Annotated in this window: 211 protein-coding genes, 2 tRNA genes and 1 pseudogene (2 of these 214 only partly in view); 82 read left to right on the forward strand and 132 right to left on the reverse strand. The window is 72.1% G+C overall.

Annotated elements, in window-relative coordinates:
• Positions 1–81, reverse strand: partial view of a DNA helicase PcrA gene (gene pcrA / locus ABEA42_RS12800; protein ID WP_345503829.1) — the beginning only. Its footprint begins 2,361 nt before the window's first position; the window shows 81 of its 2,442 coding nt (coding positions 1–81); the start codon lies at positions 79–81; the stop codon falls past the left edge of the window.
• A gap of 46 nt (positions 82–127) precedes the next feature.
• Between pcrA and ABEA42_RS12805 the strand changes: the two genes are divergently transcribed.
• Both ABEA42_RS12805 and ABEA42_RS12810 read left to right on the forward strand, forming a co-directional pair.
• A complete protein-coding gene (locus ABEA42_RS12805; RefSeq protein WP_345503831.1) occupies positions 128–694 on the forward strand; it encodes a GNAT family N-acetyltransferase in 567 nt (188 codons plus the stop codon).
• A 53-nt stretch (positions 695–747) separates the two neighbouring features.
• Positions 748–2,112 (forward strand): MFS transporter, encoded by a 1,365-nt coding sequence (locus ABEA42_RS12810; RefSeq protein WP_345503833.1) that lies wholly within the window; start codon positions 748–750, stop codon positions 2,110–2,112.
• 26 nt (positions 2,113–2,138) lie between these two features.
• Here ABEA42_RS12810 and ABEA42_RS12815 read toward each other — a convergent pair whose 3' ends face one another.
• Complete coding sequence (locus tag ABEA42_RS12815; protein WP_345503835.1) at positions 2,139–3,587, reverse strand: FUSC family protein; 1,449 nt, start codon at positions 3,585–3,587, stop codon at positions 2,139–2,141.
• A gap of 152 nt (positions 3,588–3,739) precedes the next feature.
• Between ABEA42_RS12815 and ABEA42_RS12820 the strand changes: the two genes are divergently transcribed.
• The 4 genes from ABEA42_RS12820 to ABEA42_RS12835 are packed head-to-tail and all read left to right on the forward strand — an operon-like array spanning position 3,740 to position 7,356.
• A complete protein-coding gene (locus ABEA42_RS12820; protein ID WP_345503837.1) occupies positions 3,740–4,564 on the forward strand; it encodes a uracil-DNA glycosylase in 825 nt (274 codons plus the stop codon).
• A gap of 7 nt (positions 4,565–4,571) precedes the next feature.
• Entirely contained in the window at positions 4,572–5,141 is a 570-nt protein-coding gene (locus tag ABEA42_RS12825) for a GNAT family N-acetyltransferase (RefSeq protein ID WP_345503839.1), read from the forward strand.
• 54 nt (positions 5,142–5,195) lie between these two features.
• Positions 5,196–6,209, forward strand: a complete 1,014-nt coding sequence (locus tag ABEA42_RS12830; protein ID WP_345503840.1) for a quinone oxidoreductase family protein — start codon at positions 5,196–5,198, stop codon at positions 6,207–6,209.
• A gap of 31 nt (positions 6,210–6,240) precedes the next feature.
• Entirely contained in the window at positions 6,241–7,356 is a 1,116-nt protein-coding gene (locus ABEA42_RS12835; RefSeq protein ID WP_345503841.1) for a DNA polymerase IV, read from the forward strand.
• A gap of 27 nt (positions 7,357–7,383) precedes the next feature.
• Here the strand turns inward: ABEA42_RS12835 and ABEA42_RS12840 are convergent, their stop codons facing one another.
• Positions 7,384–7,740 (reverse strand): hypothetical protein, encoded by a 357-nt coding sequence (locus ABEA42_RS12840; protein ID WP_345503842.1) that lies wholly within the window; start codon positions 7,738–7,740, stop codon positions 7,384–7,386.
• Positions 7,741–7,881: 141 nt separating this feature from the next.
• Between ABEA42_RS12840 and ABEA42_RS12845 the strand changes: the two genes are divergently transcribed.
• Positions 7,882–8,391: a pyridoxamine 5'-phosphate oxidase family protein gene (locus ABEA42_RS12845; RefSeq protein WP_345503844.1), complete on the forward strand. Its 510-nt coding sequence runs from the start codon at positions 7,882–7,884 to the stop codon at positions 8,389–8,391.
• Between the two features lie 18 nt (positions 8,392–8,409).
• Here the strand turns inward: ABEA42_RS12845 and ABEA42_RS12850 are convergent, their stop codons facing one another.
• Positions 8,410–9,090: a response regulator transcription factor gene (locus ABEA42_RS12850; protein ID WP_345503845.1), complete on the reverse strand. Its 681-nt coding sequence runs from the start codon at positions 9,088–9,090 to the stop codon at positions 8,410–8,412.
• On the reverse strand, positions 9,077–10,498 hold the full coding sequence (locus tag ABEA42_RS12855) for an ATP-binding protein (protein ID WP_345503847.1): 1,422 nt from the start codon (positions 10,496–10,498) through the stop codon (positions 9,077–9,079). Before ABEA42_RS12855 ends, ABEA42_RS12850 begins: the two co-directional genes overlap by 14 nt.
• 126 nt (positions 10,499–10,624) lie before the next feature.
• Here ABEA42_RS12855 and ABEA42_RS12860 point away from each other — a divergent pair, with 126 nt between their 5' ends.
• Entirely contained in the window at positions 10,625–12,022 is a 1,398-nt protein-coding gene (locus ABEA42_RS12860) for a PspC domain-containing protein (protein ID WP_345503849.1), read from the forward strand.
• Between the two features lie 5 nt (positions 12,023–12,027).
• A complete protein-coding gene (locus ABEA42_RS12865; protein WP_345503851.1) occupies positions 12,028–12,552 on the forward strand; it encodes a hypothetical protein in 525 nt (174 codons plus the stop codon).
• A 44-nt stretch (positions 12,553–12,596) separates the two neighbouring features.
• Here ABEA42_RS12865 and ABEA42_RS12870 read toward each other — a convergent pair whose 3' ends face one another.
• Positions 12,597–13,301 carry an NUDIX hydrolase gene (locus ABEA42_RS12870; RefSeq protein ID WP_345503852.1) on the reverse strand — a complete coding sequence of 235 codons (705 nt, stop codon included), beginning with the start codon at positions 13,299–13,301 and terminating at the stop codon, positions 12,597–12,599.
• Positions 13,298–14,425: a glycosyltransferase gene (locus ABEA42_RS12875; RefSeq protein ID WP_345503854.1), complete on the reverse strand. Its 1,128-nt coding sequence runs from the start codon at positions 14,423–14,425 to the stop codon at positions 13,298–13,300. Before ABEA42_RS12875 ends, ABEA42_RS12870 begins: the two co-directional genes overlap by 4 nt.
• A 35-nt stretch (positions 14,426–14,460) precedes the next feature.
• On the opposite strand from ABEA42_RS12875, the gene ABEA42_RS12880 reads away from it, so the two are divergent.
• From ABEA42_RS12880 to ABEA42_RS12890, 3 genes are read left to right on the forward strand one after another with little or no spacing between them, the layout of a single operon-like run.
• Positions 14,461–15,282 carry a PIG-L deacetylase family protein gene (locus ABEA42_RS12880; protein ID WP_345503856.1) on the forward strand — a complete coding sequence of 274 codons (822 nt, stop codon included), beginning with the start codon at positions 14,461–14,463 and terminating at the stop codon, positions 15,280–15,282.
• Positions 15,279–16,346, forward strand: a complete 1,068-nt coding sequence (locus tag ABEA42_RS12885; protein ID WP_345503858.1) for a lysylphosphatidylglycerol synthase transmembrane domain-containing protein — start codon at positions 15,279–15,281, stop codon at positions 16,344–16,346. The genes ABEA42_RS12880 and ABEA42_RS12885 overlap by 4 nt, the downstream gene beginning before the upstream one ends.
• Complete coding sequence (locus ABEA42_RS12890; RefSeq protein WP_345503860.1) at positions 16,339–16,782, forward strand: hypothetical protein; 444 nt, start codon at positions 16,339–16,341, stop codon at positions 16,780–16,782. Before ABEA42_RS12885 ends, ABEA42_RS12890 begins: the two co-directional genes overlap by 8 nt.
• A gap of 17 nt (positions 16,783–16,799) precedes the next feature.
• Here the strand turns inward: ABEA42_RS12890 and ABEA42_RS12895 are convergent, their stop codons facing one another.
• The 5 genes from ABEA42_RS12895 to ABEA42_RS12915 form a co-directional block, all read right to left on the reverse strand.
• The gene (locus ABEA42_RS12895; protein ID WP_345503861.1) at positions 16,800–17,657 is read right to left on the reverse strand and encodes an aminoglycoside phosphotransferase; all 858 of its coding nucleotides are present in this window, start codon (positions 17,655–17,657) and stop codon (positions 16,800–16,802) included.
• A 13-nt stretch (positions 17,658–17,670) separates the two neighbouring features.
• Positions 17,671–18,507: a type 1 glutamine amidotransferase gene (locus tag ABEA42_RS12900; RefSeq protein WP_345503863.1), complete on the reverse strand. Its 837-nt coding sequence runs from the start codon at positions 18,505–18,507 to the stop codon at positions 17,671–17,673.
• Positions 18,504–19,820: a MurT ligase domain-containing protein gene (locus ABEA42_RS12905; protein WP_345503864.1), complete on the reverse strand. Its 1,317-nt coding sequence runs from the start codon at positions 19,818–19,820 to the stop codon at positions 18,504–18,506. Before ABEA42_RS12905 ends, ABEA42_RS12900 begins: the two co-directional genes overlap by 4 nt.
• Before the next feature lie 10 nt (positions 19,821–19,830).
• Positions 19,831–20,322 carry a DUF3995 domain-containing protein gene (locus tag ABEA42_RS12910; protein ID WP_345503866.1) on the reverse strand — a complete coding sequence of 164 codons (492 nt, stop codon included), beginning with the start codon at positions 20,320–20,322 and terminating at the stop codon, positions 19,831–19,833.
• Between the two features lie 91 nt (positions 20,323–20,413).
• Entirely contained in the window at positions 20,414–22,471 is a 2,058-nt protein-coding gene (locus tag ABEA42_RS12915) for a spermine/spermidine synthase domain-containing protein (RefSeq protein WP_345503868.1), read from the reverse strand.
• Between the two features lie 142 nt (positions 22,472–22,613).
• On the opposite strand from ABEA42_RS12915, the gene ABEA42_RS12920 reads away from it, so the two are divergent.
• The 4 genes from ABEA42_RS12920 to ABEA42_RS12935 all read left to right on the forward strand — a co-directional run bounded on the left by ABEA42_RS12920 (position 22,614) and on the right by ABEA42_RS12935 (position 26,427).
• Positions 22,614–23,843 (forward strand): AGE family epimerase/isomerase, encoded by a 1,230-nt coding sequence (locus ABEA42_RS12920; RefSeq protein ID WP_345503870.1) that lies wholly within the window; start codon positions 22,614–22,616, stop codon positions 23,841–23,843.
• Between the two features lie 98 nt (positions 23,844–23,941).
• Entirely contained in the window at positions 23,942–24,823 is an 882-nt protein-coding gene (locus ABEA42_RS12925) for a hypothetical protein (RefSeq protein ID WP_345503872.1), read from the forward strand.
• 48 nt (positions 24,824–24,871) lie between these two features.
• Positions 24,872–25,966 (forward strand): threonine aldolase family protein, encoded by a 1,095-nt coding sequence (locus ABEA42_RS12930; protein ID WP_345503874.1) that lies wholly within the window; start codon positions 24,872–24,874, stop codon positions 25,964–25,966.
• A gap of 98 nt (positions 25,967–26,064) precedes the next feature.
• Entirely contained in the window at positions 26,065–26,427 is a 363-nt protein-coding gene (locus ABEA42_RS12935) for a bleomycin resistance protein (protein ID WP_345503876.1), read from the forward strand.
• 171 nt (positions 26,428–26,598) lie between these two features.
• On the opposite strand, the gene ABEA42_RS12940 is transcribed toward ABEA42_RS12935, so the two are convergent.
• From ABEA42_RS12940 to ABEA42_RS12955, 5 genes and pseudogenes are all read right to left on the reverse strand, one after another.
• The gene (locus ABEA42_RS12940; RefSeq protein WP_345503877.1) at positions 26,599–27,165 is read right to left on the reverse strand and encodes a GNAT family N-acetyltransferase; all 567 of its coding nucleotides are present in this window, start codon (positions 27,163–27,165) and stop codon (positions 26,599–26,601) included.
• 139 nt (positions 27,166–27,304) lie between these two features.
• On the reverse strand, positions 27,305–28,147 hold the full coding sequence (locus tag ABEA42_RS12945) for an excalibur calcium-binding domain-containing protein (RefSeq protein ID WP_345503879.1): 843 nt from the start codon (positions 28,145–28,147) through the stop codon (positions 27,305–27,307).
• Positions 28,148–28,207: 60 nt separating this feature from the next.
• Positions 28,208–28,300 (reverse strand): annotated as a pseudogene (locus tag ABEA42_RS18530) (DUF2510 domain-containing protein); the annotation flags it as partial.
• A 205-nt stretch (positions 28,301–28,505) separates the two neighbouring features.
• The gene (locus tag ABEA42_RS12950; RefSeq protein WP_345503881.1) at positions 28,506–29,201 is read right to left on the reverse strand and encodes a hypothetical protein; all 696 of its coding nucleotides are present in this window, start codon (positions 29,199–29,201) and stop codon (positions 28,506–28,508) included.
• A gap of 94 nt (positions 29,202–29,295) precedes the next feature.
• Entirely contained in the window at positions 29,296–30,075 is a 780-nt protein-coding gene (locus ABEA42_RS12955; protein WP_345503883.1) for a hypothetical protein, read from the reverse strand.
• Positions 30,076–30,377: 302 nt separating this feature from the next.
• On the opposite strand from ABEA42_RS12955, the gene ABEA42_RS12960 reads away from it, so the two are divergent.
• The gene (locus tag ABEA42_RS12960; protein ID WP_345503886.1) at positions 30,378–30,992 is read left to right on the forward strand and encodes a TetR/AcrR family transcriptional regulator; all 615 of its coding nucleotides are present in this window, start codon (positions 30,378–30,380) and stop codon (positions 30,990–30,992) included.
• 9 nt (positions 30,993–31,001) lie between these two features.
• Here the strand turns inward: ABEA42_RS12960 and ABEA42_RS12965 are convergent, their stop codons facing one another.
• Positions 31,002–31,334 (reverse strand): hypothetical protein, encoded by a 333-nt coding sequence (locus tag ABEA42_RS12965; RefSeq protein WP_345503887.1) that lies wholly within the window; start codon positions 31,332–31,334, stop codon positions 31,002–31,004.
• 146 nt (positions 31,335–31,480) lie between these two features.
• Between ABEA42_RS12965 and ABEA42_RS12970 the strand changes: the two genes are divergently transcribed.
• On the forward strand, positions 31,481–31,855 hold the full coding sequence (locus ABEA42_RS12970) for a DivIVA domain-containing protein (RefSeq protein WP_345503888.1): 375 nt from the start codon (positions 31,481–31,483) through the stop codon (positions 31,853–31,855).
• Between the two features lie 40 nt (positions 31,856–31,895).
• On the opposite strand, the gene ABEA42_RS12975 is transcribed toward ABEA42_RS12970, so the two are convergent.
• From ABEA42_RS12975 to ABEA42_RS12995, 5 genes are all read right to left on the reverse strand, one after another.
• Positions 31,896–32,183, reverse strand: coding sequence for a DUF1905 domain-containing protein (locus ABEA42_RS12975; protein ID WP_345503889.1), 288 nt, complete (start codon positions 32,181–32,183; stop codon positions 31,896–31,898).
• Positions 32,184–32,303: 120 nt separating this feature from the next.
• A complete protein-coding gene (locus ABEA42_RS12980; protein WP_345503891.1) occupies positions 32,304–32,693 on the reverse strand; it encodes a nitroreductase family deazaflavin-dependent oxidoreductase in 390 nt (129 codons plus the stop codon).
• An 81-nt stretch (positions 32,694–32,774) separates the two neighbouring features.
• Positions 32,775–35,702 carry a fibronectin type III domain-containing protein gene (locus ABEA42_RS12985; protein ID WP_345503892.1) on the reverse strand — a complete coding sequence of 976 codons (2,928 nt, stop codon included), beginning with the start codon at positions 35,700–35,702 and terminating at the stop codon, positions 32,775–32,777.
• Between the two features lie 126 nt (positions 35,703–35,828).
• Positions 35,829–36,881 (reverse strand): PIG-L family deacetylase, encoded by a 1,053-nt coding sequence (locus ABEA42_RS12990; protein WP_345503894.1) that lies wholly within the window; start codon positions 36,879–36,881, stop codon positions 35,829–35,831.
• A gap of 165 nt (positions 36,882–37,046) precedes the next feature.
• Positions 37,047–37,661: a hypothetical protein gene (locus ABEA42_RS12995; RefSeq protein WP_345503897.1), complete on the reverse strand. Its 615-nt coding sequence runs from the start codon at positions 37,659–37,661 to the stop codon at positions 37,047–37,049.
• A 91-nt stretch (positions 37,662–37,752) separates the two neighbouring features.
• On the opposite strand from ABEA42_RS12995, the gene ABEA42_RS13000 reads away from it, so the two are divergent.
• From ABEA42_RS13000 to ABEA42_RS13010, 3 genes are read left to right on the forward strand one after another with little or no spacing between them, the layout of a single operon-like run.
• Positions 37,753–39,708 carry a thiamine pyrophosphate-binding protein gene (locus ABEA42_RS13000; protein WP_345503898.1) on the forward strand — a complete coding sequence of 652 codons (1,956 nt, stop codon included), beginning with the start codon at positions 37,753–37,755 and terminating at the stop codon, positions 39,706–39,708.
• A 30-nt stretch (positions 39,709–39,738) separates the two neighbouring features.
• Positions 39,739–40,368, forward strand: coding sequence for an RNA polymerase sigma factor (locus ABEA42_RS13005; RefSeq protein ID WP_345503899.1), 630 nt, complete (start codon positions 39,739–39,741; stop codon positions 40,366–40,368).
• Between the two features lies 1 nt (position 40,369).
• On the forward strand, positions 40,370–40,606 hold the full coding sequence (locus tag ABEA42_RS13010) for an anti-sigma factor family protein (protein WP_345503900.1): 237 nt from the start codon (positions 40,370–40,372) through the stop codon (positions 40,604–40,606).
• Between the two features lie 59 nt (positions 40,607–40,665).
• On the opposite strand, the gene ABEA42_RS13015 is transcribed toward ABEA42_RS13010, so the two are convergent.
• The 3 genes from ABEA42_RS13015 to ABEA42_RS13025 form a co-directional block, all read right to left on the reverse strand.
• Positions 40,666–41,673, reverse strand: a complete 1,008-nt coding sequence (locus tag ABEA42_RS13015) for a molybdopterin-dependent oxidoreductase (protein ID WP_345503901.1) — start codon at positions 41,671–41,673, stop codon at positions 40,666–40,668.
• A complete protein-coding gene (locus ABEA42_RS13020; protein ID WP_345503903.1) occupies positions 41,670–41,942 on the reverse strand; it encodes a Smr/MutS family protein in 273 nt (90 codons plus the stop codon). The genes ABEA42_RS13015 and ABEA42_RS13020 overlap by 4 nt, the downstream gene beginning before the upstream one ends.
• A 286-nt stretch (positions 41,943–42,228) precedes the next feature.
• A complete protein-coding gene (locus ABEA42_RS13025; RefSeq protein WP_345503905.1) occupies positions 42,229–42,711 on the reverse strand; it encodes an SHOCT domain-containing protein in 483 nt (160 codons plus the stop codon).
• A gap of 920 nt (positions 42,712–43,631) precedes the next feature.
• Between ABEA42_RS13025 and ABEA42_RS13030 the strand changes: the two genes are divergently transcribed.
• Both ABEA42_RS13030 and ABEA42_RS13035 read left to right on the forward strand, forming a co-directional pair.
• Positions 43,632–44,531, forward strand: a complete 900-nt coding sequence (locus tag ABEA42_RS13030) for a hypothetical protein (RefSeq protein ID WP_345503907.1) — start codon at positions 43,632–43,634, stop codon at positions 44,529–44,531.
• A complete protein-coding gene (locus tag ABEA42_RS13035; RefSeq protein WP_345503908.1) occupies positions 44,528–44,713 on the forward strand; it encodes a hypothetical protein in 186 nt (61 codons plus the stop codon). The genes ABEA42_RS13030 and ABEA42_RS13035 overlap by 4 nt, the downstream gene beginning before the upstream one ends.
• Before the next feature lie 223 nt (positions 44,714–44,936).
• Here ABEA42_RS13035 and ABEA42_RS13040 read toward each other — a convergent pair whose 3' ends face one another.
• The 5 genes from ABEA42_RS13040 to ABEA42_RS13060 form a co-directional block, all read right to left on the reverse strand.
• Entirely contained in the window at positions 44,937–46,148 is a 1,212-nt protein-coding gene (locus tag ABEA42_RS13040) for a PIN-like domain-containing protein (RefSeq protein ID WP_345503910.1), read from the reverse strand.
• Between the two features lie 339 nt (positions 46,149–46,487).
• On the reverse strand, positions 46,488–49,331 hold the full coding sequence (locus ABEA42_RS13045; RefSeq protein ID WP_345503912.1) for a hypothetical protein: 2,844 nt from the start codon (positions 49,329–49,331) through the stop codon (positions 46,488–46,490).
• Between the two features lie 572 nt (positions 49,332–49,903).
• Entirely contained in the window at positions 49,904–50,764 is an 861-nt protein-coding gene (locus ABEA42_RS13050) for a hypothetical protein (protein ID WP_345503913.1), read from the reverse strand.
• 286 nt (positions 50,765–51,050) lie between these two features.
• Positions 51,051–52,133 (reverse strand): DUF4041 domain-containing protein, encoded by a 1,083-nt coding sequence (locus tag ABEA42_RS13055; protein WP_345503915.1) that lies wholly within the window; start codon positions 52,131–52,133, stop codon positions 51,051–51,053.
• Positions 52,134–52,447: 314 nt separating this feature from the next.
• Positions 52,448–53,722, reverse strand: coding sequence for a hypothetical protein (locus tag ABEA42_RS13060; protein ID WP_345503917.1), 1,275 nt, complete (start codon positions 53,720–53,722; stop codon positions 52,448–52,450).
• 222 nt (positions 53,723–53,944) lie between these two features.
• On the opposite strand from ABEA42_RS13060, the gene ABEA42_RS13065 reads away from it, so the two are divergent.
• On the forward strand, positions 53,945–54,826 hold the full coding sequence (locus ABEA42_RS13065) for a DUF6308 family protein (RefSeq protein WP_345503918.1): 882 nt from the start codon (positions 53,945–53,947) through the stop codon (positions 54,824–54,826).
• 193 nt (positions 54,827–55,019) lie between these two features.
• Positions 55,020–57,365, forward strand: a complete 2,346-nt coding sequence (locus tag ABEA42_RS13070; protein WP_345503919.1) for an AAA family ATPase — start codon at positions 55,020–55,022, stop codon at positions 57,363–57,365.
• Positions 57,366–57,461: 96 nt separating this feature from the next.
• On the opposite strand, the gene ABEA42_RS13075 is transcribed toward ABEA42_RS13070, so the two are convergent.
• The 5 genes from ABEA42_RS13075 to ABEA42_RS13095 form a co-directional block, all read right to left on the reverse strand.
• Positions 57,462–58,196, reverse strand: coding sequence for a lysophospholipid acyltransferase family protein (locus tag ABEA42_RS13075; protein WP_345503920.1), 735 nt, complete (start codon positions 58,194–58,196; stop codon positions 57,462–57,464).
• A gap of 7 nt (positions 58,197–58,203) precedes the next feature.
• Positions 58,204–59,790 (reverse strand): glutamine-hydrolyzing GMP synthase, encoded by a 1,587-nt coding sequence (gene guaA, locus ABEA42_RS13080; RefSeq protein ID WP_425572081.1) that lies wholly within the window; start codon positions 59,788–59,790, stop codon positions 58,204–58,206.
• 106 nt (positions 59,791–59,896) lie between these two features.
• Positions 59,897–60,244, reverse strand: coding sequence for a DUF3817 domain-containing protein (locus ABEA42_RS13085; protein ID WP_345503921.1), 348 nt, complete (start codon positions 60,242–60,244; stop codon positions 59,897–59,899).
• Complete coding sequence (locus ABEA42_RS13090) at positions 60,241–61,041, reverse strand: SURF1 family protein (protein ID WP_345503923.1); 801 nt, start codon at positions 61,039–61,041, stop codon at positions 60,241–60,243. Before ABEA42_RS13090 ends, ABEA42_RS13085 begins: the two co-directional genes overlap by 4 nt.
• A gap of 4 nt (positions 61,042–61,045) precedes the next feature.
• Positions 61,046–62,347, reverse strand: coding sequence for a YncE family protein (locus tag ABEA42_RS13095; RefSeq protein ID WP_345503925.1), 1,302 nt, complete (start codon positions 62,345–62,347; stop codon positions 61,046–61,048).
• Between the two features lie 104 nt (positions 62,348–62,451).
• On the opposite strand from ABEA42_RS13095, the gene ABEA42_RS13100 reads away from it, so the two are divergent.
• Together ABEA42_RS13100 and ABEA42_RS13105 are read left to right on the forward strand one after the other, a co-directional pair.
• Positions 62,452–64,221 (forward strand): ABC transporter ATP-binding protein, encoded by a 1,770-nt coding sequence (locus ABEA42_RS13100; protein ID WP_345503927.1) that lies wholly within the window; start codon positions 62,452–62,454, stop codon positions 64,219–64,221.
• 71 nt (positions 64,222–64,292) lie between these two features.
• Positions 64,293–66,029, forward strand: a complete 1,737-nt coding sequence (locus tag ABEA42_RS13105) for an ABC transporter ATP-binding protein (RefSeq protein WP_345504465.1) — start codon at positions 64,293–64,295, stop codon at positions 66,027–66,029.
• Positions 66,030–66,208: 179 nt separating this feature from the next.
• Here ABEA42_RS13105 and ABEA42_RS13110 read toward each other — a convergent pair whose 3' ends face one another.
• The 4 genes from ABEA42_RS13110 to guaB all read right to left on the reverse strand — a co-directional run bounded on the left by ABEA42_RS13110 (position 66,209) and on the right by guaB (position 72,510).
• Entirely contained in the window at positions 66,209–67,927 is a 1,719-nt protein-coding gene (locus ABEA42_RS13110) for a GMC family oxidoreductase (RefSeq protein WP_345503928.1), read from the reverse strand.
• A complete protein-coding gene (locus ABEA42_RS13115; protein WP_345503929.1) occupies positions 67,924–69,516 on the reverse strand; it encodes a succinic semialdehyde dehydrogenase in 1,593 nt (530 codons plus the stop codon). Before ABEA42_RS13115 ends, ABEA42_RS13110 begins: the two co-directional genes overlap by 4 nt.
• A gap of 54 nt (positions 69,517–69,570) precedes the next feature.
• Positions 69,571–70,692 carry a GuaB3 family IMP dehydrogenase-related protein gene (locus ABEA42_RS13120; protein WP_345503931.1) on the reverse strand — a complete coding sequence of 374 codons (1,122 nt, stop codon included), beginning with the start codon at positions 70,690–70,692 and terminating at the stop codon, positions 69,571–69,573.
• 261 nt (positions 70,693–70,953) lie between these two features.
• Complete coding sequence (gene guaB / locus ABEA42_RS13125) at positions 70,954–72,510, reverse strand: IMP dehydrogenase (RefSeq protein ID WP_345503933.1); 1,557 nt, start codon at positions 72,508–72,510, stop codon at positions 70,954–70,956.
• 143 nt (positions 72,511–72,653) lie between these two features.
• Here guaB and ABEA42_RS13130 point away from each other — a divergent pair, with 143 nt between their 5' ends.
• Complete coding sequence (locus ABEA42_RS13130) at positions 72,654–72,950, forward strand: WhiB family transcriptional regulator (protein ID WP_345503935.1); 297 nt, start codon at positions 72,654–72,656, stop codon at positions 72,948–72,950.
• Positions 72,951–73,035: 85 nt separating this feature from the next.
• Positions 73,036–73,260, forward strand: a complete 225-nt coding sequence (locus ABEA42_RS13135) for an RNA-binding S4 domain-containing protein (protein ID WP_345503937.1) — start codon at positions 73,036–73,038, stop codon at positions 73,258–73,260.
• 30 nt (positions 73,261–73,290) lie between these two features.
• Here ABEA42_RS13135 and ABEA42_RS13140 read toward each other — a convergent pair whose 3' ends face one another.
• From ABEA42_RS13140 to groES, 3 genes are all read right to left on the reverse strand, one after another.
• A complete protein-coding gene (locus tag ABEA42_RS13140) occupies positions 73,291–74,904 on the reverse strand; it encodes a SigE family RNA polymerase sigma factor (protein ID WP_345503939.1) in 1,614 nt (537 codons plus the stop codon).
• A 257-nt stretch (positions 74,905–75,161) separates the two neighbouring features.
• Complete coding sequence (groL, locus tag ABEA42_RS13145) at positions 75,162–76,781, reverse strand: chaperonin GroEL (RefSeq protein ID WP_345503940.1); 1,620 nt, start codon at positions 76,779–76,781, stop codon at positions 75,162–75,164.
• Between the two features lie 101 nt (positions 76,782–76,882).
• Positions 76,883–77,176, reverse strand: a complete 294-nt coding sequence (gene groES / locus ABEA42_RS13150; protein ID WP_345503942.1) for a co-chaperone GroES — start codon at positions 77,174–77,176, stop codon at positions 76,883–76,885.
• Positions 77,177–77,456: 280 nt separating this feature from the next.
• On the opposite strand from groES, the gene ABEA42_RS13155 reads away from it, so the two are divergent.
• Both ABEA42_RS13155 and ABEA42_RS13160 read left to right on the forward strand, forming a co-directional pair.
• Positions 77,457–78,278: a GNAT family N-acetyltransferase gene (locus tag ABEA42_RS13155; RefSeq protein ID WP_425572070.1), complete on the forward strand. Its 822-nt coding sequence runs from the start codon at positions 77,457–77,459 to the stop codon at positions 78,276–78,278.
• Between the two features lie 61 nt (positions 78,279–78,339).
• Entirely contained in the window at positions 78,340–79,572 is a 1,233-nt protein-coding gene (locus ABEA42_RS13160; RefSeq protein ID WP_345503946.1) for a class I SAM-dependent methyltransferase, read from the forward strand.
• 111 nt (positions 79,573–79,683) lie between these two features.
• On the opposite strand, the gene ABEA42_RS13165 is transcribed toward ABEA42_RS13160, so the two are convergent.
• From ABEA42_RS13165 to ABEA42_RS13180, 4 genes are all read right to left on the reverse strand, one after another.
• A complete protein-coding gene (locus ABEA42_RS13165) occupies positions 79,684–81,174 on the reverse strand; it encodes an alkaline phosphatase PhoX (RefSeq protein WP_345503948.1) in 1,491 nt (496 codons plus the stop codon).
• A gap of 128 nt (positions 81,175–81,302) precedes the next feature.
• Complete coding sequence (locus tag ABEA42_RS13170; protein ID WP_345503951.1) at positions 81,303–82,121, reverse strand: PfkB family carbohydrate kinase; 819 nt, start codon at positions 82,119–82,121, stop codon at positions 81,303–81,305.
• The gene (locus ABEA42_RS13175; protein WP_345503952.1) at positions 82,121–83,110 is read right to left on the reverse strand and encodes a nucleoside hydrolase; all 990 of its coding nucleotides are present in this window, start codon (positions 83,108–83,110) and stop codon (positions 82,121–82,123) included. The genes ABEA42_RS13170 and ABEA42_RS13175 overlap by 1 nt, the downstream gene beginning before the upstream one ends.
• A gap of 52 nt (positions 83,111–83,162) precedes the next feature.
• Positions 83,163–83,780, reverse strand: a complete 618-nt coding sequence (locus ABEA42_RS13180) for a hypothetical protein (RefSeq protein WP_345503953.1) — start codon at positions 83,778–83,780, stop codon at positions 83,163–83,165.
• 64 nt (positions 83,781–83,844) lie between these two features.
• Here ABEA42_RS13180 and ABEA42_RS13185 point away from each other — a divergent pair, with 64 nt between their 5' ends.
• The 3 genes from ABEA42_RS13185 to ABEA42_RS13195 are packed head-to-tail and all read left to right on the forward strand — an operon-like array spanning position 83,845 to position 86,397.
• A complete protein-coding gene (locus ABEA42_RS13185; protein ID WP_345503955.1) occupies positions 83,845–84,702 on the forward strand; it encodes a hypothetical protein in 858 nt (285 codons plus the stop codon).
• The gene (locus ABEA42_RS13190) at positions 84,699–85,082 is read left to right on the forward strand and encodes a GntR family transcriptional regulator (protein ID WP_345503957.1); all 384 of its coding nucleotides are present in this window, start codon (positions 84,699–84,701) and stop codon (positions 85,080–85,082) included. The genes ABEA42_RS13185 and ABEA42_RS13190 overlap by 4 nt, the downstream gene beginning before the upstream one ends.
• Positions 85,083–85,128: 46 nt before the next feature.
• Complete coding sequence (locus ABEA42_RS13195; RefSeq protein WP_345503959.1) at positions 85,129–86,397, forward strand: glycoside hydrolase family 3 N-terminal domain-containing protein; 1,269 nt, start codon at positions 85,129–85,131, stop codon at positions 86,395–86,397.
• 60 nt (positions 86,398–86,457) lie between these two features.
• Here the strand turns inward: ABEA42_RS13195 and tsaD are convergent, their stop codons facing one another.
• From tsaD to glmS, 9 genes are all read right to left on the reverse strand, one after another.
• Positions 86,458–87,507, reverse strand: a complete 1,050-nt coding sequence (gene tsaD, locus ABEA42_RS13200; RefSeq protein WP_345503960.1) for a tRNA (adenosine(37)-N6)-threonylcarbamoyltransferase complex transferase subunit TsaD — start codon at positions 87,505–87,507, stop codon at positions 86,458–86,460.
• Positions 87,504–87,953, reverse strand: coding sequence for a ribosomal protein S18-alanine N-acetyltransferase (gene rimI, locus ABEA42_RS13205; RefSeq protein ID WP_345503961.1), 450 nt, complete (start codon positions 87,951–87,953; stop codon positions 87,504–87,506). The genes tsaD and rimI overlap by 4 nt, the downstream gene beginning before the upstream one ends.
• On the reverse strand, positions 87,950–88,624 hold the full coding sequence (gene tsaB / locus ABEA42_RS13210; RefSeq protein ID WP_345503963.1) for a tRNA (adenosine(37)-N6)-threonylcarbamoyltransferase complex dimerization subunit type 1 TsaB: 675 nt from the start codon (positions 88,622–88,624) through the stop codon (positions 87,950–87,952). The genes rimI and tsaB overlap by 4 nt, the downstream gene beginning before the upstream one ends.
• Positions 88,624–89,169 (reverse strand): tRNA (adenosine(37)-N6)-threonylcarbamoyltransferase complex ATPase subunit type 1 TsaE, encoded by a 546-nt coding sequence (gene tsaE / locus ABEA42_RS13215; RefSeq protein WP_425572082.1) that lies wholly within the window; start codon positions 89,167–89,169, stop codon positions 88,624–88,626. The genes tsaB and tsaE overlap by 1 nt, the downstream gene beginning before the upstream one ends.
• A gap of 25 nt (positions 89,170–89,194) precedes the next feature.
• Entirely contained in the window at positions 89,195–90,370 is a 1,176-nt protein-coding gene (locus ABEA42_RS13220) for an alpha/beta fold hydrolase (RefSeq protein ID WP_345503964.1), read from the reverse strand.
• Positions 90,367–91,551 (reverse strand): alanine racemase, encoded by a 1,185-nt coding sequence (alr, locus tag ABEA42_RS13225; RefSeq protein ID WP_345503966.1) that lies wholly within the window; start codon positions 91,549–91,551, stop codon positions 90,367–90,369. The genes ABEA42_RS13220 and alr overlap by 4 nt, the downstream gene beginning before the upstream one ends.
• Before the next feature lie 65 nt (positions 91,552–91,616).
• Positions 91,617–93,071 (reverse strand): bifunctional ADP-dependent NAD(P)H-hydrate dehydratase/NAD(P)H-hydrate epimerase, encoded by a 1,455-nt coding sequence (locus ABEA42_RS13230; protein ID WP_345503968.1) that lies wholly within the window; start codon positions 93,069–93,071, stop codon positions 91,617–91,619.
• A complete protein-coding gene (locus tag ABEA42_RS13235; RefSeq protein ID WP_345503970.1) occupies positions 93,071–93,421 on the reverse strand; it encodes a holo-ACP synthase in 351 nt (116 codons plus the stop codon). Before ABEA42_RS13235 ends, ABEA42_RS13230 begins: the two co-directional genes overlap by 1 nt.
• Positions 93,422–93,431: 10 nt before the next feature.
• Positions 93,432–95,291 (reverse strand): glutamine--fructose-6-phosphate transaminase (isomerizing), encoded by a 1,860-nt coding sequence (gene glmS / locus ABEA42_RS13240; RefSeq protein WP_345503973.1) that lies wholly within the window; start codon positions 95,289–95,291, stop codon positions 93,432–93,434.
• Between the two features lie 79 nt (positions 95,292–95,370).
• Between glmS and coaA the strand changes: the two genes are divergently transcribed.
• Positions 95,371–96,342: a type I pantothenate kinase gene (gene coaA, locus ABEA42_RS13245; protein WP_345503975.1), complete on the forward strand. Its 972-nt coding sequence runs from the start codon at positions 95,371–95,373 to the stop codon at positions 96,340–96,342.
• A gap of 17 nt (positions 96,343–96,359) precedes the next feature.
• Entirely contained in the window at positions 96,360–97,805 is a 1,446-nt protein-coding gene (locus ABEA42_RS13250) for a class II fumarate hydratase (RefSeq protein ID WP_345503976.1), read from the forward strand.
• A 216-nt stretch (positions 97,806–98,021) separates the two neighbouring features.
• Here ABEA42_RS13250 and ABEA42_RS13255 read toward each other — a convergent pair whose 3' ends face one another.
• From ABEA42_RS13255 to ABEA42_RS13270, 4 genes are all read right to left on the reverse strand, one after another.
• Positions 98,022–98,771, reverse strand: a complete 750-nt coding sequence (locus ABEA42_RS13255) for an aggregation-promoting factor C-terminal-like domain-containing protein (RefSeq protein ID WP_345503977.1) — start codon at positions 98,769–98,771, stop codon at positions 98,022–98,024.
• A gap of 303 nt (positions 98,772–99,074) precedes the next feature.
• Positions 99,075–99,521: a hypothetical protein gene (locus ABEA42_RS13260; RefSeq protein WP_345503979.1), complete on the reverse strand. Its 447-nt coding sequence runs from the start codon at positions 99,519–99,521 to the stop codon at positions 99,075–99,077.
• Positions 99,522–99,565: 44 nt separating this feature from the next.
• Entirely contained in the window at positions 99,566–100,912 is a 1,347-nt protein-coding gene (locus ABEA42_RS13265; protein ID WP_425572083.1) for a PhoH family protein, read from the reverse strand.
• 371 nt (positions 100,913–101,283) lie between these two features.
• Positions 101,284–102,045 carry an isoprenyl transferase gene (locus tag ABEA42_RS13270; RefSeq protein WP_345503981.1) on the reverse strand — a complete coding sequence of 254 codons (762 nt, stop codon included), beginning with the start codon at positions 102,043–102,045 and terminating at the stop codon, positions 101,284–101,286.
• 91 nt (positions 102,046–102,136) lie between these two features.
• Here ABEA42_RS13270 and ABEA42_RS13275 point away from each other — a divergent pair, with 91 nt between their 5' ends.
• Both ABEA42_RS13275 and trhA read left to right on the forward strand, forming a co-directional pair.
• Positions 102,137–102,952: a thioesterase family protein gene (locus ABEA42_RS13275; protein WP_345503983.1), complete on the forward strand. Its 816-nt coding sequence runs from the start codon at positions 102,137–102,139 to the stop codon at positions 102,950–102,952.
• 30 nt (positions 102,953–102,982) lie between these two features.
• Positions 102,983–103,675 carry a PAQR family membrane homeostasis protein TrhA gene (gene trhA / locus ABEA42_RS13280; protein ID WP_345503985.1) on the forward strand — a complete coding sequence of 231 codons (693 nt, stop codon included), beginning with the start codon at positions 102,983–102,985 and terminating at the stop codon, positions 103,673–103,675.
• Between the two features lie 93 nt (positions 103,676–103,768).
• On the opposite strand, the gene ABEA42_RS13285 is transcribed toward trhA, so the two are convergent.
• The 3 genes from ABEA42_RS13285 to mca are packed head-to-tail and all read right to left on the reverse strand — an operon-like array spanning position 103,769 to position 105,409.
• Positions 103,769–104,173, reverse strand: coding sequence for a VOC family protein (locus tag ABEA42_RS13285; protein WP_345503987.1), 405 nt, complete (start codon positions 104,171–104,173; stop codon positions 103,769–103,771).
• Between the two features lie 25 nt (positions 104,174–104,198).
• Entirely contained in the window at positions 104,199–104,474 is a 276-nt protein-coding gene (locus tag ABEA42_RS13290; protein WP_345503989.1) for a hypothetical protein, read from the reverse strand.
• Positions 104,471–105,409 (reverse strand): mycothiol conjugate amidase Mca, encoded by a 939-nt coding sequence (mca, locus tag ABEA42_RS13295; RefSeq protein WP_345503990.1) that lies wholly within the window; start codon positions 105,407–105,409, stop codon positions 104,471–104,473. The genes ABEA42_RS13290 and mca overlap by 4 nt, the downstream gene beginning before the upstream one ends.
• Positions 105,410–105,503: 94 nt before the next feature.
• On the opposite strand from mca, the gene ABEA42_RS13300 reads away from it, so the two are divergent.
• Together ABEA42_RS13300 and greA are read left to right on the forward strand one after the other, a co-directional pair.
• Positions 105,504–105,869 (forward strand): DUF4307 domain-containing protein, encoded by a 366-nt coding sequence (locus ABEA42_RS13300; RefSeq protein ID WP_345503992.1) that lies wholly within the window; start codon positions 105,504–105,506, stop codon positions 105,867–105,869.
• A gap of 334 nt (positions 105,870–106,203) precedes the next feature.
• Entirely contained in the window at positions 106,204–106,698 is a 495-nt protein-coding gene (greA, locus tag ABEA42_RS13305) for a transcription elongation factor GreA (RefSeq protein ID WP_345503994.1), read from the forward strand.
• 205 nt (positions 106,699–106,903) lie between these two features.
• Here greA and ilvA read toward each other — a convergent pair whose 3' ends face one another.
• Complete coding sequence (gene ilvA / locus ABEA42_RS13310; protein WP_345503995.1) at positions 106,904–108,127, reverse strand: threonine ammonia-lyase; 1,224 nt, start codon at positions 108,125–108,127, stop codon at positions 106,904–106,906.
• A gap of 148 nt (positions 108,128–108,275) precedes the next feature.
• Here ilvA and ABEA42_RS13315 point away from each other — a divergent pair, with 148 nt between their 5' ends.
• Positions 108,276–109,649, forward strand: coding sequence for a ferredoxin reductase family protein (locus tag ABEA42_RS13315; RefSeq protein WP_345503996.1), 1,374 nt, complete (start codon positions 108,276–108,278; stop codon positions 109,647–109,649).
• On the opposite strand, the gene ABEA42_RS13320 is transcribed toward ABEA42_RS13315, so the two are convergent.
• From ABEA42_RS13320 to ABEA42_RS13335, 4 genes are all read right to left on the reverse strand, one after another.
• Complete coding sequence (locus tag ABEA42_RS13320) at positions 109,646–110,986, reverse strand: glutamate mutase L (protein ID WP_345503998.1); 1,341 nt, start codon at positions 110,984–110,986, stop codon at positions 109,646–109,648. The two genes, ABEA42_RS13315 and ABEA42_RS13320, sit on opposite strands and share 4 nt — an antisense overlap.
• A gap of 45 nt (positions 110,987–111,031) precedes the next feature.
• Positions 111,032–112,231, reverse strand: coding sequence for a cystathionine gamma-synthase (locus ABEA42_RS13325; protein ID WP_345503999.1), 1,200 nt, complete (start codon positions 112,229–112,231; stop codon positions 111,032–111,034).
• A 77-nt stretch (positions 112,232–112,308) separates the two neighbouring features.
• Positions 112,309–112,776, reverse strand: coding sequence for an MOSC domain-containing protein (locus ABEA42_RS13330; RefSeq protein ID WP_345504001.1), 468 nt, complete (start codon positions 112,774–112,776; stop codon positions 112,309–112,311).
• Between the two features lie 32 nt (positions 112,777–112,808).
• Positions 112,809–113,819 carry a GNAT family N-acetyltransferase gene (locus ABEA42_RS13335; RefSeq protein WP_345504003.1) on the reverse strand — a complete coding sequence of 337 codons (1,011 nt, stop codon included), beginning with the start codon at positions 113,817–113,819 and terminating at the stop codon, positions 112,809–112,811.
• Positions 113,820–113,913: 94 nt separating this feature from the next.
• On the opposite strand from ABEA42_RS13335, the gene msrA reads away from it, so the two are divergent.
• Positions 113,914–114,657: a peptide-methionine (S)-S-oxide reductase MsrA gene (gene msrA / locus ABEA42_RS13340; RefSeq protein ID WP_425572084.1), complete on the forward strand. Its 744-nt coding sequence runs from the start codon at positions 113,914–113,916 to the stop codon at positions 114,655–114,657.
• Between the two features lie 15 nt (positions 114,658–114,672).
• Here the strand turns inward: msrA and ABEA42_RS13345 are convergent, their stop codons facing one another.
• Positions 114,673–115,131 (reverse strand): lamin tail domain-containing protein, encoded by a 459-nt coding sequence (locus ABEA42_RS13345; protein WP_345504007.1) that lies wholly within the window; start codon positions 115,129–115,131, stop codon positions 114,673–114,675.
• Positions 115,132–115,258: 127 nt separating this feature from the next.
• Between ABEA42_RS13345 and ABEA42_RS13350 the strand changes: the two genes are divergently transcribed.
• On the forward strand, positions 115,259–115,747 hold the full coding sequence (locus tag ABEA42_RS13350; RefSeq protein ID WP_345504009.1) for a GNAT family N-acetyltransferase: 489 nt from the start codon (positions 115,259–115,261) through the stop codon (positions 115,745–115,747).
• Here the strand turns inward: ABEA42_RS13350 and ABEA42_RS13355 are convergent.
• Positions 115,671–116,186: a DnaJ family domain-containing protein gene (locus ABEA42_RS13355; RefSeq protein WP_345504011.1), complete on the reverse strand. Its 516-nt coding sequence runs from the start codon at positions 116,184–116,186 to the stop codon at positions 115,671–115,673. The two genes, ABEA42_RS13350 and ABEA42_RS13355, sit on opposite strands and share 77 nt — an antisense overlap.
• Positions 116,187–116,243: 57 nt before the next feature.
• On the opposite strand from ABEA42_RS13355, the gene ABEA42_RS13360 reads away from it, so the two are divergent.
• Positions 116,244–117,134 carry a cobalamin-binding protein gene (locus ABEA42_RS13360; RefSeq protein ID WP_345504012.1) on the forward strand — a complete coding sequence of 297 codons (891 nt, stop codon included), beginning with the start codon at positions 116,244–116,246 and terminating at the stop codon, positions 117,132–117,134.
• A gap of 116 nt (positions 117,135–117,250) precedes the next feature.
• Here ABEA42_RS13360 and ABEA42_RS13365 read toward each other — a convergent pair whose 3' ends face one another.
• A complete protein-coding gene (locus ABEA42_RS13365; RefSeq protein WP_345504013.1) occupies positions 117,251–118,627 on the reverse strand; it encodes a cystathionine beta-synthase in 1,377 nt (458 codons plus the stop codon).
• Between the two features lie 108 nt (positions 118,628–118,735).
• On the opposite strand from ABEA42_RS13365, the gene ABEA42_RS13370 reads away from it, so the two are divergent.
• Both ABEA42_RS13370 and ABEA42_RS13375 read left to right on the forward strand, forming a co-directional pair.
• Positions 118,736–119,878, forward strand: coding sequence for an SGNH/GDSL hydrolase family protein (locus tag ABEA42_RS13370; RefSeq protein ID WP_345504015.1), 1,143 nt, complete (start codon positions 118,736–118,738; stop codon positions 119,876–119,878).
• A 45-nt stretch (positions 119,879–119,923) separates the two neighbouring features.
• Complete coding sequence (locus ABEA42_RS13375) at positions 119,924–121,147, forward strand: acetyl-CoA C-acetyltransferase (protein WP_345504016.1); 1,224 nt, start codon at positions 119,924–119,926, stop codon at positions 121,145–121,147.
• On the opposite strand, the gene ABEA42_RS13380 is transcribed toward ABEA42_RS13375, so the two are convergent.
• Together ABEA42_RS13380 and ABEA42_RS13385 are read right to left on the reverse strand one after the other, a co-directional pair.
• Complete coding sequence (locus ABEA42_RS13380; RefSeq protein ID WP_345504017.1) at positions 121,140–121,379, reverse strand: hypothetical protein; 240 nt, start codon at positions 121,377–121,379, stop codon at positions 121,140–121,142. The genes ABEA42_RS13375 and ABEA42_RS13380 overlap by 8 nt on opposite strands.
• A 64-nt stretch (positions 121,380–121,443) precedes the next feature.
• Positions 121,444–122,301 carry a Bax inhibitor-1/YccA family protein gene (locus tag ABEA42_RS13385; RefSeq protein WP_345504018.1) on the reverse strand — a complete coding sequence of 286 codons (858 nt, stop codon included), beginning with the start codon at positions 122,299–122,301 and terminating at the stop codon, positions 121,444–121,446.
• A 215-nt stretch (positions 122,302–122,516) separates the two neighbouring features.
• On the opposite strand from ABEA42_RS13385, the gene ABEA42_RS13390 reads away from it, so the two are divergent.
• Complete coding sequence (locus tag ABEA42_RS13390) at positions 122,517–123,374, forward strand: hypothetical protein (RefSeq protein ID WP_345504019.1); 858 nt, start codon at positions 122,517–122,519, stop codon at positions 123,372–123,374.
• Positions 123,375–123,393: 19 nt separating this feature from the next.
• Here the strand turns inward: ABEA42_RS13390 and ABEA42_RS13395 are convergent.
• The 3 genes from ABEA42_RS13395 to ABEA42_RS13405 form a co-directional block, all read right to left on the reverse strand.
• Positions 123,394–123,471 (reverse strand) — tRNA-Leu (locus tag ABEA42_RS13395).
• Positions 123,472–123,538: 67 nt separating this feature from the next.
• Positions 123,539–124,405 (reverse strand): SDR family NAD(P)-dependent oxidoreductase, encoded by an 867-nt coding sequence (locus ABEA42_RS13400; protein ID WP_345504020.1) that lies wholly within the window; start codon positions 124,403–124,405, stop codon positions 123,539–123,541.
• Positions 124,398–125,891, reverse strand: coding sequence for a flavin-containing monooxygenase (locus ABEA42_RS13405; RefSeq protein WP_345504021.1), 1,494 nt, complete (start codon positions 125,889–125,891; stop codon positions 124,398–124,400). Before ABEA42_RS13405 ends, ABEA42_RS13400 begins: the two co-directional genes overlap by 8 nt.
• A gap of 52 nt (positions 125,892–125,943) precedes the next feature.
• On the opposite strand from ABEA42_RS13405, the gene ABEA42_RS13410 reads away from it, so the two are divergent.
• Positions 125,944–126,588: a TetR/AcrR family transcriptional regulator gene (locus ABEA42_RS13410; RefSeq protein WP_345504022.1), complete on the forward strand. Its 645-nt coding sequence runs from the start codon at positions 125,944–125,946 to the stop codon at positions 126,586–126,588.
• A gap of 10 nt (positions 126,589–126,598) precedes the next feature.
• Here the strand turns inward: ABEA42_RS13410 and ABEA42_RS13415 are convergent, their stop codons facing one another.
• The 7 genes from ABEA42_RS13415 to ABEA42_RS13445 all read right to left on the reverse strand — a co-directional run bounded on the left by ABEA42_RS13415 (position 126,599) and on the right by ABEA42_RS13445 (position 133,840).
• Positions 126,599–127,873, reverse strand: coding sequence for an MCE family protein (locus tag ABEA42_RS13415; RefSeq protein WP_345504024.1), 1,275 nt, complete (start codon positions 127,871–127,873; stop codon positions 126,599–126,601).
• 212 nt (positions 127,874–128,085) lie between these two features.
• Positions 128,086–129,093, reverse strand: coding sequence for a Ppx/GppA phosphatase family protein (locus ABEA42_RS13420; protein WP_345504026.1), 1,008 nt, complete (start codon positions 129,091–129,093; stop codon positions 128,086–128,088).
• Entirely contained in the window at positions 129,090–129,629 is a 540-nt protein-coding gene (locus tag ABEA42_RS13425) for a DUF501 domain-containing protein (RefSeq protein ID WP_345504470.1), read from the reverse strand. The genes ABEA42_RS13420 and ABEA42_RS13425 overlap by 4 nt, the downstream gene beginning before the upstream one ends.
• 38 nt (positions 129,630–129,667) lie before the next feature.
• Positions 129,668–130,270 carry an FtsB family cell division protein gene (locus ABEA42_RS13430; RefSeq protein WP_345504027.1) on the reverse strand — a complete coding sequence of 201 codons (603 nt, stop codon included), beginning with the start codon at positions 130,268–130,270 and terminating at the stop codon, positions 129,668–129,670.
• Between the two features lie 40 nt (positions 130,271–130,310).
• Positions 130,311–131,600, reverse strand: coding sequence for a phosphopyruvate hydratase (gene eno, locus ABEA42_RS13435; RefSeq protein WP_345504028.1), 1,290 nt, complete (start codon positions 131,598–131,600; stop codon positions 130,311–130,313).
• A gap of 165 nt (positions 131,601–131,765) precedes the next feature.
• Positions 131,766–132,689, reverse strand: coding sequence for a pseudouridine-5'-phosphate glycosidase (locus tag ABEA42_RS13440; RefSeq protein ID WP_345504029.1), 924 nt, complete (start codon positions 132,687–132,689; stop codon positions 131,766–131,768).
• Positions 132,686–133,840, reverse strand: a complete 1,155-nt coding sequence (locus ABEA42_RS13445) for a PfkB family carbohydrate kinase (RefSeq protein ID WP_345504031.1) — start codon at positions 133,838–133,840, stop codon at positions 132,686–132,688. The genes ABEA42_RS13440 and ABEA42_RS13445 overlap by 4 nt, the downstream gene beginning before the upstream one ends.
• Before the next feature lie 73 nt (positions 133,841–133,913).
• On the opposite strand from ABEA42_RS13445, the gene ABEA42_RS13450 reads away from it, so the two are divergent.
• The gene (locus ABEA42_RS13450; RefSeq protein WP_345504033.1) at positions 133,914–134,438 is read left to right on the forward strand and encodes a 2'-5' RNA ligase family protein; all 525 of its coding nucleotides are present in this window, start codon (positions 133,914–133,916) and stop codon (positions 134,436–134,438) included.
• Positions 134,439–134,528: 90 nt separating this feature from the next.
• Here ABEA42_RS13450 and ABEA42_RS13455 read toward each other — a convergent pair whose 3' ends face one another.
• Positions 134,529–134,849 carry a hypothetical protein gene (locus tag ABEA42_RS13455; RefSeq protein WP_345504036.1) on the reverse strand — a complete coding sequence of 107 codons (321 nt, stop codon included), beginning with the start codon at positions 134,847–134,849 and terminating at the stop codon, positions 134,529–134,531.
• Positions 134,850–135,161: 312 nt separating this feature from the next.
• Between ABEA42_RS13455 and ABEA42_RS13460 the strand changes: the two genes are divergently transcribed.
• Positions 135,162–139,373 carry an nSTAND1 domain-containing NTPase gene (locus ABEA42_RS13460; protein ID WP_345504038.1) on the forward strand — a complete coding sequence of 1,404 codons (4,212 nt, stop codon included), beginning with the start codon at positions 135,162–135,164 and terminating at the stop codon, positions 139,371–139,373.
• Here the strand turns inward: ABEA42_RS13460 and ABEA42_RS13465 are convergent.
• Genes ABEA42_RS13465 through mfd form a run of 3 tightly spaced genes read right to left on the reverse strand, consistent with a single transcriptional unit; the run spans position 139,355 to position 144,490 of the window.
• Complete coding sequence (locus ABEA42_RS13465) at positions 139,355–140,341, reverse strand: nucleoside triphosphate pyrophosphohydrolase (RefSeq protein ID WP_345504040.1); 987 nt, start codon at positions 140,339–140,341, stop codon at positions 139,355–139,357. The genes ABEA42_RS13460 and ABEA42_RS13465 overlap by 19 nt on opposite strands.
• 7 nt (positions 140,342–140,348) lie before the next feature.
• The gene (locus ABEA42_RS13470; RefSeq protein ID WP_345504041.1) at positions 140,349–140,858 is read right to left on the reverse strand and encodes a hypothetical protein; all 510 of its coding nucleotides are present in this window, start codon (positions 140,856–140,858) and stop codon (positions 140,349–140,351) included.
• A 35-nt stretch (positions 140,859–140,893) separates the two neighbouring features.
• Positions 140,894–144,490: a transcription-repair coupling factor gene (gene mfd, locus ABEA42_RS13475; protein WP_345504042.1), complete on the reverse strand. Its 3,597-nt coding sequence runs from the start codon at positions 144,488–144,490 to the stop codon at positions 140,894–140,896.
• 388 nt (positions 144,491–144,878) lie between these two features.
• On the opposite strand from mfd, the gene cysC reads away from it, so the two are divergent.
• From cysC to ABEA42_RS13495, 4 genes are read left to right on the forward strand one after another with little or no spacing between them, the layout of a single operon-like run.
• On the forward strand, positions 144,879–146,306 hold the full coding sequence (gene cysC / locus ABEA42_RS13480) for an adenylyl-sulfate kinase (protein WP_345504043.1): 1,428 nt from the start codon (positions 144,879–144,881) through the stop codon (positions 146,304–146,306).
• On the forward strand, positions 146,303–147,259 hold the full coding sequence (locus tag ABEA42_RS13485; RefSeq protein WP_345504045.1) for a sulfite exporter TauE/SafE family protein: 957 nt from the start codon (positions 146,303–146,305) through the stop codon (positions 147,257–147,259). The genes cysC and ABEA42_RS13485 overlap by 4 nt, the downstream gene beginning before the upstream one ends.
• Positions 147,256–148,800, forward strand: coding sequence for an O-antigen ligase family protein (locus ABEA42_RS13490; protein WP_345504047.1), 1,545 nt, complete (start codon positions 147,256–147,258; stop codon positions 148,798–148,800). The genes ABEA42_RS13485 and ABEA42_RS13490 overlap by 4 nt, the downstream gene beginning before the upstream one ends.
• Entirely contained in the window at positions 148,797–150,341 is a 1,545-nt protein-coding gene (locus tag ABEA42_RS13495) for a flippase (protein ID WP_345504048.1), read from the forward strand. The genes ABEA42_RS13490 and ABEA42_RS13495 overlap by 4 nt, the downstream gene beginning before the upstream one ends.
• A 34-nt stretch (positions 150,342–150,375) precedes the next feature.
• Here ABEA42_RS13495 and ABEA42_RS13500 read toward each other — a convergent pair whose 3' ends face one another.
• Positions 150,376–151,038, reverse strand: a complete 663-nt coding sequence (locus ABEA42_RS13500; RefSeq protein ID WP_345504050.1) for a hypothetical protein — start codon at positions 151,036–151,038, stop codon at positions 150,376–150,378.
• Positions 151,039–151,303: 265 nt separating this feature from the next.
• Here ABEA42_RS13500 and ABEA42_RS13505 point away from each other — a divergent pair, with 265 nt between their 5' ends.
• Genes ABEA42_RS13505 through ABEA42_RS13515 form a run of 3 tightly spaced genes read left to right on the forward strand, consistent with a single transcriptional unit; the run spans position 151,304 to position 154,167 of the window.
• On the forward strand, positions 151,304–152,149 hold the full coding sequence (locus ABEA42_RS13505; protein ID WP_345504051.1) for a sulfotransferase family protein: 846 nt from the start codon (positions 151,304–151,306) through the stop codon (positions 152,147–152,149).
• A 2-nt stretch (positions 152,150–152,151) separates the two neighbouring features.
• Positions 152,152–153,339, forward strand: a complete 1,188-nt coding sequence (locus tag ABEA42_RS13510; RefSeq protein ID WP_345504053.1) for a GumC domain-containing protein — start codon at positions 152,152–152,154, stop codon at positions 153,337–153,339.
• Positions 153,340–153,351: 12 nt separating this feature from the next.
• The gene (locus tag ABEA42_RS13515) at positions 153,352–154,167 is read left to right on the forward strand and encodes a sulfotransferase family protein (protein ID WP_345504054.1); all 816 of its coding nucleotides are present in this window, start codon (positions 153,352–153,354) and stop codon (positions 154,165–154,167) included.
• A gap of 76 nt (positions 154,168–154,243) precedes the next feature.
• Here the strand turns inward: ABEA42_RS13515 and ABEA42_RS13520 are convergent, their stop codons facing one another.
• The 6 genes from ABEA42_RS13520 to ABEA42_RS13545 all read right to left on the reverse strand — a co-directional run bounded on the left by ABEA42_RS13520 (position 154,244) and on the right by ABEA42_RS13545 (position 160,662).
• Positions 154,244–155,254 (reverse strand): alkaline phosphatase family protein, encoded by a 1,011-nt coding sequence (locus ABEA42_RS13520; protein WP_345504056.1) that lies wholly within the window; start codon positions 155,252–155,254, stop codon positions 154,244–154,246.
• A 42-nt stretch (positions 155,255–155,296) separates the two neighbouring features.
• Complete coding sequence (locus ABEA42_RS13525; RefSeq protein WP_345504058.1) at positions 155,297–156,457, reverse strand: hypothetical protein; 1,161 nt, start codon at positions 156,455–156,457, stop codon at positions 155,297–155,299.
• Positions 156,458–156,541: 84 nt separating this feature from the next.
• Positions 156,542–157,441, reverse strand: coding sequence for a sulfotransferase family protein (locus tag ABEA42_RS13530; RefSeq protein ID WP_345504060.1), 900 nt, complete (start codon positions 157,439–157,441; stop codon positions 156,542–156,544).
• Complete coding sequence (locus tag ABEA42_RS13535) at positions 157,438–158,943, reverse strand: hypothetical protein (protein WP_345504061.1); 1,506 nt, start codon at positions 158,941–158,943, stop codon at positions 157,438–157,440. Before ABEA42_RS13535 ends, ABEA42_RS13530 begins: the two co-directional genes overlap by 4 nt.
• Complete coding sequence (locus ABEA42_RS13540; RefSeq protein ID WP_345504063.1) at positions 158,940–159,920, reverse strand: sulfotransferase family protein; 981 nt, start codon at positions 159,918–159,920, stop codon at positions 158,940–158,942. The genes ABEA42_RS13535 and ABEA42_RS13540 overlap by 4 nt, the downstream gene beginning before the upstream one ends.
• A gap of 1 nt (position 159,921) precedes the next feature.
• Positions 159,922–160,662 carry a hypothetical protein gene (locus ABEA42_RS13545; RefSeq protein WP_345504065.1) on the reverse strand — a complete coding sequence of 247 codons (741 nt, stop codon included), beginning with the start codon at positions 160,660–160,662 and terminating at the stop codon, positions 159,922–159,924.
• 197 nt (positions 160,663–160,859) lie between these two features.
• Here ABEA42_RS13545 and ABEA42_RS13550 point away from each other — a divergent pair, with 197 nt between their 5' ends.
• From ABEA42_RS13550 to ABEA42_RS13560, 3 genes are read left to right on the forward strand one after another with little or no spacing between them, the layout of a single operon-like run.
• Complete coding sequence (locus tag ABEA42_RS13550) at positions 160,860–162,128, forward strand: glycosyltransferase (RefSeq protein ID WP_345504066.1); 1,269 nt, start codon at positions 160,860–160,862, stop codon at positions 162,126–162,128.
• Positions 162,125–163,153: a sulfotransferase gene (locus ABEA42_RS13555; RefSeq protein WP_345504067.1), complete on the forward strand. Its 1,029-nt coding sequence runs from the start codon at positions 162,125–162,127 to the stop codon at positions 163,151–163,153. Before ABEA42_RS13550 ends, ABEA42_RS13555 begins: the two co-directional genes overlap by 4 nt.
• Positions 163,154–163,165: 12 nt before the next feature.
• Positions 163,166–164,074: a sulfotransferase family protein gene (locus ABEA42_RS13560; protein ID WP_345504069.1), complete on the forward strand. Its 909-nt coding sequence runs from the start codon at positions 163,166–163,168 to the stop codon at positions 164,072–164,074.
• A 163-nt stretch (positions 164,075–164,237) separates the two neighbouring features.
• Here ABEA42_RS13560 and ABEA42_RS13565 read toward each other — a convergent pair whose 3' ends face one another.
• The 9 genes from ABEA42_RS13565 to ABEA42_RS13605 form a co-directional block, all read right to left on the reverse strand.
• Complete coding sequence (locus ABEA42_RS13565; RefSeq protein ID WP_345504071.1) at positions 164,238–166,595, reverse strand: delta-60 repeat domain-containing protein; 2,358 nt, start codon at positions 166,593–166,595, stop codon at positions 164,238–164,240.
• A complete protein-coding gene (locus tag ABEA42_RS13570; protein WP_345504073.1) occupies positions 166,592–167,851 on the reverse strand; it encodes a glycosyltransferase family 4 protein in 1,260 nt (419 codons plus the stop codon). Before ABEA42_RS13570 ends, ABEA42_RS13565 begins: the two co-directional genes overlap by 4 nt.
• Before the next feature lie 7 nt (positions 167,852–167,858).
• A complete protein-coding gene (cysN, locus tag ABEA42_RS13575; RefSeq protein WP_345504075.1) occupies positions 167,859–169,115 on the reverse strand; it encodes a sulfate adenylyltransferase subunit CysN in 1,257 nt (418 codons plus the stop codon).
• Position 169,116: 1 nt separating this feature from the next.
• Positions 169,117–170,031 (reverse strand): sulfate adenylyltransferase subunit CysD, encoded by a 915-nt coding sequence (cysD, locus tag ABEA42_RS13580; protein WP_345504077.1) that lies wholly within the window; start codon positions 170,029–170,031, stop codon positions 169,117–169,119.
• A complete protein-coding gene (locus ABEA42_RS13585; RefSeq protein WP_345504079.1) occupies positions 170,028–170,861 on the reverse strand; it encodes a 3'(2'),5'-bisphosphate nucleotidase CysQ in 834 nt (277 codons plus the stop codon). Before ABEA42_RS13585 ends, cysD begins: the two co-directional genes overlap by 4 nt.
• Positions 170,861–172,318 (reverse strand): sugar transferase, encoded by a 1,458-nt coding sequence (locus tag ABEA42_RS13590; protein WP_345504081.1) that lies wholly within the window; start codon positions 172,316–172,318, stop codon positions 170,861–170,863. The genes ABEA42_RS13585 and ABEA42_RS13590 overlap by 1 nt, the downstream gene beginning before the upstream one ends.
• A gap of 382 nt (positions 172,319–172,700) precedes the next feature.
• Positions 172,701–173,303 carry an aminoacyl-tRNA hydrolase gene (gene pth / locus ABEA42_RS13595; protein WP_345504083.1) on the reverse strand — a complete coding sequence of 201 codons (603 nt, stop codon included), beginning with the start codon at positions 173,301–173,303 and terminating at the stop codon, positions 172,701–172,703.
• Between the two features lie 72 nt (positions 173,304–173,375).
• Positions 173,376–174,065, reverse strand: a complete 690-nt coding sequence (locus ABEA42_RS13600) for a 50S ribosomal protein L25/general stress protein Ctc (protein ID WP_345504085.1) — start codon at positions 174,063–174,065, stop codon at positions 173,376–173,378.
• A gap of 133 nt (positions 174,066–174,198) precedes the next feature.
• Positions 174,199–175,173, reverse strand: a complete 975-nt coding sequence (locus ABEA42_RS13605; protein WP_345504087.1) for a DMT family transporter — start codon at positions 175,171–175,173, stop codon at positions 174,199–174,201.
• Positions 175,174–175,252: 79 nt separating this feature from the next.
• Here ABEA42_RS13605 and ABEA42_RS13610 point away from each other — a divergent pair, with 79 nt between their 5' ends.
• Positions 175,253–175,804, forward strand: coding sequence for a CGNR zinc finger domain-containing protein (locus tag ABEA42_RS13610; protein WP_345504089.1), 552 nt, complete (start codon positions 175,253–175,255; stop codon positions 175,802–175,804).
• Positions 175,805–175,843: 39 nt separating this feature from the next.
• On the opposite strand, the gene ABEA42_RS13615 is transcribed toward ABEA42_RS13610, so the two are convergent.
• The 4 genes from ABEA42_RS13615 to ABEA42_RS13630 all read right to left on the reverse strand — a co-directional run bounded on the left by ABEA42_RS13615 (position 175,844) and on the right by ABEA42_RS13630 (position 180,863).
• Positions 175,844–176,824 (reverse strand): ribose-phosphate diphosphokinase, encoded by a 981-nt coding sequence (locus tag ABEA42_RS13615; protein ID WP_345504091.1) that lies wholly within the window; start codon positions 176,822–176,824, stop codon positions 175,844–175,846.
• The gene (gene glmU / locus ABEA42_RS13620; RefSeq protein WP_425572073.1) at positions 176,821–178,362 is read right to left on the reverse strand and encodes a bifunctional UDP-N-acetylglucosamine diphosphorylase/glucosamine-1-phosphate N-acetyltransferase GlmU; all 1,542 of its coding nucleotides are present in this window, start codon (positions 178,360–178,362) and stop codon (positions 176,821–176,823) included. Before glmU ends, ABEA42_RS13615 begins: the two co-directional genes overlap by 4 nt.
• A 47-nt stretch (positions 178,363–178,409) precedes the next feature.
• Positions 178,410–180,530 (reverse strand): fibronectin type III domain-containing protein, encoded by a 2,121-nt coding sequence (locus ABEA42_RS13625; protein WP_345504095.1) that lies wholly within the window; start codon positions 180,528–180,530, stop codon positions 178,410–178,412.
• Between the two features lie 254 nt (positions 180,531–180,784).
• Positions 180,785–180,863 (reverse strand) — tRNA-Gln (locus tag ABEA42_RS13630).
• A 130-nt stretch (positions 180,864–180,993) separates the two neighbouring features.
• Between ABEA42_RS13630 and ABEA42_RS13635 the strand changes: the two genes are divergently transcribed.
• Positions 180,994–181,590 (forward strand): TetR/AcrR family transcriptional regulator, encoded by a 597-nt coding sequence (locus tag ABEA42_RS13635; RefSeq protein WP_345504472.1) that lies wholly within the window; start codon positions 180,994–180,996, stop codon positions 181,588–181,590.
• Here ABEA42_RS13635 and ABEA42_RS13640 read toward each other — a convergent pair.
• Positions 181,587–182,393, reverse strand: coding sequence for a methyltransferase domain-containing protein (locus tag ABEA42_RS13640; protein WP_345504097.1), 807 nt, complete (start codon positions 182,391–182,393; stop codon positions 181,587–181,589). The two genes, ABEA42_RS13635 and ABEA42_RS13640, sit on opposite strands and share 4 nt — an antisense overlap.
• Positions 182,394–182,456: 63 nt before the next feature.
• Between ABEA42_RS13640 and ABEA42_RS13645 the strand changes: the two genes are divergently transcribed.
• Entirely contained in the window at positions 182,457–182,975 is a 519-nt protein-coding gene (locus ABEA42_RS13645) for a MarR family winged helix-turn-helix transcriptional regulator (protein ID WP_345504099.1), read from the forward strand.
• 29 nt (positions 182,976–183,004) lie between these two features.
• On the opposite strand, the gene ABEA42_RS13650 is transcribed toward ABEA42_RS13645, so the two are convergent.
• Both ABEA42_RS13650 and ABEA42_RS13655 read right to left on the reverse strand, forming a co-directional pair.
• Entirely contained in the window at positions 183,005–184,837 is a 1,833-nt protein-coding gene (locus ABEA42_RS13650; RefSeq protein ID WP_345504101.1) for an ABC-F family ATP-binding cassette domain-containing protein, read from the reverse strand.
• Between the two features lie 10 nt (positions 184,838–184,847).
• Positions 184,848–185,783, reverse strand: coding sequence for a 4-(cytidine 5'-diphospho)-2-C-methyl-D-erythritol kinase (locus tag ABEA42_RS13655; RefSeq protein ID WP_345504103.1), 936 nt, complete (start codon positions 185,781–185,783; stop codon positions 184,848–184,850).
• Positions 185,784–185,891: 108 nt separating this feature from the next.
• On the opposite strand from ABEA42_RS13655, the gene ABEA42_RS13660 reads away from it, so the two are divergent.
• Positions 185,892–186,575 carry a response regulator transcription factor gene (locus tag ABEA42_RS13660; protein ID WP_345504105.1) on the forward strand — a complete coding sequence of 228 codons (684 nt, stop codon included), beginning with the start codon at positions 185,892–185,894 and terminating at the stop codon, positions 186,573–186,575.
• Complete coding sequence (locus ABEA42_RS13665; protein WP_345504107.1) at positions 186,572–189,058, forward strand: DUF4153 domain-containing protein; 2,487 nt, start codon at positions 186,572–186,574, stop codon at positions 189,056–189,058. The genes ABEA42_RS13660 and ABEA42_RS13665 overlap by 4 nt, the downstream gene beginning before the upstream one ends.
• Positions 189,059–189,080: 22 nt before the next feature.
• Here ABEA42_RS13665 and ABEA42_RS13670 read toward each other — a convergent pair whose 3' ends face one another.
• From ABEA42_RS13670 to metG, 8 genes are all read right to left on the reverse strand, one after another.
• Positions 189,081–190,715 (reverse strand): hypothetical protein, encoded by a 1,635-nt coding sequence (locus ABEA42_RS13670; protein WP_345504109.1) that lies wholly within the window; start codon positions 190,713–190,715, stop codon positions 189,081–189,083.
• Positions 190,712–191,467: a peptidoglycan-binding protein gene (locus ABEA42_RS13675; protein WP_345504111.1), complete on the reverse strand. Its 756-nt coding sequence runs from the start codon at positions 191,465–191,467 to the stop codon at positions 190,712–190,714. Before ABEA42_RS13675 ends, ABEA42_RS13670 begins: the two co-directional genes overlap by 4 nt.
• Positions 191,467–192,837: a hypothetical protein gene (locus ABEA42_RS13680; RefSeq protein WP_345504112.1), complete on the reverse strand. Its 1,371-nt coding sequence runs from the start codon at positions 192,835–192,837 to the stop codon at positions 191,467–191,469. Before ABEA42_RS13680 ends, ABEA42_RS13675 begins: the two co-directional genes overlap by 1 nt.
• 81 nt (positions 192,838–192,918) lie before the next feature.
• Complete coding sequence (locus tag ABEA42_RS13685; RefSeq protein ID WP_345504114.1) at positions 192,919–193,695, reverse strand: AfsR/SARP family transcriptional regulator; 777 nt, start codon at positions 193,693–193,695, stop codon at positions 192,919–192,921.
• A gap of 252 nt (positions 193,696–193,947) precedes the next feature.
• On the reverse strand, positions 193,948–194,814 hold the full coding sequence (rsmA, locus tag ABEA42_RS13690; RefSeq protein ID WP_345504116.1) for a 16S rRNA (adenine(1518)-N(6)/adenine(1519)-N(6))-dimethyltransferase RsmA: 867 nt from the start codon (positions 194,812–194,814) through the stop codon (positions 193,948–193,950).
• Between the two features lie 89 nt (positions 194,815–194,903).
• Positions 194,904–195,995 (reverse strand): ubiquitin-like domain-containing protein, encoded by a 1,092-nt coding sequence (locus ABEA42_RS13695; protein WP_345504119.1) that lies wholly within the window; start codon positions 195,993–195,995, stop codon positions 194,904–194,906.
• A 367-nt stretch (positions 195,996–196,362) separates the two neighbouring features.
• Positions 196,363–197,226: a TatD family hydrolase gene (locus ABEA42_RS13700; protein WP_345504121.1), complete on the reverse strand. Its 864-nt coding sequence runs from the start codon at positions 197,224–197,226 to the stop codon at positions 196,363–196,365.
• Positions 197,227–197,239: 13 nt separating this feature from the next.
• On the reverse strand, positions 197,240–199,042 hold the full coding sequence (metG, locus tag ABEA42_RS13705; protein WP_345504123.1) for a methionine--tRNA ligase: 1,803 nt from the start codon (positions 199,040–199,042) through the stop codon (positions 197,240–197,242).
• A gap of 368 nt (positions 199,043–199,410) precedes the next feature.
• Between metG and ABEA42_RS13710 the strand changes: the two genes are divergently transcribed.
• The 3 genes from ABEA42_RS13710 to ABEA42_RS13720 all read left to right on the forward strand — a co-directional run bounded on the left by ABEA42_RS13710 (position 199,411) and on the right by ABEA42_RS13720 (position 201,975).
• A complete protein-coding gene (locus tag ABEA42_RS13710; RefSeq protein WP_345504124.1) occupies positions 199,411–200,355 on the forward strand; it encodes a hypothetical protein in 945 nt (314 codons plus the stop codon).
• Positions 200,356–200,576: 221 nt separating this feature from the next.
• The gene (locus ABEA42_RS13715) at positions 200,577–201,176 is read left to right on the forward strand and encodes a DUF4126 domain-containing protein (protein ID WP_345504125.1); all 600 of its coding nucleotides are present in this window, start codon (positions 200,577–200,579) and stop codon (positions 201,174–201,176) included.
• Between the two features lie 31 nt (positions 201,177–201,207).
• Positions 201,208–201,975, forward strand: a complete 768-nt coding sequence (locus ABEA42_RS13720; protein ID WP_345504127.1) for a CPBP family intramembrane glutamic endopeptidase — start codon at positions 201,208–201,210, stop codon at positions 201,973–201,975.
• Positions 201,976–202,013: 38 nt separating this feature from the next.
• Here the strand turns inward: ABEA42_RS13720 and ABEA42_RS13725 are convergent, their stop codons facing one another.
• Together ABEA42_RS13725 and rsmI are read right to left on the reverse strand one after the other, a co-directional pair.
• Positions 202,014–202,781, reverse strand: a complete 768-nt coding sequence (locus ABEA42_RS13725) for a hypothetical protein (RefSeq protein WP_345504129.1) — start codon at positions 202,779–202,781, stop codon at positions 202,014–202,016.
• A 66-nt stretch (positions 202,782–202,847) separates the two neighbouring features.
• Positions 202,848–203,699, reverse strand: coding sequence for a 16S rRNA (cytidine(1402)-2'-O)-methyltransferase (rsmI, locus tag ABEA42_RS13730; RefSeq protein WP_425572074.1), 852 nt, complete (start codon positions 203,697–203,699; stop codon positions 202,848–202,850).
• 33 nt (positions 203,700–203,732) lie between these two features.
• On the opposite strand from rsmI, the gene ABEA42_RS13735 reads away from it, so the two are divergent.
• Both ABEA42_RS13735 and ABEA42_RS13740 read left to right on the forward strand, forming a co-directional pair.
• Entirely contained in the window at positions 203,733–205,289 is a 1,557-nt protein-coding gene (locus tag ABEA42_RS13735; RefSeq protein ID WP_345504133.1) for a dolichyl-phosphate-mannose--protein mannosyltransferase, read from the forward strand.
• A 17-nt stretch (positions 205,290–205,306) separates the two neighbouring features.
• On the forward strand, positions 205,307–205,567 hold the full coding sequence (locus ABEA42_RS13740; RefSeq protein ID WP_345504135.1) for a hypothetical protein: 261 nt from the start codon (positions 205,307–205,309) through the stop codon (positions 205,565–205,567).
• A 57-nt stretch (positions 205,568–205,624) separates the two neighbouring features.
• Here ABEA42_RS13740 and ABEA42_RS13745 read toward each other — a convergent pair whose 3' ends face one another.
• From ABEA42_RS13745 to ABEA42_RS13755, 3 genes are read right to left on the reverse strand one after another with little or no spacing between them, the layout of a single operon-like run.
• Entirely contained in the window at positions 205,625–207,844 is a 2,220-nt protein-coding gene (locus ABEA42_RS13745; protein ID WP_345504137.1) for a glycoside hydrolase family 31 protein, read from the reverse strand.
• A complete protein-coding gene (locus tag ABEA42_RS13750; RefSeq protein WP_345504139.1) occupies positions 207,841–209,946 on the reverse strand; it encodes a sensor histidine kinase in 2,106 nt (701 codons plus the stop codon). Before ABEA42_RS13750 ends, ABEA42_RS13745 begins: the two co-directional genes overlap by 4 nt.
• A gap of 41 nt (positions 209,947–209,987) precedes the next feature.
• Positions 209,988–210,416: a response regulator gene (locus tag ABEA42_RS13755; protein WP_345504141.1), complete on the reverse strand. Its 429-nt coding sequence runs from the start codon at positions 210,414–210,416 to the stop codon at positions 209,988–209,990.
• A gap of 219 nt (positions 210,417–210,635) precedes the next feature.
• Here ABEA42_RS13755 and ABEA42_RS13760 point away from each other — a divergent pair, with 219 nt between their 5' ends.
• Together ABEA42_RS13760 and ABEA42_RS13765 are read left to right on the forward strand one after the other, a co-directional pair.
• Positions 210,636–211,358 carry a response regulator transcription factor gene (locus ABEA42_RS13760; RefSeq protein WP_345504143.1) on the forward strand — a complete coding sequence of 241 codons (723 nt, stop codon included), beginning with the start codon at positions 210,636–210,638 and terminating at the stop codon, positions 211,356–211,358.
• Positions 211,351–211,590: a hypothetical protein gene (locus ABEA42_RS13765; protein WP_345504146.1), complete on the forward strand. Its 240-nt coding sequence runs from the start codon at positions 211,351–211,353 to the stop codon at positions 211,588–211,590. The genes ABEA42_RS13760 and ABEA42_RS13765 overlap by 8 nt, the downstream gene beginning before the upstream one ends.
• 65 nt (positions 211,591–211,655) lie before the next feature.
• On the opposite strand, the gene ABEA42_RS13770 is transcribed toward ABEA42_RS13765, so the two are convergent.
• Entirely contained in the window at positions 211,656–212,078 is a 423-nt protein-coding gene (locus ABEA42_RS13770) for a response regulator (protein ID WP_345504148.1), read from the reverse strand.
• Between the two features lie 207 nt (positions 212,079–212,285).
• On the opposite strand from ABEA42_RS13770, the gene ABEA42_RS13775 reads away from it, so the two are divergent.
• Together ABEA42_RS13775 and ABEA42_RS13780 are read left to right on the forward strand one after the other, a co-directional pair.
• On the forward strand, positions 212,286–212,642 hold the full coding sequence (locus tag ABEA42_RS13775) for an ArsR/SmtB family transcription factor (RefSeq protein ID WP_345504150.1): 357 nt from the start codon (positions 212,286–212,288) through the stop codon (positions 212,640–212,642).
• Between the two features lie 79 nt (positions 212,643–212,721).
• Positions 212,722–213,627, forward strand: coding sequence for a cation diffusion facilitator family transporter (locus tag ABEA42_RS13780; RefSeq protein WP_345504152.1), 906 nt, complete (start codon positions 212,722–212,724; stop codon positions 213,625–213,627).
• A gap of 25 nt (positions 213,628–213,652) precedes the next feature.
• On the opposite strand, the gene ABEA42_RS13785 is transcribed toward ABEA42_RS13780, so the two are convergent.
• On the reverse strand, positions 213,653–214,267 hold the full coding sequence (locus tag ABEA42_RS13785) for a hypothetical protein (protein ID WP_345504153.1): 615 nt from the start codon (positions 214,265–214,267) through the stop codon (positions 213,653–213,655).
• Positions 214,268–214,426: 159 nt separating this feature from the next.
• On the opposite strand from ABEA42_RS13785, the gene ABEA42_RS13790 reads away from it, so the two are divergent.
• A complete protein-coding gene (locus ABEA42_RS13790; protein ID WP_345504155.1) occupies positions 214,427–214,747 on the forward strand; it encodes a GYD domain-containing protein in 321 nt (106 codons plus the stop codon).
• On the opposite strand, the gene ABEA42_RS13795 is transcribed toward ABEA42_RS13790, so the two are convergent.
• Both ABEA42_RS13795 and ABEA42_RS13800 read right to left on the reverse strand, forming a co-directional pair.
• Entirely contained in the window at positions 214,726–215,304 is a 579-nt protein-coding gene (locus ABEA42_RS13795; RefSeq protein WP_345504157.1) for a hypothetical protein, read from the reverse strand. The two genes, ABEA42_RS13790 and ABEA42_RS13795, sit on opposite strands and share 22 nt — an antisense overlap.
• 86 nt (positions 215,305–215,390) lie before the next feature.
• A complete protein-coding gene (locus ABEA42_RS13800) occupies positions 215,391–216,188 on the reverse strand; it encodes a maleylpyruvate isomerase family mycothiol-dependent enzyme (protein WP_345504159.1) in 798 nt (265 codons plus the stop codon).
• Between the two features lie 157 nt (positions 216,189–216,345).
• Between ABEA42_RS13800 and ABEA42_RS13805 the strand changes: the two genes are divergently transcribed.
• The 5 genes from ABEA42_RS13805 (at position 216,346) to ABEA42_RS13825 (ending at position 221,556) form a co-directional block, all read left to right on the forward strand.
• Complete coding sequence (locus ABEA42_RS13805; protein WP_345504161.1) at positions 216,346–217,113, forward strand: ABC transporter ATP-binding protein; 768 nt, start codon at positions 216,346–216,348, stop codon at positions 217,111–217,113.
• Entirely contained in the window at positions 217,110–217,871 is a 762-nt protein-coding gene (locus tag ABEA42_RS13810; protein WP_345504163.1) for an ABC transporter permease, read from the forward strand. Before ABEA42_RS13805 ends, ABEA42_RS13810 begins: the two co-directional genes overlap by 4 nt.
• A 45-nt stretch (positions 217,872–217,916) precedes the next feature.
• A complete protein-coding gene (locus ABEA42_RS13815; protein WP_345504165.1) occupies positions 217,917–218,690 on the forward strand; it encodes a MerR family transcriptional regulator in 774 nt (257 codons plus the stop codon).
• Positions 218,691–219,983: 1,293 nt separating this feature from the next.
• Positions 219,984–220,778, forward strand: a complete 795-nt coding sequence (locus ABEA42_RS13820) for a GAF and ANTAR domain-containing protein (RefSeq protein WP_345504167.1) — start codon at positions 219,984–219,986, stop codon at positions 220,776–220,778.
• A 46-nt stretch (positions 220,779–220,824) separates the two neighbouring features.
• A complete protein-coding gene (locus tag ABEA42_RS13825) occupies positions 220,825–221,556 on the forward strand; it encodes a GAF and ANTAR domain-containing protein (RefSeq protein WP_345504169.1) in 732 nt (243 codons plus the stop codon).
• Between the two features lie 251 nt (positions 221,557–221,807).
• Here the strand turns inward: ABEA42_RS13825 and ABEA42_RS13830 are convergent, their stop codons facing one another.
• The gene (locus tag ABEA42_RS13830) at positions 221,808–222,653 is read right to left on the reverse strand and encodes a hypothetical protein (RefSeq protein ID WP_345504171.1); all 846 of its coding nucleotides are present in this window, start codon (positions 222,651–222,653) and stop codon (positions 221,808–221,810) included.
• Positions 222,654–223,023: 370 nt separating this feature from the next.
• On the opposite strand from ABEA42_RS13830, the gene ABEA42_RS13835 reads away from it, so the two are divergent.
• Together ABEA42_RS13835 and ABEA42_RS13840 are read left to right on the forward strand one after the other, a co-directional pair.
• On the forward strand, positions 223,024–224,040 hold the full coding sequence (locus tag ABEA42_RS13835; protein WP_345504172.1) for a zinc-dependent alcohol dehydrogenase family protein: 1,017 nt from the start codon (positions 223,024–223,026) through the stop codon (positions 224,038–224,040).
• Positions 224,041–224,127: 87 nt separating this feature from the next.
• Positions 224,128–224,853 carry a sulfite exporter TauE/SafE family protein gene (locus tag ABEA42_RS13840; RefSeq protein ID WP_345504173.1) on the forward strand — a complete coding sequence of 242 codons (726 nt, stop codon included), beginning with the start codon at positions 224,128–224,130 and terminating at the stop codon, positions 224,851–224,853.
• A gap of 37 nt (positions 224,854–224,890) precedes the next feature.
• Here ABEA42_RS13840 and ABEA42_RS13845 read toward each other — a convergent pair whose 3' ends face one another.
• The 4 genes in view from ABEA42_RS13845 to ABEA42_RS13860 are tightly spaced (at most 43 nt apart) and all read right to left on the reverse strand, a layout consistent with a single transcriptional unit that may run on beyond the window.
• Positions 224,891–225,289 (reverse strand): hypothetical protein, encoded by a 399-nt coding sequence (locus ABEA42_RS13845; protein WP_345504174.1) that lies wholly within the window; start codon positions 225,287–225,289, stop codon positions 224,891–224,893.
• 28 nt (positions 225,290–225,317) lie between these two features.
• Entirely contained in the window at positions 225,318–225,899 is a 582-nt protein-coding gene (locus ABEA42_RS13850) for a hypothetical protein (RefSeq protein ID WP_345504175.1), read from the reverse strand.
• A 31-nt stretch (positions 225,900–225,930) separates the two neighbouring features.
• Positions 225,931–227,106 carry a Cj0069 family protein gene (locus tag ABEA42_RS13855; protein WP_345504177.1) on the reverse strand — a complete coding sequence of 392 codons (1,176 nt, stop codon included), beginning with the start codon at positions 227,104–227,106 and terminating at the stop codon, positions 225,931–225,933.
• A 43-nt stretch (positions 227,107–227,149) separates the two neighbouring features.
• Positions 227,150–227,401, reverse strand: partial view of an alkaline phosphatase family protein gene (locus tag ABEA42_RS13860; RefSeq protein WP_345504179.1) — the 3' portion only. It continues 876 nt past the right edge of the window; the window shows 252 of its 1,128 coding nt (coding positions 877–1,128); the start codon falls outside the window, past its right edge; its stop codon occupies positions 227,150–227,152.

The raw sequence follows: 227,401 nt of genomic DNA on the forward strand, positions 1-227,401 counted from the left end.
CGCCCGGGCAGCGGCTGCCGAGGGTCGGGAGTCGGGGGACGGGGATCCGTCGAAGGGCAGGTCGTCGAACAGCGTGCTCATGTTGCCTCCAGCCTACGTGCCCCGGCCGACAGGTAGCGTCGGCCGCATGACGCGCCTCGTCGCCCCGCACCGCAGGTACCAGGAGTCCTACCTGACGGCGACCGACGAGTTCCTCGCCTCGGGGGAGCAGCGCGACGGCGACGGCGACTGGGTCCAGGAGCCCGAGCCCGGGTACGCCGGCTTCACGTTCACCCGCGAGGGGCTGCGCGACCCCGAGGAGTTCGGGCGGTTCGTCGACCTGCGGCGCCGGGCCCGCGACGAGGACGCGCCGCGCCGCCGCGGCTGGACGCCCGTGACCTTCCTCTGGATGGTGACCGGTGACGAGTACGTCGGGTCACTGGCGATCCGGCACCGGCTGACCGAGCGGCTCCTCGAGGAGGGCGGCCACATCGGCTACAGCGTGCGCCCCACCGCCCGCGGTCACGGCCACGCCACGCGCGCGCTGGGCCGGGCCCTGGCGCTCGCCCACGGGGTCGTCGACCGCCCCCGCGTGCTGGTGACGTGCCTCGAGAGCAACCTCGCCTCGCGGGCGGTGATCGAGCGCAACGGAGGCCGCTACGAGGACTCCCGGGGCGCAGTGCGTCGCTACTGGATCCCCACGCGACCCGGCTGAGCCCCGCGTCGCGACCCCGGAAACCCGGTTGCCCCGCCGCGTAGCGTGAGGACGTGGACCAGCAGACCCCCGTGCGTGACCTGCTGCGCGAGCGCCAGTTCGCGCTGCTGGCGAGCGCCCGGACGCTGTCGATGCTGGCTGTCGCGTTCGCCCCGGTGGCCCTGGCGTTCGGCATCCTCGACCTCCCCGGCGCCACCCCGACGACGCTGTCGACCGTCCTCGCCGCCGAGTCCGTCGCCGTCGTCCTGTTCATCCTCGTGGGTGGCGTGGTCGCCGACCGCTACCCGCGCCACCGCGTCCTGCAGGTCGCCGAGTGGGTCAACGCCCTCGCCCACGCGGCCCTCGCCGTCATGGTGGGTACCGAGCGTGCTCCCCTCTGGGGGCTCGTCGCCGCCGCGATGGTGTCGGGCACCGCCACGGCAACCGTCTGGCCCGCCCTCACCGGCATCATCCCCGAGGTCGTGCCGCCCGAGCACCTCCAGCAGGGCAACGCCGTGCTCGCGCTCGGCAACAACATCGCCCGGGTCGCGGGGCTGGTGGCGGGCGGGATCGTCGTCGCCGGCGTCGGCGGTGGCTGGGCCCTGGCGATCGCGAGCGCGTCGTTCGCCTGCTCCGGAGTCCTCGTGGCCCTGATGCGGCTGCCGGCGCGGGCCACCTCGTCCGCGGCCGGGGCCTCGAGCTCGGTGCTGGCCGACCTGCGCGACGGCTGGGACGAGTTCCGGTCGCGCCAGTGGCTCTGGGTGGTCGTCGTGCAGTTCTCGGTGCTCGTCATGGTGTTCCAGGCCGCGCACCTCGTCCTCGGACCGGTGGTCGCGCGTGCGGAGCTCGGCGGCCCGAAGGCCTGGACCGCGGTCCTCACCGGCGAGGCCGTCGGCCTGATCGTCGGCGTGCTCGTCGCCATGCGCCTGCGGCCCCGGCGCCCCATCCTCCTCGGCGTGCTGCTGACCCTCGGCGCCGCGCCGCCATACCTGCTGCTCGGGGCGAGCGCCCCGCTGTGGGTGGTCGTGGCGTCGGCGTTCGTGCTCGGCCTGTGCTTCGACCTGTTCGGGATCCTCTGGCAGACCACCATGCAGCGGCTGGTGCCGCCGGCCGCGCTGTCGCGGGTCAGCTCCTACGACGCGATGGGCTCGCTGCTGCTAGGCCCCCTCGGGCTCGTCCTGGCGGGTCCGGCTGCCGAGCACGTCGGCGCCCATCGCGCCCTGGTGGTGTGCGGGGTCGTCATGGTGGTGACCACCCTGGGTGCCCTCACCTCCCCCGGCGTGCGCAACCTCGTCGCGCCGGGCCCCCTCGAACCCGGCCCCCTCGAACCCGGCCCGCTCGCGCCTGACCCGCTCGCGCCTGGGCCGAAGTCCCAGACCTCGGGTCTTGGCGCCGGCAATGGCCCGAGGTCTGGGACTTCGGAGGTCGAAGGCGCCTGAGCGGCCGGCCCTGGGCAGTTGCCGGCTCAGCGGGGGTGGTGGTGGCTGCTCGTGGGTGAGAGGGAGTCCGGCGCGCCCGACCAGGTGCCGGTACGGCGCCCGCGGGCCCGCGGCAGCGCGTCGCGGACCAGCGGCGCCACCGCCGCGATCGGCGCGGGCCGCTGCCACGCCGTACGCAGCCGGGCGCGGCGCTCGAGGTCGAGCTGCACCAGGACCTGCTCGACGGCGGCGAGCACGGAGCCGCGGAGCAGCCACAGCTCGAGCCGGCCCTCGGGGCGGCTCGTGAGCAGCTCGGTGAGGATCGCCCGCGTCTCCCGCAGGATCTCCAGACTCTCGGCCAGGGCTTCCTCGGCACGTTCCTCGGCGCCACCGGCCTCGGCGTGCACGAGGCGACCGTAGGCCCGCAGGCAGTCGCCGACATCGGCGAGCACCACCGAGAACGCCAGCCGCGCGTCCTCGTCGAAGGCGTCCTGGCCCGCCTCCTCGAAGGCGTCCTGGCCCACCTCGTCGTGGCCCGTCTCGTCGGAGGCGTCCAGGCCCACCTCGTCGTCCGTCGCCCGGTCCTTCGCGTGCTGGTCCCTTGCGTCCCGGTCCTTCGAGTCCTCGTCCCTCGCGTCGGGTGGCAGCTCCACGAGGATCACCGTGAACAGCGCGCGGATCGCGAGCACGGTCGCCTCGAGCCGGTCCAGGCCCTCGCGCAGCCCGGGTTCGACGTCGCTCGTGGTCAGGGCCCGGGTGTTGAACCGGCGGCCCTCCTTGACCTGGGTGACCACGGCCGACGCCTCCGCGACGCGGCCGGCCACCCGCCGGGTCTCGTCGGCCCACTGCTCGACCTCGCGACGGCGCAGCCGTTCGGTCGCCATCGAGCGCGAGGCCCGGTCGAGGCAGTCGGCGGTGGCGTACGCGACCCGCATCACCGCCGAGCCGGCGCGGTCGCTGGGGACGGCCGACGGGAGCAGGAGGTTGAAGGCGACACCGACGCCGGCGCCCACGAGGGTGAGGGCGATGCGCGCCTCGGCGGCGACGTCCGGGGAGTGCACCGCGAGGATGAGCATCGCGCTGATCGGCACCTCGAGCGCCTGCTCCCCGAGCCGGAACACGCGTGCGAGCACCAGTGATGCAGCGATGACGGCGGCCAGGCTCCACCACGACAGGCCCGCGAGCGCGGAGAACCCCACCGCCACGACGACGCCGGTGAGCACCGCCCCGACCCGGAGCACGCTCATCCGCAGGGTCGAGAAGGCCGAGGCCTGGACCACCAGCAGGGCGGTCAGCGGCGCGGTGAGGTCGGTGGAGATGCCGGTGAGCCGGCCCGCCACGAGCCAGGCGACCACCGCGGCCGAGGTCAGCCGCAGCACCCACGCGAGGGTGGGGCGCAGCCGGGTGGGCAGGTCGCGCCACTGTGTCGGCCGCCCCGGCCACGCACGGTCCGCGGCGGCCGACAGCCACCCGCGTACATCCCTCACCTCGGCCACGACCCGAGGTTCGCACGACCGGGGCCAGGACGACAGCGGGCACGAGGACAGCGAGGGCAACGAGGGCAACGAGGGCAGGACGACAGCGGGCAGGACGACAGCGAGCAGGACGACGGCGGGCGGCGCGGCGGGCGCGCGTCTACGGTGGCCGGGTGCGCGACCCACATCCCGTCACGGGCCAGCCGTTCCCCTCACCGGTGCCCCCGGGTACGGGCTGGCCGGGCGACCCCGCCACCGGCCGGACGCCGGTGGCCCGGACGCCCCAGCAGGTCGTCCGGCTGGCCGCGTCGGCGCCGGACACCGCGGAGCTCGACGCCCGCGTCTCGGTCTGCCGTGCGTGCCCCCGGCTCGTCGCGTGGCGCGAGTCCGTCGCCACCACGGGACGTCGCGCGTCCTTCGCCGACCAGCCGTACTGGGGCCGGCCGGGTCCGGGGTTCGGCGACCCGGACGCCGAGGTCCTGCTCGTGGGACTCGCCCCCGCGGCCAACGGCACCAACCGCACCGGGCGCATGTTCACCGGCGACCGCAGCGGTGACTGGCTCTACGCCGCGCTGCACCGCGCCGGGTACGCCAGCCAGCCGCAGTCGTGGGCCAGCGGCGACGGGCTGCAGCTGACGGGGATCCGCATCGTCGCGGCCGTGCGGTGCGCCCCTCCGGACAACAAGCCCAGCACGCAGGAGAAGGCCACCTGCTCGGCCTGGCTCGACCGCGACGTGAGCCTGGCCGCGCCCCGGCTGCGCGCGGTGCTGGCCCTGGGCTCGATCGGGTGGGACGCCGCGCTCGGCAGCGCGCGCCGCCTGGGCTGGGAGGTCCCGCGGCCCAAGCCGAGGTTCGGCCACGGCGCCGAGGCGGTCCTCACCACGCCCGAGGGGCGGCCGGTCCGGCTCGTCGGCAGCTACCACGTGAGCCAGCAGAACACCTTCACCGGCAAGCTCACCGAGGCCATGCTCGACGCCGTCATCGCACGGTTGGCATAGTCGGCCCATGGTCCTGCTGGCGATGCCGCACCTGCGTTTCCACCGCTCCTTCCTCGCGGCGGCGGACGAGTTCGACGCGGCCGGCGAGTCCGCGCACGACGGCATCGTCAACTGGCCGGCGGAGGGCGACTTTCCCGGCGTCGTCTTCACGCGGGAGGCGCTGGAGGAGCCCGCAGAGTTCGAGCGCCTCGTCGCCAACCGGGTGGGTGACGCCGACGAGGCGAACCCGCGCCCGCCCGGCTGGACCACGGCGACGTACTGGTGGATGGAGGACCCCGAGCGGCCCGACGAGTACGTCGGCTCCATCTCGCTGCGCCACCACATCGACCACCCGCTGCTCTCGACGGTCGGCGGCCACGTCGGGTACGGCGTGCGGCCCAGCGCCCGCCGGCGGGGGTTCGCGAGCGACGCCCTGCGCCAGGTCGTGCCGCTCGCGGCCGAGCGCGGTATCGAGCGGCTGCTCGTCACCTGCGACCTCGACAACGTCGCCTCCGCGCGGACCATCGAGGCCAACGGCGGCCGGTTCGAGGGCGAGCTGAGCGGCAAGCGCCGCTACTGGATCGACACCGGCGCCTGAGCGCCTCCTCGGGTGTCCCTCGCCACCCGTGGGGGCCTCGCCTAGGGTCGGACCATGGCTCCCGACACCGACGTGAACAACCCCGGCAGCACCACCGCGCGCGCCCTGGTCGTGCCCCGCAACGGCGACTCCTCGGTCCTCGAGGTCCGGGACGTCGAGGTGTCCCCACCCGGTGACGGCGAGGTGCAGGTCGAGGTCGCAGCGGTCGGCGTGAACTTCATCGACGTCTACCAGCGGCAGGGCGTGTATGCCGTGCCGACGCCGTTCGTCTCCTGCTCCGAGGGCGCCGGAACCGTGACGGCGGTCGGGCCGGGCGTCGAGGGGGTCCGGGTCGGCGACCGGGTCGCCTGGGGACAGGGGCTCGGTGCAGCAGGCGCGGTCGTCACGCGGGAGGCCGACTCGCTCGTGCCCGTCCCCGACGGGGTCGACCTGGACGTCGCCGCCGCGGCCATGCTCCAGGGCATGACGGCGCACTACCTCGTCAACTCCACCTACGTCGTGGGCGAGGGCACGGTGGCCCTGGTCCACGCCGCGGCCGGCGGGGTCGGCCAGCTGCTCGTGCAGATGGTCAAGGCGAAGGGGGGCCGCGTCATCGCCACGGCCGGGTCGGCCGACAAGCTCGAGATCGCCCGCGCGCTGGGCGCCGACGCCCTCATCGACTACTCACGGGCCGACGACCTCGCTTCGGAGGTCCGGGCGGCCAACGGCGGCAAGGGGGTCGACGTCGCCTACGACGGTGTGGGGAAGGCGACGTTCGACGCCTCGCTGGCGTCGCTGCGCCCCCGCGGGATGATGGTGCTGTTCGGCGGGTCGAGCGGCCAGGTGCCGCCGTTGGACCTCCAGCGGCTCAACAGCGGCGGCTCGCTCTTCGTCACCCGCCCCACGCTGGGCCACTACACCGCCACCCGCGAGGAGATGCTCGAGCGCGGCACCGCCGTGCTCGAGGACATCGCCGCCGGCCGCCTGCACATCGACATCGGCGGCCGCTACCCGCTGGAGGATGCTGCGCGGGCCTACGACGACCTCGAGGGCCGACGGACGACAGGCAAGCTGCTGCTCGTGCCCTGACGCCGTCACCCACCCGCGGCAGGATGGGGCCATGGTCACGCAGGTGGACCCCGGGGACGCGCCGGCACGGCGCTGGGTGCTGCACGTCGACCTCGACCAGTTCATCGCCGCCGTCGAGGTGCTGCGTCGCCCCGAGCTGGCCGGGCTCCCGGTGGTGGTCGGCGGACGCGGCGACCCCACGGAGCGCGCGGTCGTGTCCACCGCCTCCTACGAGGCCCGCGAGCACGGTGTGCACTCCGGCATGCCGCTGCGCCTCGCGGCCAGGAAGTGCCCGGACGCGGTCTTCCTCCCCGTCGACGCCCCTGTCTACGACGCGGCGTCGGCCGAGGTGATGGCCACCCTCAAGGCCGTCCCGGGAGCGGTGGTGCAGGTGCTCGGCTGGGACGAGGCGTTCGTCGGCATCGAGACCGACGACCCGTGGGCGGTCGCCAGGTCGATCCAGGCAGCGGTGCTCGAGCGCACCGACCTGCACTGCTCCGTCGGGGTGGGTGACTCGACCGTGCGGGCCAAGATCGCCACCGACTTCGGCAAGCCCCGTGGCGTCTTCGAGCTGACCCGCGACAACTGGTCCGAGGTGATGGGCCACCGCCCGACCACTGCCCTGTGGGGCGTGGGGTCACGCATCGCCGCGCGGCTGGCCGCCCACGGCATCCAGACCGTGCACGACCTGGCGACCGCCGACGAGGCGGTCCTGGTCTCCGAGTTCGGTCCGTCGATGGGACCGCACTACAAGCGGCTGGGGCGCGGCACCGGGACGACGACCGTGGACGACACGCCCTGGGTCGCCCGGGCCCACGGACGCGAGACGACGTACCAGACCGACCTCGTCGACCCTCGGGAGATCTCGGACGCGCTGGGGCTGCTGGCCGAGCAGGTGGTCGAGGACATCCGGCGCGAGGAGCGGGCCTGCATGCGGGTGCACCTCAAGGTGCGCTTCGCGCCGTTCTTCACCACAACCCGGATCCGCAAGCTCGCCGAGCCCACGTTCGACGCGGCGGTGATCGCGGCGACCGCCCTCGACCTGCTGGTGGGCCTCGGCGACGACCGGCCGATCAGGCTGCTCGGCGTCCGGGCCGAGATGGTGCCGCCCGAAGGTGGCTACGACCCGCCGCGCACCGTGGGGCGCGGCGGACCACCGGCACGCTGAGGGCAGCGGGGCCGAAGTGGCGCGAGGTCAGTTCCAGAGGGCGGCGACGGCCACGTTCAGCGCACCGAGGGCGCCTGCGGCACGGACGAGGCCGCTGCCGTCCTGGCCCCGCTTGGTCCGGGCGCGGCCGATCTCGAGAAGGGCCACCGCGGCGATCGCGACGAGGAGCTTGACGCCGATCTTCGTGTGGTTGAGGTGCTCGTCGAGCGAGCTGACCCCTTCGGCGAGCCCGACGAGGACGAGCCCGGTGACGAGCTGGGCGCGCGCACCCCACGCCATCACGGTGGTCGACCCGGCGCCGGCCAGCAGGACCAGCCAGCCACCGACGAGGGCGGCCATGCCGAGGAGGTGGGCAACGACGACGAGGTCGTACACGAACTGCATACCCGCAGCCTATCGGCGCCCCCGCGCAGGACCGGGCCGCACCCGCCGGCCGCGCGCCGGCACGAGGTGCCGCCGTCCGCGACCCGGGTTAGCGTCGAGGAAAGCCGCACCACCCGCGCGGCCCGGACAGATCGGAAGCCCATGAGCCAGACGCCCGGCAGCACCCCGACCCACGACCCCGGGGCCGTCGCCACCGTCCGTGACCTGGTCAAGGACGAGCGCACCTGCATGCTCACGACCGTCGGCCCGGACGGGTCGCTCGTGAGCCGACCGATGGCCACGCAGGAGGTCGAGTTCGACGGCGACCTGTGGTTCTTCTCCGAGGCCTCCTCCCCCAAGGTCGCCGAGGTGCAGGCCGACCCGCGGGTCAATGTCGGCTACGCCGGCTCGTCGTCGTGGGTCTCGGTGTCCGGCAGGGCCGAGGTCGTCCGCGACCCCGCCAAGAACGAGGAGCTGTGGAACCCCTTCGCCGAGGCGTGGTTCGCCAAGGGACCGAAGGACCCTGACGTCGTGCTGATCAGGGTGCGCGGTGAGAGCGCGGAGTACTGGGACAGCCCTGGCGGGCGGGTCGCCAGCGTCATCGCCCTCGTGAAGGCCAAGGTCACCGGCGACAAGCCCGACGTCGGCGACAACGAGACCGTCCAGCTCTGAGCCGCTGGGGCCGGCGGCTCAGAGCAGCCGCCGGCCCATCGCCCAGGCCGTGAGCTCGTGGCGTGAGGACAGCTGGAGCTTGCGCAGCACCGACGAGACGTGGGTCTCCACGGTCTTCACCGAGATGAACAGCTCCTTGGCGACCTCCTTGTACTGGTAGCCACGGGCGATGAGGCGCATCACCTCACGCTCGCGGGCGGACAGCCGGTCGAGCTCCTCGTCGACCTCGGCGATCTCGCCCGCGGCGGCGCCGAACGCGTCGAGCACGAAGCCGGCCAGCCGGGGGCTGAACACCGCGTCGCCGTCGGCGACCCGCTGGATGGCGCGGGTGAGGTCGGCCGCCCCGATGGTCTTGGTGACGTAGCCCCTCGCGCCGGCCCGGATCACCGCGATGACGTCCTCGGCGGCGTCGGACACCGAGAGGGCCAGGAACCGCACCGGCTGCCCGTCCGTCGTGGTGAGGCCGCGGCAGCCGTGCAGCACGTCGACGCCACCGTTGCCGTTGCCTCCGGGCAGGTGCACGTCGAGCAGGACCACGGGCGGCCGGGTGCGGGTGATGACCGCGACGGCGGAGTCGACGTCGGGAGCCTCCCCCACGATCGTCACGGCCCCGCCCAGCTCGGCCTTGACCCCCGACCGGAACATCCGGTGGTCGTCGACGAGGACGACCTCGACGGGCTTCTTCTCAGGCGTGTTCACGGGACTCCTCGGGAGTGGCGGGGGCGGGCTGGGTCGTCGCGCCGGGCTGCGGGCCAGGGACGGGCGGGCTCGCCGTACCGGGCTGCGGGGCCGGCGCCGGCGCGGCCGCAGGGACTGCGGGTGGGAGGGTGAGCACGACCTCGGTGCCGTGCTCGAGGCGGCGCATGCGCGCGGTCCCGCCGTGGCGCTCCATACGGCCCAGGATGGACTGGCGGACACCGAGCCGGTCCTCGGGCACCTCCTCGAGCTCGAAGCCGGGCCCGTGGTCGCGCACGAAGGCCTCGACGCCGAGCGGGCCCACCTCGAGGTAGAGCGAGACCGGCGGCTCGCCGTGCCTCACTGCGTTGAGCAGGGCCTCGCGCACCGCGCGGCTGAGGGCCAGCCCGCCGTCGTCGAGCGGGCGGTCGCCGGTGGACACGACGTCGATCGGGGTGCCGTGGAGGTCCTCGACCTCGTGGGCCACCTCCGCGACCGCCGCGGCGAGCGTCGCGTCGCTGTCGGCCGGGCCGGCGTAGAGCCACGCGCGCAGCTCACGCTCCTGGGCCCGGGCGAGCTGGTTGACGGCCGCGGGGTCGTCGGCCTTGCGCTGGATCAGCGCCAGCGTCTGCAGCACCGAGTCGTGCAGGTGCGCGGCGATGTCGGCCCGCTCGGTGGCGCGGGCGCGTTCGGCCTGCTCGTGGCGCAGGTCGGACCAGAACCGCAGCCCCCACGGTGCGGCGACGAGCGCGATGCCGGCGAGCACGGCGACCACGGCGGCCCCGATGTCCCAGATGGCCTCGAGCGAGCGGCCGCGCGTGGCCATGATGACGAGGCCGGCGAGGGCGAGCACCCCGCCGAAGACGAGGCGGGCCGCGCTGAACCGACGCGTCCCCGACTCGGCGCCGAGCCACCGGCCGCGCTGCCGGTCGTCGAGCTGCGACCACGCCAGCACCGCACCGGCGGCGACGACGAGCAGCGGCAGCAGGATGCCGAGGCGTGCGTTGAGGCCGGCGTTCTGCGCGACGACGACCAGGCCGACGGCGAGCATCAGCCCGCCCACGAGCAGGACCCGCGTGGCATCGCGCTCGGCCTCCAGCACCGGCACCCCGGTGGCCCTGCCTCCGGCGACCGCCGCTGGGTCCGCGGGGTCCACCGGACCGCGCCTGCCGTCGACCTGCCCTCCCCGCGAGAGGGGGGTCAGCGCCCAGAGGAAGACGTAGGCGACGAGCCCGGCCCCGGTCGGGATCGACAGCACCACGAAGAGGATGCGCACCCAGCGCACCGACCAGCCCAGGTGCTGCGCCAGCCCGGCGGCCACGCCCGCGATGACCCGGCCCTCGGCGGGGCGCGTGAGGGTCGGCCTCGCGGCGCGGCGCTCGGCGGCCGTCGGCGCCGCGGGCGGGACGGGGCGCTCGTAGGGGGTGGGCATGTCCTCATCCTGACGCACCCCGGCCCCGAAACCGAGCCCGCTCAGGGTGCCGGAGGGGGTGCGTCAGGGTCGGTTCAGGGTCGACCCTCATGGTTGGGCGACCCGGGCGGCGACACGATGGATGACATGACGCAGACCCATGGGCCCTCGACCGGCCCGACGAACACCGAGCAGGTATCCGGCATCGACCGGTTCTTCGACTGGCTCAGGTCCATCGACCTGCGCCGCGACGGCGAGGACAAGTGGCTGGCGGGCGTGTGCTCCGGCATCGCCACCCGGCTCGGCGTCGACCCGATCGTCATCCGCGCCGTACTCGTCCTGCTGGTCGTCATGGGCGGCCTCGGCGTCACGGTCTACCTCGTCGCCTGGGCGTTCCTGCCCAACGACAAGGAGGACATCGTGGCCGAGCGGGCCCTGCGCGACGGCGACGTCCTCGGCATCATCCTGCTGGTGGTCATCGGCCTGTCGCTGATCGGCGGCACGGGTTTCGCCGGTGACGTGCCCGGGATGGGGTGGATCTGGTGGGTGGTGATCCCGGTCGGCCTCGTGGTCTGGCTGGTCACCCGCAAGCGCGGTCCGGAGACCGCCCCGGCTCCGGCAGCCCCCGGCCAGGCCCCGTACGCGGGCCCCGCCACCGCACCACCCGCCACCTACGGCGTCTCCCCCGCCTCCCCCGTGGCGTACGGCACGACCGCCACGCCGGCCGCGTACGGCGCCGCACCCGAGCCGGCCGCGTACGGCGCCGCACCCGTCGCCGAGGGCTTCGGTGCAGCTCCCGCGCCGTACGGAGCCGCGACGCCTCCGGGCGTCGGCCTTCCCCCCGCACCGCCGGCCGGCCGTCGTCCGCGACCGCCGAAGCCCCCGCGGGCGCCCCGGGCCCCACGGCGACGCTCGGGCGGGTTCGGCGCGACGCTGCTCGTCGGCGGGCTGGCCGTCGCGGCCTACGGGCTCACGACGTGGGCCCACCAGGCCAACCACTGGGCCGGCAGCGACCAGACGGTCGCGCTGTGCGCCGCCCTGGCGGTCGTGGGGCTGGGTGTCCTCGCCCTCGGGTTCGCCGGACGGCGTACGGGGCTCACCGGCTTCCTCGCGGTGGTGCTGGTCGTCGTGACCTGGACCGCGTCGGTCGTCCCGGACGTGACGTTCGGCGGCGGCATCGGCGAACGGGTCTGGAGGCCGTCGGCCACCGACACCACGCAGTCCTACCGGCTCAGCATCGGCTCGGCCGAGCTCGACCTCACCGACCTGCCCGACAACCCGGGCACGGCCCGCCAGCTGGAGGCCCGCGTGGGCGTGGGCGAGCTGCGCATCCGGGTCCCCGCCGACCTCACCGTCGAGGTGCGCAGCTCGGTGGGCGCCGGTGACATCACCAGGGCCGACCCCGGCACTCTCGACTCGGTGGACACCAACGGCAACAACGACGGCCGCAACATCAGCACCGTCGAGACGTTCGGGACGGGCACGCCCGACGTCGTCGTCGACGCCCACGTGGGCCTCGGCCAGATCCTGATCGGCAAGGAGTGAACGCCATGACCAGCTCGAACGACGGGCCTGTGCAGGACCCGCACGGGGAGCGCCCCGACCCGACCCAGGAGCTGTGGTCCGCAGGGACCGCCGAGCAGCCGCGCGCCGCCGACGCCACGCAGGAGCTGGCCGTCGACGAGGCGACACCCGCCACCACCGGCGACCTCACCCCCGCCAGCCAGCCCACCACCGCCAGCGACCCCGTGGACCGCGGCCCGGTCGGCAGCGATCCCGTCGGCAGCGATCCCTTCGCCAGCGATCCCGTCGCCGCCTCGGAGCCTGCCACCGCGGAGCCCGCCGGGTGGCCGCCACCGGTGCCGCCGCGGCCCACCGGCCCGCACCTGCCCGCGATCCTGCTGGGGCTGCTCTGCCTGGTCGTCGCAGGGGTCGTGCTGGCCCAGGAGCTCGGCAACCTCACCATCGACTGGGGCAACGTCGGGCCCCTCGGGTTCGTCGCGGTGGGCGCCGTCCTGGTCCTGCTCGGCATCGTCGGCCTGGCGGGGTCGAACCGCCGCAACGCCCGATCCTGACCGGGCGGTCCCGCCTGCCCCACTCCTGACACGCAGCCCGCGCGTCAGGACCCGGCGAGCCAGCGGGACATGTGGGGGGCGAAGGACCGCCCCAGGTGGTAGCGAGCCAGCTCCTCGACCCGTACCCAGCGCACCGACTCCGTCGAGCCACCCACGTCGTGGACGACGGGGTCGGTGGGCTGTGGGCACCACGCGGCGTACACGATCCGCACCGCGTGGAAGTCCTCGAGCCGCCCGCTCGGCGCGCGGCCCACCCAGTGGGACGTGTGGGCCTCGAGCAGCCGGACGTCCTGCACCCGCTGGCCGCTCTCCTCCCAGACCTCCCGGTGCAGGGCGTCGACCGGTTCCTCACCGGGGTCCAGGCCGCCGCCGGGGAGCGTCCACCGCCCCGGTGCGGAGGTGAGGGCGGACAGCTCGGTGAGCAGGACACCCCGCTCGCTGGTGACGACGCCGTACGCGGCGGTGCGCTGGTGGACCTCCGGCACCTCCCCGGGCTCCAGCACGAGTCCGGGGTCGGTGGGGACCCGGGCGGCGGGGACCTCGACCGGTGCGTCCGGCACGACCGCGTAGTCGAGCGTGAGCGTCCCGTCCTCGTGGCGGAGCGCGTCGAGCAGCCGGGCGCCTCCCCAGCCGCGACGGGCCAGCTCGCGGACCGGGTCGGCCCCGTGCCCGAGGACGAACTCCACGACCTCGCGGCCCCCGGAGTCGTGACCGCGCACCCGCAGCGGCGTGGTCCCTGCCGCGCTCACGAGGCACCGGCCCGGCGGTACTCGGACTCGGCGAGCGCGACGACGGCCGGCCAGGCCTGGGCGGGCGCCACGGTCCGGTTGTGGGTCGCGATCTTCCGGCGGACGGCGTCGTCGGACACGAGGTCGACCAGGCCGCGGACCATCGCCTGGTCGTCCGCGGCGAGCAGCCCCTCGGTGCCGTCGGTGACGAAGTCGCCCACACCGGTGTCGGCGCGGGCCACGACCGGCAGCCCGGCGGTGCGGGCCTCCAGGGCGGCGATCCCGAACGCCTCGAGCCGCGCCGGGGTGAGGTAGACGTCGCTGCGCCAGTAGCTCTCGCGGAGCCGGTCACGGTCGACCCGTCCGGGCAGCGTCACCCAGTCGCCCATCTGGTGGGTCGCGACGAACTTCTCCAGGCGACCGCGTTCCGGGCCGTCGCCGAACAGCGTGAGCCGCATGGCACGGTCGGCGGGCAGGAGCTGTCGGGCGGCCTCGGCCACCTCCAGCACCGCGAGCGGGCGCTTGCGCGCGGCCAGCCGCATGGACGCGACGACCTCGACCGGGGCGCCGGGGTCGCGCAGCGGGGGCGACGTGGGCGCCCACAGGTCGGCGTCGATGCCGTTGGGGAGCACCCGGACCTCGCTGCCCTCCCCCACCACGGCCTGGACGGCCGCGGCCGCGACGCCGGAGACCGCAGAGAGGGCGGCGCCCTTCGCGCCCCAGCGCCGGGCGTGGCCGAGGGCCCGGAACAGCGGACGCGAGCGTTCCATGAGGCAGTGCCAGGTCACCGCGGTGGGCAGGCCGAGGCCGAGGGCGACACGCGCGAGGTCGGTCGCGAACGGGCTGACCACGCCCATGTGCACGTGCGCCACGTCGAACCCACCCGCCCGCAGCCGACGGCGTACCTCCGGGGGCGCCAACGGGTTGACCGGCAGCTCCCACGGCAGCCGGATCGCCATGCGGTGCACCGGTATCCCGTCGACGCCCTCGACGACGCCGTGGCGCTCGCCGCGGGCGCCGGGCGTGGCCGTGAACACCTCCACCTCGTGCCCGCGGGCGACGAGCTGGGCCGCGAGGTCATGCGTCTGGACCTCGATCCCGCCCAGCCTGGGCAGGTAACAGTCCGTCAGCAGGGCCACCTTCACGGGCTAGAGCCTGCCATGCGACAGGATGGCTCGTGATGACCCGCACCCTGGTGGCGTTCCACGCCCACCCCGACGACGAGGCACTCCTCACGTCGGGGACGATGGCGCGCGCCGCCGCCGAGGGCCACCGCGTCGTCACCGTCGTCGCGACCGACGGGGACCTCGGGCTCGCCTCGGACGAGTACGCCGCCGACGGCCGCCTCGGTGACCGGAGGCTGGCCGAGCTGCGCGAGAGCGCCGCCGCGCTGGGGGTCGCCCGGGTGGAGTGGCTGGGCTACGCGGACAGCGGGCTCGGCGACGTGACCCACCCCGACCCGCCCGGTCGCGAGCGCTTCATCCGCGCCGACATCGAGGAGGCCGCCGAGCGGCTGGCCGCGATCCTGCGCGAGGAGCGCGCCGACGTCCTGCTCACGTACGACCGCAACGGCGGCTACGGCCACCGCGACCACGTCAAGGTCCACGTCGTCGGCGCCCGGGCTGCCGAGCTCGCCGGGACACCCCGGGTGCTCGAGGCCACCGTGCCCCGGGACTCCATCAACCGGGCCCTGGACCTCGCAGCCAAGATCTACGACTTCCCCCCGGAGTTCGACCGCGACAGCTTCCGCCGCGCTTTCAGCGCGCGGGCCGAGATCACCCACCGCATCTCGGTGCGCCGGTATGCCGCCGCGAAGCGGGCCTCCATGCGCGCCCACGCCTCGCAGGCGAGCGCGGAGGGCGGTGCCGACCGCACCCTGGCGGCGTTCCTGCGGATCCCGCGTCCCCTGTACGACCTCGTCTTCGGGCGTGAGTGGTTCGTCGACCCGGCCCGTCCCCCGGGCGGGCAGGTCTCGACCGACATCTTCGAGGGACTGCCGTGAGCACCGCGACGACGGCCGACGGCCCGGCAGGCCGCCCGACACGGTCGCGCGGGCGCACGGTCCTCCAGGCCGTGCTCGGCCTCGGGCTCGCCGCCGTGCTGCTGGTGTGGGGCCTGCCACGCGTCTCCCACACCACCTGGGGGCAGGTCTGGCAGGTGCTGGGCCAGGTCCCGGTGTCCACGGCGCTGCTGCTCCTCGGTGGAGTGGTGGTCGGCCTCTACTGCTACACGTTCACGCTCACCGGCTCGCTGCACGGCCTGCGTCACTGGCAGGCCCTGATCGTCAACGTCGCCGGCTCGTCGGTGGGCAACCTGCTGCCCGGCGGTGGCGCAGCGGGGCTTGCGGCCACCTACACGATCTGCCGCTCCTGGGGGTTCTCCCGGCGCGACATCTCCACCTCGGCCATCGTCACCGGGGTCTGGAACGTGCTGGCCCGCATCGCCCTGCCGCTGGTGGCCATCATCGCGCTGCTCGCCGGCGCCGACTCCGACGTCCCGCGGTCCCTGCAGGACGCGGCGGTCGCCGGTGCGCTCAGCGGTGCGCTCCTGCTCGGCACCTTCGTGGCGGTGCTGGTGTCCGAGCGCGCGGCGGTCGCCATCGGGCAGGGCATCGACAAGGTGCTCGGACGCCTGTGGCGACGTCGCAGCATGAGCGTCCGCGCCCTCGTCGTCGACCTGCGGGCCAGGGTCAACGACATCGTCCGGACCGGCTGGCTCAGCATGACGCTCGGCCTGGTCGGCTTCTTCGGCGTCTACTACCTGCTGTTCCTCGTGTGCATGCACGCCACCGGGGTGCACCTGTTCTACGGGCAGCTCTTCGCGGCGTACGCGATCGGTCGCCTCGCCACCGCGGTCGGGGTCACACCCGGTGGCCTGGGGGTGACCGAGGCGGTGACGACGTCCGCGCTCATCGCGTGGGGCGCCGGTCCGGCGGAGGCGTTCGCCGGCGCCATCCTCTTCTCCGTCTACACCCACCTCATGGAGATCCCCCTGGGTGCCCTGGGGTGGCTGGCGTGGTCGGTGAGCCCCAAGAAGACCCCGGTGGAGGAGGCCGTGCATGGGTGAGGACGAGGAGGACCGTCGCCGCCGCGCGGCGGAACGGGCCGAGGCGGCCGACTACCACGTGGCCGCGGACAAGCGCCGGCGTGAACGGGAGTCGGTGCGGGCGCAGGTGCTCGTGGACGAGTTCGTGGCCCGTGCGGCGCAGGCCGGGTTCCCCACGCAGGAGCTCATGGCCCGCCCCTGGTCGGGGCGAGGGCGCTACCGCACGGGGGTCGAGGGCTGGTACCTGCGCCGGGACGAGTCGATCGGGATCGGGACGGACGGCGCGTACTACGTGCTCGTCGTGCCGCCGGAGCGCTTCGGCCGGTGGCGCACCGTCGCCCTCGAGCCGACGCCCCCGCCACTGCAGGTGGGCGCGGGTGGCCGCGACGGCGAGTCGGCGACGCTGGCCGAGCTCATCGCGCTGCGGCTGGCCTGGGGCAGCGACCCCGACGCCTGAGTCCCCGGGAGGACGCCCTAGAGGGCGTGGAGCCGGGTCGGGTCGACGACCCGCGCCAGGTCGGCCACGAGCGGGCTGCCCGGCGCCTTGCTGAGGAGCCGGAACAGCGCGGCCCGCAGCAGCACGGGCCGCCGGACGGGGTCCTGCCAGTGCTCCAGCACCGCCGGGTCCGCACCGTGCGACAGGACGGCGTCGAGGACGCACACCGCCTCCGCCCACGACGGGGGCCACCAGTACGGCGCGAGGTCGATGACCACCGGGGTGCCCGTCGCGTCGAGCAGGACGCTGCCCGCGAGGTCACCGTGGACCAGCTGCGCCTGCTCCTGCCCCTGCACTCCCCCGTCCGCCTCGTCGAGCTCGCCCACCCACTGGCCGGCGCTGTCGGACCCGTGCCGGGCGACCGCCTCGCGCAGCGGCGTCCCGCCCGCGCGGACGAGGCGGTCGGCCTCCGCCCAACGGTCGGTCCGCGCGCCGAGCCCGGCAGGACGCTCCGGCACCGCGACCGCGAGGCGGGCGTGCAGCACCCGGCCGGTCGCCACGAGGACGTCGAGGTCGGTGCAGGCGGTCGTGTCTGGCTCGAACCGGCTCGCCGCCCAGCCGTCGACCACCCAGGAGCCGTCACGGGCAGGGATCGGCATCGCGATCCGGACGGCCCGTGGCCGCTCCAGGTCGAGCGCGACGGCGAGGCGGGCCAGGACCGGGCTGAGCCAGCCCTGGGTCGCCGCGTCACGCCCCGGCGACAGCACCAGGTCACCGGCGACGACGCTGCCACCCCCACCCCCGGGTAGCGGGCGGACGTCGTCGGGGACGGCGAACAGGTCGAGCACCCGTGCCGGCACGGGCGTGGGGCGGTCGGTCGGGTGCTGCGGCTGCATACCGGAGGGGCGGTCAGCGCTTGACGAGCCGGCGCACCTGACGCGTGCGGGCCTCGTCGGCGAACCCGTCGTCCTGCGGCTGCGGCTCGAACGGCCGTCCCGTGGCCTTCTCGGCGGCCAGCCCGATGAGGGCGTCGGCGAGCGCCGGGTTGGCGGGCAGGATCGGGCCGTGCAGGTAGGAGCCGATGACGTTGCCGGTGCGGGCGCCCTCGGTGCGGTCGGTGCCGTTGTTGCCGAACCCCGAACGCACCGTCCCGAACGGCGCCTGGCCGTCTCCGAGGGTCGTCGAGCCGGAGTGGTTCTCGTAGCCGACGACGTCTCCGAACTCGGTGCTGAGCACGACGGGCCCGATCATGCGCTTGGCGTTGCCCTGCGTGGTCACGTCGAGGATGCCCAGGCCGGGGAGGCGCTTGCCCTCGACGGTGATGAAGGCGTTGCCGAACAGCTGGTACATCCCGCAGATCATGAGCATCGGCGTCCCGTCGGCGGCGAGCCCGCGCAGCCGGTCGGCGATGTGGTCGAGGTCGGCCTCGACGCGCACCTGGCCCGAGTCCTGGCCGCCGCCACCGACCACGAGGTGCGCCTGCTCCGGGAACGGGCTGCCGGGGTGGTGCTGGTGGACGACGGGGCTGTAGCCGTGCCGCCGGATGCGGGCCGCGAGCGCGCGGGTGTTGCCGAGGTCGCCGTAGATGCTCATCTCGCGCGGGTAGAGGTGGACCAGGTGGATGGCCCCCTTGCCCTCGCGGGTCTCGTCGGGGACGACCGCCGAGTCCTGCGGCTCCCCGGGGATGAACACGTCCTGTGGGTGCGCCGCGGGTCCCTGCGGGTGTCCGGGTGGCTGGATGGTCATGACGCCTCCTCGCCGATGTCGGGCAGGTCGTAACGGGCGGCGAGCACCCGGCGCAGCGCCATCATCGCGGTGTAGGTGCAGAAGATCCGCTTGGGCTCGTCGCGGTGGGCGGCGAGGAACGCGTCGAGCGCGGGCTCGAGGTCCGGCTCCACCCTGTCGACGGACACGTCGTCGTACTGCAGGCGCAGCGCCATGTCGTAGCCGCGGACACCGCTGGTCACCGCCACCCCGCGCTGCCGCAGGCTCTCGAAGCTCACGTCGTAGAGCCAGGAGACGTCTCGGCCGTCGGCGTAGTTGTCGTTGATGGCGACCATGGTCGCGACCGGGGTCGAGCCGTAGGTGCCGAGGGCCACGGTGAAGCCGGCGGGGTTCTTCACGAGGACCAGCTCCAGCGGCTGGCCGTCGACCATCACCACCTCGCCGCGGCCGAACGGCGGCGTGACCTCGCGCAGCGCCTGCGCTGCCTTTGCCGGGTCGAACGCGTCGCCGAGCAGCAGCCGCGCGGTCGAGGTGGCGGCGGTCGCGTTGATCATCGCGGCGAGGCCGCGCTGCTGGAGCTCGAGCGGCCCCACCGTGCCGGACCCCGCGGTGCCGTCGCCGAAGAGCACCTGAAAGGTGCGCTCGTCCGATGGCTTGAGCAGGCCGTCGTCGGGCCCGGCGACCGGCGGCACGAAGTCGTCCTCGAACCGCACGTCCTGCTCCTGCAGCTCGGGCAGGCGGTCGGCGATGGAGGCGTCGACCCCGAAGTAGCGCACGGCCACCCCGTCGGCGACGCGGTCGCGGATCCGGGAGACGAAGGAGTCGTCGAGGTTGAGCACGACCCCGGTGGTGGTCTGCTCGGCCAGGCTGGCGAGCAGCTGGGCGGTGTGGTCGATCTCGGCGAACCGGTCGAGCTGGTCGCGGGCGACGTTGAGCAGCAGCGCGTGGGTGGGCTTGACCGCGGCGGCGAACTTGAGGGCGTGCGCCTCGTCGAGCTCGAGCACGGCGAGGTCGGCGGCGAGCCGGCCGTTGACCGGCAGCTCCCCGAGCATCGAGGAGATGACGCCGCGGGTGAAGTTGCTGCCGGTGGGGTTGGTGAAGACCGTCTTGCCGTGGGCGCGCAGCACGGCCACGAGCATCTTGGTCGTCGTGGTCTTGCCGTTGGTGCCGCTCACGACCACGATCCCGCCGCGGACGCCTGCGAGCGCGTGGGCGAGGAATCCGGGGTCGACCTTCTCGGCCACCAGCCCCGGCAGGGCGGACCCACCGCCGCGAAGACGGGACGCCGCGCGCGCGGCCTTGCCTGCGACCACAGCCGCCGTCGTCCTCAGCACCCTGCAAACCCTAACGGTCGCGCCGGGTGCCGCTCGCACGTGCTCGCGCGCGAAGGCCCAGGACGACGGCTGTGCCCCAGGCGAGGAACAACGGGTCCCACAGCCAGGCGTGGCCGATCATCCCCGCGCGGTCGAAGCCGGACGAGGGGTGGATCGCGCCCACGAGCACGAGGTTGGCCACCAGGGTGTTGAGGCCACCCCACAGGACGAGGACCGCGGCGCCGAGCCAGCACAAGGACCGCGTGACCCGCCGGCCCGGCCAGCCCTTCGAGGCCAGGAAGAGCGGCGCGAGCGCCACGACGAGCTTCAACGCACCGATCGGAGCAAGCACCCACTCCCTGCCACGGAAGGTCGCCACGAGGTCTGCCCCGAGCGACCAGGCGAGCACCGTCCCACCACTGGCCCAGTAGAGGCTGAACGCTGCGTGGATGCACCCCAGCAGACCGGCCACCAGGAACGCCCGCGGCAGGGCCGGCGTCGAGCGGGCGGTGATGGCGGTCATGGCCCCATCGTTCGTGGTGTGTCGGCGGACGACCATCCGGCATGACCCCCGAACCAACCCTTGGTCCCGGTCGCCCGACCTCCGGTGTGCGTCAGGTCCGGGCTGCGACCAGGTGCCTGCGCCCGGTGAGGAGCGCCAGCCCGTAGAGGAGCGCCACGACGATGAGCAGCGCGTTGAAGCCGAGGATGAGCGCGAGGTACTCCAGCGCGCCGCCGACCATGGCCCCGAGCAGGTTGGCGCCGAAGGCGACCGTGCTGGAGCCGGAGCCCTTGAACCGTACGGCGAAGAGCAGGTTCGCGACGAAGATCGGCAGGAACGCGATGGTCACCCCGGCGAGGAAGCGCGGCACGACGGACAGGCTCAGCAGCGCGTCCTGCGGCACGAGCCAGGCGAGCGCGAGCGCCGCGAGCAGCACGCCGTACAGCAGCACGGGGCGGCGGATGGTGACGCGGCGGGCGACCTCGATGGCCGCGAGCACGCTGAGCAGCACCCCGGCGAAGACCGCCGCGTTGACGGCCCAGGTCGTGCCGAAGAGCAGCGCGAACTGCACGACGTTCTTGGTCTCCAGGAGCAGGAACGCCGCGCCCATGAAGAACAGGTCGACGTAGGGGCGCATGGTGCGCAGCGGCCCTGCCACCGAGCGCACGGCCACGACGGAGGCCAGCAGGACCAGGCCGAGCATCCACAGGTAGAAGGACGGGATGGTGCGCGACCCGAGGTAGGGGAAGGGCCGGTCGTCGACGGAGGGCTCGAGCGCGGTCGTGCGCGGCGCCCAGGTCGTCGTGCAGCCGCCGGTGCTGGCGTCCTTGCGCAGGCTCAGTACCGCCTGCTGGCGGGGGCCGTAGCTCGGGCCGCGCTGGACGCAGGGCGCCGTGCCGTAGACGGTGCTCACGGTGTTGGCGTAGCGGTCGAGGAGCCACGGCTCGTAGTAGTTGTACATGGCGAACGTGCCGCCGGGCTTGAGCAGCGAGCGCGCCTTGGTGAGGGCCTGGGTGGTGAAGAGGTAGTTCTCCAGCCGCAGCGCCGACTGGCCGGTGACGATGGTCGCCGAGTCGGGCAGCGCCAGGAGGATGAGGTCGTAGTGGCGGTCGGTGCGCTCCATGAACGCGCGCCCGTCGTCGACGTGGGTGGTGACGCGCGGGTCGGAGTAGGGGCGGTCGGGGTGGCGGTCGCGGCCGAGCTGCATGAGGGCCGGGTCGATCTCCACGGCGTCGACCCGCTTGGCGCCCTGGTCGAGGGCGACAGCCACGTCGTTGCCGGTGCCGGCGCCGATGACGAGCACGTCGTCGTGGGGGCCGGCGTAGGTGTAGGGGTAGAGGTAGAACTGTGAGTTCTTCTTGATCACCGACACGGGGAGGGCGGTCTGCAGCGGCGTGTTGTTGACCTCCACCCGGACGAGCCCGCCGGCCACGTCGGCGGTGTGGATCTTGTAGTAGGGCGACCACTGGAAGCTGCCCATGAACGACTCCGCCCCCAGCATGAGGACGAAGGCGACGATCGCGACGGCGGGCAGCCGGCGGGCTAGGGCCAGCCGTCGGCCGAGCAGCACCACGAACGCTGCCGCACCGAGCAGCGCCCAGCCGAGCGGCGGCAGCCGGAGGAACGACAGGGCTGCGAACGACACGATCCCCGTGAGGCTGCCCATGACGTCCAGCCGGTAGGCCTCGAGCGGCTCGAAGGTGGCGAACGTCCGCGCCACCTCCTGGGCGATGGCCATGAGGGTCACGACCGTGAGCACGAAGACCACCGCCAGGCTGAGCGGGCGCGGGAGCGGCGCCAGGTCGAACAGGCCCACCAGCTTCCACTGGCCGCCGCGCCCGGTGCCGGTGCGGACGGGGAAGAGCAGGACGAACGCGACCAGCGCCGCGAGCCCGACCGGCGCCCACGGGAAGAGGTCGCGCTCCGCCCGGGCCCGCAGGAAGCCGAGCCCGATGCCGAGGAAGCTCGCCAGCAGGACGAAGTTGGTCAGGTGGACGAGGTAGAGGTTGTTGGACGACGTCCAGCGGATCAGCGCGAGCTCGACGAACAGCATCAGCGCGCTGGCCAGCACCAGCCGGGTACGGCGCCCGGGCTCGGGGAGGACGCGCCTGCCGGTCACCGTGGTAGTGGCCGTGGCGGTGGTCGTGGTGTCCTCGTGCTCCTGCTGCATCGTCTCCCCCTCCGGGTGCCGAGGGGCACCGACGAGGCGAACCTAGCAACGTGGGGCGCCCCTGCGGGGCTGTCGAGCGCGGCTGATCTCGACGGCCGCCGCTTCCCGACCGCCGGCGGGCGCCGCGGCATACGATCCACGCATGCTGCCCACCGCGCCCGACCTCGACACCCTCGCGTCCGAACGGGCCCGGCTCTGGGAGTTCGGCCGCCGGTCGGTGCACCCGTCCGGCGGGTTCGCCTGGCTCGACGACACGGGCCAGCCGGTGCTCGACCGGCCCGTCGAGGCCTGGGTCACCTGCCGGATGACGCACGTCGCAGCCCTCGAGGTGCTCGCTGGCCACGAGGACGCCCGGCGCGAGCTCGACCACGGTGTGGCCGCGCTGCGGACCACCTTGTACGACGCGGAGCACGGTGGCTGGTTCGCTGCTGTGGACGCCGTGGCCGGCGTGCCCACGACACCCGAGAAGCGTTGCTACGAGCACGCTTTCGTCCTCCTCGCCGCGGCGAGCGCCACTGCGGCCGGCCACCCCGAGGGCCAGGCTCTGCTCGCGGACGCGGTCGGTGTCTTCGAGGACAGGTTCTGGCGCGACGACGAGGGCATGGCCGCCGAGTCGTGGGACCGGGCGTGGACGACGATGGAGGACTACCGCGGCGCCAACGCGAACATGCACACCGTCGAGGCCCTGCTCGCCGTCCACGACGTCACCGGTGAGGCCGTGTGGCTCCAGCGGGCGGCGCGGGTCCTGCAGCGCATCGTGCACGAGGTGGCGCGCCCGGCCGACTGGCGGCTGCCGGAGCACTTCACCTCGGCGTGGGTGCCAGTGCCCGACTACAACCACGACTCCCCCGCCGACCCCTTCCGGCCCTACGGCGTGACCATCGGCCACCTGCTGGAGTGGTCGCGGCTGGCCCTGCACCTGCGTGCTGCGCGTCTCGACCGCGGGCAGGACGCCCCGGAGTGGCTGCTGGAGGACGCGCAGGGACTGTTCGAGGCCGCCGTGCGCGACGGCTGGCACGTCGACGGCGAGGACGGCTTCGTCTACACGGTCGACTTCGACGGCACCCCGGTGGTCCGCACCCGGCTGCACTGGGTCCTCGCCGAGGGCATCGCCGCAGCCTGGGCGCTCGCCGAGGCGACCGGTGAGCAGGGCTACCTCGACTGGTACGCCGTGTGGTGGGACCAGGCCGAGCGCCGCTTCATCGACCGCGTCGACGGGTCGTGGCGGCACGAGCTCGACGAGCACCACCAGCCGTCGACGACCGTCTGGTCGGGCAAGCCCGACGTCTACCACGCCTACCAGGCGGCGCTGCTGCCCTCGCTCCGACCGGCCGGGTCCTTCGTCGGCTCGTTCATCGGTCCGGCTCACTGACGGACCGCGCCGGCCGGCGCCTCCCCACTCCTGCCGCCTCCCCCGATCGGCTGGTCCTGCAGTGGAACCGGCTCCGCCGAGCCCGCACGCGCCCTAGCGTGACCGCCGACCGGCTCGGGGGCGGCCCGTGCCCTGCTGCGCCGGCGGAGGAGGACACCGTGCCGCAGTACCGCGCCACACCGTGGCTCATCGAGTACGCCCACCACCCCGAGGTCGCCGCGGAGCTGGAGGGCCTCGGGCTCGTGCCTGCCGGCTGCCTCGTGCTGGACAACGGCCACGACCTGTCGCTGGAGTGGTCGGCGGCGTACGAGCAGGACGTGCAGCGCTACTTCCTCGAGAACGCCGAGCGGCCCGAGCCGATCCTCGTCACCCCCGACGGCACGGTCACGGCGGAGGTCGGCGACTGGTACGGCGGCGCGAGCCTGCGCGTGCGCACGCTCCTGGCCGACGGCGCCCTGGTCGAGACGAAGCTGCGGTGGCCCGTCTTCCCGCCGTGGCCGAAGCGGCTGCAGCGCGGCCGGCGCCTCACCGACCTCGAGACCGAGATGACGCGCCACTGCGCCCGCGGCCGCTCGATCGTGGTGGCGGACGGATCGCCTGCCCAGGTCCTGGCCCGGCACCGGGACCACGTGAGCGAGGTCGAGCGGGAGCGCACCACCGTCGCGGTGCCGCTGAACTCGATGGACGACGTCGAGAACATCGCCAACGCGGCGTTCGCGCACGCCCAGCAGGTGGAGACCGCGGGGCTGCTGCTCGTCGGGGTCCTCCACGTCGTGGGTGGTCTGCTGGCGGTGGCGGCCCTGCTGCTCGGGTGGCTGGTCGGGCCGTGGTGGATCTGCCTGTTCGCCGTGCCGGTCGTCGCGCTCGCGTGGTGGGCCAGCGTTCCGGTGCTCGTGCTGGCCCGGCGGTGGACGCGGTGGCGGCCGCCGTTCCCGTGGGTCGTGCAGCGCCGCTCCCGCATCCTCACTCCCGGCGCCTGACACCGTGACTGACCTGTCCTTCTCCTCCCGTGGGTCAGGATGGGCGTCATGGACTCCCAAGGCACTCCCACTGACGCCGTACCTCTGACGAGGTCGCTCTCCGTGCACGGGCAGCAGCGCCGGGCACCCACGCGCCGGCTCCAGGACTTCCTGGCGCGCGTCGAGGACGGGGACCAGGACACCTACGGTCGCGGCGGAGCGGTGGCGCGGTTGGACGCGCGGGTGGCCGACCTGCTCGGCAAGGAGGCGGCGGTGTTCATGCCTACGGGGGCGATGGCCTCGCAGGTCGCGCTGCGGCTGCATGCCGACGCCCGCGGCTGTCGCACCATCGGGTTCCACCCCAGGGCACACATCGAGGTCCACGAGCGCAAGGGCTACGAGATCGTCCACCAGCTGCACGGCGTACTGCTGGGCGACCACGACCGCCTCGTGACGCTCGAGGACCTCGAGGGCCTCCGCGAGCCATTGGCTGCCGTGCTCCTCGAGCTACCGCAGCGGGACCTGGGCGGGCGCCTTCCGTCGTGGAACGAGCTGGGCGAGCAGACGACGTGGCTGCGCGACCGCGGCATCGCGGCCCACCTCGACGGGGCTCGCCTGTGGGAGGCCCAGCCGTTCTACGGGCGCCCGCACGCCGAGATCGCCGCCCTCTTCGACACCGTCTACGTCTCCTTGTACAAGGGACTGGAGGGTCTCAGCGGTGCGGTGCTCGCGGGACCGTCCGACCTCGTGGACCAGGCTCGTGAGTGGCGGGCCCGGCTGGGCGGGCAGCTGCACCACGCCTGGCCGCTCGCCGTCTCGGCCGAGATCGGCCTCGACACGCTGGTCCCCCGCATGCCTGTCTTCTGGCAACGGGCCAAGGACATCGCGGCCGCGCTGCAGGACATCCCGGGAGTCGAGGTCGTCCCTGATCCTCCGCAGACCCCGCTCTTCCACGTCATCGTCCCGGTGCCGCCCGAGGCACTGGCGTCGGCGCACCGGCGCTTCGTCGAGCGCCGGAGACTGGAGCTCTTCCTCTACCCGCGGCCCACGACCTCGCCGCGTTCCAGCCGGTTCGAGGTCACCGTCGGCGAGAACGCGATGGCCATCGATCCGCAGGAGGTGCGGCACGCGCTGCTGGAGATCATCGACGATGCGGCAGGCTGACCCCAGGGTCAGACGCGGCGGATCGGGCTCCGGCCATTGGTGGGCCGGCCGAGGAATCGCGCCCGAGATCAGCCTCGGGTTCGCGTCTACGATGCGGCATGGCCGATCGAGCGACACCGAACCTGCCAGCGCGCGACTTCGCGAGCACGAGCGCGTTCTACGCGCAGCTGGGCTTCACCCAGGACTACCGCGACGACGGGTGGATGATCTTGCGACGCGGTGGGGTGAGCCTGGAGTTCTTCCCCTTTCCGGACCTGGACCCGTCCACGAGTTCGTTCGGCTGCTGCCTGAGGCTCGACGATGTCGACGACTTCTATGCCGTGTGCCGCGCCGCAGGGGTGGCCGAGACGAGGCAAGGGTTTCCCAGGGTCCATCCACCCCGCCGCGAGTCGTCCGGCTTGCGGATCGGTGCGCTGCTCGATCCGGACGGTAGCCTGCTACGACTCGTGCAGAACGACTGAAGGACTGAACGACACTGAGGATGCCTCGACTCACGAGGACAGGCTGTACGGGAGCGGACTCGTCCACTTCCGGAATCGGTCAGCTCGCCGCGGTAGGACGCACGTCATGGTTGGCGGCACCGACGAGCACGGCTTCGCGGTCCCTCGATCGGCTCAGCACTTGCGGAGGCGTCATCGTCGCGCCCACTGCTCCCTGGTGATCTCGAACCGGTAGCCACCGCGCTCCGCGCCCTCGACGCCCAGCATGTCCTCAGGCGTGGGGACCGACCTGACGACGGACATGCCGACCTTCTCCATCACCCGCTGGGAGGAGATGTTCAGTGCCATGGTCTCGCCCCAGACCGTGCTGACGCCCAGCTCCGAGAAACCTTTGTCGACAAGGGCATTCGAGCCCTCGGTCGCATACCCCTTGCCCCACGCGCCCCGGCGGAGCCGGTATCCGAGCTCGACCTCGTCCAGCGGACCCGACCGTTCGGGGCGTAGGCAGAACCAACCGATGAAGTCGCCGGTCTCCTTCTCGTAGGCCGCGAACAACCCGAACCGACCGTTCCACCGCTCATACGCCGCGAGCAGGCTCGGGATGACCTCGTCACGGACGACGTCGTCTGACATCGACGGCTCGCCACCGGTGAGGAACCGCATCACTGCAGGGTCACTGTCCAGCTCGATCAGAAGATCCGCACCCTGCGCTGTGAACTGGCGCAGCACCAGGCGCTCGCTCTCGAGGTAGTCGCTCATGGTGGAAGCATCACCACAACGGCTCACATCGCCAAACGACTTTCGCCGACCCAGCCCAAGAAGGACCTCGCTCCGGGCCCGGGCTCGTGCGCGGTGCGTTGCCCTGACAGGACAAGACAGCCATCGGACCGAGTCCTGCTCAGGCTTCGCAGGCGATCCCGTCGCCGTCGCGGTCACTGCCTGCGTTCGCCTCGTAGAGCGACAGACTGTAGACAGGCGCGTAGTTGGCGTGGCCGCCACCGGTGCGGTGATCGACCGCACCGGGCCGCGCCACACCGCCCTTGTAGTCGGCGTGCATGTCTGTGCAGTTGTCGTACGTGGTGGCGGCGGGCGCGGGAGGCGGTACGGGGGCGGCCGCCCTCGCCTTCGCCAGCGAGGCTGCTTTTGCCTTTGCCGCAGCTTTCGCCTGAGCGGCGGCCTGGGCCTTCGCTTGCGCGGCGGCTCGGGCCTTGGCTTGGGCTGCAGCCTTCGCCTGCGCGGCGGCGGCTGCCTTCGCTTGCTGTGCTGCGGCATCCTTCGCCGACTTGGCCGCGGCGTCGGAGGCTGCCTTGGCGGTCGCAGCAGCTGCGTCGGCTGCGGCCTTCGCTGCAGCGTCCGCTGCGGCTTGGTCCGCTGCAGCCGCGGCTTGGGCGGCAGCGGAATCCGATGCTGTCGTTCGGGCTGCGCCTTGGGGGGTGGGTGGGACGCTGCGGCTCGTCAGGGCCAAGGCAGCGGACGAGGGTGCGGGCGGGGGCGCGGCCACGGCACCGACGGTGAGTAGCGCCAGGGCCGCACCGATGACGACCCCACCTGCCGTGCGGTGGCGCAATCGGGCCCAACCAACGTGTCCGCGAGCCACGGCGATCACCCCAAGCACAAGGGCGAACAGGCCCGCCAGAAGTGCGACACCGCTGAAGCCGGACCCCGCGGCCCCCATCAGAGCCGTGAGGGCCAGTCCTCCCCAACCGAAAGCCGCGGCCTTGCCGACGCGGCGACGAGGCACCGCCGACTCCGTGGGCTCCGATGATGACCCACTGACTGGTTGGGTGAGCACACCCGGCGCGACGTGCTCGGTCCACGACTCGCCATTCCAGTACCTCTGCTGGCCATCAGCCTGCGGGTACCAGCCGGCAGGAGCGTTCGTGGTCCCGGTCATATCGTCCCTACATCCCCTTGGTTGAGCGCAATCTATCCGTGTATCACCTCGGATACGTGGGGTTGCCGGAAATGGGGCTTGATCCGTCCCTCGTTCGAGACCCTCCAGTCCGCCTCGCGGCGGAGGCAGGCGATCACCCCTGACGACGTGACCGCCTCCCGGCGCTCGCCAGCGCGCTGCGGCCTCGGTCCTGGCCTCACCCGACTCATGACCGGACGAGGCGCACTCCGGTCACGATGAGCCAGGCGAGCCAGGAGGCGAAGCCCAGGAGCCCGACGAAGACCAGGGGCGAGCCGTCGGCGAGGGCGAGGTTCCCGATGCCTGCGACGACCAGGAGTCCCCCGCCCACCAGGCCGAGCAGCCGCTGCCACGCGGGCGTCAGCCCGCTCGCGTGTGCGGCGAGGGCCGTGCCGACGAAGGTGGCGCCGAGCATGGGCAGCGCCAGCCCGAACGCCGCCGCGTGGATCCGCCACACGAGCTCGTCCGCGGGAGTCGGCTCAGCCAGCTGCCCGGCGGACAGAGCGAGCCCGACCTGCAGGACGTTGACCAGCACGAAGCCGGCCGACAGGGACGCTCCGGCGGCCACAGCGAGTCGCGCCCAGTCGGCTCCCCCACCGCCCCGCCGCTCCACCAGGCCCTGCAGGCCAGACAGGAACATGAGGAGCACCGGCAGGTACACCGCCACGAGGCCAGAGGCGATCGCGACCGAGGCGCGGTTGGCCGCGTAGTAGGCCATGACCTCCTTCATCGGGGCGCCGTAGGTCGGTGCGCCCGATACCGCCAGGACTGCGTTCTCCGCGATCACCGCCACGGCCACTGCCAGCGCGGCCGCGCCGACGGACCGGCCCCGAGCGACTGGGCCGCGCGTCCGGATCTTGCCCGCGCCCTTCAATGATTCCATGGTCGTGCTCCTTCGTTCATGGGTACGGGTGCTGGACGAGATCGCCCGTCACGCGCGACGGTCCGCTGGATGACCCGTGGGCAGCGGTGCGCGGTCAGCTGCCGCCGAGGGAGGCCAGGAGCGCGGGCACCGGGTGCACCCAGGTGCTCGCGTTCGCCAGTGACAGCAGGAGGAACACCGCTCCGGCAGCGCCGTACAGGGTGGTCTCGACGAGCCACGTCGGGCGTGGGGACCGGACCGGTCCGCGGAGCCGCCAGCGCCGCCAGAGCGCGCGAAGCGCCAGGGTGCTGAGCACGCCGCCCGTGGCCGCGGCAAGGACCGCCAAAACCGCGTGGTAGAGGGTGAAGTCGCCGAGGAGCTGGCTCGCAAGGGCTCCACCGGAGGAGGGTGTCCCGGCCGCCACGGCCTGACGCAGGTGGCTCAGGACCACCTCCAGCTGACCCGTTCCATGGCCTGCCGGCAGCAGCGACGCGACGGAGGCGAACGGCGCGGCCGCGCCCTGCACGTTCGCGAGCAGGACGGTCAGCGCTCCGAGGAGCCAGACGACCACCCCGCCGTGGACCGACAGCAGGAGCGCTCGGCGACGTCGACTTTCGGAGGCGTCCACTCGACGGCGCACCGTCGAGGCCAGGCTCACGAGCGCGAGGACGAGCAGGCCGGCGATGAGCGCCTTGACGAGGTGGAACTCCCGCCACATCGCGGTCAGCTCGGCCAGCTCCCGGGAGTCGGTCACGGGAGCCGACACGTCGGCGCGGAGAAAGGCCGATTCGGCGGCTGCCACGAGGTCGGACTCCCCTCCGTAACCGCGAAGTGCGACGAGGCCGGCCGGCACGAGGAAGACGGCCGGCGTAAGCAGGGCTGCCGCCCACCACATGAGGTGGTGGCGCCTCGGCGCGGGGCCTCCTAGGATCCGGGCGTCCGCGGGCGCGGCCCGGCGTGCACGCTTCCGAGCCCGCGCCGCCCAGCGAGTCGACAGCGCAGGTTGCGGACGGCCGGTGCCAGCAGGGACGGCGCCCCACGGCGCCCTGGCTGGTGTCAAAGCGGTCACAAGAGGGTCCTCTCGGCGAAATTCTTACGGCGTAAAGCACGGTACTTTACTTCGTAAAGGTCGGCGTCAACCCACACGTGGAGTCAGGGATGAATCAGGGACAACCCCTACACCGCGGTCCCCTGACGGTGCAGAGCATCCTCGAGGAGGCCACGGCTCTTGCGGACGAGGGCGGTCTGGCGGCGCTGTCCATGCGGGCCCTCGGGCGGCGCCTCGGCGTGGAGGGCATGGCGGTCTACCACCACTTCGCGAACAAGGATGCGCTGCTCGACGCCCTCGTCGACCAGGTCTTCCATGAGATGGCTCTCCCCGAAGGTCCGGACTGGCGGGCCGGGCTCCGTGCGAGGTCGGTGTCGGAGCGCCTGGTGCTGCGCCGGCACCCGTGGGCCATCGGCCTCGTCGAGTCCCGGACCGCGCCGGGCCCGATCACGCTCGCCCACCAGGACCACGTCATCGGCTACCTGCGCGCGCGCGGCTTCGCCGGCCGGGCGTCGGCCCAGGTGCTGGCCTTCCTCGACGCCTACGTCTACGGCTTCGTCCTGCAGGAGCTCGCTCTGCCCACCGCCCCCACCCCGGTCGTCGAAGCCGTGCGGGCCCACGAGGGGCCGGGCGACGGCCCTAGCCCGTTTCCCAACCTCGAGGCCCTCATCTCCGAGGTCATCGATGCCGGGTACGACTTCGCCGACGAGTTCGACGTGGGCCTCGACCTGCTGCTCGACGGGATCGGCGCCCTGCGAGGCTGAGCGACGGCGTCAGAGCTGCAAGATCCTCAGGACGTTCTCGTAGGCGAGGGCAACCCCTGCCGGGTCGTGCAGGTCTTCGGGGTGGTCCGTGGCAGCGTAGAAGCGGGTCAACAGCGCGGCGGTCACGTCCGCATCAGCAAGGGCCACGCACAGGTCAGAGATGACGATGTCGGCATCGTGGTCATCCAGGTGGTCGAGGGCAAGTCCGTTGTGCAGCAACGTCGCCGCTTCGTCGAAGATGTCGCGGACCATCACCGGGTCCGCCTCAGGACGCTCCTTCATCACCGCGGCAGCGGTCTCGCCGAACCGGTCGAAGAGCTTGTCGGCGATGCTGCTGGACATCTCGTGAGCGTGACACGGCCCCTGTTGACGGGCAACCGAATTGGCGCCCTCGCTGCCCTCCACGCCACTGACGGGCATCTGGTACCCGCCCGGTGGGTCGTCGCCAACTTCCCCGCCAGAGCCCGGGCGGGGCCCATGATGGTCCAATGCTCACCTCGAAGGACGTCCTGACCAAGACGCTCACTCCGACTCAGTTCCGGGACGGGTACGACGAGCGTGAGGTCGACGACATGCTCGACCAGGTCGCGGCGGCCTTGCGCTACTACGAGCAGGGCGGTCGTCCGGGACCGCAGGCGCCAGCTTCGCCGACACCCGGTCGCCGCTTCGCGTCGACGAAGTTGCGTCGCGGGTACGACGTGCGGGAAGTCGACGACTTCCTCAACCAGGCGGTCGAAGCCCTTCGCTACTACGAGCAGGGCGGCCGGCCAGATCAGCAGGCCTTGGCGTCCATGGTCGAGTCACAGCCGGAGGGGCTGGGCCAGCGGGCACTCCGCTGGCTGCGCGGGGACGCGAGGTCCTGAAGGTGGTTCCAGGCTCCGACTGAGCCCGAGGGCGACCGGCTCAGCTGCGTCGAGCCGTGAGGTGAACGACCACCTGGTCCCCGTCGTGCTTGCCGATGGCCCGGCGAACGGCCGCGGTGATCGGCAGCTTGTGCGTGCCGTCGCCCAGGGCCATGAACGCCCCTTGGAAGGGTTCACCGTCCACGGTTCCCGTCACCTTCACCAGGCCTTGGGTGCCGAAGATCGCTGCAGAGCCGGGGAGCTGCACGCAGGTCCACGTGTCGCCCGCTCGTACTCGCCCCAGGGTGGCTGTGAAGGTGATGTCGAGTGGGCCTTCGTGGTTGCTCATGGTTCCGTCCTCACCTGGGCTGCTGCGGGTTCACGCCTCCACCTGTTCTGACCCGCCGAGGCGGCTGAACTCATCGGCAGCGGGCCGGTCTTCTGGCGAATGCGTAGGTGCTGCAGCCGGTTACGAGGTCGGCGGGGTGCCGTCGTCGTCGACCTGGACGACGATCAGCGGGCTGTACTCCATCATCGCGGGCACGTCGGTGCGCCCCCAGCGCCTCGCGGCGGCCTCGATGAGGGGCCTGCGCTCGTCCGGGTCGACGATGACGCGCGCGGTCGCCGGGAGGTCGGCCGTCGCACCGTGCTTGAGGTGGATGACGATGCGCGGGTCGGTCTCCACGTTGCGCAACCAGTCGCGGGTACGTTCGGCGCTCGGCATCCCCGTGATGAACGTCAGCCCGTCCTCGTCGTGCAGGAAGATCTCGATCCTGCGCGGCTGCCCGGTCCTGCGGCCCGTGGTGGTGAGGTCGATGACCTGGCTTCGGTGCAGCGCGGTACGGGTGTCGTCATCCATGGCGGGCTCCGGTCTGGCCGTTGAGCTGAGGTACGTGACCAGTGTGTCACCGGCACCACCAGGTCCACCTGCGGACGCGGGTCACCGGCTCCTGACGGCGAAGGCGTCGACGTAGACCGGCTTGCCCGCTGTCGTCGACACGAGCTTCAAGGTGCCCGAGCGAGCCGTGGAGAGGGTCGTGGACAACATGACCTTGTTGCGCGTCGAGGACGACGTCAGCGACAGCGTGCCGACCTTGGTCGACCCGACGTAGACGGCGACCGAGCCGCAGGAGGAGCACGTCGTCGCAAGCACGAAGACCTGACGGGCAGTGACACCCGGGCGCGTCAGGGCGACCCCAGCCGTCCGGGTCGTCGTGACCGTACCCCCGTAGAAGACGGAGGCACCCGTACGCGTCCAAGCGGACGATCCGATCGTGAGCGAGCGGTCGTCGAGGACCTTGGCGATGCACCGCTCCGCCGTCCACGCCGACACGTTGCCCAGCCCGTCCCGGCCCCGGACCGAGAAGCAGTACTGGTAACCGGCGGCGAGGTTGACGCCGAGGCTCTTGACCTTGGTGCCGTTGGCCACCGCGACGTAGCCCCCGAGCGACCCGCCGAAGGTCGCGCGGCGGTAGCGCACGTCGTACGACGCCACGCCGGCGGAGTCGGAGCCCGTCCAGGCGACGAGGGCTGCCGTGGAGGTGGTGGCGAGCGCCGTGGGCGCCGTGAGGCGGACGACGGGCGCCGTCACGTCGACGGTGGTGCAGCGCGGCGCGGTCCACGCACTCGCGTTGCCGGCGCGGTCGCGGGCGCGCACGGACCAGCAGGTGTCACGCCCGGGGGTCGAGGGCAGCATGGCGGTCGTCTTGGTGAGGTGGGTCAGGGAGTCCGGGGTGACCCAGCTGCCCTCGACCACCGGGGAGAGCACGGCCGGCTGCTGGTAGCGCAGGTCGTAGTCCTGCACGCCGCTCGGGACGAAGGGCGACTCGTCTGCACTGTCGCTGAACGCCCACTGGGCCGACAGCGGACCCGCAGTGGCTCGGGCAGAGCCTCCCGTCGACACCACGTGTGGAGCGGAGGTGTCGACCAGGGTCTGCGCGGGCGCGGTGAGCCAGTCGAGGTCGACGCGGCGGATGAGGCTCTGGGAGTCGGCGTAGACGAGGCGGGGCGCGTTGTCGTCGACGGCCAGGATCGGGCCCGGCGGGTTGTAGCGCCCGTGTGCGAGGCCGTAGGTCCTCGTCTGCCGCGACGGCCCGAGGTCCTGGACCATGACCACGGCCTGCGTCTGGCCCTGTGCGTCCTCCTGGTACGTCGTCCAGGCCGCGAAGCCAGCACCCACCTGCGGGTCCGAGGGCTGCGGCGCGTGGTACGCCAGCTTCCACGGGCGGTAGATCCCGAGGGTGTCGACCGAGAAGTAGTCGTCCAGGCACCGTACGAGGAGGAACCGGCCACCCGACTCCAGGACGTCGCCGCACGTCGTCGGGAGATAGGTGGTCACGGAGCGGTCCGGTGATGCGCCGGAGAGGTCATGGGCGGTGAGGAGGGCGCCGTCGCGCGAGAGGGTCCAGAGGGTCCGGCCGTCGACCACGTAGGGCCCGCTCGGCACCGCCCCGAGGGGTGCGCCGGAGCGTGCGTCCTCGAAGGCGTCGGCCCGGGCCAGCACCAGCCCTCCGCGCCCGAGGCGGGCCGCCGTCGGCAGGTCCCGGTGTCCCCCGGGCCAGACGACGCGGTAGCTCCCGTCGCCGCAGCACCCCGTGGACGTGGCCTGCGTGAGGACGGTGTCCCCGGCGGCCTGCACGAGTCCACCCGCGATGACGTCCGTGCCGTCCGTGAGCTGTTGCGGGCTCGAGGAGCCGTCGAGTGGCGTCGTCCACGTGGTCCCGTACGCGGTGTTCCACGCGTCGCCGTACCCCGTCACGACGCGGTCCCCGGACAGCCCGACGGACACGGCCGTCTCGCCGAGCTCGGGCAGCTCCCTGAACGTGGTCGCGGGGGCTCCGTCGCCGACGAGGACGACCCGACCGTTGCCGGTGTCGCCGATGACGGCGGCGAGGCGACCGTCACCCAGGGCGTGGATGGAGAGGACGTGCGTGAGCACGGCGTCCTCCCGGGCGCCCGAGCCGAGGTCGACGGGCTCCACCCTGTCGCTCCAGCCGGTCTCTGCGCGCACCGAGGCGAGGCGATCCCCGAAGGGCACGTAGTTGCGCCCGTCCGGAACGGCTGGGACGGACACCTGCCCCTGGCCGACGCCGTCGCGTTCCCACCAGTGCACGACGTCGTCGATGGTGTTGTAGCCGTCCTCGACGGCGAAGAACCGTGACGGCGTGGCGTACACGTGCAGGCTGCGGGTCGTCGTCAGGACCACGTCGGCGGACGCGCTGTCGAGGTCGAGGGTCCACACGGTGCCGCCGTTGTTGCTGACGACGAAGCCTCTCGAGTCCCCGTCGATGTACGGCAGCTGGTAGGCCGACAGGGTGATGCCCGAGACCACCTGCTGAGGTTGTCCGGGTCGACGCAGGATGACCGCATGCGTCTCGTCGGAGGCGACGCTGAGCACCCACGTGTCCCCGGTGGAGATGATGAGCTCGGCCTTCGGGACCCACACACTCCAGGAGACCCGGCCGGTCTCGACGTCGGAGACGACCACCGTCGTTCCCTCCGGGGTGGCGTCACGGTGGACCAACGAGGACGACGAGAGCTCGTCGAGCAGGTAGCCGTAGCTCGAGACGGGCACGGTCGCGACGCGCGTGGCGTCGCTCGTGCGGTAGACGTCGACGGTGGCCTTGTCCGACGGCGCGGTCTCGTCGTACTGCGTGCGGCTGAAGCCCAGGTAGTCGGACGACGCGAGGCGGAAGTCGGTGCCCCGGCCCGGCGCCTGCGGGAGGACCGGAAGTCGCACCCCGGCCGTCATGGAGGGGTCGATCGGGGTGGCCTGCGCGGCAGGCAGCGCGCCCAGCGGGGCGACCACCGTCGCCACGGTGAGGAGGAAGGGCAGCACGAGGCCCCGGGCGAGTCGCCGATGGTTCACGGGCGGCCCTCTCAGCATCAGTTCAGGCGGGTGGTCGCTGCTGAGGATAGGTCGCGCCGCCGGTCTATCCGGTCGGATCGGGCGGATCAACGCACCGGGGAGCGCAAACCGGACCGAAGGGACGAGTCACCACGAGGGCGGGTCGAGTCGATGCGCGGCGACGGGGGCCTGCGGGCGCGTGGAAAGCCTGCTCGTCGCTTCGGGGCGGAGCCTTCGGGCGGAGACTCTGCTGGCCCGGCCATCCACCGCTGGCTGAGCTGCCGCCACGGTTGAGGCAAACGGCGCGGGGACCTCGTAGGTGCGGGACATCCACGACCAGTACCGACGGGCATGGCGGCACGCGTCGGCCGTCTGGCAGACATGGGAGTCGTGCGCGGCGTAAGCGAGGAAGATCGCCAGCTTCCGCGCAGCAGCGCTGTCCGACTGGTTGGCGGGCAGCAGGGTCATCGAGTAGCCACGGAAGCCTTGCAGGCGATGCGGGGCGGTGTAGTCGCGCTGCGCCTCCTCGGTGTAGTAGGCGGCGTTGTGATGGTCGGCGTGGTCTCCGTCGCCGTAGCGATCGGTGTAGTCCAGCGTTCGTATGACGCTGGGGTGGAACCTCGCCATGAAGCCGGTCAAGGTAGCGCGCAATGAAGCGTTGGTGTACTCGGCGCTGCCGTCCACCGAATGCACCCTCCTGATGGTTCCGGCGTGCAGCTTGCTGAGGCACTCGTAGTGGTGGTTGGCCCGCCCTGAGGGACTGCCGGTCGGGAGGCGCAGGAAGATCAGCCGTATGCCTGTCCCGTTCAGCGTGCGCGCCACGGCCGCCTGACCAGATGCCGTTTGGAGCTTCGCCGTCGCCCAGGAGTTCGGGCTGCCGGCCATCGTCGCGTACGCGGCCATCGCGCCGTCCTCTCTACCTCGCCAGTACGACGCGCTCTGCCCGTCGTCGCCTGCCGTCAGGTAGACCGTCGTCAGGCAACGGCCCGCGGCCACGTCCGTGTCCGTGGGCGGGTTCATGAACAGGATGTCGTCGTCCTCGTGCGCCACGACGTTCATGCTCGAGTTCGCGCTCGTGCAGAAAACCGGCGAAGCGACCGGGATCGCCCGGTCGGCGGCGTCGTCAGCTGTGGCGCACCCCGTGAGCGCCGGACCTACTGCGGCTGCACACAGCAGCGCCTTGATCCAGTTGGCTCCCACACCTCAGATGATGAAGGACTGCGGCACACCTCAACTCCGACATTCACACGACCGGGGCAGACCGGCATTTCAAGTACGACGATGAGCGCGTCTTGCCGACCCTCGGGGGGGGACCGCAGCACTTCACGGCGCAACGCCCGCTCGGATCGCGACGGCCACCGCGGCCTATGCCGGGAGGTCTGCGGCGGCCCGCTCAGCTCCCTCTCTGAAGAAGGCCGCCACGTCGTCGAGCTCGGCCATCGCCCGGGCCGCACCGAAAGAGTGGTTCCAGAAGTGTCCTTGCCGACGGGTCCACGGACCGACGTAGGCGTAAGGCTCCGGGATGACCGTGTCGCCGGGTGAGACCCCGTAGTTGACCTCGTCCCAGGAGATGCCGATGTCGAAGTGCTCCGGCCAGAGCACCGGCTCCTCCGAGGCGCAGAACGCACGCAGGGCCGCGTCGCCCCGCGCGAACGCGTCGAGGAGCAGGGCGACGTGGTCATCGTCGGTCACCATGACGTCACCGGCCACCACGTCGACGGTGTCGGAATAGACGTCACCCAGCGACCGCGGCGCGACCCCGAGTGCCGCCGCGGCTGCGGCATACGTGCCCGTCAAGGGGTGCCGACCCTTGGGGCCGCGCAGCTCGGAGCCGACCAGCCGCAGGTCAGGCTCGGCCACGGTCGCGATGCCGCCCGGGACGACGCGCAGCCTGATGTCGCCGCAGGCGTCGTACTGCGGGCCGGCGAGCAGGAGCTCTGCCACCGCGTGCAGGCTCGTGCGCGTCTGGGTGAGGTCCACGGTTCCTCCGTCCGTCTCCGGCGCCCTGTAACGCCGAGGCGGCCGGTGGTCACTGATGGACATCGGTCTCGACGGGCGCGAGGAGCGTTACATGGACAGCACCACGAACTCGTGGCACGAGGTGGCCCAGATCGATGTACCAGAGGAGGGGCGGGTCCGGAGCGTCACGGTCGACGGGCGCTCGATCGCCCTGACCCGGTGCGGTGGTCGGCTGGGGGCGCTGGAGAACCACTGCCCCCACCAGGGTGGGCCGCTCGGTGAGGGGTCGATCGAGGACGGCCTGCTGCGCTGCCCCTGGCACGGCTACGACTACGACCCGGTCACGGGGGCCCCGCCGGGTCTGCTCGCGGACCACCTCGACGACCGGGTTGCCGCCTACGAGGTCGAGGAGGGTCCCGAGGGTGTCAAGGTGCGGCTCCCCGACCAGGTGGCGGTCGGGCGCACTGTCGCCGACGTCCTCGTGGAGACCCTCGTCGCCCATGGCGTCGACACGGTCTTCGGCATGGTCGGCCACTCCAACCTCGGCTTCGCCGACGCCTTGCGGCACGCGGAGGAACGGGGCGAGCTGCGCTACATCGGCATCCGCCACGAAGGGGCGGCGGCCTTCGCGGCCAGCGCCTACGGGAAGCTCACCGGCCGACCGGCGGTGTGCTTCGCCATCGCCGGGCCGGGCTCGACCAACCTGCTGACCGGCCTGTATGACGCGAAGCTCGACAGCGCGCCCGTGGTCGCCATCTCCGGCCAGGTGCCGTCGAAGGTACTGGGACGCGGGGCGTTCCAGGACCTCGACCTCGGGGCGGTGTTCCGCGACGTCGCGATCTCGACGACCACGGTGCAGTCGGGCAGCGACCACGCGGAGCTGGCCGCGCTCGCCGTCAAGCATGCGCGAGACGGGCGCGGGGTCGCCCACCTGGTGCTCCCGGACGAGGTGCAGGCTCAGCCGTCCTCGGCGCCCGCCGGCTCCCCGGACGGTCGCTACTCCAGACGCCCGGTGGGCCCCGACCCGGACGCACTGGCCCGCGCCACCCAGCTGCTCACCGAGGCACACCGCCCGGTGCTGGTGGTCGGGCACGGGGCCCGCGGCGCGAGGGACGAAGTCATCTCCCTGGCCGAGCAGCTCGGGGCGCCGGTGCTCACCACCTTCAAGGCGAAGGGGCTGGTGCCCGACACGCACCCCCTCGGCGCAGGGGTTCTCGGGCGCAGCGGCACACCGGTCGCGAGCTGGTTGATGAACGAGGCCGACCTGCTCGTGGTCGTCGGCGCGTCGTTCTCCAACCACACCGGCATCGCGCCCTGGCAGCGGATCGTGCAGATCGACGACACCCCTACCGCCATCGGGCGGTTCGACGCGGTGACCGCCGAGGTCCTGGGCGATGCGGCCGTCGTCCTCACCGCCCTGGCCGACGCGGTGAGGGCGGCCGGTGCGGACGCAGAGGACCAGCGCGGCGACGTCGCAGAGCGCTGGACGATCTGGCGCGCCGAGAAAGCGCGTCGAGTGGCCGACGACCGAGGCCGCGGCGTGTCCGCAGCCGCTGTCTTCGCCGCGCTCTCCGAACACCTGCCGACCGAGGCCGTGGTCGCCGTCGACGTCGGCAACCACGCCTACTCGCTCGGCCGCTACCTCGAGTCGAAGGGTCAACCAGTGCTCATGTCCGGCTACCTCGGCTCGATCGGCTTCGGCTACCCGGCGGCGATGGGCGCGTGGGCCGCCGACCCGACGAGAACGGTGGTGGCGGTGACCGGCGACGGAGGCTTCGGCCAGTACGCCATGGAGCTCACGACGGCCGTCCACCACGGCATACCGGTCAAGCACGTCCTCCTCAACAACAACGCGCTCGGCAAGATCAGCAAGGAACAACTGGCCGCCGACTACCCGGTGTGGCACACCTCGCTGACCAACCCGGACTGGGCCGCGTATGCCGTCCTGTGCGGTGCGCACGGGATCCGCGTCACCCATCGGGACCAGCTCGACGCGGCGATGACCGAGCTGTTCGCCACCGACGGCCCGGTTCTGCTGTGCGTCGAGCAGGACGCCGAGCTCCTGTGAGCGCCCGGCGACCAACGCTAGATTGCCCGCATGGCGGGAGAGGAAGCCGAGCTCCTCGCCGCCCTCCGCGCGGGCGACGAGGACGCGTTCGCCCGGGTCGTCTCACAGTGGTCGAGGTCCATGCTCGCCGTCGCCCGGCGGTTCGTCTCCACCGAGGCCTCGGCGGAGGAGGTCGTCCAGGAGACCTGGCTCGCCGTGGTCAAGGGGCTGGACCGGTTCGAGGGCCGCTCGTCTCTGCGCACCTGGACCTACCGGATCCTCGTGAACACCGCCAAGACCCGTGGAGTCAAGGAGCGGCGCACCCTCCCGTGGAGCGCGCTCATCGGCGATGACGGCGCCCCGAGCCTCGACCCGGCGCTCTTCCAGTCCGCGGGCGACGCCCATCCCGGTGGCTGGCGAGCAGCACCAACTGCCTGGCCGCAGGACCTCGCGGTGGAGGGCACAGTTCTCGCGGGAGAGGTCAGGGGGCAGTTGAGTGTGGCCGTCAGCGCCCTCCCGGACCACCAGCGGATCGTCCTCACCCTGCGCGACGTGCTCGGGCACACCTCGGAGGAGGTGTGTGCCCTGCTGGAGATCTCACAGGTCAACCAAAGGGTGCTGCTGCACCGCGCCCGCACCGCCGTCCGTGCCGGGCTGGCGGCCTACCTGGAGAGGAGCTGAAATGGCGGCCCTGACGTGTCAGGAGCTGGTCGAGCTCGTCACCGACTACCTCGAGGGCAGGTTGAGCTGGCGCGACCGGCGTCGCGTGGCCAGTCACCTCGCGGTCTGCGACCCCTGCGTTAGGTACCTGGCGCAGCTGCGCCAGACCCTGGACCTACTCGGCACCGTCCCCGTTGACAGCCTGACGCCCGAGGCGCAGGCGACGCTGCTCGACGCCTTCCGCGGCCTGCGGCGCTGACCGACCTCGGCTCCGTTCTGCGTATCTTCTCGTCGTCCTCCCGGAGGGCAGGCTGCGTCTCAGTGCAGCGGCAGTGGTGGCTCGACCCACCAGGGGCGGTCGTCGTGACGGATCCGCACGACCCATTTGACCCAGTGGTACCCGCGTCGACCCGGGACGACCAGACGGGCAGGCGCCCCATGAGCCGCGGACAGACTGCCGCCGTCGATCGCGGTGGCCAGGAGCAACTCGTCGGTCAGCGGCAGTCGCCTGGAGTATCCCGTCATGCTGGTCACCTCGACGGTTCCGGTGGCCCCTGGTGGCAGTAGCCGGCTGACTCGCACCCCCGACCACGCGTGTTCGGTCCACCACCCGCCCGTGCAGTCCAGCACTGCCACCTGCCGGTCATGCCCCGGGGCGAGGTCAGCGAGCGACCAGCCGCGAGAGGTTCCGCCCGTCGTCACGATCAGCCGCCACTCTGCCGGGTCGACTGTCGGCACCTGGTCGAACAGCCACGACGTGGCAGGGATTGCTGCGACCGAGGACGACGTGAGTTGGAACGACCCCGTCGGGCGACGTATGCCGCGTCGCGCCGTGAGCGCTCCGCTCACCTGGACGCCGGCCTCGAGCACCCCCGCGATGGAGGTGAGTGCTGCCATCCGGACGAACGAGCGACGTGACAGGTCGGTCCGGCGCGGACGGACCCGACGCTGACGAGCATGAGCAATCGTCAGGACGACCGCGAGGATTCCGGCACCCACGTGAACCTGAAGGGTTGTCAGTCGCGAGCTGGCGAACACCGCACCCACGACGTGGGCGACGCCCGAGACCAACGCCAGGACCACGCTGATGCCCAGCGCCAGCGACTCGACCCGGCCAGGTCGAGCCAACCGCCCCGATCGGCGCAGTCCTCTGCGCACCACGGTCGACTTCCACGGCACGAGAACGACCACCACGAGGGCGACAACCCCGTGGAGGACCGCCACCGGCCAGACCGGTCCACTGCCCACGATGAACATCGCGAACCCGGTCGCCGCCGCCAACGGGACCACCACGAGCAGAGCCAGGTTGGCCAGACGACCGCTCATCGACGTCGGGCCGGACCCTTCCACCTGAAGTGGACGAAGATCCGGCCGTGGTTGTCGACGTCCTTCTCGACCCGGTGATAGAGCGCGCGAATCTCCTTCTGGTAGAGGAAGCGTAGTACCCGCTTCTTCAGAGCCCCCGAACCCTTCCCGGGGATGATCTCCACGACAGGAGCCTTCTTCGCCAACGCCTCGTCCATGACGGACCGTAGGGCGCGGTCGATGTCCGCGCCACGGTTGTAGATGTCGTGCAGGTCCAGCGACAGCTTCACCCTGCCATCGTGCACCCGAGTCGTACCGTCGACATCAGCTCGAGCAGCCGGAAGATCCGATGTGCACTACGCGTGTGACCGCCTCGCGGCGGAAAGGGCTACAACGGCCCGGTGGGACCGTAATGGTCCTGACGTCGCTGCCACGTGGCGAAAGGACGCGCGGGATTGGGTGGTCCACAGGTTGGTCGATGGCCACATGGGAGGGCTCACGAGGAGCGTTCGAGGCCCTGCCATCCAGCCGGCCCGACACTGGAGTTGACCCAAGAATCGTCGCCGATGTTGGAGTTCAACCCAACAGACGAAGTTTCTGCTGAGCGAACTCTTCTTCGGTTAGCACACCGGCGTCGCGCAACTGAGCCAGTTTCATGAGCTCGTCGGCGATGAGGTTCGTTGCGATACCGGGACTAGTTTGTTGGGTTGGCTGCGAAGGGGCGTGCGCGTCAGCGATGCGCTGCCTAAGTGAGGCCACTCCGGTCTGAGCCTTGTCAAAAGGCCTGGTTACGGGGATCGCGTTTGGGGCCTTGTACGGATCGTCGTCCTTATTTCGCCAAGTGCTGGTCTTGCTACCCGACTGACCCGGACCTTGCAGGATGACCGCGCCACTCATCATGCCGGTGTGAAGTTGCACGCCAACGAGATTTCGGTAGTCCCATGACGTCAGTTCGGCCCCAAAAGAAGCGCCCGCCATGAACCCCTTTTTGAAGATGAACGCGCGACGGTTGGTACCGATGACGGCCTGATTGGACGGCCCCAGGATGACAACCTCCACCCGTTCACCGTGCATCATGTTCGCTTGCAGGGCTTCGACGGCCTTTCGGTGGAGGCCCGCGAATCCCTCTTGGGCACCTTGCGCCACTGTGACTTGAACTTTGCCCTCACCCGCTATCGACATCTCTGTCGCCTTTCCCCTTGTTGGACTCTTGTTCGGTGTTTGACCGCACCGGCAACTGCAGCCGTCCATCCCCGGCGGGCAGGTGACGAGTTTGGAAGGATCGTGGGCCGGCGGCAAGCCCGCTTCCGCGCCCCGAGTTTAGGACGATCTCAGTCTGAGCTCCCTGGCGGCGGAATGATGCGCTGCCCAGCTCGCCACGCTTCCGCGGGCAGTTCATCTCCAACCCCCTTGTACAGCGTCGTGATCGGGACGCCGAGGTACTGCGCCCCGTCCTCCGCCGGCCGGGGCCCCAGCCGTCAACGCGTCTATGCCCGCCGTCGTCGTCCACCTCACCGCGCGATCCCGAGATCGAACGCGCGTCACACAGAGAACAACCGGTTCAAGGGGCCACCCGGTATCGCCGATGCTGCGTCGGAATGGCTGAGCGAACGGCGGGACCAGACTCGTACTTTTGGCCCGATTACTGGCGCCTCGTCCCATCTGAGCGCATTTCACGTCCATCGCGTCTGGCAGGGTGGCGCCGTAACGGTTCGGATTGTTTGGGCGGCCAGCGGTCTCCTATATCGTCAGTCGCTCCGCACCCATCATTTACAACACCAGGAGTTGTCGTGCGTCGCTTGTCCTTGACCTTTTGCATCGCTGCCGCGCTGGCACTGTCTGGATGCGGCGGTGGCAGCGCAGTCGAGCAGAGCTCCGGTAAGCCAGCACCGGCGGTCTCCACTAGCGCACCTACGGAGCTGGGGACCCTCAAGGAGTCGGGCTTCGGTCAGCGCGACGAGTACGTTTGGGTCACAGCGGTGGTGCACAACAACTCGAAGTACGTGGGCCAGACCGTGACGGTCAACTTCAACGTGCTGGACCAAGCGGGCGCGATCCTGAAGTCCGAGTCCCAAGTCGAGGCCTTCGACCGGCCAGAGGCAGACCACATCATCGGCACCCAAGTGTCCCTTAATCCCGGGGAGAAGGCCGCGAAGGTCGAGGCGACCCTGGATGTGGCAGCGGAGGGCACGTTCAGCGACAAGCCGTTCCCGACCCTTCCAACAACCGATGTGTCCCTCACGAAGGAGTTCGGGGCCCACAAGGCCTCGTTCGTCCTGTCGAACACCCTCGGACAGCCCCTCAAGTCGCCCCGCATCAACGTGCTCTGCCGGGACGCCGCCACCAAGATCGTGGGCGGAGGATCCACCTATCCGGATCTGGTCCCCGCCGGCGGCAAGTCCAAGGTTGAGGCGAACCTGCTCGTGTCGGGCACCCCGAAGACCTGCGAGGCGTTCGTCGGCGCGCCCTCCGACTGGGATGGCACCGACGCGGCGACGACGCCTCCAACTTCGGCTGCGCCTAAGGGCACCGCCGAGGCGGCGTTCAAGACCTGGGTGCAGCAGTTAGGAAAGAAGGACTGGAAGGGCCAGTACCAGACCCTGGTGTCGGCCCAGAAGAAGCTGGTGTCCCAGTCCAAGTACGTTGCCTGCCGCAACAGTGAGACCACGCCGGAGATCACGTGGGTCAAGGCGCTGAGCGCGGTGAACGAGGCCAAGAGCCCGATTCCTGGCACGAAGCTGTCGATGCCCGCGACCGTGGTGAAGGCCCAGGTTTCCAGTGGCGGGATCAAGGTTCCGGTCGACGCGCACATGTTCCTGGAGGACGGCGTGTGGAAGTGGTCCATGACGCAGGAGAACATCAGCAACTGCCGGGGGTGAGCGCTCACCTGGCGCCGTTAAGGTGGCGCGGTGATCAAGGCTGGGCTGAGGGCAAGATCGCCCGCGTCTGGGATTCCGTGGGGTCCGGCGGCATCAGCAACCCGCTCGTGTTGATCGAGCAAATCACCTACCTCATCCTCCTCCTGCGCCGACTCGACCTCCGGACCCTCGCGGCGAAATGACGCACATGCCCCCGCGGAGGGCAAACCGGTAGTGACAGCGCGATTGTCCTGGCGGCACAAGAGGCCTGGGTGGTCTCAAGTGGGTCAGGCTCGACCCCTTCGGGCTGGAGGGACCACAACACGACTAGCCGATGACGCCTTGAAGGAGGATGAGGTTGGGCGAGTTCTGGTCGACAGGATCATGGCGCACTGTCCGTCAAGCAGTTCAAGCGCTTCTCGCCCCCTACCCCTCGCGAGCATCCTCATCAAACAACTGAACCACTTCGTGTGGCACGGTGAAGTGCGACGACTTGACGCCGCTCTCGTAGCCCGCCCCCAGGAGCGGAGGCAACCCATAGGGGACAGCCCCCCTCGCTTGGAGCTCCGCAGTGACTCTGCTGACTGGACGCGTGAAGCCGCGGAGCATCTGGCTCTCGTCTCGGTTGTCTAGTGCGTAGACGCGAGCGCGAGATACGCGCCCACCGTTGCCGATGGCCTCACGGATCACCTGCGCTTGTACGTAGCCTTGAGCGTCCAGGTCGCGAAGCACCATGCGCACGCTATCCAAGGTCCAAGGCTCGATCTCCGGCTCCTCGTCCCGCACCCGTTCGATGTCCTGAACAGACTCGATACTCGTGCCCACGCCCAAGGCCGAAGAGTGCTTGATGAGATCCGCCGGCTCCAGGAGGAAGAATCGACAGCCAGTGCTCTCGAGGTACTCCTGGATGAGTTCGCGCCTTGCCCCGATAATCGCCCCGCGCTCTGCCCTGTTCCACCAGTCCTCCTTTGTGTCCGAGGTCACCAGCACGAGGTCGACCTTTCGCACCGTGCCCTCAAGCAACAGTTGGTGCCAGACGAGGTAGTCGCCGGATGCGCCCTCTGGCAGGTCGGACTCGAGCTTTTCGACATCCATATACCCGGGAGGTATGGAGTTCTCCACGCGCCGTTCTCCCTCCGCAACGGCTTTCTTCCACTCGTCGTCGGCCAGAGGCGGGCCGACTCTTCCGTCAAGGAGCACTTCTAGCCGGGCTAGTAGGACGTCTCGAGCTGTGGGCGCGTGCCCCAAGAGCTGCGTCGGCTCATCACCGACCCGATCCTTCAACTCAACGTAGAAGTCCTGGACTTCGGTCAATAGCGACTGACGCTGATCCTCGGGAAGCGCAACGCTTTTCGCCCAACGCGAGATTGCATCCGATGTGGAAGTGGCATTCTTCGTCAGCGCGCCATGTGCGTCTTTGGTAGCGCTACCGAGGCTCGCGATCACAGATTGGCGGTTTCGCCAGAACTCGCGGAGCACCTGATGGGGCACGTACAGCCGGTCTCCGGCCGCCTCCGCGACACTGAGCAGATCGTCGACAGTCTTCTCGTTGTACCGATACAGGTTAAGCAGGACGTTCGTATCGAGGGCAAGGATGCCTGCTTGGAGCGCAGCACTGATCTCGACTGAGCTGAGCACCCGGTACGACTCAAAACCTGAGTACAAGCCCCTACCCATCCAAGTCCCCCCATATCCGACTCCGAGTGCCACAGCCTAGCCGGACACCCATGCCGATTGAGTCTGGTGGCGCGACCACTCCTGCCCGCAATGCGGTAGGGCCATAGACGCCAGGCAGCTGAAGGGGGACGGGTCTAAGCGTCAGTGGGGTGGGCATCTCGATGTGTCCGACGGTAGCGACAGGCGGCGGAATGACGCGCCCACCTAGGCGCGCGGCGTCGTGGTCTTGCTCCGGCCGGGCTCGGGAATTATCTCTGGGTCGGCGCCGGCATCAGGGGTGGGACGTTCCGGTGACGATGCTCAGGTCTGTCGCCGTTGACCGCGCGTGTGGTGCCGAGTGGAGGGAGGCGCCGCTGGTGCGTGTGCTGCTGAGTGTGTCTCGAGGAGCCAGCCAGGGAGGGCCCACGCGAACCCGGTGGCGCTAGGGGGCAAGGAACTCAGCACGTCCGGCACCTGATCGGCCAGTAGGAACGGACAGCCAGACGAATCCATGAACGCGGCGGCCAGCGGTCCCGGGCTCACGATGGCCTGGCGCACCGTCCAATCGGCACCGCCTTCATGAACCTGTCGGTGATCGTTCACCTTGAGGAATCGAAGCGCCTCGGCGATGTTGGCGCGGACCGCATCGGCCTTCGCTGTTAGGACTTGTACCTCGTCCCGCTTCTTGGAATTCGGGCTGCCGTGGGGCCATCGCGCGCCGTGAATGGCGCCCACCTGCTCTCCAATCTCGACCGGGGAGAAGGCCGCCTGCAAGTCCTTCACCTCGAGAACCCAGACCACCAGTGCTTCCATATCAGCGGTGAGCACGTCGACCTCGCCTGGCAGCCACGGCAACCCCTTGTGGGTCGGCCGGACCTGAGCACGCGCGGGCCAGCCTGCGTCGACGACGCGGGCGAGCACGGCCTTCTCGACGCCCCGGTTGCGTTCCTGCCGCATTTTCGCCGCTGCGGAGACCAAGCTGTCACGGACCTGCTCTTGGAGCGCCGAGCGGGGCCAAGGCAGCCTTCCCTCGGACAGGTAGTTGATGAATAGGCGTTGCGTACCCCTACAGCGGGCGGGGCTCACCCACAGTTCGTCGTCGTGAAGAACGAGGGGTCTTGTTGCCAACCGATTGACCCGGGACTCCAGTTTCCAAAAGTGGGACAGGTCTGCCCTGTCTGCCCCAGTGCGCAGTGTCAGTAGCGTGCAAGCCGCCTCAATCTGGGTGTGCGGCAGATTCGCCCATCTCGCGACATCCTCGATGAACGCGGCTCGCGCGACCCGGATGACGGGTTGATCGGGGGTCCAGGGGAGGCTGGCGGCAGAGGCAAGCACAGCAACGATCCCGGACATGTCAGTGCCGAGTACCCTGCGCATGGACGTTTGGACGGCGACGAACTCCGGGGGCGCATCGTGGTCGTGGAGCGGCTGGAACGGCAGTTCTGCACTCTCGACGGCCGTGTTGCCGCCCGGTGGAACAGGCGAGGCGGGCTCGGTCGGGTGATGGTTCTTTGGTGAGACTTCGTTGGTGCGCGAGCGCGCGGCCGTCACCATCTGTGTGGCCTGCATGAACTGAGCTACGTCCAGTTCGGTGGCGCGCCCATGGGTGACCACGCCTTCGGGGCCAATCGTTAGTTCGGCTGAGCGCAGCCCGGCGAAGTCGCTTTGAGAGGTTAACGCCAACCGCAAAGCGGTAGTGGCGCACGCGAGCCAAAGGGCCTGATCGATTCTGTCAGCACGGCGACCTGGGCGATCGATGTCGCCGAGCGCGGTCGCCTCCACGAGCATGTCGGCTGCGCGACTGCTCATCAAGACTTGTGAGTTCCTGGCGAGGTGATACCCGAAGTGTTCCCGCCGCCATGGGCCTTGCAGGTCGAAGGGCAGCCGTGCGTGCGCGTTCAGTTGGGACGCCATCGCATGCTGCAGTGCACCCATGGCACAGGCCAGGGCGTCATGCCCTGCGACAGGTGCCTGAAGTTCGCGGAGGCGCCCAAGTACGTTGGGAACCAGACTCTGGTTCAGCCGCGCGCGCGCCTCTGTCCCGCTGTAGGTCTTTACGGTCCTGCCTGATTCGACGTCGGCTGCATCGTTCAACAAGGCAGCCTCAAGCGGGGCTGTATCCGGCCCCGGCACGTCGTCGTTGGCGATACTGGCCGGCTCGGTCGAATCCCAGCCCACGACTAAGGACGATGGTGCCACCGTCCAGGCTCTGGTGAATCGTTGCTTGCGCCGGGCTGCTACGCGGCCGGACCATCGGCTGGGGGTCCCGATTCGATGGTGAGCGATCGCACCCGCGACGAGGCTACGCGTATGCGGCCACCCGCCTGCAAGACGCAGCGGCGACGCGTGAACATCTAGTGCAACCCAACGGTCGTCCCCGGCGATGCCGACCCCGATCGCATTCGGATCCTCATCCTCCGCCGCCGGGGGATCGAAGTTCATCGACAGCGCCAGCGGCCTCCTCAAGATGCGCTTCACCGCCGTATTCGCACGGCGGGCCTGATGGAGAGCGTCGAGGTCTCGCAGCACAGCTTGCGCCAGGTGGACCTGCATCTCGCGGTCTTGTACGGGCGTGGCAGCCAGATTCGTCATGACGAGATGTCCCGAAACCGGAGAGACCGCAGCGTAGAGCGGACCCTGAGGGTCGATTAGTTCGTACATATCGTCGATATCCCGGCAACTCGGCCACGCCCACGTCGGTGAAAGCCCAGCCGAACGTAACGTCGCCTGGACGGCGGAGAGACGTTCTGGGGTGTCGACTGAGGAAGCCCACCCTTCGACCTCGACAACGGGTGGGGCTATGCCGACGCCGAGCCAGCCCAACTCGTGACGATCCAGGGCAGCAAGCGCGAGCCAAACCTCGTCGGTATCGACAGCCCTTTGAAGCTGCTCCGCGAGGGCCGCAGCCCCAACCACCGGGACACCGTCAAGGCGGGTGGGCGGGCGTGCGTCGCAGGTTGCCACAACCCGCAGCACCCGGGGCTGGGTGGCGAGCAGGTCACCAGCAGGACCGAGCAATTCCTCCGCGCAATCCAGGCTCGTCAACGAAGAGACCGCGGCCGCCACGTCCTCGCCGTCCGTGAGCTGGAGTAACACCAGATGGGCGTCAGAAAAGGACAGCGCCCAAGCAATCTCAGTCGCGCCCTGGCGCACGTCGCCAAACACATCAACACGACAGCCACGTAGGGCTGCCGCCAGTTGCCATTGGGGCGCAGGCCTGTACCTGTCTTCGTCCTGGACGGCCCGAGCCGAGATCGGTAGAGCGCCCGGTAGCGGCCAGCGACGTCGAGAGGCCGTCAACGCGGAGCCCCTGCAACGGTGGGTCCTTCGGAGGCATCAGTCGCTCTCGCCCGACGCCTATCCAGCCACGAAACCCGGCCTGCGCTACCCATCGCTGACGCTGCAGAAATCGCCAGCACGGCCATATTCTCTCTCATCCGATCCGTATCTCGTCCGAACTAGGGCAGACCTAAACGGGTCAATCGCCCTTTCGGCGTGCCCTTCGCCAACATAATCATGGATTTCCGACCAAGACCTGAGATTGCCAACCACACACGCAGACACGGTCGAGCTGACCGCGCCCGACAGCTTGGTCTGTGATCGCATCCTCCCTACGTACGCCACACGGCGGGTCGAACGTCCAGCGCACCGAAGCGGCGAAGTGACGCGCGTTGGCGACCATAAGGTGACTCTGAACTGGGTGCTCGCTCTCCTCTCGGAGATCGTGCTTGAGGCCCTCAGTGAACCTCTGCAGCCAGCAGGTCGTGCCACGACGGCCCGAGATGCAGCCCCACGCCGTTGCTCGCCACGTAGCGCCGCTGTCCACGCTGAGCCTTGCGGGAAGCGAGAGAATTCGCGATTGTTGCTCCAGCCTCCGCCAGAGTCTTGTCGGAGTACGTCTCTCCGAGGCTGTAGTTGGAGAGTGCCTTGAAAGCCACGTCCGGGATGATGAAGTTCGCGTCGATCCCTGGCAGCGCCGCGTGCCAGTCACCTTCGCGACGTTCTTTGGTTGGAGCCTCTCTGACGGCCTCAACGAGAGGGAGGTAGTGGCTTGCAATCACCGCGTTTCTCGAGACCACGAGATCAGGGGCGCGGTCGTCGGGCGGATCGTGAAGGCGTGCAGTCCACGTTCCATTCGCGCGGAAGCCAGAACCTGAAACCACCACCGCCGGCGCGGGGGAACCGGCCACGTGCGGGAACGCGAGTGCCTGGGCTTTTGCGTCCGTCAGGAGCTTGGGTCCCACCGCTCCGGTCCGCCCTTTCGACTCGACAACGACGGGGAGGACCACGCCGCTGAAGTCAACGCCCACGAAATCGGGACGCTTGCCAACTAGTGGCGTTCCGAGGAGCTTGAGCAATGTGTCCAGGTGGGCCAGCAGAGGTATGCCCAGACGTCGCCTGCAGGTCACCTGGGCTTGTGTCATTCCCAAGAAGTAGCTCACTGCCCCCTTCTCACTTGGATCAAGTTGCTCGAAAGCGTCGGACTTTCTCCAATACTCGACCCCGTGCCGATCGGCGGACATAGCCAGGTTGCTGGCCACCATGAGGATCCGCCATTCGATCTCGATGAGGGGTCGTCGATAGGGCAGGATCACCATGGGAGGTGCTCCGACGGAGGCGGCGGCGCTCAAGAGCTCTGGCCATCCGATGTTCAGGTCGTATGCACGGTTGCGTGCTGATGTGAAGCCAGTCAGCCGAGTGTTCAGGATTGCGACGGCGTACTCCCTCCGAGTCGGGTGGTCCTGCGGTCCATTGAGGTTTCTACACGATTGGATCGGGAAGCTAAGCCGGTTCTCGAACAGAGATCTATGCCTAACGCAGCGGGCGGCCGCTCGGCGGTGATCACTGTCGCGGCGGAATGACTCGACGCAAGGGCGGCAAGGGCTACGGCTGCGGCCAGCGCCCCCTGCTCTGGTAGTACTCCGGGGCCTCCGGCGTCTCGTTGAATTCCAGGAGGCCTCCGACCTTCTTCATCAGAACATCGCGCACTTCAGCCGGTGTGGCGAAGAAAAACTCGCGGCGTTCGTTAACGAAGTTCACTCGACGGTGCGCGAACGTCTTATGGAGTTCGTTCTCCAGGGTGACTGCGTCGTCGGAGAAAAACAGGGCGTGGGTGTCGTAGAGGAAGGGGACTGACGCGTCGCCGAGCTCTCGGACTCTGTCACGCGGCTCGAGGCGCCGCGTCATGCCAATCTTGACCATGTTGGGGCCAAGCGCGCCGACGTTGGAGATCACGTAAATGTAGCCCGCGCGGATGTTGGCACTTCGGTAGTCGTTGGCCTCGATGGCGTGCTCTATTTCAGCGAGCCGGGAGGCGAGTTCGTCTGCTGCGATGTCGTCTCCTTTGGCTCGGAGCTGGGCCAGTGCGCTTTGGTAGTGCGCCTTCTCCTTGTCGAGTCGCTCCCGTTCGGCGGACAGCTCTTGCTCCGCCCTTCGTTGCTCTCGAAGCAGTTCCCGTTCCTCTCGAGCCCGTTCCCGCTCCTCCTGGATCTTCATCTGATAGTCCGCTGTAAGTTCGAGCTCCTCGACTCTCAACTGGTGGTAGTCGGGATTTACCCGCATCTCCATGATGACGCCAAGCTTCTCGATGGACTTCATGGCGTTCTCGAGCCGCTTCTTCGCGGTTGTGATATTGCCGGCGCGGAGGGAGCGGACACAGTTGTCGGCCTCGGCGTTGTACGCGCGCAGCATCAGTTTCGACAAGTCAGTAACCATCCGTCGCCCCTTGGCCAGTGACCCGTCGAAGGTGAAAAGGTCGGCTGCGAGAACGGCGTTACCGGTCTTGACGATGTCATCGACACGACCATTGATGTCAGCGAGCGCGTCCTTGTACGCGGCGGCATCCTCGAGTGGGTGGTGGTACCGATAGATCCCGACGTCTTGCAGGACCCGTTGGTCGTTGAGTTCGACCAGGTCAGTGCCGCTTGTCCGCCCCAGGGCCGCTTCGAGTTCAGCTATGCGGTGCAACAGGAGCGAGGCACCATCAGGGGGCAGCTCCGCTGAATGAGACGCCTGTGTCGCTGGCGACGGTACGGATGACGCGGAGAATGACCGCGGCTCAGGACGCGACGAGTGAGCTATGGCGCCAGCGGAACCGGTGGACGACGTTGGCGAACCGCTGGACGCCGTGGCCGTATCATTCGCGGTGTCGGCTGTCTCGTCGTCCAGCCACAGCGCCCAGCCGTCGGGGACGGGCGGCCACGATGGGTCCGGGTTCCAGCCCGGAGGCGGGACCCACCCTGCCGGTGGTTGGGGCCAGCCGGGGGGCGAGTTGAACCGCATCAACGACTCCGCTGCCTAACCGTGCGGTTGGTGTCGACAGGGACCAGGTCGAACGGCGACTTTGAGATCGCGGCCCCCAGGTGTTCCAACGTGGCGGAGGGGACAACGTTGGCCAGATCGAAGGAACTAAAAGTCTGCCTGTCGGCGGCCACCACCACCAGCGGCACGTGCTCGGGCAGACCAGTGGCCGGAGCAATGCGGTTCACCCCTACAGTCAGCGCCACCGTCTGAATCTTCGCTGCCCTATCCGCTTCAAACACTTCGTGCAGGCTCCGTACGGCCACTTGGTAAACAGCCGCGTTGTACCTGTCCTTCTGCGCCTTGTTTGAGAGCTGGCTGTCAGCGATCTCATCCTTGGCCTTCACGTACCGGTACTCCTTGATCGTCGGCACCGTGATGGGCTCCGGAACGTTCACCTGCAGGGTCAGTTCACGGGTGGCTAGATCGAAGCTGTGGTCGTGATCCACGGGGAACGCCGTCGGGTACACGGAGTTGGACAGCACGATGCCGACGTACTGCTCAATCGCGTCCTCCAGGTCGAACGCCAGGTCGTTGATGAACTTCGCGAGCTCATCGTTCCTGTGAGCGGCGTCCGCCTCCCTCTGCGCACACTCGGCTTGGTAGCGCTGTTCCAGGTCGGCTAGCTTCGCGAGCCGCTCTGCTTCGGCCGCGTCTCGCGCGGACAGCTTCTCGATGTGTTCGGCATGCTGGCGTAAAGCTGACTGGTGCCAGTCGCGCTCTGCCTGTGCGTGGGCAGCCTTCGCCTGCTCGACCTGCTCGCTATGCCGCTTCTTCCCTCCGATCGCGCCGGCAAGCCCTTTGCGCGCGGGCGGCTCCATATAGCCAGGTTGCGGCGGGTAGACCAGTTCAGGCACAGCTGGAATCGGATGACCGATGCTGCCGGGCGAGAATGGCGGGTGTTCCGCAGTCACCTTCAACGCCTCTAGGTCGACGTAGTCGTCGAACTCCAACGTCCAAGCAAGCAGTGAGTCGATCTCCTCGTACGTGGCGGCCAAGTCGCTGTTCATGGCCTCGACTTCGGCAGCCCTTGCCTCGACATGCAAGCGCGTCGCCTCCTTCTCCGCGGCCTTGCGCTCTGACTCGGACGCTCGCGCGGCCGCAGCGCGGGCCCGCTGAGCTGCCTTCTGCGCGCGATCGGCCTCGCGAACTGCGGCGTTGTGGGCACGAACGGCCTGTGCCTCCTGTTGCCGACGACGCTTCTCGGCCTGCTGCGCCTGATAGTTCATCTCCGCGAAGAACCCTCGCTTGGCCACGACCCGCACCCTCTCAATACGACGAATAAGGACCCTCAGCACCGTAGACGCACCGTCCGACAAACAATGCCGAAACCACCGAAATGGTTGTCCGATCGGTGAGCCCAACTGTCGGCTGGTGCACTCCCCCTTCGGGCGTCGCCGCGCGAAGGGGGAGCGCCACGGCTAAGCGTGCTCACGGATCGTGCTGTGAACTCAACAGCGAGATGCCACACTGCCGTCGTGCGGATCGGGACATGGAATTTGGCGGGCCGGTGGTCCCCCGATCACGAGCGGCTCATGACCGGGCAAGAGTGCGATCTGTGGTTGCTCACCGAAGTCAGCGACCGGGTGGAGCTGCCGGGCATGCGGCGTCACATGGGACGGGAGCTCATGGCGGCGCGACGCCATTGGGCTGCGATCGTGAGCCATCATCGGTTCGAGCCGTTGGATGATCCGCACCCAGCCAGTGCGTCCGTCCGTGTGGGCGCCTCGACGTTCGTCAGTACGGTCCTGCCGTGGCGCTCATGCCGGGACCGACACCCTTGGATCGGCACTCGACATGAGGAGAAGACTCGCGCCGCCGTCGGCTCCGTCATCGAGTCACTCCAGGGTCCGGTGGTATGGGGTGGCGACTGGAACCACGCCTTGCACGGGCCGGAGTACGCAGGCAGCCGCGCGGGGCGGGCCCACCTTGAAGAGGCGATCGACCGGCTCGACCTCCAGGTGCCCACCGAGTTTCTTCCGCACCGCATTAACGGACTACTGTCCATCGACCACATCGCCCTGCCGATTGGAGCCGTAGTCGGGTCAGCGGAACGCATCGCGGCCGCCTTCGAGGGCAAGCGTCTTTCCGACCACGACGCTTATGTGGTCACGGTTCAGGGGGTGCCGATCTACGACAAGGTACTTCGGCAAGTCATGGGGCTCGAGAAGTCGCACTGGGCGCCCTTGAACACCGCCCTGCGAGCGGATGAACAGGCACTCCACCACCGCCTGTTGGCGCTGCGCGACGAGGCTGGCGTCCAAGAGACGGTAAGCCCGCTACGTGTTCTCGATGTCATCGCACGACGCGACGGCAAGAACCTCGACTACTGCTCTAGTCCTAGGTCCACCCGCCGCTGACGCCACCATTGCGGCGCCATCGGCGGCGGATAGACGCACCTGATGGGGCGTCACCGGTTCGTATTGCAAACCCAACTGTCTGCCCGGCGCCGTAGAGTGTCCTGATGCGAACACACGTTCGCACGCGTCGATATCGGGTAGCACGCAAGATTCCCTCGTCGACCTGGCAACGACGGCAAGCAGGAGCCTCCCCATGAAGATCAAGACCCTTTATGTTCGGTTCTACAAGTCGTTCAACTACGACTACCTGCGCAAGAGCCACCCGAAGGCCGTCCCCGATGAGTGGGACAGGCTGCCCGAGTCCGGGTTGTTTTATCCTTTCGTGCGCGTGTCGATGGAATCAGGGATCACGACGGTCGTTGGCGCGAACGAGTCCGGGAAAAGCCAGCTGCTCGGCGCGATCAAGTGCTTGCTCACGGGCGAGAACATCGAGCGCCGCGACTTCTGTCGTTACTCGCAGTTCTTCACCGTCGGCGGTGAAATGAAGAAGCCTGAGTTCGGGGGCGAGTTCACCGACCTCAGCAAGGAGCAGGTTGCTGCTGTTCGGTCGATCGCCAGCCTTGGCGATTCGGTAAAGGTCGAAACCTTTCACTTCTTCCGGATGAATACCGGGACCGTCCTATACGTGAAGAACGGGAAGGACTGGAGTGAGGTGAAGGTCAAGGCCGCTGACATCAAGTCACTGGGTCTGCCCACCTTCTTCCTGATCGACGCGAACACGCCCCTGCCAGACAGCGTCCCGCTCGCCTATCTCACTGCCACGGACAAGGCGAAGAAGGCGCGTCCGCGCGCAAAGATGTTGCGCTGGATCGAGAACATGGTGACGAACCCGGACTGGTTCGGCAGCAAGGAGACGATCGACAAGGCGGCGCCTCAGCTCATTGAGGACTACACGGCGTTCAATGCGGTCGACGAAATCGACGACGAACACTTGATGCAGCGCTTGGAGCTCGCCGAGAAGTTGCTGGTCCAGGTCGCAGGGATTGGCAAGGACGCCTTCGAGCAACTGAAGACGGCGGTCCGCAACCACGATGGGTACGCCAACGGCATCGTCAAGAGGATGAACGAGGACCTCGCCAAGGCGCTGAACTTCCCCAAGTGGTGGTCACAGGACTCCGAGTTCTCGTTGGCGCTGACCCTGCGCGATTTCGACCTGGTCTTCACGGTCCGCGACCGCACAGGTAGCGAGTACGCGTTCAGCGAGCGCAGCGGCGGGATGAGCTACTTCCTGTCGTACTTCGTCCAGTACCTCTCTCACGTTCCGACCGGCGGCCAGGAGATCCTGCTGATGGACGAGCCGGACGCTTACTTGTCGATGCTCGGGCAGCAGGATTTGCTGCGGATCTTCGATTCGTTTGCCGAACCTGAGGACAAGTTGGTTCGGCCGATCCAGGTTGTCTACGTGACGCACTCGCCGTTCCTGATCGACAAGAACCACAGTGAGCGGATCCGGGTCTTGGAGAAGGGTGACGGCGAGGAAGGGACCCGTCTGGTCGCGAACGCGGGCCGCAACCACTACGAGCCACTCCGTTCCGCCTTCGGTGCGTTTGTTGCGGAGACCACGTTCATCAGCAACTGCAACCTGATGCTCGAAGGTCAGGCGGACCAGGTCCTCCTCGCGGGCGTCAGTTCGCTAGCCCGTCGCTCCGAGAGCAAGGGAGCGACGCTGAACCTGAACAGCCTGTCACTGGTCCCGTCCGGCTCGGCCGAGCACATCCCGTACATGGTCTACCTGGCGCGGGGTCGCGACGTCGACACCCCGGCCGTAGTGGTCCTGCTCGACGGAGATCGCGAGGCCGACGGCATTCGCACAGAACTGAAGAAGGGCTACCGAGACAAGAAGTATGTCGACGACGAGTTCGTGATCCAATCCAGCGACATCGACGTAGCTGACGTGACCGTCGCGACCGATGCGGTCCGCGAGATCGAAGACCTCATCCCGATCGATCTGGTCCTCTTGGCGATTCGGCACTACGCCACCGAGGTGCTGTCTCCCGAAGATGCCGCGCAGATTGCGACGACCGTGACGGCGGTGCCTGTCGCGGCAGGCCAGAAGGTGTTCAAGGCCGCCGAAGCTGCTTGCAAGGCAGCCGGGACAACGCTGCGGCTCGACAAAGTTGGGTTCGCCCGGGCGGTCCTGCACTGCCTGGAGCACGAAGCGGATAAGGACCTGCGGGCGGTCACGATCGGAAACTTCGAGCAGTTGTTCACCCGTATCGATAGAGCCCAGCGCCAGGCCGTTCGCTCGAACGGCCGCGAGCGTGTCCGTAGGACCCTGAACCGGTACAAGGATTCGTTCTTGCGCGACCACCCGACATCGGCGCTGCGCCGTGACGTCGAGGGCTTGCTCGAAGACATCGAGCACCAGTTGACCGAGGTCACTGACGAAACCGAGCGGGTCCGCAAGGACATGCGGCTCATCCGCAAGGACTTCGACCTGGCTGCCGAGCCCGGCGCAATCCTTGAGAACTACGACGAGTTCAGGGAACGGCTCGAAGCCCTCCCATACGGGGGTGTGCAGGCTGTGCAGGGCTCGTAGCCCGTCGACGTTGGCGCTGGAGTTCGACAGCGAGTACAAGTGATCAGTTGCGTCACCCTGGGCGGAATGAGCGACGTCGGGTGAGCACCGACCGGACTACTCCTGAGCCTGAGACCCCATCGCGGCCTTGACGTCGGACGCATACTGCCCGGACCGCTCCTGCCCAGACAGCTCAGCAATCGCGTCCATCGTCGCGTCAGTGACGGCCCGCAGCAGCGCAGCCTTCTGGTACCGCTCAGCCAGCCCGACGACATCAACAGGCTTGCCGAACCGCACCGTCACCTTCCCAGGCCGGAACCCGTTCGACCCCGCCGGCTGCACCTTGTCCGTGCCCGTGACCGCACACGGCAGCAGGACAGCCCCGGTGTTCAACGCCATACGGGCCACCCCGGTCCGGCCGCGGTGGAGGCGACCATCCGGCGAGCGGGTGCCCTCCGGGTAGACCCCGAACCCCTCCCCTCGCCGCAGCACCTCCTCGGCGAGCTCCAGCGAGCCGGCAGCCGCACGCGGGTCCGACCGGTCGACGGGGATCGTCCCGGCAGTCGAGTGAAACCACCGAACAGCGGCACCGCGCAGGCCGTGCCCCTGGAAGTACTCGGCCTTGCCGAGGAAGTGCACCTGTCGCTTGGCGGCGAGCGGGATGACGATCGAGTCGATGAACGACAGGTGGTTGGAGGCGACGATCAGCGCACCCTCGCGCGGGACGTTCTCGCGCCCCTCGACGTGCAGCCCGGTGAACAGCTTCAGCGGGGGGCCGATGAGGACGTGCCGCATGACCGCACGGCTCGCCTTGTCCTCCAGCGCCGCGAGGGCGTCACCCCTCAATCGCACGCCGTCGTCACTCCCACTCGATGGTGCCCGGCGGCTTGCTGGTCACGTCGAGCACGACGCGGTTGACCTCGCGCACCTCGTTGGTGATGCGCGTGGAGATCTTGGCGAGCACGTCGTACGGCACGCGCGTCCAGTCGGCGGTCATGGCGTCCTCGGACGAGACCGGGCGCAGGACCACGGGGTGGCCGTAGGTGCGGCCGTCGCCCTGGACGCCGACCGAGCGCACGTCGGCGAGCAGGACCACCGGGCACTGCCAGATGTCGCGGTCGAGACCCGCGGCGGTGAGCTCCTCGCGGGCGATCTTGTCGGCAGCTCGCAGGATCTCGAGCCGTTCGGCAGTCACCGACCCCACGATCCGGATGCCGAGGCCGGGGCCCGGGAACGGCTGGCGCCACACGATCGCCTCGGGCACGCCGAGCTCGAGGCCGACCTGGCGGACCTCGTCCTTGAACAGTGACCGCAGCGGCTCGACGAGCTTGAACTGCAGGTCGTCCGGGAGGCCGCCGACGTTGTGGTGCGACTTGATGTTGGCCGCACCGGTGCCGCCACCGGACTCGACCACGTCCGGGTAGAGCGTGCCCTGGACGAGGAACTCCACGGGGTGGTCGGAGTCGCCCCGCGAGCCGACGACGTCGCGCGCGGCCTGCTCGAAGACGCGGATGAACTCGCGCCCGATGATCTTGCGCTTCTCCTCGGGATCGGACACCCCGGCGAGCGCGGAGAGGAACCGCTCGCGCGCGTCGACCACGACGAGGTCGACACCGGTCGCCGCGACGAACTCCTTCTCGACCTGCTCGGCCTCGCCGCTGCGCAGCAGGCCGTGGTCGACGAAGACACAGGTGAGCTGGTCGCCGACGGCCTTCTGCACCAGGGCGGCCGCCACGGAGGAGTCGACGCCACCGGACAGGGCGCACAGGACGCGCGAGTCGCCGACCTTGTCGCGGATCGCGCCGACGAGCTCGTCCACGACGTTCGCGGCGGTCCAGTCGCCGGAGAGCCCGGCCCCCTTGTAGAGGAAGTTCTCGAGCACCCGCTGGCCGAAGGTCGAGTGCATGACCTCGGGGTGCCACTGCACGCCGTACAGGTGGCGCTCGTCGTCCTCGAACGCCGCGACGGGCGCACCGGCGGTCGACGCGGTGACCCGCATCCCGGACGGCGCCTCGGTGACGGAGTCGCCGTGGCTCATCCACACCGACTGGTCACCGGGCTGGCCGTTGAACAGCGTCGACACCGAGTCGGAGATGGAGGCCGGCGTCGAGCCGTACTCCCCCAGCCCGGTGTGCGCGACGGTGCCGCCGAGCGCCTGCGCCATGGCCTGGAAGCCGTAGCACATGCCGAAGACCGGCACGCCTGCCTCGAGCACGGCCGGGTCGAGCGACGGGGCACCCTCGGCGTACACCGAGGACGGCCCACCCGAGAGCACGATCGCGGCCGGCTCCTTGGCGAGCATCTCGTCGACCGCCATGGTGTGCGGGACGACCTCGCTGTAGATGTTCGCCTCGCGGACGCGCCGCGCGATGAGCTGGGCGTACTGCGCGCCGAAGTCGACGACGAGCACGGGCTTGGCCTGCAACGGGGTCGCGGGCACCTCCACGCGGTCGCCGTCGGGCGCCTCGACGCGGTCGTCGTCCTGGGCCTGGGTGATGTCGGTGGAGGTGTCTGCGGTGTCGCCGGCGGGGGTGTCGCTCACGGTGGCAAGGCTACCGGCGGGCGGTGGACAGCTGACCCTCGACCTCGGCCGCGACCTTGCGCTCGGCCCAGAACGACAGGAACGGCACCACGCCGGCCAGCATCACCAGCACCATGCGTCCCAGCGACCAACCCATCTTGAACCCCAGGTTGGCCGTCGCCACGAGGTAGACCATGTAGATGAACCCGTGCGGCTGCGGCCACCAGGACAGCGCGTCGTTGCTGAAGCCGTAGTGCAGCACGATCTCGAGGACGAGCAGCAGCAGCCCGACACCGACGACGAAGGCCATCACCTTGAAGAACCTCAGCGCCTTCGCGGCGGCCTCGACGTCCTTGACCTGACCCACGGTGTCGCTCACGCGGTGCTCTCCTCGACTCGGGTGGGCTCGCGCTCGTCGCGGGCCTCTCGCTCCCGGTGCGCATCATCGCGCACCATCCTGAACCACATGAACACGGCGAAGCCGGCGAAGACCCACCACTGCAGCGCGTACGTCGCGTTGCGCCACTTCAGGCCGCCGGTCACCTCCGGTGGGGGCACGTGCTCGACCCCCGGCGTCGCGGGCACCCCGGCACCGGTGGGCGTGCGCTCGCCCTGGGCGAAGACGAAGGCGTTGTAGAGGTCGCCGGGCCACCGGTTGACGAGGATCGACAGGTCGAGCGAGCCGAGCACCTCGAGGCCTCCGGCGCGGGCGGCCGTGCCGGCTGGCGCCGCAGCAGGCGACTCCCCCGGGGCCAGGGTGCCGTCGACCTCCACCCGCCCCGACGGCACAGCGGCCGCGGCGGCGGGGTCGGTCACGAACCCCCGCACGACGGGCAGCCGGGCACCGGTCTCCTCGACGACCACCGGGGTGACGACCCACCAGCCGGTGCGCCCGTCGAGGCGGCGGGGACCCACGAGGAACTGCTCGGCCGCGACGTACGTGCCGACGGCGGTGACCGCACGGTTGGACTGCGGGTTGGGGAACTTCTGGTGCGGCCCGACGACCGTGTCGATGGCGGTGGGCCGTGCGTCGCGCGCGTGGCGCAGCGCGTCGGCGAGGCCCTTGTCCTGGGCCACGTGGAGCTGCCAGAACCCGAGCTGCACGAACGTCACGACCAGGAGCACCAGCAGGGCGAACAGGCCCAGCCAGCGAGGCTTGAGGGCGGTTCGCAGCACCTGATCAGGCTACGGGACGCCTCGAGTCGTCGAAGACGAGGATGCTCCCGCCGTAGCAGGCGACCCACACGGCCTTGCGCGTCGGCTCGTAGGTGATGCCGATCGGGTGCTGGTCGGTCGGCACCGTCTGCATGACCGTGAGGTCCGACGTGCGGAGCTTGCTCACCGACGACGACTCGTAGTTCACCGAGTACAGGGCCTTCCCGTCACGCGCGATGGCCAGCGAGCGCGGCTGCGTCCCGACGTGGGTCGTCGCGAGCACCCTGCCGGTCGCGCGCTCGAGCTTGCTCACGGTGCCGGACCCGTTGTTGGTGACGTAGAGGTACCGCGCGTCGGGGCTCAGGACGATGTGCCGCGGGCCGTCGCCGGTGGTGGCGAAGGGGCGCACCGCCCGGGTGCGCAGGTCGACGGTGACGATGCGGTCGGAACCCATGAGGGCGACGTACGCGGTCCGGCTGTCCGGGGAGACGACGATGCCGCGCGGGTAGGTGCCGCCGAGCGGGATCCGGGCGACCTGGCGGTTGCTCGCCACGTCGATGACCGACAGGTCCCAGCTGCACCAGTTGGTGACGAGCACGGTCCGGTCGTCCGGGGTCACGGCGACGTACTTCGGCACCGCGCCGACCTCGACCACCCGGTCGATGGCGAAGGTGCTGGTGTCGACGCGGTAGACGGTGCTCGTCGAGGTGCCGTCGCCCGCCCTGCAGCTGTCCAGCCCCTCGGGACCGTACCCGGCGCCGTACATCGAGTAGTTGGACACCCAGGCGTGCCGCCCGTCGCGCGTGAAGGCCGCCTCGACCGGCGCGCCCCTGGTCGTGCCGGGGTGGCCCTTGATGCCGAACGCCCCGAGGTCGACGGAGTCGTCGATCGTCGCCAGGAGGGCGCCGTCGGCGCGGAACGCCGACACCGAGTGGCGGTACATCATGTTCTGCGCCACCACGACCCCGGCGGGCGACGCGACGACCGACTTCGGGGTCAGGTCGCCGGTGAGGCGCATCGTGCGGACCAGCGCCGTCTCGGCCGAACTGGCACCGACGGCCCCCTGGGCCACCGTGGGGCTGGGCCGGGGAGCCCGGACCAGCGGCCTCGCGTCGCGGGCCGCCGCGGCGGTGGTCCGCACGGCGACCGGCAGCGAGGTCCGTGAGGAGGCCGCGTCGGCCCGGTCGCCGCCGACGAGACCGGCCACCCGGCTCACCCCGAAGGAGACGAGGGCCAGCAGCCCCACCGCTGCGGCGCCCGCCGTGATGCGTCGCCGCACGAACCTGGCCCCCAGGCGGGCCTTGCGCGTGGGCGTCGGACCTGACACGTCGTCATGGTAGGCAGCCGCCGGCACCGCTCCCCCGCAGGCGCACCGCCCGCGGGAAAACCAGTGTCTACAGCGCCCGGCCGGGCCATACGGTGGACACCCTGATGCGCGAGATCCCGTTCCCGGACCCCGGCCGCCCCGACACCCGCAGCACGCTGCGCTTCATGGTGTGGGTCGCCCGGGAGCAGTGGCGCACCCAGGTGCTGGGCATGCTCACCGGGATGGTCTGGATGGTGTCGCTCGCCCTCATCCCCGCGGCCCTCGGCCGGGGCGTCGACGAGGGCATCGTCCCCGGTGACGTGGCGGGCCTGGTCCGCTGGTCGCTCGTGCTGCTCGGCCTGGGCGCCGTCACCGCCGGCACCGCCGCGGCCCGCCACTTCTTCGCGGTCCACAACTGGCTCTACGCGTCCTACCGCGGCGCCCAGCTCGCCGCCGAGGGCGTCGAGCGGTCCGGGCCTGCGCTGACCCGTGTGATGCCCTCGGGTGAGGTCGTCACCGTCTTCGCCAACGACGTCATGCGCCTCGGTGGTGTGTACGACGCCATGGGCCGGTTCGCCGGGGCGGTCGTCAGCTACGTCGTCGTGGGCGCGATCCTGCTCGCCGCGTCGCCACCGCTCGGGCTGCTCGTGCTCGGCGGCGGCCCGGTCATGCTCGCCGGCCTCACCCTCATCGTGCGCCCGCTCCAGCGCCGCCAGGCCCTCCAGCGCGAGGAGGCCGGTCGCCTGACCACCCTGGGTGCGGACACCGTCGCCGGCCTGCGGGTGCTTCGCGGCATCGGTGGCGAGCAGACGTTCCTGCGCCGTTACGAGGAGCAGTCGCAGCGGGTGCGCCGCCGCGGTGTCCACGTGGCAGGCATCCAGGCCGCCCTCGACTCGGCGCAGGTCCTGCTGCCCGGCATCTTCGTGGTGCTCGTGACGTGGCTCGGAGCCCGGCAGGCCGTCGACGGGAAGCTGAGCGCGGGCCAGCTCGTCGCGTTCTACGGCTACACGGCCTTCCTCACCATGCCCCTGCAGACCGCCATCGAGATCGTGGACCGCGGCATCCGTGCGCACATCGCGGCTGGCAAGGTCCTGCGCGTCATGGCGGTCCCGCCCGACCACGACGAGTCCCGGCCCGCCTCGGCGCCGCTGCCGGACCACGACGCGGACCTCGTCGACCCCCTGTCCGGCACCATCGTGCGCGGTGGGCGCCTCACTGCGCTCGTGTCCGCGCGGCCCGAGGAGTCGGCTGCGGTTGCCGACCGGCTCGGCCGTCACGGCCCCGGCCCGCACCAGACCACGTGGGGCGGTACGCGGCTCGACGACCTGCCGGTGCGCGAGGTGCGACGCCACGTCGTGGTGAGCGAGCCCGACCCGAGGCTGTTCACCGGCGTGCTGCGCGACCAGCTGCTGGGCAGCGTCGCCGAGGACTTCGGCCCGGGCACTGGCACCACCGACGCGGCCGACGACGTGACGGGCGACGCGCGGGTACTTGCCGCCCTCGAGACGGCCAGTGCCCTCGACGTGCTGGACGCCCTCCCGGGAGGGCTCGACGGCACGGTCGAGGAGCGCGGACGCTCCTACTCCGGCGGCCAGCGCCAGCGGCTCGCCCTCGCGCGGGCGCTGCTCACGGACGCCCCGGTCCTCGTCCTGGTCGAGCCCACCAGTGCCGTCGACGCGCACACCGAGGCCCGGGTCGCCGACCGACTCGCGGCCCACCGCCGCGGCCGGACCACCGTCGTCACGACGGTCAGCCCGCTGCTGCTCGGTCGCGCCGACGAGGTCGTGCTCATCGAGGACGGCCTGGCCACCGCCCGGGGTACGCACCGCGACCTCGTCGACCACCACCCCGGCTACCGCCACGTCGTACTGCGCGCAGAGGAGGACGAGACGTGAACACCGACCCCACCCGGCGGACGCTGCCCGTCGCGGACTCCCGTGCCGTCTGGGCGCACACCCGTGAGCTCATGGGCACGCACCGCCGCCTGCTCGCCCAGGTGCTCGGGCTGCACGCGATGGCGGCGCTGGCCGCGCTGGCCGCACCGTGGCTCGTGGGCCGGCTCGTCGACGAGGTCAGCGGGCACGGTACGCGTGGGGCCGTCGACCGCCTCGCGCTCTCCCTCGCGGCCGCGGTCGTCGCCCAGACCGGCCTGACCTGGGCCGCGCGCCGGCTCTCGTTCATCCTCGGCGAGACGGTGTTCGCCGAGCTGCGCGAGCAGTTCGTCGCCCGCGCGGTCAACCTGCCGCTGTCGACGGTCGAGCGCGCCGGCACCGGCGACCTCGTGGCCCGCACCACCAACGACGTGGAGGCGCTGTCGCACGTCGTGCGGTTCGGCATCCCGTCGCTGTTCGTGGCCACCATGACGGTCGCCATGACCGTCGTGGCGTCCCTGTTCACCTCGCCGCTCGCGAGCCTGGCGATCCTTGCCGGCCTGCCGTTCTACTGGTTCTCCACCCGCCGCTACCTGCGCCACGCGGCGTCGGGCTACCTGTGGGAGCGGGCCACCTACGCCGAGCTCAACGGTGTCGTCGCCGAGACCGTCGACGGGGCGCGCACCATCGACGCCCTGTCGCTGGCACCGGTGCGGCGCAGGCGGTTCCACGAGGCGCTGGCCGAGTGCTACCGCGCCGAGCGCTACACCCTCGGGCTGCGCCTGCGCTGGTTCCCGTCGGTCGTCTTCGGCTACTCGGTGCCGACCGCGGCGGCCGTCCTCTGGGGCGGCTGGCTGGCCGTCAACGGCAACATCACCGCCGGCGCGGCGACCGCGGTCACCCTCTACGTGCACCAGATGGTGGGCCCGCTCGACGAGGTCCTCAGCTGGCTCGACGAGATCCAGGTGGGCGCGACGTCCCTGGCCCGGGTCATCGGTGTCGGGGCGGTCCCTGCCGATCGGACGGCTTCCGGGGAGCACCCGGACGGCTCCGACCTGACCGTCGACGACGTCCGCTACGCCTACCGCGAGGGCCACGACGTGCTCCACGGCGTGAGCCTCGGCCTGCGACCCGGTGAGCGGCTCGCCGTCGTCGGGCCCTCGGGCGCGGGCAAGTCGACGCTGGGCCGTCTGATGGCCGGCGTCGACGGCCCGAGGGAGGGCCGCATCGACGTCGGGGGCGTGCCCCTCGTCGACCTCGAGCTCGCCGAGCTGCGCGGCGAGGTGGCCCTGGTGACCCAGGAGCACCACGTCTTCGTGGGCTCCCTCGCCGACAACCTCCTGCTCGCGCGTCCGGGAGCCTCGAGGTCAGACCTCGAGGAGGCTTTGGACGCGGTCGATGCCCTGGCCTGGGCCGCGGGGCTCCCCGACGGCCTCGACACCGTCGTCGGCAGTGGCGGCTTCGCGCTGAACGAGGCCCAGTCGCAACAGCTGGCGCTCGCCAGGCTGGTCCTCGCCGACCCGCACACGCTGGTGCTCGACGAGGCCACGTCGTTGCTCGACCCCCGCGCCGCCCGGCACCTCGAACGCTCGCTCGCCGCGGTCGTCGAGGGCCGGACCGTCGTGGCCATCGCCCACCGGCTGCACACCGCGCACGACGCAGACCGCGTGGCCGTGGTCGAGGACGGCCTCGTGAGCGAGATAGGCACCCACGACGAGCTGGTCGCGGCCGGCGGCGCCTACGCGGCGCTGTGGGCGTCGTGGCGCGACGAGTCCCCGGCTGCCACCGGCGCAGTCGCGGGATCGGGCGAGAACGCGCACGAGGACGCGTAACCCCGCACCCCACCGCGTCGTTGTCCGGGTGGTGTGGCTGGAGGTTCCATCCCCGGCTCACTTCCGGCCACACCCATCGGGGGCGGCAGCTGAGGGGGCGCAGGGGCTTTCCTCAGCTGCCGCCCCTGGCTGCGTCCGGTCCCTCTCGACGAGACCGTGGCGTTGCGTGGGCGCTCGGGTCAGGCGGCGCCGTACCGCGTCACGGCGGGGTTCGCGGCCTTGACCGGCTCGAGCAGGACGTACGCCGCGCCCTGTTCGGGCCGCGGGTCCTCGTCACCCTTGTTGGGCCACAACGCCATCGCGCGCTCGGCCTGCGCCGTGATCGACAGCGACGGGTTGACCCCGAGGTTGGCCGAGATGGCCGACCCGTCGACGACGTGCAGCCCGGGGTAGTTCCAGACCCGGTGGTAGGCGTCGATGACGCCGCGCTCGGGGCTGGAGCCGATGGCCACTCCCCCGAGGAAGTGCGCCGTCATGGGGATGTCGACGACCTCGCCGAGGCTGCCGCCGGCGAACGCGCGCAACCCGGTCGCCTCCGACAGGCGCACTGCCAGCGACTTCATCGCGCGCTGCCCGGCGGGGATGTAGGTGGGGTTGGGCTCGCCGTGGCCCTGGCGGGAGGTCAGGCCCCTGCCACCGAACCGGCCGCGTGTCCCCGAGACCTGCAACGAGTTGTCGCGGCTCTGCATGACCAGCCCGATGACGGTGCGCTCGCTCCAGCGGTACTGCGACAGCGACCGCACGAACACGACCGGGTGCTTGGCGGCCTCCACGAGGAACTGCAGCGGACGGGGCAGCCTGTCGCCGGGGACCATGATCGTCGCGAGCGCCCCCATGAGGTTGGAGCCGGGGCCGTAGCGGCAGTTCTCCACGTGGGTGTCGGCGTCCGGGTGGAACGAGGACGTGATGGCGACACCCCGTGACAGGTTCTCGCCGCGCGGGACCTTCTCGAGCATGACGCCCTGCAGCGCCTCGGAGTTGGTCCGGGTGAGGTGGCCCAGGCGCGCCGAGAGCCGCGGCAGCACACCGGTCTGCCGCATCGCGTGGAGCAGCTTCTGCGTGCCCCAGGCCCCGCCGGCGAACACGACGTGGTCGGCGGTCACGGTGCGCCGGTCGCGCCGCAGCCATGCACCGGTGGACTCGTGCGTCACGGCATACCCGCCTGCCCGGCGGGGGGCCACGCGCACGACGGTCCGCAGCGGCTCGACCGTGGCGCCCAGCCGCTCCGCCAGGGCCAGGTAGTTCTTCACGAGGGTGTTCTTGGCACCGACCCGGCAGCCCACCATGCAGTTGCCGCACTGGGTGCAGCCCGTGCGGTCGGGTCCCGCGCCACCGAAGTAGGGGTCGGGCACCCGCTTGCCCGGCATGCCGTAGAAGACGCCCGTCGGGGTCTTGCGGAAGGTGTCGCCGACGCCGAGGTCCTCGGCCGTGCGACGCATGACGTCCTCGACGACGCCCTCGCACGGGTTGGTGACGACGCCGAGCATGGTCGAGGCCGTCGCGTAGTGCGGCTCGAGCTCTGCCTGCCAGTCGGTGATGTCGCTCCACTGGGCGTCGCGGAAGAACGACTCCGGCGGTACGTAGAGAGTGTTGGCGTAGTTGAGCGAGCCGCCACCGACCCCTGCGCCCGCCAGCACCACCACGTCCGGGAGACGGTGGATCCGTTGCACCCCAAAGCATTTCAGCCGCGGCGCCCAGAGGTAGCTGCGGACGTCCCACGACGTCTTCGCGAAGTCCTCGTCGCGGAACCGGCGGCCGGACTCGACGACGTGGACGCGATAGCCCTTCTCGGCCAGCCGCAGCGCGGTGACGGACCCACCGAAGCCGGAGCCGACGACGAGGACGTCGACATGGCTGCTCGCGGGCAGGCCGGAGGGCTGCTGGGCGGTGTCGGTCATCGGCGGCCGACCGCCTTGAGGGTCCGCAGCGCCGCCGTCATGACCCGCGCGTACGCCTCGTCCGACAGCCCCGCGACCGGCGCGATCGGCAGGACGTGCTGCACGGTGACGTTCTGGGACTCGGTGTACTTGAGGATGCCCTCGCTGCCGTGCCGGCGCCCGACGCCCGACTGCTTCATGCCGCCCATCGGCGCGGCCACCGAACCCCACGCGGCGGCATACCCCTCGTTGACGTTGACGGTGCCGGCCTCGATGGCGGTCGCCACCCGGCGGCCCCGGGCCGTGTCGCGGGTCCAGACACTGGCGTTGAGGCCGTAGTCGGTGTCGTTGGCCGCCCGGACCGCCTCGTCGTCACCGTGCACGGTGTAGAGGCTGACCACCGGGCCGAACGTCTCGTCGTCGCGGACGTCCATCGCCGCGGTCACGCCCTCGAGGACGGTGGGCTCGTAGAACCAGGGCCCGAGGTCGGGACGGGCACGACCACCGGTGAGGACGGTGGCCCCCTTGGCCCGCGCGTCGTCGACGTGGTCGCTGACCCTGGCGAGCTGGGCCGCGGAGACCAGCGAGCCCATGTCGGTGCCGTAGGCCAGCGCAGGCCCCAGCGTCATCGCCTCGACCGCTGCCACGAACCGCGTGCGGAACTCGTCGACGACCGAGGCGTGGACCAGCAGCCGCTCCACGGAGATGCAGAGCTGCCCCGCCGAGGAGAAGCACGCCCGGACCGCGCCCTGCACCGCCTTGTCGAGGTCGGCGTCGTCCGCGACGTACATCGAGTTCTTGCCGCCGAGCTCCAGCGAGTAGCCGGCGAGCCGCGTGGCGACCGAGGCGGCCACACGCCGCCCGGTGCTGGTGGAGCCGGTGAAGCAGACGTAGTCGGCGAGGTCGACCACCGCCTGGCCGACGTTCTCCCCGTCGCCGAGCACGACCTGCAGGACCGACTCGGGCAGCCCGGCCTCGGTGAGCAGCTGCACCGCCTGCAGCGCGGTGAGCGACGCCTGGAGGTCCGGGCGCAGGACGACGGCGTTGCCCGCCATCAGGGCCGGGAGGGCGTCGGTGATCGCCAGCGACAGCGGGTAGTTCCACGGGCTCACGATGCCGACGACGCCGCGCGGGTGGTGGTGCTCGGTGGACTGGGTGAGGACCGGGAACAGCCCCGTGCGCCGCCGCGGTCGCAGGTACGACGCCGCGTTGCGCGCGTAGTGCCGCGCCACGAGCGCGACGTCGGCCACCTCCTCGAACGCCTGGAGCCGGGTCTTGCCCGACTCGAGCTGCACGACGTCGAGCAGCTCGACCTGCCGCTCGAGGACGAGGTCGTGGTAGCGCAGCAGGATGCGCTCCCGCAGCTCCATGGGCGTGCGCGCCCAGGACCGCTGCGCCGCCCGCGCCGCGTCCACGGCGACGACGACGTCCTCGCGCGTCGACAGCGGCAGGGACGCCAGCGGCGCCCCGGTCATCGGCGTGTGGCTCACGTGGTGGGTGGCCCGAGGGGCCGCGACCACCCGCCTGGCCAGCCGGCGCACGAGCGCCGGGTCCACGGCATACGTCGCGGTGGGGTCGGTCTCGGGGTCGGCGATGAGGTCCGGGGCCATAGGGGCAGCGTAGGTCGGGGCCCCCGTCATTACCAGTAGTAAGTTAGCGGCGTCTCACGTCGCCTGGTAGGGCGCGACGACGACCTCGACGCGCTGGAACTCCTTGACGTCGGAGTAGCCGGTCGTCGCCATGGCGCGCCGCAGGGCCCCCACGAGGTTGGTGGTGCCGTCGGCGCGGCGGCCGGGCCCGAAGAGGATCTGCTCCAGCGGGGCGACCGCACCGACCTCCACCCGGGAGCCGCGCGGCAGCTCCTGGTGGTGGGCCTCCGGGCCCCAGTGCAGGCCGCGGCCGGGGGCGTCGGTGGCCCTGGCGAGTGCCGCACCGAGCATCACGGCGTCGGCACCGCAGGCGACGGCCTTGACGATGTCGCCGCTGTCGCCCATGCCGCCGTCGGCGATGACGTGCACGTAGCGCCCGCCGGACTCGTCGAGGTAGTCGCGGCGCGCGGCGGCGACGTCGGCGATGGCGCTGGCCATGGGGGCGTGGATGCCGAGCGTGCGCCGGGTGGTGTGCGCCGCTCCCCCGCCGAAGCCGACGAGGACACCGGCGGCACCGGTGCGCATGAGGTGCAGCGCGGCGGTGTACGAGGCCGCGCCGCCGACGATGACGGGGACGTCGAGCTCGTAGATGAAGCGCTTGAGGTTGAGCGGCTCGGCGCGGCCCGAGACGTGCTCGGCGCTCACCGTGGTGCCGCGGATGACGAACAGGTCGACCCCGGCGTCGACGACGTGCTTCCAGAACTGCTGGGTGCGCTGCGGGCTGAGGGCACCGGCGACCGTGACCCCGGCCTCGCGCACCTGGCGCAGCCGCTCGACGATGAGCTCGGGCTGGATCTCCGGGGCGTAGATCTCCTGCATGCGGGCCGTCGCGGTGGCCGGGTCGAGGGTGGCGATCTCCGCGAGCAGGGGCGTGGGGTCCTCGTAGCGGGTCCACAGGCCCTCGAGATCGAGGACCGGCAGGCCGCCGAGGCGCCCGAACGCGATGGCCGACTCCGGCGACATGACCGAGTCCATCGGCGCCGCGATGACCGGGATGTCGAAGTGGTAGGCGTCGATCTGCCAGCCCACCGAGACCTCCTCGGGGTCGCGGGTGCGCCTCGAGGGCACCACCGCGATGTCGTCGAAGGAGTAGGCCCGACGGCCGCGCTTGCCTCGGCCGATCTCGATCTCAGTCACCGCGCAAGGCTATCGGTCCGGCCGCGGGCGCCGCGACGCCCCGTCGACGGGTGAGGGGGGCGACCGCCGACGGGGCGTCTGGGGATCGTCGCTCCCCACCGAGGGCACGGCGCGACGACATCTGTGTGGACCATCCCCTGCTGCGACACCCGCTCGGGGTCGTGTCGTCAGCCTAGGGTCGGCCCGACCGCGGGCGGCTCACCCAGATGGCGTATCCCGCGAACGCCGCGTGTCTGGACGGGCTTCCACTAAATGGACAGGTCAGCGGCTGCCGTAGTTGGGCGCCTCGACGGTCATCTGGATGTCGTGCGGGTGGCTCTCCTTGAGGCCCGCCGAGGTGATGCGCACGAACTGGCCGCGCGCCTTGAGCTCCGGCACCGTGTGGGCGCCGACGTAGAACATCGACTGCGCGAGGCCACCGACGAGCTGGTGCACGACGTTGCCGAGCGGGCCGCGGTAGGCCACCTGGCCCTCGATGCCCTCGGGCACGATCTTGTCGTCGCTGGCGACGTCGGCCTGGAAGTAGCGATCCTTGGAGTAGGACTTCTTCCCGCGCGAGGCCATCGCGCCGAGCGAGCCCATGCCGCGGTAGGACTTGAACTGCTTGCCGTTGACGAAGATCAGGTCGCCGGGCGACTCCTCGCACCCCGCGAGCAGCGAGCCGAGCATCACGGTGTCGGCTCCGGCCACCAGCGCCTTGGCGATGTCACCGGAGTACTGCAGGCCGCCGTCACCGATGACCGGCACCCCGGCCCGCCGGCAGGCGAGCGACGCGTCGTGGATCGCCGTCACCTGGGGCACCCCGACGCCGGCGACGACGCGGGTCGTGCAGATGGAGCCGGGACCGACACCGACCTTGACGCCGTCGGCACCGGCGTCGACGAGGGCCTGCGCACCGGCGCGGGTCGCGACGTTGCCGCCGATCACCTGGACGTGGCGGGTGGCCGGGTCGGCCTTGAGCCGGCGGATCATGTCGAGCAGGAGGCGGGCGTGGCCGTTGGCGGTGTCGGCGACGAGGACGTCGACCCCGGCCTCGACGAGGGTCGTCGCGCGCTCCCACGCGTCACCGAAGAACCCGATGGCTGCGCCGACGAGGAGCCGGCCGTGGTCGTCCTTGCTCGCGTGGGGGAACTGCTCGGACTTCACGAAGTCCTTGACGGTGATGAGGCCGGCGAGGCGGCCCTGGTCGTCCACGAGCGGGAGGCGCTCACGCTTGTGCTGGCGCAGCAGCGCGGTGGCGTCGTCACGGGAGATCCCGACGCCACCGGTCACCAGCGGCATCGGCGTCATGACGTCGCGGACCCGGGTCGTGCCCCACTCGGCGACGGGCGTGAAGCGCAGGTCGCGGTTGGTGATCATGCCGATGAGGGTGTTGTCGGGCTGCACGACCGGCAGGCCGGAGACGCGGTACTCGCCGCAGATGCGGTCGAGCTCCTCGAGCGTGGCGTCGGGGCCGATGGTGATGGGGTTGCTGATCATTCCCGTCTGGGTCCGCTTGACGAGGTCGACCTGGTAGGCCTGGTCCTCGATCGACAGGTTGCGGTGCAGCACCCCGAGGCCGCCCTGGCGGGCCATGGCGATGGCCATGCGCGACTCGGTGACGGTGTCCATGGCGGCGGAGACCAGCGGGATCCGCAGCGAGATCTCCCGCGTCAGCCGAGCGGTGGTGTCGACGTCGGAGGGGATGACGTCGGTCTCCCCGGGCAGCAGCAGCACGTCGTCATACGTCAGTCCGAGCTTGCCGAACGGGTCGTGCTCCTCGATCTCCGCCGGCTGCTCGGCGAGGGACGGGAGGCGGTCGTCAAACCCAAGGCTCATTGCCCAATCGTAAAGCAGCCCCGCACGCCGCCCAGAACGTGGCCTGCGCTTGAACAAGTCCATACCGCGCGTTGGCATCGGCGCAGGTCAGCGCCGGTAGCGTCGCCGACGAGCGGCACCGTGCCGCAGGAGCGGGGACCGACATGGCCGAGCTGTCGCGACTTCCGGGACCCGTCGCAGACCTCTGGAGCTGGCAGCTCGACGGCTCCTGCCGACGGGTCAACCCTGACGTGTTCTTCCACCCCGAGGGCGAGCGCGGACCTGCGCGCCGGTCGCGCGACTCCGAGGCCAAGGAGGTCTGCCTCGCCTGCCCCGTGCTCGCCCAGTGCCGCGAGCACGCCCTCCGGGTGCGTGAGCCGTACGGCGTCTGGGGCGCCATGACCGAGGACGAGCGCGAGGCCCACTACGCCGGCCGCGGCACCGTCCCCGCCGCGAGCTGACTCCGCGCACCAACCGCCGGGCACCAGCCGCCGGGCACCAGCCGCCGGGCACCGACCGCCTGCCGACGCTCCGTACACTCGCAGGGTGAGCGCCGAGCACGAGGTCCCCATCCGCGACGAGTCGATCCGGCTCGGCCAGCTGCTCAAGCTCGCCGGCGTCGTCGACGACGGCGCCATGGCGCGCTCGGTGATCGAGCTCGGCGAGGTCTCGGTCGACGGTGCGGTGGAGGTACGCCGCGGCGCCCAGGTGCGTCCGGGGCAGACCGTCACCTTCGCCGGACAGACGATCCGCGTGGCCGCCGGGGGCTGAGGGCCCCTCGATTCCGCGCGGCCTTCTCGCCTAGTTGGCCACGAGCAGGGCTCGCAGCATGCTGGTCGTCTCGCGGCTCACCGGCCAGGTGTCGCGCTGCCGGCCGTCGACGGCGAACTCGCGGGCGCAGCCGCTCGTGAGCTCGACGAGGCGACCGGTGTCGGTACGCGCCCTCAGCTCGTAGGTCCACGGGCCCGCCAGGCAGGCCAGCCTCGGCCCGCGGCGCGAGCCGCTGCGCGCGAGGTCGGCGTTGAGCTGGGCCAGCCCCGGTCCGCCGAGCACGGCCCCGCGGACGGCTCGGAAGCTCGGCGGTGTCGACGCCTGGGGCTGAACGGCCGGGTGCAGGCAGGCGGTCGCCGCCACGAGGACGGTGCCCCGCGCCAGCCCCGGCGCCGCGCCGCTCACTGCAGCGGACGGTGTCGAGGTCCGCTGGCCGGTGAGGGTGGAGGGGCAGCCGAGGAACCCGTCGGCGTCCACGGCCGGCCCGGCGCCCTGCTCGGCGAGGGCCCGGTAGTAGGAGTCCAGCGCGGGCCAGCCGTTGCAGGCCAGGCCCTCGTTGGCCCACGTCGTCAGGGCGCCGTCCGCGGTGCGCAGCAGGACGCGGAAGGCCGGCCCCGTCGGGAGGTGGGCACAGTGGGTGGCGGCACCGCGGGGGTCGAGCACGAGGGCGTCGATGGCCGCGGGTGCGGTCACCGCGTCGTCCGGCGGCAGGGAGTTCGCCCAGACCGAACCCTCGTCGGTCTGGGCGCAGACCAGGACCGCGTCGTACCTGGTGTGCAGGGGTACCGCGCTCGTCGACGGCGGTGACGGCGGGGGCGCCTGCGTGAGGCAGGACAACGGTGCGATCGTCGGCTCGGGAGGCGGCGGCACCACGCCCCCGTGGTCGCTGGGCCGGACGAGCCCCACGACCACGGCCACCAGCGCCAGGCCAGCCAGGACAGCCACCCAGTCGCGCACCACGCGCCACCGCGGCGACCTGCGGGCCGGCCGGGCCAGGAGCGCGTCGACCGACGGGTCCGCCGGGAGGACGCCGTCGAGCAGCCCGCCCAGCTCCTGCTCCCCGACGCCGAGACGGCCCGAGAGCGCGGCCAACGCGTGCTCGCGGTGCCGGCGCACCTCGCCCGTGGCCTCGTCGAGTGCATGAGCGACCTGCGCGTCGCCAAGCCCGTCGACGACGGACAGCGCCACGACGGTCCGCTGCTGCCGGGTCAGCTCGGCGAGGGCGGCCCAGACGTCCCCGGCGGCAGGGCGTGGTGCAGGCGGGCGAGGCGTGGCGGGGGGTCGCGTCGTCTGGCCGGTCGTGGTGGGTCGTCGCCGCCGGGGTGCGTGGTGCAGGTAGCCGGCGACCAGCACCCGGCGCAGCTCGGCGTCGTACGACCCCGCCCCACGATCGACCAGGTGCGACCAACGAGGCCACGCGGCGTCCAGCGTCGCCCGGGCCAGTGCCTCGGCGCCGCGCTCGTCACCGGTGAGCAGCCACGCCGTCCGCAGCAGGTCGCTCCCCCGCGCCACGACGTACTCGTCGAACGCCGGTGCCTCGGCCCACCGCTGCGCCACGACCACCTCGCTCTGCCGCACGACCTCCCCCAGCGTCGCACCGGCAGCCCTGGCAGCGCCATACCGGTCGGGGTCCCGGCCGGCCATCGTTTATGGCCACCGTTCATGGCCCGTTCATGGCCGCGGAGCCACGAACGGTCCACGGACGGTGCGACGGGAGACCGTTCGTGGCTCCCGTGCCGGGTACGTCGCGACCGGCGGCCCCGGCGGGTACGGCGCGGCACCCGTGCCGACCGGCGGCCCGGCTGCCAAGGAGGCACGGCGAAGGCCCGCCCCCAAGAGTGGGGACGGGCCTTCGAGAGGTACGGCGCGGACGGGCCGCGCGGCGCGGCCTCGGTCAGCTGTCAGTGACCGTGGCCGTGACCGTGACCGCCGGCAGCGGCCTCGGGCTCCTCTTCCTTCTTCTCCACCACGAGGGTGTCGGTGGTCAGGACCATCGACGCGATCGAGGCGGCGTTGCGCAGGGCGGAGCGGGTGACCTTGACCGGGTCGATGACGCCGGCCTTGATGAGGTTGACGTACTCGCCGGTCGCAGCGTTGAGGCCGTTGCCGGGCTCGAGCTCGGAGACCTTGGAGACGGCGACGTAGCCCTCGAGGCCGGCGTTCTCGGCGATCCAGCGCAGCGGCTCGGCCGCGGCCTTCTTGACGATGAGCGAACCGGTGGCCTCGTCGCCCTCGAGGCCGAGGTCGTCGATGGCGGAGGAGGCGTGGACGAGGGCGGAGCCGCCACCGGCGACGATGCCCTCCTCGATGGCCGCGCGGGTCGCCGAGATGGCGTCCTCGATGCGGTGCTTCTTCTCCTTGAGCTCCACCTCGGTGTGGGCACCCACCTTGATGACGCAGACGCCACCGGCGAGCTTGGCGAGGCGCTCCTGGAGCTTCTCGCGGTCCCAGTCGGAGTCGGTGCGCTCGATCTCGGCCTTGATCTGGTTGACCCGGCCGGTGACGTCGTCGGTCGAGCCGGCGCCGTCGATGATCGTGGTGGTGTCCTTGGTGACGACGACGCGGCGGGCCTGGCCCAGCACGTCGAGGTCGGCCTGGTCGAGCTTGAGCCCGACCTCCTCGGAGATGACCTGGCCGCCGGTGAGGGTGGCCATGTCCTGCAGCATCGCCTTGCGGCGGTCGCCGAAGCCGGGGGCCTTGACGGCCACGACGTTGAACGTGCCGCGGATCTTGTTGACCACCAGGGTCGACAGCGCCTCGCCGTCGATGTCCTCGGCGATGATCAGCAGCGGCTTGCCGGACTTGACGACCTTCTCCAGCACCGGGAGGACGTCGGCGATGGCCGAGATCTTGCCCTGGTTGATGAGGATGTAGGCGTCCTCGACGACAGCCTCCATGCGCTCGGCGTCGGAGACGAAGTAGGGCGAGATGTAGCCCTTGTCGAACTGCATGCCCTCGGTGAACTCGAGCTCGGTCGTCGCGGTCGAGGACTCCTCGACGGTGATGACGCCGTCCTTGCCGACCTTGTCGAACGCGTCGGCGATGGTGGAGCCGATGACCTGGTCCTGCGCGGAGAGCGCGGCGACCTGGGCGATCTCGTCCTTGCCCTCGATCTCGCGGGCGGTCTCGAGCAGGCGGGCGGACACGGCCTCGACGGCCTGGTCGATCCCACGCTTGAGCCCGGCCGGGGCGGCACCCGCGGCAACGTTGCGCAGGCCCTCCTTGACCATGGCCTGGGCGAGCACCGTGGCGGTGGTCGTGCCGTCGCCGGCGACGTCGTTGGTCTTGGTCGCGACCTCCTTGGCGAGCTGGGCGCCGAGGTTCTCGTACGGGTCGTCGAGCTCCACCTCACGGGCGATGGTCACGCCGTCGTTGGTGATGGTGGGGGCGCCCCACTTCTTGTCGATGACGACGTTGCGGCCCTTGGGGCCGAGCGTCACCTTGACCGCGTTCGCGAGCGCGTCGACCCCACGCTCGAGCGACTTGCGAGCGGAGTCGTTGAACTCCAGCGTCTTAGCCATGAAAGTCCTTCTCTAGCAGCGAAAATCAGGGAACGAAGGCAACGTGCCCTGCATGCCGAGCAGTCGGCATACAGGGCACGTCACTCATCAGGTGCGAATGCTCAGCCGACGATGGCGAGGACGTCGCGCGCGGAGAGGATGAGGTACTCCTCGCCGCTGTGCTTGATCTCGGTGCCGCCGTACTTGCTGTAGATGACCCGGTCGCCGACCTTGACGTCGAGCGGGACACGGTTGCCGTTGTCGTCGATGCGGCCGGGACCGATCGCGAGGACCTCGCCCTCCTGGGGCTTCTCCTTCGCGGTGTCCGGGATGACGAGGCCGGAAGCAGTGGTCTGCTCGGCCTCGACGGACTTGACGACGATGCGGTCTTCGAGCGGCTTGATGGAAACCGACACGATGAGGACCTCCCCTTCGGGAATGTCGGAGTGACAGGTGGATGGTGCTGGTACTGCGGGGTGGTGCCAAGTGCTTGCCGTGCGGTCGCCGTCGCGGGGGTCGACCGACTGGCTGGTTAGCACTCGACGAACCTGAGTGCCAACGGCAAATCTATGGTCGGGCTTAGCACTCGGTCAACTCGAGTGCCAGAGGTTCACGCCGTGTTCGCCGTGGGCGCAGCAGGGCGCCACGCGCAAACCCCGTTGCGGTGGGGTGTCGCCGCGGGCCATGGTCGTCCGCGTGACCGATGCCGCCAGCACCTCCGCCCTCCTGCACGCCTACGACACCCAGCTGCGGGAGGAGGCCGAGGTCCCGTCTGCCGTGGAGGTCGCGCGGCTCGGCCCGCTGGTCTTGGCGACGTTCCTCGGCGGGCGCGGGTTCATCAGCTACCGCCACCTCGACGTGGACCGCCGCCCTGCGGCCGAGGACTCGGTCCGCGAGCTCGTCGCCGGGGCGCTGGCCCACTACGAGGCCGACCCGCAGGTCGTCCGGGTCGAGTGGAAGACCCGCGGACACGACCACGCCCCCGGGCTGCACGAGGCCCTCCTCGCCCACGGGTTCACCCCGGACGAGCCGGAGTCGGTCATGGTCGGCGACGCCCGTCTGCTCGCCGTCGACGTCGACCTCCCCGTGGGTGTCGTCGTCCGGCAGGTCACCGACGAGGGCGATGTCCGGGCCATGATGAGGATGCAGGCCGAGGTCTTCGGCGACGCCGCCGAGCGCGAGGCGGAGATGGCCGAGCAGATCCTGCACCGGCTGCGCACGCGCGACGACATGGAGATGTGGGTCGCCGAGGCGGACGGGCAGGTCGTCAGTGCCGGCCGGCTGGAACCCGTCGCGGGCACCGAGTTCGCCGGGCTCTGGGGCGGCGCCACCCTGCCGCAGTGGCGCGGCCGTGGCATCTACCGCGCGCTGACCGCCGCCCGTGCGCGTTCTGCCCTCGCCCACGGCAAGCGCTACCTCAACAGCGACTCCACCGAGTTCTCCCGGCCCATCCTCGAGCGGGCGGGGCTGGTCAAGGTGTCCACCACGACGCCGTACGAGTGGACCCGTCGCGCCTGACCTCTCCGGGCCGAGGACCAGGCACCGCGGCTGCCGCCGGCGATGCGCCACAATGCTCGCCATGGACCTCCCCCTGCTCCGCCGGCTCACCACCGGTGAGGGGTGGGGGCTGCTGCAGTCCCTCCCGCCCTACGACGAGTCGCGCGCCCTCGCCCTCCAGCAACGGCTGCGCGACGCCGGTTTCGAGCCCGACCTCGTCGCGGCTGCGCTCAACCAGGCGCGGCTGCGGGCACGGGCGACGGCGAAGTTCGGTGAGTTCGCCCGGGCGATGCTGTTCACCTCCGACGGCCTCGAGCAGGCGACGAGGCTCAACGTCGCCGCCCAGCACGCGCAACGCTTCCGGTCTGCCGGCATCCACACCGTGCACGACCTCGGCTGCGGCATCGGGGCCGACGCCATGGCCATGGCCGGGCTCGACCTGCGGGTCCGGGCCGTCGACGCCGACGAGGTGACCGCTGCCGTCGCCGACGTCAACCTCCGGCACTGGCCCGACTCCTCCGCCCAGCAGGGCTTCGCCGAGGAGTTCACCCCGCCCGCCGGAGAAGGTGCCCGCGGTGTCGGCGCGTGGCTCGACCCGGCGCGCCGTACCCCCGGGGTCGCCGACGTCACCGGGCGCACCCGCCGCCTCTTCCGCCTCGACGAGATCTCGCCGTCGTGGGACACGGTCCAGGCACTCGCGCGCGCCCTGCCCGCCACCGGGGCCAAGCTGAGCCCAGCCTTCCCGCACGCGGCCCTGCCCACCGGCGCCGAGGCGCAGTGGACCTCGGTCGACGGCGAGGTCGTCGAGTGCACCGTGTGGTTCGGGCCGCTGGTCCGCACACCGGGGCGTACGGCGGTCGTGATGCGCGAGGGGTCCCCCGCGGTACAGGTCACCGAGCGCGACGGCGACACCACCGCGCCCACCCTGACCAACCTCGCCGACGTGGGCCCGTGGCTCTACGAGCCCGACCGCGCGGTGCTGCGCGCGGGGCTCGTACCCGCCCTAACGGCCGCCACCGGCGGCGTCGAGCTCGACACGGGCGTGGGCTACGTCGGCTCCCCCCGCTCCGTCGACGTCCCCTACGCCAGGCGGTATGCCGTCGTGGAGGCCATGCCCTACAACGTCAAGGCGCTGCGCGGCTGGCTGCGCGACCACGGCATCGACCGGCTCACCATCAAGAAGCGCGGCGTCGGCATCGACGCCGACCTCCTGCGCCGCCAGCTCCGGCTCCCCGCGAAGGGGCACACCGAGGCCGTGATCGTCCTGACCCGGGTGCGCAGCAACCAGGTCGTGCTCGTCGTCCAACCGGCCTGAGGCGCCGAGGCGCCACACGCCCTACTGGACGAGGACGCACGGCGAGCCGGCCGCGACTCTCCCCCGAGGTCGCGACCGGCTCGCGTCGGCCACAGGTGGCCGGCAGGAGCCTCAGCCCAGGTAGGTGCGCCAGGGGCCGTTGATCGCGAAGACGTGACCGGGCTCCTGGACGTTGCCGAAGAGCACCCGCCCGTCGGGCGAGAAGCACGGGCCCGTCATCTCGCTGTAGACCGGCACACCAGCGGCGGTGCGCTCCTGCACGATGAGGTTGCGGGCGATCGGCTGCGCCCCGGTCTCGCGGCTCCAGGACAGCAGGTGGTTGGCGGTGTTGCCGTCCTCGGAGAGCACCAGGCTGCCGTACGGCGAGACGTGGCACCCGTCGGGACCGTCGAACGCCAGGTCGAGGCTGCGCCCCAGGCCGGTCTCGGGGTCGATCGTCTCGCTGTGCAGCAACGGGTTGTACGGGTAGTAGGCCACGAGCGTGAGCGTCGAGGTGGCGTACTCGTAGTACCAGAGCTGCCCGTCGTGCGGCGTGGCGTCGGCCGGCAGGTCACCGGCCGCGAAGGCGAAGCTGGCCACGAAGTACATGCCGTGACGGTCGCCCCAGGCTCCCTCGAGCTTCTTGGAGTGGGTGACGGCACCGTCGGCGAACTGCTTGCGCAGGGAGGTGTCGCGCGCGTGGCGGTCGGGCACCCGTACCCAGCGCGTCGCGAAGGGGCGGCCGATCTGGCCCGCGGTCACGTAGGCCAGGTCCGGCAGGACGCCCCCGTCGGGAGCCACGACGGCGAGGGCCTCGAGGGTGCCGTCGTCCGGGCCGAGGTGGTCGGCGATGCCGGCGCGCAGGCGGTAGCCCGACGGAGCGGTCCAGCGGTAGAGCAGGCCGGTCGGCTTGCTCGCGTCCTCGGTGAGGTAGACCCGCTGCCGGCTCGGCTCGACGACCACGGCCTCGTGCGGCGCGCGCCCCCAGGCGGCGATGGGGCGCGGGACCTGGTCGGCCGGGGCGCCGGCGAACACCTCGAAGACGTAGCCGTGGTCCTTCTCGAGGCCCCCGGTGCCGGCCTTGGCCTCGGTCTCCTCGCAGGTGAGCCAGCTGCCCCACGGCGTGGGGCCACCGGCGCAGTTGCTGATGGTGCCGGACAGGCCGACCCACTCCGACACGCGGCCGCCCTGGCGGGTGGTCTCGATGACGGTGCAGCCGCCACCGAGCGCACCGCGGTCGTACACGGTGCCCTCGACGAACGGCACCGGGGCGGCGCTGCCCGGGGACGCCTCGTGGTTCTGGACGAGGCGGTAGCCGCGCGGGCCGGCCACGACGAGGGTGCCGTCAGGGCGCTCGGGGGTGGCGCCGACGACCTTGCCCGTGCCGTCGTGCACCTCGGTGCTGCCGGAGACCGCGACCGGGGTGGCGGAGAAGCCGCGCGGGAGCGCCAGCAGGTCACCGTCGGTGTGCGTCAGCGGCGGGAACAGGCGGGACCGGGATCCGCCGTGGGCGGCCTGGGTCGGGGCCGCGAGGGCGGTGGCCGGCTGCAGGGCACCGGCGACGACGAGGCCGGCTCCGGTTGCGGCACCGGAGGTCAGGAGTGAACGACGGGACAGAGGCATGCGCAGGTCCGTTCTCGAGCAGGGAGGTGCGCCACGGGGCGCAGCAGCCCCATCCGACCCGCCCCGGGTGAACTCCGGGCGAACTCCGGGCGAGGCTTCGCCATCGGGAGTCCGACGTCCCTCCGACTCTAGAGCTCGGGGTCGGGTTGCGCGCCGTGGTGGCGGACGGCAGCCGCACCGGCCGCGGCGGCCCTGCGGACGGCCTCCGCCCGGTCGGCACCGTCGGCGAGGGCCGCTGCGAGGGCCCCGCAGAACGCGTCACCGGCACCCGTGGTGTCGACCACCTCGTCCGCCCCGACCGGTGCCGCGTCGAACCGCTCGCCGTCCCAGCTGCACCCCGCCGCCCCGAACGTCACCAGCAGCGAGCGCGCCACCACGTCGGAGTCTGCGAGCTGCATGGCCTCGTGCTCGTTGACGACCACGGGGTCGGCGAGGGCCGCGACGTCGTGCGGCAGGGCGGCGTACGGCGCCGCGTTGACCACCACGCGCGCACCCCGGGCGTGCGCCGCGCGGGCGGCGCGGGCCACGACCGGTACGGGGACCTCGAGCTGGACGAGCAGGACGTCGCCCTCGCCGAGGGGAGGGAGGTCGGCGGTGACGTGGCCGTTGGCACCCGCGACGACCACGATGGAGTTCTCGCCCTCGTCGTCGACGACGATCCAGGCCTGGCCGGTGGCCGCGGGTGCCACGGCCACCGCGGACACGTCGACACCGAGCCGCTCGAGACGCGCTCGGTAGGCGGCGCCGCCCTCGTCGTCGCCCACGGCCGCCACCATGACGACCTCGGCACGGGCTGCAGCCGCCGCGACGGCCTGGTTGCCACCCTTGCCGCCGGCGAACCGCTGCACCGCGTCGTCGGCCAGCACCGTCTCCCCGGGGCGGGGGTGGCGCTCGACGTGGGCGACGAGGTCGACGTTGAGCGAGCCGAGGACGACGACGCGGCCCATCAGCGACCACCCCCTTCGACGGTCTCGAGCCAGAGCCGGGTGTAGCGGTCGGCATCCACCTCGAGGCACACGTCGATGGTCGCCGGGGCCTGGCCGTGCGGGTCGTGCGACAGGTCGCCGGTCCAGTCGCGCCGGTCGACGATGGTGCGGCCCCGCGACCAGGTGCCCGCGAGCTCGACCCGCACGGGGAGCTTCTCGCGCTGCACGCCGGCCGGGTCCAGCACCGCGCAGACCGCGCCGGCGTCGCCGATGGTGGCCGAGTCCGACCCGAACCGCTCGGCCTGGAACCGGACCAGCCGTCCGGCGAGCTCTGCCGCGCCCCTGCCCCCGGCGGCCACCAGCCGGTCCGCCTCCGGCAGGCCGACCCGGGGCTCGTAGAAGACGTCCAGCCCGTACATCGTCACCGGGATGCCGAGGTCGGCACATGCGTCGAGGACCACTGCGGCGGCCTCCGGGTCGTGGAAGACGTTGAACTCGGCCGACGCGGTGGCGTTGCCGACGTGGGCCGCCCCACCCATGAAGACGACCTCCCGGATGCCCGGTGCGACGTCGGGGTAGGTGCGCAGCAGCAGGGCGATGTTGGTGAGGGGTGCGAGGGGTACGAGGGTCACCCGCGTGTCGGCCCCGTGGGCGACCTCCGCGGCCGCCGCGCGCAGCACGTCGCGGAGCACCTCGACGGCGTGCCGCGGGTCCGGGCTGCGCGTCGAGCGCGGCCAGTCGAGGTCGCCCATGCCGTCGGCACCGTGCACGTGCCGGGCGTCGACCGCCTCCTCCAGGAGGGGCCGGTCCGCGCCGCGGGCGACGACCACGTCGGGCCGGCCGGCGGCGTCGAGGACGGTCAGGGTGTTGGCGACGACGTCGTCGACGGGCGCGTTGCCCCCCACGCAGGTCACCGCCCGCAGGTCGAGACCGGGGTGGAGCGCCGCGAGGAGCAGTGCGCAGGCGTCGTCGACGCCCGTGTCGACGTCCAGCACGACGGGGATGGCCATGGCGCGATCCTGCCAGAGCGGGCCGCCCCGCCACCCTCCGCGACCGGCCCGGTCACTCCTTGCTCAGGTCCACGCCGCACGCCATCAGCACCATCTCCGCCATGGAACCGGGCGGGGTGACCGTCGCCGCGGCTTCGCCCCAGGGCCGGCGGCTCCAGACCCGCAACCCGGGGCCGTCGACGGGGTGCGTCGCCAGCCAGGTGCGGGCCTCGCCCGTGGCCCTGGTGCAGTCCGTGACCCGGATCTGCAGGTCCACCTTCTGCTGCGAGCGGGGCGCGACCTCGAGCGGGTCCGGGGACACCCCCGTGACCTCGACCCCCGGCACCGGGAGAGCCCACCGGGTGACGTGCTCGGTGACCACACCGTCGTTGTGCAGGTCGAACTGCAGGTGGGCCCGCGCGCCGGGCGACCCGGCGTCGTACCCGGAGTTGTCGCCCCCGGAGAGCCGTGGCGAGAAGGCTCCCGACCACAGCACCCCGATCCCGAGGAGCACCAGGACGCCGGTCACCAGCGCCGTACGCAGCAGGGCCCCGCGCTCGCGGGCGGCGGCCGCCCGGGCCTCCGGCTCCAGGGCGCGCCACACCTCGTCGGTCACGCCATACCCCGCGCCCACCGTGGCCCGCGGCTGCCCACCGACCACCTGCGCGCCACTCCCCCGTTGCTCGTCCATGCCAGCGAATGTATCACTGTGTTGCTACATTGACACAGGGTTCGGCGAGGTGCAGTCTGGCCGCATGACCCGGATCGTCGTCCTCATCGTCGTCGCCCTCCTCGGGCTGGGCGCGGTCGCCCTGGTGGCAGGCGTGTCGACCTCGCCGGTGTCGCTGCCGCGCCTGCGCCGCTTCGCCGCCCGCCAGCAGCTGCTCGTGACCGAGGCCAACGGGCCGCTCGTCGTCCTGGCCCTCGCCGTCACGCGCCGGTGGCGGGCCCTGGGGCTGTCCACCGGCGTGCTGCTCGGGCTGCTGTGGGCCCTGCGCGACGCCCGGCTGACCCTCAACTTCACCGCCGCCTTCCTCGGGTGGTTCGTCGGGGCCGTCGTCGCCGAGTGGCGCCTCGCGGGCCTGCAGGTCGACCCGGGCCGGCGCACCGCCTCGTTGTCCCGGCGCACCGTCACGGCCTACCTGCGCCGCGACGCCGTCGTGCTGCTCGCCGCGGCGTGCCTCGCGCTGGTGGTGCTGTACGTCGCCGTCGTCGTGAGGGCCGGGAACGGCCAGCCGGGGCTGCGCGGGGAGGCCACCCTGTGGCTCGGTGCAGCGGCAGCCGGGCTCGCCGCCGTCACCGCCACCCTGCGCCGGGTCGCCTCCCGCCCGCAGCCTGCCGTGGACGGCGACCTGCTCGCCGCCGACGACGCGCTGCGCGCCCGGAGCGCCAACGTGCTCGCCGGTTCCGCGATCGTCGCCGCCGGGTACCCCGCCGCCAGCCTCCTCGGGCTCCTCGGCACCACGTCCGACACCGCCGGCGACGGTTGGGCGGCCGCGAGCCTCGCCGCCCTCGCCCTCACCGTGGTGGTGGGCTGGCTCGTCGCCGTCCGGCCCAGCCCCGCCCGTCGTACGGCGCCTGCCGAGCCCGCCCGGGCCACTGCGGCCCCGTGAACATCGACGTCGACCCCGACAGCGCCGTCCCGGCCTACGAACAGCTGCGGGCGCAGCTCGCCGACCTGATCCGGTCCGGGGCGCTGGCCACAGGCACCCGCCTGCCGAGCATCCGCCAGCTGGCCAGCGACCTCGCCCTGGCCCCCGGCACCGTGGCCAGGGCCTTCCGGGAGCTCGAGGGCGAGGGGCTGGTCACCAGCCGCGTCCGCCACGGCACCGTCGTCGCCCCCGTGCGGGGCACCGCCGGCCACACCCGCGACCAGGTCGAGGAGGCCGCCCGCAGCTTCGCCCTGGTGGCCAGGCACCTGGGCCTCTCGGACGACGACGCGCTCGGCGCCGTCCGGGCCCAGCTGCGACGGATCCCGCCGGTGACCTCCTGACCGGCGCGCCTGCGTCCCGACGAGACGGCGGGATAGGTTCGAGGGCGTGAGAGCCCGAGCCCAGCGACCCCTGCGCACGCTCGCCGTCCTCGGCGCCGCCGCCCTGGTCGCCACCGGCTGCTCCAGCGGGAATCCCTCCCCCGCCCCGACGTCCACCGGTGCCGCCTCCAGCACCAGCCCCGGCACCGCCTCGAGCTCCACGACGACGAGCACGACGGTCACGACCACGCGACCGCCGACCACCACCTCGGCGTCCACCCCCACCCGTCCGTCCCGCAGCTGCGGGCAGCGGCTGGCGGCTGCCATGACGCCGTCACAACGCGCAGGACAGCTGCTCATGGTCGGGCTCCAGCCGAGCGGCAGCTCCACCCGACTGGCCGCCCAGGTGGGGGCACAGCACCTCGGGGGCGTCATCTACCTCGGCGGGTGGTCGGGCGGTACGGCGTCGATGGCGCGGACCTCCGCGCGCCTGCAGGCCGCCGCGCACGGCAGCCTGCTCGTGGCCGCCGACCAGGAAGGTGGCGAGGTGCAGCAGCTGCGCGGTCCGGGCTTCGACCGCATGCCGTCCGCGCGCACCCAGGCCACGCTCGGCACCACCGCGGAGCAGGCCGCCGTCCGCACCTGGTCGCGCCAGCTGGCCCGGGCCGGCGTCACCATCAACCTCGCACCCGTCGCCGACACCGTGCCCACCTCCCTCGGCGAGGCCAACCAGCCCATCGGCCGCTACCACCGCGACTTCGCGCCCGGCTCACCGAGCACCAACGCCCGGTACGTCGCGGCCTTCGTGCGTGGCTCGGTGGCCGGCGGCGTGATGCCGACCCTCAAGCACTTCCCCGGGCTCGGGCGGGTGACCGGCAACACCGACGTCACGACCACCGGCACGACCGACTCCACCACGCGCGCGGGCGACCCCTACCTCGCCCCGTTCGAGGCCGGCATCGCCGCCGGCGCGCCCGTCGTCATGGTGTCGTCCGCGAGGTACCCGCGCATCGACCCCGCGAACCAGGCGATGTTCTCCAGGGCAGTGGTGACCGGCCTGCTGCGCGGCGATCTCGGGTTCCGCGGCGTCGTCATCACCGACGACGTGGGCGCCGCGCGGGCCGTGGCTGCCGTGCCGGTGGGCCAGCGCGCGACCCGCTTCATCGCGGCGGGGGGCGACATCGTCCTCACCGCCGACGCGGGCCAGGCCTCGACGATGCTCGGCGCCATCGCGGCGAAGCGGGCCCAGAGCAGGTCGTTCGCGGCGCAGGTCGATGCCGCGGCAGCCCGCGTCATGGACCTCAAGGCCCACGCCGGCCTGGTGCGCTGCGGCTGACGCCCAGTTGCGTTGCAGCCCAGGCTTCCCGTAGCCGGGCTCGGCCTCGGCCGACCCGCGTCAGGACTGGACCAGGGTGACCGGCATCGAGGAGTCGGCCGGCAGCGACAGGTCGGACGGCGCGCGGCCCTTGAGCACCATCTGCGCACCCAGGGCCGCCACCATCGCGCCGTTGTCGGTGCACAGCCCGGGCCGGGGCACGCGCAGCTTGATTCCCGCGGCGTCGCAGCGTTCCTGGGCCATCGCGCGGAGCCGGGAGTTCGCGGCCACGCCCCCGCCGATCTGGAGGTTCTCCACCCCGTGCTCACGACAGGCGAGGACCGCCTTGCGCGTCAGCACGTCGGTGACGGCCTCCTGGAACGACGCTGCGACGTCCGCGACCGGCACGGGCTCTCCAGCCGCCTCACGCGCCTGGACCCAGCGGGAGACCGCGGTCTTGAGGCCCGAGAACGAGAAGTCGAACCGGTGCCGGTCCATGTCGCGCCCGGCGGTGAGTCCCCGCGGGAAGTCGATGGCGACCCGGTCGCCCTCGCGGGCCGCGCGGTCGATGTGCGGGCCCCCGGGGAACGGCAGCCCCAGCACGCGGGCCACCTTGTCGAACGCCTCCCCCGCGGCGTCGTCGATGGTCGAGCCCAGCGAACGCACGTCGTGGGTGACGTCCGGCACCAGCAGCAGCGAGGAGTGGCCGCCGGAGACGAGCATGGCCAGCGTCGGCTCCGGCAGCGGGCCGTGCTCGACGATGTCGACGGCGACGTGGGAGGCGAGGTGGTTCACGCCGTACAGGGGCTTGCCGAGCGCGACGGCGAGCGCCTTCGCGGCAGCGACACCGACCATGAGCGCGCCGGCGAGGCCGGGTCCGGAGGTCACCGCGATGGCGTCGAGGTCGTCGAGGCGGACCCCCGCCTCGCGGGTGGCGCGCTCCAGCGTCGGGACCATCGCCTCGAGGTGGGCGCGGCTGGCGACCTCGGGCACCACCCCGCCGAACCGCGCGTGCTCGTCGACGCTGCTCGCGATCGCGTCGACGAGCAGCTCCTCGCCGCGCACGATGCCGACACCGGTCTCGTCGCAGGAGGTCTCGAGGCCGAGGACGAGGGGCAGGTCGGCGCTCACTGGGTGGCTCCTTCGAGGCTGAGTCGCATGATGTGGGCGTCGACGTCGCCCGGCTGGTAGTAGCGGCGCCGCACGGTCAGGACCTCGAAACCCTTGCTGTCATACAGGTTTCGGGCCACGTCGTTGTCGGCGCGCACCTCGAGCATGAGGTGCTCGGCGTGGTCGTCGCGTGCCCGCGCGACCAGCTCGTCGAGCAGCTGCCGCCCGAGCCCGCGTCCGCGCGCGGCGGGGGCGACGGCCATGGTCATGACGTCGGCCACCTCGCCGCCGAGGTCGACACCGGCGTACCCGAGCAGCGTGCCCGCGTCCTCCTCGACGACGTAGGCGCGCCTGGGGCGGGCGGCGAGCTCGGCCCACCAGGTCGCCTCCGCCCACGCGTCGTCCGGGAAGAGCTCGGACTCCAGGGCGGCGAGCCGGGGGATGTCGGTCCAGCGCACGTCCCTCATGGGCGGGCCCGTTCGGCGGTGGTGAGGGCGTCGGGCCGCCGCAGGTAGAGGGGCTCCACCGGCAGCGCCTCCCCCGCCTGCAGCAGCGACTCCCCGAGGAGGGCGAGTGACGCGGCCTGCACGTCATGGGCTGCGAGGGCGCGGGGGAAGAGCTCGGGGTACAGCGCCGGGCCGCGTCCGGCGGTCGGGAGCGCGCGGACCTCCTCGGGCAGGTCCGCAGGACGGTCCACGGCAGGGTCGGTGAGGCGACGAGGACGGGGCGCCCCCGCGAGGTCGCCGTCGCCGACGGTGTACCGGGCCCAGTACACCTCCTTGCGCCGGGCGTCGGTGGCGACGAGGAAGTCCCCCTCGCCGACGAGCGCGGCGGCGTCGACGGCGAGCGCGTCGAGGCTGCACACGCCGTGGACCGGTATGCCGCGGGCGTGCGCGAAGACGGTGCCGGTCACGATCCCCACGCGCAGGCCGGTGAACGGGCCCGGGCCGTTGCCCACGACCACGTGGGTCACGTCGGACGGCTCGCGGTGGGCCGTCCCCAGGCAGCGCTGCACGAGGGGACTGACGTGCTCGGAGTGGCCGCGGGCGTCGAGCACCGTTGCGCTGGAGGCGATCCCGTCACCGCGCAGGGCGACGGTGATCGCGGAGGTCGAGGTGTCGATGGCCAGGAGCAGCATCAGGGCGCCTCTTCCGTGGTGTCGGGGCGGGTGTCGTCCGGGCCCGCGGTGGGGTGGTCGTCCGCCGGGCCGAGGACCGGCAGGGGAACGGGTTCGGTGAGCGGGGTGAGGTCGACCCCGTCCCAGCGGGCTCCGTGGGGGACCACCCGCACCGAGCGGACGTCCTCGCCGTCGAGGAGCACCTCGAGGCGGTCGTCGGTGAGGTCCTCGGCCAGGCCGTGGCCCCACTCGACGATGGTGACCGAGTCGTCGAGCGTCGCGTCGAGGTCGAGGTCGTCGAGCTCGGCGAACCCACCGAGCCGGTAGGCGTCGACGTGGACCAGCGGCGGGCCGTCGACGAGCGAGGGGTGGACGCGGGCGATGACGAAGGTCGGCGAGGTGACCGGGCCGCGGATGCCGAGGCCCTGGCCGATGCCCTGGGTCAGCGTCGTCTTGCCGGCCCCGAGCCCGCCGGTCAGCACCACCAGGTCGCCGGCGCGCAGGAGCTCGGCGAGCCGGGCCCCCCACGCGCGGGTCTGGCCGGAGGTCGTCAGCTGCGGGCCCACGACCTCGCTCTTTTCGGGTGCTGCGTCAGGCACTGCGACCACTCCTTCGGGCCTTCGCCACCCGGCGACGCTTGGACAGGTCGGTGACGGTACGCCGTACGCGGGGCTTGCGCTCGATGTCGACGTGCGCGGTCGCCGCGCGCATCCCGCGGTCGATCAGCTCGAGGAGCTGTTCGTTGATGACCTCGGGGTGCTCGAGCATGATGATGTGCCCGGCGTCCTCGACCACGACGTGCTCGGCGCCGGGCACGAGGCGCACGATCGCCTCCGAGTGGTCCGGTGGGGTCAGCAGGTCCTGCTGCCCGTTGACGACGAGCGTCTCGACCCCGTGGAACTGCGCCAGGGCGGCCTGCTTGTCGTGCACGTTGATCGACGGCAGGAAGTCGGCCATCACCTGCAGCGGCGTGCCCATGATCATGTCGCCGGTGTAGCGGACGGTGTGCTGGGCCACCGGTGAGGCGAAGCTGTAGTGGTCGACGATGAGGTCCTCGACGTCGCGACCGAGGCGGCGCGCGGTGTTGACGAGCTTCTGCTGGGTGCCCATGCGGGCGAGGAACCGCGGCCCGAGGCGTCCGAGCAGCCGTCCCACGAACTGCCCGAAGCCCAGCGTCATCATGTTGGTCCCGCCGGCGCTGGTGGCGACGAACGCCGCCGCGACGACCCGCTCGCGCACGACCTCGGGGAACTGCTCGGCCATCGACATCATCGTCATGCCGCCCATCGAGTGACCGATGAGGGCGAGCGGCCCCTCGGGCACGACCTCCTCGATGACCCGGTGCAGGTCGCGGCCGAGCTGGTCGATGGTGCAGGACTCGCTGGCCGCCACCTCCGAGCGGCCGTGGCTGCGCTGGTCCCACAGCACGACGCGGTACCCCGCCCGGGTGAGGGCCTTGCGCTGGAGCACCCAGCTGCGCAGGCTCAGCGTGTAGCCGTGGGAGAGGACGACCGTGGGCGCGCCCTTGCGCGCGGCGTCATCCGCCGGGTCGTCGACCTCGACGTGGAGGGGGACGCCGTCGTCGGCGACGACGGCGAGCTCCCGGTCGGCGACGTGGGCGTAGGCGCCGGCGGGCGCGAGGACGGCCAGGCGGGCGGTCCGCTCGCGGGTGACCCGGCCCGCCGCGACCCCCGCCGCGGTGGCGACGCCGGCAGCCGCGAGCCCGATACCGAGCCCGACCAGGCCCCGGCTGGGAGGTGGGGTCACGAAGGCACCTCGTCGAGGTGGACCCGGGGCACCTTCGCGCCCACCCGGGTGACGATCTCGTAGTTGATGGTGTCGACGGCCACCGCCCAGTCCTGGGCGGTCGGCTCCCCCGCGGCGCCGACACCGAACAGGACCACCTCGTCACCGGCACGCGCCGTGCTGTCGGGGCCGAGGTCGAGGACGAACTGGTCCATGCAGACGCGCCCGGCCACGGTGTGGCGGCGGTCGCCGACCAGGACGGGGCCGACGTTGGTGGCGTTGCGCGGTACTCCGTCGGAGTAGCCCATGGGCACCAGGCCCAGGCGGGTCTGCTCGTGCGTGGTGTAGACGTGGCCGTAGGAGATGCCCTGGCCGGCGGGGCAGTCCTTGACGCTGGACAGGTGCGACAGCAGGCGCATGGCCTCCCGCAGCCCGAAGTGCTCCGGCGAGCCGAGGTCCGGCACCGGCGAGAGCCCGTAGACCGCGACGCCGGGACGCACGAGGTCGTAGTGGGCGGACGGGTTGGTCAGCGTCGCCGCGGAGTTGGCGAGGTGGCGCACGGGAGGCCGCACGCCGGCCCGGCCCGCCTGCTCGACGATGCCCTCGAACCGCTCCTGCTGCGCGCGGACCGTGGGGTGCTCCGGGGCGTCGGCGTAGGCGAAGTGGGAGAAGATCCCGACGACCTCGACGAGCTCCTCGGACTGCAGGGCCGCGCACCGCTCCAGGATGTCGGCGAGGTCGGCGTCCCAGGCGCCGTTGCGCCCCAGGCCGGTGTCGACCTTGAGGTGGATGCGCCCGGTGCGGCCGGTGGTCCGCGCCGCAGCCACGACCTGGTCGAGCGCCCACGTCGTGGAGACGCCGAGCTGGACGTCCTGCTCGAGCGCCGGGACGAATTCCTGACCGGGCACGTGCAGCCACGACAGCAGCGGCGCCTGCACACCCGCGCGGCGCAGCTCGAGGGCCTCGGTCAGCTGGGCCACCCCGAGCCAGGTCGCGCCCCCGCGCAGGGCGGCGCGTGCACTGGGCACGAGCCCGTGGCCGTACGCGTCGGCCTTGACCACGGCCATGAGCTCGGCCGTGGGCGCGTGGCGGCGCAGCGCGGCGACGTTGGCGCTGATGGCGCCGAGGTCGACCTGGGCGCACGCGGGAAACCCCGGCGGGGCCGGGGCGAGGGGGTTGCTGGACGCCGTCTCGGTGGTCATCGCCCTCCAGTCTTCCACGGGCGCTCCCGAGGTTCTCGGAGCGGGCACCCGTGGCGCCGCGGAGGTCAGCGCGTGAGCAGGTGGGCGACCGTGCCGGGTACGGCGTGGGCCAGCGCGAGCGCCCGCACGGGGCCCCCGGGGTTGGCCCGGTCTGCGGCCACGCCGTGCACCAGGGCACCCAGCGAGCCTGCATCCAGCGGGGACAGGCCCGCCGCCAGCAGGGCGCCGCAGACCCCGGCCAGGACGTCTCCGGCTCCGGCCGTGGCGGTCCAGGCGGGCGCGTCGGCCTGCGACCGCACGGTCCCCTCGGGCGGGACGACGAGGGTCGTCGCGCCCTTGAGCAGGACGGTCGCTCCGGTCAGCGAGGCCGCCCTGCGGGCGTGGGCCAGGGGCGCACCCGTGACCTGCTCCCGGGTCGTCTCGCCCGCGTCGGGGTCGAGCCGGGAAAGCAGCCGCGCGAGCTCGCCCGCGTGCGGGGTGAGCAGGGTGGGAGCCTCGCGACGCCCCTTGACGAGGTCGAGACCACCGGCGTCGACGAGCACGGGCAGGTCGGAGGCGAGGGCGGCGCGGGCGACGTCGAGCTGGGCCTTGCTGCCCCTGGCCCGGGACGTCGTGTCGAGCCCGGGCCCGACGACCCACGCCTGCACGCGCCCGTCGCCGATGACGACCTCGGGGACCGCTGCGCGGACCAGGCCCGTCGGGGCCGGCGTGCCGACGTAGCGGAGCATGCCGAGACCGGCACCCACCGCGGCGGTGCAGCACAGCACCGGCGCACCGGTGTAGTCCTCTCCCCCGGCGACGACACCGAGGACCCCCCGCGAGTACTTGTCGTCGCTGGCGTGCGGCACCGGCCACAGGTCGGCGACGTCGGCGAAGTCGAGCCGCTCCACGTCGGCCGGGCCCTCGAGCTCCAGGCCGATGTCGACGACGGTGAGGCGGCCGACGGCGGACTCCGTGGCGGGCAGGACGTGGACGGGCTTGGCGACGGCGAAGGTGACCGTCTCGTCGGCGTAGACCCCGCCGTCCTGCGCCTGCTCCCCTGCCGGGTCCTGGCCGGAGGGCAGGTCGACGGCCACGACGTAGGCGTCGGGCGGGACCGCGTCCACCCAGGCGACGGCCTCGGCGGGCAGCCCGGGGCGGCCTCCGATGCCGAGGACGCCGTCGAGCACCAGGTCGGCCTCCGACAGCGGGGTGGCCCAGTCGTCGTCGCCGCTGAGCACCGGCACCCCGGCGGCGAGCCAGGCCGCGGGCTCGCCGACCGCCAGGGGCCAGTCGCCCTGCACGGCGACGCAGGCGAAGCCCTCGTCGGCGAGGTGCGCCGCGGCGTACAGGGCGTCCGCGCCGTTGTTGCCCGGACCGGCGAGCACCACCACGCGCGTGCCCCCGCGCTGGTGAAGCCTGGCCGAGCACACCTCGGCCAGCCCCTGCGCGGCGCGCGCCATGAGCTCGCCCTCCTCGAGCCCTGCCATGAGGTCGCGCTCGGCGGACCGGACGCGGTCGGCGGACCAGGCGCGCAGCATCAGCCCTCCGCGACGACGACGGCGGAGGCGATGCCCGCGTCGTGGGAGAGGGACACGTGCCAGGCGTGCACGCCGAGGGCCTCGGCGCGGGCCTCGACGGTGCCGGTGATGTGCAGGTGCGGGCGGCCGTCCTCACCGCGGCGCACGGTGGCGTCCTGCCAGTTGAGGCCGACCGGCGCGCCGAGCGACTTGGCGAGGGCCTCCTTCGCGGCGAACCGCGCGGCCAGGGAGTTGAGCGGCAGTGACCGCTCCTCCTCGGTGAACAGGCGGTCGAGCAGGCCGGGGGTGCGCTCCAGGGTCTGCCCGAAGCGCTCGACGTCCACGACGTCGATGCCCACCCCCACGATCACCGGACGCCGCTCACTCGACCGTGACGCTCTTGGCCAGGTTGCGGGGCTGGTCGACGTCGAGGCCCTTGGCGCTCGACAGGTGCAGCGCGAAGACCTGCAGCGGCACCACGGTCAGCAGCGGGGCCAGCAGCGGCGACGTGGCAGGCACGCGGATCACCTCGTCGGCGAACGGCACCACGTCCTCGTCACCGTCCTCGGCGACCACGATGGTGCGGGCACCACGGGCGCGGATCTCCTGGATGTTGGAGACGACCTTCTTGTGCAGCTCGTGGGGCGTCCCGGGGCCGGGCACGACGATGAAGACCGGCTGGCCGGCGTCGATGAGCGCGATCGGCCCGTGCTTGAGCTCGCCGGCCGCGAACCCCTCGGCGTGGATGTAGGCGAGCTCCTTGAGCTTGAGCGCGCCCTCCATCGCCACCGGGTAGCCCACGTTGCGGCCGAGGAAGAGCACCGAGCGCGTGTCGGCCATGAACCGCGCGATCTCCTTGACCCGGTCCATGCGGCCGAGCAGCTCCTCGAGCTTGGCCGGGATCTCGTGCAGCTCCTTCATCACCGACTGCGCGTCGTCGGCGAAGGTCCCGCCACGCAGCTGGGCGAGGTAGAGGCCCAGGACGTAGCAGGCGGTGATCTGGGCGAGGAAAGCCTTGGTCGACGCGACCGCGATCTCGGGGCCGGCGTGCGTGTAGAGGACCGCGTCGGACTCCCGCGGGATGGTGGAGCCGTGGGTGTTGCAGATGCTGAGGGTCAGCGCGCCTAGCTCGCGGGCGTGCTTGACGGCCATCAGGGTGTCCATGGTCTCGCCGGACTGGCTGATCGAGACCACGAGGGTGCGCTCGGAGGCGATGGGGTCGCTGTAGCGGAACTCGTGGGCCAGCGACACCTCGACGGGGATGCGGGTCCAGTGCTCGATGGCGTACTTGGCGACCATGCCGGCGTAGGCGGCGGTGCCGCACGCGACGATGATGATCCGGTCGACGTCCTTGAGCTGGTCCTCGGTGATCGACATGTCGTCGAGCACGAGCCGGCCCTCGATGTCGGTGCGGCCGAGGAGCGTGTCGCCCACGGCGTGCGGCTGCTCGTGGATCTCCTTCTCCATGAACGTCGCGTAGCCGCCCTTCTCGGCGGCCGCGGCGTCCCAGGTCACCTCGTAGGGCTTGCCCTCGGCCGGGCTCCCGTCGAAGTTGATGACCTCGTGGGAGTCGGGCGTGATGGTGACGATCTGGTCCTGGCCGAGCTCGAGCGCGTGGCGGGTGTGGCCGATGAACGCCGCGACGTCCGAGCCGAGGAAGTTCTCCCCGTCACCGAGCCCGACCACGAGGGGGCTGTTGCGACGGGCGCCGACGACGACGCCGGGGCTGTCGGCGTGCACCGCCAGCAGGGTGAACGCGCCCTCGAGGCGGTTCACCACGGCCTTCATCGCCTCGGTGAGGTCACCGGTCCCGGCGTACGCCTCGGCCACGAGGTGGGCGGCCACCTCGGTGTCGGTCTCGCTCTCGAAGGTCACGCCCTCGGCGACCAGGCCCTTCTTGAGGGAGTGGAAGTTCTCGATGATGCCGTTGTGGATCAGGGCGAGCCGTCCGTCCGCGCCGCCACGGTGCGGGTGCGCGTTCTGGTCGGTGGGGCCGCCGTGGGTCGCCCAGCGGGTGTGGCCGATACCGGTCGTCGCGCCCGGGAGCTGGTCGGCCTCCAGGGCCTCACGCAGGTTGACGAGCTTGCCGGCGCGCTTCTCGGTGTCCACGCCGTCGCTGGTCACCAGGGCGACACCGGCGGAGTCGTAGCCCCGGTACTCGAGCCGCGCCAGGCCCTCCATGACGACGTCCAGTGCCTTGCCGTCCGCGTTGGGGCCGACGTAACCCACGATTCCACACATGCGGAGCAGCCTAACGGCCCTCCCTGCCCGCGACGGCATCCGGCGCGGGGCGGCGAGCGGGTCGGCGCGTTGGGCCACAATGTCGCGCGTGACGCATCCCGCCGCGAACCACACCGCCCTCCCCTCGCCGTACGTCGAGCTGGACCGGGCCGCGTGGGCCCGCCTGCGGGAGAACCAGCCGCTGAGCCTGGACGCCGCCGACCTCGCGCGGCTGCAAGGACTCGGCGAGCGGATCGACATCAACGAGGTGGAGGAGGTCTACCTCCCCCTGTCGCGCCTGCTCAGCTTCTACGTGGCGGCCACGGCCAGGCTGCACCGGATCACCGGCGACTTCCTGGGAGAGCGGCCGGCGAAGACGCCCTTCGTCATCGGCGTCGCGGGCTCGGTCGCCGTGGGCAAGTCGACGACCGCCCGCCTCCTGCAGGAGCTCCTCTCCCGCTGGCCCGGCACGCCCCGGGTCGAGCTGGTGACGACCGACGGCTTCCTGTGGCCCAACGCCGAGCTCGAGCGCCGCAACCTGTTGCAGCGCAAGGGCTTTCCCGAGTCCTACGACCGTCGCTCGCTCCTGCGGTTCGTCGCGGAGGTGAAGGCGGGCAAGGCCGAGGTGACCGCCCCCGTCTACTCGCACCTCACCTACGACATCGTCGCGGGCGAGCAGGCCGTCGTGCGGCAGCCCGACGTCCTCATCGTCGAGGGCCTCAACGTCCTGCAGGCCCCACGCCTGCAGGACGACGGCCGCACCGGCATGGCGGTGAGCGACTTCTTCGACTTCTCGGTCTACGTCGACGCCCACCTCGACGACATCCGCCACTGGTACATCGAGCGGTTCCTGCGGCTGCGCGAGACGGCGTTCGCCGACCCCGACTCCTACTTCCACCGGTATGCCGCGCTCTCCGACGACGAGGCGCGCGACCGGGCCGCACGGATCTGGGCGGAGATCAACGAGGTCAACCTGCGCGAGAACGTCCTGCCCACCCGCAGCCGGGCCACGCTCGTGCTCTCCAAGGGCAAGGACCACAGCGTCCGCAGGATCCGCCTGCGCAAGCTGTAGGGCGCAGAATGGCCGGTATGGAGCCTGCCGCCGACCCGACCCAGCCCACCTCCGCCGCCACCTCCCTCCCCGCGCCCGCAACCCGCACCGAGCACGATTCGATGGGCGACGTCCAGGTGCCCCTCGACGCGCTCTGGGGTGCGCAGACGGCGCGGGCGGTCGACAACTTCCCCATCTCCGGCCAGCGCGTGCCCGAGGGTGTCGTGCACGCCCTCGCGCTCCTCAAGGGCGCGGCTGCCGCCGTCAACGCCGACCTCGGCGTGCTCGACGAGGCACGGGCACGGGCCATCACCGCGGCGGCCGAGGAGGTCGCCGACGGCCGGCACGACGACCAGTTCCCCATCGACGTCTTCCAGACCGGCTCCGGCACCTCGACCAACATGAACGTCAACGAGGTGCTGGCCCGGCTCGCGCACCTCGCGACCGGGGAGTCCGTGCACCCGAACGACCACGTCAACGCCGGCCAGTCGAGCAACGACACCTTCCCCAGCGCGCTGCGGATCGCGGCGACGCTGGCGGTCCACCAGCAGCTGGCCCCGGCTCTCGTCCACCTCGCGCACGCCCTGAGGACCAAGGAGGAGGAGCTCGCCGACGTCGTCAAGGCCGGGCGCACCCACCTCATGGACGCCGTGCCCGTGACGCTGGGCCAGGAGTTCGGGGGCTACGCGCGGCAGGTCGAGCTCGGCGCCGAGCGGGTCCTCGTCGCCGCGCAGGCGACCGCGGAGCTCCCGCTCGGCGGCACCGCGGCCGGCACGGGGCTCAACGCCGCCCCGGGGTTCGCGGCAGCCGTCATCGCCCAGGTCAGCGAGCGCACCGGTGTCGACTTCAGGGAGGCCGCCGACCACTTCGAGGCCCAGTCGGCGCAGGACGCCGTCGTGGAGCTGAGCGGAGCGCTCAAGGTCGTGGCCGTCAGCCTCACCAAGATCTGCAACGACCTGCGCTGGATGTCCTCCGGTCCGCGCAGCGGCCTCGGCGAGATCCACCTGCCCGACCTGCAGCCGGGCTCGAGCATCATGCCCGGCAAGGTCAATCCGGTGATCCCCGAGGCGACCCTGATGGCCTGCGCCCGCGTCATCGGCAACGACACGACCATCACGCTCGCCGGGGCCTCCGGAGCCTTCGAGCTCAACGTCATGCTGCCGCTGATGGCCCACACGGTCCTCGAGTCGACGACGCTGCTGTCGACGACGTCGAGGCTGCTGGCCGACCGGTGCGTCGACGGCATCGAGGCCGACCGCGAGCGGGCTATGGAGCTGGCCCAGGGGTCGCCGTCCATCGTCACGCCGCTCAACCGCTACATCGGCTACGAGGCAGCTGCCGCCGTCGCGAAGCAGTCCGTGAAGGAGCGGCGCCCGATCCGCGACGTCGTCGTCGAGCGCGGCCACGTGGAGCGGGGCGAGCTCACCGAGGCGCAGCTCGACGAGGCCCTCGACGTGCTCAAGATGGCCCGGCCGCCTCGGTAGCGCGCCCCCGAAGTCTGGGACTTCGGGGCACGGGCGGGCCGTATGGCCCGAGGTCTGGGACTTCGGGGCACCGGCGGCCGCATGGCCCGAAGTCTGGGACTTCGGGGCACCGGCGGCCGTATGGCCCGAGGTCTGGGACTTCGGCACACAGGTCGCGGGGGCAACGCAGAACGCCGCCCCCGACAGGCGGGGGCGGCGTTCGTCAGTCGTGCGGGCTCAGTACCAGTGCGGCGAGCGCGCCTGCCACTGGCCCCAGGCGCCACACGGGGTGCCGTACGAGGACTTGATGTACTGCAGGCCCCACTTGATCTGGGTGACCGGGTTGGTGCGCCAGTCCGAGCCGACCGAGGCCATCTTGGAGCCGGGGAGGGACTGCGGGATGCCGTAGGCGCCGGAGCTGGAGTTCTCGGCGCTGAAGCGCCAGCCGCTCTCGCCGTTCCACAGGTTGTCCAGGCAGCTCCACTGGCTGTCGTCGAAGCCGTAGTCGCCGAGCAGCGCGCGGGCCGCGGCGCGGGGGTCCTTCTGCGCGTTGGCGATGAGCGCCTGCTTCTTGGCCGCGAGCGCCTGGCGGGCCTTCTCGCGCGCCACCTTGGCAGCAGCCTCACGGCGGGCGGCAGCAGCAGCCTTCGCGGCGACGACCGCCTTCTGGCGGTCCTGCTCCTGCACCGCGGCGATGCTCGCGTTGGTGTCGTTGCGGTCGGCGGCCAGCCGGGCGGTGTCCTCGATCTGGGCGTCGGCGAGCTCGTTGGCCTGCGCGACGGCTTCCGTGCTCACCGTGAAGGCTGCGGTACCGGTCTGGCGCTGGTCCGTGGCCTGGTAGCCGGCCGCGGTGGTCGCCACGACGGCCAGCAGGAGGCTGGACGTCACGGCGGGGCGGCGCAGCGAACGGGTGAGGACGGAGGACCGAGAGGGTTTCCTGCCGCGGGTCGCCACGTTGCGGTGACGACCCTGGTAGGGCGTGCTCATACAGGTTCCTCCAAGGGAGAGGCCACCGCGGTGGGTGGCCTCGTTCGGTGCCGGGGGGACAGAGCTGCGCGGGGCCCTGCCTTCTACCCGGCGCTCGTTATGAAACCGAGACCTTACCCGAGGACCCCCGCCGGGTTGAAATCGTCCCCAGACCAGAGTGACGGATGTGACGCCTGTGACCGAGAAATGGCCCGTTCGTCCGATCCTGGGCCCATCTGGACGTGAACGACCCCACGGCGCGCTAGGGCCCAAGGTCCCGACAGTGGCGCGGGGCCCGACCCCGTCACCCCCGGCAGGCCCGCCTCAGCGGGCGCAGGTCGCCACCCCGGCGAACGGCATGGGTCGCACGGCGACGAGGAAGTCGTAGGACCAGGACGTCGGCGTCACCACCCTGCTCACCGCGACCGGTGCGCCGGAACCCTTGTCGCAGGTCGCCGGCCCCGCCGCATCGCCCTCGCGCGGCACGGGCAGCACGTAGGCGTAGGCCTCGGGGCTGCTGTCGTCGCAGAGCGCGGGCTGCGGCGCCGTCGACGTGCCGAACCCGACCGGCCCGCTGGAGTTGCACACGACCCCGGCCGTGCCGCTGCGCAGGATCACGCTGACCTGCGCGTCGCCCTCGGGCTTGGCGTACAGCGTCGAGCCGTCCGCCACGCCGAGGCGCTCGTAGCCGCGGGGCGCCTCGGGCTCCCCCGCGCACCCTGCGAGCGCGACAACCACCCCGAGCGCGACGACCACCCCGAGGGCGAGCACGCCTCGTACGGCGCGGCGCTCGGGGTGGTCGCCCGGGTGGCCGCTCAGATCTCCAGCCCCTCCAGCAGGTCGGTGACGAGGGCGGCGATGGGGCTGCGCTCGCTGCGGGTCAGCGTGACGTGGGCGAACAGCGGGTGGCCCTTGAGCGCCTCGATGACGGCAGCGACCCCGTCGTGGCGTCCCACCCGCAGGTTGTCGCGCTGGGCGACGTCGTGGGTGAGGACGACCCGCGAGTTCTGGCCGACGCGGGAGAGCACGGTGAGGAGCACGTTGCGCTCCAGGCTCTGCGCCTCGTCGACGATGACGAACGCGTCGTGCAGCGACCGCCCCCGGATGTGCGTCAGGGGCAGCACCTCGAGCATCCCGCGGTCCATGACCTCCTCGACGACCTCGTGGGAGACCAGTGCCCCGAGGGTGTCGAACACCGCCTGCGCCCAGGGCCCCATCTTCTCAGACTCGCTGCCCGGCAGGTAGCCGAGCTCCTGGCCGCCGACGGCGTAGAGCGGACGGAAGACGACGACCTTGCGCTGCTGGCGCCGCTCCATGACCGCCTCGAGTCCGGCGCACAGGGCCAGGGCGGACTTGCCGGTGCCGGCGCGGCCGCCGAGGCTGAGGATGCCCACGTCGGGGTCGAGCAGCAGATCGAGGGCAATGCGCTGCTCGGCACTGCGGCCGTGCAGCCCGAACGCGTCGCGGTCACCGCGCACGAGCCTGATCTGCTTGTCGGCGCCGACTCGCCCCAGACCGCTTCCCCGCGGCGAGAGCAGGACCAGGCCGGTGTGGCAGGGCATCTCGGCAGCGGCGGCGTTCTCGATCCGCCCGTGCTCGTAGAGCGCGTCCATCTCCTCGACGGTCACGTCGAGCTCGGCCATCCCGGTCCAGCCGGAGTCGACGGCGAGCTCGGCGCGGTACTCCTCGGCCGCCATGCCCACCGCGGAGGCCTTGACCCGCATGGGCAGGTCCTTGCTGACGATGGTGACGTCGAAGCCCTCGTTGGACAGGTTCTTGCCCACCGCGAGGATGCGGGTGTCGTTGTCGCCGAGCCGGAAGCCGGCGGGCAGCGAGCTGGGGTCGGTGTGGTTGAGCTCCACCCGCAGCGTGCCGCCCTCGTCGCCGACGGGGACGGGGGCGTCGAGCCGACCCTCGCGCACCCGCATGTCATCGAGCAGACGCAGTGCCTGGCGGGCGAAGTAGCCGAGCTCCGGGTGGTGCCGCTTGGCCTCGAGCTCGGTGACGACCACGACGGGGAGGACGACCTCGTGCTCCTTGAACCGCAGCATGGCGCGCGGGTCCGACAGCAGCACCGACGTGTCGAGCACGAAGGTCCGGAAGTCGGGGGCGCGGCCCTTGGTGCGGGAGCGGGGCGCCGGGGCGACCCGGGGGGCGGCCACGGTGGAGGCCGCGGTGGAGGCCGCGGTGGAGGCCGGGCCGGAGGCGGAGCTGGTCGAGGTGCGACGGGTGGTGTCGTGGTTCGAGGCCAATGTCTCTCCTTGGCACAGCGCGCGCTCCGGCGCGGTGCGCCTACTCGCGAACGAGGTGCCGGGACCAGGCCAACCCACCGCGGTGGGGCCGGTTCCGGCCCTCCGCCCGGAGCTGGATCTGCTCCATAGGTTGGCCTCCCCGGACGCAGGACGGGTGCCCTGCGCCACTGCCGACGGTACGACCCGGCTCCCCTCCGGAACGGCAGGTTCGCGGCGTGTCATCCAGAGTTGGCCCGTTGTTCCGAGGGCGGCCTCCGACGTTGGTACGGCGTGGGGCCCGGTCAGCCGCCGAAGCGGCGGTTGCGCTCGGAGTAGGCGCGCAGGGCACGCAGGAAGTCGACGTGCCGGAAGTCGGGCCAGTAGGCCTCGCAGAAGTAGAACTCCGAGTGGGCCGACTGCCACAGCAGGAAGCCGGACAGCCGCTGCTCCCCCGAGGTGCGGATGACGAGGTCGGGGTCGGGCTGGCCCTTGGTGTAGAGGTGCTCGGCGATGTGCTCGACCTGCAGTGTCTCGGCGAGCTCCTCGATCGTGGTGCCGCTGGCCGCGTGCGAGACGAGCATGGAGCGGACCGCGTCGGTGATCTCCTGGCGCCCGCCGTACCCCACGGCGACGTTGACCGTCATGCCCTGCACGTCCTCGGTGACGTCGGCGCTCTCCTTGAGCCGCCTGGCCGTCTCGGCGGGGAGCAGGTCGAGCGAGCCCACCGGGTTGATCCGCCAGCGCCGGGTGCGGGCGAGGTCGGCGACCGTCGTCTCGATGATCGACAGCAGTGGCACCACCTCCGCGGCCGGCCTGCTGAGGTTGTCGGTCGACAGGAGCCAGAGGGTGACGACCTCGACCCTGGCCTCCTCGCACCAGTCGAGGAAGTTGGCGATGTTGTCCGCGCCCGCCTGGTGGCCTTCCTTGGTGCCGTGGCCGCGCGCCTTGGCCCACCGGCGGTTGCCGTCGAGCATGACCCCCACGTGCCGCGGCAGCGTCGCCCGCTCCAGGCGGCGGCTCAGGCGCCGCTCGTACGCGGCGTACAGGAGGTCGGACAGCGCCACGGTCACTCCTCGGCTGGTCGGTGGACGGCAGCCCCGTCCACCGACCCACGCTACCCCCGTCGCCCCCGGCCGATGGGGCAGGATCGCCTCCATGTCATCCCTTCCGGGCGCCTTCTACGTCCTCGACGACACCGGCGAGGGCAGCAGCACGGTCACGTCGACCGAGCACACCGCCGGCCCGTGGTCCGCGGACGCCCAGCACGGCGGCCCGCCGATGGCCCTGATGGCGCGCGAGGCCGCCCGGCTGGGCGACGGCAGCCGGGTGGTCGCGCGGGTCACCTGCGACCTGCTGGGACCCGTGCCGGTGAGTCGGCTGCTCGTCGAGGCCCGGGTGGCCCGTCCCGGGCGGACGGTGGAGCTGGTCGAGGTCTCACTCACGGACCTGGCGGCGGGGCGGCAGGTGGCCAGGGCCGCCCTGTGGCTGGTCCCGCGGACCGACGCCGGCCCGGTGACGCCGCAGCCGCAGCGGCCTGCCGGACCCGCGGAGGGCCGGGAGCAGCCCATCCCGGCGGGCTGGCACCGCGGCTACCTCGACGCCGTCGAGTGGCGGTGGGTGGCCGGGTCACTCGCCGAGCCGGGACCCGCGACCGTGTGGATGCGCCCGCGCCTGACCCTGGTGCCCGGGGAGCCGCTGCGCCCGCTGGAGCGGCTGCTCACCTGCGTCGACTCCGGCTCCGGGGCGGGAGCGGCCCTGGGGATGGGCGAGTGGCAGTTCATGAACACCGAGCTGACCGCCCACGTGGTGCGCGAACCCGTGGGCGAGTGGGTCTGCCTGCAGGCTACGACGGTCGTCGCCGGCGGCGCGGCGGGGCTGGCGCGGGCGGAGGTGTTCGACGAGCGTGGCTTCGTGGGACAGAGCGCCCAGAGCCTCCTCGTGAGGCCCGCCACACAACCTACGCCTTCGTAAGTTACGCGACCGTAGGTTACGATGGTCCGCATGACCACGACACCCGCCCCCCGTTCCGAGCAGGGACCCGTGGAGTCTGTCGTCGCCGCGGTGAAGCCCCACCTGCGCGGCTGGCTGCACGCCGGCATGGTGCCACTGGCCCTCGCGGCCGGCATCGTCCTCATCGCCCTGGCCCCCACGACCTCGGGGCGCGTCGCCGCCACCGTCTTCTCGATCTCCGCCTGGCTGCTGTTCGGCACCTCGGCCGTCTACCACCGCGGCAACTGGTCCCCCCGCGTGGCCGGTGTGCTCAAGCGGATGGACCACTCCAACATCTTCCTCATCATCGCCGGCACCTACACGCCGTTCGCGCTGCTGCTGCCGCCCGCGCAGGCCCGCACGATGCTCCTCATCGTGTGGATCGGCGCCGTGGCCGGCGTGCTGTTCCGGGTGTTCTGGGTCGGCGCCCCGCGCTGGCTCTACACGCCCGTCTACGTCGCCCTCGGCTGGGTGGCCGTGTTCTACCTCGGCCCGCTGCTGCACTTCGGCGGCCCGGCCATCGTCACCCTCATCGCCGTCGGCGGCCTGCTCTACACGGCCGGTGCGCTGGTCTACGGCATCAAGCGGCCCAACCCGTCGCCGCGCTGGTTCGGCTTCCACGAGATCTTCCACGCGCTGACCGTGGCGGCCTTCGCCGCGCACTACGTCGCGGCGTCGATGACGCTGTACCGCCGCTCCGCCTGACCGCCGCTCCCCCTGACCGCCGCTCGGTCTGACCCTGCGTACGGCGTGCCCTCGCGGCGCGCGGCGCGCGGCGCCGCGGTCAGCCCTCCGCGGTCAGCCCTCCGCGGGCTGACCTGGAGCCGGGTACGCGGTCTGCCAGAGCCCCACGACGGTCCCCTCGGGGTCGGCGAAGTAGGCGTTCCAGCCCATCGGCCCGACCGACATCTTCTCCCTGACCACCGTGCCGCCGTGCTCCTGCACCCGGGCCAGCGTCCGGTCGATGTCCTCGACATCGATGACGACGACAGGGTGCTCGAGCGGCGCCCCGCGCTGCCCCATACCGCCGTTGACGAAGCCGGGCTCGCTGACCCCGCGCTCGCCCGTCGGCCCGGTGGTCACCAGCGTGTAGTCCATGCCCGGCACGTCCTGCAGCTGCCACCCGAACAGGTCGCGGTAGAAGGCCCCCGCCCGCGCCCCGTCGTCGTATGGCATCTCGAAGTGGACCACCCGACCGTTCACGGCAGACCTCCTGGGGCTGGTGGAGCTAGTCCTTCTCCCCAGTGTGCTCCTGCGCGTCGCCGCCGTCACCGGTCCCGCGTCGCTCGTCCGTGGCCGCCGGGCCCGAGGGGCGCTGCTTGCGGGCGCGGCGCTCCTGCTCGGCCCGCTCGGCCTCCTTGGCCAGCTCCTGCGACCGGTAGGACATCCGGCGCATCCGGGCGTTCATGTTGCGCATGAGCAGGTAGAGCGCGAGCGCGAGGACGAAGAACGCCACGAAGCCCCAGAGGCCGGGCGAGACGAGCGACGACGGGGCGCCGTTCACAGCGTCGACGCCTTGCGCTGGTCGTGCACGACCTCGAGGCCACCGCGGGTGGCCAGCTCGTCACCCGCGGCAACGTCCGGGATGCCCGCGAACAGGTCGTCCTCGTCAGGCGCGATCGGCACGTAGGACAGCGCCGCCTCGTACTCCTCCGTCGGCCAGACCGACGCCTGGAGGTCACGGGGCACCTGGAACCAGGTGCCGTCGGGGTCGATCTGCGTGGCGTGGGCGAGCAGCGCCTGGTCGCGCACGTCGAAGTAGTCGGCGCAGTGCACGCGTGTGGTGATGTCGCGCGGCGGCCGGTCCTCCCACCGCTCGAGCCAGTCGGCGTACGGGCTCTCCTCGCCCAGCGCGACGAGGGCCTCGTGGAAGGCCACGATCTTCTCCTTGGAGAAGCCCTGGTTGTAGTAGAGCTTCAGCGGCTGCCACGGCGCGCCCGCGTGGGGGTACGCGGCGGGGTCGCCGGCGGCGAGGAAGGCTGCCATCGACACGGTGTGGGTCATGACGTGGTCGGGGTGGGGGTAGCCACCGTTCTCGTCGTAGGTGGTGACGACGTGGGGCCGGAAGCGGCGGATCTCGCGGACCAGCGCCTCGGTGGTCACGTCGAGCGGCTCGAGGGCGAAGCACCCCTCGGGCAGCGGCGGCAGCGGGTCGCCCTCGGGCAGGCCGGAGTCGACGAAGCCCAGCCAGGTGTGCTGGACCCCGAGGATCTCCTGGGCCCGCTTCATCTCGTCACGGCGGACCCGGGGCAGGTCGCGCAGGATGTGCACGTCGTCCTTGAGGTTGGGGTTGAGGACGTCGCCGCGCTCACCCCCCGTGCACGACACGACGAGCACCTCCGCGCCCTCCGCGACGTACTTCGCCATCGTCGCCGCGCCCTTGCTCGACTCGTCGTCGGGGTGCGCGTGCACCGCCATGAGCCGCAACCGGTCAGCCACCTGTACAACCTCACTCGTCCATCGCCGACAATGGGACGTCCCGGGTCGGCCGACCCGGGTCCGCTCGACATCCTCTCACCCGTGGAAGGCCACCATGCCGCTCCCCCGCCCCGCCCCCGGCACCGGTCGCTGGTGGGTCGTCGGCATCGTCGGCTGCACCATCGGGGTCGGCCTGGCCGTCTGGCTGGGCCTCGCCAACAGCCTGGGCGCCATCACCTTCACCAACACCGGGTACAAGGTGCTCGACGACCGCAGCGTCCGGGTCGAGTTCGACGTGCACCGACCGTCCGGCGAGGCCGTCTCGTGCCGCGTCCAGGCGCTCGACGCGACCTTCGGCGTCGTCGGCGTCACCGACGTCGCGGTGCCCGGTTCACCGGAGCGTTCGGTGCACCGCGTGGTCGTCGTCCGCACCGCGTCGCGCGCGGTGACCGGCGTGGTCGACACCTGCACCCCGCGCTGACCCCCGCCGGGGTCCGGCCCGACCCAGCCTCGGCGCCGCGGGGCTCCGTACGGCCCCCTTCCGACCGCGTACGCCTCCGTCCGAGCGGTGGACGGGTCGGCGCACCGACCACGGCACCCCACCTGACCAGCGACGACGCGACGCGTCGGCCGCAGGCCACGCGACCGTCGGGGGCGCAGGGAATGGACCGTTTCGAGCCGCTGGCTGTACTCTTGTGGTTTCACCGAGCGGTCTGGACCTGACGACGCGAGTGGTCGGGGTCCGGGCCGTTGTGCGTAACACCCTCCCTCCGGCGCAACCGCGCCGACACAGGGACCCGATCAAGGAGTACACCGTGAGCGAGACCGCGACCCCCACCGCGAGCTACCTGACCCAGGAGGCCTTCGACCGTCTGAAGGCCGAGCTGGACCAGCTCTCCGGCGAAGGCCGCACGGAGATCGCCAAGCGCATCGAGGCGGCCCGCGAGGAGGGCGACCTCAAGGAGAACGGCGGCTACCACGCGGCCAAGGAGGAGCAGGGCAAGATGGAGGCCCGCATCCGCCAGCTGACGCAGCTCCTCGAGAACGCCGTGGTCGGGGCCAAGCCCGCCGACGACGGCGTCGTGGAGCCCGGCATGGTCGTCACCGTCGACATGTTCGGCGACGACCTGACCTTCCTGCTCGGCTCGCGCGAGATCGCCGACGGCTCGGACCTCGAGGTCTACAGCGAGAAGTCCCCGCTCGGCTCGGCCATCAACGGCAAGAAGGTCGGCGACAAGGCGTCCTTCGAGGCCCCCAACGGCAAGACCATCGAGGTGACCGTCAAGGCGGCCACCCCGCACGTGCCCTGAGCAGTCCCGGCACGAGACGAAGGGCCGTACCCCTCACGGGGTGCGGCCCTTCGTCGTGTGGTCGGCCGTCCCCCGCCCCGCTCCTCCCCCCCCTCCTCATCGAGGTTTGGGTGCCGGATCGCTCACATTGGCGAGCGCTACGGCACCCAAACGTCGTACGGGGCGGGGGCTGGGCGGGGCGGGGAGGCGGGGCGGCTCCGGTGCGTCAGCCGAACTTGAGGTGGTAGCCCTTGCCCCGCAGCGCGCGCAGCACCTCTTCGCAGTGCTGCTGGCCGCGGGTCTCGAGCTGCAGCCCGATCTCGACCTCGTCGACGGTGATCGTCGTGCCGGTGCGGATGTGCTCGACCTCGAGGACGTTGGCGTCGACGGCGGCACAGTCCGCCAGCAGCCGGGCCAGGTGCCCGGGGCGGTCGGAGACCCGCACGCGGAACTGCAGGTAGCGGCCGGCCGCGGCCATGCCGTGGCGGATGATGCGCAGCAGGAGCAGGGGGTCGATGTTGCCGCCGCTCAGCACGGCGACCACGGGCCCGTCGACCGGCTGCCCGGCGCGGCCCAGCAGGTGCGCGACCGCGGCCGCCCCCGCGGGCTCGACCACGAGCTTGGCGCGCTCGAGGGTGAACAGCAGCGCCCGTGACAGCTCCTCCTCGGTGACCGTCTCCATGCCGTCGACCAGGTCGCGCACCAGCGAGAAGGGCACGTCGCCCGGCATGCCCACGGCGATGCCGTCGGCCATCGTCTGCATGTTCTCGTAGGGCACCGGCTTGCCCGCCGCCAGCGACAACGGGTACGCAGCGGCCTGTTCGGCCTGCACGCCGATGATGCGCACGTCGGGGCGGGCTGCCTTGACCGCGACGGAGATCCCGGCCAGCAGGCCGCCGCCCCCGGTGCTGACGACGATGGTCCGCACATCGGGGCACTGGTCGAGGATCTCGAGCCCTGCCGTGCCCTGACCGGCCACGATGTCGTGGTGGTCGAACGGGTGGATCAGCACGGCCCCGGTCTCGGCCTCCCACTCCCGCGCCTTGACCAGGCACTCGTCGATGGTCGTGCCCACCTGCTCGATGGTCGCGCCGTACGCCCGCGTCGCGGTGAGCTTGGGCATCGGGGCGCCGTGGGGCATGTAGACCTTCACGTCGATGCCCAGCAGCTGGCCCGCGAGGGCGACGCCCTGGGCGTGGTTCCCGGCGCTGGCCGCCACGACGCCGCGCGCCTTCTCCTCGTCGCTGAGCCGCGCCATCCGGGTGTACGCGCCGCGGATCTTGAACGAGCCGGCGCGCTGGAGGTTCTCGCACTTGAGGTAGACCTCGCTGCCGACGCGGTCCGACAGGGCGCGGCTGTACTCCAGCGGGGTGGGGCGGACGACGCCGCTGAGCAGGTCCTGCGCAGCGCGGACGTCGTCGAGGGTGACGGACAGCAACGGTGATGCCATGGGCGCAGGTTAGCGCCCGGGGCAGGGTGCCCAGGACCAGGCGCCGGGCGCGCCCGGGACGGGTCACGGATGCGCCGTATGCGGGACGTCCGGGTGGCGGGTCCGCCCTACTCTGGGTGACGTCGCCCCGCTCGGAAGGGGAAGCCTCGTGGCCTTCACGAACCGGGCCGGCCGACGCCTGGGCACCTGGGGAGGCGGCGCAACCCGGCGACGGCTGGCCCCGATCCTGTGGTCCGCTGCCGTCACGGCCTCGCTCGCAGTGCCGTGGTGGGTCGTGCTGCGCCTCGAGCTCGCCCACGCCCAGGGCAGCTGGCGCTTCCTGTCCCTCGTCGCGAGCACCACCGCGGCCTCGCTCCTCGTCGCCGCGGTGGTCCTGCCCTCGCGCCTCCGGGCGATCACCTCGCACCTGGGGATCGAGCGCGTCCTGCGCCAGCACCGCCTCCTCGCCGTCGTGGCCGCCGTCCTCGTCGCGGCCCACGTCGCCTTCGTGGTCCTGCACGACCCCGAGGGTCTCGGCGTCCTCGACCTGCGCAGGGCGCCGCCGCGCGTGTGGGCCGCGACCATCGCGACGCTCGCCCTCGCCGGCCAGGTGGTGCTCGCGGTGAGCCGGCGCTCGCGCAGCCCCCACTACGAGCGCTGGCGGCTGGCCCACGTCGTGCTCGCCAACGTGCTCATGGCGACGGCGGCCCTGCACGTGCTCTGGCTGCGCGACCTCACGGCGTACGGGCCGGCCCGGTGGTGGCTGGGCGCGCTCGGCGCGGTCATGGTCGCGGTCACCGTGTACCGCTGGGTGTGGCGTCCGCTGCGCGCCCAGCGCCGGGCGTACGTCGTCGGAGAAGTCCGCGGCGGTCCGGGGGCCACCCTCGTCGTGCTGCACGCCCGGGGGCACGCGGGCATCCCGTTCCGCCCGGGGCAGTTCGCCTGGCTCAAGGTGGGCACCTCGCCGTTCGTCTTCGAGGAGCACCCCTTCACCATCGCCTCCACCGCCACCGAGCCGTGGCGCAAGGAGTTCGCGGTCAAGCCGCTCGGCGACTTCACCAGGGTGCTGGCGCGCCTCTCACCCGGGCAGCGGGTCTACCTCGACGGCCCGCACGGTGCGTTCACCCTCGACGGACTGCGCTCGTCGGCGTTCGTCTTCATCGCGGGCGGGGTCGGGGTCACGCCCATGCTGAGCATGCTGCGCACCATGGCGGCCCGTGGCGACCGCCGCCCCGCCGTGCTCGTGGTCGCTGGGCGCACCGCCGACGACCTGCTGCACCGGGCCGACCACGAGCACCTCGACGCCCGCCTCGACCTGCGGGTGGTGGAGGTGCTCGAGGAACCACCGGAGGACTGGCGCGGGGAGGTGGGCTGGCTGACCGAGGCGGTGCTCCGCGGCGCCCTGCCCGTCAGGCGTGCGACGGGTCGGGTCGACTACTTCGTGTGTGGGCCCGGGGCGATGGTGGCCGCGACCGTGCACATGCTGCAGGAGCTCGAGGTGGGGCCGGCCCGCATCCACACCGAGCTGTTCGACGTGGTCTAGGGCAGCCCGGGGACCAGCGCCGGTCGGTCGCCGACCACGGCCCGGGCGAGGGCGACGGCGACCTCCGGATGCCGCTCGCGCAGGAGTCCCACCGCGAAGAGCAGGTAGGACGCGTCCGTCACGACCGCCGCGTCCCGCGGCACGCGCCAGCCGCCGGCGTGGTCGGCGACGACGGCGCCGAGCACCGCCGCCCGGCCCTGGTCGTCGGCGTGGCGCAGTACGCCGCCGGATCCCACCACGACCCGCACGTCCGCCAGCGGCCGGGGGCTGCTGCCGGGGCCGGAGGGGCGGGCGTGCCTGCGCACGGCGACGAGGGCCGCGGCCCGCGCCAGCTCGAGGTCGAGCTCGCGCTCCCCGTCGTCGACGGGCAGGTGGGAGGGGTCGCGGGTGACGGTGTCGGCGTAGGCAGCGAGCGCAGCCGACACGGGCACGTGCTCTCGCTGTGCGGCCTCGACCACACCCTCCGCGTTCCAGCGCATGCCGAGGTCGGCCTCGACGGTGCGCGACTGCCACAGCGGCGCGACGACGTCCTTGGCGAGCCCCGCGTCCTCGCCCTGAGGGCGCAGCGCGGAGTAGACGTCGGTCGTGGCCCCGCCGATGTCGACGACGAGGACGTCACCGTCGAGGTGGTGCACCAGGACCTCGACGCCGTCGAGCACCGCGTCAGGCGTCGGGGCCTGCACCATCGCCGCGAACTCGGGGCCTCGGGACAGTCCCTTGCCACCGATGACGTGCTCGAGGAAGGCGCGCCGGATGGCGGCCCGGGCCGCGTCGGGGGCGATCACCCCGATCCGGGGCAGGACGTTGTCGGCGAGCTCGTGCCGCCGACCGGTCGACGCCAGCAGGGCGGCGACCTCCGCCTGTGCCTCGATGTTGCCGGCGACCACGACGGGCGCACCGAGGCGCGCCCGCGCGATACGGGATGCGTTGTGCAGCAGGACGTCGGCGTTGCCGCCGTCCGTGCCCCCCACGAGGAGCACGAGGTCCGGGCGCGCGGCCCGCAGCTGCGCGACGTCGGCCCCGGACATCGGGCCGGAGGCCACGTGGCAGACCCGCGCACCGGCGCTCAGCCCCACGCGGTACCCCGCCTGGGCCGTCACCTCGCGCTCGTAGCCGACGACCGCCAGCCGCAAGCCCCCACCGGCGCTGGAGCAGGCGAGCACCTCGTCGACCTCGCCGTGCGGCGCGAGCTGGGCGAGCAGGGTGCGGTAGCCGTCGAGGACGTCGGTGCCGACGGTCGTCGGGGTCGACGCCGTGGCGACCAGGCCCCCCGTCGTGTCGACGAGGGCAGCCTTGGTGAAGGTCGACCCGAAATCGACGCACAGCAGCCTGGTCACCGTGCTGCACCCGTCATCGCGGCACCCGTCCGGTCGGTGGAGTCGTCAGCCGAGGCGGTCGAGGGCCTGCTTCAGGTCGGCCACGAGGTCGTCGGCGTCCTCGATGCCCACCGACAGCCGGATGAGGTCGGCGGGCACCTCGAGCTCGGTGCCGGCGACGGACGCGTGCGTCATCCGCGCCGGGTGCTCGATGAGCGACTCCACCCCACCGAGGGACTCCCCGAGCGTGAACACCTGCGTCTCGGCGCAGACCTTGACCGCCACGTCCTCGCCGGCCTTGAGCTGGAACGAGATCATGCCTCCGAAGCGCTTCATCTGGCGCGCCGCGACCTCGTGGCCGGGGTGGCTCTCCAGCCCCGGGTAGTGGACCGCGCTGACGACGGGGTGGCCGAGGAGGAACTCGACGACCTTCTCGGCGTTGTCGCTGTGGCGCTCCATGCGCAGCGCGAGGGTCTTGAGGCCGCGAAGCACCAGCCACGCGTCGAAGGGCCCGGCGACGGCACCGAGCGAGTTCTGGTGGAACGCAACGCGATCCACCGCGTCCTCGAACCCGGGCACCGTGATCCCACGACGCACGACGACTGCACCGCCGACCACGTCGGAGTGCCCGCCGCAGTACTTGGTCGTCGAGTGCGTGACGATGTCGGCGCCCAGGGACAGCGGCTGCTGGAGGTACGGCGAGGCGAACGTGTTGTCGACCACGAGCAGGGCCCCTGCGGCGTGGGCCACCTCGGCCAGGGCGGCGATGTCGGCAATGCCGAGCATGGGGTTGGTGGGCGTCTCGACCCAGACGATCTTCGTCTGGCCGGGCCGGATGGCCGCGCGCACCGCCTCGAGGTCGCCCATGGGCGCGATGCTGTGCTCGACCCCCCAGGGGACGAGCACCTTGTTGAACAACCGGTAGGTGCCGCCGTAGGCGTCACTCGGCACGACGACGTGGTCGCCGGGGGTGAGCAGGGCGCGCAGGACGGTGTCCTGGCCGGCCAGCCCGGAGGCGAACGCGAAGCCGCGCTCGCCGCCCTCCAGCGCGGCGAAGCACTCCTCCAGGGCGGTGCGGGTGGGGTTGGCCGAGCGGCTGTACTCGTAGCCGCCGCGGAAGCCGCCGATGCCGTCCTGCTTGTAGGTGGAGACCTGGAAGATGGGCGTGATGACCGCGCCGGTGCCGGCGTCGGGCTCCTGCCCCGCGTGGATGGCGCGGGTGGCGAAGCCGCCCTGGTGCTGGTCGCCGTGCTGCTGCTCGCTCATAACGGCAAGGCTAACGGCTTGCCGAAGGGCCACGCCCACTCCCCCGGGGCGGTCGCCGGCAGGGTTGACGCACCCTGTCAGCCCTCGTGGTCGAGGACCTCCACCGCGTCACCGACCCGTATGGTGCCCGACTCCAGGATGCGCAGCACCGCCCCTCCCCGGGCGTGCAGGGCACGCATCGCGCCCGGCCCGACATGGTCGTCCATGAGGCGGCAGGGAGCCGCGAGCCGGACGACCTCGAGGAGCGCGTCCCCGACCCGCACGCGGGTGCCGGGCCTCGTCGGCACGGGGCCGGCCGAGATCGTGACGTTGCGCCGGGTGGCACCGGCAGGCACCGGCGCCCCGAGGTCGGCCGCGGCGGCGTCGAGGTCCGGCTGGGCCTGCACGGTCACGTGCCGGTGCCGCGTCCCGTGGTAGCGGTCGCCGACCAGGCCCTTGCCCGCCTCGGCCACCACGGACTCGACCGCCTTGGTCGGCAGGCGGGCGCCAGGGGCGAGGTGGATCGAGGTCACGACCGGTACGGCGTCCGTCGTCGAGTCGTCCATGCACCCAGTCTCCCCCGGACCTCCGGGCGGGCTCACACCACCTTCTGCCACTCGCGCAGCCAGGCGTCCTGCTCGTACCCGAGCGCGCGGTTGACCCCGAGCATGGGGAGGTTGTCCTCGGCGTTCCAGGTGCGGATGCCGGTCACCGAGGGCAGCTCGTCCATCACCGCCAGCGTGCTGGCCGCCTTGAGCCGCAGGCCGAGGCCGTGCCCCCGGTGGCCCCGGATGACGAGGGTGTCCTGCTGGTGGGCCAGCCCACCGTGGTCGACCTGGACCTGGGTGTACCCGACGAGCTGCCCGGTGGCCTCGTGCACGGCGAAGGTGTCCACCACCCGGCGTCCCATGGCGGCGATCTGCACGTAGGTCGACCGCACGCGGTCGGCGTCCCACACCTCCTCCTGCAGCCGGAGGTCGCCGAGCGGCACGTCGGTGCTCATCCGCCGGCTCAGCTCCGCGCGCCCCTCCAGCCACTCCTGCGGCACGCCGTCCCAACAGGTCTGGAGGCGGTACCCGGCCGCGCCGTCCGCGGCGAGGACCCCCTGCAGCCGCTCGCGGTCGACCGGCAGCGCCAGGGTGCTGCGCAGCACCGTCTGCGCCGCGGCATACCCGTGGCTCGCGGCGAACGCCCCGCCCTCGTCGTCCCGCCCGATCGGCCACTGGGTCTCGGCGAGCAGGGTCGACCGGCCGGCCCGGGTCGCCGTTGACTCGACGGTCGCGAGCAGGAGCGACCCGACGCCCTGGCGGCGGCGGTCCGGGTGCACCGCGACGTCGAGGTCGGCCACCTCGAGGTTGTCGTGCAGCGGCATGGCCAGGGTCGCGGCGCCGAGGACGACCTCACCGGCGACGGCCGCCCACGCGAGGCGCTGTCGCTCGGTGCTGCGGAGCAGCTCTCGCCTCTCCTGCGCGCTCCAGCTCGAGTGCGCCGGACCGAAGGCGTGCCGGCCCGAGGCGACGTACACATCGGCCCACGCGAGGAAGAGCCGCTCGCCCGGACCGGTCGCGTCGCCGCTCACCGGGCGGATCTCGACGTCGACGGCACCCATGGGTCCAGCCTGCCGCGCCACCCACCCGCGCGGCCACCGAGTGTTGTGCCCCGCGTGGAACAGCAGCGCAGGGGGCGACGTTGGAACCACCGTGATATTCGGATCGCGAGCCAAGACGACGCTACCCACCGCGGAGAACGCCCTCGCCGGTCGTTCCACGCGCCCGTTCCACCTCGACGGCACCCACACCGTCCTCAGGACCCCGATCGAGGGGCCGTGGCCGGACGGCACCGAGGTCCTCTACGTCGCGATGGGCTGCTTCTGGGGAGCCGAGCGCATCTTCTGGCGCCAGCCGGGGGTCGTGACCACCGCCGCCGGGTACATGGGGGGCCTGACGCCCAACCCCACCTACGAGGAGACGTGCACCGGCCTGACCGGGCACGCCGAGACGGTCCTGGTCGCCTACGACCCCGCCCAGACCAGCCCCGAGCTGCTGCTCAAGGAGTTCTGGGAGAACCACGACCCGACGCAGGGCAACCGGCAGGGCAACGACATCGGCACCGCCTACCGCTCGGCGATCTACTGGACCACCGCGGACCAGCAGCGCGCCGCCGAGGCGACCCGTGACGCGTTCCAGAAGGTGCTGTCCGACAACGGGTTCGGCACCATCACCACCGAGCTGCGGTCAGCGCAGGACGCAGGCACGTTCTACTACGCCGAGGACTACCACCAGCAGTACCTCGACAAGAACCCCGGCGGCTACTGCAACCACGGGCCCAACGGCATGACCTGCCCCGTCGGCCTCGTGAAGCAGGACCAGCTCCCCTCGCAGGAGAGCGTGCTCCGGGTCAACGACTCGGGCAGCGGTTCGGCCGGAAGCTACGGCACCGGCAGCTGAGGCCGGGGCGGTGGGTCAGCAGTACTTCGCCGACCCGCTGCTCGTCCAAGAGCAGGAGTGCACGAGGGTGCCGCCGCTGGTGCGCAGGTAGGCGGTGTCGCCGGTGTTGTTCCAGACGTAGTTCGTGAAGCCGAAGTACCGGTGGTACTGCGTGGCCGTGCCCTTGCCCGTGTGCACGGTCACCTTCGCCCCGGCCTTCAGCGTGAAGCTGGGGAACTTGTAGGTGTAGCCAGTCTTGTCCTTGAGGGTCCAGCCGGTGAGTGAGCGGTTGGTGCCGGTCATGTTCTTCAGCACGACGTACTCGGCGTTCAGGCTGGTGTTGCTGCGCGTGTCCGTGCCAGGCGAGTTGTAGTAGACGTAGTAGATCTTCACGGCCGGGGCGGCGCTGGCAGGCTGGGCGGCCGACACCGCGGTGCCGGTGGCGAGGGCGAGGGGGATGAGGGCAGCGCTGATGGCCTTGGTACGAGTGGTCACCAGCCGACCGTAGGGCCGGCTGCTGGCCGACCCGGGCCATACGGTAGCGAACCGCCCGAGCGTCCCTGCGATCCCGTCCGAACGGACGACCCGACGCGGGCGCGACCGGGCGCCCTACGCTGCTGCGGTGCTGATCCGAGACGCCCACCCCGACGACCTGGCCGCATTCGCCCCGATCTTCCGTGCGGTCGTCGAGGACGGTGAGACCTACGCCTACCCCGAGGGGCTGGAGAACGACGAGATCGGGGCGCTGTGGTTCGAGCAGGAGCCGGGTCGCACCGTCGTGGCCGTCCACGACGACGGCAGCCTCTTGGGCAGCGCCAAGATGGGGCCCAACCGTCCCGGCAGGGGGGCCCACGTCGCGACCGCGAGCTTCATGGTCGGCACCGCCGCCCGGGGCAAGGGAGTCGGGCGCGCCCTCGGTGAGGAGATGCTGCGCTGGGCGCGCGAACAGGGCTACGCCGCAGTGCAGTTCAACGCGGTCGTCGAGACCAACACCGCCGCCGTGAGGCTGTGGCAGGACCTGGGGTTCGAGGTCCTCACGACCGTCCCAGCAGCCTTCGAATCCAGGCGGCACGGCCGCGTCGGGCTCCACGTGATGCACCGTCCGCTGTAGGGGCCGCAGCCGCCCTGGCCGCCTCTGCCTCCCGGCGACGCTCCTCGCGCAGCTCGCCCCACTGCCCGACGAGCTCGTCGACGTCGACGATCCGTGCCCACACCGGTGACCGGGGCCCGACGGCCGGCCGCAGGCGGTCGAGGCGCACACGGTGGTTGTAGTCGTCCAGGACGGCTCGCACGCCCTGCTCGGTGCGTAGGTCGAGGAGCGACTCGGGGAAGCCCGCGGCCTCCTTGCGCAGCGCCATCGACGGCGACATCGCCCCGGACATGTCGAGGTTCTCCCGCTCGACCAGCCCCTTGACCCACCAGTCGGGGTCCTCGTGCTCCGGGTCCCCGAGGCTGCGCAAGGGCTTCCCGGCGCCGGGCAGGTTGTCGAACTCCCCGCGTTCCTGCGCCTCCCGGATCGCCTTCTCCACGGGCGACTCCCACCGCTCCACGAATCGACCCTAACCCGGCCCCTCCGGCGGACGCACGCCTGCCCGTAGGGTCGGCGCATGCGCATCGTGTCCCTCCTGCCCTCGACCACGGAGATCCTGTTCGCGGTCGGCGCGGGGCCGCAGGTCGTCGGGGTGACCTTCGAGTGCGACACCCCGGCCGAGGCCCGCGAGCGCACCATCGTGTCGACGACCGCGATCCCGGAAGGCCTGCCCCCACACGAGATCGACGCCTTCGTCAGCCGGGCGATGGCGGCCGGGGAGGACCTCTACCACCTCGACGCCGGGGCGCTCTCGGCGCTCGACGCCGACCTCGTGGTCACCCAGGACCTGTGCGCCGTGTGCGCCGTCGACGTGTCCGTCGTCGACGACGCGCTGTCCTACCTCGGGTGCCGGGCCGAGGTCCTGACGATCGACCCGCACAGCCTCGAGGAGGTGCTCGCCTCCGTGGAGACGCTCGGCGGGGCCAGCGGCTGCGCCGACACCGCGGCGGCCCTGGTGCGCGACCTGCGCGAGCGGTTGGCTGCCGTGGAGCGGGCGGTACGCGGCGCGGACCGGCCGCGCGCGCTGGTCCTGGAGTGGACCGACCCGCCGTTCGCCCCGGGCCACTGGGTGCCCGAGATGGTGACGGCTGCGGGTGGCACCAACGCCCTCGGCGACGCAGGGCAGAAGTCGGTGCGCGTCACCTGGGACGCCGTGCGCGACAGCGCCCCCGAGGTCGTCGTCTGCGCCCCCTGTGGCTACGACCTCGAGGGGTCGACCGCGCTCGCCCGGGAGGCGATCGCGTCCGGCGAGCTGCCCGACGGCATACCGGTCTGGGCGGTGGACGCCAACGCCAGCTTCGCGCGCCCCGGGCCGCGGCTCGTCGACGGGGTCGAGGCCCTGGCCGGCATCCTGCACCCGGACCGCACGCCCGCACCGCGCGCCGACATGGCCCGCCGCCTGAGGTAGCCCGGGCCCGTCACACCCGTCCCCCCCGCTCAGGTTTGGGTGCTCGAGCGCTCGCAACAGCGAGCGCTCGAGCACCCAAACCTGTGGGAGCGGGGGGGTCGGTCGTGACGGCTGGGTCAGCCGACAAGCGAGATGAGCAGGTCGGCGCGGGTGAGCACACCCACCGGCTTGCCGTCCTCGACGACCATGATCGCGTCGGACTTCTCGAGCTCCTGGCGCGCGACGGTCACCGGCTCGCCCGCCCCGACGAGGGGCAGGGAGGGCTCCATGTGCTTCTCGACCGAGTCGGTGAGGTGCGCGCTGCCGTTGAACAGCGCCTCCAGCAGCGCCCGCTCGCTCACCGAGCCGGCGACCTCGCCGGCCATGACCGGCGGCTCCGCCTTGACCACGGGCATCTGCGAGACGGAGTACTCGTGGAGGATCTCGATCGCGTCGCGCACCGTCTCGGTGGGGTGGGTGTGCACGAGGGCGGGCAGGTCGCCGGCCTTGCGGTGCAGCACCTCGCCGACGGTGGCCTGGCCCGGGCTGCGCATGAAGCCGTAGGAGCTCATCCACTCGTCGTTGAAGATCTTGGACATGTAGCCGCGGCCGCTGTCGGGCAGCAGCACGACGACGACGGCGTCGGCCGGCAGGTCCTTCGCGGCGCGCAGGGCGGCCACGACGGCCATGCCGCAGGAACCGCCGACGAGCAGGCCCTCCTCCTTGGCGAGGCGACGGGTCATCTCGAACGAGTCGGCGTCGCTGACGGCGATCACGTCGTCGACCACGGCCGGGTCGTAGGCGGTGGGCCAGAAGTCCTCGCCGACGCCCTCGACGAGGTAGGGGCGGCCGGTGCCGCCGGAGTAGACCGAGCCCTCGGGGTCGGCACCGATGATCTGCACGCGCCCGCCCTCGCGGTCTGCGGAGACCTCACGCAGGTAGCGGCCGGTGCCGGTGATGGTGCCGCCGGTGCCGACGCCAGCGACGAAGTGCGTCACCTTGCCCTCGGTGTCGTCCCAGATCTCGGGGCCGGTCGACTCGTAGTGCGACGTCGGGCCGTTCTGGTTGGCGTACTGGTTGGGCTTCCACGCGCCCTCGATCTCGCGCACGAGGCGGTCCGAGGTCTCGTAGTAGGAGTCCGGGTGGTCGGGGGCGACCGCGGTCGGGCACACCACGACCTCGGCGCCGTACGCCTTGAGCACGTCGCGCTTGTCCTGGCTCACCTTGTCGGGGCACACGAACACGCACTTGTAGCCCTTGCGCTGCGCCACGAGGGCCAGGCCGACGCCGGTGTTGCCGGACGTGGGCTCGACGATGGTGCCCCCGGGCTTCAGCTCGCCCGACGCCTCGGCGGCCTCGACCATCTTCAGCGCGATCCGGTCCTTCACGGAACCGCCGGGGTTGAGGTACTCCACCTTCGCGAGGATGGTCGCCGAGATGCCCTCGGTGACCGAGCTGAGCTTGACGAGGGGCGTGTTCCCGACGAGGTCGGCGATGTGCTCTGCATACTTCACCCGGCCATCCTCTCAGACCGATGCCGGAGGCCCGACCAGGGCGGGGTGGGGCACGCTGGTCCTCGGCAGGTCGTTACCGTGGCAGCCAGGAGAGCGAAGGGGGCACCCATGGGTCGGGCACGACGAGCACGCAGGATCGCCGCCACGGCGGCCTACGGTGGCGGCGGCCTCGCGGCCGGGATCGGCGTGGTCGGCGCGCTGGGCTACGGGCTGCTCAAGGTCGAGGCCCAGATCGCCCGCAAGGTCGTGGGCCAGCCCTTCGACGGCGCCCCGGACGACAACGGCACGTACGGCGCCGGCGCCGGTGAGCCGGTCGAGCTCGTCGTCCTCGGGGACTCATCCGCGGCCGGCATGGGGGCGGACCACGCCCACCAGACCGTCGGCGCGATCATCGCGAACGGCGTCTCGGCGCTGACCGGCCGACCGGTCCGGCTCACCAACACCGCCGTCATCGGGGCGGAGTCGTCAGGGCTGGAGCTGCAGCTCGCCAATGCCCTCGACCGCGTCCCACGACCCGCCGTGGCGGTCATCATGGTCGGCGCCAACGACGTCACCCACCGCATCGACAAGGCCATCGCCGTGCGCCACCTCGAGACCACGGTGCGCTCGCTGCGGGCCCTCGGCACCGAGGTGGTCGTCGGCACCTGCCCCGACCTCGGCACCATCGAGCCCATCCCCCAGCCGCTGCGCCTCATCGGCCGCCGCTGGTCCCGCGACATGGCCGCCGCCCAGACGGTCGCCGTCGTCGAGGCCGGCGGTCGCACCGTGTCCCTCGGCGACCTGCTCGGCCCGGAGTTCTACGAGCGCCCGCACGAGATGTTCAGCGCCGACCGGTTCCACCCCTCGCCCGCCGGGTACGCCCGCGCCGCCGCAGCCCTGCTGCCCAGCGTCTACGCCGCCCTCGGCGTCTGGTCCGGCGACCAGGAGGAGGAACGCCAGCCCGACACCCGTCGTGGAGAGGGCGTCGGCCCCGTGGCGGTCGCCGCGACGTATGCCGTGCGCGACCCGGGTACGGAGGTCAGCGCCACCCAGATCGCCGGCCAGGCCAGGGGTCCGCGCGGTCGCTGGGCCAAGCTGCTGCGGCGCCCCCGGCTCCCCCTGCTGGCCCGCCAGCCCGCGCCCGACCCGGTCCCGGGACCGGGGTCAGCGCAGGGGTCAGCCAACGGGTCGAGCCCCGACGGCGAGAGCAAGGCCACACCGCCGGCGACGGACGGGGACCCAGCCGCACGGCATACCATCGAGACCGACTAAGCGACCGCTTATCCGGGCGGTCGACCTCGACGAGGAGGAACCCCCGTGACCGAAGCCGTCATCGTCTCCACCGCCCGCACGCCGATCGGACGGGCGTTCAAGGGCTCGCTCAAGGACATCCGGCCCGACGACCTGTCGGTGCAGGTCATCCGCGCCGCGCTGGCCAAGGTCCCCGAGCTCGACCCGACCCTGGTCGAGGACCTCTACTGGGGTTGCGCGGAGCCCTCGGGCCGCCACGGCTCCAACATGGCGCGCGTCGTCTCGGTGCTCGCCGGGTTCGACGGGCTGCCGGGCTCGACGATCAACCGCTTCTGCGCCTCCTCGGTGCAGACCACCCGCATGGCCTACCACGCGATCAAGGCCGGCGAGGGCGACATCTTCCTCTCCGGCGGCGTCGAGTGCGTGTCGCAGTACACCAACTGGGCCGGTGCCGGCGGTTCGGCCGGCGACGACCAGAACCCCGCGTTCAAGCCGGCGCAGGAGCGCAGCGAGGCCATCGCGAAGTCCAACGACACCTGGACCGACCCCCGCGAGGAGGGCCTCGTCCCCGACGTCTACCTCTCCATGGGCCAGACCGCCGAGAACGTCGCGACCCTCAAGGGGGTCAGCCGCGAGCGCCAGGACGAGTGGGGCGTCACCAGCCAGAACCGCGCCGAGAAGGCCATCGCCGACGGGTTCTTCGAGCGCGAGATCGCCCCGGTCACGCTGGCCGACGGCACCGTCGTCAGCAAGGACGACGGCCCGCGCGCAGGCGTGACGCTCGAGGCGTTGCAGGGGCTCAACCCCGTGTTCCGGGAGCAGGGCACCATCACCGCCGGCAACTGCTGCCCCCTCAACGACGGCGCGGCCGCGGTGGTCGTCATGAGCGACACCAGGGCCAAGGAGCTGGGCCTCACCCCCCTGGCCCGGGTCGTCTCGACCGGCGTCTCGGCGCTGTCGCCGGAGATCATGGGCCTGGGCCCGGTCGAGGCCTCGCGCCAGGCGCTGGCCCGGGCTGGCATGACCATCGGGGACATGGACCTCTACGAGATCAACGAGGCGTTCGCCGCGCAGGTCCTGCCCTCGGCCGACGAGCTCGGCATGGACTTCGACAAGCTCAACGTGCACGGCGGTGCGATCGCGCTGGGCCACCCGTTCGGGTCCACCGGCGCCCGCATCACGACGACGCTGCTCAACGGCCTCGCCGCGCGCGACGGACAGCTCGGCCTCGAGACCATGTGCGTGGGTGGTGGCCAGGGCATGGCCATCATCTACGAGCGCCTCAGCTGAGGTCGCGTCGCAGCTGCACCAGACGGGCGGCCAGGGAGTCGGTGACGACTCCCTGGCCGCCCGTCTCGTAGGCGTCGTGGACGAGCACGGCCAGCTGGTCCATCACCACGGCCGGACCGAGGTCGGGCAGCAGGTGGGCGTCGTCGCCGGCGAGGTCGACGAGCAGCGACCGGACCGCAGGCACACACGACAGCGCGTGGTCCAGCGGCAGCTGTCGCCACCGCTGGACCACGCGCTGGAGCTCGGTCGAAACCTCCTGTGGGACAGGCGATCTCGGGGCCACGTGGGTCGCTGCCTCAGTTGCTGCGCAGGCGGCCGAGCAGTCGCAGGATCTCGAGGTAGAGCCACACCAGGGTGACGATGAGGCCGTGCGCCAGCAGCCACGAGTACTTCTCGGGCGCCCCGGCGGCGATGGCCCGGTCGATCGAGTCGAAGTCGACCGCGAGCATCAGGGCGGCGAGGCCGATGGCGAACACCGAGATCGCGAAGCCGAGCATCCCCGTGCCACCAAGCCCGAACGGGTGGTTGCCGATCCAGGCGTAGAGGAAGTTGAAGAGGGCGAAGAGGGCGTAGCCCATGACCGCGAAGGTCACGACGCGACGGAACTTCTCGGTCACCTTGACCACGCCGGTCTTGTAGGCGATGAGCATGCCGGCGAAGACGGCCAGCGTGCCCAGGACGGCCTGCGGCACGATCCCCTGCAGCGGCCCCTGGCCGGGCTCCAGGGGGAAGGCGTCGTGGTAGACGTTGCTGATGACGCCGACGAAGACACCCTCGGCCACGGCGTAGACCAGGATCAGCGGCACGCTGACCGCCTTCTTGAAGGCGATGACCAGGCCGAGCACGAGGGTCACGGCGATGCCGCCCAGCAGGCCCACCAGCTGCACCTTCACCGGCAGGTTCCAGCCGACGAAGGCGAACGCGAGCATGACGCCGAAGAGCCCGATGGTCTTCATGACCACGTCGTCGAGGGTCAGGCGACGGGTCTGGACCGGCCCGGCGGAGGGCTGGTTGTAGAGGTCCTGCAGCTGCTGCGGCGTCATGGCGCCGGGGGACGGCGCGGCTGCGGTCGGCTGCTGGGGTGCCCGGCCGAAGCCGGCGTAGCCCTTGCGGGACTCCTTGTCGATCCGGTCGAACACCGGGTTGCTGGCCATGCTGTGCTCCTCGGAGGGCGGTCGTGCGGCTGTGCGGAAGGCCGCTCACTCCACCCTACGGCGGGAGCGCCGCAGAAGTTCCCACCCTGACATCTCCACCATTCTGCGCAGGAGAGGTGACCCGTGCGGTGGAAGTACCGCGGGGCGTGACGTGGCAATACTCGAAGAGCCCCTTTTCGAAGAGATCGTCCACGTTTCGAAGGTGCAGGCGAGCCATGACCCTTGACCACGACCACACCCCGTCCACACCGCGCCGGATCCTCCTGTTCCTGCTGGCCTGCGTCCTGGCCCTGGTGCTCCCGTTCATGGTGATGCGCGAGCTCGCCCCCCACCAGGCCTCCTCCGGTGACACGGGTACCGACAGCAACGCCGCTGTCCTCGCGGCCCGGAGCAGCCTCGGGGCCACCGCCCGCGCCACCTCCGGCACGAGGACCTCGACGGCCGGCTCGGCGAGCGCCTCGCGAACCACCGGGGCGACGGCCGCGGCGACAGCCGGCGCTCCCGGCGCTCCCGTCGCCACAACCGCAGGCACCGATCCCCTGGCCGCCGACGCGGAGTCCTGCCGGCTGGCCAACCTGAGGCAGCAGGCGCCCCTCAGCGCAGCAGCGGTGTCCCTCGCCCAGTTCGACAAGCACATCGACGCCATGAACCTGCTCGTCGCCGGGAAGATCTCGCTCGCCGTGGCGAGGACGTTCTGGGACCAGACCCGGGTCGGGGCTGCGCAGAACGCCGCTGCCTTCCGCAGCGCTGACCGAGAGCTCGCGTCGAGCGCGTCCAGCTGCCAGCCACCCGACCCCGCGGTCGCCTACGAGACGCCGTACGGCCAGCTGCTCGCGATCTCGAGGTGCGCCGGCGCCATCCGTTCGCGCGGGACCGCCCTGGCCCGCGCCCGGGCTGCCGTGAGCACCTGGGAGCACCACATCCACGACATGGAGATGCTGCGGATGGGACACATCACGCCCGCCCAGGCGACAGCGGCATGGACCCGGAACTGGAAGGTCGGCGCCGGACAGCTGGCCGCCTACGAGACCGCCGACGCCGCGGCCAAGAAGCTGCCCTGCTCGCTCGACTGACGCAGCGCGGGAGGGCCGATGGTGCCCCCGACGGGGGTCGAACCCGCACCTGTGGCGATTTTAAGTCGCCTGCCTCTGCCAGTTGGGCCACGGGGGCGCGCCCAGTATGCCGCGCCTCGCACGGCTCGGGCGGGGCGGCATGCACCGCCGCCGCGACACCTCCGTCAGGCGCGACGGCCGGCGCCACCCGCTGCGCGACCGGCCGCGCGCTCCGTGATCCGCCGAGCACCCGTCGCCTGGAGCTGGATGACCGCCCGGGCCAGCGGCGGCGCGTAGCGCAGGGCGCGCCAGGACACGTGGGCCAGGAACCCGACCGGGATGACGGCCTTGTCGGACGCGAGGCCGTCCACCGCACGCCTCGCCGTGTGCTCGGCCGTGAGGAACCTCGGCTGGAGCATCCGGACCCTCGAGCGGACGCTGCTGCCGCCGAAGCTCGCCGGCGCCTCGTACATCGAGTCGAGCAGCGGGGTGTCGACGAAGCCCGGGCACAGCACGCTCACCCGGATGCCCAAGGCCGCGGCCTCGGCACGCAGGGCCGTCGACAGGCCGACGACCGCGTGCTTGGTCGTCGTGTAGGGCAGCATCGACGGCGCCGGGATGAGCCCGGCCAGCGAGGCGGTGTTGAGGATGTGGCCGCTGCGCTGGGTGCGCATCACGGCGTAGGCGGCCGTGACGCCGTGGACCACGCCGCGCAGGTTGACGTCGATCGCCTTGTCCCAGTGCCGCTCGTCCAGCTCCTCCAGCAGGCCCCCGAGCCCGACGCCCGCGTTGTTGACCATGACGTCGAGCCGGCCGTGCTCGGCCACGACGGCGTCGACCACGGCCCGCACGGCTGCCGCGTCCACCACGTCCAGCTCGACGGCGCTGGCGCGTGACCCCAGCTCCTGTGCGGTGGCCCGGGCCGCGGCGAGGTCGAGGTCGGCGACCACGACGTGGCTCCCACGGCCCACGAGCTCTGCTGCGATGGCCTTGCCGATGCCCGAGGCGCCACCCGTGACGATGCTGACCTGGGGAGCGAATGCCTTACGCATCAAGGGTCTCCTTCGTTCGGGTGGTGGAGGGGCTGCTGCTGACGGGGACGAAGACCGAGTCGTCGAGCCTCCGGGTGCGCCACCAGTAGCCGATGGTCGAGCCCGGCCACAGTGCGGTGTTGTGGCCGAACCGGTCGAGGTACCAGCTGCGGCACCCCGAGGCCCACACCGTGTGGCGGGAACGACGCTCCATCTCGGTGGTGAACGCGGCCTGGGCGGAGTCGCTCGTGACCCTCGCGCCCGTACGTGCCCGCTCCAGGCCCTGCAGGACGTAGCGGGTGGCGAACTCGCTCATCATGACGACCGAGCTGTGGCCGAGCCCGGTGTTGGGGCCGAGGAGGACGTAGAGCTCGGGGAAGCCTGCCACGGTGATGCCCAGGTGGGTGTGGGCTCCCGTCGACCACTCCTCGGCCAGGGTGCGCCCGTCGAGGCCGGTGATGGCGATGCGGTCGAAGCTGCCGGTCAGTGCGAACCCGGTGCCGAGCACCAGCGCGTCGACCTCGTGCCGGGCGCCGTCAGCGGTGACCACGGCGTGGGGCTCGACCCGGGCGATCGGGTCCGTCACCAGGGTGACGTCGTCACGGTCGAACGTGGGCCAGTAGGTGCTCGAGAGCAGGATGCGCTTGCAGCCCAGCCGGTAGCGCGGCGTCAGCCGGTCGCGGACCTGCGGGTCGCGGACCGCCTTGCGCAGCTCGCGCAGGGCGACCCGCTCGCCGAGGCGGGCGAGGACGGGGAACCGGACGAAGAGCGGGGCCCGGGCCTCCAGCTCCCAGTAGGTGCGCCAGCGGACAGCCCGCTGCAGCACCGGGAAGCGGGCGAAGAGCCGCTGCCGGCGCGGGCTCCACTCGACGTCCTTCTTGGGCATGGTCCAGGCGGGCGTTCGCTGGAACACGGTGGTGTGCGCTGCGCGGGGCGCGAGCTCGGGGACGAGCTGCACCGCGCTGGCACCGGTGCCGACGACGCCGACCCGGAGCCCCTCGAGGTCGTCGCGCTCGGGCCACTGCGCGGTGTGCATGACCGCGCCGGCGAACTCGTCCAGCCCCTCGATGTCGGGTCGGGCCGGCTCGTGCAGGCCGCCCACCCCCAGGACGAGGGCGTCCGCGGTCCAGCGGCGGCCGTCGGCGGCGGTGAGCTCCCAGCGACGTCCCCCCACGTCGTACCGGGCCTCCCTCAGGTCGGCACCGAGCACCACGCGGTCCCGGACACCGTGCCGCTGCGCGACGTCCCTCAGGTAGTCCCAGATCTCCGGCGCGGTGGCGTAGTCGCGGCTCCAGTCGGGCTTCTGGTCGAAGGAGAAGCTGTAGAGGCGGGACGGGACGTCGCAGGCGCACCCCGGGTAGCGGTTGTCGCGCCAGGTCCCCCCGATGTCGTCGGCCTTCTCGAGCAGGACGAAGTCGCGCTCTCCGCGCTGGGCGAGCCGGATCGCCATGCCGAGGCCGGAGAAGCCCGTGCCCACGATGACGACGCGGTGGTGCGGTGCGGTCATGACGGGAAACTTACCATCGGTAAGTTACCGAGGGTAGGGGTAGCATCGCGGCGTGCCACGACCCTCCGCCACCAGCGCCCCGGCCCGCGCGCCCCGCGTACGGGTGCCGCGGGCACAGCGGGAGGAGCAGATCCTCTTCGCCGCGGAGCAGGTCTTCGCCGAACGTGGTTTCCACGCCACCAGCATGGACGAGGTCGCCGAGCGGGTGGGCGTGACCAAGCCGCTGATCTACGAGTACTTCGGGTCCAAGGAGGGCCTGCTGTCGGCGTGCATCACGCGCGCCCGCACCCAGCTCCGCGAGGCCACCGAGCTCTCCTGGGCCTCCGTCGGACCCGACGCCCCGCTCTCCGAGGTCTTCGAGGCCGGCGTCCGTGCCTTCTTCGAGTTCATCGATGCCCACGCGACCGCGTTCGTGCTCATCCAGCAGGAGGGTGCCGTCGCCTCCCAGGCCAACCCGCTCATCGAGGGCATCCGCGAGGAGCAGTCGGCTGCGACGGTGGCGACCTTCCGCGCCGCGCCGGGGCTGGGCGCCGTCCCCGACGAGCTGCTGGAGGGATGCGCCGAGGTGGTCATCGGGGCGTGCGAGCGCGTCGCGGTGTGGCGCGCCGGGCGCCCCGGCGTCGGGGTCGAGGACGCCACCCAGATCGTGGTGTCCACGGTGTGGGGCGGCCTGGCATCGCTCCTCGCCCCCCGCTGACGAACGCCGCTCAGGACCCCCACTGCGAGACGGTGGTGCCGCGCAGCACCGGTCCGGCGAGCAGGGTGGTGACGGGCGACGGCGCACTCCCGGGATCCAGCAGCGCCGACACGACGGCCTGCTCCTGCTCGGTCCCGGCGAGGCCTGCGTCTGGGTCGGGCACCGCCGCCCCGGCCGCCCCTGAGAAGAGGGAGGGCAGGGTGGAGAACTGCGGGTCGGAGGAGTAGCCGCCGACGTTGTCGGTGCCGTCGTCGAACTTCTTGCCCGGCAGCGGCCTCGCCTGCGAGGTGTGCGGGTCGGGCAGCTCGCCGCAGTCCGCCGGGCGGTGCTCACCCCAGCGGGGTTCCTCCCCTGGCCGGTACCCCGGCCGCTGCGGAGCGACCTCGACCGTGATGTGGAACTGCTCCGACCGGAACGCCTCATCGATCCGCGGCACCCAGTTCGTCAACGCCGCCGCCATGCACGGATACTCCGGCGCATACCTCGCGAACACCGCCAACGTCGGCCGCTGCACCTGACCCACCCGGATCACCCGCTCACCATCAGCAGACAAGAAGTCCGCCGCCTGGTTCGCGAACCCCGCCGTCCCCGCCAAGAACCCCGCCAGGTCATCCCGCTTGGTCACCAACGTCGTGTTCGTCGTCACCAACGCCGACGCCGCCGCCACCAGATCCGGCGCCGCCACCGCATACGTGCTCGCCAGGTCCGCCAACCCACTGATGTCCGCCCGGATCGTCGGCAACCGCGGGTTCAGCTCCTTGAAGTACGAGTCCACCAACACCAGGTTCTGACCCAACCGGGTCCCCCGACCCTCCAACGCCGACGCCAACGCGTTCAACGTCGCCGACAGCTTCTCCGGCCGCACCGACCGCAACAACGGCAACAGGTCCGCAAACACCTTCTCCAGCTCGATCGCCACACTCGAGCGGTCCTGCCCGATCACCGCCCCCGCCCGGATCGGCCCCGACGACACCACCGGCGCCACCAGGTCCACGAACCGCTCTCCGAACAACGTCTTGGGCAACAACCGCGCCGACACGTTCCCCGGCACCATCGACACCAGACCCGGGTCCAACGCCAACCCCAACCGCGCCCCCGAACCCGTCACCTCGATCGAACGGACCTCACCCACCACCAGCCCTCGCAGCTTCACATCCGAAGCCACCTGCAGCTGCGACCCGATCCGATCGGTCAACAACGTCACCTCGACCACCGGCGTGAACCGCTTCTGGAACGAGGCCACCGACAACCCCACCAACAACGCCACCACCACCAGGAACCCCACCCCGTACGCCTTGTCACCCAGGCGGGACAGCGCTCCGGTGGCCGGTCCCAAGGGGCTGGCCGGCGTGGTCGGCAGGCGGGCAGCGCGGAGCCGCCCGGGGTCGGACTGACCGTGACCCGGCACCGGTCGGGTGCGTTCGACGGCGACCGGACCTCACCACCCTCCGTCGCGTGATGTGCGTCACCACGCCAACGAGCCGGGGGTGCCGGAGGTTATGCGGGCGGTCCCTGCGTGGCGGTGCCCTGCGCGGTGGGTTCCTGCGCGGCGGGCCCCTGCGTGGTCGCGACCGACAGGGCGATGCCGTCGAGGATGTCGTGCTCCGAGGTGACCACCCGCTGCACGCCGAGGCCTGCGAGCCGCTGCACGACCTCGCGCCAGACGAGCGCCCCGGCGCCGATGACGTCGACCCGGCCGGGGTGCATGAACCCCAGGGCGGCCCGCTCCGCCCGAGGCAGGTGGACCAGCGAGTCGCAGGCCGCCACCACCTCGGCGGGCGTGAGCTCGGCGAGGTGGATCCGTGCCGGGTCGTAGGCCGGCAGGTGCAGGGCGTGCGCCGTGACGGTGGTGACGCTTCCCGCCAGGCCGACGAGGGTGGCGATGCCCTCGAGGGGTACGCGCTCGGCCGCGAGGTCGAGGGCGGCGTCGACGTCGCGGGTGGCCGCTGCGAGCTCCTCGTCGGTGGGCGGGTCGGAGTGCAGGTGGCGTTCGGTCATCCGGACGCAGCCGACGTCGACCGAGCGCGCCGCCTCGACCGTGGACTCGCCCCGCACCAGCTCGGTGGAACCGCCACCGAGGTCGACGACGAGGTAGGGACCAGGGAGGCCGGCCGCGCGCAGGTCGCCGGTCGCACCCCGGAAGGAGAGCGCCGCCTCCTCGTCACCCGAGACGACCTCGGGCGTGACCCCGTAGTGGGCGAAGGCCTCACGCACCCCGGCGACGAACTCGTCGGCGTTGTCGGCGTCGCGGGAGGCGGAGGTGGCGACGAACCGGACTGCGGTCGCCCCGAGCTCACGGCACTGCCCGGCGTACTCCGACGCCATGGCCAGGGTCCGGCGCATGGCCTCGGGGTCGATCCGGCCCGTGCGGTCGACGCCGTGACCGAGGCGGACGACCTCCATCCGCCGGAGCACGTCGGTGAGGGCCCCCGTGCCGGGGTCGACGTCGGCGACGAGCAGGCGGATCGAGTTGGTGCCGCAGTCCACCGCCCCGACGCGGGTCACTGCGCGGCGCCCTCGGGGACGCACGACCCTGCGGCCCACCAGTCGCCGAGCAGCGCGAGCGCCTCGTCGCCGAGCGGGTTGACCCCGGGCCCGGCGGCCAGGGAGTGGGCCACCAGCACGTGCAGGCACTTGACGCGGGTGGGCATCCCGCCGGCGGAGACGCCCTCGATCTCGGCGACCGTGCCGAGGCGGGAGCGGCGCGCGAGGTAGTCCTCGTGGGCCGCGGCGTAGCGCGCGGCCAGCTCCTCGTCGGCGCCCAGCCGCTCGGTCATCTCCTTCATCAGGCCGCTGGTCTCCAGCGTCGAGATGGCCCCGGTGAGCTTGGGACAGGTGGCGTAGAACGTCGTCGGGAAGGGCGTGCCGTCAGGCAGACGCGGCGCGGTGGTGAGCACGTCGGGGCGCCCGCAGGGGCAGCGGTGCGCCACGGCCACCACGCCCCGGGGGACCCGGCCGAGCTGGGCGTCGACGGCGTCGAGGTCGGCCTGCGTGGGCGCGTCGCTGGGCGTGCCGGTGTCACCAGACGTTCCGGGGTCGATGGACGTGCCGGTGTCGCCGGACGTGCCGGGCTGTTCGGTCACGGGGTGGAGCCGGTCGCGGCGGGACCCGAGTCGGCCACCTGGACCGACTCCCACAGCTGGCCGTACCAGGGATGGTCGCTCGAGGCGGCCGGGGCCTTGGCCACCCCGGGGAGAGCCTTCGCCGACGGCTTGCCGTCGATCACGGTGTAGGACTTCTCGCCGACCTTGACGAACTTCAGGCGTTCACGGGCCTGCTGCTGCACGTAGGCATCGTCGTTCCAGCGGGCCTGCTCCTTCTGGAGCTCGGTGACCTGCGTGCGCTGGTCACCGACCTGCCCGCGCAGCGCGTCGATCTCGCCCTGCTGGCGCAGGTAGGACCGCAGGGTCGGCACCAGCGTCACCGCGAGCAGGACCACGATGGACGCCAGGACCACCCCCCGCAGGACGGCCCTGGACGCCTTGCGCTCGGTCGCGACCTGCGCCGAGGCCGCCTTGCGGACGGCTCCGGAGGCCGTGGCGCGGGAACGGCCCGGTCCGGCGCCGGGGCGCGCGGAGGTGCCCCGCGCCGTACCCCGTGCACCCGAACCGGAGCGGGGTGCGGACGGACGGCGGGCGGGCTGCCTGCCCTTCCCGCTCGTGCCGTGTCCCGTGCCTGCCATCGGTCCCCTCGGTCGTGTCTGCCGTCCCGGTCGCCCGGGCTCAGGCCTTGGGTGCGAAGCGCGGGAAGGCGGCAGCACCGGCGTAGCTGGCGGCGTCGTCGAGCTCCTCCTCGATGCGCAGCAGCTGGTTGTACTTGGCGACGCGCTCGGAGCGCGCGGGGGCGCCGGTCTTGATCTGGCCGCAGTTGGTGGCGACGGCGAGGTCGGCGATGGTGACGTCCTCGGTCTCCCCCGAGCGGTGGCTCATCATGCAGCGGTAGCCGTTGCGGTGGGCCAGGTCGACCGCGTCGAGGGTCTCGGTGAGGGAGCCGATCTGGTTGACCTTGACGAGCAGGGCGTTGGCCGTGCGCGAGTCGATGCCGCGCTGCAGGCGCACCGGGTTGGTGACGAACAGGTCATCGCCGACGATCTGCACGCGGTCGCCGAGGCGGTCGGTCATGGCCTTCCAGCCGTCCCAGTCCTCCTCGTTCAGCGGGTCCTCGATGGACACGAGCGGGTAGCTGTCGACGAGGTCGGCGTAGTAGTCGATCATCTCGGCGGAGGTCTTGGAGGCACCCTCGAACGCGTAGGTGCTGTCCTCGTTGTGGAACTCGCTCGCCGCGACGTCGAGGGCGAGGGCGATCTGGGTGCCCGGCTCGTACCCGGCCTTGCCGATGGCCTCGAGGATGAGGTCGAGGGCGGCGCGGTTGGACTCGAGGTCCGGCGCGAAGCCGCCCTCGTCGCCGAGCCCGGTGGCCAAGCCCTTCTCCTTGAGCACGCCCTTGAGCGCGTGGTAGACCTCCGCGCCCCAGCGCAGGGCCTCCTTGAAGGAGCTCGCGCCGATCGGGGCGATCATGAACTCCTGGATGTCGACGTTGGAGTCGGCGTGGCTGCCACCGTTGAGGATGTTCATCATCGGGACGGGCAGGACGTGGGCGTTGGGGCCACCGACGTAGCGGAACAGGGGCAGACCGGAGGACTCGGCGGCGGCCCTGGCCACGGCGAGCGAGACGCCGAGGATGGCGTTGGCGCCGAGCTTGGCCTTGTTGTCCGACCCGTCGAGGTCGAGCATGACCTGGTCGATGATCCGCTGCTCGCTGGCCTCGTAGCCGACGAGCTTGGGGTTGATCTCGTCCAGGACCGCGTCGACGGCCTTCTCGACACCCTTGCCGAGGTAGCGCTTCTTGTCGCCGTCGCGGCGCTCGACGGCCTCGAACGCACCCGTGGAGGCGCCCGAGGGCACCGCGGCGCGAGCGATGGTGCCGTCGTCGAGGGCCACCTCGACCTCGACCGTCGGGTTGCCTCGGGAGTCGAGGATCTCGCGGGCGCCTACTGCGTCAATGGTGGCCACGGACATCTCCATCAGTGCTCGAAATCAGTGCCGGACAGGGGTACGACCCGAGGCTACCCGCTGCCCGCTCCCCCGTCGGCGACCGACCCGCACGGCGGACGGACGCACGGGAGGGTACGGCGCGTGGTCACCACGCGCCGTACCCCCTCGGTGCCCGGACCGGGGTCAGGCGAGGCGCTGGTAGGCGACCGCCAGGGCGGCGCCCAGGCGCGCGTTGTAGCGGACCAGGGCGATGTTGGTGTCGAGCGACCGGCCCTCGGAGAGCTCGACGATGCGGCCGAGCAGGAACGGGGTGATGTCCTTGCCGTGGATGCCACGCTCGTCGCACTCGGCGAGCGCGCGGTCGATGAGCACCCCGATCTCGTCCGCGGGGATCTCGTCCTCGACCGGCACCGGGTTGGCGACGGCGAGGGCTCCGTGCAGGCCGAGGTCCCACTTGGCCCGCATCATGGCCGCCAGCTCGTCGGCCGAGTCGGCGCGCAGGGGCGCCGCGTGGCCGCTGGAGCGGGAGTAGAACGACGGGAACTCGTCGCTGCCGTGGACGACGACCGGCACCCCGAGCGTCTCGAGCTTCTCGAGGGTGAGCCCGATGTCGAGGATCGACTTGACCCCGGCGGACACCACCGCGACGTCGGTCTGCCCCAGCTCGGTGAGGTCGGCGGAGATGTCGAAGCTGGTCTCCGCGCCACGGTGCACCCCGCCGAGGCCACCGGTGACGAACACCCGGATGCCCGCGAGCGCGGCGAGCCGCATCGTGGCGGCGACGGTGGTGGCGCCGTGCGCCTTGCGGGCCACGACGTACGGCAGGTCGCGCAGGCTCACCTTGGCGACGTCGGGGTGGGTGGCGAGGGTCTCGAGCTCGTCGCGGTCGAGACCGATGCGCGGCACCCCGTCGAGGACCGCGATCGTGGCCGGCGTGGCACCCCCGTCGCGGATGATCTGCTCCACCTCCACCGCCATGGCGACGTTGCGCGGGTAGGGCATGCCGTGGCTGATGATGGTGCTCTCCAGCGCCACGACGGGGCGCCCCGCGTCCAGGGCCTGCGCGACCTCGGTCGACAGGCGGAGCGAGGGGTGGGGGGTGTTCATCGGTTCTCCTCGGGGTGGGGCTGGGTCTGGTTCCTGCGGAGCTCGGCGTCGACGAGGCGTGAGGTGAGGTCGGGGCGCACGGTCGCGGCGCTCGCCACGGTCAGGGCGGCGGCCGTCTGGCCGAACCGCGCGGCGTCGACCGGCGAGTCCCCGCGCAGCAGGGCGTGGACGAACGCCGCCGTCATCGAGTCGCCCGCACCGGTCACGTCGACGACCTCGGCGGAGGGGGCCGGCAGGAGCGTCACCGCCGGGCGGCCGTCGCCGCTGCGCGAGCTCAGCAGGCTGCCGCGGACACCCCGGCGGACCCAGACGTGCTCGACCCCGCGATCGTGCAGCTGCCGGGCTGCCCGGCTGATCGCGGCCCGCGTCTGGGCGACCGGCTCATCGACGATCGCCGACAGCTCGTCGAGGTTGGGCGTGACCGCCAGCAGGGGCCGCTCCGGCGAGAGCACGTCCCCCAGCGGCCTCGCCTTCGCCACGCTGACGGGGTCGACGACCACGGGCACACCGGCGGCGGCCGCCTGGTCGAGCACCCAGGTGGCGGGATCGTCGGGGACGTTGCCGTCGAGCACCACCAGGTCGGCATGGGCCAGGAGGTCGCGGGAACGCAGGAGCTGGGCGACGGTCAGGCCGTCGGTGGCCCGCATGCTGGAGACCGCCACGACGAGCTCGCCCGATGCGTCGAGCACCGCGAGGTAGGTCCCGGTGGCCTCGGTCGTCGCGACCACGTGGTCGACCACCACACCGGCCGCCCGGGTGGCCGCGAGGACCTCCTCGCCGAACGCGTCCCTGCCGATGGGCGCGACGAGGTGGGTGGGGCTGCCGAGCCGGGCGAGGTTCTCGGCGATGTTGCGGCCGACGCCGCCCGGGGTGCTGACCGTCGTGCCGGGGTTGGAGGTGCGCAGCTCGACCAGGTGGCCGGAGTGCGCCTTGATGTCCATGTTGGCCCCACCCACCACGACGACCGAGCGAGCCTCGGGCCGCACGAGGTAGCCGCGTCCGAGGACGGCGCCCTTACGCATGAGGTTGGACAGGTGCACCGAGACCGCGGCCTTGGTCGACCCCGTCCGCTCGGCCAGGGCTGCCGCGTCGAGGAGGGGCTCGGCACGGAGCAGGTCGACGATCTCCCGCTCACGCTCGGTGAGGCTCATACTTGCAACTCTAAGGACCCTTGGACTTACAAGCAAGTAGTCAGGCGCCGTGTGGCGACGCCAGACTGCCCCTGTGGCACTCGCGGTCTGCCTCCTGCTCGACCCGGACACCGACCGAGCCGTCCGCAGACTGTGGGCGGGGCTCGAGACGGCCGGCATCCGGACCCTGCTCACCCACACCCACCGACGCCACGTGCCCCACCTCTCGTACGCCGTGCTGCGGACCTTCGACGAGGACCTCGTCGCCGCGGCCGTGGGGGCGCTCCCGGACGGGCCGCCGCTGGAGCTGCGGTTCGACACGGTTGGCCTGTTCCCCCGCGGCCGGGCCGCCCTGCTGCCGGCGGCCACCTCGGCCCTGCTCACACGGCAGCAGGCCGTCGTCGAGGCGGTCAGGGGCACCGGCGCCGACCTGCACTGGCACTACCGGCCGGGGCGGTGGGTGCCGCACTGCAGCCTGACCACGGGCACGAGCCAGGAGCTCCTCCCGGTAGCGGCCGTCCACGCCTTCGACGTGCTGCCGCTCGAGGGGCGCGCGGTGCGGGCGGCACTCATCGACAGCGGTACGGGTCGGCACCTCCCCCTGGCCAACCTCCCCTGACCGCGGCCTCCCCGTGCCGGTCATCGGTTGCGGCAGCAGAGCGCGGCCCGGCGCCCTGGGCGCCGGACCGCGAGCCGCCCGGGTTCAGGCTCAGGCCGGGTGCGCCGCGTGGGCGTGGCTGCGCCGGGAGACGACGGCCATCCCGGCTCCCGCGAGGGCGACGCCCGCCAGCAGCCCGGCGCCGATCTGCAGGACCTGCACGCCGTTGTCGCTGACGGTCAGGACCGTGCCGGCGCCGGACGAGCCGCCGATGGTCCCTCCCTCGTAGCAGGAGACGGTGCAGTGCTGCTCGCCCGGGCTGCCGCTCCCCGGGTCAGGACGAGCGCTGGCCGGGCCGGCCATGGAAAGGGCGACGAGTCCGGTGGCTCCGGCGATGGAGGCCGCCCGGCGGAGGGTGGTGGTGTGCGACATGGTCCCGGTCCTCTTCGTGGTTGGTGTGTGGTGCCGGACGAGGTGTCCACGACCGTTGTGGCACGGGCCGGTTCCGGGGCGGCTCCGGACCGGTGTCAGACGGGTATCAGCCCGTCACCGGACCTGGCACTGCGAGCATGCGTACGCGCCGATGTGTGCGTGCATCGGTGGGCATGGGGCCTTTGGGGGCATCGCACCGTACGCCCTCATATCGTCGACTGTCGTTGTGCTCCAGCCGTTTTCAGCGTTGTGCAGCACCTTTCGACGCGGACGGCAAACCGGTTGACGCCTGCGCTGGTCAGGACCAGTGTCATGAGCGTGCGCATAGCGCTGCTCGGTTCCCTCGAGGTCGACGGCGGTCGCACGACCCTCGGCAAGCGTGACCGGGTGGTCCTGCAGGCCCTGGCCGTCAGGCCCGGGGTGGACGTGAGCCCCGAGGCCCTGGCCGACTGCCTCTGGGGCGAGCAGGTGCCCGAGACGTGGCACAAGGTCATCCAGGGGTGCATCGTCCGCCTGCGCAAGGCCTGCGGCGCCGACGCGATCCAGACCTCTCCGCACGGCTACCGGCTGCTCATGCACCGGGACGAGGTGGACCACCTCTACTTCGAGCACCTGGTGGCCAGGGCGCGCGAGCTGCTGGCCGACGGAAACCCCGAGCGCGCCCTCTACGTAAGCGGCCTGGCGCGTGGGCTGTGGAGGGGCCCGCCCCTGGTCGACCTCGCCGACTGGGCGCCGGGGCGGATCGCCGCCGAGCAGCTCACGGAGCTGTGGCGTGACGTCGAGGAGCTCCACGCCGAGGCCCTGCTCAGGGTGGGCCGCTACGAGGACGTCCTCGGCGAGGCGTTCCGGCTCGTGGCCGAGGAACCGCAACGGGAGCGCCGCTGGGGGCTCCTGGCGCTGGCCCAGTACCAGGCCGGGCGCCAGGGCGACGCCCTGCAGACGCTGCACCGCGCCAAGGACCTGCTCGTCGACGAGCTCGGCGTGGACCCCGGGCGCGACCTGACCGACCTCGAGGCGGGGATCCTGCGGCAGGACCCCGCCCTCCTGCCACCGGCCTCCTCACCGACGAGCACCGAGTGCCCCTACCTCGGGCTCGCCGCCTACGACATCGATGATGCGCCCGGCTTCTTCGGACGTCGGCCCGACACCGCGGCGTGCCTGCGGCGACTGGACGAGGCGGGCGTCCTGGCCGTGGTGGGCCCCTCCGGTTGCGGCAAGTCCTCCCTCGTCCGCGCCGGCGTCGCAGCGACCCTGACGGCAGACGGCCGACGGGTGGCGGTCGTGACCCCGGGGGCGGATCCCCTGGCCGCGCTCGAGTCGGTCGACCTCGCAGCCCTGGACGCGCTCGTGGTCGACCAGTGCGAGGAGGCCTTCAACGCGGACTCCGACTCCCCCGACCGGGCCGAGTTCTTCGACCGTCTCGGCGAGGTCGCCGACCACGGGCGCGGCCTCCTGGTGGTGTCCCTGCGCGCCGACCGCCTCGGCGAGCTCGCCACCCACCCGGACTTCGCCCGCCTCGTCGAGCGCGGGCTCTACCTCCTCGGGGCCATGACTCCACCCGACCTCCGGCTGGCCATCGAGGGACCTGCCCAGCAGGCAGGGCTCAGGCTCGAACCCGGGCTCGTCGACCTGCTCGTCCGTGAGGTGGAAGGAGAGCCGTCCGCCCTGCCGATGCTCTCGCACGTGCTGCGGCAGACCTGGCGTCGCCGGGAGGGGCAGACCCTCACGGTGGCGGGCTACCACGCGACCGGAGGGATCCAGGGCGCCATCTCGAACTCGGCGGAGAGCCTCTTCAGGGAGCTCACGCTGACCCAGCGCCGCGTCCTGCGGGACCTCATGGTTCGACTGGTCGGACGGGACGGCTCCGGCAAGCCGGTCCGACAGCGGCTGCCCCTGCGGGCTGCCGAGACCGACGACGACCACAGGCTGGTGGTCCAACGTCTGGTGGCTGCCCGCCTGCTCAGCGCCGACGGCGACACCGTCGAGATCGCCCATGAGACCTTGGCCGCGGCGTGGCCACGGCTGAGGTCGTGGCTGGACGACGACGTGGACGGACTGCGCATCGTGCGACAGCTCACCCTCGCGGCCACCAGCTGGGACGAGCTGGGTCGTCCCGACAGCGAGCTCTACCGCGGTATCCGCAGGGCTGCCGCGCAGGAGTGGCGCGAGCGGACACAGCCCTCGTTGTCGGCGGTGGAGCAGGACTTCCTGGACGCATCCGACCGGCTGTACGCCGCCGAGCAGGAGGCCACCGCGGCCCAGGTCCGCAGCGAGCGCAGGTCCAACCAACGACTGCGGGCGGGCCTGGCCGCCGTCGCGGTCCTTCTCGCCGTGGCCATCGTGGCGGGCGCCCTGGCGAAGAGCGCCGCGAACCGCGCCGACCGGCAAGCGGCGACGGCCGCCGAACAGGCCCTCACCGCCGACGCACGCCGACTGGGTGCGGAGGGCCTGAGGGCGGCGGACCTCGACCGCTCCCTGCTGCTGTCCGCCGCCGGGGTCCGCCTCCACGACTCGGTCGACACCCGCACCAACCTGCTCGCCACGCTCGACCGCGCCCACCAGCTCCTGCGGACCCACCGGACCGGCACCGCCGTGGGCCTCACGGTCAACCCCGTGACCGGCCAGGTGGCCCTGGCGATGCCCTTCGACGGAGCCGCCCTCTTCGACGGGAGCACCCTGCAGGAGCTGTACCGTGACCGCCGGGTCCGTGGGCCCGGCCTCGTGGGGAGCCCGGACGGCCGCCTGTACGCCGCGTCCCTGATGCCGGAGCTCACCGGGGAGGCCTCAGACCCACCTGCGGTCACCCTGCTCGACCAGCGCGGGGCCATGAGCCGCGTCCAGCTCGGCGGCATCCCAGCAAGCCGGTACGCGCAGCAGGAGCTGTCGTTCAGCCCCAACGGCCGGTGGCTCGTCGTCGTCCTCCTCCACCGCGAGGGCACTGCCCCACCCGTGACCGCGGTGTGGGACCTGACCGCTCCCGGACGACCCACCGCCCTCGTGCAGCTCGGCGACCAGGACCACTCGCCCGTCGTGTCCGACGACGGCCGCACCCTCTTCGGCGCGGGAGGCGGTCGCGTGCGGGTGGTGGACCTCGCGGGGGCGAGGAGACCGCGACTGCTGGACGCGACCGACCTCGACGTCCGCGAGGTCGGCGACCCGCTGTGCCTGCGCCCGGACGGGCGCACCCTGGCGGTGGGTGCCGGGGACGAGGTCGCGCTGCTGGACACGCGCAGCCTCATCACCCGGACGGTCCTCAGCGCCCACGGCCGGACCGACGCCCTGGCCTTCTCCCGGGACGGCCGTCGGCTGGCCTCCGCCGGGGAGGACGTCGTGGCGTGGGACCTGACCGGCGCGCAGCCACGCGAGCTGCTGCGCCACGAGGGCCGGGCCGGCGGATCGCTCGGGTTCAGCCCTGACGCCACGACCCTCTACACCGTCGAGCAGAGCGGCCTGCTGCTCGCGTGGGACCTCGACGGCGACCGGAGCTTCCTGCGCACCGACCCCGGGGAGCCGCTCGCGCGCGAAGCGCCCGCGGTCATCCGCTTCTCACCCGACCGCCGCAGGATCGGCTACGTGTGGGGTGCTCCCGCCGCGGTCCAGGTGCGGGACGTGGCCACGGGAGCCCTGGGACCATTGTTCGAGGTCGGCCTGCGGCCGCGGAGCTGGATCGACCTCGCCTGGAGCCCGGACTCCAGCCGGTTCAACGTCACGACGGGTGATGGCACGGTGGGCATCTGGGACGCAGCCACGGGCCGTAACCTCGCGTCCCACACCCTGGTCCAGTCGGAGGGCAGCACCACGCGATCGGCCGCCACGGAGGGCGCGAGCATCGCGTTCTGGTCCCTCGACGGCCGGGTCCTGCTCGTCGGCAGCACGACCGGTCGGCTGCACGTGCTCGACGGCCGCACCCTCGCGCCGGTGCACGAGCCCGTGCAGGTGACCACGTCGAAGGAGGGCGGCAGGACGCCCCCCGTCCAGGGCCTGGAGCCCAGCCCGGACCTGCGCACCGTCGTCACGTTCGGCGACCAGACCCGGGTCGTGGACTACGTCGCGGGAGCGGTCCAGCCATCCCTGGGTTACGGCGGCGACCGTGCCACCGTGTCCTTCGCGCCCCGTGGGGGCCTCGCCCTGGTCGGGACGTCCACCGGTGAGGTGGGGGTCGTCGACGCCGTACGGCGCCGCTGGCTGGCCGAGCCGGCCGCGGTACCTCCCTTCCCCGGGTACTCGGCGGGGTGGTCCCCGGACGGCAGCAGGGTGGCCACGACGAACGAGGGGCAGGTCGGGTGGTGGGACCGCAGCGGCGCCTTCCAGGGGTCCACGAGAGTCCCTGACGCCGCGGCGGTGGCGTTCTCGGACGACGGGCGACGACTGCACGTCGCCGACTACCAGGGTGGTGTCCACACCTGGGACCTCGACCCGTCCGAGTGGGTGGGGGCGGCCTGTCTCACCGCCGGCCGGGACCTCACCCTGGCCGAGTGGCGCAGCTACCTGCCGGGGCGTCCCACTCAGTCGATCTGCGGCTGAGTGGCACCGAGGGCGGCGAGCGCCGCCCTCAGCTCGGCGTCGGCATCGACGCCCTGCGCCCTGGCCAGGGCCACCAGCGCCAGCAGGTCGTGGCCGATGCCCTGCCCCACCGGCAGCGGCCCGCGCCCCGACCGCTCCCAGCGGGACAGCACCTTCTCCGCCGCGAGCAGGGCGGGCAGCGAGCTCGGTATGCCGTGCATGAGTCCTTCGTGCCCGGCCTCACCACCGCCGTGCCGCGCCTTGGCGGCGCGCTCCTGTGCCTTGATCTGCTCCCACGCCACCTCGACCTCGCCGGGGGTCGAGGCGTCCCCGTCGGCGAACACGTGGGGGTGGCGCCGTACCAGCTTGTCGACGAGGCCACCGGCCACGTCGTCGATGTCGAACGGCGCCTCGGCGTGCTCCTGCGCCACCCGCGCCTGGAACGCCACCTGCAGCAGGACGTCGCCGAGCTCCTCGCGGACGTGGTCGCGGTCACCGGAGGCGATGGCCTCGGCCGCCTCGTGCGCCTCCTCGATGAGGTACTTCACCAGGGACTCGTGCGTCTGCTCGGCGTCCCACGGGCAGCCGCCCGGCGAGCGCAACCGGTCCATCACGGCCACGACGTCGAGCAGCCGTGAGCCGGGGACGTCCCACGACCCGACGAGCACCTCGACCTCCGGGGGCTCGCCCAGCCGGGACACCTCCGAGGCGACGGCGTCGGTGAGGCCGGGGTCGCCGTCGGCGGACGCCACCCAGACGACCTCACCCACGGCCGCACGGTCCATGAGGTCGCGGGCGAGGGACGGAGCGGACGCGTCCCCCACCGCCTCCACCTCGAGGCCGGCCTGCACGAGCGCGTCGGCGAAGGGCTCCTCGGGGTCGCGGGCGAGCACGACCTGGGCGGCGTCGAGGGCCTGCCAGGCCGCGCGGGTCAGCAGCCCGGGGGCGATCCGCGGGCTGCCGACGAGCAGGGTCAGGCGCCGGGCCACCGGCCGGTCAGCCCTGCGGCGTGGCGGAGGGCTGGGGCTTGATCCAGTTGGGGGTGCTGGCGTCGAAGCTGATCTTGGCCGGGTCGAACTTGCCGTAGCGCGGGTTGATCGTGATCTTCGCCTTGGAGGCGAGGTCGACCGCCCGGCCCTGCTCCTCGCTGGTCATCTGGTTGAAGGCGAGGCTCGCCCGGACGAGCTCGAGCGTGGCCGGCGAGGGGTCCTTGATCGCGGCCACGGCCTGGCGGGCGGCCGAGTCGGACAGGCCCTTGCCCGCGCCGTCGGCGACGGTGTTGATGAAGCCGGCCATGACCAGGCTCGCCACGGCGTTGGCCGTGGTGATGCCGGAGTCGGGCTGCGCCTCGAGGATCTGCCGCGACGCCTCCTGGGCCTCCTGCTCGGTGATCCGCTGGCCGTTGACGATGGCGGCGGTGTCGGCGGACGCGCAGCCCGAGACCCCCAGCACGGCCACGGCGACCCCGGCCACGAGCGACCCACGCAGGACGCGAAATGCCTTCACGGACTTCCCTCTCTCCAAGCTCATCAGGTGAACGCTCACCGGGCCGGCACCGCACCCTCGCGGGTGCCCACCCGGGCGGCGTCGGCGACGCTGCCCAGCATGACGGCACGGATGAGGTCGCTGGCCCACTGCAAGACTGCCGTGTCACGCAGCGGTTTGCCAGCCACCCTCGCCGTCATCGGCTTCGGCACGAGAATCGTATGCACCGCGTCCTTGACCAGTGACTTGGGGTAGAGCCGCTGCAGCCGCAGCTGCGCCGACTCGGGCAGCTCGACCGGGCCGAACCGCACGTAGTTGCCCTGGACCGAGATGTCGCCGACCCCGGCCGCCCTGGCCACCGTGCGCAGCCTCGCCACCTCCATGAGGTTGCGGACGGGCTCGGGCAGCGGGCCGTAGCGGTCGAGCAGCTCGGCCTCGATCTCGCCGAGCTGGGCCTCGTCGACGACGCTGGCGAGCTTCTTGTAGGCCTCGAGGCGCAGCCGCTCCCCCGGCACGTAGTCGTGGGGCAGGTGGGCGTCGACGGGGAGCTCGATCTTGATCTCCGCGGGCGCCGTCTCACCGTCGCCGCGGAACTCGGCCACGGCCTCCCCGACGAGCCGCACGTAGAGGTCGAACCCGACCCCGGCGATGTGGCCCGACTGCTCGCCGCCGAGCAGGTTGCCGGCACCACGGATCTCGAGGTCCTTCATCGCGATCTGGATGCCGGCACCGAGGTCGGTGTGGCTCGCCATGGTCTGGAGCCGGTCGTGGGCCGTCTCGGTCATCGGCTTCTCGGGCGGGTAGAGGAAGTAGCAGTAGGCCCGCTCCCGCCCACGGCCGACGCGCCCGCGCAGCTGGTGGAGCTGGCTGAGGCCCAGCACGTCGGACCGCTCCACGATCAGGGTGTTGGCGTTGGAGATGTCGAGGCCCGTCTCGACGATCGTGGTGCAGACCAGCACGTCGAACTTCTTGTCCCAGAAGTCGACGACGACCTGCTCCAGCTTGTGCTCGCCCATCTTGCCGTGGGCCGTGGCGACCCGGGCCTCCGGGACGAGCTCGCGGATCCGTGAGGCGGCCCGCTCGATGCTCGAGACCTTGTTGTGGACCAGGAAGACCTGTCCCTCGCGGAGCAGCTCGCGCTTGATGGCCGCGACGATCTGCTTCTCCTCGTAGGCGCCCACGTACGTGAGGACCGGGTGGCGCTCCTCCGGCGGCGTCGCCAGGGTCGACATCTCCCGGATGCCGGTCACGGCCATCTCCAGCGTGCGCGGGATGGGCGTGGCGGACATGGCGAGGACGTCGACGGCGGTGCGCAGCGTCTTGAGCTGCTCCTTGTGCTCGACCCCGAACCGCTGCTCCTCGTCGATGACGACCAGCCCGAGGTCCTTGTAGCGGATCTCCTTGGACAGCAGGCGGTGCGTGCCGATGACGAGGTCGACCGACCCGTCGGCGAGGCCGGCGATGGTCTCGCGGGCCTCCTTGTCGGACTGGAACCGCGACAGCGCCCGCACCGTCACCGGGAACTGCTGGTAGCGCTCGGAGAACGTCTGGAAGTGCTGCTGGACCAGCAGCGTGGTCGGCACGAGCACCGCCACCTGCTTCCCGTCCTGGATCGCCTTGAAGGCGGCCCGCACCGCGATCTCGGTCTTGCCGTAGCCGACGTCGCCGCAGATGAGCCGGTCCATGGGCACGCTGCGCTCCATGTCGGCCTTGACCTCGTCGATGGAGCTGAGCTGGTCGGGGGTCTCGACGTAGGCGAAGGCGTCCTCGAGCTCGCGCTGCCACGGGGTGTCGGGGCCGAAGGCGTGGCCGGAGGTGGCCATGCGGGCGCTGTAGAGCTGGATCAGCTCGGCGGCGATCTGCTTGACGTAGCGGCGGGCCCGGCCCTTGGTCTTCTGCCAGTCGCTGCCGCCCATCTTGTTGAGGGCGGGCATCTCCCCGCCGACGTAGCGGGTGACCTGGTCGAGCTGGTCGGTGGGCACGAAGAGCCGGTCACCCGGTTGGCCGCGCTTGCCCGGGGCGTACTCGATGACGAGGTACTCGCGCGTCGCGTCGCCGACCTTGCGCTGCACCATCTCGACGAACTTGCCGACACCGTGCTGCTCGTGGACGACGTGGTCGCCCGGCTTGAGCTGGAGCGGGTCGACCTGGTTGCGCCGCCGCGAGGGCATCTTGCGCATGTCCTTGGTCGAGCCACCCTGGCCGGGGGTCCCGGTGAGGTCGGTCTCGGTGACCAGCGCGAAACCGCTCCCGGGCGCGAGGAAGCCCGAGCCCACGGACCCGGTCGTGAGGTGCACCATGCCGGGCGCGAGGTCGGTGAGGTCGGCGTCGAGGCGCGCGGGCACCGACTCGCCGGCGAGCACCTCGGCGACACGTCGCGCCATACCGGGGCCCTCGGTGACCACGACGACGCGCCAGCCGTCGCCCACCCACCGCTGCAGGTCGGCGACCGCCTCGGGCGTGGACCCGCGGTAGCGCGCGACCTCCTCGAGGCCGGTGTTGACGACGACGACGGCGTCGTCGGCGAGCTCCTCGTCGGCCACGAACGGACCCAGGTCCCACCACGGCACACCGGCCTCGCTGGCGTGGGCCCGCAGGTCGGACAGGTTCCAGAACGACGCGGTCCCGAGCAGCCCCTGCAGGTCGATGGGGACGGCGTTGCCGGCCGCGGCGTTGGCCCAGCCCGCCTCGAGGAACTCCTGGCTGGTGGCGACGAGGTCGTGTGCCCGGGTGCGCACGCGCTCGGGGTCGCAGACGACCACGGCGGTGCCCTCGCGCAGGGTGTCGAGCACGCTCTCCATGCCGTCGACGAGCGCGGGTGCGAGGGACTCCATGCCCTCGACCGCGATGCCCTCGGCCAGCTTGGTGAGCAGGTCGGCGGCGCCGGGCAGCTGGTCGACCAGCGCGCGGGCGCGGTCGCGGACGGCGTCGGTGAGCAGCACCTCGCGGCACGGGGGCGCCCACAGGCCGTGCTCGGCCACCTCGAGGCTGCGCTGGTCGGCGACCTTGAACCAGCGGATCTCCTCCACCGTGTCGCCCCAGAACTCGACACGGACCGGGTGGCCCTCGGTGGGTGGGAAGACGTCGAGGATGCCGCCTCGCACGGCGAACTCGCCGCGGCGCTCGACGAGGTCGGTGCGGGAGTACGCGGCTGCGGCGAGGTCCTCGACGACCTGCTCCAGGGGGGCCTCGTCACCGGCGCGAAGGGCCACCGGGCGCAGGTCACCGAGCCCCTTGGCCACGGGCTGGAGCACCGCACGCACGGGCGCGACGACGACGTCGAGGGGGCCGTAGGTCGGGTCGTCGGGGTCGGGGTGGCTCAGGCGGCGCAGGACGGCCAGGCGCTTGCCCACGGTGTCGCTGCGGGGGCTGAGCCGCTCGTGGGGCAGGGTCTCCCACGCGGGGAAGTCGGCCACGCGGTCGTGGTCGAGGAAGCAGCCGAGCGCGGACACGAGGTCCTCGGCCTCCCGCGTGGTCGCGGTGACCGCCAGCAGCGGCCGCCCGGCCTCCCGGGCGAGGGACGCCACGAGCGCCGCACGGGCACCGGTGGGGGCGGAGATGTCGACAGCGGGCTCACCGGCGCGGGCTGCGGCGAGGGCGCGGGCCACGCCGGGGTCGGCGGTGAGCGCGTCGAGCAGCGGGGCGAGGGTCATGGGGGGGCTCCTGCTCACGGCTGGGTACAGCACGAACGCCCCACGGCAGCTGCCGATGGGGTGTCTCCAACCCTAACCACCGACGCCGACAGCGCACCCGCGGGTGGACCTCGGGCGGCCGGTGGGCCACACGCTCATCCCTTTGGATGAGCCACCTCTGGACCGGTCCTCAGAGGATTGACGCGCAGGTGGTGGACCGGCGCGCACCGTGAGGGCGCCCGGTCGACCGGGCAGGGCAGCAGGGTCCTGCGGCAGCTGGAGGGGCGCCGCGACGACCGAGGATCGAGCGGGACGCGATGGCGTCCACAGGGGTGGTGGACATGGGACAGCAGAGCAACGGCCGACGTCGGGGAACGGCTGCCGCCCTGCGCGTCGCGGGACCCGGCTCATGACCCTCGTCTCGGACCGCCAGACGCCGCCGGGTGGTCCCGGCGCGGCCCCGCAGCCGGCAGCCGCCGTGCCGCCGCTGGGCGAGCTCCCCGACGCCACCCTCACGCCTGCCCTCGTGCACGACCTCCTCCTCGGGCTCGCCGGTGTGCTGCCGCGTGGCCAGGTGCTCGGGGCCCCGCTGGTGCGACGCGCCCGCCGCGCCGGCCTCGGGGGTGCGGGAGAGGTCACCCTCGTCCTCCCCACCGCCGAGGCCGCCCAGCGAGCCCTGGCGAGCGGTCGGCTGGTCCTGCGCGACCAGGAGCACACCCCGCTGGCCCTGCTGGAGGAGCTCACCGGTGTCGCCGGCAGCGACGCCGCCGTCACCGGGCTGCCCCGTCGGCTGCGTCTGCGCGAGTCGCGGGCCGCCGCCCACCCCGAGGTCGACTTCGACCTCGAGGGCCTGCACCACCGGCCCGTCCTCGTCATGGGTCGGCCGGCGACGAACGCCGACCTCGCCGACCTCGCCGGCTGGTGGACCGACGGCGAGCCCCCGGTGGTCCTCGTGGCCGAGCAGAGCGACCGCCACGACCGCGTCTGCACCGCCACGCTCCTGCGGCTCGCCGAGGCGCTCGTCGCCGGGATGGGCGGCGGCGCCGACATCCTCACCGTCCCCCTCGAGGGACGCGACGGCCCGAGCGACGCAGAGCTTGCCCGGCGGGTCGCCGCCCGGCTCCACGCCGTGGACGTCCGCATGCTGCTCGACGACGCCCCCGCCGGGAGCGCCGACACCTGGCACCGGGCGCGCTCCTCGCTGCTCGACGGACGCGGCGAACCGCACCTGGATGCCTTCCCGGCCGACACCCACGAGCTGCTGCGGGCCTGGCGCCTCCCGCGCTCGCGGCGAGGGCTGGTCGTGATGTTCACCGGCTTCTCCGGCTCGGGGAAGTCGACCCTGGCGCGCGACGTCGCCGACTGGGTGGCGACCCACAGCAGCCGCACGGTCAGCCTCCTCGACGGCGACCGGGTGCGGCAGCTGCTCTCGTCCGGGCTCGGGTTCGACGAGGCCTCGCGCGAGCTCAACGTCCGCCGCATCGGCTACGTGGCGGCAGAGGTCGCCCGCCACGGCGGCATCGCCATCTGCTCCCCCATCGCCCCGGCGGCCACGGTGCGCGCCGAGGTGCGCGCGATGGCCGAGTGCGTGGGCGACTTCCTCCTCGTGCACGTCTCCACCCCGCTCGAGGAGTGCGAACGGCGCGACCTCAAGGGCCTGTACGCGGCCGCGCGGCAGGGCACGGTCCCCCACTTCACCGGCATCTCCGCGCCGTACGACGTGCCCGTGGACGCCGACCTGCGCGTGGACACCTCGCGCGTGGAGCGGCCGCAGGCCGCACGCATGGTCCTCGACACGCTCATCGACGGCGGCTGGCTCTCGGAGGAACGCAGATGAACATCGACCCCATGATGGTGCTGGCGTCCTTCGGCATCGGCATCGTCGTCGGCCTCACCGGCATGGGTGGGGGCGCCCTCATGACCCCGGTGCTGGTGCTGTTCTTCGGCATCCCACCGCTGACCGCGGTGTCCAGCGACCTCGTCGCCGCCGCCGTGATGAAGCCGGTGGGGTCGTTCGTCCACCTGCGCCGCGGCACCGTCAGCCTGGGGCTCGTCAAGTGGCTTGTCGTGGGCTCGGTGCCCTCGGCCTTCTGCGGCGTGCTGCTCATGCGGATGCTCGGTGACGGCGAACAGCTCCAGCACATCGTCCAGGTGGCCCTCGGGGTGGCCCTGCTCATCGCCGCCACCGGCCTGGCCGTGCGCGCCTACATGCGCCTGCTCGAGCGGGCCGCACGTCGTGACGGCACGGCCGAGCCGCTGCCCGTGGGGCCCCCGCGGGTCAAGCCGCGCATCCTCCCGACCATCGCCATCGGCGTCGTCGGCGGGCTCGTGGTCGGCATGACCTCGGTGGGCTCCGGCTCCCTCATCATCATCGCGCTGATGGCCCTCTACCCCACCCTGAAGGCCAACTCCCTCGTCGGCACCGACCTCGTGCAGGCCGTGCCGCTGGTGATGTCGGCAGCCCTGGGGCACATCTTCTTCGGCGACTTCCAGCTGGCACTGACCGCCTCGCTCGTCATCGGCAGCGTGCCCGGCGCCTGGCTCGGGGCCCGTGTGTCCTCCCGCGCCCCGGGCGGCCTCGTGCGCCGGGTCCTCGCCTTCGTCCTGCTCGCGTCCTCGCTCAAGCTCCTCGGCGTGCCCACCCTGACGACGGGGTTCGCGCTCATCGCCCTGGCGCTGGCCGCCCCCGCGGCGTGGATGGTCGTCCGCCACCGCCACGGCTTCCCGGCCCTGGCCAGCCGGCGCCGCCGGGCCCCGCGCGCTGCCGTCCCCGAACGGCTGGCGTCATGAGCGCCCTGCCCGCCACGGGCGCGGCCAAGGGAAGCCCCGGCCGCCACTCCGCGCGTCCCAGCGTGCCCACCTCGCTCGGGGGCAGGGTCGCCACCGTCGCGGCCGCGGCGCTCGTCTGCGCGGCGGCGATGGTCTCGGGCATGTCCGTCGGCGGCGACAACAAGACCCTCGTGGTGCTCCCGATCGTCGGGGTGGTCGGGCTCGGGGTGGGGGCGCTGGCCCTCACCCGGTTCGCGCCCTTCGTCCTGCTCCTGCTGGGGGTGCGGTCGAGCCTCGACGTGGTCAAGCTCTCCGGTGCCTCGGCCGGCAACACCGCCACCAACAACGCCTCGCGGGGCATGGACCCCTCGAGCATCGTGGCCCTGCTGTTCCTCTGCGCCGCCGTCCTGTGGCTGCTCGCGCAGTACTCCAGCGGTCGTCGGCTCAAGGGGTCCCCGCTGCGCATCGCCCTGCTGGGCCTGGTCGGCGCGGGAGCCGTCAGCGTCATCGGCTCCGAGGTCCCGTCCGCCTCGGCCATGGAGGTCATGCGGATCCTCTCGTGGGTCATGATGTTCATCGTCCTCGAGCAGCTGATCGTCGACCGGCGGGCGCTCCAGAGGGTCCTGTACGCCGCCTACGCCGGCCTCGTCTTCCCCCTGGGCTACACCGTGGTGCTGATGCTCATCGGCAACCCGCCGTCGGAGGTCAAGGGCAGCTTCACGCGCATCACCGGGCCGTTCCTGCAGTCCAACACCTTCGCGCGGTTCCTGGCCTTCATGGTCGTCTTCGGGGTCGCGCTCTACCCGTCGCTCTCGCGCCGCCAGCGCTGGGCGATGGCGCCTGCCCTCGCCCTCTCGTCGCTGTTCATGCTCATGACGCTGACCCGTGGCGCCATCCTCGCCACCGTCGTGGGGGTGGTCGTCGTCGCCGTCGTCCAGCGGCGCAAGGGCGTGCTCGTCGGGTTCGCGGCCTCGGCCCTGCTCGCCGTCGCCCTGGTGCCCGGGCTCGGTGCCCGCTTCGCGACCGTGACGGACACCCAGCAGCAGCTGCCGGGCGGGCCCGAGACGGGCAACAGCCTGGCGTGGCGCCTGACGTACTGGACCGAGGTGCTGCCGCTGGCCAACAGCAACCCGGTCACCGGCATCGGCCTCAACATGACCCAGTACCAGACCGACGCGGCGAAGCAGCCCCACAACGACTTCATCCGTGCCTACGTCGAGACCGGCGTCCTCGGCCTCGGGGCCTACCTCGCGATGCACCTGCTGCTGCTGCGCAACGGCATCGCGGCGATCCGCAACTCGGTCCGGGGCACCTTCGAGCACGCGGTCGGCGCCGGCGCGCTCGGCTGCGCCATCTGCTTCCTGCTCGGCAGCGCCGGCGCCAACGTCATGTCCAACGTCGTGAGCCTGTGGTACCTCGTCACCTTCTCCGCGGCCGGCTCCTACATCGCCCGGCGCAACCCGGTCACCGGACGGATCGACGGCCTGTACCCGTTCGGCCGGCCCCTGTCCGCGTCCGCGCCGGTCGAGGACGCCCCCACGCCGGTGGCGTCGTCGTCGTGACCGCCGGCACCGAGGGAAGGGTCGAGCGCGCGCGCCCGCCGAGCTCGACCATCACCCGCATGGGCCGCGGCGGGGGGCTCAACCTCGTGGGGGCGGTCTGCAACCAGCTGTCCCTCTTCGCGATCATCTCGGTCCTCGCCGGACTGGGTGAGCGCGAGGTCGGGCGCTACGCCTCGTGCTTCGCCCTGCTCTCCCTCCTGGGGCTGCTGTCGCTGGCCGGGTTCCGTTCTGCGATGACCAAGTTCGTCGCGATGCACGTCGCCGACGACGACCCACGGCGTCTGCGCGGCACCGTCCGCCTGGGCCTGGGCCTGACCGTCGCCGCGTCGGTGGTCATCGGGGCCGTCCTGGCGCTGTCGGCCCCCTGGCTGGCCCCCGCCCTCGGCGACGAGGGACTGGTCACGGGCATCCGCCTGGTGGGCCTGACCCTGCCGGCCGCCACCATCTCCGACGCCGCCCTCGCGGCCACCCAGGGCTGGCGCACCCAGGTGCCCTTCACCGTCATCGGCCGCATCATCGACCCGGTCGTTCGGCTCGTCCTCACGGTCGCGGCCCTGCGCGCCGGACTGGGGGTCGACGGGGCACTGTGGGCCCTGGCGATCTCGTCGTGGGCCAGCGCGCTGCTCGCGCTGCTCTCCCTGCGCAAGCGGATGCGCCCCGTGCCCCGGGTCGCCGCCCGCTACGAGGTGCGCGAGATCTTCGGGTTCTCGATGGTCAGCTGGGCCTCGGCCCTCGCGGCCACAGGGCTCATCTGGGTGGACACCCTGCTGCTCGGCGCGCTGCGCGGCCAGCACGACGTCGGCGCCTACAACGTCGCGACGCGGCTCGTCATGCTGGCGGTGTTCGTGATGGCGCCCATCAACGCGTCGTTCACGCCACACCTCGCCCACCTGGTCCACACCGACCGGCGCGAGGAGGCCGCCCGGGCCTACGGCAGCGCCGCCCGCTGGATCCTCATGCTGTCCATGCCCTCCTTCATCCTGCTCGTCGCCTTCAGCTCCCAGCTGCTCGGCTACTTCGGCCACGGCTACCGCAGCGCGGCGTCGGTCACCGCGATCCTCGCTATGGGTCAGCTCGTCAGCGCCGCGGCCGGCCCGTGCGGGACGGTGCTCAACATGTCCGGGCGCGTGATGCTCAACATGCTCGACAACGTCGGCGTGCTGGTCCTCAACATCGTCCTCAACCTGGTGCTCATCCCCCGCCACGGAGTCGTGGGGGCGGCCATCGCGTGGAGCGCGAGCCTCGTCACCGCGAACGTCGTCAAGGTGCTCCAGGCGCAGCTCGTCGTCGGCATCCACGCCGCAGGCGCCGGCCTGGCCAAGATCGCCCTCGCCACCGCCCCCGCCGTGGGCGCTGCTTGGCTCGTCAGCCGCTGGGTGTCGACCTGGACCGACGTGGTGCTCCTCGCCGCCCCGGTGGTCGTCGTGGTGTTCTTCGGCGCCATCGTCGGACTGGGCCTCGACGCAGAGGACAAGGCGCTCACGCGTTCGCTGTTGCGAGGCAAGGCATTTCGTCGCGGCCCGGTGGAGAAGAGCGCATGACCGCCACCCCACGGGGCCGCGTCGCGTGTGGGCCTCAGCAGACCTTCCCGGAGATGGACACGGCGGTGGCCGCCATGTCGCGCGACTTCGCGGCGTCCCCCGTCACGGCGGCCACGAGTGCGTTGAGCGACGTCGTCTCGGCTGCCGCCTGCGCGGTGGCCGCCTTCACCGCCGCGCCGATCTCGGCCGGCGTCGGCGTCGCCCCTACCGGCTGCGACGACGCGAGCTTCGAGACGGCGGCCGCAGCGGACTGCAGCGCGGCGATCTGCGACCGGCGTGCGGCCGCAGCCGCCGGCACCTTGGCGCCGGCCGCCGTGGCCTTCGCGGCCCCCCACCGGGTGAGCGTCACGCCCGACGCGACGCGGGAGCAGCTGCGGCTGGTGCTGGGGTATGCCGCGGCGCGAACGTCCTTGAGCCCGTTGCGTGCCGATGCCGTGCCCGTCGTCGACGACGCCTTGATCGCGTCCAGCGCGGCGTTGGACTTCAGCACCCGCGACCGGGCCGCCAGGGTGTTGAGCGCCGCCGCCAGGGCCGGGTCGGTCGTCGCCACGGGCGTCGAGGAGCTCGTCGAGGTGGTCGAGCTCGACGGCGTCGTCGTGGTGGAGCTGGACGACGTCGAGGAGGTCGTGGTGGGCGGCGAGCCGCCGTCCCCCGAGGCGCACCCCGCCAGGAGGCAGACGGCCAGTGCAGTGGTCACCAGAGTGTTGTGTCGCATGGCAGGAACCCCTCAGGTCGTCGGTCGTGCCCCGCGCACATCCTCGCACCTCGTGCGGTCCCTCGGGGGCGATTCACGCGATACAGGGGATGTCTGGACGAACGCCTTCCCCAAGATGACGAAAGGCTCGGAATCCCCTGTGAAATCTATCAATCCGGCTCGTCGGGAGCGGCGCGCAACTAACGTTTCCACGGTGGACGGAGGCGCCTCCGGCGCCCCCTCCACGCAGCGAGGGGAAAGAGGACGGATGAACCCACGCAGAGCCGCCGGTCGCGTTCTCAGCCCGCTTCGCGCGGGCCTCCCGCACCGCAAGGGCATGGTGCCCGGATACCTCGTCGTGGGCACCAAGCGGGGCGGCTCGACGTCCATCGCGCACTACATCAACCAGCACCCCGAGGTCGCGCCCTGCCGCACCAGCAAGGGCACCCACTACTTCGACGTGCACCACGGCCGGGGCTGGTCCTGGTACCTGTCGTGCTTCCCCCCGGCCAGGGACGGGCAGCGGCTGACCGGTGAGGCCAGCCCCTACTACATGTTCCACCCGCTCGCCCCGGAGCGGATCGCCCGCGAGCTGCCCGACGTGCGCCTAGTGGTGAGCCTGCGCGAACCGGTCGCACGCGCGTGGTCGCACCACCAGTACGAGACGCAGCAGGGCTACGAGGACCGGCCCTTCGCGGAGGCTCTGCGCCTGGAGGACGAGCGCCTGGCCGGCGAGGAGGAGCGGCTGCGCCGCGACCCGTCGTACGAGAGCTTCTCGCACCGGCACCACGCCTACCTGCGCAGGGGGCACTACGCGGAGCAGCTCGAGCGGCTCTACGAGCTCTTCGACCCCGAGCAGGTGCTCGTCCTGCGCAGTGAGTCGATGTTCACCGACCCCCACGGTGAGCTGGACCGCGTCTGGGCCCACCTGGGCCTCTCACCGGTGACCCTGGACGGTCTCGACCGCCTCAAGGCCACCCACCGCCCGCTGGACATCGACGATGACCTGGCGCGCGAGCTCGACCACCACTACCGGCCGTGGAACGACCGCCTGGCGAAGCTGCCCGGCGTGGGGTTCACGTGGTCCGACACCACCACCCGAGGGGACTCATAACCGTGGAGATCATCGACTACCTCAAGGCAGCGCGGCGTCGGCTGGCGCTCGTCATCCTCCTGCCGCTCATCAGCATGGGCGCCACGGCCGGGCTCCTGCTCAGCCAGGCGCCGACCTACACGGGCACGGCGGTGGTGGACCCGCCTGCCCTCGTCGGCAGCCTCGACTCGCAGTACACCGGGGCCCAGGGCGTCAACCAGTTCGTCTCCGCGTTCGAGGCGACCTCGTCCGGACCCCTGGTGCGCCAGCAGGTCTCCTCCGAGACCGGGGTGAGCACCACCAACCTCAACGACGAGCTGGTGGTCACCCAGCGGCTGACCAGCGCCAGCCTGGCGGTCACCTACACCAGCCCCAAGAAGAGCACCGTGGTGCCGGTGCTCAACGCCGTGACGACCGCGACGCTGCGCACCCTCTTCGAGAGCCAGGTGCAGTCGGCGCAGGCGCGTGTCGACGCTGCCAGGAAGACCGTCGACGACGCCTCCGCGGCCGTGGGCGCCTTCACCGCCAAGTACGCGATGGCCGACCCGCAGAAGGCCTACGAGGCCCAGCTCAGCCGCGTCAACAGCCTCGTGCAGCAGCAGGCGTCGTTCACCGCGGCAGGCAACTCGGTCGGCGCCGCCGCCATGGGCAGCCCGATCGCCGCGGCCAAGGCCGACCTCGCGAAGTTCGGCCCGATCCTCAACGAGTTCACGAAGCTGACCGCGGCGCGCGACACCGCCGTCACCGGCCTCGACGAGGCCAACGCCAAGCTGTCGAGCGCGACGGTCCAGCTCGCCAACGCCGACCCCACCAAGATCGTGTTCATCGGTGGCGCCCACGCTGTCGACCGGACGCCCCAGGTCCTGACCACCACCGCCTCGGTGGGTGCCGCGGCCTTCTTCCTCGCCCTCGTCCTCGTCCTCATCCTCGAGGTCGCCGCCCGTGGCCGCCGCAGCCGTGAGGCCGGTGCGGCCAGCGCCGAGTTAGGAGGCAGCGAGGCTGCCGGGACCGAGGCCGCAGGCACCGAGGCCGTCGGCACCGAGGCCGCCGGCCGCCCGGCCCACGCCGCCGCGACGACCACCTCCGACGCCGGGCAGCCGGCCGCCTCGGCGGTGGCCGTTCCCCCCGCCGGGCAGGGCGGTGCCACGACGAAGAGCGGCGCGGACAACGTCACCGAGCCGTCCCTCCCGCGGCCGGCCACCAGGGGCTGACGGGCGACCACCATGTCCATCACCGAACCCGGGACCCGCACGTCCGAGTCGTCGGTACCTCGCACGTCGACCGCGCCGATCTTCGTCGTCGGCTGCCAGCGGTCCGGCACGACGATGCTGCGCCTCATCCTCGACTCGCACTCGCGCATCAGCTGCGGGCCCGAGACCCGCTTCCTCGAGGACATGGAGCGCATCGTCGGGTCGGACTGGAAACGCCTGTCGCAGTACGGGTTCAGCCAGGAGGAGTGGCTGCGCCGGATCGCCGACTTCTTCGGCGGCATCCAGTCCGACTACGCAGCGGGCCGCGGCAAGCAGCGGTGGGCGGACAAGAGCCCGCGGTATGCGATGAAGCTCGACTTCATCGTGCGGCTTTTCCCCGACGCGCAGATCGTGCACGTCATCCGGGACGGGCGTGACGTCGCGGTCTCCCACCGCAAGCGCTTCGGGTACTGGTCGTGCGTGAAGTCGTCGGTGAAGTGGCCGCGCTACATCGCCGAGGCCAGGGCGGGCGGTGCGGCGCTGCCGGTGCACCAGTACCACGAGCTGCGGTACGAGGCCCTCGTCACCGACCAGGAGGCCACCCTGCGCGGGCTCATGGACTTCCTCGGCGAGGAGTGGGAGCCGGGCATGCTCGACTTCGAGTCGCACGCCCACGACGTGCCCGCGCGCTACCACGTCCAGGCGACGTCCCGCCGCGCCGGCGAGGGCACCGAGGCAGCCGTCTACTCCTCCCGTGTCGGCACCTACCGCAAGGAGCTCGACCCGTTCATGCGCCTGCTCTTCCAGCTGACCGCGCGACGGACGCTGCGCGAGCTGGGTTACCAGTAGCCCTACGGCGCAAGGCGATCCACATGACGAGGCCCCCTCCCTGCGGAGGGGGCCTCGTCGTGGTGTGCGTCGTGGCTCAGGGCTTGAGGCCGAACGCGGCATCGTCGCGGATGGACGACACCCCGGCGTCCCCCGCGTGGCCGAGCAGCGGCGAGGCCGACCCGACCATCTGCTGGATGCCCTTGAGCACCGAGTAGTGGTTGTAGGCCACCGACGAGACGCCACCGGCCTGGGTGGACGGGGTGATGACGATGAGCGGCACGTAGAAGTTGCTGCCGTTGCCCTCGTCCCAGGTGATGAGGATCGCCGTGTTGCCCGACTGGTACTCCGGCGAGCTCAGCAGCTGGGGGATGAAGGTCTTCGCCCAGTTGTCGCCGTTCTGGATGCGCTGGTTGACCGTGGTGTTGGGCACCAGGTGCATGATGTGCGGCTTGTTGGGGATGATCAGGTTGAACTTCGCCGACAGCGTGTCGGCGGGGTTCGCCGGGAACGGGCGCGCGTTGGCCTTGCACAACGTGGCCTGGGTGCGCGTGTAGTACTGGAACGGCGTGTGGTTGATGACGAAGTCGCCGCTGCTCTTGAGCTGGCAGTTCGTCGTCATGGACTCGCCCCACTCCACCGCGTCGTTGCCCATGAGCTCGAAGATGCTCTTCGAGGCCTGGGGCCAGACGGTGGTGTCCTTGTTGGAGGTGATCTCCAGCTCGGAGGTGCAGACGCCGTTGCCGTCAGCCGTCTTGCAGCCCTTGTAGCCGGACGTCAGCGCGATGTAGTTGGTCAGGCTCGTCGTGGACAGCGACAGGTCGTTCTTGCTGTAGCTGCAGGCCTTGATGAGCGAGTTGAGGTAGGGCGCGTCGGTGGTGTTGGCGACGATCTTCTTGAGTGGCTTGTTCTCGAACATGATGAGGGCGACGTGCGTGTAGGTCGCCGGTGCCGCCGCACCGGTGCCGCACGGCGCCGAGACGGTGGGTGCGGCAGTGGTGCCGGCCGGCCGGACCGAGCCGGCTGCCGCGCCTGGTACCCCCGCGACGACGAACGCTGACGACGCCAGCGCGGCCGCGGACGCGAGCGCGAGTGACTTGCCTTTCATGGAACCTCCCCTGGTTGGTGTTGCCTCAGACAACCATCGGCACTAGGGCCTGAAATCGGCCAGATGGTCTACAGCCTTCGTACCGATCTTGGTGAAGTCGCCACCCGTCCACAGGTCGTGGGTCACGGGGTCGACGACGGCGCAGAGCACGCCGTGCGGGCTGTTGAACCTCGGCGCCCAGCCGGTGAGCGCACCGGTCGACAGCTGCACCTCGAACGCCTTGCGCCGCGACAGGGGGTTGCTGCAGATGAAGGGGTGGCCGGAGCCGGTGTTGCCGAGGCAGTAGTTCGTGAAGTGCCCTCCCACGTAAAGGGAGTCGCCGTCCACGGCGACCGCCTGCACACCGCCGTCGGTCTGGTAGACCGGCCGCTGCAGGGTGCCGTCGAGGTTCCAGACCACGAGGTGTCCGCCCGAGCCCCCGCCGCCGGCGTAGAGCCCGCGGCCGTCCACTGCGAGGTCGATCATGGGGAACGGAGGCTGGTCGTACCCGGCCCACGGGGCGAACCCCTGGTCGATGCCGCCGTCGCTCGTGGCCAGCAGCGTGAGGTAGGGCTGCGAGGAACCGTCGACGGTGGTGAAGTTGCCGCCGACGTACACCTGCCCGGCCTCGGGCAGCCCCTCGATGGCGGTCACGGCACCGTTCGCAGCCGGCTTCCAGTCGCCGCGCACCAGACCGGTCGTGAGGTCGTACGCCGCGAGCCTCGAGCGCGCGGCGCCCTGGGCCCGGAGGAAGTCGCCCCCCGCGTAGAGGGTCCCGTCGACGGCCTTCACGGCCCGCACCGGCTTGTCGAGCGAGGCGTCGAAGGAGAGCACCTGTGCGGTGTCGTCGAGGGCTGCGAGCCGTGCCCTGGCCACCCCCTTGACGTGGGTGAAGGCACCTCCCGCGTAGACCACGCCACCCGAGGCTTCCAGGGCGTAGACGTCGGCGTCGGTGTCCGCCCGCCACGGCAGCAGGTCGCACGTGTCGGCGTCGACCGCCGCGAGGTGGGCCCGCGGCTGCAGGACACCGGCCCGGTCTCGCACCCTGGCGAAGCTGCCGCCGAGGTAGAGGGTGCGGCCACTGATGACCATGGCGGCGACTCGGCCGTCGGGCTGGGCGCAGGGGCTGGCGACGGTGGTGCCGACGCTGGCCTGTGCCGGCAGGACGCCCGCGACCACGAGCACGCAGGTCGACAGGACCGTGAGGATCGAGCGGTGGCGCATGGGGTGTCCTCTCTGCGGGGCCCGGGCGGTGTGGGCCGGGGTGGGGCGGGCCGTGGTGGTGCGAGCCGTCGCGGGGCGAGTGGCTCAGGCCCGGGTCTGTCGGGACCGGTCCGGGACCGGTGAGCGCGCCCCGGCGTCCGGTGAGGGGGTGGAGGCGTGGCGGTAGGTGGTGGTGGCGGGGGTGGGCGTGTGGGTGGACAGGTCGTCCAGCCCGTAGCCGAAGGTCGCCAGCTCGTCCCCGAACCGGCTCTCGACGAGGCGTCGCTGCCAGTGGCCCGGACGCCACCAGGCGGTCCTCCACGAGTCCCACGTGTGCTCGTAGGGCTGGCTCGCCCCGACCCGGATGCTGTCCGCGTCGATGGGCGACCCCAGCCCGAGGAAGGACTCGATGCGCCCCAGCTCGCGGGACGGGTCGGCCACGAGGTCCTCGTAGTGGAGGACGTGCAGGGGCGCCAGGTGCGGGGCGTCCGCCAGGAACAGCCGGTGGGCCGTGAGCCAGTGCTCCACCAGCCCTGCAATGGTCTCGAACTTGCGCGGGTCCGACGACACGGCCTTGCGCCACTTCTTGTTGGACAGCGCCACGACCACGGGGTGGCGCACCACCACGACCATGGGGGCGCCCGGGAAGAGCGCCTGGAGGAACCGACCCATCACGAGGTTGGGCGGGGACTTCTCCAGCAGGTAGCGGCGCTCGAGGTCCCAGTAGGGGTCCCAGGCCCGGCGCAGCGCTGCTGCGTTCCCCGGGCTGACGAGGGGGCTGTCCTCGGTGAGGTGCGCGCGGGGGTCGTGGGCGAACCGCCCGGAGCCGCCGTACACCTTGGCCTTGGGGTAGACGCGCTGGAGGTGCTGCCCCTCGTCCTCGCGGACGCCCGTGCCCGAGAGGCCGCTGATCTCGGGGTGGCTCGCCAGGGCCCGCGCCAGGGGCGTCGTGCCGCTGCGGTGCAGGCCGCCGACGAACAGCAGGCTCTGCGACGGGTCGCTCATCGTTGTTCCTTGAGGAAGGTCGCGGTGGGTACGGGCAGGACCAGGCGCTGCGGCGTCGCGCCCAACGTCGCCGTGGTCCCGGCGGAGGTCTTGTCGAGGGACTCGACCGAGGCGGCCTTCGCACCATCGGGCAGCTGCACGACCGCACTGCTGTCCGACCACACGAAGGCGGTCGCGGTGGTGCCCTTGTCGAACCCGACCCCAGTCATGCCGTCCACCGAGATCCTGACCGCCTTGGCACCGCGGGACGCCTCCACCATGGCCTGGAAGATCCGGCCGGCCTGGCGCAGCTGGCCGTTCGGCTCCAGCAGCCCGTAGCGCGGCTCGTCACCGTTGCGACCCCCCGGGTCGAAGGCCAGGGGCAGCCAGATCGCCACGGTGGCCCCTTCGGCCAGCACGAGGCTCATGGTCTTGAGGACCTCCTCGCTCTTGGTGGCGTCGTCGGTGGTGGCCCCGCTCTTGTCGAAGCTGCCCACCTCCCAGGCCTGGATGGGCGTGCCGTACGGCGTGTGGGCCTTGAGGTAGTCGAAGAGCACGGGCACCGAGGAGTACTTCTCGTAGAAGTGGATCTGGCGCACGTCGGTGACCTTGCTGGCCGCGAGCTGGCGCATCAGGTCGAGGTAGGTGAGGTTGCGCGCTCCCTGGTCGGACCTGAGCGCTGCCTCGAGGTCGGCCTTGGTCCGCACGGCGACGATCTGGTCGCCGCGGGTGCCGATGCGGCGCTCGAAGTAGGCGTTGTAGGCCGAGACCGCCTCGGCCTCCCTGCCTTGCTGCAGGAGCCAGTCGGCGATGCCGTAGCCGTAGCTCGTGCTGCTCAGGCCGGCGTCGACGACCTTCGCCTGGGGGTCGCTCGCGCGGATCTCCGCGGAGGCAGTCTTCGCCAGGGTGGTGAACTGCTCCGGTGTCCCCGCCCAGAAGCCCGCGGAGTTGATCTCGTTCTCGATGGCGTACTCGTGCACCCCGAGCTTGGAGTAGCGCGTCACCGCCTCGTGCACCCACGCCTTGTAGGCGCCGAGGTCGGTCGGCATCGCCGACTCGGTCTTGGACTTGCTGCCGCGCTGGTGCTGCGCGTCACCCGACGTCGCCCAGCAGCGGCCGACGCGGAGCTTGAGCATGAGGGTGGCCCCCACGTCACGGCTCCTCGTGGCGATCCGGTCCAGCGCCGACCAGTCCGGGCTCCCCTGCTTCTTCTCGATGTCGCACCACACGACCTCGTAGTAGGTGTTGCCCCCGGACACCGACTTGAGGAACGGGCTGAACTCGGTGAAACGGCCCCAGTCCCACTTCGCCCCCATCGGTGTGGCCGGGCCGGCCGTGCCGCCGGTGGTGCCACCCGGCGGCGGCGTCCCCCACCCCGAGCCGCTCGAGGTCGCAGGGTGGCCCGTGTCGAGGGACCTGTCGGCGCTCGAGGTGCCGGAGCAGCCCACGAGCCCGGCCACCGCGAGAGCCGCCACGAGGGCCGCGGCAGCCCGGGCGCGCACGGTACGGAGCCGGGTGGTCATCCGTCGCCCCGTGCCGGCACGGGTGCCTGCTCGGCAGCCGTCCCGGGCTCGCGGACGGCCGCCTCGTCGAGCCGCGCCGCCAGGCCCCGGGCCAGTCGCCGCACGTCCGGGTCGATCGGCAGGATGGCGGAGCCGTGGCTGCTGCGCGGCACCACGTGGTCGCAGAGCACCGGACGGTAGGGCAGGTCGATGAACGCGCACAGCCGTCGCATCTGGCCGTGCGGGTCGGCCACGAACCGGTCGTAGGACACGAGCATGACGTCGGACCGGCGGTCGAGGCCGAGGTCGAACCACAGCTGGTTGCGCACCACCCAGAACAGCACGGCGGCCGTCTCGGGGGTCATCGTCTCCAGGTCGAAGGACCGGACGAGGTCCACCGACGCCCGGGGCAGGCGCTGCCCCTGCCAGATCTGGTCCCCGTGTCCGGCCCCGATCTGCCTGAGTGCCACCAGGTTGGACTCACCGAACTTGGAGACCTCCGAGCGCGCCCGGTCCTCGGGGTCGCGGACCACCCACACGGCGCGGCCCGCGGACAGCCCCGGGAGGGCCAGCAGCTCGTCGACGCGGTGCGACTCGCACAGCGGCTTGACGAGCACCAGCCGGTGCCGGCTGGACCGCACGACCGACACGAGCGTCTCGTCCGACCTCAGCCGGAAGCGCGAGAAGGCGCGCCGGTCGTTCTCGTTGCAGACGTCGACCTCCGGGGCCTGGTCGACCCCGCGCATGAGCATGTTGGTTCCGGAGCGCTGGAGCCCGACGACGTAGACGGGTCGGGCCGCCCCGGCGGGCACACCGTGGGCCCTGCGCCACCTCGCCTTGCGCACGGCGGTGCCGATGCGCTCGCGCGGGTCGAGCCGGTCCTCCTCCACCAGCCGGCCGATCCCCTCGGTCCGCGCCCAGTGGACGTGGCGACGGACCTTGCCCACGTAGTAGGGCAGCCAGTGCTGGCTCGAGTGCGGCGACGGGGTGCCGGTCACGTCACACCACCGGCCGCGGGGAACGGGCATGGGCCTCGAGGACGCTGCGCAGCTCGGCCCCGGCCTCGGCGTCGTCGGCGGAGACCGCGGTCAGCAGGGACTGCACGTCGGAGAACCCGTGGCGCCCGTAGCCGGCCTCGACGAACGCGCAGTAGTCGGCGTCGCTGATCCCCAGTGGCGCGAGCAGCACCGCGGTGTTGTCGATGAGCGGCATGGGTCGCGGGTCCAGGCGGTACATGTGCGGCTGGAGGCCGGACCCGCTCTGCAGCAGCAGCGCGAGCCGGTGGCCGCCGTCGCCGACGTGGACGGTCCGGCTCACCCGGGCGCCGGTGTCCGAGGTCCGCACCCCGCTGGTGAGTCGCAGGGTCACAGGCGTCCTGGCGTCGAAACCGTTGGTGTTGAAGGACTTCAGCAGATCACGGCTGGAGAGGACGCGCTCGGCGTAGTTGGACCTCAGGGCCACGGGGTCCTTGAGCACCCACGGGCGGAAGCGGGCCATGGCGACCTCGCGGAACCACACGGCATACGGCTCCTCCAGCGCCGCGGCGACCAGCCGGTCGGCGGTCTCACCCGCGGGGCGGTGGCTGAGGAACTCGAAGAACTGGGCGCGGACGAGGACGTCGTAGCGCAGCGGGCTGATCAGCTCGGGGACGGAGAGCTCCTCGGCGCCCCGGCGCTTCGGCTGCCAGGTCAGGGTACGCCTGAGCGTCCTCGTGGCCGTGGCCCTTGCACTTCGCTTCACGACTCCACCGATCTCCGCACACCCCCGACACCGTCCCTCCACCATTCATCAGCCCCGAGGTGAGGTGGACCTGCAGGTGAAGTGCAACGAACCCCTCCAAACGACGTACTCCGGGGAAGGGCCGGGAGACAAGAATCGGCGTGGTGCTCGTGAGGCGCTCCACGCCGGCGAGTGGGACGAGGGGAAGGGAGTGGACGGTGCGGATCCTGCACGTCAACAAGTTCCTGTACCGCCGCGGGGGGGCCGAGGGGTACATGCTCGACGTGGTGGAGCTCCAGCGTCGGGCGGGGCACGAGGTGGAGCTGTTCGGCATGGCGCACCCGGACAACCTGGTCGACCTGCCACTGGCCGACACCTTTCCCTCCCACGTCGAGCTCGAGCCGGCACCGGGGGGCCTCGCCGGCCTCGCCGCCGGTGCCCGCATGGTGTGGTCGCCGTCGAGCGGGCGCGGTATGGCGCGGGCCATCGAGCGGTTCCGGCCCGACGTCGTGCACTCCCACAACGTCTACCACCAGCTGTCGCCGTCGGTGCTCGCCGCGGTGCGCCGGGCGGGCGTCCGCAGCGTCATGACGCTGCACGACTACAAGCTGGCCTGCCCCAGCTACCAGATGCTCGACCACGGCCGGCTGTGCGACGCCTGTGTCGGGGGCAGCGCGCTCAACGCCGTCCGCCGCCGGTGCAAGAGCGGGTCGCTGGCTGCGAGCGCCCTGCTGTCGGTGGAGTCGTCGGTGCACCGGACGATGCGGGCCTACGACGCCGTCGACACCTTCATCAGCCCCAGCAGGTTCCTCGCCGGGGTGATGGCACGCACCGGCCTGGCCCCCGAGCGGCTGGTGGTGCTCAACCACTTCGTCGAGGTGGCGCCGGTCGTGCCGGCGGCCCACCGCGAGGGGTTCGTCTTCGCGGGTCGGCTCTCCCCCGAGAAGGGCGTCGACACGCTCATCCACGCCATGGCGCTGCTCCCTCCGACGATCCACCTCCACGTCGCCGGGGACGGCCCGGAGCGGGGCGACCTCACCGCCCTCGCCGCCCGGGTGGCACCGGCACAGGTCACCTTCCACGGACGCCTCGACAAGGAGCGGCTGCGGCAGGTGGTGGCCGGCTCGGTCGCCACGGTCGTCCCGTCGCGGTGGCACGAGAACCAGCCGATGACGATCCTGGAGTCCTACGCGGCCGAGGTGCCGGCCGTCGTCACCGACCTCGGCGGCATGCCCGAGCTGGTGCGCGACGGCATCGACGGGCTGGTCGTCGCGCACGACGACCCCCGTGCCCTCGCCGACGCCCTGCTGCGGCTGCACGCCGACCCTGCCGCCGCGACCGCCATGGGCCGCGCCGGGCGGCAGCGGCTCGCCGACGAGTTCGACCCCCAGCTGCACCTGCGCCGCCTCGAGGCCGTCTACCGCGGCGAGGTGGCCGAGCCGGGCGCCGGCCACGTAGGCGCCACGACCCTCGAAGGAGCCTCGTGACCACCCGTGAGCACCCGCCCGTCCGAGTCCTGTTCTTCGCCGGGAGCGGGCGCAGCGGCACCACCGTCGTGAGCAACATCCTGGGCCAGCTGCCGGGTGCCTTCGCCGCGGGCGAGCTGCGCTACCTGTGGCAGCGCGGCGTCGAGCAGGACCACCTGTGCGGGTGCGGCGAGCCGTTCAGCAGCTGCCCCGTGTGGACCGCCGTGATGACCCGGGTGCGCTCGGGGGACCGGCGTGATGAGCCCGCCATCGGGCGCCGCCTGCTCGGGCGCCTGCGCATGGCGCGGCTGCCCGGCATGCTGCTGCGGGACGCCCTCGGCCGGCAGGCGATACCCGCGCACTCCGACGACGCCGCTGTCACCGACCTCTACCGCGCCATCGCCGACGAGACCGGGGCCGCCCTCGTCATCGACGGGTCGAAGCTGCCCCCCTACGGGTTGCTGCTGCGCCAGCAGCCCGGCATCGAGCTGTACGTCCTGCACCTCGTGCGCGACCCGCGCGCCACGGCGTTCTCCTGGCTGCGGTCGAAGCCGACGCGCGACACCGCCGCCGGCGCCCAGATGCAGCGGCAGGAGACGTGGAAGAGCTCGCTGCTCTGGACCGTCTGGAACCTCACCGTCCTGCGGTTGTGGAAGGACGGCGACCCCCGCGTCTGCCGCGTGCGCTACGAGGACCTCATCGCCGACCCCGTGGGGGAGCTGGGACGGGTCGCCGCGATGGTCGGCGCCGACCCGGCGGACCTGCCCTTCCTCGCCCCCGACCGCGTCCAGCTCGCCCCGACCCACTCGGTCGCCGGCAACCCCAACCGGCACGACACCGGTGAGGTGACGCTGCGCGCCGACGACCAGTGGCGCACGGCCATGTCGCGGCGCGACCGCGCGCTCGTCACCCTCGTCACCGCCCCCGGCCTGCGCCGGTTCCACTACCCCCTCGACACCCGTACGCAGCCGCGTCGCCGCCCGAACCGGGGCGTGGACCGGGGCGCGGTCAGCCGCTCGGCCACCTCGGCCGGCCGGGCGCGCTGAGAAAGGACACCCATGCTGGCACTCGTCACCGGTACCGGCCGCAGCGGCACGACCCTGGTGCAGGAGACGCTCTCGCGACACCCCGCCACCGGCTTCATCTCCGGCCTCGATGACAAGCTCCCCCGGCTCAACCTGCGCGGCCGCCACAACGGGCGCCTCTACCGGCTCGGTGGCCAGCGCCCGGCCGGCATGCGCGCCCTGGCCGAGGGCGCCCTGTTCGAGCGCGGTCGCATGCGGGTGGCGCCGTCGGAGGGCTACCAGCTCTTCGACCGCCACGTGATGTCAGGCTTCTCCACGCCCTGCCGCGACCTGCTCGCCGAGGACATGACGCCCTACCTGCGGCCACGCGTCGTCGACTTCTTCGAGAGCCGTCAACAGGCCCAGGGTTGCGACGTGCTGGTGCAGCACCTGACGGGCTGGCCCCGCGTGGGGTTCCTCAGGGAGGCGATGCCCGACGTCAAGGTCGTCAACGTCGTGAGGGACGGGCGCGCCGTCGCCAACTCGTGGCTCCAGATGGGGTGGTGGGACGGCTGGAAGGGCCCGGACAAGTGGATCTACGGCCCCCTGCCCACCGAGCTGCACCAGGAGTGGGTGGACCACCGACGGTCGTTCCCCGTCCTGGCGGCGCTGGCCTGGAAGATGCTCATGGCCGCCTACGAGGACGCCCGCGCCCTCCACCCGGCCGACCAGTGGCTCGACGTGCACTACGAGGACCTGCTGCTTGACCCCGTGTCCAGCTGCAAGCAGATGCTCGAGTTCCTCGGGCTGGAGTGGAACGCGCAGTTCCAGGCCGGCTTCGAGCGGCAGCACATCACCCCCGGCCGCAGGAGCGCCTACCGGACCGAGCTCACCGGCAGGCAGCTGGCCGCGGTCGAGGCCGTCCTCGCCGAGCCGCTGGCCCGCTGGGGCTACACGCTCTAGCCGCAGCCACGCCGCACACCGAGCCGCGCGGCGTACCCGGCCCGGCCGGGTACGCGGCCGTGCCGCGTACCCGGTGCAGGTCACCGAAGAGGTGGCAGATCGCTGGCTCCCGTGAGGAAGTCCGCGACCTGCCACCTTCTCGGTGCGCCTGGCCGGCGCCGGCTCAGGGGGTCCCGGGGAAGAACGCCAGGCCCTGCTGGACGTTGCTCCGGGCTCCCGCGTAGGTGAAGTCGCCACCGACCAGCAGTCCCGCGTCAGTCGCCGCGAAGGACCAGACGCCCATCGCCGTGTCGAAGTCGGGCGCGTCCGGCTGCAGCGTCCCCGTGGCGGAGTCGAAGACGAAGTAGCGCTGCTGGGCGACGTTCGGTCCGCCGGGGTAGGCCTGGCAGCGACCACCGTTGCCGCGGTCACCACCGTGCGTGCCGTAGTAGAAGTGGCCGTTGACCTCGAACCGGCCCTGCATGCCGCCGTTGCACAGGTTGCGCCAGTTGAGCCCCGTGGGGTTGGTGGCACTGGACAGGTTCACCGCGTCCCACTGGTAGATGTAGTCGGGGCAGACGTCCCCGCCGTACAGCCGCTGGCCGTCCGCGCTGAGGTAGAGGCGGTTGATCCAGGGCCCGACGCTGCCGCAGCCCTGCACCCCTCCCAGCTGCTTCGGCCCGAGGGCGCCGGTCGTGCCGCTGACGACCGCCAGCCCACCGGGGACGGTCGTCCCGTTGACCGTGGTGAACGGGCCGCCCATGAAGACGGTCGACCCGTCGAGCGAGACCTCCATCCCCTGGACCATGCCGTTGGCGCGGAGCGCGCCCGCCGGGCCGCTGGTGTTGGCCACCCAGGCGGTGTCGACGGCACCGGTGGCCGCGTTGAGCTTGACCGCCCGGGCCCGCGCCACCGAGGACACCTTCGTGAACTTGCCACCCACCCACAACGACCCCTGCGCGTACGCCAGGGTGAGCGCGCCCTTGTTGAACGAGGGGTGGAACGCAGGGTCCAGCAGGCCGGTCGCCGTGATGATCGAGGCCACGCTCGGGCGGGCCTGTCCCTGCACGGTGGTGAACTGGCCGGCGAGGTAGAGCCGGCTGCCGTCGGTGGAGGGCACCATCGCCTCGACGAACTCGTTGGCGTCGGCGTTGAACGAGCTGATGCCCGCACCCGTCTGCGCGTCCAGCGCGGCAATTCCCTTGCGCACCAGGCCGTTCACGCTCACCAGCTCGCCCCCGACGAAGACCGGGCCACTGGCTGCCCCCGCGGAGATCGCGAGCGGGCGGTCACTGGCCACGGGGTTCCACGCCGTCAGCGCCCCGGTGGCGAGGCTGAACGCCGCCGCGTCGTGGCGCGGCTGGCCGCCGGACCTCCCGAAGCGGCCACCGACGTAGAGGACGCCGGCGTCGACCGTCAGCGCCGAGACCTCCGGGGTGCAGGGCACCATGCCGTGCGCGTACTTGGTGGTGTGGGGGGCGTTGCACTCGGTGAAGGCCCCGTCGAGCGGCCCGACGACGCCGGCGGGCGAGACCTCGGCCAGCCAGCCGCGCGCCGTCGTACCCACGGTGGTGAACAGGCCGCCGAGGTAGAGCTGCCCGGTGGGGCCGACCGCGAGGGCCTGCACGGAGGCGTTGGCGTTGGCGGTGAACGTGCTGAGCGCGCCGTTGGACAGGGCGTATGCCGCCACGCGCAGGCGCGTGGTCGACGCGCCCCCGCCGGCTGCCGTGGTGAAGTCGCCACCAGCCACCAGCCGGGCGTTCGCCGGGTCGACCGCGAGGGTGCGCACGACGCCGCCGGCGGACCCGACGAAGGTCGTGTCGATCGCGCCCGTCGCCTCGCTGACGCGGCCGAGGCGCGAACGCGTCGAACCGCTCAGCGTCGTGAAGTCGCCGCCGACGTAGACCTTTCCGTCCGCGGACGCCAGCGCCCGGACCGTGCTGTTGGCCGAGGCGTTCCAGCTGATCCGTGCCCCGCTGACGGCGTCGACCTTGGCCAGCCGGGTCGCAGCCACCGAGTCGATACCGGTGAACGTGCCGCCGAGGACCAGGCCGGTCGGGGTGAGCGTCAACGCGTTGACCGTGCCGCCCTGGACCTTGGGACCGAACGTCGCGTCGACCGTGCCGTCGGCCAGGACGTGGGCGACGTTGCCCCGCAGGCGGAAGCCGACCTTGGCGAAGTCGCCGCCGAGGTACCAGCCGCCCTGCCCGTCCTGCACCACGGCGCGCACGATGCCGTCGATCTTGGGGAAGGCCGCGACGGCCGTGCCGTCGGCGCGGCTCACCGCGACACCGTGGCCCGTGGTCGGGCCGATGTAGTCGAAGCCACCAGCCAGGTAGGCCCGGCCACCCACGACCTTGATGTCGTTGACCCGGCCGTTGGTGGACCACCAGCCCGGGGCCGGGGTGTAGGTCAGGGACGGCGGCGCCGAGGCGGCCAGCGCGGTGACCGCGGCGGGACTGGACGCCGTGGCCGGCGCAACCGCGCCGACCAGGGTGAGGGCGGAGACCGCCAGGCCCACCACGAGCTGGTGCTTCTTCATCGGGATCCCTTCTGGAGGACGATGTCATCGGCACGGCGGGTCCCCGGCAGGGGGCCGTGGTGGCGCCCGGGTGAGCCCCGATGCCTCGCGAGTGACCTGAGGTAGACCTGCTCGAGCTCGAGGACGGCGGTGTCCCACGAGTAGTGCGACACCACCCCCGACCGGAGCTCGTCGGCCACAGGGTCGGGTGTGCGCTCTGCCCGGAGCATCTGGTCCAGCGCGACGGCCAGCGCCTCGAGGTCGTCCACGGGCACCGTCCGGTGCCGGGAGGAGCCCTGCCCGACGACCTCGAGGTGCGGGGGGATGTCGGAGACGAGGACCGGGCAGTCGTAGGAGACCGCCTCCAGGAGCGTGAGCGGCAGGCCCTCGAGGGCCGAGGGCTGCACGAAGACGCCGGCGTGCTGGTAGAGCGCGGCCAGGTCGTCACCGAAGGCGAACCCCGTGAACACGACCCGCGGGTCGTCAGCCGCGAGGTCGCGCAGGTGCCGCGAGAAGTCGTCGGAGAACGAGGAGTCCCCCACGATCGCGAGCCGGTGGTCGCCCTCCACCCGGCGGAACGCGCGGATGAGCAGGTCGGCCCGCTTCTCCGGCACGAGCCGGCCCACGGACACGGCATACCGACCGGGCTGCAGCCCGAACCGGTCGAGCAGGTCGGCAGGCACCGGCGGGTGGGGCACCACGCCGTTCGGCACGTAGGTGGCGTCCAGACCCGGGCGGTCGCGGTAGTGGTCGACCAGGTCGCGGGACACCACGACGAGCTCGTCGGGCACCCGACCGCTCATCCAGTGCGCAGCGCCGAGGACCGCCTGCGCGGCAGCACCCCACTTGGCCCGCTGGTGGTCGAGCCCGTGCACGGTCATCACGACCGAGGACCTGGACAGGAACCTCGGGACCGGGGCGACGAGCCCCGGTCCGATGCCGTGGTAGTGCACGACGTCCACCCCGGCAGCCAGCGCCTTGCCCGTCGACGTCGCGCTGTGCACGATCGCGTCGAGGTGCTTGGTGCCGATCGTCGGGGCGGCGACGAGCCGCATACCCCGGTGCTCCCCCATCGGGGCGTCGGAGTACGTGCTGCGGCAGTAGACAGTCACACGGTGGCCGCGCTCGACGAGGCGGGCGCCGATGTTCTCGACGTGGTGCTCGATGCCCCCGAACGTGGCCGGCAGGCCCTTCTGCCCGACCATCGCGATGTGCAGCGGGGACCACGCGATGTGGTCCCCGCCGGTCACCCGGGCCTCGTTGCCCTGGCTGTTCACGACACCCCTACAGCGCCGGTTCGGTGATCATGCCTGCCGCGACGGTGCGGTTGGTGGCCTCGTCGACGAGGATGAACCCCCCGGTGGTCCGGTTGCGGCTGTAGGCGTCACACATCAGCGGCTGCGTCGTGCGCAGCTGGATACGGCCGATGTCGTTGAGCCCCAACGTCTGCGCCTCCTCGTCGCGGTGCAGCGTGTTGACGTCGAGCCGGTAGCTGAGGCCCTTGACGATCGTGCGCGCAGTCCGCGTGGTGTGCTTGATGTGGTACTTCGCACCGACCCGCAGCGGGGCCGACTCGTCCATCCAGCAGATCATCGCGTCGATGTCCTGCGACGCCGACGGCATGTTGGTCGGGCGGCAGATCATGTCACCGCGGGAGACGTCGATGTCGTCCTCGAGCCGGACGGTGACGGACATGGGCGGGAACGCCTCGTCCACCTCGCCGTCCGCGGTCTCGACGGACTTGATCCGGCTGGTGAAGCCCGACGGCAGGACCATGACCTCGTCGCCCTTGCGCAGCACGCCACCCGCGACCTGGCCCGCGTAGCCGCGGTAGTCGTGCCAGTCGTCGGACTGCGGCCGGATGACGTACTGCACCGGGAACCGCACGTCGATGAGGTTGCGGTCGCTCGCGACGTGGACGCTCTCGAGGTGGTGCAGCAGGCTGCCCCCCTCGTACCACGGCATGTTCGTCGACCGGGTCACCACGTTGTCGCCGGCGAGGGCCGACATCGGGATGATCGTCAGGTCCGGCACCCGCAGCTTGGCGGCGAAGGCGGTGAAGTCGGCGTGGATCGCGTCGTACACCTCCTGGGAGTAGTCGACGAGGTCCATCTTGTTGACGCACAGCACGATGTGCGGCACCTGCAGAAGGGTGGCGAGGAACGCGTGCCGCCTGCTCTGCTCCAGGACGCCCTTGCGGGCGTCGACGAGGACGAGGGCGAGGTCGGCGGTCGAGGCGCCGGTCACCATGTTGCGGGTGTACTGCACGTGGCCCGGGGTGTCGGCGATGATGAACTTCCGCTTGGGCGTGGCGAAGTAACGGTAGGCGACGTCGATGGTGATGCCCTGCTCGCGCTCGGCCCGCAGGCCGTCGGTGAGCAGCGCGAGGTTGACGTGCTCGTCCCCGTGCTCACGGCTGACCCGCTCGACGGCGTCGATCTGGTCGCTGAACACCGTCTTGGTGTCGTACAGCAGCCTGCCGATGAGGGTGCTCTTGCCGTCGTCCACCGACCCTGCAGTGGCGAATCTCAGGATGTCCATCTTAGAAATACCCCTCACGCTTGCGGTCCTCCATGGCTGCTTCGCTGAACTTGTCGTCGCCACGGGTGGCTCCGCGCTCGGTGATCCGCGTGACTGCCACCTCGTCGATGACCTTGTCGATGGTGTCGGCGTCCGACATGACCGCGGCGGTGAGGCTCGCGTCGCCGACGGTGCGGTAGCGCACCCTCGCCCGGAACACCTGCTCGTGGGGCTTGGGCGTCTTGTGCTCGTGGACGCCGTAGAGCATCCCCTGGCGCTCGAAGACGTCGCGGTCGTGGGCGTAGTAGATGGAGGGCAGCTCGATGCTCTCCCGCTTGATGTAGTGCCAGATGTCGAGCTCGGTCCAGTTCGACAGCGGGAAGACGCGGATGCTCTCGCCCGCGTGGACCCGGCTGTTGTAGAGGTTCCAGATCTCGGGCCGCTGGTTCTTGGGGTCCCACTGGCCGAAGTCGTCGCGGAACGAGAAGATCCGCTCCTTCGCCCGGGCCTTGTCCTCGTCGCGACGGGCGCCGCCGAAGATCGCGGTGAACTGGTGCTTGTCGAGCGCCTCGAGCAGGACCGGGGTCTGCGCCCGGTTGCGGGTGCCGTCCGGCGGCAGCGGCACCCGTCCGTTGTCGACCGCCTCCTGCACGCTGGCGACGATGAGCTGCAGGCTCAGCTCCTTGACGCGCTTGTCACGGAAGGCCAGCACCTCCTCGAAGTTGTGCCCGGTGTCCACGTGCAGCACCGGGAACGGGATGCGCGCCGGGAAGAACGCCTTCTGCGCCAGGCGCAGCATGACGATGGAGTCCTTGCCGCCGGAGAAGAGCAGGACGGGCTGCTCGAACTCCGAGACGACCTCACGCATGATGTGGATCGCCTCGGACTCGAGGATGTCGAGCTGGCTCAGCTGGTAGTCCGGGCCGGTGGAGTTCACGTCGTGGTCCCCTCGTTGGTGAGTTCGCGGATGACGGAGAGCAGGTGGTCGGCCACCTCTGGCCGGCAGATCAACAGGTCGGGCAGGAGCGGGTCCTCGCGGTTGTACTCGAGCCGCGAGCCGTCGATCCGGCTCGTGTGCAGGCCCGCGGCCCGCGCGACCGCGACCGGGGCCGCGGAGTCCCACTCGTACTGACCGCCGGCGTGCACGTAGGCGTCGACGGTGCCGTCGACGACGGCGGTGGCCTTGATGCCGGCCGACCCCATGGGCACGAGCTCGGCGTCGAGTCGCTCGGCCAGCCGGGTCACGAAGGCCGGCGGGCGGCTGCGGCTCACGGCCAGCCGGAGCCGCGCGGACCTTTGCGCCCCCTGGCCGGCCGGCGACGACGCGTGGTCGGCCGGCGACGACGCGTGGTCGGTCGCGAGCGTGGTGCCCCTCGCAGGACGGGCCACGGCGCCGGCGACGAGGTCACCGTGCTCCCAGAGCGCGACGTGCACGGCCCAGTCGTCCCGCGGCAGCTCGCCGAACTCGCGGGTGCCGTCCAGCGGGTCGACGATCCAGACCCGGTCGGCGGCCAGGCGCACCGGGTCGTCCTTGCCCTCCTCGCTGAGCACCGCGTCGTCGGGTCGGGCCTCCGCGAGCCGGTCCATGAGGAACAGGTGCGACTGCCGGTCGCCCTCGGCGCGAAGCCTCGCGGGGTCGGCCTCGGCGTCGCCCTCGGCGCGCAGCGCCAGCAGGACCTCGCCGGCGGCGTCGGCCAGGGCCCTGGCCAGCTGGTGGTCATCCAGGGTGGCCGGCGTGGTTACGTCGTGGCCGGTCAGTGCGGTCATCAGTAGGCCCCTTGTCCCTTCAGGACGGCTCGGAGGGTGCGGGTCAGGATCTGCAGGTCGAGCACGAGCGACCAGTTGTCGACGTACCAGAGGTCCAGGCGCAGCGACTCGTCCCACGGCAGGTCGCTGCGGCCGCTGACCTGCCACAGCCCCGTGAGGCCGGGCTGGACGTGGAGCCGGCGGGCCGCGTCGGGCTCGTACCGGGCCACCTCCTCCGGCAGCGGGGGGCGTGGGCCGACGAGCGACATCTCGCCGCGCAGCACGTTGACGAGCTGGGGCGCCTCGTCGACCGAGAACCTCCGCAGCACCCTGCCGACCCGGGTGACCCGGGGGTCCCGGCGCATCTTGAAGAGGATGTCGTTGCCCGCGTCGGCGGCCTGGAGGGCGAGCAGCTCGGCCCGCTGCTTCTCCGCGTCGGTGCACATCGTGCGGAACTTGAGCATGTTGAAGGTCTTGCCCTTGGCGCCCACCCGGGTCTGGCGGAAGATCACCGGGCCGGGCGAGTCCCAGCGGATCAGGAGTGCGATGACGATGGTGACCGGGAGGGTCAGCAGGAGGAACGCACCGGCCGCACAGACGTCGACGACGCGCTTGCAGACCCGGCGGGCCCCGGACATGGCGGGCCGCTCCACGTGCAGCAGCGGCATACCGGCGGTGGGGCGGATGCTCAGCCGGGGTCCGGCCACCTCGAAGAGGCCGGGCGCGATGACGAGGTCGACCTTGCGCTCCTCGAGGCTCCACGCGAGGCGACGCAGCCCGCTGCCACTGAGCTCGGGGTCGCTGGACACCGCCACGACCTCCGCCTCCAGCAGGGAGATGGCCTCCATCGCCTCCTCGGGGTAGCCGAAGACCGGCACGCCCTCGACGAGGCTGCTGCGGTCGGTGCCGGCGACGATGCCGGAGACACAGGCTCCGACGACCTCCATCCCGGCGCCCTGGGCGCGGCGGAGCTGGCGGATCATCGGTCCCACGGTGCGCACGTCACCGATCACGAGGGTGCGGGCGGTGTCGCGACCGGCCATGCGGCGGGCCAGGAGCCGGCGCCGCAGCAGGTGCCTCGCCGACAGCCCCAGGAGGAGCAGCGCCGGGGTGACGGTGACGACCAGGCCGCGGGTGAACTCGGCGTGCAGCAGCCACGACAGGCCCGCGGCCGTGGCCACGAGGCCCAGCGCGGCCCGCACCACGGCGCGGTACTCGTTGGCGGTCGTGCCGAGGTAGCGGCGCTCGTAGCCGTGCGCGAGCAGCACGGCGAGGACGTAGAGGACGGGCAGGGCGAGGGTGACGATGATGCGGGTCTCGACCGAGGACCGGCTCAGCGGCACCAGGGAGCCGATGGCACCCGCGGCCAGGGCGGCCAGGACGTCCACGGCGACAGCCCGACGCGTGTACAGCACGTGCCACGGACGCCGTCCGGACTCGCTCGGGAGGTCGGCCGCCAGCCTCTCGCGAGAGGCCACCACGGGTGCCTCAGGGGTCGCGGTCGGCTCGGGCTCGGCACTGGCCTCGTGGCGCGCGACCGGCTCGTGGGCCGGCGGCTCGGCCTGCCCGTCCGAGGCATCCTTCGCTACGGGCCGGACCGGGGACGGGGAGGCGTGCACCTGTGGCGACGGAACTCCGTCCGACCCTGCAAGATCCGTCATGCCTGCTCCCCGAGTGCTGCGTGAGTCCCCCTCCGGTTCGGCTGGCGTTCACCTTCCGGATGACTGAGATGCTTTCAGCGCAGGCACTGCAGCAGGTACAGGATGGGAGGGAGGACGGGACGGGACAGGCGGACTACGTACCGCGTCGTAGGCCACTCGTGTGTTCGGCCTAGACACGCGGGGCTCCGCGTCCAGAGCCTCAGACGGGGCTGTGGAAGCGCTGCTGCGCAGCGAGCAGGCCGTGCGTCACGACCATCTCCGCGGCGTCCGCGGCGTCACCGAGCAGGAACGGCAGCTCCTTGCGCTCGGTCGGGGAGAAGTCGCGCAGCACGAAGTCGGCCGCGTCCATGCGGCCCGGCGGACGGCCGATGCCGACCCGCACCCGGATGTAGTCCTTAGTCCCCAGTGAGGAGCTGATCGAGCGCAGCCCGTTGTGGCCGCCCTCGCCGCCGCCCTGCTTGAGGCGCACGTCCCCGGACGGGATGTCGAGCTCGTCGTGGACCACCACGAGGTGGTCGGGCTCGACCGAGAAGAACGTCATCAGCGCCTTGACCGGGCCACCGGACTCGTTCATGTAGGACAGCGGGACGCCGAGCACGGCCCGCGGGCCGGGGGCGCCGCCGGGCAGCGTGCCAATGCGCAGCGTGGCGGCCCGCGCTCGCGCCTTGTGCGTGGTCAGCGTCGTGGAGCCGCGGGAGGCGAGCTCCTCGACCACCATCGCGCCGACGTTGTGGCGGTTCCCGGCGTACTTCGGGCCGGGGTTCCCCAGCCCGACCACCAGCCAGGTCCCGTCGTTGCCCACGGGTGGCAAGTATGCCGGAAGGCCGGGTCCGTCGTGGACCCGGCCTTCCGGTGTGGTGCGGTGTGCGGTGGCTCAGGCCTCCGCGGACTCGGCCTTCTCGCCCTCGGCAGCGGCCTCGCCGGACTCGGCGTTCTCGCCCTCGGCGGCCTCGTCGGACTCCTCGCGCTCGATACCGGCCTCTTCCTCGGCCTCGGCGAGCTCGGCGTCCAGCTCGTCCTGCGAGATCTGCTGGGTGATGTTGACGACGAGGGTCTCCTCGTCGACGACCAGGGCGGCGCCGCGCGGCAGCTCGACCTCGGAGGCCTTGATCTGAGTGCCGGCCTCGAGGCCCTCGACGGAGACGACGAGGTTCTCGGGGATGTGGGTGGCCTCGACCTCGAGCTGCAGGGTCTGGGCGTCGAGGGTGACGACCGTCTCGGGGGCGGCCTCGCCCTCGAGGTGCACGGGCACGTCCACGGTGACCTTCTCGCCCTTGCGGACGATGACGAGGTCGACGTGCTCGATGACCGGCTTGATCGGGTCGCGCTGGACGTCCTTGGCCAGGGCCATCTGCTCGTCGCCGTCGATGACGATGGTGAGCAGGGCGTTGGCCGTCTTCAGCGCCATCATGGTGTCGTGGCCGGGCAGCGTGATGTGCACCGGCTCGGCGCCGTGGCCGTACATGACGGCGGGGATCTTGTGGTCGCGGCGGATCTTGCGCGCCGCTCCCTTGCCGAACTGCGTGCGCTTCTCGGCAACGAGCTTGAGGTCGGTGTCAGACACGGGGACTCCTGTGGGGGACTCGAGGATGCGGTGGGCCTCGACGCGGGGCGCAGCACGGAGACCACACCGCGTCGAATCACGGACTCGCCGGCTTGCGCCGTGCGGTGTCCCTCGCCGAGGCAACCCCGAGAGTCTAGGCGACGCCCGAGGGCAGAGGGAAATCCGCCTCGTCGGCAGCCACCGTCGCGCGGTCGAAGCGTTCGCGCCGGAGCTCCCCCACACGGACGGCAACGACCCCTGCCACGATGCCGACACCGCCGAGCAGCTGGACGAGACCGGGGAGCTCGCCGAGCAGGAGCCAGGCGAAGAGCACCGCGAACAGCACCTCCGTGAGGCCCACGAACGAGGCGACCGTGGAGCCGAGGATGCGCGCGGCGGTCACACCCAGCAGGTATGCCGCGGCCGCGGCCACGAGCGCGAGCTCACCGACCGCCGCCCACCACGGGGCCCGGCCGCCCAGCAGGGTCACGTCCGTGGCGACGAACCGCATCGGCAGCACGCCGACGAGCCCGAGCACGGCGAGGACCAGCGCACCGGCGCCCATCCCGAGCCCGGCGAGGGCGACCGGCGGCAGGTGGCTGTCCTCGGCCGCGAGGACGAAGAAGGTGGCCAGCCCCGCGGCAGCCACCAGGCCCCAGCCGACGCCCACGAGGTCCGGACGCACGGCACCGCCGAGGTCGAGCACCAGCACGAGCCCCGCGAGCGCGAGCACGATGCCGAGTCCGGTCAGCGCGCTCGGCGCCCGGCGGGTGCGGACCCACACGACGAGGACCACGAGGACGACTCCGAGGTACTCGAGCAGCAGCGCCACCCCGACGTCGAGCCGTTGCACCGCGTAGAAGTAGGCGACCTGGCACCCGGCGACGGCCACCGCTCCGTACGCGAGGACGGTCCGCAGGTGCTCGCGGACCAGCGACCACCTGCCCCTCAGCGCGAGCACCGTCGGCACGGCCAGCACGAGGCTGGCGCCCGTCACACGGAGCAGGACGATGGCACCGGAGCTCCAGCCCTCGACGAGCAGCGACTTGGCGAACGGGCCACTGCTGCCGAACGTGGCTGCGGAGGCCAGGGCCAGCCAGAGGCCGACGCCCTTGGACCGTGTCACCATGGCGTCCTCGTTCTCCCGGTGTCATGAGCAAAGCGACTTATACTCGTGACGCTAGCGACCCGGCGCGTCAGGAGTCAAGATGTTGTTCGCCCATGACACCGAGGTGGCGCTGCGCGGCATGGTGGCCCTGGTCAACACCGCCGCCACGCTGCCGACCGACACCGACGACCTCGTCACGACCGCCGACCTCGACGGCTTCGTCCGGGAGTGGCGCTGGACCGGGTCGCGGACGCACGACGAGGCCGAGCTCGACGCCGTACGGGCCCTGAGGCCGCGCCTGCGCGAGCTGTGGACCACTGACACCGACGGGGCGGTGCAGGTCGTCAACACCCTGCTGGCCGAGGCCCACGCCCTGCCCCAGCTCGTGCGGCACGACGAGTGGTCGTGGCACCTGCACGCCACGCCGCCGGAGGCCCCCCTGGCGACCCGCATGGCGGTGGAGGCTGCCATGGCCATGGTGGACGTCATCCGGGCCGACGAGCTCGGCCGGCTCGGGGTGTGCGCCGCCGACGACTGCGAGGACGTCGTGGTGGACCTGTCCAAGAACCGGTCGAAGCGCTACTGCGACTCCGGCTGCGGCAACCGCACCAACGTTGCCGCCTACCGCGCCCGCAAGGCGTCGACCGCCTGACGAGCCACCAGCCGTCACCCCGGGGTGCGGCGGCCCGGCTCAGGCGTGGCCGTCGAAGAGGCTCGTCACCGAGCCGTCCTCGAAGACCTCCTGGATCGCGCGGCTGATGAGCGGGGCGATCGACAGCGTCGTCAGCTTGTCGAAGTCGTGCGCCTCGTCGATCGGCAGGGTGTTGGTGACGATGACCTCGCGGGCCGTGCACTCCTTGAGGCGCTGGATCGCCGGGCCGGACAGGATCGCGTGGGTCGCGGCGATGACGACCCCGGCGGCACCGTCGGCCATCAGGGCGTCGGCCGCCTTGGTGATGGTGCCCGCGGTGTCGATCATGTCGTCGACCAGCACGCAGATGCGGCCCTCGACCTCGCCGACCACGCGGTTGGCGACGGTCTCGTTGGGCCGGTTGATGTCGCGGGTCTTGTGGATGAACGCCAGTGGTGCGCCGCCGAGGCGCTCCGACCACTGCTCGGCGACCTTGATCCGGCCGGCGTCGGGCGAGACGACCGCGAGCTGCTCGTGGCCGTACTTCTCGCGCACGTACTCGGACAGGATCGGCAGCGCCATGAGGTGGTCGACGGGGCCGTCGAAGAAGCCCTGGATCTGCGCGGTGTGCAGGTCGACGGCCATGAGCCGGTTGGCCCCGGCGGTCTTGAACAGGTCGGCCATGAGTCGGGCCGAGATCGGCTCGCGGCCGCGGTGCTTCTTGTCCTGGCGGGCGTAGCCGTAGAACGGCAGGACCACGGTGATGCGCTTGGCCGAGGCACGCTTGAGCGCGTCGACCATGATCAGCTGCTCCATGATCGCCTCGTTGAGCGGCGCGGTGTGGCTCTGGATGACGAACGCGTCCGAGCCGCGCACCGACTCCTCGTAGCGCACGTAGATCTCGCCGTTGGCGAAGTCGTAGGCGCTGGTCGGGACGAGCCCCGTGCCGAGCAGGTCGGCGACCTCCTCCGCCAGCCCGGGGTGGGCGCGGCCGGTGAAGACCATGAGGTTCTTCTCGGTGGTCTTGAGGATGCCGGTCACGCGTGGCCCTGCCCTTCGGTCGAGTGCTCGGTATGGCGGGCAGCCGCGCCGGCGTCCTCCGCCGGACGGCCTGCCGCCGCGGCCTGAGCGGCCTCGGCGGACTTCGTGCCGGCGCGGGCCCTGGTGACCCAGCCGTCGATGTTGTGCTGGCGTCCCCGCGCCACGGCGATCTGGCCCGGCTCCACGTCCTCGGTCACGGCCGAGCCGGCGCCGACGTAGGCGCCGTCGGCGACGGTGACCGGTGCGACGAGCACCGAGTTGGAGCCGACGAAGCTGTGCCTGCCGATCGTGGTGTGGTGCTTGGAGACGCCGTCGTAGTTGGCGAAGATCGTGCCGGCGCCGATGTTGGCGCCCTCGCCGATGGTGACGTTGCCCGCGTACGTGAGGTGCGGGACCTTCGCGCCGTCGGCGATCTTCGCGTTCTTGGTCTCGACGAAGCCGCCGATCTTGCCCTTGGCGCCGAGCTCGGTGCCGGGGCGCAGGTAGCTGAAGGGACCGACGGTCGCGCCGGCCCCGATCACCGCGAGCAGGGCCTCGGTGCGCTTGACCTCGGCCCCGTCGCCCACCTCGGTGTCGGTGAGCGTCGAGTCGGGGCCGATGACGGCGTCGGCACCGATGGTCGTGGCGCCGAGCAGCTGGGTGCCGGGCAGGACGGTGGTGTCGCGGCCGATGGTGACGTCGGTGTCGATCCACGTGGTGTCGGGGTCGACGATCGTCACGCCCTCGCGCATCCAGCGCTCCGTGGTGCGGCGGTTGAGCTCCTTGCCGAGGCGGGCCAGCTGGACCCGGTCGTTGACGCCCTCCGTCTGCCAGAGGTCGTCGATGACGTGGGCGCTGACGCGACCACCCGCCGAGCGGGCGATGGCCAGGACGTCGGTGAGGTACTTCTCGCCCTGCGCGTTGTCGGTGCCCACCTGCGCGAGCGCGGTGCGCAGGACCGCCGCGTCGAAGGCGTAGATGCCGGAGTTGATCTCGGTGATGGCGCGCTGCTCGTCGCTGGCGTCCTTCTGCTCCACGATGCCGGCCACGGTGCCGTCCTCGTCGCGCAGGATGCGGCCGTACCCGGTGGGGTCCGCCAGGTGGGCGGTGATGACGGTGACGGCGCTGTCGCTGCGTGCGTGCTCGTCGAGGAGGGCCAGCAGGGTCTCGCCGGCGAGCAGGGGCACGTCGCCGTACGTCACGAGCACGGTGCCCTCGAGCTCGGGCAGGACCGCGAGCGCGCACTCGGTGGCGCGACCGGTGCCCTTGACGTCGTCCTGGTCGGCGATCACGACGGAGGAGTCGACCTCGGCCACGTGCGCGGCGACGAGGTCGCGCTCGTGGCGGACGACCACCGCGAGGTGCTCGGGCCCGGCTGCGCGCGCCGCGGCGATGGCGTGGCCCACGAGGGTCCGTCCGCCGATCCGGTGCAGGACCTTGGGGGTCGAGGACTTCATGCGGGTGCCCTCACCAGCGGCGAGGACGATGACGGCGGCCAGGCGGGGGGCGTTCACGCGCGAGGGCTCCAGAGATCTGGTCGGGTGCGACGGTCGGCTCATGCTACCCGCCGGTCGCCCCTCCCCCGACGGCGTGCCGTCGGCCCCCGTCAGGGCGCGGTCAACGTCACCTTCGCGGACAGCGGGCCGCTGGCGACAGCGTTGACCGCCTTGACCTGGTAGACGCCGGTGGTCCCGGGCGCGAGCGTGCTGTCGGTGTAGCTCGTCGGGCCGGTGGGCGTGGCGGACAGGGTGACGAGCCGGACGGAGTCGCGCAGGACGACGTACTTGGTGATGGGTGAACCGCCGTCCGACGGGACGGTCCACGTCAGGACCGCCGCGCCCGAGCCGTCGACGACCCCCGTCAGCCCGGGGGTGCCCGGCGCCCCGGCCTGCGACACCGCACTCGCCTCGTTCGAGGCCGTCCCCTCGCCCACCGCGTTGACCGCGGTCACGACGTAGGCGTAGGTCTGCCCCGAGGTGCTGGTCAGGTCGTCGACGGACGTGCCCGTGGTCGTGGCGACAGGGGTGGTGAGGTCCTCGCCGCCGGAGGACGGCCCGCGGTAGACGCGGTACTGCGTGATGGCGCTGCCACCGGTGGACGCCGGCGGCGACCACGACAGGTGGACCAGCCCCGGTGCGGCGGTCGCGGACAGGCCGGCCGGCGCCCCGGGCACCGTGAGGACGACCGCGGGCTGCGGTGTCACGGCGGCCTCCGCCGACGGAGCGCTCGCGCCCAGGGCGTTGGTCGCCACCACCACGTAGTAGTAGGTCGTGCCGTTGGCGACCGCGAGGTCGTCGTAGGTGAGGGTGGTCTTGGCCAGCGTGGCCAGCGGGGTCTTCGTGAGGTTCTCGCCGCCGGGCGTGGTGGCCCGGTACACCCGGTACTTGGTCACGGCCGACCCCTCGTCGCTCGGCGGCGGCGACCACGACAGGTGCACGACCGCGTCGCCGCCCTGCGCCGCCACCTCCGCGGGCGGCTGGGGCACGGTCTGGGAGGCGCTGTCGATGAACATGGCGAAGTGGGGCTGGGTGGTCCCCGAGATGGCGCTGAAGTCGCCGCCGACGTACACCCGGGTCGCGTCCGAGGCCATGGCCCACACGCCCTGGCTGCTGTTGATGTTGGGGGCGAAGGCCGTCAGGGCCCCGGTGGTAGGGACGACCGCAGCGAGCTTCTGCCGGGACTGCCCGGCGAAGGAGCCGGTGCCGCTGAAGTGCCCACCGCAGTACAGCAGGCCGCCCGAGAGCCGCACGGACTGCAGGTTGCCGTTGCTGCGGTCGCTCCAGGCCAGCGCCCCGGTGGTCGCGTTGAACGCCGTGCACGCACCGCCGCTGCCGCCCACGGCGGAGTACAGGCGGGTCCCGTCGGAGACGAGGTCGTAGACCGGCGCGAAGTTGTTCTTGTTGTTGGCGACCGAGCGGAAGCCCGGGTCGAGCGTGCCGGTCCCGGCCTGCGACACGGCCGCGACCTTGTTGGTCGAGGTGCGCCCGGACACGGAGGTGAAGTCGCCCCCGACGAAGAGGCGACCGGTGCCGTCCACCGCCGGTGAGACGGTGCGGACGCGGTCGTTGGGCGCCGGGACCCAGGAGCCCGCCACCGCCCCGCTGGCTCCGTCGACCTTCGCGAGGAACGGTCGCGAGGTGGCGGCCACGCCCCCCACGGTGCTCGTGATGCCGGCGAAGTTGCCCCCTGCGAACACGGCGCCACCGGCCCAGGTGAGCGAGTCGACCTGTCCGGGGGCCACGACCGAGGGGGCCCAGCCCAACAGCTGTCCGTGCGCGTCGAGGTCGAGCGCGGCCAGGCCCTTGCGGACCTCGCCGTCGACGGTGCCGAACGTGCCGCCGAGGTAGACGGTGCCTGCCCCGTCGGTGGCCAGGCTCGTCACCGAGTTGTTCGCCGACCCGGTGAAGGTGAGGTCGGCGGCGCCGGTGGTGGCGGAGAAGACGGCGATGTTCCTGGCGGGGTACTGCTTGCCTGCCGGGTCGATCACGCTGTCGAAGGTGCCTGCCACCACGATCCGGTCCCCCACCGGCAGGATGGCGAGCACCCGCGGCGTCTCGACCGTCGCCGAGGTCGGGTCGGCTGGCCCCACGCCCCACGTGCGCGCAGGGGTGTCCAGCAGGGCCGCGTCCGCGCTGGTGGGCGACACGACGCCCTGTCCAACCGCGACCAGGCCCAGCGCGGCCGCAGCCAGCAGGTACCGCAGCCTCGGCGACGTCGTCGACCCCATGTTCCGACACCTCTCGAGAGCCCTGCGCGTGCAGACATTCGACTCCTGCACGCGGGCTCCCGCGCCAGACCGGGGGTGGAGCGCGAGCTACAACACATGGAGGAGTCCCGTCACCACGGGACCACCGGCCGCGCCCGTGCCCCCTTCGCGAGGGCCACGCCATCGCCACCCACCGGGGCGCGGACCTGCCTGCAGCTCGCCCTGTCGCTGGCCACCGACCGGGGCGGGTGCCCCGCGTGCGCCTGCTTGCTCGGCTCCCCGGGTAGGAATCGAACCTACGTCGCTTGTCCTGATTCAAAGTCAGGCGGGCCCTGCCAGCAGACCAACCGGGGAACGCCCCTCAGGGGGACCAGCACAGGGTAGCCAATGGGCCGACCGGCACCGGCAGCCGAGACCACCGGGCATGATGGGCCGCGTGACCGACGCCCACGACAAGCAGAAGAGCACGAGCTCCCGCTCCCGCATGACGGGCAAGCAGCGACGCGAGCAGCTCATCGACGTGGGTCGGAAGCTGTTCGCCGACAAGGGATTCGAGGCGACCACGGTCGAGGAGATCTCGTCCAAGGCCGGCGTCTCCAAGCCGGTCGTCTACGAGCACTTCGGGGGCAAGGAAGGGCTGTACGCCGTCGTCGTCGACCGGGAGATCGCCGCCCTCCTGGACGGCATCACCGGTGCGCTGAGCGCCGACCTCAGCAGCCGCCAGACGCTGGAGCGAGCGGCCAGCGCGCTCCTGGACTACATCGAGAGCTCCACCGACGGCTTCCGGATCCTCGTGCGCGACAGCCCGACCGGACAGTCGACCGGGTCGTTCGCCAGCCTCATCTCCGACGTCGCCAGCCAGGTCGAGCACATCCTCGCGGCGGAGTTCAAGCGCCGGAAGCTCGACCCGAAGACGGCCCCGCTCTACGCCCAGATGCTCGTCGGGATGGTGGCGCTCACCGGCCAGTGGTGGCTCGACTCCCCCAAGATGAAGAAGGCCGACGTCGCCGCGCACCTCGTCAACCTGGCGTGGAACGGCCTGGCCAACCTCGAGAACAAGCCGCGCCTCACCGCCGGCTAGTCCACGGGGCGGTGGGCGACGCAGAAGATCCGCCGGAAGGGAAAGACGACCCCCACCCGCGTGCGGGGGTACGCGGCGCGCAGCCTCGCGTCGTAGTCGGCGAGGAACGAGTCGCGCTCGGCTTCGTCGGTGAGCACCTCCAGCACGGGCCGCAGCCCGGTGCCGCGGACCCATTCCAGGGCCGGGTTGTCCTGCTGCGCAAGGGGATCGAGCACGTGCAGGTAGGTGGTCTCCCACCCGTCGACCTCCAGGCCCAGCTCCCCCAGCGCCTCGACGTACACCGCCGGGTCGTGGACCGCGAGCCGCTCCAGCGCGGGGGCCAGGCGGTCCGCGGCGGGGTGGTCGGCTGCGGCGGCCCGCATGAGGGCGTGGGACGGTGCGTCGTGGTTGCCGGGGACCTGCATGGCGAACCACCCGCCCGGGGCGAGCGCTGCCACCCAGGCCCGCACGAGGTCGAGGTGGCCGGGGACCCACTGCAGGGTGGCGTTGGTGACGATGACGTCGGGCGCCTGCCCGAGCGTGCCCGGGTCCCAGTCCGCGACGTCGGACTCGACCCACTCCACGTGGCCTGCGGTGTCGAGCTCCCTTGCAGCAGTGAGCATCTGGGGTGAGTGGTCCACCCCCACGACCCGCGCACCCGGCCAGCGGTCCGCCAGCCCCAGAGTCAGCGGGCCGTTGCCACAGCCCAGGTCGACCACCGCCTTCGGCTCACGCGCGGCCACGCGGGAGAGCAGGTCGGCGAACGGCCGCCCTCGGTGGTCGGCGAACTTGGCGTACTGCGTCGGGTCCCATGTCGTGCTCACCCCGCCATGCTCCCACCCATTTATCTCGATATCAAGATACTTGACGGCGGCTACAGTTGGGCCATGACCCCCCGAGGCGCCGGCGCCGCACCCCCGCCGGACGACGTCGACCGCATCGTCGACGCCTGGCGCCGGGAGCGGCCCGACCTCGACGTGGCGCCGCTGCAGGTGCTCTCGCGCGTCTCCCGGCTCGCGCGCCGCCTCGACCTCGACCGGGCGCAGGCGTTCGCGCAGCACCACCTCGAGGGCTGGGAGTTCGACGTGCTGTCGGCGCTGCGCCGCGCGGGCGACCCCTACGAGCTCTCCCCCGGGCAGCTGATCCGCCAGACGCTGGTGACCAGCGGCACCATGACCAACCGGGTCGACCGCCTCGAGCGCCGCGGTCTCGTCGGGCGCAGCCCCGACCCCCACGACCGGCGTGGCGTCATCGTGCGCCTCACGCCCGAGGGGCAGGAGGCCGTCGACGCGGCGATGGCCGACCTGCTCGACCGCGAGCGCACTCTGCTCGCCGAGCTCTCGGCCCCCGACCGCGAGCAGCTCGCCGCCATGCTGCGGCGCCTGCTGTCCCCGTTCGAGGCCTAGCGCCGGCAACGGGGCCCGGCACCGGTCGTCTAGCCGACGACCTCTGCTGCCGCGAGCCACTCCAGCTCCAGGGCCTCGCGCTCGTCGACGATCTCGCGCAGCTGGCCGTTGAGCTCGAGCACCTTCGCGTGGTCGGTGGCCGCGGCGGCCATCGCGGCGTGCAGCTTCTCCTCGCGCTGCCCGAGGCGGGTGAGCTGCTTCTCGATGCGCGCCATGTCCTTGCGGGCCTCGCGGAGCTCGGCGGGGCTGGCACTCGTGGCGCCGCCCGCGGCCACGGCTGGGCGCGCGGTGTCAGCACTCGCGGAGTCCGACGCCGCCTTGCGGGCACCGGCCTCCACGGCCTCGTGGCGGAGCTCGAGGTACTGCTCGACGCCGCCGGGGAGCTCGCGGACCCGGCCGTCGCCGAGGAGCGCCACCTGCCGGTCGCACACGCGCTCGAGCAGGTAGCGGTCGTGGGAGACCACGAGCAGGGTCCCGGCCCAGCCGTCGAGGACGTCCTCGAGCGAGGTGAGCGTCTCGATGTCGAGGTCGTTGGTGGGCTCGTCGAGCAGCAGGACGTTGGGCTCGTCCATGAGCAGCCGGGTCAGCTGCAGCCGACGCCGCTCTCCGCCTGACAGCGAGGAGACGCGGGTCTGCTGGCGGCCGCCGGTGAAGCCGAGCCGCTGCGCCAGCTGGGACGCGGAGATCTCCTTCGGGCCGAGCCGCACGTACTTGCGCACGTCCTCGATGGCCTCGATGACCCGCCAGTCGGCATACCGCTCCAGCTCGCGCACCTCCTGGGTGAGGTAGGCCAGCCGGACCGTCACGCCCTGCTTGCGCTTGCCGGAGGCGAGCGGGAGCTGCCCCGCGACGGCACGCAGGAGTGTGGACTTGCCCGCGCCGTTGACGCCGACGATGCCCACCCGCTCCCCCGGGGCGAGGTGCCACGTGATCCGGTCGAGCAGGACGCGGTCGCCGAGGGTCACGGTGGCGTCGAGCAGGTCGACGACGTCCTTGCCCAGCCGCGTCGTGGCGAACCGCAGCAGCTCCACGTCGTCGCGCGGGGGCGGCTCGTCGGCGATGAGGGTGTTGGCGGCCTCGATGCGGAACTTCGGCTTCGAGGTCCGGGCCGGGGCGCCGCGCCGGAGCCAGGCGAGCTCCTTGCGGAGCAGGTTGTCGCGGCGCTCGGCGGTCACCTGCGCCATCCGCTCGCGCTCGGCCTTGGCGAGCACGTATGCCGCGTAGCCGCCCTCGAACGCGTTGACCTTCCCGTCGACGACCTCCCACGTGTTCGTGGCGATGGCGTCGAGGAACCAGCGGTCGTGGGTGATGGCGACGACGGCGTTGTCGGGGCGGCCGCGGTGGCGCACGAGGTGCTCGGCCAGCCAGGCCACGCCCTCGACGTCGAGGTGGTTGGTGGGCTCGTCGAGGAAGAGGACGGTCGGGTCCTGCACGAGCAGCCGCGCGAGCGCGAGGCGCCGCCGTTCGCCGCCGGACATCGGCCCGATGGTGGCGTCGAGCCCTCCGACCGCCTGCGCCTCGGTGCCGCCGAGCAGCCCGGTGAGGACGTCGCGGATCCGCGGGTCGCCGGCCCACACGTGCTCGGGCAGGTCGCCGAGGACCGCTTCGCGCACGGTGTGCCCCGGGTCGAGGACGTCGTCCTGGGCGAGGACCCCGACGCTGGAGACGCCGGCGCGGGTGACCCGGCCCGAGTCGACCTCGCGGTGCCCAGCGAGGACGCGCAGCAACGTGGTCTTGCCGCCACCGTTGCGGCCGACGACGCCGATCCGGTCGCCGCCGAGCACGCCGAGGGAGACCTCGTCGAGGACCTGGGCGGTGCCGAGGGCGAGCGAGGCGCGCTCGACGCTGATGAGGTTGGCCATCAGGGCACCGTCACCCGGGCCTGGGGGCGCTGATCTCGTGGGCGCCGTGCGCCGGTCCCGTCGCCCGGCGGACGTCCTGGACGGCACCGGAGGCCGTCAGCGACACCGCGAGGTCGATGGCGGCCTCGTTGTCCTCCGCGAGGAACGCGACCGTCGGTCCCGAGCCGGACACGACCCCACCGAGGGCGCCGAACTCCAGTCCCGCGTCGAGGACCTCCCCGAGCGCGGGCATGAGGGAGATCGCGGCAGCCTGCAGGTCGTTGCTCAACGCCTCGCCCAGCGCCCGGGCGTCGCCGGAGCGCAGGGCGGTCATCATCTCTGGGCTCGGCGAGGGGGGCGGCACGGGCCGGTCGCCCCGGAGCCGGTCGCACTCGGCGTACACGGCAGGCGTGGACAGGCCGCCCTCGCTCAGTGCGAACACCCAGTGGTAGCTGCCCCGCGCGAGGACCGGCGCGAGCACCTCCCCACGCCCCGACCCCATCGCGGTGCCCCCGGACAGCAGGAAGGGCACGTCACTGCCGAGCTCCGCGGCGAGGTGCTCGAGCTCGGTGCGCGGCAGGCCCAGGCTCCACAGCCGGTCGCAGGCGACGAGCGCGGCAGCGGCGTCGGCCGAGCCGCCGGCCATGCCGCCGGCGACGGGGATGTCCTTGCGGATGCTCACGTGGACCGGTTCGGCGACGTGGCCCACCTCGGCGAGCAGCCGCGCCGCGCGCAGGGCCAGGTTGCTCTCGTCGACAGGCACGCCGAGCGACTGTGGGCCGCTGACGCCGACCCCCCACTCGTCGGCGGTCGCCACCGTCACCTCGTCGAAGAGGCTCACGGCGTGGAAGATCGTGGAGAGCGGGTGGTAGCCGTCCTCACGCGGCGGCCCCACCATGAGCTCGAGGTTGACCTTGCCGGGTACGCGCACCGTCACCTGGGGCGGCACGAGGTCGGCAGAGGTCATGGCGGCAACCCTAACGGGGACGGGCAGGCGGCGCGGATCCGCGGATCTCCACAGAACCTCCACACGTTCTCCGCCGGGCCCGCGCACGGCCCTTCTAGTCTCGACGACGTGAGCCAGCCGCCCCGTGTCCTCGTCGTCGAGGACGAGCCGACCATCGCCGACGCCGTCGCCGCGCGCCTCGCCGCCGAGGGCTTCGAGCCGCGGAAGGTCCACGACGGGCTGACCGCCCTCGAGGTCGCCGCCGCCTGGGAGCCGCACGTCGTGGTCCTCGACATCATGCTGCCCGGCCTCGACGGCCTGGAGGTGTGCCGGCGGCTGCAGTCCGAGCGACCCGTGCCCGTCCTGATGCTCACCGCCCGTGACGACGAGACCGACCTGCTCGTCGGGCTCGGCATCGGCGCCGACGACTACATGACCAAGCCGTTCTCGATGCGCGAGCTCGTGGCACGCCTGCGGGTGCTGCTGCGCCGGGTCGAGCGCGCCGCGGAGACCCGGTCCGCCACGCCGACCACCGTGGGCGGCCTGCGCATCGACGGCGCCCAGCGCCGGGTGTGGGCCAGCGACGAGGAGGTGCACCTCACCCCGACCGAGTTCGACCTGCTCGCCTGCCTCGCCACGCGACCCGGCACCGTACTGAGCCGCGAGGCGCTGCTCGCGGAGGTGTGGGGCTGGGCCGACGCGTCCGGCACCCGCACGGTGGACAGCCACGTGAAGTCGTTGCGCCGCAAGCTCGGAGCCGAGCGGCTGCGTACCGTGCACGGCGTCGGCTACGCGCTGGAGCCGGGCACGTGAGGTACGACCTGCGGCCCCTGGACCCGGCGCGCTCCATCAAGACCAAGCTCGGGCTGCTCGTCGCCGTGACCATCACCGTCGCCTCGGTGCTGGCCGTCGTCGGCACCCGGCTGGGCGTCTCGCCGTGGGCGACCGTGCCGCTGGCCGTCGGCGTCGCGCTCGTGCTGACCCAGCTGCTGGCGCGCGGCATGACGTCGCCGCTGCGGGAGATGACCGTGGCGGCGCAGCGGATGGCGCAGGGCGACTACTCGCACCGGGTACGGGCCACCTCGGGTGACGAGGTGGGTGAGCTGGCGCGGGCGTTCAACCGGATGTCGGCCACGCTGGAGCTCGTCGACCGGCACCGTCGTGACCTGGTCGCGAACGTCTCGCACGAGCTCCGCACCCCCATCTCCGCCCTGCAGGCCGTGCTGGAGAACCTCGCCGACGGCGTGAGCCAGCCGACGCCCGAGGAGCTGCGCTCGGCTCTCGCGCAGACCGAACGCCTCGGGCGTCTGATCGGCGACCTGCTCGACCTGTCCCGGGTCGAGGAGGGCGTGATGCCGTTGCGGCTCGCCCGGGTCGAGGTCACCGAGCTGCTCGACGACGCCGTCGCCCAGGCCCGCGTCGACTCGCTGCGCTACACCGTCGTCGTCGACCCTCCCGACCTGGAGGTGCCGGCCGACCCCGACCGCCTCCACCAGCTGCTCGCCAACCTGCTCGACAACGCGGCCAGGCACAGCCCCGCGGGCGGTGAGGTGCGGGTGCTGGCCGCCGCCGTCGGCGACCGGGTGAGCCTCGACGTCATCGACGAGGGACCCGGAATCGCCCCCGCCGAGCGCGGCCTGGTGTTCGAGCGGTTCACGACCAGCGCGGCCCACGCCAGCGGCACCGGCCTGGGCCTGGCCATCTCCCGCTGGGTCGTCCAGCTGCACGGCGGCACCATCGCGGTCGGGGACTCCGACCACGGCTGCCGCATCCAGGTGCTGCTGCCCTCCGACCCCGACCGACCCGTCACCACGAAGGAGCCCGTCATGAGCACGCTCACCCCGCCGGCCCCGTCCCAGCCGCCACCGGCGGCCCCGGCCCGCGACGCCGTCTCCACCGTGTGGCCCGACGCGGGCGACCGCCGCCCCGGCCTGGTGGCCGCCGCTGCGGCAGCCGGGGTCCTGGCCGCGGTCGTCCTGCCCAACCGGACGACGGGCATCGGCACCACCCTCGTCTTCGCCGCCGTGGTCGCCACCGTCTTCGCGGCGCGGGCCGTGCGCCGTCCGGCTCGCTGGACGCGGCTCGACACCCTCGACGCGGTGGTCGCCGGCCTTCTCCTCGCCACCCTGTCGGTGCGCAGCGCCGCGTGGATCACGGTCCTGTGCCTGCTCGCGGCCCTGGCCCTCGTGGCCGTCGGCTCGACCCGCGCCCGGTCGGTGGTGGGCCTGTTCGCCACCGCGGTCGCGGTGCCGCTCGCGGCGATCCGGGGCCTGCCCTGGCTGGGGCGCACGCTTCGCCCGCGCAGCAGCATCCAGGCGTGGGTCCCCGCGGTCCGCACCGCACTCGTCTCGCTCGTCCTGCTCCTGGTGTTCGGCGCGCTGTTCGCCTCCGCCGACGCCCTGTTCGCGTCCTGGGTCGACGCACTGACCCCCAACATCACGTGGAACGACCTGCCGGCCCGCGCCGTACTGGCCCTCTTCGTGGCAGCAGGCACCCTGGCCGCGGCCTTCGTCGCCCTGGCACCGCCCGCCGTCGACCGGCTCCAGCTGCCGCTGCGCCAGAGCCGGCGCGACTTCGAGTGGCTCGCGCCGGTGAGCGCCGTCAATGCCGTCTTCGCGCTCTTCCTCGTCGCCCAGGCGACCGCCCTGTTCGGCGGCCACGACTACCTGCAGCGGACCACCGGCCTCACCTACGCCGACTACGTGCACCAGGGGTTCGGGCAGCTCACCGCGGCGACCATCCTCACCCTCACCGTGGTGGCCTGGGCGGTGCGCAAGGCCGCGCCCGGCGGGCGCCGCGACCTGGCCCTCGGTGCGCTGTGCGTCATGACCCTCGTCGTCGTCGCCTCCGCCCTGCACCGGATGGGCCTCTACGAGGAGGCGTACGGGTTCAGCCGGCTCCGCCTGCTGGTGTCGGTCTTCGAGGGCTGGCTCGGGGTCGTGGTGCTGCTCGTCCTCGCCACCCGGGTCGTCCGGGCTCGTCAGTGGCTCGTGCCGACGGCGGTGCGGTTCGGCGCGGTGGGGCTCCTCGGGCTCGCGGCCCTCAACCCCGACCTCTGGATCGCCGAGCACAACCTGTCGCGCACCCAGGCCACCACCCCGGTCGACTACCAGTACCTCACCGAGCTCTCCCCCGACGCGGCCCCGGCACTGGTCGACGTGGTCGCCACCGGCGTCAACTGTTCGGGAAGCCGGGCCAGCACCGACTGGCTCGAGTGGAACGTGGGCCGGGCGCAGGCGAGGGCGCTGGTCGACCAGCGGACGAACGCCGGCATCGCCACCTGCCTCCTGCGCTGAGGCCGTCGACGCGGCGCCCACCTCAGAAGTGCGACCTCAGGGTGCGCAGCACCCACCCGAGGTGCTCGTCGGCCCACCCGAGCGTCTGCAAGGTCGAGTCGACGATCTGGGGCGGGAAGCGCACCAGGGTGTCGCGCAGGATGAGGCGCCCGAAGTCCACCTGCACGGGTCCGGTCCGAGGCTCTCCGTTGGGGTGCCGGAAGGCGACGCCGGCGCCCTCCATGATCCGGATCATCTCCTGGGCGATGACGCCATACGCGACGGTGGTCGGGTGCACGCCGTCCATGGAGAAGAGCCCGCCCTGGCCGCGGCCCCCGTGCCCGTCACCGGTGAGGAACCGTGAGTCGACCGGGGGTCGCAGGGCCTGCAGCGCAGCCGGCAGCGGGTACGGCGTCCACCACGGCGGGCGCGCGTTGACGTCGTTGATGTAGCGGCGGGCGGCCAGGCGGTCGAGCATCCCGGCGATGTCGAGCAGGTACCAGTCGCGGGCCGTCCCGTCGGGGGCGCCCCCACTGCGTTCGGTGCGGACGACGTCGGTGATGTCCTCGTTGAAGACGTCGATCGCGTAGTCGACCGCGCGCGCCTCCTCACCGGTGATGTGCAGGTCGCGGCTGGCGTTGAAGGCTGCGTCGGTCACCCACGGCCGCGCGTAGTACGGGTAGTAGCGCGAGCCCGGCGCGATCTTTCCTCCGACACCCCGGGCGATGGGGGCGATGGTGACGTGCGGGACCGTGCAGAAGATGACGTGGCGCGCCCTGATCCTGCGCACCTCCTCGACGACGTGACCGAGCTCGGCGCGGAAGTGCTCGGGGCGCCAGATCGTGTACTGCCCCTTCTGGGACAGCGAGTCGTACCCCGGCCCGCTCCAGTGCACCGTGAGGTCGGTGACGGTCCGCAGGGCGTTGTTGGCGCCGAGGAACACCACGAGCGTCTCGATGCCGTCGTCGGTGCCGTCGTCGCGGTCCTCCCCCAGCCGCGCGGCCGCCTGGAAGAGCGTCAGCGTGCGCTGGTCCGGCCCGCGCGGGTAGACGCGCAGCGCGGCCCGTTCGCTGTTGTTCTCCACGAGCTGCTGGACCAGGTCGTCCTTCGGCGTGACGATCCGCGCCTCGAGCTGTTCGGCCGTCCAGTCCAGGGTGTCACGCAGGTCCCAGCCGTAGACCGCCAGCGCGTGGTTGATCGCGGCGACCGTCGGGAAGACGCTCCCCGGACCCCGTTCCCAGTAGTCCTCGAGGTCGTCCATGAACTGCCGGGCGCGGAACAGGGCCAGCGGCAGCTCCCAGAGGCTGATGTCCGCGCCCACCCGTGACTCCAGGTCACGCATCAGCAGCTCGAGGTTGATCGGCAGGCCACCAAGCCCCGGGTAGCGCGGGTAGCGGAACGCGTCGAGCCACCCGAGCTCGTAGGCGATGATCGCGCCGTACGACAGGTCGGTGTTGAAGACCGCCCCGCTCTGGAAGCCGTGGGTGAGGGAGTCGCCGATGACGACCAGGCGGTTGCGGGGTTCGCCCCGCCAGGTGGGCGAGGGCAGCGCGACGCCCACCGTGGGGTCGAAGCACGGCTCCCGTGGACCGGCGGCCCTCGCCGCCTTGCCCTTGACCTCGTCGGGTGCGTCCGCCGGGACCGTCTCCCGGGTCGTCGGTACTGCGCCTGTGCTCATCGAACCCTCCTGCGTGCCACCGTGAGCTTGCCTGCGGTCTTGGGGCCGTACTCGCCGTCGGGCTCGAGGCCGCCGGCGCGCAGCTGGAAGGTCTTCACGGCCGCGGTGGTCATCGGCCCGAAGTCACCGTCGACGGCCAACCGGGCCCGTTGCACCTTGTTGAGGCAGCGCTGCAGCTGCCTGACCAGCACCCCGGCCGCACCGCGCCTGAGCACCGGCAGGCCCGGTGGCGCCGCGTCGCTGCCCGTCGCCGCCCCGGGCGTCGACGGGCCCGCGGGAGCCGACAGCCGGCCCGGCGCCGGGTAGTCCGGTCGTCCGTAGCCGGCGATGGTCGAGGCGTAGCGGGCGCGGCGCCGACACGCGTCGGAGGTGTTGCCCTCGATCGTGTAGACGACGCCGTCCCGGACGCCCGTCACGAGGCCGATGTGGTCGATCGCCCCGATGCGGTTCGTCTCGTCCCAGTCGAAGAACACGATGTCCCCGCGCCGGATACCGGCGACGTCGACGTGCCACTGCCCCTCGGTGCGGAAGCGCTCCGCGTGCCAGACCGTGAACGCGTAGTCGCGCCCGAAGCACACCGCGACGTCGTTGCCCGAGCTCCTCGCCCAGTACGTGATGCTCTGGTTGCACCACGGCGCCGTCGCGAAGACCGGGCCGTTGCGCTCGGCGTACCAGCGCGTGATCGCGTTGGGCCGACCCTGCAGGCCGAGCGACCGCTCCGCCGCGCGGACCATCTCCTCCACTCCCGCCATCACGTCCCCCCGCCGTCGGTCGGGGGCGCGCCTGCAGCGGGGACCGGCGCGCCGTAGATCCCACGAGCGTCCGGCGGCCCGAACTCCTTCTCCAGGAGCTCGGCCTCCTCGGCCTCGCTCTGGTCCTTGCGGGAGTTGTCCGTCTCGCGCAGCTGGTCGTACTGGTCCTGCTGCGTCGCGTCGTCGGGCTCGGCGAGCGGACGGTCCTTCTCGGTCGCCCCCGCGCCCGTCACCCCGGGCGTCCCGGTCCCCCCACCGGCCACGACGCCTCCCGCGGCAACTCCACCGGTCACCTCACCGTTCCCCTGCTGCCCGGTGTCCGGTGGACCCTCGCCCGGAGGCGGCCCGGCCGGCGCGACCCCCTTGGCGCCGGGCAGCGGGGTGACCGCCTCGCCGCCGGGCAGGCCCTCCAACAGGTCCGAGGCCCGCTTGTCCAGCAGCCGCGACAACGCCTGCTGGGAGAACCCGAACAGCAGGGCGTAGGCCAACACCTGCCCCTGGTTGTCCAGGTTGGACAGTCCCGGCGCGAACCCGCCCTTGATGGCGACCAGCCCGAGGATCGCGGTGAGCGCGCCCATGGGGACCTTGAGGACCGCCAGCGCGACCGGCACGTCGTACGGGGTGGAGGTCCCCTTGAGGTTGCGGATCGACAAGGTGGCGGCGAACGCGCCCCCGAGGCCACCCATCCCCGTGACGACCAGCACGTCGGGCCACGAGGGGGTTGCGCCTGCGGTCATGCGCGACGGACAGCTCACCAGGTCGGCGGTGCTGTCGAAGCACAGGGGGATCCAGCTCGGGTGGGCACAGATGAAGCCGATCGTGACGGCGACGCAGCAGAGCAGGAACGCCGCCGCCATGAGGACGATGTTGCGGAAGCTGCGCAGCTGCCCGTGCTCGAGGTCCAGACGCTCGTAGCTGTCGCCCACCAGCCGGCGCATCCGCGGCCGCAACCTCGAGGGTGGCAGCGCCGACAGCTCGGCGACCGTGGCCAGGCGCGGGTCGTCGCGGTGCAGGGTCGAGTTGGCGCGGGCGACGACCATCGGGATCTCCGCGCGCAGCTCAGCCTCCGTGTAGAGGTCGAACAGGGCGCTGCGCGCCGAGTGCATGTTGCGGTACGCCGCCTCGACCAGGGTGCCCCTCCACCAGTTGGCGAGGCGGCCGGGGATGGGGTCGTCGCGGAAGGCGGCCGCACGCGCCCTCTCGATGAAGCCGTCGACTCCGAGGGCGACGGTCTCCTGCGGCTCGGTCAGGTCACCCCGCGCCCGGGCCGCGTCGACCCGCATCTTGAGCCGGTTCGTCTCCACCGCCACCTGCTGCACCCAGATGCGCCGGCGCGGGGCCGTGGACTCCCGACCGTGAGCTCCGGCCACCGGCACCACCATCCCCAGCACTCATCGAGGGACGTCGCACCCCCGTGCCGCCCAGCGTGGCGCTGCCGCGTCACCCGGTCGTCACACCGCAGTCACGGCGGTCCCTGCGGGCCTCGCCGCGGCCGTCCGGAAGCGGCGCAGCTGGGCCGTCATGAGGTCCGAGGGCCGCACCCGCAGCTCACGCTCGAGGAGGTGGGCGTACCGCTCGTACTGGCGGACCGCCTCGGCGACGTTGCCCTCCTGGAGGTGCACGTCCAGGAGCAGCCGGTGCCCGCTCTCCCGGAGCGGATCCGTCTCCACCAGGACGAGCGCCAGCTGCAGGGCCTCACCGGTGCGGTGCTGCTCGAGCAGCGCGTGGCCGATGACGTCGAGGGAGTAGAGGCGCAGCTGCCGGAAGCGCTGGCGCTCGTCGACGACCCAGTCGTCGTACCAGCCGGTCAACAGGTCGTGCCCCAGGAGGCGCAGGGCCGCGGCCGAGCCCAGCAGCCGGGCCGGTGGGGTACGCGTCGCCAGGATCGCCTGGGTGTCGCGCAGCAGCTCGTGGAGGTCCACCACGACGTGCTCCCCCAGGCCCAGGCCACAGCCCCGCGTCCCCACGAGCGGTGGTCCAGGCACCACCGGGATGCGCCACAGCGCGCTGCGGAGGCTCGCCGCCGCATGACGTTCGTCGGCCTCCGGCCACAAGGTGGCGCCCACGAGCGCCCGTGGCACCGGCGCCCCCGAGAGGGCCAGCAGGCCGAGCAGGCGCCTGGAGGTGACCGGCACGGCGACGGGCACGTCGTCGTACCTGAGCTCGAAGTCGGGCACCAGCGCCAGGGTGACCACGGGCTCCGGGCGTGCGCCGGCGGTGACGTCCATGGACGGTCCTCACCCCTTCTCCGACGAAGAAGACGCGCGTGAACCGGGGCTCCGGGAGGGAGCCGGGTGCAGCCGAGGCGCACCTACGCACGGGGCCCTGACCACCCGAAACGCACCGGTCCCACGTCCGAACCATCGTAAACTCACGCTGCCCGGCCGAAATACAGCAGATGACGGAGACACCCCGCGGGCCATACGCGGCGCGGCCCGGACGCAACGAGACCGTACGCAGCGCGGCCCGGCGCCGGCCCGTCAGTCGGGCAGTGCCGCGCGGGCCGAGGCGATCGCGGCGAACTGCTCGATGCCGAGCTGCTCACCACGCGTCCGCGGGTCCACCCCAGCGACCCGCAGGCACTCCTCGGCCCGGGCGGCCGAGCCCGCCCAGCCCGCCAGGGCGGCGCGCAGGGTCTTGCGGCGCTGGGCGAAGGCCGCGTCGATGCAGGTGAAGGTGTCGCGGCGGGTGGCGTCGGTGCGCGGCGGGTCGCGGCGCTCCAGCGCCACGAGCCCCGAGTCGACGTTGGGCACGGGCCAGAACACGCTGCGGGGCACCGTCCCCGCGAGCCGCACCGCGGCATACCAGGCAGCCTTCACGCTCGGCACGCCGTAGGCCTTGGAGCCGGGGGTGGCTGCGAGCCGCTCGGCGACCTCGAGCTGCACCATCACGAGCACCCGCTCCAGCGTGGGGAACGACTCGAGGAAGGTGAGGACGACGGGCACCGAGACGTTGTAGGGCAGGTTGGCGACCAGGGCCGTCGGCTGGGGGTCGGGCAGCTCGTGGACCTGCATCGCGTCGGCGTGGACGAGCGTGAGCCGGTCGGCGTAGTCCGGTGCGAGCCGCTGCACGGTGCCGGGCAGTGCCTGCGCGAGGGTCGGGTCGACCTCAACGGCCGTGACGTGGCCGACCTCGGGCAGCAGCGCCAGGGTCAGGGAGCCCAGGCCGGGCCCCACCTCGACGACGCTGTCGCCGGGTCCAACGCCCGCGATCCGCACGATGCGCTTGACCGTGTTGGCGTCGACGACGAAGTTCTGGCCCCAGTGCTTGGTCGGCCGCATGCCCAGCCCCGCGGCGATCTCGCGGATCTGCGCGGCGCCGAGGTAGCCGCTGGTCTGCTCCGCCATGGCGAGAACTCTAGGGGAGGCCGACGTCTCGTCCGGACGCGACTGCGCCCCCGACCGGCTGGTCGGGGGCGCTGTCGTGAGCTGGAGCGTCAGGCTGCGCCGGCGCAGCCCCAGGGCGAGAGCCCGCGGTCGGCGTACACGCGGTTCGCCACGGTGATCTGCTCCTCGCGCGAGGCGAGGTCGGGGCGCGAGGCGAAGTCGCCGCCGCCGGCACCGAGCCAGGTCCGCAGGTCGAACTGCAGGCCGCCGTAGTAGCCGTTGCCCGTGTTGATGGACCAGTTGCCGCTGGACTCGCACTGGGCGATGCGGTCCCACATGGCGGCGTTGGAGAGGTTGATCCCGGCACCGGAGGTGTTGCCCGCGGACGGCGGCGGGGGCGTGGCCACGGGACGCGCCTTGGTGCCCACCGCGATGACGCGGGCGACGGGACGCTGGGTCACGACGGAGGTGAGCCACTTCTTGCTCTTGACCTTGCCGTCGACCTTGGTGACGCGCCAGGTGGCGACCTTGGCGCCGTCCGCGCCGTTCTGGACGACCTTGCTCTGGCCCTTGTAGAGGCTGGAGTCGGACTTCCTGGAGACCGGGGCGGCGATCGGCACGGTCGTCTTGACGGTCGCGGTGGAGACACGGGCGACGGCGATCTTGAGGCCCTTGGTCACCGGACGCGACAGGGCGGGGTACACCCGGTCGTTGGAGTCGAAGGTGACGCCGAGCTCCTTGAGGGCCGCACCGACGGTGGTGCCGGTCGTGGTCTCGGTGAGGTTCTTGCCGTCCACGCGGACGACGACGTCCTTGGGCGTGGTCACGGAGAGCGCCAGGCCGCTGCGACCCAGGGTCATGGAGCGCGAGGTGGAGAGCTTGGCGGAGTCGGCACGGATGCCCAGCTCCTGCAGCGCCGCCTCGACGGAGGTGGCGGTGGTCCAGTACTCGCGGGTCGCGCCGTCGACCGTCACGGTCAGCTTGCGCCCGTAGCGCACGACGATCTTCTGGCCGTCGGACACCTTCGCGGTGGGGGCGGGCACGACCACGTCGTGCGAGTTGAGCTTGATGTCCTGCTTCGCGAGGACGTCACCGACCGTGCTGCCGAAGGCGTGGACGGTGGAGGTCTTGCCGTCGACCGACAGGGTGACGGACTTGTCGAAGTGAGAGACGCCAACGGCTCCGGCGACGAGGGTCGTCACCACCGCTGCTTGGGCGATACGCCGAACGGGACGGGTGATCACAATGCTCCAGAGGTCGATCTCCCCGGGCATCGGTGGTGGCGGCGCGTCCCTGCCGGTGGTGCTGGTCCGGCAATGGAAGAGGGGCGCCCGCGTCCGCTGTTCCCAACGGATCGAGCACCCCCGCTCGCGTCGCCCGGAGGGTCCGACCCCGGCCAACAGTCATCCACCATGACCGGCGTTCGCCCAAAGGTCAAATTTCGATAACGGAACCTTCAGGCTTTGATCAAGTGGTCACGCCACAGAAGCCACAGGAGTAGTGCACCGTCACGCGGAGCCCAGCGGCGCAGTACGGCACCCGCGGCCACCGACCCCGGGTGGCGAGGGGTCACCAGGGTCCGTACACGGCCTCGGAGTTGTCGCTGAGCGCCTGGCACAGGGTGGGCACCGCGACGCCGAGGACGCCGGCCATCGCGCGCACGGTCAGGGGCACGAGGTACGGCGCGTTGGTGGCGCCGCGCCACGGCGCGGGCGTGAGGTAGGGGGCGTCGGTCTCGACGAGCAGGCGGTCCAGCGGCGTGACCGCGAGGGCGTCGCGCAGGCCGTTAGCGTTCTTGAACGTCACGGTGCCCGCGAACGACAGGTGGTAGCCGCGCTCGGCACAGGTGCGCGCCATCGCCATGTCGCCGGAGAAGCAGTGCAGCACGGTCCGGTCCGGGGCGCCTTCCTCCTCGAGGATGCGCAGGACGTCGGCGTGGGCGTCACGGTCGTGGATCTGCAGCGCCTTGCCGGTGCGCTTGGCCAGGTCGATGTGCCAGCGGAACGACTCCTGTTGCGCCGCAACACCTTCCGGCCCGGTGCGGTAGTAGTCGAGCCCGGTCTCACCGATCACCCTCACCCGGGGGTGGGCGGCCAGCGACTCGATCTCCGCGTAGGCGTCCCGGAACTCACCGGTGGCCGCGAGCCGCGGCGCCTCGTTGGGGTGCAGGGCGACGCCGCCGAGCATCGCCGGGTGCTGGTCGACGACGTCCACGGTGAACCGGGCGCCCGGCAGGTCGCACCCGATCTGCACCATCCGGTCGACGCCCACGGCCGCCGCCTGGGCCACGGCGGCGGCGACGTCCGGAGCCGGTTCGCCGTCCCTCGCGATGTCGAGGTGGGTGTGGTTGTCGACCACTGCGATGGGCAGCGGGTCCGGCGCCGTCGGCACCCTCCCGTGGCCCGAGCGGCTCGGTGTGTCGTGGGATGCCATCGCCGGGTCCGCGTCAGCCCTGCTCGAGACGAGCGAGCTCTTCCTCGACGACGGACTCGTCCAGCTTGGTGAAGATCGGTGTGGGCTTGACCACGACGGCCCCTACGTCCACGGGTCGAGACGCCCAGGCCGGTGTGCCGGTGTACTCGCCCGTCACGACGGGGTAGGAGCGGTCGGCGTCGTCGTCGAGACCCGAGACCTCCTGCACCACCGGCATCGGCATGAACTGGCCGCTGCCGCCGATCGCCGCGTGCACGGCGTTGGCCGAGTGGGGCAGGAACGGGCTGAGGATCGTGTTGAGGTCGCTCACGCACTGCACCAGCGTGTGCAGGACCGTCGCGAGCCGCTCGCGCTGGTCGTCGCCCTTGAGCTTGAACGGCTCGGTGTCGGTGACGTACTTGTTGACCTCGCCGACGGTGCGCATGGCCTCGGCCACCGCTGCCTTGACCCGCTGCCGGGCCAGCAGGCCGCCGACGGTCTCGAAGGCAGCCAGGACCTTGGCCCGGACCGCCTCGTCGACCGGCTCGAGGGACCCGGGCTGCGGGACCTCGCCGAAGTTCTTGGCCACCATGGCCGCGGTGCGGTTGACGAGGTTGCCCCAGCCCGCGACGAGCTCGGAGTTGTTGCGCTGCACGAACTCCGCCCAGGTGAAGTTGGCGTCGGCGTTCTCGGGACCGGCCGCGCAGATGAAGTAGCGGATGGCGTCCGGGCCGTAGCGCTCCAGGACGTCGCGGATGTAGATGACGTAGCCCCGGGAGGTCGAGAACTGCTTGCCCTCCATGGTGAGGTACTCGCTCGAGACGACCTCGGTCGGCAGGTTGAGCTCCCCGAACGTGCCGGGCTCCCCACCCTTGTCGCCGCGACCGGCATACCCGAGCAGCTCGGCCGGCCAGATCTGGGAGTGGAAGGTGATGTTGTCCTTGCCCATGAAGTAGTAGGACACGGCCTCGGGGTCGTTCCACCACTCGCGCCAGCGCTCGGGCTCGCCCAGCCGTCGGGCCCACTCGACCGAGGCCGACAGGTAGCCGACGACGGCGTCGAACCAGACGTAGAGGCGCTTGGTCGGCTGGTCGCGCCAGCCGTCGAGCGGCACCGGGATGCCCCAGTCGATGTCGCGGGTCATCGCCCGGGGGCGGATCTCCTCGAGGATGTTGAGGCTGAACTTGATGACGTTGGGGCGCCACGTGCCCGATGCCTCCCGGCCCTCGAGCCACTCGCGCAGCGCATCGGCGAGCGCGGGCAGGTCGAGGAAGAAGTGCTGGGTCTCGATGAACTCCGGCGTCTCCCCGTCGATCTTGGAGCGCGGGTCGATGAGGTCGGTGGGGTCGAGCTGGTTGCCGCAGTTGTCGCACTGGTCGCCCCGGGCCTCGGGGTAGGAGCAGATCGGGCAGGTGCCCTCGATGTAGCGGTCGGGCAGGGTGCGGCCGGTGGACGGCGAGATCGCCCCACGCGTGGTCTGCTCGACCATGTAGCCGTTCTTCCAGACCTGGGTGAACAGCTCCTGCGCCACCGCGTAGTGGTTGGAGGTGGTGGTGCGCGTGTAGAGGTCGTAGGAGCACCCGAGGTCTGCGAGCTCGTGGGCGATGATCGCGTGGTTCTTGTCGACGAGCTCGCGCGCGCTCACGCCCTGCTGGTCGGCGAGGACGAGGATCGGGGTGCCGTGCTCGTCGGACCCGCTGACCATGAGCACGTCGTGGCCGGCCATCCGCATGTAGCGGCTGAAGACGTCGGAGGGCACGGCGAACCCGGCCACGTGGCCGAGGTGCCGGGGGCCGTTGGCGTACGGCCAGGCGACGGCAGACAGGACTTTGCTCACGCCCGAATCCTAGTTGGACGCTGCAACCGACTTCCGGCCGCACCGACCTCACCCCTCTCCCCCCTCCCCCGGTCGTCCCCTCACCTGCGCCCCCACACCCGCCCCCGCCACACACCCCGAGCTTTCGGCCACTCGCCCGGTTTCCACCCGCGCGCCGGCCCGCACACCCCGTACTTTCGGCCACTCGCCCGGTATCCAGCCTCGCGCCGCCCGCACACCCCGTACTTTCGGCCACTCGCCCGATACCTCACCCCTCCGCTGCGTCGACGCCGCGAGCTTTCGGCCACTCGCCCGGTATGCAGCCGCGCCCGCTCCGGGCTTGTGGACAACGCGGACGACGCTGCGGCGCGATCAGGGACCGTGGACCGGTGCCCCGTCGCAAGCTCCCGCACCGCACCCTCGACCCGAGGCTCCCGTTCACCCGGGCCGAGGCGCTACGGGCAGGTATCGACGACGCCGCGCTCGCCAGCGCTGCGTACCACCAGGTCTTCTGGGGCGTGCACCTCTGCTCCGACGTCGCCCCGACCTTGGTGATGAGGGCGTTGGCAGCACTGACCATCTCGCCGCCGACCGCCGTCGTCACGCACCACACGGCGGCTCGGCTCTGGGGTGGGGTCCCACCGGACTCCTCCGACGTCCACCTCACCGTGCCCCGCAGCCATCGCCCCAAGGTCTCCGGCATCCGCACCCACCGAGTCGTGCGCATGCCGACGCCTGTGACGCGGCGCGGGCTGCCGGTGACGTCTGCGGAACGGACGTTCCTCGACCTCGGCCGGTGGTGCGACCTCGTCGACCTCGTGGTGCTCGGCGACTCGCTGGTCAGGGCCGGCGCGACCACCCCGCAGCGCCTCGTCGATGCCGCCGCGGAGTGGGACGGCACGCACCAGTCCCTGGTGCGGCGGGCGGCGGGGTACGTCCGTGACCGCGTCGACTCCCCGATGGAGTCACGGCTCCGCATGCTGCTGGTGCTGGCGGGTCTGCCCGAACCGGTCGTGAACATCGACGTCGTGGACGAGGACGGGCGGGCGCGGTACCGCATCGACCTTTCCTTTCCGGACCAGAGGCTGGGCATCGAGTTCGACGGCCGCCACCACATCGAGCGACAGGGGCAGTGGGAAAGCGACCTGCTGCGCCGCGAGGACCTGGAGTCGGAGGGGTGGAGCTTCGTCGTGGTGCTGGCGTCCCAGGTCTACGGCGACCCGGCCGGCGTACTGTCCCGCGTGGCGGCAGCCATGCGGACGCGCGGGATCCGGGTACCAGGCCGGCTGGACCCGCAGTGGCGGCGCCACTTCCCGGGTCGCGACGAGCGCTGAGCGGCCCGAGTTTTCGACCACTCGCACGATACCCAGCGCCCACCCCGCCCACGCGCCGCGAACTTTCGGCCACTCGCCCGAAACCGAGCGCCCACCCCGCCCACGCGCCGGATTTTCGGCCACTCGCCCGACCACCCGAGCGCCAAGTCCTCGGGCGGTACCGCGCCGGGTCGAGTAGACATGTCCCCACAGGTGCTCCGCCCGTCCACAGGAGGTGGCCGATGATCGCCGCACTCACCGGCATGGGGCTGTCCGCGGCGGCGGGCCTCAACGCCTACATCCCGTTCCTGCTCGTCGCGCTCATCGCCCGCTTCACCGACGTGATCACGCTGCCGCAGTCGTACGCGTGGGTCGAGTCGTGGTGGGCCATCGGGATCGGTGCGGTGCTGCTGCTCGCCGAGGTGGTACTCGACAAGGTCCCGGCGGTCGACACGGTCAACGACGCGGTGCAGACGTTCATCCGGCCGACGTCCGGTGGCCTGGTGTTCGCGGCCACGTCGGCAGCCGAGGGGGTCGACCGCTCGTCGTGGATGACGAGCCACCCGTGGGTCGGGGTGGTCCTCGGCGTCGTCGTCTCGGGCCTGGTCCACACCGGCAAGACCGTCGCCCGCCCGGCCATCAACGCGGGGACCCTGGGCTTCGGCGCCCCGGTGGCGTCCACCGTCGAGGACGGTGCGTCGATGGGGCTCAGCCTGGTCGCCGTGTTCATCCCGGTGCTCGTCGTGGTCCTGCTCGCGCTGCTGGCCTGGCTGCTCGTCTGGCTGTGGCTCAGGGTGCGCCGGTGGCGGCGGCGTCGCGACCGTCGGGCCGCCCTTGCCTGAACCGTCCGGGCAGAGCGGCCAGACTGTCCCCATGACCGTCACCACCCCGCTGTCGCGCCGCAGCCTGGTCACCGAGACGGTCCTCGTCCTCGGTGTCAGCCTCGGCGCCTCCGCCGTCTACTCGGTCCTCCAGCTGGTCGACAAGCTCACCCAGCAGGTGGCGCTCAACCAGCAGACGACGACGATGAACTCGTCGGTCACCCCCGACCGGCCGTGGCTGGACCTCGCCTACCAGCTCGCCCGCATCGTCCTGCCGCTCGTGCCCGTCGCGCTGGCCCTGCACCTCCTGCGCCGCGAGCGCCCCGACGCGCACCACGCGATCGGCGCGGACCTGCGCCGGCCGGGCCAGGACCTGCTGAGGGGGCTGGCACTCGCCGCCGCGGTGGGGTTGCCGGGCCTGGCCCTGTACGCCGTGGCGAAGGCCCTCGGAGCCAACACCACCGTCGCGGCGGCGAACCTGACCGACCACTGGTGGACGGTGCCGGTGCTCGTCCTGGCAGCAGCGCAGAACGCCGTCCTCGAAGAGGTCGTCATGATCGGCTACCTGTTCACCCGCTGGCGGCAGGCCGGCTGGTCGCTGCCGGCCGTCGTGGCCACCTCGGCCCTGATCCGCGGTTCCTACCACCTGTACCAGGGCTTCGGTGGGTTCGTGGGCAACATCGTCATGGGGCTGTTCTTCGGCTGGGTCTACACGCGCACCAAGCGCGTCGGACCGCTCGTCGTCGCCCACACGGTGCTCGACGTCGTGGCCTTCGTCGGCTACTCCCTCCTCAAGGACCACCTGGCGTTCCTGTCCTGAGGAGGGGCGCAGCCCCGGCCCCATGGGGGGCGCCGCGGCTACTTCGGCAGCTCGATGACCTTGCTCGGCGCGGGGGCGGTGACGGCCGGGACCTCGTCCCACTCGCTGAAGTCGAGCCGCCCAGGGTCGTCCGTCGGGCCCTCGATGCGCAGGAGGGTCGCCTTGTCGTCGGCCGAGACCACCAGCGCCGCCCCGTCGCCGCCGCTGCGCTCGGTGAGCTTCCACGCGTCCGCGCCGTCGATCGTGGTCTTCTCGACCCGAGTGTTGGCACCATCGAGCACGCTGAGCTGCTTGTCCTCGAACATCTCGGTGAGCAGGCCCTTGATGGTGAGGTCGCCGAACTCCTTGGCCTGCGCCGCCGGCAGGATCACGAACTTGTTCTGGAGCGTCTTCGCGGGGCCGGCGCCGACCTGGTCCGCCCAGAAGTCCTCGGTGGCCGACAGGTAGTTCTTCCCGCCCACCGTGAGGATGGTGATCTTGCCGTCGGCGCCCCGGCCGAGCCCCAGGCTCTGGTTGGTGCCGTCGACGGTGCCGGCGAGGTCGATGGTGAACTTGTCGCCCGAGTTCGTCATCGTGCCGGCGATGTGGCCACTCTCGGCAGCGAGGGCGGTCTTGCGCGCCTTCGCGTAGAGGGACGACGCCGAGGGCGGCTCGGCCTTGGTGGTGGTGCTGCTCGACGACGACGACGGCTTCGACGAGCCACCGGCCGCGGCCGGCTCCGTCTCCGTACCGCAGCCCGCGAGCGCGAGGGCGACGGACAGCGGGACGACGCCGGCCCCGAGGGCGCGGCGAGAAAGACGGGACATGGGTGACCTCCCCTGCAGTGGGGGCACCCCTTCCGCGCCCCCGTGCCGGGGAGGATACGCCGGTATTCAGCCGATTCGGAGGTATGCGTCGTAGAGAGTCTTCTTGGACAGCCCCGTCGCGGTGGCGACGTCGGCGCACACGTCCTTGAGCCGCTCCCCCGCCTCGACCCGCTCGCGGATGGCGGGGAGCGTGTCCTCCACGGAGGCCGCCCTGGGGGTCGCGCCGGCGACGACGACGGTGATCTCACCACGTACCCCGTCGGCTGCCCACGCAGCGAGCTCGGCGAGGCCGCCCCGGCGGACCTCCTCGTAGGTCTTGGTCAGCTCGCGGCAGACCGCAGCGCGCCGGTCGCCGCCCCACGCCTCGGCCATCGCCCGCAGGCTGGCCTCGATGCGGTGCGGCGCCTCGAAGAAGACCATGGTCCGGCGCTCGTCCGCGAGGGCCGCGAGCACGCGGGCCTTCTCACCGGGCTTGCGCGGCAGGAACCCCTCGAAGCAGAAGCGGTCGACGGGCAGCCCCGACACCGCGAGCGCCATGAGCACCGCGCTCGGCCCGGGGACGCAGGTGACCCGGATGCCGGCGGCGACGGCGGCGTCCACCAGCCGGTAGCCGGGGTCGGAGACCGACGGCATGCCGGCATCGGTGACGACGACGACCCGCTCCCCGCCGCGCAGGCGGTCGACGAGCTCCGGCGTGCGCGACGCCTCGTTGTGCTCGTGGTAGCTGAGGACCGAGCCGCCCGGGGTCACCCCGAGCTCGGCGCACAGGCGCCGCAACCGACGGGTGTCCTCGGCGGCGACCACGTCGGCACCCGTGATCTCCTGCGCCAGGCGAGGGGCCGCGTCCCGGGGGTCGCCGATGGGGGTCGCCGCGAGGACGAGGACGCCTGCCTCTGGCTGTGGTGTCACGTCGGTCATCCTGTCAGGCCCGGTGTGCATACGATGTCGCGCATGACCCGGACGGACGAGCTGCGATCACGCCTGCTCGGGTTCCGGCCCACCGACACCCTGTGGGGCTGGCTGGGCCCCCTGTTCTTCGCCGTCGTCGGTGGCCTCATGCGCTTCTGGTCCCTCGACCGGCCCCACCAGCTGGTGTTCGACGAGACCTACTACGTCAAGCAGGGCGTCTCGATGCTCGAGTACGGCGTGGAGATGCGGGTCCCCGACTCGCTCAAGAAGCCCGACGAGCTGTTCACCCGCGGGACCCCCGACGTCTTCGGCACCGAGGGCGACCTCGTGGTCCACCCTCCGGTCGGCAAGTGGATCATCGCGATCGGTGAGCACCTCTTCGGGCCGACCTCCTCGTGGGGCTGGCGCTTCTCGGTGTGCGTCCTCGGCACGCTGTCGATCCTCATGATCGGCCGGGCCGCGCGGCGCCTGTTCGGCTCGTCCCTGCTGGGCACGCTGGCGGCGTTCCTGCTCGCCTTCGAGGGCCACCACTTCGTGCAGTCGCGCACCGGGCTGCTCGACCTCATCGTGATGTTCTGGGCGCTCGCGGCGTTCTGTGCGCTGCTCATCGACCGCGACCGGTCCCGCGCCATCCTCGCCGAGAAGGCTGCCGCGATGACCCCGCGCCAGCTCGCCACGGGGTTCGGTCCGTGGCTGGGCTGGCGGCCCTGGCGCTGGGTCGCGGGCATCTGCCTCGGCCTCGCCACCGGCACCAAGTGGTCGGGGCTGTTCTTCCTCGTGGCCTTCGGGCTCATGACGGTCTGGTGGGACCTCGGCGCCCGTCGCGCGGTCGGGGCGGGCCACCGGTTCACCGGCATGGTCGTCCGGGACGGCGTGTGGGCCGCGCTCGTCATGGTCGGCACCACCCTCGTCACCTACCTCGTGTCGTGGGTCGGGTGGTTCCGCTCCCCGCTCGGGTACGACCGGCAGTGGGGCGCCACCCACCCGTCGAAGGACACCCCATGGGTCCCCGACTCGGTGCGCTCCCTGTGGCACTACCACCAGGAGATCCTGAAGTTCCACATCACGCTCAACGACGACCACCCCTACCGCACCAACCCGTGGTCGTGGGTCGTCCAGGGCCGGCCGACCTCGTTCTTCTACGAGGGGCCCAAGCGCGGCGAGGACGGCTGCACGGTCGCCCAGTGCTCCAAGGCGATCACCTCGATCGGGACGGTGTCGGTCTGGTGGCTCGGCGCCGCCGCCATCGTCGTCCTGCTCTACTACCTGCTCTTCCGCCGGGACTGGCGCGCGGGCGCGATCCTCATGGGCCTGGTCGGGGGCTACCTGCCCTGGTTCGACCTCGAGGAGCGGACCATCTACTCCTTCTACACGGTCGCGTTCGAGCCGTGGGTCGTGCTGGCGGTGGTCTTCGTCCTGGGCCTGGCCCTCGGGAGCCGGACCGCCTCACGACGCCGGCGCGAGGTCGGCCTCTACGTCGTCGGCGCCTACTGCCTGCTGACCCTGGCGATCTTCGCGTTCTTCTGGCCGATCTACACCGCCCAGGTCATCCCGCAGCAGCAGTGGTCCCTGCGAATGTGGTTCCCCAGCTGGGTCTGACACGGCACGCTGGGGCCGTGACGCGGTTCGAGTTCGCCCCCGGGACGGTGGGCATGATGCTCGAGGACGAGGACGTCACCCGGCTCGACGCGGCCAACGCAGTCCTGCGAGCCACGCTGCGCGAGGTCCGCGACGAGCTGGGCGGGGAACCGGCGGAGGTGGTGCACGCCGAGCTGGTACGCCGCCTCGCCGAGCGCGTGCCCGACGGCTTCACCGTCCGCGACGCCGACCTGCGTGAGGACGCCGTGGCGATCAGCGACGGGACGCTGTTCGGCTGAGCGCGCCCGCCCAACCGGGCGGACGGCAGAGCCGTCCCGCACCCCGGCCGGGAGGGGTCAGCGCGCCATGAGCAGCTCGGTGACGGCGCCGAGCAGGAACGGCGAGACCTCGAGGGCCTGCAGGGCCACGAGGGCGTCCGCGGGGGTGTCGCTCGTGCGGACCGCGTCGTACGCCGCGGCCTTGAGCTCGAACCCCGTCTGCGCGCGGTCCAGCACCTCGAAAACCCTCGCCAGGACGTCCTGCTCGCCGCCAACCACCACGGTCTCGTAGGTGCGGTCGGCAGGCACCGTCGAGGCGTCGCCCTCGACGTCGTGCACCGTGACGCGGCCGGAGGCGTCGTCGTACGTGATCCGGGTGCGGGCCCACCTGGAGTCGTCGCGGTCCTCCACCAGGGTGAACTCGCCGTCCGCGCCGGCGTGCACCCGCACCTCGACACGGCTCGAGGGGTCGGCGCCGAAGGTGACCGCGTCGGCGGGCACCATCGGCACCACCGCCCCGGCTCGCGCCAGCACGGGGATCGAGCCGAGGTCGCGGTACAGGTGCAGCGAGCGGCCACCGCGGTAGGTCGTGCCGGTGAACACGTCCACCCACTCCCCCTCCGGCAGCCACGCCTTGACGCGCGCGAGCCCGGTCTCCCGGTCGGCCGGGGTCGTGATGGGGGCGACGAGCAGCTCGGTGCCGAACATGAACTGGTTGGGCACGGTGTACGCCGCGGGCTCGTCGGGGTGGGAGTAGTACATGGGCTCGACGATGGGTCGCCCCTCGTGCGCGCGGACGTTCATCGTCGCGAGGTAGGGCAGCAGCTGGTGGCGCAGCCGCAGGAACTCCGTCATCACCTCGCGCGCGCGGGTCCCGAACCGCCACGGCTCCTTGGTGTTGAACGGGTTGAGGCCCGAGTGCAGGCGGTTGACCGGTGAGAAGACACCGAGCTGCACCCAGCGCGTCGCCAGCTCGTCGTCCTTGTAGCCCTTGAAGTGGCCGCCGATGTCGTGGCTCCACCAGCCGTACCCTGCGTTGGATGCCGTTGCGGTGAAACGAGGTTGGAAGTCCAGCGACTCCCACGAGATGACGGTGTCGCCGGAGAACCCGATCGGGTAGCGGTGGCTGCCGATCCCGGCGTAGCGCGAGAACGTCAGCGGGCGCCGGCCGTCACGACCCGAGTCGAGGTAGTGGTAGTGGTTGAGCAGCCAGAGCGGGTCGAGACCGGGCACGCGGGTGACGCCGCCCTGCTGCCAGTCGAGCCACCAGAAGTCCACCCCCTCGCGCTCGAGCGGGTGGTGCAGCTCCTCGAAGTAGGCCTCGAGGAAGTCGGGGTCGGTGGGGTCGAACGCCACGGCCACCTCCGACTCGGGGTCGATGCCGACCCGCTCGGCGATGGCCCGGTACGCCCGCTCGTGGGCGTGGACCCCCTCGGCGGGGTGCACGTTGAGCGAGGTGGCGAGGCCGCGCTCGTGCAGGCCGGCGAGGAAGGCCGGCGGGTCGGGGAACAGGTCGGTGTTCCACGTGTACCCCGTCCACCCGCTGCCGTGGCGCGGGTCGATGTCGACGAGGTGCCAGTCCATGTCGATCACCGCGACGGACAGGGGCACGTGCTCGTCGCGGAACCGGTCCATGAGCGTGAGGTACTCGTCGGCGGTGTACGGGTGGTAGCGGCTCCACCAGTTGCCCAGCGCGTAGCGGGGCAGGACCGGGGTGGGCCCGGTCAGCGTGTAGAGCACCTCGAGCGCGCGGGTGAAGTCGCGGCCGTAGGCGAACACGTAGAGGTCGAGGTTGCCGGGACGGCGCGAGGCGATCCAGCCGTCGTCGGTGAGCAGGACGGTCGAGGAGTCGTCCACCATCGCCACCCCGTCGTAGGCGAGCACCCCGTCCTCCAGCGCGATGGCGCCGTCGACGTCGTCGAGGGTGCGGGCCGTGCCGCCGAGGTTGGGGCTCTCGACCCCGTAGCGCCACACGCTGTCGTTGGAGTGGAACCCGCCCTTGGCGTGGACGGACAGGCCGTGCGTCGTGAACTCGCCGCAGTCGTAGGTCAGGTGGAGCCGCTCCGTGCTGATCTCGAGCTGCCCGTCGGGGCCGTCGCCGCGTGTCAGCGTGTAGTCGCAGGGCGGGAACGCACGGTTCAGCGCCATCTGCGAGGCACGGTCCTCGAACTCGCCGGTGGGGCTGTACTCGAGCCGCACCAGGCCGGGGTCGAGGACGGTGACCCGGTAGTGGTCGCCCCGGACGACGTTGGCCGCGTCCGCGACCGGGTGGGTGTCGAGGTGGAAGTGCGGCTTCACAGCTCTCCTTCGTCGAGGTGCCTGGGCGGGGTCGTCGGCTGGGTCCGGTGCCCGAGGTCGGCGGCCAGCGGCAGCAGGGCCGGCGGGATCGGGGTCACCGCGCCCTGCAGCGGCAGTGACAGCGTGAACGTGGAACCGACGCCCTCTTTGGACACCGCGGACACCGACCCGCCGTGCTGGCTGGCGATGGCCCGCACGATGGACAGCCCGATCCCGGTGCCGGGGATGGCCCGGCGCTGGGCGGTGGAGGAGCGGAAGAAGCGGCTGAACAGCTGGTCCTGCTCGTCCTCGGGGACGCCCATGCCGGTGTCCGCGACGGCGAGGGTCGCGAGCCGTCCGGCGCGCCCGGCGGTGAGGGTCACCGACCCGCCGTCCGGGGTGAACTTCACCGCGTTGCTGAGCAGGTTGACCAGCAGGCGCTCGAGCTGGGCGGCGTCGGCCAGGACCATGAGCGGCTCGGGGTCCAGGACGAGCTCGACGGCCAGGTCACGGTCGAGCAGCAGCGGTTCGAGGCCCTCGAGCGCCTCCCGCGCGCAGGCACGCAGGTCGAGGTCGCTCAGCTCCAGCCGCGAGGTGCCGGACTCGAGCCTCGAGGCGGTGAGCAGGTCCTCGATGAGCACCATGAGCCGCTGCCCGTTGCGACGGATCCGGGTGAGCATGTCGCGCTGGTCGGCGTTGACCTCACCGCCGATGCCGTCCATGAGCATCTCGGTGTAGCCGACCACGCTGGTCACAGGGGTCCGCAGCTCGTGGCTGACCGACGACACGAAGGTCGACTTGGAGTCGTTGAGGCGGTGCAGGTCGCGCACGAGGTCGCGCTCCTTGAGCAGTGCGGCCTCGAGCACCTGGCGAGCGGCGTGCTGCTCCGTCGCGTCGACCAGCTGGGCCGTGAACATGTGGTCGCTGGCGTCGTGCCGCAACGGGGAGAGCACGAGCTCCAGCCACCGGGAGGCGTCACCGGCCAGCTGCACCTCGCCACGCCAGCCACGCCGCTCACCGGCGATGATCGACAGCAGCCCCGCACGCACCTCCTCGCGCCCGGGCTGGAGGAAGTGCTCCAGCCAGTCGCCGCCGCCGAGCAGCTCGCGCCGCCCCTGCCCCAGGAGGCGCGCGGCGACGTCGTTGAGCTCGACCGCCCGGGGGTGGTCGTCCTCGCAGCGCAGGATGAACATGCCGAGCATCGCGTCGGCGAAGCCGTGGCGGAACAGCTCCTCGCTGTCGGTCACCCGCGACAGGAGCTCGCGGGCCTGCTGGACCGTGACGGCCAGGGGCAGGACGGTGAACGCGCACACCGCGAGGAAGACCTGCACGAGGCCCGACACCTCATCGGGGTCGGCGCGGCCGCCGGCGGCCGTGATGGCGAACGGTCCGGTCCCGTGGGCGGTGAACAGGCTCACGACGACGCCGAGCGCCAGGAGCTGCACCGCGGTGGTGCGCACCGAGTTGCGCAGGGCCCCCCACACCAGGACGGGTATGGCGACGAAGGCCACGGGGAGCCCGCTGGCCAGGCCGAAGATGACCGAGGAGACGACCAGCAGGGCAGCCCACTGCACGACGAGCTCCCACACCGGTCGGGCGACCGGGCTGCTCCGGGACAGGAACAGCGGGAGGATCACCAGCAGGGCAGCGAGGTGCGCGGCGCCGACCGCCCGCCAGGTCAGGAGCAGGTCCCCGCGGGAGAGCAGGGCCGCCGTCAGGCCTCCGAGGCCGCCGGAGACCAGGGCCCCCGCGAGGGAGGCGAGCAGGAGCCGGGAGAAGTCGGCCATGGTGCGCAGCGACCGGCCGGGACCACCGAACCGCGTCATGAGGACGACGACGACCGCGCACTCGGCCGTGTTGGCCACGGAGTACCCGAGCGCCGGTGCGACCCCGCGACCTCCCAGCAGGTTGGCCAGCAAGCAGACCACCCACACACCGGCGACCATGGCCCAGCGACGCCGACGGCCCCGCGCCAGCAGCACCGCCCCGGCGCTGACGCCGGCCGCGGGCCACCACGCGGCCACCGTCCCGCCGCTCGGGGCGAGGGCCACCGACCCCAGCATGAGGACGAAGACGAGCAGCAGCAGCGCCGCAGCGAGCACGCCGCGGGGCGACGGCCGCACCGACGCTCTCGAGGGCCGCGCGGCAGCGCTCGCCGTCACGGTCAGTCGCCCGGTATGCCCGGCAGGGAGGGGATGACCACGACCGAGGGCGGGTGCAGCTCGGTGCGCTCCATCAGCAGCTGGCTCACGACGGCCATGATGTGGGCCGGGCTGAACGGCTTGGTGATGTAGCTGTTGGCACCAGCGAGGAGGCCGGCGTCGATCTCGAAGGGCGAGGTGCGCGAGCTGACCAGGATGACGGGCACGTCGAGCAGGTGCCGCTGGCGCCGGATCCACCAGCAGACCTCGATGCCGCTCAGCCCCGGCATCTGCACGTCGAGCAGGACGACGTCGGGCGAGAGGGTCTCGAGCATGTGCACCGCCTCGCGGCCGTCCTCCGCGACGACCGTCTGGGCACCGGTGCGACCTACCGCCAGGGAGAGCAGATCGCGGATGTCCGCGTCGTCGTCGGCGATGAGCGCGAGGGGCATGACACCAGCATTCCTCATCCGGGGCGGGGACGGGCTCGAAGGGTGCAGGGGAGCCCATCGAGCCCGTCCGGTCACCGCGGCCCTGTGGAGGGGAACCATGGGCCGTGACCGACACCGGGAGGTGCCGGACCCCATGCTGCCCCGCCCCGCGTGAAGGAGGCGACGCCATACCCCGCCCGTCGCGTGAAGATGCCGTGAAGACCCACCTAGACTCGGTCCATGGCCCGGCTGCTGGTCGTCGACGACGAGGCGCAGATCGTGACGGCCCTGACGCGAGGCCTGGAGCGTGAGGGGTACGACGTCGAGGCCTCCCACACGGGCCTGGACGCCGTGGCGCTCACCGCCGCCGGCTCCCCCGACCTGATCGTGCTCGACCTCAACCTGCCCGACATCGACGGCATCGAGGTGCTGCGGCGGGTCCGGGCGTGGAGCCAGGTCCCCGTGCTGGTGCTCTCCGGTGACGGCGAGGAGCAGCGCAAGATCGCGGCACTGGACGAGGGGGCCGACGACTACCTGGAGAAGCCGTTCGGGCTCGGCGAGCTGCGGGCCAGGGTGCGAGCGCTGCTGCGCCGGGCCGGTACGACCCCCGACTCGGCCACGGTGTCGTCCGACGGGATCGAGGTCGACCTCGCGCTCAAGGCCGTCACGGTGGACGGCTCCACGGTGAGGCTGACCCCCACCGAGTGGCGGTTGCTGGAGCTCTTCGTCGCGCAGCCGGGCAAGCTGCTGACCCACCAGTACCTCATCGGCAAGGTCTGGGGCGCGAGCCACGGCGGGGAGACCCTCCAGACGCTGCGGGCGCACCTGCGCTCCCTGCGCCGCAAGCTCGGCGACGACTCCAAGGAGCCGCGCTTCATCCGCACGGAGACCCGGATCGGCTACCGCTGGGTCGCCCCCGTGGCATCGTCCGGGCGGGTCGCAGGCGGGACCGCCGGTGCCTGAGGGCGTCGACCACCGGGTGCGCAACATCCTGGCCGCCCTGCGTGGACACCTCGAGCTGGCGCACGAGTCGGCCACGAGCGACCGGGCCGACCCCGACGACCTCCTCGAGGACCTGTCGAACGCCCTCGACGCCCTCGGACGCCTCGAGTCCAGGCTCGGGGTGCAGGTGGACACGGGCTCCCGCCCCGGACCCGTCCCGCCTGACCTGGCGCAGGGCTCCGACCCGGCCTGACCGCAGCGCGTCCCTGGTCGTCTGCAGGTCGTCCGCAGGTCGTCAGTGGGTCTCCCCGGCCGACCTCAGGCCCCGGCGAGCTCCACCAGCCGCGGCGGCAGCTCGCGGTCGGGCTGGGCACCACGGATGGCCCTGGCCACCACGGTCAGCAGGACCTTGGTCTGGAAGGGCTTGCGCACGACCGCGACGGCTCCGGCCGCCAGGGCCTCGACCTCGACCTCCGACTCGACGGAGGCGGTGAGCAGCACGACCGGGACCGTGCTGCCGGACCTCCCCGTCTCGTCGAGGACGTCCATCCCGTCGACGTCCGGCATGCGCAGGTCGACGACCAGGCAGTCGGGCGCCTCCTCGGCGAGCGCGAGCAGGGCCGAGGCGCCGTCGGCGACAGAGGTCACCTCGACACCGACGTGGGCGAAGATGCGCTCGACGAGGACGCGGATGTCCTCGTCGTCCTCCGCGACGACGATGCGCAACCCCCGGCTCTGCACACCGGCCCCCTTTGCCTCGTATGCGGCATTCGGCTCGTCGCAAGCATTCTCACACAGCCCGGACGCGAGCGCCTGAGCCGATGCCGAGGAAGCGGGCACCCCGGCCATGTCGTCCGCTGCCCCCGTCCCCAGCAGCCCGAACGCTGGTCGGTCCCAGCTTGCATCGACACCTGTCGACACAAACAATTCTCGGGGAGGAGGGGACTGATGAGGCGCAGGACCAGTGGTGCGGCCGGCCGGACCGGCTCTGCCGAGGCGACGACCCCGACGGTCCTCCGACCTGCCGCCATGCCCCGCGAGGAGGCCGAGCGCAGGGCGACCCTCCTGCGGGCGGTGGCCGACCCGGCGCGGCTCCAGGTGCTGGGCATGATCAGGGGCTCGGCAGCGGGCGAGGCCTGCGTCCGCGACCTGGCCGAGGCGGTCGGCCTGAGCCAGCCGACGATGAGCCACCACCTGCGCATCCTGGTCGAGGCCGGCCTGCTCACGCGGGAGCGCCGCGGGACGTGGGCCTGGTACACCCTCGTCCCGGACCGCCTCGCCCAGGTGGGCGCCTTCCTCGACTGAGGCGGCCCCGGGAGCGCGTCCCGATGCCGAACCCCACCACCTACGATCGAGCCATGCACCCGTTCGAGCAGGCCTCCCGGTGAGCGGCGGCCACTCGCACTCGCACGGCCACGCCGGGAGCACCCACCGCTGGCGCCTGCAGGTCGCGTTCGTCCTCGTCGCAGCGTTCTTCGTCGTCGAGCTCGTCACCGCCCTCACCTCCGGCTCGCTGGCGCTGCTCAGCGACGCGGGGCACATGGCCGCGGACGTGGTCGCCCTCGGTGCGGCGCTGCTGGCCACACGGATCGCCACCCGCGCCGACACCACGGGACGCCGGACGTTCGGCTCCTACCGCGCGGAGGTCTTCGCCTCCGGCCTCGCGGTGCTCCTCATGGTCGGCGTCTCCGTCTACATCGCCGTCGAGGCCGTGGGTCGGGTCGGCCGGTCCGCCGACGTGGCCTCGGGGCCCATGCTCGTCGTCGGCGCCCTGGGGCTGGTGGTCAACCTCGTCTCGCTCGTGCTGCTGCGTGGAGGGGCGTCGGAGTCCCTCAACGTCAAGGGCGCCTACCTCGAGGTGGTCGCCGACGCCCTGGGGTCCGTCGGGGTGCTCGTCGCCGGCGCGCTCGTCGCCTGGACGGGGAGCGCGTGGTGGGACACCGGTATCGCGCTGGCCATCGCGGTGTTCGTCGCCGTCCGGGCCGTGGCCCTGGGGCGGGAGGTGCTCGTCGTCCTCGGCCAGCACGTGCCTGCCGGCATGGATCCCGAGGAGGTGGCCGGGGCCCTCGCCGCGGTGCCCGGCGTGACCGACGTCCACGACCTGCACCTGTGGACCCTGACGTCCGGGATGAACGTCGCCACCGCGCACCTCGTCACGGCCTCAGGCGCCGACGCCCACGCCGTGCTCGACGAGGCAGGCCGGGTCATGCGCTCCTCGTTCGGGGTGGAGCACGCGACCCTGCAGGTCGAGCCGGACACGCACACGGGGTGCCAGGAAGTCACCTGGTGAGGGCCGGCACCGGCCGGCCCACCCCCTACCGGACCACCAGCGCCTGGTGCATGCCGTCGGCGTAGTGGTTGGTGAGGTTGCAGACCAGCTCGTAGCGTCCGGGGGCGAGGTCGAGGGTCACCCACCCCACGGCGCCGGACTCGATGCCGTCGCCCGTGCCCGGTGCACAGGACCGCGAGGCCTCCCCCAGGCTTCCCGCCTCGTCGACCTTCCCGTCGGCCCCCGGCACCCGCTGACCGTCAGAGGCCCCCGACGCCAGCGGCAGCACCACCAGCTCGTGGGTGCGCCAGCCCAGGTTCTCCACCAGGACGGAGACCGTGCCGGGGGGAACGGTGGCCGGGGAGACCCGCAGGACCATCCGCGCACCCAGGGGTGCGTCGCCCGTCCCCATCGCGGTCATGCCCATGTCGGACAAGCGGACCCGCACGACCTCGCCCGGTAGTGATGCCGGGGGCGAGCAGGTGAGCTGCCTGTAGGCCATGCCCTGCCCTGCCATCATCCCCGGGCCGGTGGTCGAGCCGCCGCCCATCATGCCCGCGCCCGGCGAGCCCGAGCCCGAGCCGGCGCACGAGGTCAGGGGCAGGACGGCCACGACCGCCGCGGTCGCCACGAACCGCCACCGTCTGCTGAGCCTGGTCACCCCACCAGTCCAACCCGCCCGGGCCCTCCCCGGCAGGGCACAACGTCCTCGGTGGGGCTCACAAAGACGCACGCCCCATCTCACCCGGATGACGGTTCCGGGCAGGTGGGACCGGGGTGATCGTGGGACGTGGCCAGGTCGACACCCAGGAGGTATGCCATGGCTCGCTACCTGTTCATCGCCCGTTACGAGAGCTCCGGGATGCAGGGGGTCCTCGCCAAGGGCGGCAGCGCCCGGGCGAAGGTCATCGAGGACGCCGCCGCGGCAGCGGGCGGGCGGATGGCCTCGTTCGACTTCGCGTTCGGCGACGACGACGTGTTCACCATCTGCGAGCTCCCCGACAACCGTGCAGCGGCGGCGCTGGCCATGGCGGTCAACGCCACCGGGCTCACGCACGTGCGGACCGTGGTGCTCCTCAGCCCCGAGGAGGTCGACGCGGCCAGCAAGCAGGACGTGAGCTACACGGCCCCCGGCCAGTGAGCCGGCTCGTGCCCTGAGGGCGCCGGCCGGCCGGTGCGCTCGCGGAGTCGCGGCTCGACCACCAGCACGAGGGCGCCGGCGACGTTGACGGCGAGCAGCGCTGCCCCGCCCCACAGGACCAGTCGCTCGAACGGCACCACGTCGAACGTCGTCACGGCGACCGGGACGGCGGCCGGGCCCTGCGCCGGCGAGACGTCGACCCGCAGGTCGACCAGCCCCGCCCCGGCCGGCACCTCGAACCTGCCGACCAGCCGGCCCTGCCGGTGCGGGCCGTAGGTGAAGGAGTGCGACAGCAGGGTCACCGGCAGCGTCGAGCCGTCGGGCGTCGTGACGGTGACCGAGGTGACCTCGTCGCCGTTCTCGGTGTAGACGAACCACGGGTCGGGGTGGGCGCTGACGGTGAGCCCCTGGGCCGTCCCGTGGGCCGCCGCCTCGAGGGAGGCGGTCACCCCCGTGCCGGCGGCTCCCCGCCACAGCAGGACCGCCGCCGCGGCGACGAGGACGAGGAGCACCGCAACGACGTCTCGGGTCCTCGAACCGTGGGTCCCAATGGCCATGGCAACCACCTCTCGACCCCATCGTCGAGGTGGTCGCCGCCCGGTGGCAGGGCGCTAGGTCCTCCGGTGTCGAGGCCGTGCCACGGTCAGACCTCCGGCTCCCACTCCACCAGCTGGTCGTACACCTTGTCGTTGCCGGTCGACTGCAGGGACTCCAGCCCGTGTCGTCCGTAGAGCGCCAGCACGAGGTCGCTGGCCGTGGCCCGGGCCGAGAAGTCCGGCGCCCCCTCCGAGGGCGTCCCGTCCGGCGCAGTCGCACCGGGCGAGGGCCGGGGCTCCACGCGCGCCCCCTGCGCGGAGAGCCACATCCGCCAGGACCTGCCTTCGCTCGCGTGGTACTCGACGACAGCCGGGTCGTGCGGCCACGGAGCCGTGGTGGCGCAACAGGTGGACAGGAACTCGTCGACGCCGTCGAGCGCGACCTCCTCCGGCAGCGGTTGGGGGTCGCCCACGGCCAGCTGCGCGTCGTAGGTGTGCACCGAGATCTCCTGGAGCTGGTGGCGGGCCACGGCGCCACAGGTCTGCGGCGACTGCGAGTCACCCCACCAGGTCCAGCACGCGCGGTCCGGACCGGCCTCGCGCAGGGCGTCGACGAGCTGCTGCGTCGACGCGGCGAGCCAGTCCACCATGGCCTCACGCTCACGGGGCGCCTCCGTCTGCCCCTCGGGGACGGCCTTGCCCGTGGCCGAGGGTCCGGCCACGACGGTGGCGGCCCACGCCCGGCGACCGACGCCGATGTGCTGCGCCAGGTCGTACAGCGTCCAGCCCGGACAGGTCGTCACCGGGACGTCGAGGTCGGGGGCGGAGGCGATCACGGCGCGGAAGGCAACCGACCTCTCGTCGATGAGTCGGAGCAGGCCGGGGAGCTCGAGGGTCTTGTGCACCCGTGGGTTGTACCACCGCAGGACGCTTGCGGCACAGCGGTTTTCGCGTCGCGCCGCAGTCGAGGACCTCGACCGTGGGCAGCGCGCGCCTCCAGCGGGAAACAGTTCTCAAAGAGCGCTTGACCTTGACGCAGGGTCAAGGTTGCACGCTCATCCCATGACCACGAAAACACCACCCACCGCCATCCTCGTGGAGGGCCTGGAGAAGTCGTTCGACGACCTCCACGTCCTGCGCGGGGTCGACCTGGCCGTGTCCCCGGGCAGCATCTTCGCCCTGCTGGGGTCCAACGGCGCAGGCAAGACCACCGTCATCCGGATCCTGTCCACCCTCCTGCGGGCCGACGCCGGCACGGCCACCGTCGCCGGGTACGACGTGGCCAGCCGGCCCGCGCAGGTGCGGGAGTCGATCAGCCTGACCGGCCAGTTCGCCGCCGTCGACGAGATCCTGACCGGGCGGGAGAACCTCGTCCTCGTCGCCCGGCTGCGCCACGTGGTCGCACCCGGTGCCGTCGCCGACGACCTGCTGGCCCGCTTCTCGCTCACCGAGGCGGGCAGCCGCCGGGTGTCGACCTACTCGGGCGGGATGCGGCGCAGGCTCGACATCGCGATGAGCCTCATCGGCAGCCCCGAGGTCATCTTCCTCGACGAGCCCACCACGGGTCTGGACCCGCAGGCCCGCATCGAGGTCTGGGCCGCGGTGAAGGAGCTCGCCTCGTCAGGGACCACGGTGCTCCTCACGACGCAGTACCTCGAGGAGGCGGAGCACCTCGCGGACCGCATCGCGATCCTCCACGAGGGCCGGATCCTCGTGGACGGCACGCTCGCGGAGCTCAAGGCGCTGCTGCCGCCGGCCGAGGTCGAGTACGTCGAGAAGCAGCCCACCCTCGAAGACGTCTTCTTCACCCTCACCAAGGAGCGAGCATGAGCACCCACTTCGTCGGCGACACCACCGTGCTGCTCGGGCGGTCGCTGCGCCACGTGACCCGCAGCCTGGACACGATCATCACGACGGCCGTGATGCCGATCGCCTTCATGCTGCTGTTCGTCTACGTCTTCGGCGGCGCGATCGAGGCAGGGACCGGCAGCTACGTGGACTACCTGCTGCCGGGCATCCTGCTCATCACCGTCGCCACCGGTATCTCCTACACCGCCTTCCGCCTCTTCCTGGACCTGCAGAGCGGGATCTTCGAACGGTTCCAGTCCATGCCGATCGCCCGGTCCTCGGTGCTGTGGGCCCACGTCCTGACCTCGCTGGTGGCCAACGCCATATCCCTGGTGGTCGTGCTGCTCGTGGCGCTGCTCATGGGTTTCCGCAGCGGGGCAGGGGTCATGGCGTGGCTGGCCGTGGCCGCGATCCTGGTCGTGTTCACCCTGGCCCTCACCTGGTTGGCGGTGATCCCCGGGCTGACGGCCAAGTCGGTCGACGGGGCGAGCGCGTTCTCCTACCCGCTGATCTTCCTGCCGTTCGTCAGCTCGGCCTTCGTGCCCACCGCGAGCATGCCGGGGCCAGTCCGTGCCTTCGCCGAGCACCAGCCCGTGACGTCGATCGTCGACACGATCCGGCGGCTGTTCGCGGAGCAGCCGGTCGGCAGCGACATCTGGGTCGCGCTGGCGTGGTGCGTAGGGGTGCTCGTGGTGGCCTACCTGCTGGCGATGGCCACCTACCGTCGCAAGGTCGCCTGACCCGATGTACGGGGACGCGGCCCGGGTCGGTGGTGGAATGGCGCCATGCTGACGATCAGCCAGCTCGCGGAGTACGCGGGGGTGACGGTCCGTGCCGTGCGGCACTACCACGCCAAGGGGCTCCTCCCCGAGCCCGAACGGGACCACTCCGGGTACCGCCGGTACGACGCCGCAGCCGTCGTCGACCTGATCAGGATCCGTACGCTCGCCGAGGCCGGCGTCCCCCTCTCGCGGGTCAGCGAGCTGCTCGCGGCGGACGAGGGCGAGTTCGCGGCGGCGGTCGACGACATCGACCGCCGCCTGCGCGCCGAGATCCGCGAACGGCAGCGCCACCGGCAGCGCGTCGCCCAGCTCGCGGCCGGCGAGAGCCTGGCCCTGCCCCCGGAGGTCGTCGCCTACCTGGAGCGGTTGCGGGAGCTCGGTTTCCGCGAGCGGCTCATCGAGGTCGAGCGGGACAGCTGGATCCTCATCGCCGCCCAGATGCCCGAACACGTCGCGGGCCTCATGGCGGTCAAGCAGCAGCAGGTGGAGGTCACCGACCTCCGGGAGCTCTACCGCGACCTCGGGGAGGTGGTCGACTGCGGCCCCGACGACCCGCGCCTACCCGAGCTGGCCGACCGTGCCGCCGCGTTCATCGAGGCGGCGGCCGTCCGGGCCGAGGGGGTGGAGGACCCCTTCCCCATCAGCGAGGACCTCGTGGAGCTGCTCGACGCGGCCTTCCTCGAGCTCGTGCCCTGCGCACCCCGCCTCCTCGAGCTGCTCGAGGAGCGGGGCTGGACGGGCTGGACCATGATCCGGCGCATCGAGCCAGCGGGCTGACAGGACCGAGACCGCGGCCGCGACGGCGAACGCCACGAGGGCCGGCCCGTGGACGGCGTCGAGGGCGGGCACCCAGCGAGCGAGGTGCAGCACCAGGAGCACCGTGATGCTCCACCACGGCCAGCGCCGCCGGGATCCCGTGAGGTCCCAGAGCAGGGCACCCGCGGCGACACCCGCGGTGTAGTAGCGGTTGGTCCCGGGGTCGAGGGCGAGGCGGCTGGCCAGGACCAGGAGCGGAACCCCGGTGACCCGCCGCCGTCGCAGGGCGGCGACCCCGAGTGCCGCGCCCACGAGTGCCTGCACCGGCCGGTCCCACGGTGGGGTGCGGGCCGACGTCACGTGCAGCACGCGCAGGCCGGACAGGGCGGTGTTGACGATCGTGTAGTGGAGCGCACGGACCGTCCCGGGGTCGGCGAGGAAGAACGGCAGCCACCCTGCGGCGACCCCGGCGACGGCGACCCCGGCACCAGTGGCCCGGGCGCGGCAGGGCGCGAGCGCCAGGAGGACCACCCCCAGCGGCAGCGCCCACGGCTTGGAGTCCACCGCGGCGGCGATGGCGAGGCCGGCCCACACCGGACGCCCCGACTGCACCAGCGCCAGGGCCGCCAGCCCGAACGCCAGCGCCAGGACGTCGTCGAGGTGGACCGAGTCCACCGCTGCGTACAGCCACACCGGGACGAAGCACGCAGCGGCAACCATGAGCTTGCCGCGCGACACCGCTGCGACCGGCCGGTCGCCGAGGGTCACGGCCCGCGCCGCGATGCGTCGCACGAGCGCGACGACGCCGACACCCAAACCGGCGCCGAGGAGCTGGGCGGCCAGCAGGGAGTGCCCGTACGCGAGCCGGCCCAGGCCCCATGCCGCGGCCAGGGCCAGCGGGCCGATCTGCAGGACGGGGTGCTCGGCGTAGACGTGCAAGCCCGCTTGCGAACCGTCGTCGACGTCCCCGAGCACGCCGCCGCCAAGGACGAAGAAGTGCCAGGCCGCGCCGCCCTGCCGGAACGCCGCCGCGAACCAGAGCGCACACCACAGTGCAACGGCCACGGGTCCCAGGGCCGTCCAGGACAGGCGTCTCGGACCGCCTGCCCCGGCAGCCGCCCGTCCGGCCCTGGCCCTCGGGGTCGGGCCGAACACCGTCATCTCCGCACTCTGCGCCGACGATGCTGAAGAAGCGCTGTGCGGCCCACGCGACCGCCCGTGCAGCCGTACGCTGGGGCTGAAGACGTGGGCCAGGCGGACCGACAGGGAACGAGCAACCATGCACGGGCGTGCGGGACCAGCGCGGTCAGACCGGTGAGCGACGCGCACCGCCGCCTGGCCAGGCTGTTGCAGCTCGTCGAGGACGAGCCCGCCACCATCGACGACAGCGGGGTGGCCGGTCGGCTCGACCGCATCTGCCGCGCCGCGGTCAGGGCCCTGCCCGCGGACGGGGCGGGGGTGACGCTCATGGACCAGGACTCCGGCCCCGTCGGCACGATCGCCGCCTCCGGCCCACGCTTCCGCCGGTTGGAGGACCTCCAGTTCACCATGGGCGAGGGACCCTGCATCGACGCGTACGCAGGCCGGAGCCCGGTCCTCGAGGCCGACCTCGCTACCAGCGGGCAGCACCGCTGGCCCGGCTACGCCTCGGCAGCACGGGAGGAGGGCGTGAACGCCGTCTTCGCCTTTCCCATCCAGGTCGGTGCCGCGCGCCTCGGGGTGCTGGACCTCTACCGCTACGAGGGCACGCCACTGTCGCGGGGGTCCGTCTCCGACGCGCTGGACCTCGCCAACATCTGCCTGAGCACGATGCTGCGGCTCGGGTCAGTGACGAGCGTCGACGCGGGTGGCGACGGTCGACCTGTCGACCCCGGCGACGGCAGGTCCGACGGCAGGTCCGACGGCAGCTCCGACGGCCTCGGAGATCCGTTCCGCCTCAGTTCCGAGGTCTACCAGGCGCAGGGGGCGATCACCGTGCAGCTGGGCATCTCACTCGCAGAGGCGATGGTCCGCCTGCGCGCGCACGCGTACGCCGCCGGACGCCCCATCAGCGACGTCGCACGCGACGTACTCACCGGTACGATCGACTTCACCCGGGAGGACCTGTGAACACCAGCACGGCCCGTCGACGAGACGCGGGCGACGGGAGTCCGACATGAGCACCATTTCGCACCAACGCCTGGCCGAGACCTTCGTGCAGGTGGCCGACACGCTGGTCGACGAGTTCGACCTCATCGACTTCCTGACCCTGGTCACCGAGCGGGCGGCCGAGCTGGCTGGGGCCGCGGCGTCGGGTCTGCTGCTCAGCGACGAGCAGGGACGGCTGCAGTTCATGGCCGCCTCGACCGAGTCGGCCAAGGTCCTCGAGCTGTTCCAGGTCCAGCAGGAGGAGGGCCCCTGCCAGGACTGCTTCCGCGACGGCGTGCGGGTGTCCCACCGCGACCTCACCGTCGACGTCGACGGCTGGCCGCGCTTCGCGCCCCGGGCGGTGGCAGCCGGCTTCCGCTCCGTGCATGCCTTCCCGCTGCGCCACCACCAGACGCTCATCGGGGCGCTGAACGTCTTCGACGCCGAACCGCGGACCTACAGCGACGAGGAGTCCGTGCTGCTGCAGGCCCTGGCCGATGTGGCCGCCATCGGCATCCTGCAGGAACGGGCCATCCGGCGCGGGGAGCTCCTCACCGAGCAGCTGCAGCGGGCCCTGAACAGCCGGATCACGATCGAGCAGGCCAAGGGCGCGCTGGCGCAGATGCACGGCACCACGCCGGACGTCGCCTTCGACCGGCTCCGCGAGTACAGCCGCTCCCACCACCAGCGGCTGACCGACGTCGCCGCGGCGGTGCTGACCGAACCCGGGAGCCACCCTGCCCTGACGACCTTGCCCTGACCACTAAGCTCCCCTGACCGACGGGACCGGCACCTTCCCACCGTCCGGCAGCGGGGCTAGGCTGGATTCGCTGCCCCGGACCCGGTTGCGAGACTCCGGGGCACTGTGCATTCCGGGGGGACCGCACCGCACCGCGGCAGTCAGGGCACGCCCCCTTCCGTCGGCCCCTCAATCGGTGGGGGGATGTGCCCTGCCACGTCTGGTGGCGCTCTCCCTCTGGGCGCTCGACGCGGTCGTGTCGTGGGGCGCCGTCAGGGCATTCGGGCGCGGTCCACGGTGTCGGCTGTCCCGGGCGAGCTCGTGCCCGTCCGCCCGGTCTCCGGCTGCCTCAGGACCACCCACTTGACCCGGTGCCGCTCCAGGGCGAACTCCCCCAAGGCTTCGGCCCCGTCCGACACGCCCGAGGTCGCGAATCGGATCCCGAGCCCGATCTCGGTGTCGCCCGTCCCGAGCCCCGCCGGGGCACGGCTGTCCTCGCGGACGAGCACGCGGACGCGCGAATGCAGGCGCGAGACGGTGAGCGTGATGTCCTCCGCCCCGCGGGTGAAGGCTCGGGCGACCAGGTCGCCGGTCACCGACGCGGCTGGGTCCGCAAGGGCCCCCAGACGCCACTCCACACACGCTCGCGCCACCGTCTCACGCGCCGTACGCGGCCCTCGCACGGTCGGGGGCAGCTCGATCGTGATGTTCGACGCGACGCCCCCCGCCCACATGCCTCCGTGCCAGATCTCGGCCACGGAGGCGCCGCAGGCGAGCAGCCTCCCTCGGGGGTCCAGGTTGACCAGGGCCCGCAGGTCAGGGCGACGGCTGATGACCCCGATGGGGGTCCCGGGCCAGGCGCGGACCAACCCACCGGCCGCGGTCAGCCTCGGGACGACCTCGTCCGCGCAGACCTCGCCCCCGAGACGGACGAGCACCCCTGCGGGGCAGTTCGCCCACTCCCACAGGACCGCCCGCCCGAGCTCGTCGGGGCGGGGTGTCGCGCCGACGACGTCGATGAAGCCGATGTCACCGTGCCTGTACGTGCGCAGGCTGCACAGGGCGTGCGTTGCCACACCCTCCGGGGCTGCGTCAGGGGTCGTGCGGGCGCTCTTCATGGTGCACCTCCCGCCGACCAGGGTCTGGGGTCGGCGTCCCCTGCAAGGGCTCGGTACCCGATTGCACGCTACGCGCCGGGCGAGGGAAGGGAAAGCATCCGTCAGGAGGACGAGCCGACCTCGCTGGACGCACCCTCGCTCGCGGTGGTCGGGCAGGTCCACGCGGGCGGCACGGCGTACGACGTGCGCTCCACCGGGGTGCGCGACGAGGATGACCTGGACGCCGCGGACCGCGCCCACCATGCGAAGCACGGACGCTGGGCATCCATCGTCGACCACCTCGAGGAGGGCAGGCCCCGCTCGGCCACCCTCGAGGTCCACCCCGCCCCACCCACACCCCTAGCGAGACACCCGACCCAAGGAGACCCCTGTGCGCGGCACGATCATCCACGGCCCCCGAGACGTCCGGCTCGAGGAGCGTCCCGATCCCACCATCGTCGACCCCACCGACGCGGTCATCCGCACCGTGGCCGCCTGCGTGTGCGGCTCCGACCTCTGGCGCTACCGGGGGATCCAAGAGGTGACGAGGCCCACCCCCATCGGCCACGAGTACGTCGGCGTGGTCGAGGAGGTGGGTCCGGCAGTGACCAGCGTGCGCCCCGGGCAGTTCGTCGTCGGCGGCTTCCTCACCAGTGACAACACCTGTCCGGTGTGCCGCGCCGGTGCTCACGCCAACTGCCAGCACGGTGGTGGCTACGACGGCTGCCAGGCCGAGCTCATCCGGGTGCGCAACGCCGACGGGACCCTGCTGGCCACTCCGGAGCAGCCGTCGGAGGACCTCGTGCCGAGCCTGTTGGCGCTCTCCGACGTCATGTGCACCGGTTGGCACGCCGCGGTCTGCGCGGACGTGCGGCCGGGCGGCACCGTGGTCGTCGTCGGCGACGGGGCCGTGGGGCTGTCCGGGGTGCTCGCGGCAGCCGAGCTCGGTGCCGGGCGGATCATCGCCATGAGCCGCCATGCCGACCGCCAGGCCATCGCCAGGGAGTTCGGCGCCACCGACGTCGTCGCCGAGCGGGGTGACGCCGGGGTCGAGGCGGTCAAGGAGCTCACCAACGGCATCGGGGCCGACTCCGTGCTGGAGTGCGTGGGCACGGACGAGTCGGTCGTGCAGGCGCTGCGGTCCGCCCGGCCCGGCGGCATGGTCGGCTGGGTCGGTGTGCCCCACGTGACCGACCTCCCGCAGGAGCACATGTTCTGGAAGAACGTGGGCCTGCGCGGCGGGCCCGCGCCGGTGCGCGCCTACCTGCCCGACCTGCTGCAGCGGGTGTGGGACCGGGGCATCGACCCCGGCAAGGTCTTCGACCTGACCCTCCCCCTCAGCGAGGTCGCAGAGGCGTATGCGGCGATGGACGAACGGCGCGCCATCAAGGCCCTGCTGCGTCCGTGAGGTCCGCACCCGTGGGCAGGTTTGGGGTCCCGTCTTGCCCGGACCTGCCCGAACGGCTGCCGCGGAGCAGCCGGTGAGCGCCGCCCGATGACCGACCACACCTCGCTCGTGGCCGCGTCGGTGGCCGCGTACCTCCTGGCGGCGCTGTCGGCGGTCACCGGGTTCGGCGGTGGGGTCCTCCTGCTGCCTGTCTTCACGGCCCTGTTCGGACTGCGGGTCGCCGTCCCCGTGCTGACGCTGGCACAGCTGGTGTCCAACGGCGCGCGCACGGCGTTCAACCGCCACCACCTCGACCGCGTCGTCATCCGCAACTTCGCCCTGGGTGTGGTGCCCACTGCCCTGGTCTTCGGCCTGCTCTTCGCCAAGGCCCCGGCTGAGCCGTTGCAGCGCCTGCTGGGAGCCTTCCTGGTCGCCATGGTCATCTGGCGCCACGTGCGGACCCGGCCCGCCGTGCCGTCGGCGAGGTCCTTCGTCACCATCGGAGCGGTGTCGGGTGCGGGGTCGGCACTGCTGGGCAGCGTGGGTCCGTTGACGGCTCTGTTCTTCCTCGCCTACGGCCTGGTCAAGGACGCCTACATCGGCACCGAGGCCGCCGGCGCCGTCATCCTGCACGCCACGAAGGTCGCCGCCTACGGCGCGGGCGACCTCCTCACCCCACGGGTGCTCACCCTCGGGGCCTTCCTCGCTCCGGCCACCATGCTGGGCGCCTGGACCGGCAAGCGCCTCGTGCAGCGAATCAGCGACACGACCTTCAGGTGGCTCGTCGAGGTCGGACTGGTCGTCTCCGGCGCGCTACTCCTGGCGGGTCGCTGACACGTCGCCGGCACCTGGTCCGGGATCGGTCCGAGGTTCAGCCGGCGAGCATGATCCCGACGAACAGCGTGGCCAGGGCGGTGAGCCCGGTGAGCGCACCGAAGACCGCCATCGCCCTGCGCGAAGCCGCTCGAGCGTGCAGGAGGGCGGTGGCGCCGGAGGCGAGCACCAGCGTGTACTTGAGCATCAGCGTGTGCTCGTAGGCGGGCCCCTTGTCGCCTTCGGCGACCACGTTCCAGATGCCGGTCAGCAGCAGGACCCCGAAGGCCGGCCAGGCGATCCGGTTGAAGGCGTTGGCGGCTGCCCTCGGTACGTCGGCCCCCGCAGCGCGCAGGGCGGGGACCAGCGCGGCCAGGGTGATCTGGCCTCCTACCCACACCGTGGCGGCGAGGACGTGCAGGAACAGGCGCACCGTGTCCAGGCTGACCGATCTCATGACGTGAGCCTGCCACGTCGGTGGCTCCCTACCGTCGACCAGCCAGCACGAGCCCTGCCCGCCAGCCCGGAGCGCGCCCGCCCTCCGGCGGCGTGATCGCGTCCATGGCGTGGCCCGTGCGCGCCAGCGCCCAGGCCACCACCGAGTTGGAGTTCCACATCTCCCCCGCACCCAGCTCGTCCCGGCCCCAGGTCAGGGCCGGCGCCTCGCGGAGAACGTCGAGCAGGGCGCGTACCTGCACGGGGTCCGAGGTCGTGCGCAGCGGGCTGGCGACGGCCTCGGCGACATCGGGGATCCGGCCGCCGGGCCAGCACCGCAGCTCGTAGCGGAAGGCGCGGAAACGGCCCAGCCACCTCGACCCCACAGGCCCCTCGACGACCACCCCGCGACCAGCGTCGGGGACGTTCCACACCGGACCCATCTCGACGGCGTACACGGCGCCGTCGAGGCGCACCATCAGGCCGCAGTGGTACAGGTCCACCGGGGCGCGGTGAGCACGCCATGCCGACCACGCCTCGTACAGGCGGCCGTTCCAGCGCACGAAGTGCCCACCCGCACCGAGGGGCAGCCAGAACAGGTCGACCGACGCGTGCGTGGACTCAGCATTCATGCCTCCATCCTGCGTGGCCCCCTGTTGGTGGTCAGGGCCCTACGTCACGGCCCGCGCTTCTGGCACCCGACCGAGGTGGACGCGTACCCACTCCCCGGACGATCGAGTGGAGGCGCTGCCGCGCCGCGGTGGCCAACGCGGCCGGCGCCTCGGGCGGGAACGGGATCACGCTGCTGGCGTTGATCTCGCACAGCACGAAGGGGTCGGGGTCTGACTCCGTGGGCGTCCCCCGGATCAGGTCGACGTCCCACAGGAGCGGCAGCTCCTCGGGCGAGACGTCAAGGCCGTCACGCAGGGCGGGGACCCACTCGTCCTCGAGCCGCCGACGCAGGGCAGAGAAGTCAGGGTGGTCGGGAGCGACCATCGTCTTGGGCGACGGGACCCCCAGGACGGCCGGCCGAGGAGTCCCCTTGTCGGTCGCGACGGGGCTCGTGGCCGGGGGGTCCTGGAGGGCGAAACCGACCACGGTGCCCTGGACCAGGTAGCAGCGGACGAGCCCCTCGGCGATGCGTGGGGCGTAGGGCTGGTCGACGAGGTGTCCCGAGCCTCCCCACGCCACGAAGACAGGGGCGCAGCCGGCCATGAACTCGTCGAGGGTCGTGAGGACGTGCGTGTCATCGCGCTGCCGGGCGTGCTGCACCATGACCTCGGCCGACCCTGCAGCAGTCCCACACCCGTCGCCCTCGTGGAGCAGGCTGACCTTCCAGACGCCGCTGCCACCGTTGCCGCGGTCCGCCTTGACGACCCGGGTGCCCGACGCCGCCAGTCGGGCCGGGAACTCCTGCCTGAGGTCCCGGAGGGTCGGGTACCGGTGCGTGTCCGAACCCCAGGAGAGGTGCCGGGTGGTCACCAGCACGTCCTTGGTCCCGATCTTGTCGATGACACGAGGGTCGGCCGACACCCACACCCCGGTGCCGGCGATCGTCTCGAGCACCGAGTCGAGCGCGGACCGGGGTCCCCGACCGGTGAGCGGGTCGGCCCAGACGAGCACCCCGTCCGTGCCCTCGACCTGGCCGACGAGGGCCTCGGGGTCGTCGTCGTCGAACACGACGACCACGGCCTCTGCCGCGGCTTCCGCCAGGGCGTCCACCACCGGTTGCAGGCGGCCTGCGGTCCGGGCCGGGTCGTCGCTGCGGACCACGATCGCGAGCCTCGGGTCGCTCAGGACGGGACGGGGTGCGTCGTCCGGGTCGGCCATGGCGCTCATGCTGGACCGTCCCCGCCCCGGGGTGGAAGGGCCAGTGGGCAGCTCAGCGGTTGTAGACGTCGAGGCCGAACCGGTTGAGCCCGGGCTGTGCCGCGTACCCGAGGTGCTCCTGGCCGAAGACGTCCTCGATGCTCGCCAGCAACGAGTAGTGGTTGTACGGGGTGCTGCTCAGGCTGCCGGGCCTGACGTAGGGCGACAGGGCCAGGGCGCCGACCCTGCCGCCTCCCATCCCGGTGATGCCGGGCAGGGGCGAGTTGGGACCAGGGGCCTCGCCGCAGCAGGCGCTGGCGTCGCT

This window comes from Pedococcus ginsenosidimutans, assembly GCF_039544395.1.
GTDB lineage: Bacteria > Actinomycetota > Actinomycetes > Actinomycetales > Dermatophilaceae > Pedococcus > Pedococcus ginsenosidimutans.

Coding starts and splice junctions, on each gene's coding strand:
- ABEA42_RS12805 (WP_345503831.1), top strand. CDS start 128: ATGACGCGCCTCGTCGCCCCGCACCGCAGGTACCAGGAGTCCTACCTG.
- ABEA42_RS12825 (WP_345503839.1), top strand. CDS start 4,572: ATGGTCCTGCTGGCGATGCCGCACCTGCGTTTCCACCGCTCCTTCCTC.
- ABEA42_RS12830 (WP_345503840.1), top strand. CDS start 5,196: ATGGCTCCCGACACCGACGTGAACAACCCCGGCAGCACCACCGCGCGC.
- ABEA42_RS12835 (WP_345503841.1), top strand. CDS start 6,241: ATGGTCACGCAGGTGGACCCCGGGGACGCGCCGGCACGGCGCTGGGTG.
- ABEA42_RS12840 (WP_345503842.1), bottom strand. CDS start 7,740: ATGCAGTTCGTGTACGACCTCGTCGTCGTTGCCCACCTCCTCGGCATG.
- ABEA42_RS12845 (WP_345503844.1), top strand. CDS start 7,882: ATGAGCCAGACGCCCGGCAGCACCCCGACCCACGACCCCGGGGCCGTC.
- ABEA42_RS12855 (WP_345503847.1), bottom strand. CDS start 10,498: ATGCCCACCCCCTACGAGCGCCCCGTCCCGCCCGCGGCGCCGACGGCC.
- ABEA42_RS12860 (WP_345503849.1), top strand. CDS start 10,625: ATGACGCAGACCCATGGGCCCTCGACCGGCCCGACGAACACCGAGCAG.
- ABEA42_RS12865 (WP_345503851.1), top strand. CDS start 12,028: ATGACCAGCTCGAACGACGGGCCTGTGCAGGACCCGCACGGGGAGCGC.
- ABEA42_RS12880 (WP_345503856.1), top strand. CDS start 14,461: ATGACCCGCACCCTGGTGGCGTTCCACGCCCACCCCGACGACGAGGCA.
- ABEA42_RS12890 (WP_345503860.1), top strand. CDS start 16,339: ATGGGTGAGGACGAGGAGGACCGTCGCCGCCGCGCGGCGGAACGGGCC.
- ABEA42_RS12895 (WP_345503861.1), bottom strand. CDS start 17,657: ATGCAGCCGCAGCACCCGACCGACCGCCCCACGCCCGTGCCGGCACGG.
- ABEA42_RS12900 (WP_345503863.1), bottom strand. CDS start 18,507: ATGACCATCCAGCCACCCGGACACCCGCAGGGACCCGCGGCGCACCCA.
- ABEA42_RS12910 (WP_345503866.1), bottom strand. CDS start 20,322: ATGACCGCCATCACCGCCCGCTCGACGCCGGCCCTGCCGCGGGCGTTC.
- ABEA42_RS12915 (WP_345503868.1), bottom strand. CDS start 22,471: ATGCAGCAGGAGCACGAGGACACCACGACCACCGCCACGGCCACTACC.
- ABEA42_RS12920 (WP_345503870.1), top strand. CDS start 22,614: ATGCTGCCCACCGCGCCCGACCTCGACACCCTCGCGTCCGAACGGGCC.
- ABEA42_RS12930 (WP_345503874.1), top strand. CDS start 24,872: ATGGACTCCCAAGGCACTCCCACTGACGCCGTACCTCTGACGAGGTCG.
- ABEA42_RS12935 (WP_345503876.1), top strand. CDS start 26,065: ATGGCCGATCGAGCGACACCGAACCTGCCAGCGCGCGACTTCGCGAGC.
- ABEA42_RS12940 (WP_345503877.1), bottom strand. CDS start 27,165: ATGAGCGACTACCTCGAGAGCGAGCGCCTGGTGCTGCGCCAGTTCACA.
- ABEA42_RS12950 (WP_345503881.1), bottom strand. CDS start 29,201: ATGGAATCATTGAAGGGCGCGGGCAAGATCCGGACGCGCGGCCCAGTC.
- ABEA42_RS12955 (WP_345503883.1), bottom strand. CDS start 30,075: ATGTGGTGGGCGGCAGCCCTGCTTACGCCGGCCGTCTTCCTCGTGCCG.
- ABEA42_RS12965 (WP_345503887.1), bottom strand. CDS start 31,334: ATGTCCAGCAGCATCGCCGACAAGCTCTTCGACCGGTTCGGCGAGACC.
- ABEA42_RS12970 (WP_345503888.1), top strand. CDS start 31,481: ATGCTCACCTCGAAGGACGTCCTGACCAAGACGCTCACTCCGACTCAG.
- ABEA42_RS12975 (WP_345503889.1), bottom strand. CDS start 32,183: ATGAGCAACCACGAAGGCCCACTCGACATCACCTTCACAGCCACCCTG.
- ABEA42_RS12980 (WP_345503891.1), bottom strand. CDS start 32,693: ATGGATGACGACACCCGTACCGCGCTGCACCGAAGCCAGGTCATCGAC.
- ABEA42_RS13000 (WP_345503898.1), top strand. CDS start 37,753: ATGGACAGCACCACGAACTCGTGGCACGAGGTGGCCCAGATCGATGTA.
- ABEA42_RS13005 (WP_345503899.1), top strand. CDS start 39,739: ATGGCGGGAGAGGAAGCCGAGCTCCTCGCCGCCCTCCGCGCGGGCGAC.
- ABEA42_RS13010 (WP_345503900.1), top strand. CDS start 40,370: ATGGCGGCCCTGACGTGTCAGGAGCTGGTCGAGCTCGTCACCGACTAC.
- ABEA42_RS13015 (WP_345503901.1), bottom strand. CDS start 41,673: ATGAGCGGTCGTCTGGCCAACCTGGCTCTGCTCGTGGTGGTCCCGTTG.
- ABEA42_RS13050 (WP_345503913.1), bottom strand. CDS start 50,764: ATGGTGATCCTGCCCTATCGACGACCCCTCATCGAGATCGAATGGCGG.
- ABEA42_RS13070 (WP_345503919.1), top strand. CDS start 55,020: ATGAAGATCAAGACCCTTTATGTTCGGTTCTACAAGTCGTTCAACTAC.
- ABEA42_RS13100 (WP_345503927.1), top strand. CDS start 62,452: ATGCGCGAGATCCCGTTCCCGGACCCCGGCCGCCCCGACACCCGCAGC.
- ABEA42_RS13105 (WP_345504465.1), top strand. CDS start 64,293: ATGGGCACGCACCGCCGCCTGCTCGCCCAGGTGCTCGGGCTGCACGCG.
- ABEA42_RS13110 (WP_345503928.1), bottom strand. CDS start 67,927: ATGACCGACACCGCCCAGCAGCCCTCCGGCCTGCCCGCGAGCAGCCAT.
- ABEA42_RS13115 (WP_345503929.1), bottom strand. CDS start 69,516: ATGGCCCCGGACCTCATCGCCGACCCCGAGACCGACCCCACCGCGACG.
- guaB (WP_345503933.1), bottom strand. CDS start 72,510: ATGAGCCTTGGGTTTGACGACCGCCTCCCGTCCCTCGCCGAGCAGCCG.
- ABEA42_RS13130 (WP_345503935.1), top strand. CDS start 72,654: ATGGCCGAGCTGTCGCGACTTCCGGGACCCGTCGCAGACCTCTGGAGC.
- ABEA42_RS13140 (WP_345503939.1), bottom strand. CDS start 74,904: ATGGCCGGCCGGGACCCCGACCGGTATGGCGCTGCCAGGGCTGCCGGT.
- groL (WP_345503940.1), bottom strand. CDS start 76,781: ATGGCTAAGACGCTGGAGTTCAACGACTCCGCTCGCAAGTCGCTCGAG.
- ABEA42_RS13160 (WP_345503946.1), top strand. CDS start 78,340: ATGGACCTCCCCCTGCTCCGCCGGCTCACCACCGGTGAGGGGTGGGGG.
- ABEA42_RS13165 (WP_345503948.1), bottom strand. CDS start 81,174: ATGCCTCTGTCCCGTCGTTCACTCCTGACCTCCGGTGCCGCAACCGGA.
- ABEA42_RS13170 (WP_345503951.1), bottom strand. CDS start 82,121: ATGGGCCGCGTCGTCGTCCTCGGCTCGCTCAACGTCGACCTCGTCGCC.
- ABEA42_RS13175 (WP_345503952.1), bottom strand. CDS start 83,110: ATGGCCATCCCCGTCGTGCTGGACGTCGACACGGGCGTCGACGACGCC.
- ABEA42_RS13180 (WP_345503953.1), bottom strand. CDS start 83,780: ATGGACGAGCAACGGGGGAGTGGCGCGCAGGTGGTCGGTGGGCAGCCG.
- ABEA42_RS13185 (WP_345503955.1), top strand. CDS start 83,845: ATGACCCGGATCGTCGTCCTCATCGTCGTCGCCCTCCTCGGGCTGGGC.
- rimI (WP_345503961.1), bottom strand. CDS start 87,953: ATGAGGGACGTGCGCTGGACCGACATCCCCCGGCTCGCCGCCCTGGAG.
- tsaB (WP_345503963.1), bottom strand. CDS start 88,624: ATGCTGCTCCTGGCCATCGACACCTCGACCTCCGCGATCACCGTCGCC.
- alr (WP_345503966.1), bottom strand. CDS start 91,551: ATGACCACCGAGACGGCGTCCAGCAACCCCCTCGCCCCGGCCCCGCCG.
- ABEA42_RS13230 (WP_345503968.1), bottom strand. CDS start 93,071: ATGCTGCGCGCCTGGTCCGCCGACCGCGTCCGGTCCGCCGAGCGCGAC.
- glmS (WP_345503973.1), bottom strand. CDS start 95,291: ATGTGTGGAATCGTGGGTTACGTCGGCCCCAACGCGGACGGCAAGGCA.
- coaA (WP_345503975.1), top strand. CDS start 95,371: ATGTCGCGCGTGACGCATCCCGCCGCGAACCACACCGCCCTCCCCTCG.
- ABEA42_RS13250 (WP_345503976.1), top strand. CDS start 96,360: ATGGAGCCTGCCGCCGACCCGACCCAGCCCACCTCCGCCGCCACCTCC.
- ABEA42_RS13255 (WP_345503977.1), bottom strand. CDS start 98,771: ATGAGCACGCCCTACCAGGGTCGTCACCGCAACGTGGCGACCCGCGGC.
- ABEA42_RS13275 (WP_345503983.1), top strand. CDS start 102,137: ATGTCATCCCTTCCGGGCGCCTTCTACGTCCTCGACGACACCGGCGAG.
- trhA (WP_345503985.1), top strand. CDS start 102,983: ATGACCACGACACCCGCCCCCCGTTCCGAGCAGGGACCCGTGGAGTCT.
- ABEA42_RS13300 (WP_345503992.1), top strand. CDS start 105,504: ATGCCGCTCCCCCGCCCCGCCCCCGGCACCGGTCGCTGGTGGGTCGTC.
- ilvA (WP_345503995.1), bottom strand. CDS start 108,127: ATGGCATCACCGTTGCTGTCCGTCACCCTCGACGACGTCCGCGCTGCG.
- ABEA42_RS13325 (WP_345503999.1), bottom strand. CDS start 112,231: ATGAGCGAGCAGCAGCACGGCGACCAGCACCAGGGCGGCTTCGCCACC.
- ABEA42_RS13330 (WP_345504001.1), bottom strand. CDS start 112,776: ATGGACGACTCGACGACGGACGCCGTACCGGTCGTGACCTCGATCCAC.
- ABEA42_RS13335 (WP_345504003.1), bottom strand. CDS start 113,819: ATGGGTGCCGTCGACGTCGAGATCCGCCCGGTGAGCGGCGACGCGACC.
- ABEA42_RS13360 (WP_345504012.1), top strand. CDS start 116,244: ATGCGCATCGTGTCCCTCCTGCCCTCGACCACGGAGATCCTGTTCGCG.
- ABEA42_RS13370 (WP_345504015.1), top strand. CDS start 118,736: ATGGGTCGGGCACGACGAGCACGCAGGATCGCCGCCACGGCGGCCTAC.
- ABEA42_RS13385 (WP_345504018.1), bottom strand. CDS start 122,301: ATGGCCAGCAACCCGGTGTTCGACCGGATCGACAAGGAGTCCCGCAAG.
- ABEA42_RS13390 (WP_345504019.1), top strand. CDS start 122,517: ATGACCCTTGACCACGACCACACCCCGTCCACACCGCGCCGGATCCTC.
- ABEA42_RS13400 (WP_345504020.1), bottom strand. CDS start 124,405: ATGCGTAAGGCATTCGCTCCCCAGGTCAGCATCGTCACGGGTGGCGCC.
- ABEA42_RS13405 (WP_345504021.1), bottom strand. CDS start 125,891: ATGACCGCACCGCACCACCGCGTCGTCATCGTGGGCACGGGCTTCTCC.
- ABEA42_RS13430 (WP_345504027.1), bottom strand. CDS start 130,270: ATGGCAGGCACGGGACACGGCACGAGCGGGAAGGGCAGGCAGCCCGCC.
- ABEA42_RS13440 (WP_345504029.1), bottom strand. CDS start 132,689: ATGAACACCCCCCACCCCTCGCTCCGCCTGTCGACCGAGGTCGCGCAG.
- ABEA42_RS13445 (WP_345504031.1), bottom strand. CDS start 133,840: ATGAGCCTCACCGAGCGTGAGCGGGAGATCGTCGACCTGCTCCGTGCC.
- ABEA42_RS13455 (WP_345504036.1), bottom strand. CDS start 134,849: ATGTCGCACACCACCACCCTCCGCCGGGCGGCCTCCATCGCCGGAGCC.
- ABEA42_RS13460 (WP_345504038.1), top strand. CDS start 135,162: ATGAGCGTGCGCATAGCGCTGCTCGGTTCCCTCGAGGTCGACGGCGGT.
- mfd (WP_345504042.1), bottom strand. CDS start 144,490: ATGACCCTCGCCCCGCTGCTCGACGCGCTCACCGCCGACCCCGGCGTG.
- cysC (WP_345504043.1), top strand. CDS start 144,879: ATGACCCTCGTCTCGGACCGCCAGACGCCGCCGGGTGGTCCCGGCGCG.
- ABEA42_RS13485 (WP_345504045.1), top strand. CDS start 146,303: ATGAACATCGACCCCATGATGGTGCTGGCGTCCTTCGGCATCGGCATC.
- ABEA42_RS13490 (WP_345504047.1), top strand. CDS start 147,256: ATGAGCGCCCTGCCCGCCACGGGCGCGGCCAAGGGAAGCCCCGGCCGC.
- ABEA42_RS13505 (WP_345504051.1), top strand. CDS start 151,304: ATGAACCCACGCAGAGCCGCCGGTCGCGTTCTCAGCCCGCTTCGCGCG.
- ABEA42_RS13515 (WP_345504054.1), top strand. CDS start 153,352: ATGTCCATCACCGAACCCGGGACCCGCACGTCCGAGTCGTCGGTACCT.
- ABEA42_RS13520 (WP_345504056.1), bottom strand. CDS start 155,254: ATGAAAGGCAAGTCACTCGCGCTCGCGTCCGCGGCCGCGCTGGCGTCG.
- ABEA42_RS13525 (WP_345504058.1), bottom strand. CDS start 156,457: ATGCGCCACCGCTCGATCCTCACGGTCCTGTCGACCTGCGTGCTCGTG.
- ABEA42_RS13530 (WP_345504060.1), bottom strand. CDS start 157,441: ATGAGCGACCCGTCGCAGAGCCTGCTGTTCGTCGGCGGCCTGCACCGC.
- ABEA42_RS13535 (WP_345504061.1), bottom strand. CDS start 158,943: ATGACCACCCGGCTCCGTACCGTGCGCGCCCGGGCTGCCGCGGCCCTC.
- ABEA42_RS13560 (WP_345504069.1), top strand. CDS start 163,166: ATGCTGGCACTCGTCACCGGTACCGGCCGCAGCGGCACGACCCTGGTG.
- ABEA42_RS13565 (WP_345504071.1), bottom strand. CDS start 166,595: ATGAAGAAGCACCAGCTCGTGGTGGGCCTGGCGGTCTCCGCCCTCACC.
- cysN (WP_345504075.1), bottom strand. CDS start 169,115: ATGGACATCCTGAGATTCGCCACTGCAGGGTCGGTGGACGACGGCAAG.
- ABEA42_RS13585 (WP_345504079.1), bottom strand. CDS start 170,861: ATGACCGCACTGACCGGCCACGACGTAACCACGCCGGCCACCCTGGAT.
- ABEA42_RS13605 (WP_345504087.1), bottom strand. CDS start 175,173: ATGGTGACACGGTCCAAGGGCGTCGGCCTCTGGCTGGCCCTGGCCTCC.
- ABEA42_RS13610 (WP_345504089.1), top strand. CDS start 175,253: ATGTTGTTCGCCCATGACACCGAGGTGGCGCTGCGCGGCATGGTGGCC.
- glmU (WP_425572073.1), bottom strand. CDS start 178,362: ATGAGCCGACCGTCGCACCCGACCAGATCTCTGGAGCCCTCGCGCGTG.
- ABEA42_RS13625 (WP_345504095.1), bottom strand. CDS start 180,530: ATGGGGTCGACGACGTCGCCGAGGCTGCGGTACCTGCTGGCTGCGGCC.
- ABEA42_RS13635 (WP_345504472.1), top strand. CDS start 180,994: ATGACGGGCAAGCAGCGACGCGAGCAGCTCATCGACGTGGGTCGGAAG.
- ABEA42_RS13645 (WP_345504099.1), top strand. CDS start 182,457: ATGACCCCCCGAGGCGCCGGCGCCGCACCCCCGCCGGACGACGTCGAC.
- ABEA42_RS13650 (WP_345504101.1), bottom strand. CDS start 184,837: ATGGCCAACCTCATCAGCGTCGAGCGCGCCTCGCTCGCCCTCGGCACC.
- ABEA42_RS13655 (WP_345504103.1), bottom strand. CDS start 185,783: ATGACCTCTGCCGACCTCGTGCCGCCCCAGGTGACGGTGCGCGTACCC.
- ABEA42_RS13670 (WP_345504109.1), bottom strand. CDS start 190,715: ATGAGCACAGGCGCAGTACCGACGACCCGGGAGACGGTCCCGGCGGAC.
- ABEA42_RS13675 (WP_345504111.1), bottom strand. CDS start 191,467: ATGGCGGGAGTGGAGGAGATGGTCCGCGCGGCGGAGCGGTCGCTCGGC.
- ABEA42_RS13685 (WP_345504114.1), bottom strand. CDS start 193,695: ATGGACGTCACCGCCGGCGCACGCCCGGAGCCCGTGGTCACCCTGGCG.
- rsmA (WP_345504116.1), bottom strand. CDS start 194,814: ATGGCGGAGCAGACCAGCGGCTACCTCGGCGCCGCGCAGATCCGCGAG.
- ABEA42_RS13700 (WP_345504121.1), bottom strand. CDS start 197,226: ATGGCATCCCACGACACACCGAGCCGCTCGGGCCACGGGAGGGTGCCG.
- ABEA42_RS13715 (WP_345504125.1), top strand. CDS start 200,577: ATGATCGCCGCACTCACCGGCATGGGGCTGTCCGCGGCGGCGGGCCTC.
- ABEA42_RS13720 (WP_345504127.1), top strand. CDS start 201,208: ATGACCGTCACCACCCCGCTGTCGCGCCGCAGCCTGGTCACCGAGACG.
- ABEA42_RS13725 (WP_345504129.1), bottom strand. CDS start 202,781: ATGTCCCGTCTTTCTCGCCGCGCCCTCGGGGCCGGCGTCGTCCCGCTG.
- rsmI (WP_425572074.1), bottom strand. CDS start 203,699: ATGACCGACGTGACACCACAGCCAGAGGCAGGCGTCCTCGTCCTCGCG.
- ABEA42_RS13735 (WP_345504133.1), top strand. CDS start 203,733: ATGACCCGGACGGACGAGCTGCGATCACGCCTGCTCGGGTTCCGGCCC.
- ABEA42_RS13755 (WP_345504141.1), bottom strand. CDS start 210,416: ATGCCCCTCGCGCTCATCGCCGACGACGACGCGGACATCCGCGATCTG.
- ABEA42_RS13760 (WP_345504143.1), top strand. CDS start 210,636: ATGGCCCGGCTGCTGGTCGTCGACGACGAGGCGCAGATCGTGACGGCC.
- ABEA42_RS13775 (WP_345504150.1), top strand. CDS start 212,286: ATGAGGCGCAGGACCAGTGGTGCGGCCGGCCGGACCGGCTCTGCCGAG.
- ABEA42_RS13790 (WP_345504155.1), top strand. CDS start 214,427: ATGGCTCGCTACCTGTTCATCGCCCGTTACGAGAGCTCCGGGATGCAG.
- ABEA42_RS13795 (WP_345504157.1), bottom strand. CDS start 215,304: ATGGCCATTGGGACCCACGGTTCGAGGACCCGAGACGTCGTTGCGGTG.
- ABEA42_RS13805 (WP_345504161.1), top strand. CDS start 216,346: ATGACCACGAAAACACCACCCACCGCCATCCTCGTGGAGGGCCTGGAG.
- ABEA42_RS13810 (WP_345504163.1), top strand. CDS start 217,110: ATGAGCACCCACTTCGTCGGCGACACCACCGTGCTGCTCGGGCGGTCG.
- ABEA42_RS13815 (WP_345504165.1), top strand. CDS start 217,917: ATGCTGACGATCAGCCAGCTCGCGGAGTACGCGGGGGTGACGGTCCGT.
- ABEA42_RS13825 (WP_345504169.1), top strand. CDS start 220,825: ATGAGCACCATTTCGCACCAACGCCTGGCCGAGACCTTCGTGCAGGTG.
- ABEA42_RS13830 (WP_345504171.1), bottom strand. CDS start 222,653: ATGAAGAGCGCCCGCACGACCCCTGACGCAGCCCCGGAGGGTGTGGCA.
- ABEA42_RS13840 (WP_345504173.1), top strand. CDS start 224,128: ATGACCGACCACACCTCGCTCGTGGCCGCGTCGGTGGCCGCGTACCTC.
- ABEA42_RS13845 (WP_345504174.1), bottom strand. CDS start 225,289: ATGAGATCGGTCAGCCTGGACACGGTGCGCCTGTTCCTGCACGTCCTC.
- ABEA42_RS13850 (WP_345504175.1), bottom strand. CDS start 225,899: ATGAATGCTGAGTCCACGCACGCGTCGGTCGACCTGTTCTGGCTGCCC.
- ABEA42_RS13855 (WP_345504177.1), bottom strand. CDS start 227,106: ATGAGCGCCATGGCCGACCCGGACGACGCACCCCGTCCCGTCCTGAGC.